The sequence below is a fragment of the Plantactinospora sonchi genome (genome assembly GCF_036422035.1).
Lineage (GTDB): Bacteria > Actinomycetota > Actinomycetes > Mycobacteriales > Micromonosporaceae > Plantactinospora > Plantactinospora sonchi.
The window spans coordinates 288,358-519,043 of record NZ_JAZGQK010000003.1; the positions used below are offsets into that span (position 1 = coordinate 288,358).

Here is a 230,686-nt window from a genome sequence, read left to right on the forward strand (position 1 = left end):
CCTGCGACTCGACCCGCAGACCGTCCGGATCTCGCTGGCCACCAGGCCGGCCGGGCTGCGGATCAACCTGAACGGGCGCAACCTCACCACCCCGAACAGTGCCGAGGTGATCGTCGGGTCGACCAACACGGTCAGCGCACCCGGGCCGCAGACCCTCGGCCCCGCGACGTACACCTTCGGAAGCTGGTCGGACGACGGCGCGGCGACTCACGTGGTCACCGCCCCGGCCACCGCGCGGACGTACACCGCGACCTACGACGGCGTCGCCGGCACCTGCGGCGACAGCTACGGCTACACCTGTACGACCCAGCCGAACCGTCCCTTCGCGCCGGCCGACGCCACCGTACTGCCGCTCACCGGCGACAACACGACGACCCAGGTGAGCCTGCCGTTCCCGGTGCCGTACTACGGCCAGATCTACACCCGGGCCTGGGTGGACGGCAACGGCACCCTGTCGTTCGTCGACCCGGGCGGCTCGTGGCCGACCAACAAGCCGGTGCCGAACGCGGCGAAGCCGAACGCCGCTCTCCTGCCGTTCTGGGACGACCTGGAGGTGCTGGCCGACTCCAGCGTCCGGACCGCCCGGATCGGCACCGCGCCCGACCGGCAGTTCGTGGTCGAGTGGCGCAACGTGGGGCTGAAGGGGGCGGGGGCGGCCAGGATCAGCTTCCAGGTGCTGATCTCGGAGTGGGGCCAGGTCGTCTTCAACTACACCGCGCTGAACGCCGGCCGGGAGCTGGGGAACTCGGCGACCGTCGGGATCGAGAACCCGACCGGCAGCGGCGGGGTGCAGTACTCCTACAACCAGCTCGTGCTGGCGAACAACAGGGCGATCGTCTTCACCCCACCGGCGCTGACCCCGATCACCGGCGGCACGTCGTAGCCGTCCGGACCCGCCGCCGGAATCAACTGGACCCGTCGACGCCGACCCGGCATCGTGGCCCAGGTGAGTGCTGACGAACTGTCGGACGCCGAGCGGCGGGTGTGGGCCCGGTTGCCGGCCGGCACCGACGCGGCGCTGCGCGGGCTCTCCGCCACCGACCTGCAGACGCTGTTGCTGTCGGTCGCCCGAATCCGCGCGTCTCGGGTACGGCCGGCCGAACTGCTCCGCCGCTGGCGGTCCGACCGCTTCGTCCGTCCCGCCACCAGCGATCCCCGGGCTCTGGGTGCGGTGGAGGCGCGGATGTGGCGACTGCTGCCCGCCCGGTTCGAGGGTGTGGAGCTGTCTCCGGTCGTACCGCTGGGAACGTCCTCGGCGGTCGGCCCGGTGAGCCAGAACCGGATCGTCACCACGATGCGGTCGACCGAGGTGCTCAGCGACTCGACCAACGCCCTGGCGATCGAGGCGGCCGACCGGCGCCTGCGGCAGCCGGCGACGGGCGAGGTGCATCTGGCCGCCAGCCACCGACAACTGCGCGCGCAGCGTTTCGGTCCGGGAATGGCCGCGCACTTCCGGCTCCTCACACTGGTCTCCAGCGCGCGTGACACCGGTTCGGGCCGCACCCAGGCCCGACTGCTCGCCCTGCACCTCGGCTACTGGCAGCGTGTTCTGGCGACCCTGCCGCCGTCCGCGACGCCACGGCTGCGGTTCACCGTCTTCGACAACCCCGTGCTGGCGGAACGGATCACCGACACCGTGCTGCCCGCCCTCGACGCGGCGGACCGCACGGCGGCGTCGGCGGTGCCGGTCGTCGAGGAGGGAGACCGGGAACGCGGTCGTGGCTACTACGCCGACGCCGCGCTGCGGATCACCTTCTGGCAGGGTGGGGAGGTCGTCGAACTCGGCGACGGCGGCTTCACCACCTGGACCGCCCAGTTGACGGGCAACGCCAAGGAACGGTGTCTGGTCTCCTGCCTCGCCACCGAACGACTCGCCGCCCACCCCACGGAGCACCACTGATGTACGCCAAGCAGTACGAGATCACCCTGCCCGCCGACTACGACATGCGGATCATCCACCGCCGGGTCGCCGACTACGGCCACCTGCTCGACGACCGGGCCGGGTTGGCGCTGAAGGCGTACCTGGTCCGGGAACGTGGGGTCGACGGCTCGCCGGTCAACCAGTACGCGCCGTTCTACCTGTGGCGGGACACCGGCGAGATGGCCCGGTTCCTGGTCGGCGGAGGCGGCTTCCAGGGCATCGTCCGCGACTTCGGTCGGCCCGCCGTCCGGCACTGGACCGGGCTGGCCACGGTGGCCGGGGCGGCCCGGGACAGCGCGCCGAGGGCCGCCTCACGCCGACTGACAGCGCTGCCCGAGGAGGCCGACCCCGAGCGCACCGGGCTGGGGCTGGCGGCCCGGATCGAGCGGGAGGTCGAGGAGCTGTCGCTGCTCGGCGGCCGGGACGACGTACACACCGCGATCCTGGCGATCGATCCGCAGCACTGGCGGCTGCTGCGCTTCGTGCTCTGGCGGGACACGGTCGACGCGGCCGAGCCGGCCACCGAGCGGTACCGGGTGCCGCACCTCTCCGCGCCCGAGCTGGCCGAACTGCCCGCCGGCCGGCACTGGTAGCCCGGTCGGCGGGTCAGGTCGGCACGGGTCACCAGGGCTCGGGACCGTCCTCGCTGAAGAAGCCGCCGGTCGGGCCGTCGGCCGGCAGGGTGGCCAGCCGGACCGCCGCGATCGCGCCCTGGGCCGGCGTACGCGGCCCGGAGTGCCCGTTCAGGTCGGTGGCGCAGTACCCCGGATCGGCGGCGTTCACCTTGATCGGGGTGCTGCGCAGCTCGCTGGCGTACGACACGGTGACCGCGTTCAGCGCACTCTTCGACGAGTTGTACGCCAGCAGCGGGAACTGTCCGTACCGGTGTTCCGGGTCACTGGTCAGGGTGAGTGAGCCGAGCCCGCTGGAGAGGTTCACGATCCGTCCGGCGGGGGCCCGCCGGATCAGCGGCAGCAGGCCGTTGGTGACCTCGACCACCCCGAAGACGTTGGTGGTGTAGGTCCGCACCAGCAGCTCCACCGGCACCTGGCTGGGCGCCTGTCCCCGTTCGAGCAGGATGCCGGCGTTGTTGACCAGGATGTCGAGTTTGCCGTACTCCCGGTCGATCCGGGCGGCGACCGCCGACACCGAGACCCGGTCGGTGACGTCCAGCTCCACCGGCACCGCGCTGAACCCCTCGGCGACCAGCTTCTCCGCCGCCTCCGCCCCGCGCCGCGGGTCGCGCGCGCCGACCAGCACAGTGGCGCCGGTGGCGGCGAGCCCCCGGGCGACCTCGTGTCCGATTCCCTTGTTGGCCCCCGTGACGAGGGCGATCGTGTTTCCGCTCATGTCGTCGAGCCTGTGGCGTCCGGCCCGGGTTGAGGAGAGCACGGTCGAACCAGGGATCCGCGCTCCCTGGTTGGACCGGCGTCCGGCGCGGAGGATGGAGGGCATGGACCGCCAGCAGCTCGCCGAGTTCCTTCGCAGCCGCCGGGCCCGGATCCGCCCGACCGATGTCGGATTGCCCGCCGGCTCCCGGCGGCGTACCCCGGGGCTGCGCCGGGAGGAGGTGGCCGGGCTCGCCGGGATCTCGGTCGACTACTACACCCGGCTGGAGCAGGCCCGGGGGCCGCGGCCGTCCCGCCAGGTGCTCTCCGCGCTGGCCCGGGCGCTCCGGCTGTACGAGGCCGAGCGCGCCCACCTCTACCACCTGGTCGGCGAGGTGCCCGCCCCGCCGACCGGCCCCAGTCCGGACGTACCGGCCGGGGTGCTGCACCTGCTCGACCGGCTCGACGACACCCCCGCGTACGTCATCGACGCCAAGTACGACATCCTGGCCTGGAATCCGATGGCCGCCGCCCTGCTCGGTGACCCGTCGACCTGGCCGGCGGACCGCCGCAACATCGTCTGGAACCTCTTCACCGGCGAGCATTCGGCGCTGGCCCTGGCCGACCCGCAGTCCTCGGCCTTCGCCGACGAGTGTGTCGCGGAACTGCGGGCCGCCGCCGGCCGCTACCCGGAGGACCCGGGAATCGCCCGGCTGGTCAGCCGGCTGCTGGCCGCCAGCCCCGAGTTCGTCCAGCGCTGGAACCAGCTCCGGGTCTGTGTCCGGCACGGCTCGACCACCAAGCATCTGCGGCATCCGGTGGTGGGGGAGCTGACCCTGGAGTGCGAGGTGCTCGACCTCGCCGGTCACGGGCAACGCCTGGTGATCTACACCGCCGCGCCGGGCAGCCCGTCCGCCGACGCGCTGCGGCTCCTCGGCGTGGTCGGCACCGGCTGGCCGGCCGACCAGCTCAGCTGACGTTCAGGCTGGGGCGCCCGACCGACGGGGGAAGCGGGCCAGGACCAGGCGGCGGAGCCGGACGTCGGTGAACCAGAGCAGCACCCCGGCGACCAGCCCGGCCACCCCGCCGAGCAGCAGCAGCTCGATTGCCGGGCCGGCGTCGACGCCGAGCCGGTGCAGCGGCCACGGCACCAGCGCGGCGGCGAGCGCGGCCAGCACCGCCGGGAGCGTCGGGGCGAGGAAAGCGGCGATCGACGCCTCGGCCGTCCGGCGTACGGTGACCCAGACCGACAGCGCGGTCACGGTGAGCTGCATGCCGATGCCGGCCAGCGCCACCGCGGTCGCCTCCGCCACGTCGCTGCGCCCGGTCAGCAGGGTGCCGACCGCGGCCAGCGTCGCCACCCCGAGCACGCCCCGGGTCCAGAGGATCGCGGCGAGCCGGCCCGGCTGACCCATCGCCTGCAACGCCGGGCCGAGCAGCACCCCGTACACGTTGATCGCACCGAAGAGGCAGAGCAGCCGCAGCGGCAGCTCGGTGCCGGACCACTGTGGACCGAGGAGGGCGACCAGCGGCCCGGCGGCGGCGGAGAGCACACCGAGCACCGGCAGCCCGGCCAGCGCGCCGAGGTGCTGGAGCTGGTTGAGGTGGGCGGCGAGGGCGGCCCGGTCCCGCTGCAGCCGGGACAGCGACGGGAGCGCCACCTGCTGCAACGACCGGACCGTGACGTCGACCAGCATGTCCGGCAGCCGGGCCGCCAGCCGGTAGATGCCGGTCGCGACCGGTCCGAAGAACAGCCCGGTGAAGATCACATCCGCCTTGGAACTGAGCATCAGCCCGAGTCCGGCGTTCGCCGAATGGGCGGAGAAGACCAACAGGTCCCGGATCCCGGAGAGTTTCGGTCGGCGGCTGGGCCGCCACGGGCAGACCACCCAGAGCACCACCAGCCCGACCGCCGCGTTCACCAGCTGCTGCGCGACCAGCGCCCAGATGCCCGCCCCGAGCAGCGCCAGCACCACCCCGACCACGCCGCTGAGCAGCGAGGCGAGCAGGGTACGGATGGCGACCGCCCGGAACCGCAGCTCCCGGCGCAGTACCGCCTCCGGCACGATGGACAGCCCCTGCAGCAGCACCAGCGGCGACAGCGCCACACAGATCGCGGTCAGCTCGGGCGCCCGGTTCGCCCACGCCCACAGCGGACTGGCGGCGGCGGTGAGCAGGCCGATCCCCAGCCCGGCCAGGATCAGGACGACAAACGCCCCGTCCAGATGCTCCGGCGTCAACCTGTCCCGCTGCACGATCGCCGAGACCAGCCCCTGCTGGATCAGCGTCTGCGCCACCGTGATGAAGACGGTGGCCATCGCGACCAGGCCGAACTCGCTCGGCCCGAGCAGCCGGGCGAGCAGGAAGGTGACCAGGATCGACGACCCGATCCGGCCGGCGGTGAGCACGTACGACCAGCCGATCGCCGACCGCAGCGGTGCGCCCGGCCGTTCCGGGCCGCCCTCCGCCGTCCCGGCGTCCGTCGACGTCCCGGCCGTCACCAGGCGCTGCCCTTCGCCGTACTGGCCCGGGTGCGTCGGGCCAGCCGGCGGCGGAGCCGGCCGAGCCGGACCCGGACCCGGCGGGCCCACCAGGTGGCGAGGAACGCCACCGCCGAACTGAGCCGGGTACCCAACGGTTCCGACCCGGTGGCCAGCGTCCGCAGCGTCTCGGCGAGCATCCGCAGCCGGGGCGCGCGGACCTTTCCGCCCGCCTGGCCGAACCAGGCCAGCGCGGTGGCCGGGGTGGCACCTTCCGCCTGCCGGGTGGAGGCGCCGTGCACCCGGCGCAGGAAGAGCGGCTCGGCGACCTCGTGGATCTCGCCGAGCCGGGCGACCTCGGCGATCAGTGTGTAGTCGGAGGAGAGGAACGGGCGGATCATCCCGGTGCGGCGCAGCGCCGACATCCGGAACACCCCGAAGTGGGCGTGACAGAGGTTGATGTTCTTCGCCACGGTGGCGACCCGGCGCCAGGGGCGCGGGTCGCGCAGGTCCAGCCGGTCGGCGTACGGACCCATCACCTCGCCGGCCTCGTCGATCAACACCGTCCGGGGATAGGCCAGCACCGCCTGCGGGCCGGCGGCGTCGAGCGCGGCCACGCAGGTGCTGAGGTACGACGGCAGGCAGACGTCGTCGTACGCCACCCACTTGAACAGCTCGCCCCGGGCCAGTTCGACCACCCGGGCGTAGTTGACGTGGCCGCCGAAGTTGCGCGGGTTGCGGTACAGCCGGATCCGGTCGTCCAGTGCCGCGTACCGCTGACAGATCTCCCAGGTCCGGTCGGTCGAGGCGTTGTCGCTGATGATCACCTCGAAGTCCCGGTAGTCCTGGCCGAGGATCGCGTCGAGGCAGCCCTCGAGATAGCGCTCGGCGTTGTAGAGGGGTACGCCGAGACTCACCCGTGGCGCTGGATCCATCACTCTCCTCCGCCTCAGGCGACCAGCAGGTCGGCGTACACCCCGAGCTGGCGCAACGCGGCGTTGATCTCGGTCCGGTAGGCGGGGTTGGTAATGATCACCGTGCGGGTGCCGAGCCCGGCGACGGTCTCCGGCGCGGTCACCTCGTGCCCGGTCACCGGCAGGAACCGGCCCCACTTGCGCGGGTTGACGTCGACCACCGCGGCGAGCCGCCGGTCCGGGTCGGCCAGGTGCAGGAACTGCACGCCACGGGAGCCGGCGCCCCAGAGCACCGGCCGGTCACCGGCGCGGATGAGCCGGTCGATCGTGCCCCGCCAGCGGTCCCGTTCGGCGGCGTGCCGCCGCGCGAAGCCGGCGATCGAGGCGAGTTGCCGATCCCGGTCCGCCGGACCGGCCGCCTCGACCGCACCCGACACCGGGCCGGTGGGGTCGACCGGGACCGCCTCCCGGCCGGGACCGGCCGCGTTGACCGAGATCTCGACGAACCGGAACATGCCGGAAAAGAGCCGCCCGGTCGCCTCCACCCGCCAGCCGGCCCGTTCGGCGATCCGGCACAGCGAGTACCCGTCGAAGTAGGAGACGTGCGGATAGATCACCTCCCAGCCGGCGGTGGCCAGGTCGTAGCCGGCGTCCGGCACCTCCAGGTAGCCGTGGACCGGTCGGTCGCCGGCCAGTTCGCGCAGTCGCACGAGGAAGCCGTACGGGTCGTCCAGGTGCTCGAACCAGTGCCGGGAGGTGACCAGGTCGAACGCCGGTGTCCGGTCGTCCAGCGGGGCGTGGCCGGCGTGCAGGACCGCACCCGACGGGTCGGGGCCGACCGGACCGGCGTACATCGCGTCGTAGCCGACACCCCGGCAGCCGGCCACCTGGCACAGCTCGCGGAGGAACTCGCCCTGCCCGCAGCCGACGTCCAGCACCGTGCCGCCGCGCAGCGGGAACCGCTCGGCGAGGTGCTTGACCAGTTCCGCCGAGAAGGACTGGAACGCCGGGGAGTGGTGCAGATTCGTGTCCATGGTGGTGTCGTAGACCAGAACGGCCGGATCGAAGGCGAGGTTGCGCACGTATCCGCATCCTGGACAGTGCCCCAGCCGCATCCGGCCCAGCGGACTGGCCAGCGCCTCGTCCCGACCGGCGAAGTGCACCCCGCAGAGGACCGGGATGTCGCCCAGGTCGGCGAAGGGGAGCAGATCGTGCCGGCCGCAGGCGGCGCAACGTACCGGCTCGGTCACCGGGCCTCCGCAGCCGTCCACCGGAGGTCACGGTCCAGCCGGCCCGCCTCGGTCAACGCCCGGATCCGGCGCAGCCGCTGGTGCCGTTCGCCGCGGAACGTCTCGATGGTCAGCCCGTGCCGCTGGTACGCCTCGACCAGCTCCTCGATGCCCTTGCGCACCGTCCACCGGGGCCGGAAGCCGGGCACCTCCGCGACCACCCGGTCGCCGCTGACCCGGTAGTTGCGGGCGTCCGCCGAGGCGCCGCCGGCGAAGGTCACCGTCGACCCCGGCACCACCTCGGCGACCAGCTCCGCGACGTCCCGGATCAGGTAGTTCTCGCTGGTCACCGCGATGTTGTAGGCCCGGCCGTGAATGGTGGACCGATCCGCCTCCAGCAGCGCCAGGAAGGCCGCCGCGATGTCCTCGGCGTGCACCAACGGCCGCCACGCCGAGCCGTCGGAGAGCAGTCGTACCTCGCCGGTGAGCAGGGCGTGCGCGGTGAGGTCGTTGACCACCAGGTCGCCCCGGAGCCGGGGGGAGAAGCCGTACGCCGTCGCGTTGCGCAGGAAGACCGGGGAGAAGGTGTCGTCGGCGAGGGCGGCCAGGTCCTGCTCGGCGAGGATCTTCGACTCGCCGTACGGGGTGATCGGGTTGAAGCCGGCGTCCTCGTCCAGCGGCCGGTCGTCCGGGCCGGCGCCGTAGAGGCTGCACGAGGAGGAGAAGAGGAACCGGGTCACTCCGGCCGCCTTCGCCGCATGGGCCAGCCGGACGGTGGCCCGGTGGTTGACCTCGTACGTCAGCTCCGGGTTCAGGTTGCCGATCGGGTCGTTGCAGAGCGCGGCCAGGTGACAGACCGCGTCGAAGCCCGCACAGTCCCCGGCCGTCACGTCCCGCAGGTCCCGGCGCAGCGTCGGGATCCCGCCCGGCGGCGGCCCGAGCAGACAGTCCAGGTAGTAGTCGGTGTCCAGGCCGGTCACCTCGTGGCCGGCGGCCTGGAGCAGTGGGGTGAGTACGCCGCCGAGGTAACCATGGTGACCGGTCACGAGAACACGCACGGCAAAGCTCCCGTCGTCGCCCGGGTGAGAAGGCGAGTTTATGGGTGGCCCTTCGAGGCGCCCGGCTATTGTCGGACTTTTTACTGAACCACCCCGGCCGTCCCGGACCCCTGGTTAGCGTGACCCAGGCGGGCGGGCGCCACGCCGGTTATTCCGATCAAATCGGGGTGGGTGGGGCATGACCGTTGCCAAATGCCGGCTGTGTGCCGCGGTATTGACCGAGACTTTTGTCGACCTGGGCATGTCCCCGCTCTGCGAGAGTTATCTTCCCGCCGACCGCCTCGATTCGGCGGAGACGTTCTATCCACTGCACGTACGGATCTGTTCGCAGTGTCTGCTCGTCCAACTCCCGGCGTACGTGACCGGTGAGGAAATATTCTCCGACTACGCCTATTTCTCCTCCTATTCGGACTCCTGGGTCGCGCACGCCCGCCGGTACGCCGACACCATGGTCGAGACCCTCGGCCTCGGGCCGGACTCCCTGGTCACCGAGGTGGCCAGCAACGACGGGTACCTGTTGCAGCACTTCGTCAACCGGGGCATTCCGGTGCTCGGCGTCGAACCGGCCGGCAACGTCGCCGAGGTGGCCCGCGACCGGGGGATCCGGACCGAGGTGCGGTTCCTCGGCGCTAGCACCGGTGTCGAGCTGGCCGACCGGTACGGCCGGGCCGACCTGGTGGCCGCCAACAACGTGTACGCGCACGTCCCCGACCTGATCGGCTTCACCGCCGGACTGGCCGCCCTGGTCAAGCCGACCGGGCTGGTCACCTGCGAGTTCCCGCACCTGCTGCGGCTGATCGAGCGCCGGCAGTACGACACCATCTACCACGAGCACTACCAGTACCTGACGCTGCGTACCGCCCAGCGGGCCCTCGGCACCGCCGGCCTGATCGTGATCGACGTGGACGAACTCTCCTCGCACGGCGGCTCGCTGCGGGTGCACGCCCGGCCGGCGGCGGCGGCCGGCGAACCCTCCGGGAACGTCAAGTCGGTGCTGGACGCCGAGGCGGAGGCGGGGCTGCACACCGTCGTCGGGCACCTCGGTTTCGCCGACGCGGTCTTCGACATCAAACGGGACCTGCTCGACTTCCTGCTGACCGCCCGGGCCCAGGGCAGGCGGGTGGTCGGCTACGGCGCCCCGGGCAAGGGCAACACCCTGCTGAACCACTGCGCCATCCGCGCCGACCTGCTCGAATACACCGTCGACCGGAGTCCGCACAAGCAGGGACTCTTCCTGCCCGGCACGCACATCCCGATCCACGCCCCGGAACGGATCGCCGAGGACCGCCCCGACTACGTCCTGGTGCTGCCGTGGAACCTGCGTACCGAGATCTCCGCCCAACTGGCCTACGTCCGGCACTGGGGTGGCCGGCTGGTCTTCCCGATCCCCACCCTGGAGGTGGTCTGATGAGCGGCCCCTGGCGGGGATACCCATGAAGGTCGTGCTCTTCTGCGGCGGCCTCGGCATGCGGATGCGGGAGGACGCCGCCTCCGCGCCCAAGCCGATGGCGATGATCGGCGACCGCCCGCTGCTCTGGCACGTGATGCGCTACTACGCGCACTTCGGCCACACCGACTTCATCCTCTGTCTCGGCTACGGCGCCGCCGCGGTCAAGGACTACTTCCTCCGGTACGACGAGACCCTCTCCAACGACTTCAGCCTGGCCATGGACGGCCGGAACATCCGGCTCTTCTCCGCCGACATCACCGACTGGAACATCACCTTCATCAACACCGGCCTCGGCACCAGCATCGGGGAACGGCTGATGCGGGTCCGCCGGTACGTCGAGGACGACGAGATGTTCCTGGCCAACTACGCCGACACCCTCACCGACGCCCCGCTGCCGGAGATGATCGGCCGGTTCCGGCACACCGACGCGGTGGCCAGCCTGCTCGCCGTACCGGTGCAGTCGACCCACCACGTCATCGACGTCACCGCCGGTGACCAGGTGACCCGGGTACGCCCGATCCGCGAGCTGATGCAGTGGGAGAACGGCGGCTACTTCGTGCTCCGCCCGGAGATCTTCGACGTGCTCCGCGAGGGCGAGGACCTGGTCCCGCACGGGTTCGACCGGCTGCTGCCGCAGCGTCGGCTGATCGCCCAGCGGTACACCGGGTTCTGGCGGGCCGCCGACACCTTCAAGGACCGGGCCGAGCTGGAGGAGCTGTACCACTCGGCCCGCTGCCCGTGGATGCTCTGGGACCCCCACCGCAACCGGCAGCGGGTGTCGGCCGGCCTGGAACCGGTCCTCGGCTGATGACACCTCTGCGACTGGGCGCGGTGCGCTCGGTGGTGCTGCTCGGTGCCCACCCGGACGACATCGAGATCGGTGCCGGCGGGCTGCTGCTCACCCTCGCGGAGGTGCCCGGGCTGCGGGTGCACTACGTGCTCCTGACCGGATCGCCGCACCGTCAGGCCGAGGCGCGGGCGGCGGCGGCCGCGTTCCTGCCCGACGCGCGGCTGAGCTTCGCCCTGCACGACCTGCCGGACGGCCGGGTGCCGGCCCGGTGGGCGGAGGCGAAACAGGTCGTCGAGGAGGCGGCCGCGACACTCGCCCCCGACCTGGTCGTCGCACCCGGCCCGGACGACGCCCACCAGGATCACCACACACTCGGTGCGCTGGTGCCCACATCGTTCCGGGACGCCACGGTGTTGTACTACGAGATTCCCAAGTGGGACGGGGACCTGAGGCGGCCCAACATCTACCTTCCGCTGACCGGCGAGCGGGTGCGGCGCAAGATCGAGCTGCTGCACGCCTGCTATCCGTCGCAGAAGGCCCGGGACTGGTGGGACGACGAGGTGTTCCTCGGGTTGGCCCGGCTGCGGGGAATGGAGTGCCGGTCCCGGTACGCCGAGGCGTTCCGGTGCGAGAAAGCGGTGATCGAACTGTGACCCGAGACGCGGTGACCGATGTGGACGGGACCCGACGGCCGCTGGCGGCCTGCCTGTTCGGCGTACCCGGGGCCAACCTCAACCTCGGCGTCGGCGCGTTGCGCGCGTCGACGCTGGCCGGGCTGCTGGCCCGGGAGCCGGGTGCCGAGGTCACCGTCTTCGACGACGGCTGGGGACAGCGCCGGGGACACACCTTCGTCGCCGGCCGGCCGGTGCCGATCGGGCTGGCCGGAGCCCGGCACTCGCGCCGCTACCACCGGCCGGAGTCCTATCTGAACATGCGGATCAGTGCCGCGCTCGGCGGGCTCGGCAACGCCGGGCTGGCCCGGATCGACGCCGCCGACGTGGTGCTCGACGTCAGCGGCGGCGACAGCTTCAGCGACATCTACGGCGAGCACCGGTTCCGGACGGTGGCCTGGCCGAAACGGCTGTCCCTGCTGCGCCGCCGGCCGCTGGTGCTGCTGCCGCAGACGTACGGGCCGTTCCGGGGGGCCCGGCTGCGGGCCGAGGCGGCGGCGCTGACCCGGGGCGCGACGATGGCCTGGGCCCGGGACCCGGACAGCTTCGCCGCCCTGGCCGACCTGCTCGGCCCGGACCTCGACCCGTCCCGGCACCGGCAGGGGGTGGACGTCGCCTTCGGTCTGGAACCCCGGCAGCCGGACGAGCCGGCGGTCGAGTTCCTGAACGGGTGGTTCGACGCCGCACCCGGGCCGGTCGCCGGGGTCAACGTCAGCGGACTGATCACCCGTCCCGAGGGGCGTACCCAGTTCGGCCTGGCCGGGGACGGCCACCGGGTCGCCGAGCAGCTCTGCGTACGCCTGCTCGACCACTCCGACCACCGGCTGATCATCGTGCCGCACGTGCTCACCCCACACGGCACCGACGACGACCGGGTGGCCAGCGAACGGCTCTACACCACCCTCGCCGCCCGGTACGGCGAGCGGGTGGCGCTCTCCCCGGCCGGGCTCGACCCGCACCAGACGAAGTGGGTGATCGCCCGGACCAGCTGGTTCTGCGGGATGCGGATGCACGCCACCATCGCCGCGCTCTCCTCGGCGGTTCCGGCGGCGATCGTGGCGTACAGCGACAAGGCGCGCGGGGTCTTCGCCAGCGTCGGGCAGCATCGGCACGTCGCGGACGCCCGCCGGCTCGGCGACGACGACCTGCTCGACGCGCTCTGGCGGTCCTGGACCGAACGGGAGCGGTCGGCCGCCGAACTGGCGGTCCGGACCCCGGTCGCGGTCGCCCGGGCGGCCGCCCAGATGGACGAGATCGTCGCGGTGGCCCGGGCGGAGTACCAGCGCCGGGCCACGGTCGGGGCGCGTTGATGCGCCGGCCGCGCACCGTGCACGACGTGGCGTCGGGCAAGCTCTGCACCGGCTGCGGGGTCTGCGCCTACCTGGCCCCGGACGAGGTGCGGATGGTCGACGTGCTCGACCACGGCCGGCGTCCGCTGCCGATCACCCCGGTCCGCAACGGCAACACCGCGCCCGCCGCCGCTGGCTCCTCCGGCGCCGCGGCCGCACTCGGCTGCTGCCCGGGTGCCGGGCTGGGGCACGAGACCCGCCGCCCGGAACCGGGCGAGATCGCCGAGCTACGGTCCGCCTGGGGACCGGTCCGGGCGATCTGGGAGGGCTACGCCGCCGACCCGGCGATCCGGTACGCCGGCAGCAGCGGCGGCGTGGCGACCGCGCTGGCCGGGCACTGCCTCACCGGGGAGGGGATGGCCGGGGTGCTGCACATCGGGGCCCGCGCCGACGTGCCGTACCTGAACGAGACCCGGCTGTCCCGCAGCCCCGCCGAGCTGCTGGCCAACGCCGGCTCGCGGTACGCCCCGGCCAGCCCCTGCGACCGGCTGGACCTGGTGGAGAACGCCGAGGGACCCTGTGTCTTCGTCGGCAAGCCGTGTGACGTGGCGGCGGTCCGGATGGCCCGGCGACTGCGGCCGGAGCTGGACCGGCGACTCGGGCTGACCATCGCGATCTTCTGCGCCGGCACCCCGACCACCCGGGGCACCCTGGAGATGCTGGACCGGCTCGGCGTCGAGGACCCGACCGGGCTGGAATCGGTGCACTACCGGGGCAGTGGGTGGCCCGGGGCGGCCCGGGCCCGGCTGACCGACGACCCGCCGGAGCGGCGTCGCGAACTCAGCTACGCCGAGTCCTGGGGCGACATCCTGCAGAAGCACCGGCAGTGGCGCTGCTATCTCTGCCCTGACCACACGGGCGAGTTCGCCGACGTCGCGGTCGGCGACCCGTGGTACCGGCCGACCGGCGACGACCCGGGACAGTCACTGGTGCTGGCCCGCACCGAGCGCGGGGTACGGCTGGTCGAGGCGGCGATCGCGGCCGGAGCCCTGGTGCTGACCCCGGTGGCCCCGACGATCCTGCCGGCCTCGCAGCCGAACCTGCTCGGCGCCCGGGGAGCGGTCTGGGGCCGGGTCACCACCCTGCGGGCGGTCGGGCTGCCCGCGCCCCGGTTCCGGCACCTGCCGATGGCCGGGATCTGGTGGCGGCACCTGTCGCTGGCCGAGAAGCTCCGATCGACCCTGGGTACGCTGCGCCGGATCGGACGCAAGCGGCTGCGTGAGCCCGCCGTGCTGACCCCGTACCGACCGCCGGCCGCCCGATCCGGCTCGGCGGCGGTACCCGGACCAGCGGGGCCGAACGGCTCCGCGTCGGCTCAGACCACCGGCAGCCCGTTGTCGAAGTAGACGTTCGTGGGCCGGTCCCAGGTCACCCCGGCCCGGTTCCAGCCGGAGACGACGCCGTACCGGTAGTTGCGGCCGTACTTGTTGTTCCGGAACAGGATGTTGGAACCGATCAGCCGGGGACTGATCCCGATCGAGTAGTTCCCGCCGTTGCAGTAGTTGTCCTCGTAGGTCAGGTTGGTCAGCGTCGGTGCGGTCTCCGAGCCGATCGTCAGGCACGAGTTGAACGGGTCGCCGGTGACCGGGTTGTACGACAGCAGCGTGCTGTGCCGGATCAGGATGTTGTTGCCGCCGGTGCTCTGCAGGACGTCGTTGTGCGAGTTGGGCACCCGGGCCAGGCTGTGGATGTAGGAGTTCAGTACCCGGGTGTTGGTGCTGAGCCGGGGGCCGTCGATCATGTTGTAGATGTTGGCCCGGTTCAGCGTGTAGTCACCGCAGCAGATCGAGGCCGAGTTCTTGCCCATGCCGTTGATCTCGACATCCTGGATCAGCAGGTTGGTCGTCCCGGTCAGGGTCCGGATCGAGTACGTGGTGCTGTTGCAGGTGATCCTGGACCGGAGGATCTGGACGTTGGCGGCGGCGACGGTGACACAGCCGACGATGTTCAGCCCGCTGACCACCTGACCGGCGGTACGGAGACTGAGCGAGCCGGAGTTGCGCAGCGCGGTACCGGTCGGCACCCCGGTGTTCGCCGCGCTCGGCCAGTACGTGATCGGAGTGGGCGGGGTCTGCGCCGGGGCGTACACCGGTTCGTTCGCCATCCTGGCCGCGGCGGCCGGGTCCGGGATCGGGCCGATCGGGCTTGCCGGCGCCCCACCCGGGTACGGACGGCCGTCCTGCTGTGACTCGACGACGGTGGCCGGGTTGGCCTCAGTCTGCCGGAACGCCTCGCGGCAGCCCTTGACCCGGACCCGCAGCGCCGAGTAGCCACCGGGTCCGATCCCGTCGGTACCGGCGGAGACGCACTGGATGGTGCTGTCCTCGAGCAGGGTGCCGACCACCCCGGGACGGATCACGACGGCGGCCGCACCGCCGGCGCGTACCGTCACCCGCCGGATGGTGATGCTGTTCGCGGCCACCTCGATCGGGCGGTTGACGGTCTGCCCCCAGAAGACCGTGCCGGCCTCGTCGAGCACCAGGGGTGCGGTCCGGACCGGTTGCCCGGTCATGGACAGCACCAGGTATCCGCTGGTGGCGAGGACCGCCAGGGTGAGGCAGAAGGCCCCGATGAACAGCGGCCGGCGGCGTGGACGGTCGGGTACGCGTACGGGGCCCGGCTTGGTCGGTCTCACGGCGTTGGTGTCGGTCACGGCTACCCCCCACGGGCGCGTTACACACCGGCTTGGGTGGCAACTCGTCCGTGACGAGGTCGCCCACCGCCGATTTCGGCTGTCTGCGCCGACTCGCTCCGGCCGGCATGATCGTCATGACCATCGCGGCGCTCTTCCCTGGTCGGGAGGGGTGTGGCCGCAGGAAGTGCGATCTGTTGACCCCGACATGAATATTACAAGCCGTGTTGAAGCGGTTACAATTCTCGATTCAGACGGATTGTGGACAGATGCGGGTACCGGGCACCGCCAAGCGGCGGCATCCGTCGGCCGGTCAGCGGAGCTGCTGCCGGGGCAGCACCACCTCGCGCAGCACCAACTGGATCGCCGCCACCGCCGGGATGGCGACCAGGGCGCCGATCACCCCGAACAGGGCCACCCCGAGCAGCGCCGCGACGATCGCCGCCACGTCGTTGACCTCGACGGAACGGCGCATCACCCGCGGATAGATCAGGTAGTTCTCCAACTGCTGGTAGATCAGGAAGAAGACGACGCAGGCGATGCCGGTCGGCACGTCGGTGGCGAAGCCCGCCAGACTGATCAGCACCGCGCCGATGGTCGCGCCGATCTGCGGGATGAGGTCGCAGATCGCCACCACCACGGCGAGCGCGAACGGGTACGCCAGCCCGACGATCATCGCGAAGACGAAGGTGCTCAACCCGGCCAGCAGCGCGATGGCCAGCGCCCCCACCATGTACGCACCGACCTTGGCGAGGATGGCGTCCCCGATGAGCTGGACCCGCTCGCGCCGGCTGGCCGGCACCAGGCCGTACCCGAGGTCGCGGAGCCGGTCGAAGGCGGCCATGAAGTAGATGGTCAGGACCAGCACGGTCAGCACGTTGAAGATCGCGCCGAAGACGAACCGGGCGCCGCCGAACACCCCGCCGAGCGCCCGGGTGACGTTCTCCTGGCTGGCCGCCGCCTTCACCCGCTCCACCAGGTCGTACTGGACGACGAGGTCGTTGACGGTCTCGCTGCGGCGCAGCTGCTCGACGTAGTTCGGCAACTCGGTGATGAACTGGCTGGACTGGCCGACCAGCGGCGGCACCAGCGCGTAGACGCCACCGGCGAGCAGCGCCAGCAGGCTCAGCGTCACCACCGTCACCGCCAGCCCGTGCGGCAGGCCCCAGCGGCGCAGCCGGGCCACCGCCGGGGTCAGCCCGATCGCCAGGAAGAGCGCGATGAAGATGAGTACCAGCATCGAGCCGGCGTTGCGCAGCCCCTGGTAGATCAGGTACGCCACCAGCAGCCCCAGACCGCCGGTGAGGCCGATCAGGAACGGGTTGAGGTGCAGTGGCCGCCCGAGTCGCCCGAACCGGTCACCGTGTCCCGGCCGGCCTTCGGCGGGGTCCTCGTGCACCGTGCCGGACGGTCGCTCGTCACCGGTCGGGTCGACCGCCGGCCGGTCGTCCTCGGCCGTGCCGGCGGGTTCCTCGCCGTGCACCGCTGGCCGCTCGTTCTCCACCCGGACCTCCCGACGTCACGCCTGGCCCGTCAGGTTAGCGGGTGATTCCGAATCCCGGTTGTCGGTGTCACTCGGAGTCAGCGGTGACCTTGGTGGTCTTGCTGCCCTGCTCCTCTTTGGTCTTGCTGCCCTGGTCCTCGACGGTCGGCTTCCCGCTCCGCTTTCCGGAGTCACCGGTACTGGTGATCTTGGTGGGCACCGGTTCGCGTCCGCCGGTGCCGGGAACGGCCGCCACCGTCGGCTCGCCCTCGTGCGGCTGGTCCGCCCCGTTGGTCACCGGGTCGGTCACCCGGGCCGGCCGGTCACCGTCGGCGCGCAGGTCGGCGGAGACCTGCTCGACAGCCGCCTCGACGAGCTGCTGCATCACCGGCTCGGCCTGGGCCAGCTGCTGCTCGGCCCGCTCCAACTGCTCCTCGGCCCGCTGAGCCGACTGCTCCGTGCCGGTCAGCCGGTCCTGCTCGTTGCCGAGCTGGTCGCGGGCCGCCGCCAACTGCCGCTGGATCCGGTCCGACTCCTGCCGCGAGGCGACCGTCTCCTGCCGGATGTCGGCGAGCGCCTGCTGCGCCTCGGCCAGCTCCTGCATCACCTCGGCCAACTGCTGCCGTCCGGCCGCCGCCTCCTGCTGCGTGGTGGCCAGGTGCTGCTGGGTGGTCGCCAGGTGCTGCTGCGCGGTGGCGAGGTACTCCTCGAACTGGAGCCGGGACGCGGTGGCCTGCTCCTCCGCCTGCCGCTGCAACTCGGTCAGCCGCTCCTCGGCCTCCCGACGCAGTTCGGTGGCGTGCTCCTCGGCCTCCGCGCGGATCCGGGCGGCGTACTCCTCGGCCTGGCGGCGCAACTCCTCGGCGCCGCCCTCGATCTCCGCGCGCCGCTCCTCGTACGCCTGGTCCAGCTCCGCCATCCGGGTCTGGTACGTCTGCTCCAGCTCCGCCTGCCGCTCCTGGATCGACTGCTCCAGCTCGGCCGTACGTTGGTTGAACTCACGGTCCGCCCCGGCCCGGTACGCGGCCAGTTCCTCGTCGAGGGCCGCCCGGCCGGCGTTGAGCTCCTGCTCGGCCGCCTCGCGTTGGGCGGCGATCTCCTGCTCGGCGGCGGCGGTACGCCGGTTGATCTCCTGCTCGACCCCGGACCGCCAGGCGCCCAGCTCCGACTGGGTCTCGGCGCGGACCTTCTGGGCGTACTCCTCGACCTCGGCCCGGGACCGACGGACGAGTTCCTCGGTCTCCTCGGTGATCCGCTTCGCCTCCGTGGTCGCCTTGGCGTGTGCCGCCTGGCCGGCCTCGCGAAGCTGGGTCGCCTCGTGCTTCGCCTTCGCGTACGTGCCCTGGCCGGCCTCGCGGAGCTGGGTCGCCTCCGCCCGGGCGAGCTCGATGGTCCGGTCCGCCTCCTGCCGCGCGGCGTCGAGCAGTCGCTGGGTCTCCTGCTGGGCCATCGCGTGGGCGGCCTGGCCGGCCTCCCGCAACCGGGTCGCCTCCTGCTGGGCGGCGTCCCGCAGCCGGTTCGCCTCGTGCTGGGCCGCGTGCCGCAGCCGGGCCGACTCCTGCCGGGCCCGTTCGACGACCTGCTCGGCCTCCCGGGCGGTCCGCTCGGTCAGCTGCTGGGTCTCCTGGTTGGTCCGTTCGGTCAGCCGGGTCGCCTCCTGCTCGGCGGTGTCCCGCAGCTGCTTGGCCTCCTGCAGCGCCTTGGCGTGGGCCGCGTGGCTCGCCTCGCGTAGCCGGTTCGCCTCCTCGGCGGCCCGGTTGCGCAGCTCGGAACTCTCCTGCTGGGCCTTGGCGAAGGCGGCCTGCGCGGCCTCCCGCAGTCGGGTGGCCTCCTCGGCGGCGGCCGCCACGGCGGCCTCGGCCTCGGCCCGGCGGGCGTTGTTGACCTTCTCCTCCTCGGCCCGGCGGGCGGAGAGCGCGAGTTCGAAGTCGCGCAGCGCCTCGGCGGCCTGCTGGCGCGCGTCCTCGAGGACCTGTTCCGCCTCGGCCCGGCGGGCCTCGATCTCCTGCGCCGCGTCCTGGTGGATGACCTCGGCCTGCTCCTCGGCGAGGGTCAGGATGTGCTCGACCACCGGCCCCAGGTGCCGGAACGAGGCACGGTCCACCACGCCGACCTGCCGGCGCAGTGCCATCAGGTCGCGTTGCAGCACCTCGACCTGGCCGGCCAGGTTGTGGATCTGCGCGTACGCCTGCTCGCGCTGCGCCGCCAACCGGGCAATATCCTTCTCGGCCTCGGCGACGTACCGGTCCACCTGCCGCTTATCGTAGCCCCGCAGGGCCGACTCGAAGCTCGGCTCCGTAGCCACGTCCCCGTCCAGGGCGAACAAGTCCTCGCCGTACGACATGGTCCCATCCTCACACGGGTCGCCCGGTTCTGCGGCGATACCTGGCGGCGTTGATCGGACCAGACGCTACGGCACGGTGGGGACGATCCGGTGGGCGGACAGCGCTCGGGGCCGTACCGGAAGATCCGGTACGGCCCCGGCCGTGCTGCTGCCCCGCAGTCCGACCGTGCGACGAGTCGGTCGGTTCAGCTGGCGACGTCGGCGGTCAGCCGCTCGTCGTTGTCGCTCTTCTCGGCGGCCTTGGCCTCCGGCTCGGCCTTGGCGGCGGGGGTGGCGGCGGGTGCCGCCGAGCCGACGCCGGGCACGATGCCGGCCAGTCCGGAGAGCATCTGGCCGAGCTGCGCGGTGACCGCGTCCTTCTGCCGGGTGAGGTCCTCGACCTCGCGGCGGGCCGCCTGCGTGGTCAGCTCCGCCTCGGTGCGGGCCTCGGTGAGCAGGCGGTGGGCCTCGGCCCGGGCCTCGTTCACGGTCTTCTCGGCCAGTGCCTTGGCCTTGTCGACGGTGTCGTTGGCGGTGCGCTCCGACTCGACCCGGCGGGCCTCGGCGCGCTGCTCGATCTCCTTCGCCCGGTCCTGGGCGGCGCGGGCCCGCTGCTCGGCCTCGGCGACCAGCTTCTGGGTCTGGGCGACCTGGGCGGCGTGCCGCTCGGACTCCTCGCGCTCGGCCTTCTCCCGGCGTTCCGCCAGCTGCAGTTCCAGGGCCTGCAGGTCCTTGTCCCGCTTGTCCCGGGCGTCGGCGAGCAGCTTGGTCGCCTCGGCGCGCTTCTCCTCGGCCTCCCGGGCCGCCTTCGCGCGCTGCTGGGTGATCTCCCGCTCGGCGGTCGCGCGCAGCGTCGCCACCTCACGCTCGACGGTGGACCGCAGCTCGGCGACCTCGTGTGCGGTCACCGTACGCAGCTGCTTGGTCTCCCGGTCGGCGTCGGCGCGCAGCGTGTCCGCCTCACGACGGGCCTGCACCCGGACCTCGGCGGCCTCCCGCTCGGCGGCGGTACGGACGCTGCCGGCCTCGCGCTCCGCGGAGGCCTTCATCGCGGCCGCCTCGGCGCGCGCCTTGTCGGTGATCTCCCGCGCCTCGAGCCGGGCGGCCGAGAGGATGCCCTCCGACTCGCGCTTGGCCTCGCCACGGTGGTCGTTGGCCTGTTCCTCGGCGAGACGCAGGATCTGCTCGACGCGGGTACCCAGGCCGGAGAGGGTCGGCCGGTTGTTCTCTTCGAGCTGCTTGTTGGTGTCGGTGAGCTTCTGCTCGAGGGCGGCGAGACGCTGCTCGGCCTGGCGGAGCCGACGCTGCGCGTCGTTCATCCGCTGTTCGGCGTCGGCCCGGTCCTGCTGCGCCTGGTGCAGCGCCGCGGTCAGCCGGCCGAGGTGACTGTTGACCTGCTCACGGTCGTAACCGCGCAGGGCGACTGTGAAGTCTGGCTGCGAGTTCGCGTTGTCGAAGAACGCGAGAGGGGAGGATTGCTGCTGGGGCATTGGGACATACTTGCAGACACACCGGGGGCCTTCGCAAGAGCCGGGACGTTGTATCGCGCCCAGTTCACATGGTCAACTCGACCCGCCGCGCGGCCGTACCTTTTTCATGATCTTCATTCCGTGTGCCCGTACCGGCCGGGGGTCGCGGGTGAGGGTCAGCGGCCGGCGAGGCGGGCCACGATCGGGGCGGCGGCGTCCAGGTTGCCGCCGAGATGCAGGTAGTTGACGCCGTACCGCTCGCGGAGCGCGACCAGCCGGTCGACACACTCCTCGACGTCGCCGTGCAGCACCGCCGGCGAACCTTCCAGGGCGGCGGGGTCGGCGAGCCGGGCGTGGCTGGAGGTGGAGTGGTGGGTGACGCCCCGGTGCGACACCCGTACGTCGAACATCCGCACCTGGAACTCCAGGCTCCCCGGATCGCGGCCGGCGGCCGAGGCGGCGGCGCGGGCCCAGGCCACCTTCCGGGCGAAGCGGTCCGGACTCATCTCCGCCACCGCGGCGAGGGGGTCGACGTCCGGGGCGAGCCGCGGGTTGATCCCGACGATGTCGGCGTGCCGACCGGCCAGTTCGAGGATCCGCCGGCTGCCCCCGCCGACCAGCAGCGGCGGGTGGGGGCGCTGCACCGGCTTCGGCAGCCCGTCCAGTTCGGTGACCCGGTAGTGCTCCCCGGCGAAACTCACCGGCTTGTCGCCGAAGAGGCCGACGAGCACCTCGATCGCCTCGGCCAGCCGGGCCACCCGTACGCCGGGCGGGTCGAACGGCAGGCCGGCGGCGTCGTGGTCGGTCCGCAGCCAGCCGGCGCCGAGCCCGATCTCCACCCGCCCGGTGGAGAAGACGTCGAGGTTGGCCAGGGTTTTGTGCAGCAGCACCGGGTGCCGGAAGTCGTTGCAGAACACCATGCCCAGTACCCGTAGCCGGGTGGTGGCCTCGGCGGCGACCGTCATCGCGACCAGCGGATCCATCGCCCAGCCGCCGGTGAAGTGGTCGGAGACCGAGACCGAGCTGAAGCCGAGGTCCTCGATCCGGCGGATCTCGTCCCGCCAGCGGGTGACCGGCCGGTCCAGCCCGGGCATCGAGGCGGTGAACCGGAACGGCCGGAGGCCGGTGACCGCCGGAGAGCCGGTGACGGCCGGAGAGCCGGGACCGACGGCGGAACTGGCGACGGTCGGGGCGGCGGCACCGGCGACGGCCGGGGAGGCGGGAACGGCCGGGGGCGGGGACGGCATCGTCCGACTCTAAACGCGCTGGCCGGGCCGGTTCACCTGGTTCGGTCGGTCGAACCGGTTCACAGGCAGTCGGATTATCGACACGGTTGGTGACCCGACGGCTCCTTCCGGCCCCGCCCGGCGCGGCTTAGCGTGACCGACGCGCAGACCTACCGTGAGCTACCGCAGGAGGCCGCAGTGACGGTGCTGCACTTCGACTCGCCGATGTCCGACGCGGAACGTCGGGCCAGGCTCTTCGCCGGGGACCTGTTCGTCTACTCGCCGACGCCGCACTCGATGGCGCTGGTCGCCTTCGCCCGGGAGATGGCCGAGACGGCGTTCGCCCCCCACTTCCCGCCCGACGCCCAGCACCACCTGGCCGGCCCGGACTACGTACGGGTGCTGGCCGACCTGAAGCCGACCTTCATCAACCACCCGCGCAGCGCCGAACTCGTCCGAGGTGTGCTCTCCGACCTCGGCGCCGACCCGGGGCAGACGTACTTCGACGTGCCCCGGCTGCGCACGATGACCAGCGAGTACCTCAACGCGGGGCTGACCCTGCAGTTCGAGTCGCACCGGGACACCTGGTTCTCCGCACCGATGTCGCAGCTCAACTTCTGGATGCCGGTGTACGACGTGGTGGAGTCCAATGTGATGGCCTTCCACCCGAGGTACTTCGGCACCGGGGTGCGGAACAGTTCCCGGAACTACAACTACGCCGAGTGGGTCGCGTACGGTCGGGCCACGGCGGCCCAGCAGGTGCACACCGAGACCCGGGAACAGCCCCGGCTGGAGCAGGACCTCGAACGCGAGCCGGACCTGCGGGTGATCACACCGCCCGGCGGCGTGCTGATCTTCTCCGGGGCGCAGTTGCACACCACCGTGCCGAACACCTCGGGCCGGACCCGGTTCTCGATCGACTTCCGGGCGGTCAACCTGGCCGACGTCGAGTCCGGGGCCGGCGCCCACAACGTCGACTCGGAGTGCACCGGCACCACGCTCGGCGACTTCCGCCGGGCCACCGACCTGGCGCCGCTGCCGGCCGAGCTGGTCGAGGCGCACGACACCCTGCCGAGCCAGGCCGGCTGACCGTACCGGGTGCGGGGGTGGTGCGGCTGGCCGCGTCGGCCCGGCCGTCCCCGGCCGCCCCTGAGCCGGTCGGGGGTCGGTGCCCGGCTATCCGGCGGCCGGCTCGACCAGTTCCACCAGTACGCCGCCGGCGTCCCGGGGATGCACGAAGTTGATCCGGGAGCCGGCGGTGCCCCGCCTCGGCGTCTCGTAGAGCATCCGCATGCCGCGCTCCCGCAGTGCCGCGCCGGCCGCGTCGATGTCCGCCACCGTGTACGCCACCTGCTGCACGCCGGGCCCGTTCCGGTCCAGGAACCTGGCGATCGGGGAGTCCGGGGTCAGTGGCGCCAGCAGTTGCACGCAACCGCCCGCCGGGTCCGGGCCGACGCTCAGCATCGCCTCCCGTACGCCCTGCTCGGTGTTGGTCTCGGTGTGCACACAACGCATGCCGAAGACCCGCTGGTAGAAGTCGATCGCGGCGTCGAGGTCGGCGACGGCCACCCCGACGTGATCGATGCGGAGCAGCCCGATCCCTGTGACATAGTCGGCAGCGGGCTCGGCCGGGACGTCAGCACCCATGACGCTAGTCTGGCCTAACTATCGTTAAGCCGTACCGTCAGGTCCCCTCGGAGGCGACAGTACCCATGGTTTCAGCTCCCCTGGTCCCGGCTCGCCCGGCTTCCGTGATCGTCGGTGGCGCCCGTACCCCGATGGGGCGGCTGCTCGGCAACCTGAAGGACTTCCCGGCCACCAAGCTCGGCGGTGTCGCGATCCGGGCCGCCCTGGAACGGGCCGGCGTCCCCGCCGACCAGGTGCAGTACGTGATCATGGGCCAGGTGCTGCAGGCCGGCGCGGGCCAGATCCCGGCCCGGCAGGCGGCGGTCGAGGCGGGCATCCCGATGTCCGTACCGGCGCTGACGATCAACAAGGTCTGCCTCTCCGGCCTCGACGCGATCGCCCTGGCCGACCAGCTCATCCGGGCCGGTGAGTTCGACATCGTGGTGGCCGGCGGCATGGAGTCGATGACCAACGCCCCGCACCTGCTGCTCGGCCAGCGCGCCGGCTACAAGTACGGCGACGTGGTGGTCCGGGACCACATGGCGCTGGACGGGCTGACCGACGCGTGGGACTGCTGCGCGATGGGCGAGTCCACCGAACGGCACAACAGCCGGCACGGGATCACCCGGGCCGAGCAGGACGCCTTCGCCGCGGCCAGCCACCAGAAGGCGGCCGCCGCGCAGAAGAACGGCGCCTTCGCCGAGGAGATCACTCCGGTCACCGTGCCGCAGCGCAAGGGCGATCCGCTGGTGATCAGCGAGGACGAGGGGGTACGCCCGGAGACCACCGCCGAATCGCTGGCCCGGCTGCGTCCCGCCTTCACCCCGGACGGCACGATCACCGCCGGCAGTTCGTCGCCGATCTCCGACGGCGCCTGCGCGGTCGTGGTGATGAGCCGGGCCAAGGCCGAGGAACTCGGGCTGAGCTGGCTCGCCGAGATCGGCGCGCACGGCAACGTCGCCGGACCGGACAACTCGCTGCACTCGCAGCCCTCCAACGCGATCAGCCACGCCCTGGGCAAGGCCGGACTCACCGTCGCCGACCTGGACCTGATCGAGATCAATGAGGCGTTCGCGCAGGTCGGCATCCAGGCCACCCGCGACCTCGGGGTACGCCCCGAGATCGTGAACGTCAACGGCGGGGCGATCGCCCTCGGCCACCCGATCGGGATGTCCGGTGCCCGGCTGGTCCTCACCCTCGCCATGGAGCTGCGCCGCCGGGGCGGTGGCACCGGAGCCGCGGCCCTCTGCGGCGGCGGTGGACAGGGCGACGCCCTGATCATCAGGGTTCCCCGCCAGGGCGGCGGCCAGGAGTGACCGCACCAGGCTCCATCGGGCGACCGGCGCAGGTTGAGGCGACTCCGGTTGAGGCGCCCTCGGCTGGGGCGACTCCGGCTGAGGCGCCCTCGGCTGAGGCGACTCCGGTTGAGGCGGCGGGTGCGCCGGCCGACCCGGCCCGCCCGGTGCCGGTGCGGCGGAGCCGGGACGTACCGCTGCTGGTCGAGCGGGCCCGCGCCGGTGACCCCCGGGCGGTGGCCCGGCTGATCACCCTGGTCGAGTCCGGTGACGAGCTGCTGCCGGAGATCGCGGCGGCACTGGCGCCGCACACCGGCCGGGCCCAGGTGATCGGGCTGACCGGATCACCCGGGGTGGGCAAGTCGACCACCACCAACGAACTGGTCCGGGCGCTGCGGGCCCGGGACCACCGGGTCGGGGTGCTCGCCGTCGACCCGTCCAGCCCGTTCACCGGCGGGGCGATCCTCGGCGACCGGGTCCGGATGCAGGACCACGCCACCGACCCCGGTGTCTACATCCGCTCGATGTCCAGCCGGGGCCACCTCGGCGGGCTGGCCGCCGCCACCCCGGCCGCGGTCCGGGTGCTGGAGGGTGCCGGCTGCGACGTCGTACTGGTGGAGACCGTCGGGGTCGGCCAGGCCGAGGTGGAGGTCGCCTCGCTGGCCGACACCACGCTGGTCCTGCTCGCCCCCGGGATGGGCGACGCGATCCAGGCGGTCAAGGCCGGCATCCTGGAGATCGCCGACGTGTTCGTGGTGAACAAGGCCGACCGGGACGGTGCCGACGCCACCGTCCGGGACATCCAGGGCATGATCGCGCTGGGCGAACGCGGCCCCGGTGAGTGGCGCCCGAAGGTGGTCCGCGCGGTGGCCGCCCGGGCGGAGGGGATCGACGACATCGTCGCCGCGATCGAGAAGCACCGCGGCTGGCTCGTCGAACACGGTGAACTGCGCCGCCGTCGCGAGGCGCGGGCCGCCGCCGAGGTCGAGGCGATCGCGCTCGGCACGCTGCGCGCCCGGCTCGGCTCACTGCGCTCCGGTACGTCGCTGGCCGCGCTCGCCGCCCGGGTGGCCGACGGGACGACCGACCCGTACGCCGCCGCCACCGAACTCCTCCACCAACTGGAGCTGTAAGGAAGGGCCCCCTGTTATCGCTTTTTGTATAGGAAGGGCCCCTTCCTAACACCTGTCAGTTCCTGGCTGCGCAGTCGTCAGCGGTGCAGGGTCGCACCCTTGAGGATCCGGTCCACGGCGTTCTTCGGGCCGTGTACGGCCAGTCCCACCAGGTCGAGCCGGTCGCGCGGCACCGCCCGTACGGCCGCGCGGTTGTCCCGGTCGTTGCCGGTGGCGAAAAGGTCGGCGGTGAAGACGCTGATCGGGATTCCCCGGTCCACCGCGCGTCGGTGTGCGGCGACGACGGTGTCCCGGCTGCCGGCGAAGACCAGCACCGGTTGGCGGAACATCGGCAGGTAGCGGGTGCCGTCCGCGTCCTGGTAGTCCTCGCCGATCAGGTCCGGCCCGGTTCCGGCGATGCCGCTGACCAGGAACGCCGTCACGTTGAGCCGTTGCCAGCCGGCCAGGTCGTCCCGGAGCAGTACGGCGATCTTGCTGTCGAACCGGACCGGTGCCGGGGCCGACTCGACAGTGGTCGGTGCTTCGTGGAGATCGTTCACGCCACCGAGCCTGCCGGTACGCCGGGCCCCGGTCTTGTACGTTTCTGACGTGCGTACCCGGGTCGCGGCCTGGCGCCCGGCGGTGGCCGGCATCGCCGAGGTGTTCCACGCCGACTTTGTCGACCATGCCTACCCGGCGCACACCCACGACGCCTGGACCCTGCTCATCGTCGACGACGGTGCCATCCGGTACGACCTGGACCGCACCGAGCACGGCGCGGTCGGGGCGGCGGTCACCCTGTTGCCGCCGCACGTCGCGCACGACGGCCGGTCGGCGACCCGGCACGGGTTCCGCAAGCGGGTTCTCTACCTCGACACGTCCGTGCTGGGCGAGGAGTTGATCGGTGCGGCGGTGGCGACGCCGAGCCTGCCCGACGCGGAACTGCGGGACCGGGTCCACCGGTTGCACCGTTCGCTCGTACATCCGGGGGACGTCTTCGAGGCGGAGAGCCGGCTGGCGTTCGTCCGCGAGCGGTTGTCCGGCCATCTGCGGCCCCCCGGCGGTCCGCCGGTGTCACCGTCGGACGGGCCCGGCGGTCCGCCGGGGTCGCGACCGGACACCGTCGCGGGCCGGCTCCGCGAGTTGTTGGACGAGCGGTTGACCGGCGGAATCACCCTGGTCGAGGCCGCCGCGACGCTGACCGCCCATCCGACGTACCTGGTCCGGGCCTTCACCCGGCGGTACGGCCTGCCGCCGCACCGCTACCTGACCGGTCGCCGGATCGACCTGGCCCGTCGGCTGCTGTTGGCCGGAATGCCGCCCGCCGAGGTCGCGGTGGCCGCCGGCTTCTACGACCAGGCCCACCTGACCCGGCACTTCCGTCGGTATCTCGGTGTCGGCCCGGCCCGGTTCGCCGCCGTGCACCGGAGCGGCGGTGCCGGACCGGCGGCTCCGTCAACAAGCCGGCACGGCCGACCGGGGGTGGCCGGGAATCCGTCAGGTCATGCCGCTGGTTTGCCCGTGCCGAGTAGGCTCCGTCAACGCTGACTGCGCCGTGTCAGGCTGCCGAGACCAGGGGAGAGACAGAGCATGACCGAGGTTCCGAACGAGGCGGGCCAGGCCGCGGAGACCGCCGCACCCGCCGCCGCACCCGCCGCCGCACCCGCCGCCGCGCCTGCTGCCGCACCGCGAGGCGCCACCGAGGTGTCCGAAGAGGTCATCGAGAAGATCGCCGGTACGGCGGCCCGCTCGGTGCCCGGCGTCGCCGAACTCGGCGGGGACGTGGCCCGGTTCTTCAACAACGTGCTGGACCGGGTCGGTCTGGACGAGGTGGGCGACGCCGGACGGGGTGTCTCGGCCGAGGTGAAGGGGACCAGCGCGTCCATCAAGGTCGTGCTGGTGATCGAGGCCGGGCAGGTCGTGGCCGACGTGACCGAGGCGGTCCGGGCAAAGGTGATCGAGGAGGTCGAGAAGTACGGCCTGCAGGTCACCGAGGTGAACGTCAAGGTCGACGACATCGAGCTGAACCCTCCGGCGGCTGCCGGAGCGTGACCGTCCCGTCGCCGTACACCTGTTAAGAAGGGCCCCTTTCACCGCAGAAAGCGATAAGAAGGGGCCCTTCCTTGCGCCCTTAGCGATCGTTCAGGGAAGCGCTCTACACTGCGATGATGAACGCGGACGAGATCGCCGCCGGTCGGGAACGCTGGCAGGCCCGGTACGACGCGGCCCGGAAGCGGGACGCGGACTTCACGACCCTCTCCGGGATGCCGGTCGAGCCGGTGTACGGGCCACCCGAGGGCACCGACGATCCCCGGTTCGCCCGGATCGGCTGGCCGGGCGAGTACCCGTACACCCGGGGGCTGTATCCGACCGGCTACCGGGGGCGGACCTGGACGATCCGGCAGTTCGCCGGCTTCGGCAACGCCCGACAGACCAACGAGCGCTACAAGATGATCCTCGGCGCCGGCGGCGGTGGGCTCTCGGTCGCCTTCGACATGCCGACCCTGATGGGCCGGGACTCCGACGACCCGCAGGCGCTCGGCGAGGTCGGGCACTGCGGGGTGGCGATCGACTCGGCCGCCGACATGGAGACGCTCTTCGACGGCATCGACCTGGCCGGGGTCACCACGAGCATGACCATCTCCGGCCCGGCGGTGCCGGTCTTCTGCATGTACCTGGTCGCCGCCGAGCGGCAGGGCGCCGCCCTCTCCACCCTGGACGGCACCCTGCAGACCGACATCTTCAAGGAGTACATCGCGCAGAAGGAGTGGCTCTTCGACCCGGAGCCGCACCTGCGACTGATCGGCGACCTGATGGAGTACTGCGCGGCGAACATCCCGCGCTACAAGCCACTCTCGGTCTCCGGGTACCACATCCGGGAGGCCGGTTCGACCGCCGCCCAGGAGCTGGCGTACACCCTGGCGGACGGCTTCGGCTACGTCGAGCTGGGGTTGAGCCGTGGCCTGGACGTGAACGTCTTCGCCCCCGGGCTGAGCTTCTTCTTCGACTCGCACGTCGACTTCTTCGAGGAGATCGCCAAGTTCCGGGCCGCCCGGCGGATCTGGGCCCGCTGGCTGCGCGAGGTGTACGGCGCCACCGACGAGCGGGCGCTCTGGCTGCGCTTCCACACCCAGACCGCCGGGGTGTCGCTGACCGCGCAGCAGCCGGTGAACAACGTGGTCCGTACGGCGGTCGAGGCGCTCGCCGCGGTGCTGGGCGGGACCAACTCGCTGCACACCAACGCGCTGGACGAGACCCTCGCCCTGCCCACCGACTCCTCGGCCGAGATCGCGCTGCGTACCCAGCAGGTGCTGATGGAGGAGACCGGGGTCACCAACGTGGCCGACCCACTCGGCGGGTCCTGGTACGTCGAGGCGCTCACCGACAAGATCGAGGCCGAGGCGGAGGAGATCTTCGCCCGGATCCGGCAGCTCGGCGGCGAGGGACCGCACCCGATCGGCCCGATGACCTCGGGCATCCTGCGGGGCATCGAGGACGGCTGGTTCACCGGCCAGATCGCCGAGGCGGCCTTCACGTACCAGCAGGCGCTGGAGAAGGGCGACAAGAAGATCGTCGGAGTGAACTGCCACACCGGCACGGTCGCCAAGGAGCTGGAGATCATGCGGGTCTCGCACGAGGTCGAGCTGGAGCAGCGGCGACTGCTGGCCGCGCGTAAGTCCGGCCGGGACGACGGTGTGGTGAGGGCGGCGCTGGCCCGGATGGTCGAGATGACCCGTACCGGCGAGAACCTGATCCCGCCGATGCTGGACGCGGTACGCGCCGAGGCGACCCTCGGGGAGATCTGCGACGCGTTGCGGGCCGAGTGGGGCGTCTACCGCGAGCCGGCCCGGTTCTGACCGACCCGCCTCCGACCCGAGCCCTGCCCGGTCCGTCGGCGGTCCGGTGCGTCGGCGCACCCGTGCGTGCGGCGGTCCGGTGCGTCGGCGTACCCGGACCGTCGGCGGTCCGGTGCGTCGGCGTGCCTGGTCCGGTTCCGGTCCGGTCGACTGTCGTCCACTGGCGGTTCGTCTGGGACAGCGGCCGCGCGTGCGAGACTAGACAACCATGAGCGACCCACGGATCACCTCGTCGATCTTCACCCGCGGCGCGGTAGACCTCGGCGCGCTGCGCGCCGCCCAAACGCCCGCACAGTCTCCCGCCACTCCGCCCGCCGGCCGTCCGACGCCGGGCGGCGTCTCTCCCGGAGCACCCGGCGGCGGTGCGGGCGGGGTCGCCGTGATCGACGTCACCGAGGCGACCTTCCAGTCCGAGGTACTCGAACGCTCGCTGACCACCCCCGTGGTCATCGACTTCTGGGCCGAATGGTGCCAGCCCTGCAAGCAGCTCTCCCCGGTGCTGGAACGACTCGCCGTCGAGGGCGGCGGCGCCTGGGTGCTGGCCAAGGTCGACGTCGACGCCAACCCCCGGCTGGCGCAGATGTTCCGGATCCAGGGCATCCCGATGGTGGTCGCGATCATCGGCGGTCAGCCGGTGGACGCGTTCACCGGGGTGCAGCCCGAGGCGCAGTTGCGGCAGTGGATCGCCGCGCTGCTCAAGGCCGGTGGCGTGGCCGTCGAGACGCCGGAGGACCCCCGGCTGGTCGAGGCCGACGACGCACTTATCAGCGGCGACCTGGACACCGCCGAGCGGGCGTACCGGAAGATCCTGTCGGACAGTCCGGCGGACGCGGCGGCCGAGGCGGGCCTCGCGCACGTGACGCTGGCCCGGCGGGTGACCGGGGTCGACCCGGCGGCGGCGCTGGCCGCGGCCGAGGCGACGCCGGACGACGTACCGGCGCAGTTGCTGGCCGCCGACATCGAGGTGCTCAGCGGTCAGGCGGAGCAGGCGTACGCCCGGCTGGTCGAACTCGTCCGACGGACCAGCGGCGATGACCGGGACGCGGCCCGCGAGCACCTGGTGTCCCTGTTCACCATCGCCGGTCCGGACGATCCTGCGGTGGCGGCCGCTCGGCGGGCGCTCTCCCGGGCGCTCTTCTAGAACAATGTGAGTCAGCAGCGGGCATGCCGGCTGGCAGCCGCGATACCGGACGGGAGCACACGTATGCGCCGGATCGCCGTCCTGGACGCCCCCTCCAACCTGGGCCTGCGTCCACCGACCGGCACCTCGGTGCCGGGCTGCGCCAAGGCCCCGGGCGCGCTGCGTGACCACGACCTGATCGCCCGGCTCAATGCCCGGGACGCCGGTTGTCTCACCCCACCCCGGTACGACCCGGGGGACTGGCGTCCCGGGGACGGGGTGTGCCACGCGGGGTCGATCGCGTCGTACTCGATGCTGTTGGCCGACCGGGTCGGCACGATCATCGACCGGGGGGAGTTTCCCCTGGTCCTGGGCGGCGACTGCTCGATCCTGCTCGGCTCGGCGCTGGCCATGCACCGGCTCGGCGAGGCGGTCGGCGGCCGGGTCGGGCTGGTCTTCGTCGACGGCCACTCCGACTTCCGGCACCCCGGCAACGCCTCGTACGTCGGCGCGGCCGCCGGCGAGGACCTCGCCCTGGTCACCGGGCGGGGCCAGGCCGACCTGGCCGCGATCGAGGGGCGGCGGCCGTACTTCCGGGACATCGACGTGGTGGTGCTCGGCATCCGGGCCCACGACGAGTACCGGCTCGACCTGCAGGCCGCCGGGATCGTCACCCGGCCGGTGCCGGCGCTGCGTGCCGAGGGCGCGGCCCGGACCGCGCAGTGGGCCCACGACCAGCTGACCGACTGTGTCGGCTACTGGGTGCACGTGGACGTGGACGTGCTCGACCCGGCGGTGATGCCGGCCGTCGACGCGCCGGACCCGGGCGGGATCGCCTTCGCCGAGTTGGAGCTGCTGCTGGCCGGCCTGGTCGACACCCCGCACTGCCTCGGGGTGGAGGTCACCGTCTTCGACCCGGACTACGACCCGGACGGGGCGTACGCGGCCGAGATCGTCGGCACGCTGGTGGCCGGCCTCACCCCGGTCACCACGCCGGACGTCGCGCCGCCCCGGCTGGTGCCGTCCGCCACCCCCGCCGTCCCCGGCCCGGTGGCGGTGCCGGGACCCCGGGTCGGGCCGACCGGGGCGTCGACCGGTGGTTCCCGGGACGTCCCGCCGCTCGGGCTGACCGGGTTCTCCCGACCGTCCCCGGTGGTCACCGAGCCGGTCGGCCCGCCCGCGTCGGCCGGCCCCGGCCGGCTCCGGCGACCCACGATGCCGGCGGTCGAGCTCAGACCCGCCGAGACCGGGTCGCCGCTCCGGCCGCCGGTCGGTCCGCCGTCCGTCGACGGCTCCGGTGCCGTGGAGCCCGGGCCGGAGCACGACAAGCCGAACCGGGGTGCCGGCACCGGGTCGGCGGCCGAGATCGCCTGATCCCGGGCCGGTCCGGTAGCCGTCGCCGGCCGAGGTCGTCGTCTGCTCCCGGGCCGGTCCGGTATCCGCTGCCGGCCGACCGTCGCGCTACGCCGTCCGGACCGGAGCGGCGGACAGCTCGGCCTCGATCAGCTCGACCGCCCGGGCCGTGCCGCTCTCGTCACGTACCTGGCGGCTGAGGTCGGCACACCGCGCCGACACCACCGCGTCGGTGGTGAGGTGCAGCAGTGCCTCCCGCAGCTCGTCGGCGGTGACCGTGGCCACGTCGACGACCCGGGCAACGCCGAGGTCGGCCAGCCGTTCGGCGTTGGCGAACTGGTCGGCGGCCTGGGGTGCGGCGATCATCGGCGTGCCGCAGTACAGCCCCTCGCTGCTGCCGCCCATGCCGGCGTGGGTGAGGAACGCGTCAGCCTGCTCCAGGATCGCGAGCTGCGGCACCCAGGGGTGCACCTCCACACTGTCCGGCACGACGCCGAGTTCCGCCGGGTCGACGTGCCGGCCGATCTGCAGCACGGTGTGCCAGCCGGGCAGCGTGCCGAAGGCGGTGACGCAGCGCCGGTAGAAGTCGGGGTGCCGGGTGAACGCCGAGCCGAGCGACACCAGCAGCACCTTCTCGGCGGTCGCCGGCCGGGTCCAGCCGCCCTGGTCGGACCGGTCGCCGAGGACGGGGCCGACGAAGCTGTAGACGGTCGGGTCCACCCGGTCGGCGTTCGGTTGCAGGGCGTGGGGGATGAGTGCCAGGCAGCGGGTCGGTCGGCCCTGGAAGGCGAGGCTGTCGGTGACCGACGACCCGTTCTCGGTGAGCCACGTCGTGAACCGTCGGTAGTAGTCCGCCCCGCGCGGATCGGCCCGTATCGCCTCGACTGCCTGCGCCATCTCCGCCTCGTAGCCGTCCCAGGCCACGAAGGTGGGGGAGAGCTGGATCGCGGGGATGCCCCACTGTTCGCCGAGGAGCCGGGCCGGTGCGCCGGCGATGTCGTAGAGGAACAGGTCGGGGCGGTCGTCGGCGTACCGGGCACGTAGCTGCGGGAGCATCGCGATCGCATCGTCGAGGAAGAGCGTCAGTTGGGCGATCGGATCGTCGACCCACTCCTCGTCGGGGGCGGGCAGCGTCGAGCGGTACGGCTTGAGTTCGGCCCCGCTGCGCCGGATGACGTCGGCGAACGACGGGTCGTTCGCGTACGTGACCCGGTGTCCTCGCTCGACCAGGGCGCGCAGGATCTGCACGCTCGGGTTGACGTGCCCGGGGGCGGGGATGCTGACCATGGCGATGTGGGACACGCTTCTCCTCGGTGGAGCGACACGTTAACGAGACGAGACGTCTCGTCCGGTCACTGTGCCCCTGTCGGCTCGTCTTGTCAAGACGATCCGTCTCGTCTCGCTGCGGTACGCTGAGCCCGTGCCCGCCGACCCCGCCCGCCGTAACGAACGCTCCCGCCGAGCGATCCTCGCCGCCGCCCTGGAACTGTTGGCCGAGACCGGCTACGCCGACCTGACCGTCGAGCGGATCGCCGCGCGGGCCGGGGTCGGCAAGCAGACGATCTACCGCTGGTGGCGCGGCAAGGGGGCGGTGATCCTGGACGCGCTGGTGGACGCCGCGACGGCCGGCGACGGGTCCGTGCCCGACACCGGAGACGTCGCCGCCGACCTGCGGGCACTGATCCGTGCCACGGTCGCCGAGTTCGCCGACCCGCGGCTGTCCGCCACCACCCGGGCGATCACCATCGAGACGCTCTCCGACGACGCGCTCGCCGAGCAGGCCCGCGACCGGCTGCTGCGGCCCCAACTCGACGCGGTCCGGTCCCGGCTGGAGGCCGGCCGGCGGGTCGGGCAGGTCCGGCCCGACGTCGACCTCGACCAGGTGGTGGAACTCCTCTTCGGGCCGATCTACCATCGCTGGCTGCTGCGTACCGGCCCCCTCACCGAGGCGTACGCCGACGGCGTGGTGGACCTCGCCCTCGCCGCGATCACCCCTGCGGGCCTCCGCCAGGGTTGACGGTCGACTTGACGGTGGGCGCTAGCAGGATTAGCTTTCCGGCTATGGTCAATACCGTACTGACGAACGGGAAAAGAGCAGGTCACGGGTGGGCCGGTGCCTAGGGCCGGACTCTCCACCGCCGCCGTTGTCTCCGCCGCTCTCGACGTCGTCGACGAGCAGGGCGTCGAGGGTCTGACCCTGGCCGCGGTCGCCAGCCGCACCGGCGTGGCCGCCCCCTCGCTCTACAAGCACGTCGCGGGCCTCGCCGAACTCCGCGCGCTGGTGGGCGTACGGGTGATGGTGGAGATGACCGAGCGGTTCACGGCGGTGGTGATCGGGCGCAGTGGCGACGACGCGGTCGCCGCGCTGCTGCGCAGCTACCGGGAGTACGTCCGCGAGTACCCGGCCCGGTACGCCGCGTTCCCCGCCGACCCGCTGCACGACCCCGCCATGGTCGACGCGGGCAACCGGATGATGGAGGTCTTCCTCGGCATGCTCCGGGGTTACGGTCTCACCGACTCCGCCGCGATCCACGCCACCCGGTGCGCCCGGTCGATCGCCCACGGCTTCGCCTCGATCGAGGCGAGTGGCGGATTCGGCCTGGGTGAGGACCCCGACGAGACGTACGAGCGGCTGATCGCGATGTTCCTGGCGAGCCTGCGGAGCTGACCGGCCACCGGTTGCGAGCACTCTTAGCTTTCCTTATAGTTCGACGCTAATTGATGCCTGTCGGTCGCTCCCCGACAGGCCACCACCGTCGACCGTCCCGGAGGCACCTGTGACGCGTACCCGAAGGACTCTCCTGTTGGCCGGTCTGGTCGCCGCGGTCGCGACCGCGCCGGTGGCCGTGCTGTCGGCGCCACTGACGACGGTCGCCCAGGCCGCCGCCACCCCGACCGCCAGCTTCGCGAAGGTCTCCGAGTGGGGCTCGGGTTGGGAGGGTCGCTACACCATCACCAATTCCGGTGCCAGCACCATCACCTCCTGGCGGGTCGAGTTCGACCTGCCCGCCGGCACCACCGTCGGCAGCTACTGGGACGCCACCCTGACCAGCAGCGGGCAGCACCACACCTTCGGCAACCGCGCCTGGAACGGCACCGTCAACCCCGGGGCCTCGGTGACCTTCGGCTTCGTCGGCACCGGGCCGGGTGCGCCCGTCGGCTGCCGGCTCAACGGCCAGCCGTGCGCCGGCGGCAGCACGCCGACCCCGACGGCCAGCCCGACCCCGACGCCCACCCCGACCGTGCCGCCGGGCAGCACCCCGGTCGCCGCCAACGGGCAGCTCCGGGTCTGCGGCCGGCAGCTCTGCAACGCCCGGGGCAAGGCGATCCAGTTGCGCGGCATGAGCACACACGGCCTGCAGTGGTACGCCAACTGCGCCACCGCCGGCTCGCTCGACGTACTGGCCAACGAGTGGCGGGCCGACGTGCTGCGGATCTCGATGTACGTCCAGGAGGGCGGCTACGAGACCGACCCCCGGCGCTTCACCGACCTGGTGCACAACTACATCGAGCTGGCCACCGCCCGGGGCATGTACGCGATCGTCGACTGGCACATGCTCACTCCCGGCGACCCGAACGCCAACCTGGACCGGGCGCGTACCTTCTTCGCCGAGATCGCCGACCGGCACCGGGCCAAGAACAACGTCATCTACGAGATCGCCAACGAGCCCAACGGCGTGGCCTGGAGCGCCATCAAGAGCTACGCCGACCAGATCATCCCGGTGATCCGTACCCGGGACGCCGACGCGGTGGTGCTGGTCGGCACCCCCGACTGGTCGTCGCTCGGCGCCTCCGGCGAGGGCGGCGGGCCGGACGTGATCGCCGCCAACCCGGTGACCGCCGGCAACGTGATGTACGTCTTCCACTTCTACGCCGCCTCGCACGACGACTACTACCTCGACACCGTGACCCGGGCGGCGGACCGGTTGCCGCTGTTCGTCACCGAGTTCGGCACCCAGGAGTACACCGGCGACGGCCCGAACAACTTCACCATGGCCCAGCGTTACCTCGACCTCTTCGCCAGCCGGAAGATCAGTTGGGTGAACTGGAACTTCTCCGACGACTTCCGCTCCGGCGCGGTCTTCACCACCGGCACCTGCGGGGCCGGCCAGTTCTCCGGCACCGGGCGGCTGAAGGAGGCCGGCGTCTGGATCCGCGACCGGATCCGCACCCCGGACGACTTCTGACCGCTCCGCCGGCCCCGGTCCGCTGCTGACAGTTCTCCGGCCCGCCTCCGCTCCGGGTGTGACACCTCGGAAGCGGAGGCGGGCTTTTCCGGGTCCGGCCCGGTGTGACATCTCCGGCGGAGGCGGGCTCCCGCCGGTCCGGCCCGGATCCGGGATAGTGCAGGATCGGGTGATGGCGAGATCTCACGACTACCCGTTGACGCTCACCTGGACCGGTGCGGGTGACGAGGGCACGGTCAACTACCGGGCCTACGGCCGGGACCACACGCTCGTCGCCGAGGGCCCGCCGCCGCTGCTCGGCTCGGCCGATCCGTTGTTCCGGGGCGACCCGGGACGGTGGAACCCCGAACAGCTGCTGGTCGCCGCGCTCGCCCAGTGCCACATGCTGTCGTACCTGAGTCTGTGCGCGCGCGGACGGGTCGTGGTGACCGGGTACACCGACGAGGCGGTCGGCACGATGGTCGAGAGCGGTGACGGCGGGGGAGCGTTCACCGAGGTGGTGCTCCGGCCCCGGGTCACCGTCGCCGCGCCGGAGATGGTCGAGCGGGCGGCCGAGCTGCACGAGCGGGCGCACCAGCTCTGCTTCATCGCCAGCTCGGTCAACTTCCCGGTCCGCCACGAGCCGGTCATCCTGGTCGCGGAGCCGTCCTGACCTCGTCAGGGACCGGGCCGTCGGGCCGGTACGGCTATCGTGGCGGAGGGCGGCCCGGCGGTCCGGGTGGGTCGGCGGGTGGTTTGTCGGTTCTGTAGTGGGTGGTGGTGGCGGTCGTGGCGGTCGGGAAGTTGCTGCGGTTCGACGAGGTACGCGGTTACGGGTTCATCGCGCCGGACGCCGGTGGTGAGGACGTTTTTGTCCACGCCAACGACTTCGGCGAGGACAAGCACCTCATCTATCCGGGGATGCGCCTGGAGTACGAGGTCGAGCAGGGCGAACGGGGACTGAAGGCGACCACGATCCGGATCGTCGACCGGCCCGCGGTCAAACCCCGGCCGAGCCGCCCGGCGGGCGACAACGAGGAGTTGTGCGACGTCCTCTCCGGTGCCGAACTCAGCGCCGAGATCACCGAGCTGCTGATCGAGAAGGTGCCGACGCTGACCGGCGCCCAGATCGGCGTCATCCGGCAGCAGATCGTCGTCCTCGCCCGGTCGCACGGCTGGGTCGAGCCCTGAGCCCCTCCGTCCCCGGCGACGTCGCCCCGGCCCGGGGTGAGTTGCTGGCCGTCAGCGACCTGCACGTCGGTTACGCCGAGAACCGGAAGCTGGTCGAGGGCTTCGCGCCGGGCTCCGACGAGGACTGGCTGCTGCTCGCCGGTGACCTCGGCGAGCGGGTGGAGGACATCTACTGGGCACTGCGGGTGCTGAAGGAGCGTTTCTCCACCGTGGTGTGGGCGCCCGGCAACCACGAGCTGTGGACGCCCCGACAGGACCGGGTGCAGCTGCGTGGGGTGGCCCGCTACGAGCTGCTGGTCGAGATCTGCCGGCGGGTCGGCGTACTGACCCCGGAGGATCCGTACCCGGTCTTCACCGGACTGGGCGGGCCGGTGACCGTGGTCCCGCTCTTCCTCCTGTACGACTACACGTTCTGGCCGCCCGGGGTGGGCAGCAGCGAGGAGGCGCTCGCCCTGGCCCACTCCACCGGGGTGGTCTGCACCGACGAGTACCTGCTGCATCCCGACCCGTACCCGACCCGGCAGGACTGGTGCGCGGCGCGGCTGGAACTCACCGAGCGGCGGCTGGCGGAACTCGACCCGGCGGTGCCGACCGTGCTGGTCAACCACTATCCGCTGGTGCAGGAGGTGACCCGGGTACTGCGGTATCCGGAGTTCGCGCAGTGGTGCGGCACGGTGCGGACCGCCGACTGGCACGTCCGCTACCGGGCCGCCGCCGTGGTCTACGGGCATCTGCACATTCCCCGGGTGAACTGGTTCGACGGGGTCCGGTTCGCCGAGGTGTCGCTCGGCTATCCGCGCGAGTGGCAGGCGCGTGACCGGCCGCCGGGCCGTCCGGTACCGGTGCTGCCCGGCCGGGCCACCGACCCGGCCTGACGATCCCCGGGCGGTCGTGGTCGGTCCGGCGCGTCAGCGGGTGCGGCGCATCCAGAACGCGCCGGTCGGCAGCCCCCGCAGTTCGGCCGGTACGGCGTCCGGCCGCTGGGACCACAGCCACGAGGTGAAGAGCAGCACCTGCCAGGAGGTGTTGTGGGTGAGGAACGCCCGCAGCAGGTAGACCTCGGTCCAGTCCCGGCCCTCGCGGAGCCACTTCTCCGGGTATTCGAACGGCCAGTGGATGTCGTGGATGTGGACGACCACCCCGGGTCGCAGCGTGGGCAGCACGTGCAGCAGCAGCCAGACGACGTCCGAGCCGGCCTTCACCACGTGCGTCGAGTCGATCAGCAGGATGTCGCCGGAGTCCAGCGCGGCGAAGGTCTCCCGGTCGACGTCCTGGACCCGGCGTTGGATCAGCTCGACCCGGTCGCCCGGCCGCAGCCGGGACCGCAGCCGCTCCGGGTGCGGCTCCACACAGGTGATCCGCATTTCGGGCAGGTGCCGTTCGACGGCGTCGAGCGCGACCGCCGTGGAGTAACCCGAGCCGACCTCGACCAGTCGGGCCGGCCGGTGGTGTCGGAGCATCGCGTGCAGTACGGCGGCGTCGGCGCGGCCGTACATGCCGTTGTGGTCGTGCCAGCGGCCGGTCGGCAGCTCCCGCAGGTACGGCGCCAGTTCGGCGGCGAGGGACACCTGCTCCGCCTCGCGCAGGTCGATCCCGACCGGTGACAGGTCGCGCCAGCCGACAGCGGTCGTACGGTCGGCGGGCGAGGTGGCCGGCGAATAGTAGTGACCCGGTTTCACGTACGGCGGAGTGCTGAGTACGGCACTGATCCCCCGGGCACGCCGGACGACCTGCGTCTGGAACTCCCCAACAGCCATGCGGGAATTCTGGCCTTTATCGCAATACTTCGCTAGTACCCCGTAAAAATAGAACTTCCGCGTGTAATGCCTGAGATTTGTTCTGAAACATAAGGGAGTGGGCGATGGACGACATCACCGGTCTGATCCTGGACGACCACGAGACGTTCCGGCGCGGATTCGCCCGCCTCGACGACGCCCGGGGCGAGACGGAGTTGCGGGCGGTGTGGGATCCGCTCGCCCTGCACCTGGACATCCACGCGGAGGCGGAGGAGGCGATCCTCTATCCGTACCTGGTCCGGCACGGTGACCCCGACATCGCCGTCGACGAGACCGACGACGCGATCGCGGACCACAACAAGATCCGGGACGCCATCGCCGAGTCGCGCCGGCACGTACCGGGTACCGACGGCTGGTGGGCGGCGGTCTGGCAGGCCCGGCGGGAGAACAGCGAACACCTGGCCGAGGAGGAGGACGGCGCGCTCGCCGACTTCCGGCGCAACGCCAGCCGGGAACTACGCCTCGAACTCGGCGCCCGGTGGCTCACCTTCTACGGCGAGCACCCGGGCGGCCGGGACCTGCTCTTCCAGGACAAGGACCCGCGCGCGTACGTCGAGGAGCACCGCTGACGGCGGTGGTGCTCAGGACGCGCTGACGAGTTCCCCGATCCGCCTGGCGCGGTTGGTCACGCCGGGATGGTCGAGCGGGAGGTGGCGGGGCGGACCGAGCCAGCGGCAGAGCTGACGCAGCGCCAGCAGGATCGCGCTGCGCCGGATCGACCGCAGGTGGTCGGCGGGCAGCGGTTGGACCCGCTGGTAGCCGGTGAGCAGGGCGGGCAGCAGGGCGGGGGTCGTACGGTCGTGCAGACAGAAGTGGCCCAGGTCGAACGTCAGCTCCGTGCCCCGGATCTCGCCGAAGTCGATCAGACCCGTGTAGCGGCCGTCGGCGCAGAAGATCTGGTCGAGGTCGAAGTCGCCGTGGGCGAGTCGGGCCCGGGTCGGTGGCTGCCGGCGCTCGTCTGCGACCAGGTCTTCGAGGGCGTCGAGGAGCGGGGTCGCGAACAGCGACGCCAGCGGACCGGGCCACGGTGCCGGCAGGTAGGAGGTCACGAACGGTGGATAGCTGGCGTGCTCGGCCTGGAGCGGCCACCGACGCCCGCTCCGGCGCACCCAACCGAACCCGTCCACCGGCACCTGGTTGAGCACCGCGAGGTCGGCACCGGCGGCCTCCACGATGGACGCGGCGCGAGCCGGCGCGGCGACCCCGGCCAGCGGGACACCGGGAACCTCGGTGGTGATCATGGTGGAGCGGCCGATCCCGGTGTGGAAGGGGTCGACATGGACGACCCGGGCGACCCGGACACCGAGATCCCGCAGCCGCTGGTGCAGCTCGGCATCGGTTTCGAGGTTCTCGTCGGCTTCCTCGGCGATGCGCAGGTAGAACGTCTCGGACCCCCGCCGGACCTGGTAGACCTGCGTGGACACCCCGTCCGGGGTGCGTCGGCAGGACACCGGGACCGAGGTACCGAAGACCTTACGCAGCAGGGCGTCGACGGCGGCGGCGTCGGCGTCCGGCTTACGGGGCGTCAAGGGGCCTCCGGGGCGCGTCCGCCGTCGACGCGTTCGTACCCCGCTGCGGCGAGCCCGGCACCGTCACGGGAAACTGCCCGATCCCGACCGCCGCGATCAATTCGATCGGAAACTCGTTGTCGGCCTGACCGACGGCGAGGCCGACCCAGCGTTCCGTTCCCGCCGGCCACCAGACCAGCACCTCGCCGCTGACCTGGCTGAGCCGGTCCAGTGGTTCCGGCAGAGTCCTGCTGTCGCGCCAGGACGGCGTCAGGTCCACCGCCATCGGCGTACCCCAGCGCGCCGTCAACGCGGCCACCAGCGGCTGACGGGCGGCCTCGATCTCCCGCTCGGCCGCCTCGTACCGCTCCTCGGCACGGTCCTCCCAGAAGTCGTCGGTACGGCGCAGGACCTGGAGGTGGTGCGCGGGTGCGCTGTCCCGGTCACCCTGTGACACGTCGGAGTTCGGAAAGGGCGTCTCGAGCAGGCCGGTGATGACGGCCAGCAGATGTTCGTCGGTCACGCGCCCCAGCATGCCCGACGGCCGCAGTGCCGGTGGACCCGCCGTCACCCTTCGACGCCGGTCCGCGACGGGTGCGGATCCGAGGCAGAATCGCGGTCACCCCCGCCGTCGACGGCAGCGGCGGCGCGACCGGCTCCGGGCAGCGGCCGGGCGGGCCGGCACTGCCCCGGACAGCCCCATTTCCCGACCGTCGAAATAGTTCGCCGGACCGGGCAACCGGTCGGGTCGCCGAGGCGCACCTATCCGACGAGAGGAGCGGGATGCGACGCGACGAGAACGAGGACCGGCGCCAGTTCAGCGAGTACTTCGCCGCCCGGCGGGATGTGGTGCGGCGTAGCGCGTACCTGATGTGCGGCGACTGGCACTGGGCCGATGACCTGGCGCAGACGGCGTTCATCCGGCTGGCCGCCGGCTGGCACCGGGTACGCGACCCGAAGGCGCTGGACGCCTTCGTCCGGACCTGCCTGGTCCGGGCCTACCTGGCCGAGACCCGGCGGGTCTGGCGGCGACGCGAGCGGATCGTGGCGGACACCCCGGAACCGGTCGACCCGGACGACTCGACCGAGGCGGCCACCCGGCGGGTGCTCTTCGCGAGGGCGCTGCGACAGGTCCCACCCCGGCAACGGGTGACCCTGGTCTGCCGCTTCTACCACGAACTCGACGTGGCCGAGACCGCCGCCGTACTGGGGTGCTCCGAGGGCACGGTGAAGAGCCAGACGGCACGGGGACTCGCCACACTGCGCCGGGTGCTCGGCGACGCGGTACCGAACGGTGAACTGATCACGGTGGGGGAGCGGAGCAGATGACCGGACTACGGGAGATGTTCGAGGACGCGGCGGAGCAGACGCCGCCGACCCGGATGCTCGCCGACGAGGTGTACGGGGCCGGCCGACGACGGTGGCGACGGCGCCGGGCCGTACTGGCCGGTGGTGCCGCGGCGGTCGCCACCTCGCTGACCCTGGTACTCGCCACCGTTCTCCTGCCCGGCGGGGCCGGTACGCCGGACGTTGTCGCCGACGGCCCGACGCCGCGCACGACGGCCTCCGGCGAGCCGCCGACGTCGGGCACCCTGCCGGGCGACGGCATCGTCCAGTGGGTCGGTGCCGGCGACGCCCGGCGCGGCTACGTCGCGATGTCGACCTGCTCCCCGGAACGTCAGCCGTGCCGCAAGACCGTCTGGCAGCTGGTCGGTTCCGACGACGGCGGCCGGAACTGGTCGGTGCGCGGCGCCCCGGTCGACGTCGCCGGTCTGGCGGTGCTCGGCCCGGACGCGCTGCTCGCCGAGGTACTGGACGCCGCCACGCCGGGTGTCCCGAGGTTGATGACCAGCCGCGACGGTGGGCGGAGCTGGCAGGCACCGCAGGCCGGGCCGGAGGTGCCGGCGGCGCCACCCGGCCACCCGGTGGTCTGCTGGCCGGTGCCGGGGGCGGATCCGCAGGCGTCCGTGGCGCCCGCCCTGCGCCCCTGCGAGCTGCACGCGCTCGATCCGGAGGCGAACCGGCTCTCGCCGCTCGCCAACCGCGTTCCGCTGGTCCTGAGTGACCTGCTGCTGGTCCGGCAGACGTCCGGCCGGCTCTGGGCGCCGGGCCTCGATCCGGCGACGGGGCGGCCGGCGGTCGCGATCAGCCCCGACGCCGGCCGTACCTGGTCCCGCCACGTCTTCGCGGACGGCCCGGCCTGCGGTACCGGCGGCTGCGTCGCGCCGAAGGTCACCGTCGGCCCGGGAACCGACGGGTACGCCGTGATCAGCACCATGTCGGAGCAGGCGGTGCACCGCTACACGGCGGTCACCGGCTGGCAGCGGGTCACCGCCGTGGACGCGCTGCCGCTCGGCGACTCGGACCTCGGGTCGTTCGTGACAGCGGACGGCAGCCACGTGCTCTACCAGGACAGCGGCCGGACGGGTCTGGGGTACCGGTTCTGGGCGGCCCGGGACGGCGCGGCGGAGTACCGGCAGGTCGAACTGGACGGTCTGCCACCGATGGCGGGCCCGCCGCAACGGACCCCCGACGGCTTCTACTACGCCCGGGACACCGGGACCGGGATCTACGGCTCGACCGACGGCTGGCACTGGTATCCGATGAGCGGCCGCTAGCACCCCCCGATCTCCCCGTCACCCGCCGGGTGTTCCGCACCGGGCCGGGCCGACGACGCATGCCCATGAACAGTCGGAAAGACAGGTAGAAAACATGATTCGTCCCAGAGCTCCGTTCCGACGGCTCACCGCGACCGTCGGCGCGGTCGCCGTACTGGCGTTCGGGCTTCCCGGATGTGGTGCCGGTGAGCAGACGCCGAGTGTCGCCACCGCAAACGGGGCCGAGGCGGCGGGCTCGCCCGGCCCGGCCTCCGAAGACCTCGCCGCGTACGTCGAGGACCGCCGCAACCTTGCCCGGTGTTTCCGGGAACAGGGCTTCGACGTCCCGGATCCCGACTCGAAGGGGCAGTTGGACCTGCGTGCCATCGGCGGCCGGAACAAGGCCGAGCCGGAGGTGGCGGCGGCGTGGAAGGCGTGCGAGGAGTTCGGCAGAATGCCCGTGCCGGAGGAGCTTGAGGAGCGACCGGCACCGCTGACCCCGGAGCAGCTCGCCCAGCGTCGGGAGTACGCCAGGTGCATGCGGGACAACGGCATGCCGGACTGGCCGGACCCGGGGCCGGACGGTTCCTGGCCGGCGGGCGGCGCGCTCGGCCGCGAGCTGACCGAGCAGGAGCAGGCGGCGAACATGCGGGCGCTGCAGATCTGCGAGCCGGTGCTGGACGGCCGACCGCCGACCACTCCGGACCCGAACGCCGTCGTCAACGGATGAGCGGGCAGGAGCGGACCACGTCGCAGCGGGCCGAGCGGTCCGGATCCGCCCGGCGGCGCTGGCGGCCGGCCGTGCTGGTCGGCGCCGCCCTGGTCACCGTCGTGGTGGCCGGCGTGGCGACCCTCGGTCTCGGCGGGCCCGGAGAGGGCGGGCCGGCGCCCGCCCGCACCGGGCCGGCCGCGACCGCCACCGTCACCCGCCAGAACCTGGTCAAGGCCGTCACCCTCGCCGGTGAACTCGGGTACGGCCGGGCCGAGCCGCTCGCCTCGACCGCGACCGGCACAGTGACCTGGCTGCCGGAGGCCGGCGCCACGATCGGGCGGGGCGGCGTCCTGCTGCGGGCCGACGAACAGCCGGTGGTGCTGTTCTACGGCTTCCTGCCGATGTACCGGCCGCTGACCGTCGGCACCGAGGGCTCGGACGTACGACAGTTCGAGCGGAACCTGGCGGCGCTCGACTACCAGGGGTTCACCGTGGACGAGGAGTTCACCGCCAGTACCGCCGCCGCGGTCACACGCTGGCAGCGTGACCTCGGGTTGCCGGAGAGCGGCACGGTCGACCGGGACCGGGTGGTCTACGCGCCGGGCCGGCTCCGGGTCGCCGAGCGGCTGGTCCGGGTCGGCGGCTCCGCGACCGGGGACGTGCTGTCGTACACCGGCAACACCCGGCTGGTCACCGTCGGCGTCGAGCCGGGGCGGGCCGGCTGGGCGCGCGGCGGCGCCAAGGTGACGGTGACGCTGCCGACCGGCGGCACGGTGGCCGGCGAGGTCACCGTCGTCGGGGCACCGGCTCCGGCGTCCACCGGTGGCGGTGCGGCCCCGGTCGATCCGGAACGCCCGGGGACCGGCGCCGCGACGGTGGAGGTCACGATCCGGGTCGCCGACCAGAAGGCGCTGGGCGGGCTCTCCGGTGCCCCGGTCGACGTCCGGTACGTCGAGGAGGAACGGAAGAACGTGCTGACCGTGCCGGTGGACGCGCTGCTGGCGCTGGCCGAGGGCGGCTACGGGCTGGAGGTGGTGGAGGCCGCCGGCACCCGGATCGTGCCGGTGACAGCCGGCATGTTCGCCGACGGGCGGGTCGAGGTGACCGGCGAGGGGCTCGACGAGGGGATGACGGTGGGGGTTCCGTCGTGACATCGACCGCGACCGGCCCGGAGCCGGCGACGCAGCGGGGAACGGCCCCGGCAACGCAGCGGGGAACGGCCCCGGCAACGCAGCGGGGAACGGCGCCGGCAACGCGGCGGGGAACGGCGCCGGAGACCGGCCCGGGTGAGGTCGTCGCGCTGACCGGGGTGCGCCGGACCTACCCCGGCGGGGTGGTCGCCCTGCACGGGGTCGACCTGCGGATCGGGTACGGCGAACTGGTCGCCGTCGTCGGACCGTCCGGTTCGGGCAAGTCGACGCTGCTGCACCTGCTCGGGACCCTGGACCGGCCCTCGCACGGCACGGTGCGCATCGACGGGTACGACGTCTCCGCGCTCTCCGACCGGGAACTCTCCGCGCTGCGCGGCCGACGGATCGGTTTCGTCTTCCAGCAGTTCCATCTCGCGGTCGGGGTGCCGGTGCTGGACAACGTCGCCGACGGGCTGCTCTACGCGGGCGTACCCGGACGGGAGCGTCGGCGACGGGCGGCCGAGGCGTTGACCCGGGTGGGCCTGGAGCACCGGCTCGACCACCGGCCGCACGAACTGTCCGGGGGCGAGCGGCAGCGGGTCGCCATCGCCCGGGCGGTGCTCGGTGACCCGGTGCTGCTGCTCGCCGACGAGCCCACCGGCAACCTGGACTCGGTCGCCGGGGCCGGCGTGCTGGCGCTGCTGCACGAGCTGCACGCCCGGGGCACCGCCGTGGTGGTCATCACCCACGACCAGCAGATCGCCACCGAACTGCCACGCCGGATCGAGCTGCGGGACGGCCGGATCGTCGGTGATTCCGGGGCCCCTCCACCGTCAGCGCCCGCACCGCCGCTGTCCGGCCCGGCGGAGGTACGGCGGTGAGCCGGGCGCTGCGACCGGGTCGGCTCGGTCCGGCCGACCTGGCCCGACTGGGCTCGACCGGACTCCGTACCCGTCCGCTGCGGGTTGTCCTCTCCGCGCTGGGTGTCGCGATCGGGATCGCGGCGATGCTGGCGGTGGTCGGCATCTCCACCTCCAGTCGGGCCGAACTGGACCGGACCCTGGACCGGCTCGGTACCAACCTGCTGACCGTCGGGCCGGGCGAGGGGCGTGCCGGTGCGGAGGCGGTGCTGCCGGAGGAGTCGGTGGGGATGGTCGAGCGGATCGGCCCGGTGGACTCGGTCGGGGCGACCGGCCACGTCGACGCGTACGTCTACCGCAGTGACCTGGTGCCGGCCGGGCAGACCGGCAGCATCGAGGTACTGGCGGCGCAGTCGGAGCTGCTCCGTACCGTGGGCGGGACGCTGCGGGAGGGTTCCTGGTTCAGTACCGCGACCGGCAGCTATCCGGCGGTTGTCCTCGGTGATGCGGCGGCGCGACGGCTGGACGTACCCCGGGTGGGGGTGCGGGTGTGGCTCGGCGGTGAGTGGTTCGCCGTGGTCGGCATCCTGGCGCCGGTGCCGCTGGCCGAGGAGTTGGACTCGGCCGCGCTGGTGGGGTGGCGGGCCGCCGGGACGTACCTGCGGTTCGACGGGCACCCGACCCGGATCTACGTCCGGGCGGCCGAGGAGCAGGTCGCGGCGGTGCGTGCGGTGCTCGGCCCGACCGCCAACCCACAGGCACCGGGCGAGGTGGTGGTGTCGCGGCCGTCCGACGCGCTCGCGGCCCGGCAGGCGACCGACTCCGCGATGCAGGGGATGCTGCTCGGGCTGGGGGCGGTGGCGCTGCTGGTCGGCGGGGTCGGCATCGCCAACACGATGGTGATCTCGGTGCTGGAGCGGCGGGCCGAGGTGGGGCTGCGTCGGGCGCTCGGTGCGACCCGGGGCCACGTACGGGCGCAGTTCCTGGCGGAGTCGCTGCTGCTCTCCGCGTTGGGCGGTGCCGGGGGGCTGCTGCTCGGGATCGGGGTCACCGGCGGCTACGCGTACGTCCAGGGGTGGCCGATCGTGGTGCCGGCCTGGGCGACGGGTGGCGGTCTGGCGGCGACCCTGCTGATCGGCGCGGTCGCCGGGCTCTATCCGGCGGTCCGGGCCAGCCGACTGGCACCGACCGAGGCGCTGGCCGCCGGTTGACCCGATCAGACGCCAAAATGTACGGCCGCGCCGGGATCGATCTGCTCCGCGGACGCGTGTTGTTCGCCAGCTGACCACGTCGTGGGACTTGGGAGGCCGGATCGCGGGATCGAACTACGAGCCGGGGTACTCCGCGCGGATGTCGCCGTCGAACAGCCGCCAGCAGAAGTCGTTCATCCGTGCCGCAGCCGGGGCGTGGCGGGCAATGATAGCCGCCACGGTCGCCGGCACACCCCGCGGAATGTCGCCGTTCGCGCACCGGCGCACGTACATGTTGCGGGCGACAGGACCGCCGGTGGCCGGCACCGGCACCCCGCACACTGTGGTGACCAGCCAGTTCACCAGCCTCATCGCCGCGTAGTCGGCATCGTGGCCGACGTTGTGGGCGACAAAGGCGCGCTCGGCGTCCGACAGGTCGAACCGAGACGATGTGGCCAGGCCGAAATCGACGAGGTGGATCCGACCACCGTCGACCCGCATGTTGCCGAAGTGGCCGTCCATATGCAGCAGCTCGCGGCTACGCAGGAACGCTACGGCCTCGAACAACTGCCGCTCGACCGTCTCGGCCCGGTCGACCGGGTCGGTCAGCCCCCGGAACACCGGATCGGGGACGTACTCGAGGAACAGCACGAGGCTGGAGACAGCGCCGGCCAGTTCCTCGAAGCGGATGCGCACCGTCGGGGCGCCGCCGAACTGCGCCACAACGGCCTCAATGTCACGGTGCTCGGACGCGACAGGTGGACGGCCGGGTAGTACGCGCCAGTGGTACAGCAGGGGGAAGCACCGCGCATCACCGGCGAGGACTCCCTCGGTGACGATCATGTTCGCGGCCACTCGCGCCAGGTGCCGAAGCCCGGACCGGCGAGGCGGTACATGCCGTACTGGCAGTAGACCGGCAGGTCGAACAGGTTCGCCGTGCTGTGTGGCTGAGCCAGCTCCCGGTCGGTGATCGGGATCCGTTTGACGAACACCGGCACGCCGTCGACGTCGAGCACCGAGGAGCCGCCTCCCGCGCCCACAGCCCCGGCAGGCGCGGACTGAAGCAACGCCGCCAGTTCGTCGTCATCGCGGGCGGCGAGAGAGGCCGACATGCGGTCGTGGCGCATACGCCGGGTGATGGCCATCGCGCCATCATGCCAGCGGGCTGCTGCCATCCGACCGCGTCAAGGTCGTACCAAGGAGTCCGGCATGCCTCACGAACGGCGGCAGCATCGGGACGCCGGGGCGTGCTGATCAGCCTGCGGAAAGACGGTCCAAGGCTGGCCTGGCCTGGGGATTCAAGGTATCGGTCAGGTCCCTGCCGGACGATTGACCACGAGCGGGCCGGCACACCGGCCCGTGACGGGCAAACGAGCGAGAGCCGGGGGGAGCTGACAGATGGCGACGATGCGTGACGGCACACCGGGCGCGGCTGCCAGGCGTGGCCAGGATCCGTGGTGAGTGTCTGACGGCCGGGTGTCCGCGCGGTCCGAACGGGGGGATCCGACGCGTTCCGTCTCCGCGAGACGGAGCGCGTCGGCGCGCCGATCACCCGGGATTTCCGGCGGGACGCGGTCCGTGTCCCGCCGCGTCGTGCCCTGGCCGTAACCGGCTCAGCTCACGGTCGCGTTTCTGACGTGTAGTTCGGTACGAGGTACGCCGCCGCCGGCCGACGAGCGGTACGCGTTGTCGTGGCCGCCCTCCGCGACGTGGTCGACGATCTCCAGTCCGCTGGTGACCGTGCCGAACGGGGTGTAGGTCGGCGGCAACGGGCTGTCGTCGAAAACAATGAAGTACCGGCTGCCGTTGCTGTTCGGCCTGCCGTCGTTCGCCATCCCCACCACGCCCCGGGTGTACTTCGCCCCGGTCAGGTTCTCGTCCGCGAACCGGTAGTCCGGGCCGCCCCGCCCGGTGCCGGACAGGTCGCCGCACTCCAGGACGAAGCTCTTTTCCGTCGTCAGGCGGTGGCACGCCTGGCCGGAGTAGTAGGCCCGCTCCGCGAGATGCTGGACGCTCGCGACCGTGCACGGGGTCTTGGCCCGGTCCATCGTGATGGTGATGCGGCCGAGGTTGGTTTCCAGGTTCAGCGTCGCGGTGCCGGTCCGGGGGGCGCCGTCGAAGTCGGGCATCCCGATCGGCCGGTTCGCCTCCCCCTCCACCGTGCTGACCGAGCAGGTCTCGGGTGCGGCCCCGGCGTCGGTTGTCGGCTCGACCCTGACCTCCGACCAGTAGTACGCCCCGACGCCGATGCAGCCGGCGCCGACGCAGAGGGCGAGCACACCCGCGACGATCAGCCCGATCACCAGTGGACGCCCGCGCTTCTTCGCCGGCGGCGCGTCCGTCGGGTACGGCGGGGCCGCTGCCTGCCCCGGCTGCCAGTGTGGCCCGGGCCTGGACGGCGGGGTGGGGCTGCCCTGCGGTGGCTCAGCGGTCGGGTGGATCACCGGGCAAGATTACCGATCGCGGGTCGGGTCAGCGGGTCGCGGCGTCAGCCCACGGTCAACGTCTGGATGGTGACCGGGGTGTTCGGCGTACCCCCGCCGACCTCGCCCAGCGAGTTGTCGTGCCCACCGGCCGCGACCTGCTCGACGATGTCGAGCCCGGCGGTGACGGTACCGAACGGGGTGTACTGCGCCGGCAGTTCGGTGTCCTTGAAGATGATGAAGAACTGGCTGCCGTTCGTGGCGGGCTCGCCGATGTTCGCCATCGCCACCACGCCCCGGGTGTACTTCGCCCCGGTCAGGTTCTCGTCCGCGAACCGGTAGTCCGGGCCGCCCCGCCCGGTACCGGTCGGGTCGCCGCACTGGAGGACGAAGATGCCCTCGGTGACCAGGCGGTGGCACCGGCTGCCGTCGAAGAACTTCTTGTCGGCGAGGTGCTGGAAGCTCGCCGCCGTGCACGGGGTCTTGGCCCGGTCCATCGTGATGCTGATCGGCCCCAGGCTGGTGGTGATCCGCATGGTGACGGTGCCGGTCTGCGGGGCGGAGGCGAAGTCCGGCATGCCGACCGCCTTGATCTCCGGCTGTCCCTGCACCGTGGTGGCCTGACAGGACAGTGGCTGGGCGGGCGGGGGCGCGTCGGAGGTCGGCTCGACCCGTACCTCCGACCAGTAGTACGTCCCGAAGCCGATGCAGCCGGCGCCGACGCAGAGCAGTGCCACCACGCCCGCGACGATCAGCCCGATCATCAGACCGCGCCGGTTCTGCTTCGCCGGTGGCGCCCCGGTCGGGTACGCGGCCGCGGCCGCTCCCGGCTGCGCGGAGTGACCCGGCTGGCCGAGCTGCCAGGCTCCGGGTTGACCAGGCCCGGTCGCCCCTGACGGGCCGGGCTGCCAGGACTGGCCGGCGCCGGCTGGCGAGGTGGGACCGTGCTGCGGAGGTTCGACGGGCGGCTGGCTCACCGCGCCAGCCTACCGATCAGGCTGGATGTCCGCGCGACCCGTGGGATGTGCGGTCGCACCGTCATGGTCCGGTCCGCGCGGCATGGAATGCTCCCGGACATCGTCCTGTTACGGTCGGTCGACGTCCGCGCCGGCGGGAGGATGACAGAGCGTGCGGGTGACGATGGCGAGTGTCGCCGCGGGGAAGGTCGGCCGGGGCAACGAGGACTTTGTCGGTGCCGTACCCACGGCGGTGGTGCTCACCGACGGCGCCGGTGGGGTGGCCGGCGCCGAACTGGTCTGCCGGCACGACGTCGGCTGGTACGCCACCCGGCTCGGCACGGAACTGCTCACCCTCCTGCCCGGCAACGCCGATTCGACCCTTCCCGCACTGCTCGCCGAGGCGATCGGGCGGGTGACGGACGCCCACCGGGACACCTGCGACGTCACGGATCCGCGTAGCCCGTGGGCGGCGGTGGTGATGCTGCGCCGTGTCGGAGACCGGGTCGACCACCTGGTCCTCGGGGACGCGACGCTCGTCCTGGACCGGGTCGGCGGGCCGGTGGTGGTCACCGATCAGCGGGAGGCGACGGTCAGCCAGCCGTACGAGGAGACGCTGGCCACGCTTGTCGAGGGCAGTGCCGAGTACGACCAGGTGTATCGCGAGGCCGTCACCGTGGTCCGGGGCAGCCGCAACCGACCGGGCGGCTACTGGGTGGCCAAGGAGGATCCCCGGGCGGCGGCGCAGGCGTACACCGGAAGTTGTCCAATCGCCGAGCTGTCCGGTGCGGTGCTGCTCAGCAACGGGGCCAGCCGGATCGTGGACCGGTTCGGGCTCGCCGACTGGCCGCAGGTGTTGACGATCCTCGGATCGAGTGGGCCTGACGAGGTCATCCGGCGGGTCCGGGAGGCGGAGGCCCGGGACGCGGTCGCGGCGGATGACGCGACCATCGCCTACTGCACCGACCTGAACCCGTGAACCGGCCGGAGACAACCCCGGTGGTACGACGAGCGGCACAGCCGCAACCCGGGTGGTAGTCGATCTCGCAACTCCGGCATGACGACCGGTGACCACCCCGCTCCATACGCTCCCGCTGTACGTGTCGTACCAGCGGAAGGACCTCCAATGAATGTCCGTCACCTGTTCGTACCTGTTTCCGTCCAGCCGATCGCCGCCGAGGTCTACACCATGAGCGCCGGGCGGATCTGGGCCAGCGTGGCAGCTGTGCTCGGACTGGTCGGCGTGGTCGTCGCCGGGCTGGCGCTGGCCCGTCCCGCCAGTCGGATCGGCACCGGATCCGGCGGGCTCGGCGCCACCGTGGCGCTGGTGGCGGGGCTGACCGGGATGGCTCTCGGTGCGCTCGTCGTGGCCACCTCCGACAGTGGCATCGGCACCGGCAACGGGCGGGGCGGGGCGTACGTGGCCCTGGTGGTGGGGCTGATCGCGGTTGCCCTCGGTGGGCTGGCCCTGCTGCGCTCCCGACGCACCGCCTGACCCGAGGCCGTGCTCAGGAGCGGGTGAGCCAGCCGGGCACTGTCAGGCCGGACTCGTACGCGAGGATCACCAGCTGGGCCCGGTCCCGGACCTGCGTCTTGGTCATGATCCGGCTGACGTGTGTCTTCGCGGTGGCCGGGCTCAGCACCAGCCGTGCCGCGATCTGGTTGTTGGACAGCCCGGCGGCGACCAGCGCCATCACCTCACGCTCCCGCTCGGTGAGCGCGCTCAGCCGGGGTCCCGGGTCCGGGTGGGCGGCCCGGGCGCTGAACTCGGCGATCAGCCGGCGGGTGATCGACGGCGCGATCAGGGCGTCGCCCCGGGCGACCACCCGCACCCCGTGGATCAGCTCCGCCGGCTCGGTGTCCTTGACCAGGAAGCCGCTCGCGCCGGCCCGCAGGGCGCCGTAGACGTAGTCGTCCAGGTCGAACGTGGTCAGGATGATCACGTGGACGTCGGGGATCGTGGTGATCTCCCGGGTGGCGGCCAGGCCGTCCAGCCCTGGCATCCGGATGTCCATGAGTACGACGTCCGGGCGTAGTTGCCGGGCGAGCCGTACCGCTTCGGCGCCGTCGGCGGCTTCACCGACCACCTCGATGCCGTCCTCACCGTCGAGAATGGACCGGAAGCCGGCGCGTACCAGGGTCTGGTCGTCGGCGAGCAGCAGCCGGATCATCCGGTCGCCCCCGCCGTCCGCACCGGTTCCGTCGCTCCGGATGCCTCCGCCGCCTTCGCCGGTACCGGGCCGGATGGCAGCGGCAGCCGGGCGCGTACCCGGAAACCACCCTCCGGCCGTGGGCCCGTGGTCAGCGAGCCGCCCAGCGCCCGGGCCCGCTCGCCCATCCCGAGGATCCCGTTGCCGGGCGGCTCCGGTGCGGCGGTGCCGTCGTCCTCGACCTCCACCAGCAGCTCGTCGCGGTCGGCCCGGACCCGGACCACGGCGGCGGTCGCACCGGCGTGCCGGGTCACGTTGGTGAGCGCCTCCTGGACGATCCGGTACGCCGCCAGGTCGACCTCCGGTGGGAGCGCCGAGGCCCCGTCCAGCTCGGTGTGGATCACCAACCCGGACCGCTCGGCCATGCTGACCAGTTCGTCGAGGCGGCTCAGGCTGGGCGGGGGAGTGGTCGGCGCGTCGCCCTCCTGGCGGAGCATGCCCAGGGTGGTACGCAGCTCCCGCAGCGTCTCCCGGCTCGTCTGTTTGATCGCGGTCAGCGCCTGCGCGGACCGCTCGGGATCGGGCCGGTGCAGTGCGGCACTGGCCTGCACGTTGATCAGCGACAGGTGGTGGCCGAGTACGTCGTGCAGCTCGCGGGCGATGCGCAGCCGCTCCTCGGTGGCCCGGCGCCGGGCCTCCTCCTCGGTACGACGTTCGGCGGCGAGCGTCCGGGCTTCCGCCTCGGCGAGATAGGCCCGGCGGTTGCGGGTCACCCCGACGATGACGGCGACCAGCCAGCCGGCGTGCAACAGGGTCGCCCCGTTCGCGGTGTTCCGGTCGTAGCCGTCCGCGACCGCGAAGGCGACCACCGAGGCGAGACCGAGCCCGATCGCGACGGCGAGGTGTCCCTCGTCGACGACGGTGTAGAGCGCCACGACAAACACCAGCATGATCGAGCCTGGCCGGTGCAGCAGCATCCCGTAGGCGCTGACGGCGGCCAGCGCCACCAGACCCACGATCACCGGATGGCGGCGGCGCAGGTACAGCGCGGCGGCGGAGACCAGCACGACCGGGAGCGCCGCCCATTCGGCGGCGGTGTCGAGGCCGTCCGCCTGCACCAGGAGGCCGACCAGGGCGACCAGGCCGACGACGAGCACCAGGGCCGTGTTCGCGGCCCGTCCGTGCCACCGCCAGGTCAGCATGGGTCGAGCGTACCCATGGCGCGCGTCTGCCCGACCCGTCGAGATCCCGACCCGGCATCGGATGAGGGCAGCCGCGCCAACGCGGTGCAGCTACGGCACACCATGTACGAACAGGCGCTAGGTGTGCTTCGGCTGCGCCGGGTCAGGGGCACCGGCGCGCAGCCGCAGCAGGGCGACGCATCGTAGGCCGACGACGGCGACGCTCATGACGACGCCGCTGACAATCCAGACCACCAGTGGTATCCCGCCGACCATGATCTGAGGCCAGGTGATGGCCGGCCCGTTGAACACGGCGTCCACGATGGGTGGCAGCCACCAGAGTACGACCAGCGGGATTCCGTAAGGCAACAGCCGCAGGCAGAGCCGCCAGATGGGCCGATTACTCCTGTGTCGTGCCCACAGCCGGCTGCGGAGTGCCCCCCGAACGCCTGCGGCGATGGTGAGAAGCGTCATCCCGGCCAGAACCAGGTGGACGACCAGTGTGCTCTTCGAGCCGGGCTGTGGAGTTCCGCCCTCGATGAGGGTGATCAGTCCTTCGGTGATGACGCTGGTGTCGCTGACACCCAGGCCGATGCCGACGTTGGCCAGGACGGCGATGCCGTATCCGGTTTCCGGCAACAGTGTCTGGTTGGCTGTGAAGGTGAACCAGGCGCCGTCGTGGGTGAGTTCATTCCGGCCGTCGTCGGTGTTCGCGAACCAGCCCATCGCATATCCGGGTTCGGGTTTGGGCGGGGTGTGCAGCGCGTCGATCGCCTGCGGAGAGACGACCTGGGCGCCGTCCATGCTCTTTCCACGGTTGTTGTGGAGGACGAGCCATTGCGCCATGTCGTGCGCCGTACTCACGACCCCGTGGCTTCCGTTGACGAACTGTGCCGGTTCCGAACGGGCGACCGCCCGACCGTAGACGTAGGCATATCCCTTGGGTACGCCGTGAAGATCGCGGGTGTTGTTCAGGGTGACGCTGGAGGCCATCTTGAGTGGGCCGAACACGTGGCGGTTGAGGTAGTCGGTGAACGGCGTCTGCGCGACGACCTCAACGAGCCGAGCCGCGACGTGGTAGTGGGGGTTGTAGTAGCTCCAGCTTTCTCCCGGTGCTGTGGCCGGTTCGGCGCTCCGCAACCTTGTCACGCTTTCCTGCAGAGAGGCAGGCTGCGGCCCGCGCGCGTCGGGGAACGTCTGGTCGGACAGACCCGAGGTCTGGTTGAGCAACTGCCGGACGGTGATCGAGGCGGAGCGGGAACCCCGGGGGGCGAAGTCAGGTAGATACCGCTGCACCGGTGTGTCCAGTTCGAGCCTGCCCGCGTCCACGAGTTGCATGACGGCCAGGGCGGTGAACGACTTGCTGACCGATCCGACAGGGAACAACGAGTCCGCCGTGACCCGGTCGCCCGCCGAATTGTGCCCGTACCCCCGCAGGTAGACGACCTGGTCGCGGTGGGTGATGGCGATCGCCGCTCCGGGCAGGCCAGTGCTCTCCAGATGATCGGCCATGAAGCGATCGACAGCCGCGCCGTCCAGGACGGGGGCAGCCGAGGCGAGGCCGGGCGGGCAGAGGAAACCGATCAGAGCCGTGACGACCAGCAGGACCCCGTAACGCCACAGCCCGGCGAGAGAGGTTGTTTTTCGCGATGGTGAGGGAGACACGCGCACTCCAGGAGCCGGTGACGAGGATCCGCTGAACCGTAGGTTCGGGGCCCGCTACCGCACACTGGACGATCGAAGGGCGTCGTCCCTGTCTTTCGTCGGGCTGCGCCTGTTCACCGGCCGTCCGACGACTTCACCGGCCGTCCGACGACCCGCCCGGAGCGGCGTACTGGCCGTTGTGCGGACACCATCCACCTCGCCGCCCTAAACAGCTGGCTGTGACCGGCCTCGACACATTCCCCAGGTTTCGCCTCACCGAGCGTGAAGGTCGTTCGTAAGACCCATCCCTGGAACAGACGCTCTGACGAATCGGGGTGGGCTACGGGCCGTGGAAGACGGCTTGCCAGCGGTTCCGTCGATGGGTCACCTACGGCACCTGAGCCCGGCCACGGCCCAGGCCATCACCCTCGCCGGACTGGACGACGGCATCGACCGGGACGCCCAGGTCGACGGCACGATCGTGCACCCACCAACACGCCGCCCCGTTCGGCGTCACATGTCGGCGGGTACCCGAGGAACGTCAGTGTGTCGGCGGACTCACTCGGCGTCGGCGTCGGACGCCTCTCTGACCGGCGTCGCCGGGACCGGGACCCACAGCGCGTCGAGCCGACCGGTTTCCAGGTGCGCGAACTCGCCACCAGGTTCGACCATTGGCGTGCCGGGGTCACCATCGGTGACCAGCGCGTCCGGGAACAGCGCGCCGAGGGGCCGGGTGGGCAGTGCCTCGCTCGCGAGAGTGACGTCGTCGACCGGAAAGGTCACCATCGGCCGAACTGTAGCGCCTACAGCTACCCAGGCGGATCCGAGCGCTTCCGCCCTGCGGGCCCGGGACCCGTGCTGATGATCCATGAAACCGGCCTAGGTTCTGTTCCGCAGATTTTGTGGTCGGGAACGGCGCGTAGCCAGTCGAGGCTCTCGACCAGGTCGAGGGTGGCTTGGAAGTGGGCGCCGGGGTGTGGATTTTCGTGGTGAGCTCACCCCTCGGTCGGTCGGCGGCCTGCGCTGCCCCGCGAATCTTCCTGGCTGAGCCCCCCTTACGGGCACCGGTCGCGTCTTGGTGGGTACGAACGATCGTGGCGTCGACCTCGGCGTTCCAGTCGATACCGTCGACCAACTCGGCCAGGCCGCAGAACCTAGACGCTGTGCCGTCGGGCGACCCCGGTGACAAAGATCCGCCAGGCGTACGGGTCGAAGGTCAGCGCCGGACCGTGCGGGTCCTTGCTGTCGCGTACCGCGACCACGTCCGGCAGGTTGTCGGCGACCTCGACACAGTTGCCGCCACTGCTGTTGCTGCGGCTGCTCTTGCGCCAGGCGGCGCCGGTCAGCTCCATGTTTCGGCCACCTCCGTGATCAGGTCGAGTGACTGCTGGTGGGACAGCGCAACACTCCGGATGGTCTCCCAAATATCGATCATATGGTTCACAAACTCCGGGCGGTCGTCGACGTGACCGTGCCAGTGTCCCTCGAAATAGACCATCGGCTCGCCGTTGGGTGGGGTGGCCAGCACAAACGGACCGTCCAGCCCGGCGTAGGCGCCGACCGAGGCCGGCACCACGTGCAGGTTCACCTGCGGCACGCTGTTGCCGACCTTGACCAGGTGCAGCAGTTGCTCCCGCATCGTCTGCTGCCCGCCGAGCTGGCGACGCAGCACGTACTCGTCGAATACAAAGGTCAGCAGCGGTGGTTTGGTTCGACTCAGGATCTCCTGCCGGCCCAGCCGGGTCACCACCTGCTCCTCGATCTCGTCCGCCGAGAGCAGTCCCGGCCCGGAGAGCACCGCCCGGGCGTACTCCTCGGTCTGCAACAGGCCCGGCACATAGGTCGGCTCGAACGATCGCAGCGCCTTGGCCTCCTCCTCGACGCCGGCCCACTCCCGGAAGTACTGGACGATGGTTTCCCGGCTGATCCGCCGCTGGATCCGTTCGAACCGGCCGTCGGCCTCGAAGAGCACGTCACAGCGGCGGGCGAAGTCCAGGCTCGGGCGGCGCTCGCAGGTCTCTACCTTGGCCACCATCGGGGCCGAATAGTTGATCGCCTCGGCGACCGCCGCCTGCGACATGTTCCGGGCGGCCCGGGCCAGGCGTAACTCCTCGGCGAAGTGTTCGAGCATCGGTGAGTGGATCACTGACAGCCTCCATACCTCGTCGGTACAGGTGCGACAAAGCCGGATACGGGTGATTGGTGCGGCCGGAGAAGCTCCCCACAGTAGTGCCGTCCACAGCAGAGTGTCACTAGCGGGACCGCTCGGAGCCATGGCATCGGAAAGGACGGGCGGAACCGCGCGGGGGCCGTCGGGATTCCTTCCCCCACCCGGGACGGCCCCCGCTTCCACTTCTGAGGGAGGCACCCGGATGCGGCGGATCCACCACCCGGACTGGCGTCGGCTCTGGCGCTACTGCCGGTGCGGGGCACCCTGGGGCTGCCTCGACACCGTGCCACCCGGCTCGGCGGTCCTGGCGGCGTTGGACCGGCTTCTCAACGACGTCGCCCACGGTCACGCCGCTGACCACGGCACCGCCCACGGTCGCGCCGCTGACCGCCGTGCCGTCGACCACCGTGCCCGCCCGCCGAACCCCGGCCACTTCCGGCAGTCCGCTGAGCGTGGCCGGAGAGGCTCCGGGCAACCGCCCGACCAGGCGCGGGGGGTCGAGCGGTGACCGGCCCCGACGTACCCGGTGGTCGGGAGCATCTGCCTCGCCGACCGAACTGGCGGTGCCGGGTCTGCGGCACCGACTGGCCGTGTCTGGCCGCGCGGAGCCTGCTGCCGCTCGAATACCTGCGCGATCGGGTCGGGCTGTCGGTCTACCTGGCGACCATGTTGCAGGAGGCGATGACCGACCTGCACCGGCTCAACCCCGAGCTGGGCCCCGATCCGGCCCGGATGTACGCCCGCTTCCTCGGCTGGGCGGCCCCGCGACGGAACCCCGACCCGGCGGACGACGGTGCGACGCGCGGATACCGTACATCGATGGAGAACCCCGATCCGCACAGTGCCGAACCGACCGACGCCGAGCCCCAGCAGTTCATGCCGCTACCCCGGGACACCGGGGTCGACCACGCCGCCCTCACCCGGAGCATGGCCGAGCTGGTGGAACTGCTCGGAGGCGAACCGCTGCCCGACTCGGCGACCAGCAAGGAGTGGCGAATTCGGGCGTGGCAGACGCTACGGGCGTCGGCTGGCGAGCCGCCCCAGGAGGAGTGGTTCGTTCCGCTGGTCCGCGCCGGGGTCTACGAGCCGGATCCGAGTTTCAACGCGCGCTTCATCGGGCCCGCGGTGGCCTGGTTCGGTTCCCCGCGGGTACAGACCGTGCTGCTCGGATACCTGCGGACCGGCACCAACCAGGAGCGGGCCGGCGCCGCCCGGGCCTGGTACTGGAGCGAGCGGGCGGACCATCGCTACGTCGGCCCGTACACCCCGACCCAGGACGCCGAGGACGAGGACGCGTCGGAGAAGCGCCGCTGGGAGTGGCAGGAGACGGCGTTGCGGGAGTTCGTCGCGAACGACAACCTCGGCGTACGGGTGTGCATCCTCCCCGGGCTGGTCCTCAATCCGGCCAAACACCGCCCCGAGCTGCGTGATCTGGTGGCCGAGGCGGTACACATCGCCCGGACCTCCCCGAACGCGTACCTGCGGCACCGGGTCGGGGCCCAGCTCACCTGACCCGACCGACCCGGTGCCGCTGGTGGCGGAACATGCGGTTGTCGTCCACCCGCCGGCCGTGTCGTCAGCGCCGCCCGTGGTCGAGGGCGGCGACCTCGCGTACGGACTCGGCGACGGCCGCGAAGTCCTTCTTGAGGATCGCACCGTGGTTGCTGGCGACCTTCGCACCGAGCCGGATGTTCGGGTTGCGGGCGCACACCCCGTCGAGGCTGGTGCGGATCCGCTCCTGCTCGTCACCCTTGCTGCCGAGAGACGTCCCCGAGGCGACCACGTACCGCACCGGGACGGTGATGCCGTCCAGCACCGGCCCCAGCTCGCGCTCGCGGGAGAGCCGGCCGAGTTCGATGTTGCTTTCCGCCTGCTGCTCGGCGTTCATCCGAGGGGTCAGGCCGGTCGGGCGCAGCAGCGGCATGAACCAGTTCATCCGCCGGAACAGCTTGCGGATCCGCAGCTCCATGGCGTCGTCGAGCCAGTCGTGCGGGAACGCGCCGTCCACCAGGACCGCGCCCACGGCACGCTCCGGATTCCGTTCGGCCCAGTGCGCCGCGACGACCGCCCCGTAGGACCAGCCCACCACCAGCGCCCGGTCCACGCCCCGGGCGGCGAGGACGGCGTCGACATCCCGGACGGCGGCCTCGAAGGAGTAGTCCGCCGAACGCTTCGACTTCCGGCCACGGGCCCGTTCGTCGTACGTGATGTGCCGCCACCCCGTGCCCAGTTCGGCGATGACCCGTCGCCAGTACCCCTGGGTGGCGAACTGGCCGTTGAGGTAGACGACTGGGGTACCGGGACCGCCGGTGTCGGTGACGGCCAGGGCCGTGTCGTCGACCGGCACCATGCCGGTCCAGTTCGGAGTGGTCGGGGAGGTCTTGTTCGTCGTCATCTTTTCTTCCACCTGTTCGCGTCGAGGGGGTACGTCTTCTCCGGGCCCTGCGCCTGGATCTCGGTCAGAGGCTGCGGGCGGTGATGTCGCCGTGCTGGGTGGTGGCACGGATGTCGAGTTCGGTGGTGCCCTCGTTCCTGAGGGCGTTGCTGACGCGCCCGTAGCCGGTGCCGGCGTCCAGGGCGGCCGAGACGCCGGCGGCGGCGACGACCGAGATGTCGCCGGACTGGGTACGGAGGACGACCGTGCCGCGTACGGCTTCGGTGATCCGGATGTCGCCCCGTGTGGTGCTGATCTCCGCAGGCCCGTTCAGCCGGCCGACCTCGACGTCACCGTCGATCGCGGTCAGGCGGACACTCGCCACCTCGTCGATCTTGATCTGGCGGTACGCGCCCTCGAACGCGACGTCACCGAGACGGCCGACGCCACGGAGTTCGGAGCTGGCGGTCCTGGCCGTGACGCTTGAGCCGGCGGGCAGTCGGACGGTGACCTCCAGGGATCCGGAGGGGCCGAGGAGCGGATTCCCGGACTCGGTGTGGATCCGCAGAACCCCGTCGGTGTAGGTCACGCTGGTCTGCTCGGCGGTCTGGACGTCGCGGCGCTTGCCCGGGTTGGTGGGCAGGACCTCGACGGTGGTGTCGACGCGGTCGGCGGCGATGAACTGGAGGCGCCCGGCGGGGATGTCCAGGACGGCGGAGATCGGGGCGGGGGTGTCGAACGTCTGCATCGTGACTCTCCGGGGCTCGCTCGTTGTTTCTGACTTGCGAAACGCTACGTTGCTTTCTATTTGGCGGCAACAATGACGTTGCACCAAAGGGGCGTCCGTGCAGGTAGAAGAGCCAAAATCGTTGCAACAGCGATGAAAGCAATGCAACGGCGGTGGAGTAATCATTGCAATGGGTGAGAAGTGAACGCTATAGTCGGGGAGCCGGAACACCACGAGGGATCACCAGGGGGATCGCGATGCCGGGAGGCAGACTCAGTCAGCAGGAACGCCAGCAGATCGCGCTGGGGCTGGCCGACAGCCTCCCGTACGCCGAGATCGCCCGGCGCCTTGGCCGTCCGACCTCGACGGTCACCCGTGAGGTGATGCGCAACGGCGGCCCCACCGCCTACCGCGCCGACCTGGCCCACCGCGCCACCGAGCGCCGCGCCCACCGGCGCAGGCCCGCCTCTTCCCGGGGGGCGGAGTCGGCCCCTCACTCAGCCGGGCGCGATGCCGAGGCCGTGGCCGAGTACGAGGAGGCGCTCACCACCGTCCTCATGGCCTCCGGCCTGCCGAAGATGACGGCCCGGGTGCTGACCTGTCTGTTCACCGTCGACGCGGGCAGCCTCACCGCGTCCCAACTCGCCCAGCGACTCCAGGTCAGTCCGGCGTCCATCTCCAAGGCGATCGCCTTCCTGGAGGGTCAGAGCCTCGTCCGCCGGGAGCGCGACGAAGGTCGCCGCGACCGTTACGTCGTCGACGACGAACTCTTCTACCAGGCGACGATCGCCGGCGCCCGATCCAACGACCAGCTTGTCGAAACCGCCCGCCGGGGGGTCGCCATCCTCGGCCCCGGCACCCCCGCTGCCCACCGTCTGGAGAGCATCGCCCGCTTTCTCGACTTCATCAGCGAGAGCATCCTCCGCGCCGCCGAACAGGCCCGCGAGGTACTCCACACCACACCCGGGACGGCCGCAGCGGACGCCACCCGGCCAGGTCCGGGCCACGGGTAGGCGGCCGCCCCGACCGGCATCGCCGCGAGGCGGGGTGGGCGCTCGACCGACTCGGTGACGGCCGGGTGGGGAATGGGCCGCGCGGGCGGCATCCTGCGCTTCTCCGTCTCATAATTTACGAATTAATCTTGACATCGATCCGGGCCGAGCTGCAAGATCCTCGGAACACACCCCTCAGGAGTCACGGGCTGCCAACCCTCACCGGGTAGCAAAGGAACCGATGTGAAACGACATCTCACCGTCCTGACCGCACTCGCCACCGGCCTGCTCGCCGTGACCGTGCCCGCGTCCGCCGCCTCGGCCGACGTCGCCGTCACCGGCCACGGCACCGGTCAACCACCGGCCGCCCCGCAGGTGCTCAGCCCCACGCCGTACCAGGGCTGGAACACCTACTACGGCCTCGGCGGAGAGTTCTCCGAGGAGTCGGTGAAGCAGGTCGCCGACGCCCTCGTCAGCCGAGGACTGGCCAAGGCCGGCTACGACATCGTCTGGCTGGACGGCGGCTGGCAGGACCCGGAACCGCGTACCGCCGCCGGTGACCTGCAGGCCGACCGGACCCGGTTCCCGAACGGGCTGAAGCCGCTGGTCGACTACATCCACGGCAAGGGGCTGCGGGCCGGCATCTACACCGACGCCGGGCCGTACATTCCGGGCAGGTGCGGGCTCGGCAGCTACGGCTACTACCAGCGGGACGCCGACCAGTTCGCCGCCTGGGAGTTCGACGCGGTCAAGGTGGACTACCTGTGCGGCATCGCCGCCGACCTGGACCCGAAGACCGTCTACACCGAGTTCGCCCGCGCGCTGCGCTCCAACGCCAGCGGCCGGGACATCATCTTCAACCTCTGCAACCCGGTGACCTCGCCCGACTGGGGCAACTACCCGGAGGAGCAGCAGTCGACGTACTCCTGGACCTACGCGCCCGCGATCGCGCAGTCCTGGCGGACCTACACCGACGCCGGCTTCGTCGGTGAGGTCAAGTACAAGGACGTGCTGCGCAACTACGACGCGAACGCCCGGCACCCCGAGGTCGCCGGCCCCGGCCACTTCAACGACCCGGACTACCTCGGCCCCGAACTCGGGATGAGCGACGAGGAGTTCCGGACCCAGATGACCCTCTGGTCGGTGGCCGCCGCACCGCTGGTCATCGCCAGCGACGTCCGCAAGATCAGTCAGACCTCGATCGACATCCTCACCGACCCCGAGGTGCTCGCGATCAACCAGGACCCGGCGGGCGTGCAGGCCGTCCGGGTCGGCCCCGCCGGTACGACCGAGACCTGGGTCAAGCGGCTGGCCGACGGCGACCGCGCGGTCATGCTGCTGAACCGGGGCGACAGCCCGGCGACCCTGACCACCAAGGCGACGACCGTCGGACTCTCCGGAAACCGGTTCACCCTGCGTAACGCGTGGACCAACCAGGTCACCGAGAGCGCCGGCACGATCAGCGCCGCCGTACCGGCCCACGGTGCCGCCCTGTTCCGGGTCGAGCCGAACCGCGGCCTGCCCGGCGTACCGCACGTCACCGTCGGTCTGCCGCGGGTCACCCAGGTGGGCGACGCCCAACTGCCGGCCGGCACCGCCGCGGTGCTCGCCGGCGGCGACCAGGCCCGCGTCGAGGTCGCCGTCCGTAACGACGGAGTACTGCCGGTACTGAAGCCGCAGGTCAGCCTGACCGGGCCGACCGGCTGGACGGTCCGGCCGCTCGACCGGGCACCGATCCTGCTGGCCCCGGGCGGGTCGGCCACCTTCTCCTTCGCCGTCACCCTGCCGTCCACCGCCGTGCCCGGCGCCGGGACACTGACCGCCCGCACGTCGTACGAGGTGACCGGCAAGGGAACGCTGCGCCAGAGCACGGCGACCGACGTGGTGGTCGCGCCGGCACCGCCGAGCGGCGCGGCCGTGCTCTCGCACCACACCTGGATCAGCGCCACCAGCGGCTGGATGAGCCCGACCGTCGACCTCAGCGTCGGCGGCGGATCGCCGATCAGCATGCTCGGCCAGGTGTACCCGACCGGTCTCGGGGTGGCCTCGCCGTCGACGGTCCGCTACTACCTCGGCGACCGGTGTGATCGACTGACCGCGACCGTCGGCATCGACGACGCGGTCCGCAACGTCGGAACCGAGGGCGGTACCTCGACCTTCCAGATCGTCGGGGACGGTCGGGTGCTGTTCGACAGTGGTGTCGTCACCCGCGACGCGGTCGCCCAGGTCGACGTCGACCTGACCGGCGTACGCGTGCTCGACCTGCTGGTCGGCGACGCGGGCGACGGCGGTTACAACGACCGCGCCAACTGGGCCGGCCTGAACGCCACCTGCTGACCGGTCACACAGTGCGGGATCGCGCCCGGGTGCTTCCGAGCACCCGGGCGCGACCGTCTGTCGGCTACCGCCGGGGCTCTGGCCCCCGCGGCCGGGCGACGGTGGGATTACTTACCCGTGGGTCCCGTGCAGGGGATCGGATCTTCACAGTGTGTGAAAATGCCTGCCGGACGGGGGTGGCGGTGATCCCGCCGTGCCCGGTTAGCTGGGACGATGTGCGAGGAGCAGGGCCATGCCCACCGATGAAGAGGTCGTCGCCGGACAGGCGATCTACAACCGGTTCGTGCTGGCCACGTACGACATCTACGTGCTCGGCTTCTCCAACCGGCTGATCTGGCGGTGCCCCAAGCGGCACATGCTCGACAACTACCGCCGCAACACCGGCAACCGGCACCTCGACCTCGGCCCCGGTACGGCGTACCTCCTCGACCACTGCCGCTTCCCGACGGCGTCACCCGAGCTGACCCTGGTCGACCTGAACCCGACCGTGCTCCGGATGAGCGCGTCCCGACTGGCCCGCTACCGCCCGGCGACGGTCCGGGCGGACCTGCTCCGGCCGCTGCCGTTCGACGACACCACCCTGCCACCCGGCTCGTACGACTCGGTCGGGCTGAACTTCGTGCTGCACTGCCTGCCCGGCAACTGGGCGGAGAAGGGTGCGGCGCTGGACAACGCGGTGGCGGCGCTGCGCCCCGGCGGACGCTTCTTCGGCAGCACCATCCTCTCCTCCGGGGTGAAGGTCACCGGAGCGGCCCGCCGGCTGATGGCGGTCTACAACAGCAAGGGCATCTTCCACAACACCGACGACGACCTGGCCGGCCTGCGCTGGCAGCTCGACACCCGGTTCACCGACATCCAGGTGACGGTGCGCGGCAACGTCGCCCTCTTCGAGGCCACCAAGCCGGAGTCCGGCGCCACCCTCGCCACGGGTTAGTCCTGGTCGCTCCGCGATCCGAATCGGCTGACGAGGAGGTCGAGAGGGGTACTCGACGCGTTCAGCGAGGCGTCCACGCCGCCGCCGCGGTGATGCTGACGATCAGCGTGCTCCTCCTCGTCGCGTGATCTATATACCCTGAGGATATATACGCGGGGTATACCCTCAGGGTACGGTCTTTGCATGAGCGTACCCATGACCCTTCTCAGCCTGATCGGACGTGAGCCGAGCCACGGCTACGACCTCAAGCGCGACTACGACACCTTCTTCAGCCGGGGCAAGCCGCTGCCGTTCGGCCAGGTCTACTCGACCCTCGGCCGGCTCGCCCGGGACGGCAAGATCGTCATCGGCGAGGTCGAACCGGGCGTCGGTCCCGAGCGCAAGCGGTACGTCATCACCGACCAGGGCGCGACCGAGGTCGACTCGTGGCTGACCGAGCCGGTCGAGGCCGAGTCCAACCTGCAGAGCGTGCTGTTCACCAAGGTTGTGCTCGCGCTCATGCTCGGCCGCCCCGCCGAGGAGTACCTCGACGCCCAACGCGCCGCACATCTGCGACGGATGCAGGAGCTCACCGAGATCCGTCGGGGCGGTGACCTCGTCGACACCCTGCTGGCCGACCACGGACTGTTCCGCCTGGAGGCCGACCTGCACTGGATCGACACCACGGTCGCCCGGTTGGACGCCCTCCGGAAGGTGGTCGGGGCGTGACGGCGATCGAGGCCCGCGACGTCGCACTGTCCTTCGGCGAGACCCCGGCACTGCGGGGCGCCAACCTCTCCGTCGCCCCGGGCGAGATCGTGGCCATCATGGGCCCGAGCGGCTCCGGCAAGTCCACCCTGCTGCACTGCCTCGCCGGGATCCTGGTGCCGAACGCCGGTGAGATCCACTTCGACGGCCGCCGGATCGACACCCTCACCGAGTACGACCGCAGCCTCCTGCGCCGTGACCACTTCGGTTTCGTGTTCCAGTTCGGACAACTGGTGCCCGAACTGACCGCGGAGGAGAACGTCGCCCTGCCGCTGCTGCTCGGCGGGATCCGCCGGGCCGCCGCGCTCAGACAGGCCCGACCGTGGTTCGAACGGCTCGGCCTGGCCGGACTGGAACGACGCCGGTCCGGTGAACTCTCCGGCGGCCAGGCCCAGCGGGTGGCGCTCGCCCGGGGCCTGGTCGCCCGACCGGGCGTGCTCTTCGCCGACGAGCCGACCGGCGCACTGGACTCCCTCACCGGCGAGCAGGTCATGGACCTCCTCGTCGACTCCGCCCGCGAGCAGGAGACCACCGTTGTGCTGGTCACCCACGAGGCCCGCGTCGCCGCGTACGCCGACCGGCAGGTCATGGTCCGCGACGGCAGGGTGAACGCGCTGGTGCGCTCATGATCCGGTTTGCGCTGCGGTTGACCCTGTCCGGTGGCCGGGAGGCCGTCACCCGGCTCGTCATCATCGCCGGCGCGGTGGCGGTCGGCGTCGGCATGCTGCTCTCCGTCGTCGCCGGCATGAACGCGGTCGGCGCGCAGAACCTGCGGTACGCCTGGCTCAACACCGCCGTCGCCCCGCCCTCCTCCGACACCTCGACCGACCCGATGTGGTGGCTGGTCCGCGAGGACTACCACGACGGCCACTCGATCGGCCGGGTCGAGGTCGCCGCGTCGGGCCCGGCGGCGCCCGTCCCGCCGGGCCTGCCGCGCCTGCCGGGACCGGGCGAGTTCTACGTCTCGCCCGTGCTCGGCGAGCTGCTGCGGAGCACCCCGGCGGCGGAACTGGGGGACCGGTTCCCCGGCCGCGAGATCGGTGTCATCGACCGCTCGGGGCTGCCGTCCCCGGACTCCCTGCTGATCGTCATCGGACGGACCCCGGCCGAGTTGGAGCAGTTGGGAGCGGGGCGGGTCACCCAGATCATGACCACCGCGCCGAGTGACTGCGACGGCTGTTACGTCGGGCTCAACGCGGACGCCATGACGCTCGTGCTGTCCGTCGTGGCGGCCGCGCTGCTCTTCCCCGTACTCATCTTCATCGGCACCGCGACCCGACTGGCCGCGACCCGTCGGGAGCAACGGTTCGCGGCGATGCGGCTGGTCGGTGCCACACCACCGCAGATCACCGGCATCTCGGCGGTGGAGTCCACCGTCGCGGCCATCGTGGGCACCGTCGTGGGCTTCGGCCTGTTCCTCCTGCTCCGGCCGGGACTCGCCGCGATCCCGTTCACCGGCGAGCGGTTCTTCACCACCGACCTGTCACTCGACGCCGTCGACGTGCTGTGGGTCGGGCTCGGCATCCCGCTCGGCGCCGTCGTCGCCTCCTGGCTGGCGCTACGCCGGGTGCGGATCTCCCCGCTGGGCGTGAGTCGACGGGTGACCCCGAAACCACCACGCCCCTGGCGGCTGATCCCGCTGGTCGCCGGGCTCGCCGAGCTGGCGTACTTCATCGGCCGGCGCCCCGACAGCACCGACGGCCAGATCGCCGCGTACATCTCCGGGTTCCTGCTGACCCTGACCGGGTTGGTGCTGGCCGGGCCGTGGCTGACCATGCTCGGCGCCCGGGTGCTGGCCGGCCGCGCGAGCCGGCCCGCCCCCCTCATCGCCGCCCGACGGCTCTCCGACGATCCGCGGGCGGGATTCCGTTCGGTCAGCGGGTTGATCGTGGCGCTCTTCGTGACCAGCGTGGCGACCGGGACGATCACCACGTTCGTCGCCAACCGTGGCGAGCCGCGTACCGACTCGGTGGCCGCCACGTCGCTGGTCAAGCACTTCAGGCCCGAGGACGGGCCGGCGCCGACCCCGGACCAGATTCCGGCCGGACTCGGCGCCGTTCCCGGCGTACGCAGCGTGACCCTGGTGCACACCAACCCCGATCCGGACGGTTGGCGGGGCCTGGTCACCTGCGCCGAACTCGATCGGCTGGCGGTGTTCGGCAGCTGCCCGGACGGCGCACAGGTCGCGGTGGTGGCTGACGACCTCATCGGCATGCGCGCGTTCGACCTGACCAGTGACACGTACCGCTGGGAGGCCGCCGCCGTCGCCCCGGCGGACGTCGACCGCCAGCCGATCCTGTCGGTGGTCGTCGACACCACCAGCCGGGCCGGGTTCGAACGGGCCCGGACGATGCTGGCCAACGCGTTTCCGCTGGGCCGGTTCCCGGCCAGCGTCGGCGAGTGGGAGTCGAACTCGGCCCGACAGCTCACGCAGTTCCAACAGTTGGCCAACGTCATCATGCTGGCCAGCCTGCCGATCGCGGGGTGCAGCCTGGCGGTCAGCGTGGTCGGCGGACTGAGCGACCGGCGTCGGCCGTTCAGCCTGCTGCGGCTCACCGGGGTCCAGTTGGGCACCCTGCGCCGCGTGGTCGCGCTGGAGACCGTGGTGCCGCTGCTGACCGTGGCGGCGGTGGCGACCGGAACCGGATTCCTGGCCGCCCACCTCTTCCTACGGGCGCAGCTCGGCTATCCGCTGCGACCACCGGACCCGCCCTTCTACCTCATGGTCGTCGGGGGTCTGGCGGTGTCGCTGGTCATCGTCGCCTCGACGCTGCCACTGCTGAGGCGGATCACCGGCCCGGAGGCGGCTCGGAACGGCTGAGGCATCCGTCGCCGGCCCGTGACGTGGTCCGGCGGCTCCGCCGTCCGCTCCACGTAGGATGGTGGCGACCGTCGATGCGCACCTGGCTCGTGGCTGTGGCGATCCCTGCCGGGCCCGCTGCTGCCGCCGGCCGGCATGGCCACCGCCGGACCGTCCGCAGACGCCAGGGACCGGCCCGACCACCCGAAGGAGCTGACCGAGTGCCTGCCTCCCCGTCCCGGCTCTTCGCGCAGATCGCGACCGCCGAGCCACCGGCCGAGACCAAGGTGATCATGCGACGTGCGGTGGTGCTGGGTGGCAGCATCGCCGGCCTGATGGCGGCCCGGGTGCTCAGCGACCACGCCGAGGAGGTGCTGATCGTCGAGCGGGACCCGTCCGACGTCGACAACGGGCCCCGCCCCGGCGTACCGCAGGGCAGTCAGGTGCACGCGCTGCTGCCGGCCGGCCAGATGCAGCTGGAACGCTGGTTCCCGGGCATCGCCGAGGAGGCGTTCGCGCTGGGTGCCCCACTGCCGGCGTCCGACGACGTCACGGCGAAGATCTACATCAACGGCGTACTCGGGCTGCCGCCGAGGCCCGGTCCCTCCGGCCCGGGTCTGATCACCACCCGGCCGTTCCTGGAGGCGCTGGTCCGGCGGCGGACCCTCGAGATCGACAACATCCGGATGGTGTACGGCCGGGCGGAGGGCCTGGTCTTCACCGATCAGCGGGTGGCCGGTGCCCGGTACGTCCCGGAGGGCGGCACCGAGTCGGTCGTCGAACCGGCGGACCTGGTGGTCGACGCGATGGGCCGGTCCAGTCGGCTCAGCGACTGGCTGGCCGAGAACGGGTGGCCCAAGCCGCCGATGCAGCGGATGCCGATCAGGCTGAACTACGCGACCGCGCTCTACCAGCGGGACGAGAAGGTCAGCGACACCTGGGTGGTGGTCTACCACACCATGGCGGGCCAGGGGCGTACCGCCCGGATCGGCGGGATCAACTCGGTCGAGGGGGACCGCTGGCTCATGCTCGTCGCCGGGTACGACGACGACCGGCCCAGCCGCGACGTCGCCGACTTCACCGCCCGGTGCCGGGAGCAGTATCCGGAGATGTTCGGGGCGATCGCCGAGCGGGCGGAACTGCTCGGCGGGGTGACGACGTACCACCAGGCGGACAGTCGACGCCGCGACTTCCACAAGCTCGACCGGTTGCCGGCCGGGCTGGTCGCCGCCGGCGACGCCGTCGCCTCGTTCAACCCGGTCTACGGCCAGGGCATGACCTCGGCGATGCTGCACGCCTCCTGCCTGTCGGCGTACCTGCGCTCGGATCCGAGACCGCACGAGGCACCGGCGCGGGCGTACTTCGACCAGGTCCGCGTGGTCGTCGACGCCGCCTGGCAGGTCTCCACCTCCGCCGACATCGAACTGCCGCACGTCGACGGGCCGTACCCGCGCGGGTACAAGATCACGAAGTGGTTCGGCGACCTGGTCTTCCGCGCCTCGCAGACCGACCCGGTGCTCAGTGCCCGGCTCAACCGGGTCACCACGATGCTCGACCACCCCACGTCGCTGAGCCAGCCCTCGACCCTGCTCCGGGCACTCCGGCTGCACCTGTTCCGCACCCGCCGCCCGGCCACTGCCCGCGTGGCGGCGTCGAACGGGCACGGCACCGGTCGCGGGTAGAAAATCCGACGGTCCCGCCGTCGGACGCGCCATTCGGCGGCGGGCCGTTGCGGATTGACAGGTTCCGCCGGCGGAAACATATGTGGAACGAATGGTTAACGCGGTGCGTCGTGCCATCCGCGCCAATCGACCTGGCCGGACCGAGATCGCGTGCCACGGTATGCGGTACAAGTTCGATCGTGAGCTGAATTGTGTCGTCCATCATGACCGCGAATACTGTTGTCCGGCTTGTGGTTCACCTCATAGGTCAGGCGATTCGGCTACCGGAAAGTAGCGGCATATATTTCCGCTGTTGCCGGTCGGGTTCGTGCGCTCCGCGCTGCGGCTTCACGCGGCATTCTCAGACGGCGCCGAATTGAGATCCGACCAGATTCAGGTCCATTGTGGGCAGGGAGTAAATCTTGAACAGCGTTCCATCACTTCTTCTCGTGCACGGTGCCTGGCACGGGCCCTGGGCCTGGCAGCCGCTCATCGAGCAGCTCGCGGACATCGACGTCCACACCGTCACGCTGCCCAGCAGTGGCCACGACCCCGCCGCCCTCGGCGACCTCTACGAGGACGCGGCCGTGGTCAAGGCCGCCGTCGCCGCCATCAACGGTCCGGTCACCGTCGTCGCGCACTCCTACGGCGGCGCCCCGGTCACCGAGGCGCTCGATGCGGCCGACAACGTACGCCGGATCGTCTATCTCGCCGCTTTCCAGCTGGACGTCGGCGACTCGCTGTTCTCCAGTGCCGGTGGCGTAGCCCCGCCGTGGTGGGAGGTGCACGAGGACGCGACCCTGAAGGCCGGCGGATACATCAGGGCGTTGCGGCCACTCGAGACCTTCTACGGCGATGTCGATCCGGAGACCGCGGAAGAGGCGGTCTCCCGACTCGGACTCCAGTCGTCCGCCTCGACGGAACAGCCGGTGACCCGGGCGGCGTGGCACACCATTCCCAGCACCTACATCGTCTGCGAGGCCGACAACGCGTTGCCGCCCTTCGCCCAGGAGATCATGGCGAAGCGGGCCGAACGCGTGCGGCGAATGAACTCCGCGCACTCGCCGTTCCTCTCCCAGCCCGCCGAACTGGCCGCGCTGATCCGGGCGGAACTCTCCGCCTGATCCGGACGGTGCGGCGACGAGCCGGCGGGCATTCCGCCCGGCGACGAAAGGCGGATGTTCGCCGGCTCCCGGCTCCCGGCTCCCGGCTCCCGGCAGCCGTCGGCGACGCGCCCGCTCCCGTACCGCTGCCGGCGCGGCAGGGAATCCCCCTCTGCGGCGGGCGCGGCAGGGAACAGGTCCGCCCTCCAGGGCGGGCGCGAGGTGGGAACCCGGGTGTGATCCTCAGGAGCCGGAGTTCCTCGCTCGGCGGGCCACGCCGAGCGCGCTGCCGAGGGCGGCACCGAGCCCGGTACCGACGGCGAGCCCGAGGCTCAGCCCGAGCACGATGTTGCCCATCGCCAGGCCCAGCACGATCCCGGCGCTGAGGCCCAGCGTCGCACCGAGGCCCACCCCGAGGGCGAGCGTGACCGCCTCCTGGTTGCGACCCCCGCCGGGCCGGGTGGCCTCGTTCCCGGGTCGGGCGGACTCGTCCCCGGTTGCGGCGTCTCCGGTCCCGCTCATGATTTCCTCCGCTGCTCGTCGTGGTTGCTGCCGGCCGTCCGGTGCCCCGTCGGGCACTCGCTCGTGTCCGGTCGCCTGGTTCGAGAGCTAGCGTAGGTGGGTGACTGAGACTTCCCTGGTCCCGCCCACCCCACCGGCCGACCTGCCCGGCACCCTCGGCGAGCTGCGTGCCGCCGGGTACCGGTACCGGACCGTCAAGGAGGAACTCCGGGACAACCTGCTGGCCCGGATGCGTTCCGGCGAGCCCCGCTTCCCCGGGATCGTCGGGTACGACGACACCGTGCTCCCCGAGGTCGAACGGGCCCTGCTGGCCGGGCACGACCTGGTGCTGCTCGGCGAACGCGGTCAGGGCAAGACCCGGCTGATCCGGGCACTCGGCCAGTTGCTGGACGAATGGACCCCGGTGATCCGGGGTTCGGAGCTGAACGAGCACCCGCTGCACCCGCTCACCCCGGCCTCCCGTCGGGCGGTCACGGAGGCCGGCGACGACCTGCCGATCGGCTGGTTGCACCGGTCGATGCGGTACGGCGAGAAGCTTGCCACCCCGGACACCAGCGTCGGTGACCTGATCGGCGACGTCGACCCGATCCGGATCGCCCAGGGCCGTACCCTCGGCGACCCGGAGACGATCCACTTCGGGTTGGTACCCCGGACGAACCGGGGCATCTTCGCGGTCAACGAACTGCCCGACCTGGCCGAGCGGATCCAGGTGGCCCTGCTCAACGTGCTGGAGGAACGGGACATCCAGGTACGCGGATACCAGCTCCGGCTGCCGCTGGACCTGCTCCTGGTGGCCAGCGCCAACCCGGAGGACTACACCAACCGGGGCCGGATCATCACCCCGCTCAAGGACCGGTTCGGTGCGGAGATCCGTACCCACTACCCGATCGATCTGGAGCTGGAGCTGGCCCTGATCCGGCAGGAGGCGACGCTGGTCGCGACCGTGCCGGAGCACGTACTGGAGGTGCTGGCCCGGTTCGCCCGGGCGGTCCGGGAGGCGCCGTCGGTCGATCCCCGGTCCGGGGTCTCGGCCCGGTTCGCCATCGCCGCCGCCGAGACGGTCTCCGCCGCCGCGCTGCGGCGGGCCGGCCTGCTCTCCGGCGCGGCGGCCGACGGCCGGCCCGCCAACCCGGTCGACATCGAGCCGGTGGCCCGGGTCGGCGACGCGGTCTCGGTGGTCAGCACCCTGCGCGGCAAGGTCGAGTTCGAGAGCGGCGAGGAGGGTCGGGAGATCGAGATCCTCGCCCACCTGCTGCGCACCGCGACCGCCGACACGTTCCGGGCCCGGATGGCCGGCCTGGACCTCTCCGGCTTCACCGCGCTGGTCGCCGAGGGGGCGGTGGTCGAGACCGGCGAGCTGGTCAGCGCCAGTGACCTGCTGGGCCAGGTCGGCACCGTGCCGGGGCTGGCCAAGGCGCTGGGCCGGCTCGGCCTCGGTGACGCGCCGACCCCGGGTGAGGCCGCCGCCGGCATCGAGTTCGTGCTGGAGGGGCTGCACCTGACCCGCCGGTTGGCCAAGGACGTGACCGACGAGGGCCGGACCGTCTACGGCGGCCGGAGCGCGGAGCCCGGTCGCGGCCGCCGCGACCTTGGCGGCCGTCCCGACCGCGACGACGACTGGGCCTGACCGTGACCGGCGGAAACCGTTTCCGGTACGGCTCCTGGCGCGGCGGGCCCGACCCGCTCGCCCCGCCGTACGACGTCCGGGCCGCGGTCGACTCGGTCGGTGCCGAGGTGCTGGCCGGCGGCAGCCTGCGGGACGCGCTGCGTAACCTGCTGCGCCGTGGCCCCGAGGACCGGGGCGGTCTCGACGATCTGCTCGCCCGGGCCCGGCGACTGCGTCGGGAGGCGCTGCGCCGCGGCGACCTGGACGGCGCGGTGACCCGGTCCCGGGCCCTGCTCGACCAGGCACTCGCCGCCGAACGCGACGAGCTGCGGGGCCGGGACGACGACGAGGCCCGGTTCAACGAGGCGGTGCTGGACAACCTGCCCTCCTCGACGGCCCGGGCGGTCGAGGAACTCTCCGGGTACCAGTGGGCCAGCGACGAGGCACGGGCGACCTACCAGCAGATCCTCGACGGACTGCGTCGGGACGTACTCGAACAGCGGTTCAGCGGGCTGCGGGACGCGATGCGCGACGCGGCCGACCCGGCGGTGCAGCGGCAGATGGCCGAGATGCTGGGCGACCTCAACGACCTGCTGGCCCGGCACGACCGGGGCGAGGACACCACCGACGCGTTCGCCGAGTTCATGCGTCGGCACGGCGACCTGTTCCCGGAGAAGCCGGAGAACGTCGACGAGCTGGTCGACGCCCTCGCCCGGCGGGCCGCCGCCGGGGAGCGGCTGATGCGGTCGCTGTCACCGAACCAGCGTGAGGAGCTGGCCCGGATGATGGAGTCCGCGCTCGGTCCCGAGCTGGCCGACCAGATGGCCCGGCTCAGCGCCAACCTGCGCTCGCTCCGGCCGGACCTGGCCTGGGACCGCCGGGAGCGGGTCCGGGGCGACCAGCCGCTCGGCTACGGCGAGGCGGCCGGGGCGCTCGGTGAGATCGCCGACCTCGACGACCTGCTGGACCAGCTGGGTCAGGAGCATCCGGGGGCGACCCTGGACGACATCGACGTGGAGTCGGTGCAGCGCAACCTGGGCCGGGACGCCGCCGACGACGTACGCCGGTTGCGGGAGCTGGAGCGGGAGCTGCGCCGGCAGGGCTGGGTGAGTCGGGGTTCCGACGGGTTGACGCTGAGCCCGAAGGCGCTGCGCCGGCTCGGCGGCACCGCGCTGCGGCGGATCTTCGCCGAGTTGCAGACCGGCCGGCGGGGGGAGCACGACCTGCGCTCGGCGGGCGCCGCCGGTGAGGTCACCGGGGCGTCCCGGCCCTGGGAGTACGGCGACGAGCAGCCGTTGGACGTGGTGCGGACGGTGGCCCGGGCGGTCCGGCGCGGCGGTGCCGGGGTGCCGGTGACGCTGGCGGTCGAGGACTTCGAGGTGGTGGAGACCGAGCGGCGTGCCTCGGCCGCGGTGGCGCTCTGCGTCGACCTCTCCTTCTCGATGATCTCCGAGGGCCGCTGGGGCCCGATGAAGCAGACCGCGCTGGCGCTGGCCCACCTGATCGCCACCCGGTTCCCGCAGGACTCGTTGCAGATCATCGGCTTCGGCCGGGAGGCGATGCCGCTGAGTCAGCAGGAGCTGGCCGGCGTCGAGCCGGACCTGGTGCAGGGGACCAACCTGCAGCACGCGCTGAAGCTGGCCGGGCAGCACCTGCGCCGGCATCCCGGTTCCGAGCCGGTGGTGCTGGTGGTCACCGACGGCGAGCCGACCGCGCACCTGGATCCGGAGACCGGCGGTGGGGTCTTCAACTGGCCGCCGCTGCGGGAGACGATCGAGGCGACGGTCGCCGAGGTGGACCAGCTCACCCGGTACGGCACCACGATGAACCTGTTCATGCTCGGGGAGGATCCGGGGCTGCGCCGGTTCGTCGACGCGGTGGCCCGGCGCTGTGGTGGCCGGGTCTTCACCCCGGAACTGGAGGATCTCGGCCAGTACGTGGTCTCCGACTACCTGCGGGCCCGACGCGGCCGGCGGTGAGCCCACCAGCTTCGTCGATCATGGGGTCGTCGGCGACTCCGGGAAGTCATCCGGGCGATAACTCCATGGTCGGCGGGGCTGGCTTCCTAGACTCGGACAGATGGAGGCGGCGGCGTTACGCCGGACGTACGAGGACCTGCTCGCCGAGGTGACGGCGGGCGGTTTCGGCCCGCCGCCGCCCGGTGAGCTGACCGCCGAGCAGGTGCTGGCGCACCTCGCGGCCAACGACGAGCTGTTGATCGAGGCGACCGAGGCGGTGCTTGCCGGCTCCCCGTGGACGTACTACGACGCGCAGTCGACACTGCCGCCGCAGGTGGACGCGATGGTGGCGCACCCGGCCGGGTTGCCCGGGCTGGCCGCCTGGCTGCACACCACGAGCGGGCGGCTCTGCGGGCTGGTGGAGCGGCTGGGGCCGGCGGCGGAGACCCCGGTGGACTGCCACCTCCGGGAGAGTGTCGAACTGTTCATCGAGGAGTCCCTGCCGTGGGGGCGGATGCTCGACATCCACGGCCGGATCCATCTGCCACTCCACCTGGATCAGTTGCGCGCTATGCGTACCGCCGCCCGTTAATGTCCCATGGGAGCGTTCCCATACTTCGGGACACGTGGATCTAGACGTCGTCCACAGCATTACCTTCCTGTTAACCGATGGGAGTCAATATGCTGCGACGTCTATCCCTCGGGCGGCTCTGCGCAGCCGGCGCGGTCGCCGTCCTGGGTCCGGTACTGGCACTCGGTACCCCGGCGGCCGGACGGCCCGGAGCGGACCCGGCCGGCCGGACCGCCCCGGACCGGGTCGCGGCGGCAGCCGTACCGCTGGACCAGCTCACCGTCAGCACCACCCAGGTCGCCTTCGGACTGCAACGACCGACCGCGATCTTCGCCCCCGACGACGGCAGCGGCCGACTGCTGATCACCGAGAAGCAGGGCCGGATCCGGGTCTACCACCCGGACACCGGGCTCGCCGCCGCACCACTGCTCGACATCACCGACCGGGTCGACACCTCCGGCAACGAACGCGGCCTGCTCGGCCTCGTCACCACCCCGGACTTCGCCCAGAGCCGCACCCTGTACGTCACCTACACCGCGCTGCCCGACGGGGCGGTCACACTGTCCCGGTTCACCCTGGACAGCGCCGGCCAGACACCGATCCCCGCCGACCTGGAAGAGATCGTGCTGAGCCAGCCGCACGCCGAGTTCAGCAACCACAACGGCGGGCACGTCAGCTTCGGCCCCGACGGTCACCTCTACTGGAGCATCGGCGACGGCGGCGGCTCGGACGACGTACTCAACTCGGGGCAGAACCTCAGCACCCTGCTCGGCAAGATCCTCCGACTGGACGTGAGCCGGACCTGCGACGGGCGTGCCTACTGCGTACCGGCCGACAACCCGTTCGTCGACACGGCCGGAGCCCGACCGGAGATCTGGGCGTACGGGCTGCGTAACCCGTGGAAGTTCTCCCACGACCTCGGCGGTGACGGCTCACTCTGGATCGCCGACGTGGGGCAGGGCACCTACGAGGAGATCGACCACCTCCCCGGTGACCAGGGCGGGGCCAATCTCGGCTGGTCCTGTCGCGAGGGTCCGGTGGTCTTCGACCCCGACCGGTGCCGGGCCGGCGCCACGTACGTCGAGCCGGTCTACACGTACCGCACCTCCACCGACGGCTGCGCCGTCATCGGCGGGTACGTCTACCGGGGCCGGGAGTACGCGGACATCGCCACCGGCACCTACCTCGCCACCGACTACTGCTCCGGTACGGCGTTCGTGGTCCGGCCGCCGGCCAGCCCCGGCGGTGCGTACCAGACCCGCGCGCTGACCGAACTGACCATCCAGCCGACCAGCCTCGGCCAGGACGCCGACGGCGAGCTGTACCTGGTCAACGACCTGCCCGGCCAGCTGCACCGGATCTCGTTCGGCAGCACCGCCCCGTCGGCGGCGTGTACGGTCAGCTACCGGGTCGACCAGCAGTGGGGGACCGGCTTCAACGCCACGGTCAGCGTCACCAACACCGGCAGCACGCCGGTCAACGGCTGGACGGTCGGCTGGACGTTCCCGGCCGCGCAGCGCGCCGGCACCTTCTGGAACGCCAGCGGCAGCCAGCAGGGTGCGGTGGTGACCGCCCGCAACGCCAGCTGGAACCCGGCCATCGCACCCGGTGCCACCGTCCAGTTCAGCTTCCTCGCCTCGAACACCGGCCCGAACCCGGCGCCGACCAGCTTCACCCTGAACGGCAACCCCTGCGCCTGAGGTGTTAGGAAGGGCCCCCTGTACAACCGAAAGCGATAACAGGGGGCCCTTCCTTACACCTGGGCCGGGGGGCGGAAGGTCCGGCGGTAGGTGCTCGGCGCCACCCCGATCCGCTGGTGCAACTGTTGCCGCAGCGCGGCGGCGGTGCCGAACCCGGACCGCCGGGCGACCTGGTCCACCCCGAGGTCGGTGGTCTCCAGCAGCAGCCGGGCGTGCTCGGTGCGCTGCCGGAGCAGCCACTGTGCGGGGCTGAGGCCGGTCTCCTCACGGAACCGCCGGGTGAAGGTCCGGACGCTCATGCTGGCGTGCGCGGCCATCTGCGGCAGGGACAGCGGTTCGTGCAGCCGCTGCTGGATCCAGAGCCGGGTCCGGGCGGTGCCGGCGTCGCCGGTGGCGGGCAGCGGACGCTCGATGTACTGCGCCTGGCCACCGTCCCGCCACGGCGGGACGACACAGCGCCGGGCCGCCCGGTTGGCCACCGCACTGCCGTGGTCGGAGCGGATCACGTGCAGGCACAGGTCGAGTCCGGAGGCGACCCCGGCCGAGGTGAGCACGTCGCCGTCGTCCACGAACAGCACCTCCGGGTCGAGTTTGACCTGCGGATACAGCGTGCGGAACCGGTGCGCGTGGGCCCAGTGCGTGGTGGCCGGGCGGCCGTCGAGCAGGCCGGCGGCGGCGAGCACGAACGAGCCGGTGCAGATCGACATGATCCGCAGCCCCCGCTCGTGCGCCCGGCGCAGCGCCCGGCCGACCTCCGGGTCGACCGTGCCGTCGGTGAGCGGTGGGCCGCGGTGGATGCCGGGCACGATCACCGTGTCGGCCTGGTCGAGCAGTTCCAGCCCGTGGTCGGGCAGCACCTGGAAGCCGGCGGTGCTGCGGACCGGCTGACGGCCGACCGTGCAGGTGGTCACCGAGTAGAACGGCGTCTCGTCGGTGTCCCGGGCGGTGCCGAAGACCTGGGCGGGGGCGCCGAGGTCGAGCCCGACGACCCCGTCGAGGGCGAGCACCGCGATCCGGTGCCGGCCCGCCGGGGGTACGGCCACCGCCCGCTCACCGGCACCGGCCGGTGGTGTCGCCTGTCTGCCTGCGACCCTGGTCACATCCGCCTCCGGCCTCGCTCGTGGTTGGCCCAATTGTTGCGCATCATGGCTTGCCGGCCACTCGCCGGGTGGTCCGGCGGACCGCAGACTGCTCGGGTGACCCGTACCCGCCGCCTCCATCCGGCCTGGCTGGTCGCCGCCGTCGCGTTCGTCGCGCTGGTCGGTGCCGCCGGGTTCCGCGCCACCCCGTCCGTACTGCTGCACCCGCTGCACGCGGAGTTCGGCTGGCCGCTGGCCACCATCTCCGCCGCCGTCTCGGTCAACCTGCTGCTGTTCGGCCTCACCGCGCCGTTCGCCGCCGCCCTGATGGACCGGTTCGGCATCCGGCGGGTGGTGGCGGTCGCCCTGACCCTGGTCGCTGCCGGCAGTGGGCTCACCGTGTTCATGCGGACCAGCGTCGAGTTGATCCTCTGCTGGGGCGTACTGGTCGGGCTGGGCACCGGCTCGATGGCGCTCGCCTTCGTGGCCACGGTCACCGGGCGGTGGTTCGTCCGGCGTCGGGGACTCGTCACCGGCGTGCTCACCGCCGGAGGTGCCGCCGGGCAGCTCGTGTTCCTGCCGCTGCTGGCCAACCTCGTCGAGGCGTACGGCTGGCGGACCGCGGCGCTGGTCGTGGCGGGTTCGGCGCTGGCGGTGGTACCCCTGGTCGTCTGGCTGCTCCGGGACCACCCGGCGGATCTCGGGCTGCCGCCCTACGGCGCGACCGAGGTGGTGCCGGCGCCGGCTCCGGCCGGCGGCGCGGCCAGCCGGGCGCTGCGTACGCTGCGCACCGCCGCCCGGACCCGGGCGTTCTGGCTGCTCGCCGGCGGTTTCGCGATCTGCGGCGCGTCGACCAACGGACTGGTCGGCACGCACTTCATCCCGGCCGCACACGATCACGGGATGGCCGAGACGACCGCCGCCAGCCTGCTCGCCCTGATCGGCCTCTTCGACATCGCCGGCACCATCGCCTCCGGCTGGCTGACCGACCGGGTGGACAGCCGGCTGCTGCTCGGCGCCTACTACGGGCTGCGCGGCGCGTCGCTGCTGGTGCTGCCGAGCCTCTTCGACGACGCGGCCGGGCCGAACATGCTGGTCTTCATCATCTTCTACGGGCTGGACTGGGTGGCCACCGTGCCGCCGACCGTGGCGCTCTGCCGGGAGTACTTCGGGCCGGCCGGTGCGGTGGTCTTCGGTTGGGTCTTCGCCGCCCACCAGATCGGCGCGGCGGTCGCCGCCACCGGTGCCGGGCTGGTCCGGGACCGACTCGGCGAGTACACCATGGCCTGGTACGCCGCCGGCGTGCTCTGCCTCGGTGCGGCGGTGCTGTCGGTGGCGCTCCGTCGGGCCCGTGCCGGTGGGCCGCCGACGCAGGTCGGGTCCGGCCCGGTCACCCGGCCGGCGCCGGCCGGTGCCGTCTGACGGCGGCGCCGCCGGGTGCGGGTTGACCCGGGTGTCAGCAGCCTGACGGAACAGTGACGGAAACCCGACAGGTGATTACTTACTGTCACGACACGATTACTCCATGAATAGTGGCGTGATCACCCTGATGGTTTCCGGGCCGGTGCCGGGCAGCGAACGCGGCGACGCGGAAGCGGCCACCACCCTGATCAGGGAGCTGCACGCCCGGACAATCCTGCACGTCGCCCGCCCCGAAACCGACGACCGCGGCAGCACCCCGCCCGGAGCCGGGACCGGCTCGGACGTCGGAACGGCGGCCGGCACCGGCGGCCGGGGCGGGACCCCGTCCGGCGGCCCGGTCCGCGGCAAGGGGACCGGGCTCGGCACGCTCGCCGAGCTGGTGGTCACCGGCCTCTTCTCCGCCACCACCGTGGCCGCGCTGGCCCAGGTCATCATCGCCTTCGTCCAGCGTGGCGCGGCCCGCCAGATCACCCTCCGGGACGGTCGCCGCACGCTGACCATCAGCGAGCCCACCGAGGAAACCGAGCGGATGGTGGCCGAATGGTTGGGCGTACCGCCGACCCAGACTGGCGCCGGGTCCGGTGCCGACTAGCCCGCCCGTCGGCCGCTACGCGCTGCTCGTCGCCGTCGGCGCGTACGACGACCCGTCGCTGGACCAGCTGCGGGCCCCGGAGCAGGACGTGGAGCGGCTGGCGGCGGTGCTGGAAGACCCGGCGGTCGGCAACTTCACCGTCCGCATCCTGGCCGACGCCCCCGACCACGAGGTACGGCGGGAGATCGAGGACCTGCTCGCCGAACGGGTCAACGACGACCTGGTGCTGCTCTACTTCTCCTGCCACGGCATCGTCGACCCGTTCCACCGGCTCTACTTCGCCGCCGCCAACACCGTCCGGACCCGACCGGCGAGCACCGCCATCTCCCGCTCCTTCGTCAACGAGCAACTGGAGGCGTGCCGAGCCGCCGCCAAGGTACTCGTCCTGGACTGCTGCTTCGCCGGCGCCTTCGCCGAGGGCTTCAAGGGCAACCCGCAGGGCGCCCTGGACGGCCAGATCGGTCGGGGGTACGTGGTGATCAGCGCCTGTGACAGCTACGAGTACGCCTTCGAGTCCGACGGCCTGGTCGAGTCCGCCCCCCGGGGCTCGATCTTCACCGACGTCCTGCTCGAAGGACTGGCCACCGGCGGCGCGGACCTGGACGGCGACGGCCGGGTCGGCGTCGACGAACTGTTCCGCTACGTGCACGACGGGGTGGTACGGCGACGCCCCGACCAGAAGCCGAAGTGGAGCGCCTACAACGCCGAGCCGCACATCTACCTCGCCAACGTGCCGATGACCGTGGCCGCCTCGCTCGGCGTGCCCGGCAGCCGGGGCGGGGTGGCCAAGGCGGGTGCCGGGGCGGTTCCCCGGCCCACCACGTACAACCGGCACCAGGCGATCGTCGCCCGCGGCTTCCGGGCCGGCGCGGATCTGGTCCGCCGGACCTTCGGACCGCTCGGCCGGCGGGTGCTGGTCGAGGACGCCTCCGGGGCCTACCACGAACTCGGCGACGCGGCCGGCGTGGTCCGGCTCTTCACCGCGTACGACACCCGGGACGCGATCGGCACCAGCTACGTACGGGAACTCGTCGAGGGGGTACGGCACCGGGTCGGCGACGGCGCCACCACCACCGTCGTACTGGCCCAGGCGATGATGGACGGCGCCTCGGCGGCCCTGCGGGCCGGGGCGAACCCGGTCGCGCTCTGCCGGGGGATCGAGTCGGCCACCCTCGCCGTCCTCGCCGAACTGGCCGACCTCGCGGTGCCGGTCGAGACGAAGGAACAGCTCAGGATGGTCTCGACGATCGCCTCCAACGACGAGACGGTCGGCGACCTGCTCGCCTCGGCGATGGAACGGGTCGGCAAGGACGGGGTCGTGATCGTCGAGGAGAGCAATCTCTTCGGCCTGGAACTGGAACTCACCGAGGGGATGCGGCTGCCGGCCGGACACGTCTCGCCGTACTTCGTGACCGATCCGGAGGGTGCCGAGGCGGTACTCGCCGACCCGGCGATCCTGGTCGTCGACCAGCGGCTGGCCAACGGCGCGGACCTGCAACCGTTTCTCGAGGCCGCCGGCGGGCAGGGCCGCCCGCTGGCCGTCTTCGCCCACGACGTACGCGACGGCGCGCTGACCGCGCTGATCGTCGGCAAGATGCGGCACGCCCTCGCCTCGGTCGCGGTCCGACTCGGCGGGCCGGACCAGGAGCGGCGGAGCCTGATGGCGGATCTGGCCCTGCTCACCGGGGCGACCGTGGTCGGCGAGGCGGACGGCGGGCTCGGCACGGCCGGACCGACGGTGCTGGGCGGGGCCCGCAAGGTGATCACGACCCGTCGGGACACCACAGTGGTCGACGGCGCCGGTGACCCGCAGCTGATCCGACGCCGGGTACGCCGGCTCCGGGCCGCCCTGGAGGGGTCCGAGCCCGGCCCGGGGCAGGCCGCACAGCGCGAGCAACTGGCCCGGCTGGCCGGCGCGGTCGCGGTGATCAGGGTCGGCGAGTCGGCCGAGGGGCAGCTCAAGAAGCGCAAACGCCAGATCGACGACGCGGTACGCAACGCGAAGGCGGCGGTCGAGTGGGGAATCGTGCCGGGCGGCGGGGCGGCCCTGCTGACCGTGGCCGGCCGGATCAGCACCCGGGTGCCGCGCGGCGACGACGAGGCGCTCGGCTACGCGGTGGTGATCGACGCGCTGGTGGCGCCGTACGAGGAGCTGATGCGCAATGCCGGGCGGGATCCGCTGGCCGGGCCGGCCGACCTGCGCCGCCGTGGTCCGGGCGTCACCTTCGACGTGGTCTCCGGCACGTACGTCACCGCGCTGGACGCCGGCATCGTGGACGCCGCCGCGACGCTGCGGCAGGCGGTCACCGCGGCGGCCGGTGTGGTGACCCGCTACCTGATGATCGGTTGACCCGCCGCCGGCCGGCGGGTGACCGGCACCGGGGGAACGCCCCGGAGCCGGCCACACCAGCCCGTGCTGCTACGCGGTGCCGCCGACGTGCAGCAGGTCAGCGATTCGCTCCGCGACCGGTCCCGCCTCCAGGTGCAGCCAGGACACGTTCAGCCGATCGTCACCGAGCACCGCGAGCAGGACGTCGTCGCTCACGCCGTACACGGTGAAGTAACCCTGGTCACTGTGGACGGTCAGTTCCCGGATCCGTCCCTGACGCAGGGTCAGCCCGCACTGCCGGCCGAGCCCGAAGGTGGTCGCCGCGAGCGCGGCGAGGTCCAGCGGCTCGGGGCCGGTGTTGAGGTCGTGGCCGATCAGCCGGCCGTCCACACCGGCCAGGACGGTGCCCCGTACGCCGGGGACCCGCTCGCGCAGGGCACCGAGTTCGACGTGTACGGCGGACCTGCCGGGCAGCGTACCGCCGCTGTGCACCAACGGCGCCGGCGGCGGTGGGGCGAAGGTCTCCTCCGGAAGGTTCTCCTCGCCTCCGCTGTCCAGCCGGGCACCCGGGCTGCGTCGGGGCAGCGGGTCGGCGAACAGATCCTGCCCGGACTCTCGGAACTGGGTCATGGCCGGCGTCATCCCTCGACCCGAAGCTGCTGGTCCGCGGCGGACGCGGGATCGACGGGGCGGACGGGGGGAGCCCAACCGCGGCAGGGTTTGCCCACGCGGGAGCTCAGCGGCCGGATCAGGTGGTGGTTCGCCACTGACGGCGCCTCCATTCTCGGTGTGAACGTCACTGCCCGTAGCGCCGCCATCGAGCAGATGGCGATGTTGGGCGACGGCCGGTCTGCCCCGCGAGAACTCCTGCGGCGTGGGTGTCACGCCGGTTGCAGAACGCCGCTCGCAAGACAGGTACTTGTCTGTGCAGCTAACTTACTGTTGTCCTGCCCGCGAGGGAACAGGGCGATACGACCGAAGTTGCACCGCATCTGTCGGACTTCTGCCCGGCGCATCACTGCGCACAGTAATCGGAACTCAGCGTAGTCAATGATCGGGTTCGAGCCGGTACGGTGAGGCGGTGAGTGATGCCATCTGGACGACGGTCCGGGACGCCCGGGTCTGGCTTGACCAGGCGAACGGAACCGACCGGTCCGAGTTGACCTGCCGGATCCTCAAGGTCACCGAAGAGGCCGGCGAGGTCGCCGGTGCGTGGATCGGCCTGCTCGGACAGAACCCGCGCAAGGGCGTCACGCACGACCTGGCCGACGTGGCCGACGAGTTGGCCGACGTCGCGATCACCGCCCTGGTCGCGATCGAGAGCCTCGGTCTCGACCCGCGCGAGGTGCTCGCCGGTCGGGCCGAGCGGGTGCACGCCCGGTTCCCGGTGTCCGACCAGTCCGGCTGATCGTGAGATGTCGGACGGATTGTCCGGCATCACCGTCCGACCCGGCGGCAAACTCTGGGAGTCGGTACGCCGCATCGACCCGACACCGGTGGGACCCCGTCCACCGGTGTGGCGGTGGACCGGTCGATGGCCGACCTGTCGCGACACCGCGGCGGTCGGCCGGCGAACAGGCCCCGGGGCGGGTGCCCGCACCCGCAACCGTCACCTTCCCCCGTAGCTGACGGTCGTCCAGCCCGCCCCGGGTGCCTTTCGTCCGCCGGGTGTCCCCGGCCCCGCCGTACCCCCGGTGCTCTGTCCGATATGGAGCGATTGAGGGGAGTCGTGCCGGGTCGCCCCGAGGTCTGGCGGACGGTGCTGTCCCGGAGCCGCCGCAGGGCCGACAAGGGGGTCGGCCGGAGGGCCGGATTTCACGGATGAGGATATCCAGCAGGTCAGTCCGTGCTATACGGTTGCTGGGTGAGAGTCGAGCGGCACTGGTGGAACGGTGATCGTGGTTCGCGTTCCCGGCGCGACGTGTACATCCGTACGGACGGGGAGCGGTGGGAGGTCGAGGCGCAGGTCGGTGGCGCCCAGGGACGCTCCAAGGTGCAACAGTGCCCTGGTGAGGCCTCCGCCCGGATTCTCGCCGACGCCTGGCTCGGTGGGCGTCCCGAGTGGCGCGAGATGGCGATCTGACCGACGGCTCGACGCCGGACAGTCCGCCCCGCCCCCGTTAGCCGAAACCCCCGCCTGAGGCCAAGGCACTTTCCGTAATCTGCCAAAGCCGGTTGCCGACCGTTACCCCTTCCGATGCATCCAGTTACGATCCAGCCACTTATGGTGGTCGATGTCGTGGCGAGTCGGCGGGGTGAGGTTCGTGGCGCAGGACCGGGACGGACGGTTGACCGGCGGACAACGGCGGATCGTGGCCCTCGACCGGAGCCTGCTGCTCCAGTGCCGGACCAGCCAGGTCACCCAGGCGGCCGAGGTGGCCGACCGGCCCGGAAGCGGCCTGGTCGTCACCGTCGAGCGCGGCAACCCACGCGGCTGCCTCGCCCGGGCACGCCACCTGCTTGAGGTGGACCACTACCGCCAACCGGTGCTGCTCGACGCGGCCCGGTACGTCGGCCCCGACCGGCTCACCGCCTCGGCGTCCTTCGACGACCGGTGGATCGGACGGCAACGCGAGCTCGGCCTGCCGGTGCTCACCGACTCCGGCTACCTCGCCCCGGCGGACACCGCCGGCTGTCTCGGCATCCTCGAACGCGCCGCCCGACTCGGCGACGCCATCGCACTGCTGCCGATGCATCCGTCCTGGCTCGCCGACCCGACCGCCCGGCAACACCTCGTCCGGTACGTCGAGGTGGTCGGCGTACCGGTGGCGATCGTGGTCGAACGCGCGGTCACCCCGGTCGACCCGGTCGAGGTGGTACGCGGGCTGCTGGAACTGCTCCGCTGCGCCGTACCGGTGCTGCTGCTCCGGGCTGACCTGGCCGCACTCGGCGCGCTCGGCTCCGGAGCCGTGGCCGCGGCGGTCGGCCTCGACCCCACGCTGCGCGGTCTCGACCCGCGTGACGCCGGGCCACCCCGACAGCCGCACCAGGCCGGTCGACCGTCGGTGCTGATCCGGCAGTGTCTCTCGTACCAGTCGATCGCGGGCGTCGAGGCGGCCATGCGCCGGTACCCGGACAACGGCATGTGGCACTGCGGCTGCCCGACCTGCGCTGGACGGGACCTGAACTGGCTGGTCAGCCGCCCCGAATCGGCGCGTGCCGGGCTGGTCCTGCGACACTGCGTCGACGTACTGCTCGACCTGCGGACCGAGATGACCGGCCCCTCCGTCCAGCTCAACCAGTGGAGTTGGCGGGCCCGCTGCGCCACCGCCAGCTCGCGGCTGCGCGAGGTGGGCTGGGAACGACTGCCGATGCTGACGCACTGGCAGGAGGCGATCACCCTGCCGACGGTGTCCCGGTTGAACATCCCGGCGCCGCGCCGCTCGACCTCCGGCACCCGGTTCTCCCGGGTGGCCCCGCCCCGCGCCGGCCGGTGAGGCGGCCCGGTCGCGGTCAGGCCAGAGCCATCCGGGCCCACCGGCTCGGGGTGAGGGTGAGCACCCGGAACGGACAGTTCCGGTCGGTCAGCAGCGTGTACGCCTCGATGGCCCGCTCGGCGGCGTCCTGGGCCTGCTCGGCGGGAGTCATGCCCCGTCCCCGGTTGCGGAACAGCGCGCCGTAGAAGGCCGAGCAGAACACCCCGCTCTCGTGCCAGCCGATCTGCGCCGAGGTGCCGATGTAGGTCACCTCACCCTGCAGACAGTCCCGGACCGCCTTCTGCCAGGCACCGGTGCCGGTCTTGCAGCCGTCCGCGAGGATCGCGTGCGCCGAGATGCCCCGACCCCGACTCGCCGCCTCCTCGCCGAGCGCCTCCAGCGAGATCTTCGTCCGGCCGTCGCTGCTGGCGAAGGTGGGCGTACTGCTGTGGTCACCGTGCGCCATCACGTGCAGTACGTCACAGGAGGCGGTGAACGCGGTCAGCACGGTGTCCGGGTCCCGCGACCGGACGAAGTCGATGTCGACGATCGGTCGTGCGTGCTCGGCGTTGATGTTCTGCAACGTCGACTGGACGAACGTCATCGCGGCGTCGAACGACGAGTCGAGCCCGATATCCAGCAGACTTACCCGTTTCGCCCTCACCGCCACGCCCTCCCCCCGGATGCTGCGATCACCGCGCACGGTACTCCGGCCGCGCCAACCCCGTCCGCCCGCTGGCGGTCGTCCGGCCGGCGGGGGTGGTCGGTTCAGTCGACCAGCGCCGCGTAGACCAGCTGGCGCATCTCGGCGCGCAGCGAATAGGTGCTGGAGGGCACGAGCTGGGTGAAGAGCAGGCCGGTGACCTCCTCGACCGGGTCGACCCAGAACGCCGTGCTCGCCACGCCGCCCCAGTAGTACTCGCCGACACTGCTCGGGGTCCGGCTCGGCACGGGATCCTGCACCACCGCGAAACCGAGCCCGAAGCCGATCCCGTCGAAGGTGGTCTCGGCGAAGCCACCGGTGGAGAGCCGCCCCAGGTCCTGCCCACCGGGCAGGTGGTTGCGGGTCATGAACCGGACGGTACGCGGCCCGAGCAGGCGTACCCCGTCGAGTTCGCCGCCGCGGAGCAGGAACTGGGTGAACCGGTGGTAGTCGGACGCCGTGGAGAGCAGGCCACCGCCGCCGGAGAGCAGGTCCGGCTTCTGCAGCGCGTGGTGGCCGAGCTGGTCGTACCGGACCGCCTGACCGGTCATCGGATGCGGGGCGTAACAGGCGGCCAGCCGCTCGGCGTCGGCGCCCTCGGCCCACCAGCGGGTGTCGGTCATGCCGAGCGGGCCGAGGATCCGCTCGGCGAGGAAGGTGTCCAGCGACTGGCCGGAGACCACCTCGACCAGCCGGCCGAGCACGTCGGTGGCGACCGAGTAGCCCCAGGCCGTGCCGGGCTGGAAGAGCAGCGGCAGCCGGGCCAGCTCCGCACAGGCGGTGGCCAGGTCACAGCCCGGACGCGGGTACAGGTCGTATCCGGCGGCCCGGTAGAGCCCGTCGACCACCGAGGTCTGCAGGAAGCCGTAGGTCAGCCCGGCGGTGTGGGTGAGCAGGTGCCAGACCCGGATCGGTTCGACCGCCGGCACCGTGTACGGCTTCAGCGCCGAACCCCTGTCGTAGACCCGTACGTCGGCGAACTCCGGGAGCCAGCGGCTGATCTCGTCGGTGAGCTGGAACCGCCCCTCCTCCCAGAGCATCATGGCGGCGACCGAGGTGACCGGCTTGGTCATCGAGTAGATCCGCCACAGCGTGTCCGGGTCGACCGGCCGGCCCGCCTCGACGTCCCGCGCCCCGTACGTCGAGGCGTGCGCGACCTCGCCGCGCCGGGTCACCACGATCTGCCAACCGGCCAACTGGCCCGCGTCGACGTACCGGGCGAAGTGGCTGTCCACGCGGGCCAGTCTCGCCGGGTCGAAACCCACCTGATCCGGGTCCACGGTGCGCTGCAGGCTCATCTGTGGAAACTTACTGCCGGGTCGGAAACGGCGGCAACGAACCGCCGCTGTCGTGATCGGCACACCGAGAACGGCGCCCCGGCCAGGTCGGACGCCGTGCGCGGGCGAGGCGGGCGGCGGCGTCCCGGCCGCGCTGCTCGGCCCGGGCACCGGGCGGCGGCGTTCCGTCGGTCAGCCGGGCCGGGTCGGGCGCCAGTACTGGCGCTTGTCCTTCTCGCGTACCACCACGCCGAGTCGGGTCAACTCGTCCCGCAGTTCGACCAGGTCCCGACGATCATTCTTGTCCACCGCCCGCTGTCGGACCTTGAGCAGCGCGTCCGCCCCCGGCGGCAACCCCGGGGCACCCTCGGTCCAGCGTCGCCACTCGTCCCGGTACGGATCACCCTCGGCATGCCAGCGGTAGCCGTGCGCCTCGAACGCCGTACGCAGCTGGTCGGCTCCGAGGTCGGACGACTCGCGGGCCAGTTCCTCGGCGACCGGTCCGAGCAGGACGAGCTGTTTGCCGTCCCGGAAGGCGCCCGTGATCCGCTCCCGGACGACCTCCCGCCGGCTGTCGCCCCGTACCAGGAGGACCGCCCGGTCGGAGACGGTGACGGTCAGCCGTTCGGCGGCGGCCATGCCGGCCACGACCAACCCGGCGACCGCGCCGAGCACCAGCGCGGTGACCGTCGTCCACGGCTCCTCCACCGAGTCGACCACCTTGAAGGCCCAGCGCCAGGGCACCCAGCGCATCGACTCCAGCCAGTCCGCCGCGGACCGCAGCAGCCAGCCGGCACCGGCGCCGATCAGGGGGAACAGGCTCCAGACCAGCGCCACGACGACGGTCGGCTCGGCCACCACGGTCGATGGCCCGCCCGACGCCGACGGGCTGTCGGCGGCCGGGCTTCCGGGCTCCCCGCCACCGGGCGGATCCCCGGGGGCGCTGGCGCCGGGCTGGGCAGCCGGCGCGCTTGCGCCGCTGGACGCTGCGTCGTCCGGTGCCGCCGCCGTGTCGCTGGGCGGGGCGGCCGGCGCACCACCGTCGCCGGTCGCTGCCTCGTCCGGTGCCGCCGCCGTGGCGCTGGGCGGGGCGGCCGGCGCACCACCGCCGCTGGATGCTGCGTCGTCCGGTGCCGCCGCTGCGTCGCCGGGCCGGGCAGCCGGCGCGCTACCGCCGCTGGGCGCCGTGCTGCCGGCCGGCGGGGTTCCGTTGGTCGTACCCTCGCGGGCCGGCATCTCAGGAGACCTCGCGCCGAATCGTCCGGACCAGCCCGGCGACCAGCGGAATCCCGACCCAGACCGCGACTGATACGCCGAGCCGGGCCCACTCGCCGCCGGCCAGCTCGCCGGCGCCCGGCGGTTCGATCAGCGGGGCGGTGGTCATTCCGGTGTCCAGCCACCCGGCGGCGGTACGCAGCCCGCTGACCATGCCACCGAGCGTGGACCACGCGATCGGCAACACCAGGGAGAGCACGATCGCCAGCGGAGTGTTCTGCAGCAGCAGGCCGAACGCGATCCCCATCAACACGCCGACCACCTGGAACACCGCCGCGCCCAGCATCGCCGAGCCACTGGTGGACCAGGCCTGCGGAGGGTCGCCGCCGAGCGTGGCGAGCAGTGTGCCGGCCGCCGAGGTGGCCACGCTGACCAGCACCGAGACCAGGGCCGCGACCGTGCCGGCGGCCAGCTTCGCGAGGACCACCCGGTGCCGCTGCGGGACGAGGGCGAAGGTGGTCAACACGGTACGTTGGGAGAACTCGCTGGTGACCAGGAGGATGCCGAGGATCGGCAGCAGAATCCCGACCGGGAACTGGGCGAGCGCGAAGAAGTTCTCGAACCGCTGGTCGGCGTCGGGGCTGAAGAAGAGCATCACCGCGACGATGCCGGCCGAGAGCAGAGCGATGATGATCAGCAACCAGTAGCCGGCCCGGGTGTCCGCGAGTTTGCGCAGCTCGACGGCGGCCAGTCGAAGCAGCGACGGGTGCCGGCCGGCCAACTCCTCCCCGCTCCCGGCCGAGGTCTCCGACCCGTCCCGGTGCGTCCCCGGGTGTCGGATCCCGGGACGGGTTCCGGTCGACGGCCCAGTGGTGTCGGCGCTCATTTCACGGCCTCCCGTACGGAATCGCCCGCGGTCAGGGTCAGGAAGATCTGCTCCAGGCCGGCGCTCTCCGCCGGACGTAGTTCCAGCAGTGCCACGCCGGAGTCGGCGGCGGCCTGTCCGACCGCCCCGGGTTCGGCGTCGACGAGCAGCGCGCCGTCTGTGCCGGACCGGGCCGGCAGCCCGGCCCGGTCGAGGGCGGCCCGCAGCGCCTGCGGGTCCCGGGCCCGGACCGCCGTACCCGCGCCGGCCAGCAGTTCGTCCTTGCTGCCCTGGGCCACCACCCGGCCGGCGCCGATCACCACCAGCCGGTCGGCCACCGCCTCGACCTCGCGGAGCAGGTGTGAGGAGAGCAGCACCGTGCCACCCCGGTCGGCGAAGTCGCGCAGCAGGCCACGCATCCAGAAGATGCCCTCGGGATCGAGCCCGTTCGCCGGCTCGTCCAGGATCAGCACCCGGGGACTGCCGAGCAGCGCCTGCGCCAGGCCGAGCCGCTGCCGCATGCCGAGCGAATACGCCCGTACCCGACGTTTCGCCGCGACCGCGTTCAGACCGACCTGGTCGAGGCACTCGTCGACCCGGCGCTGCGGCACCCCCATGACCTGCGCCGACAGCCGCAACGTCTCCCGTCCGGTACGCCCGGGGTGCATCGCCCCGGCGTCGAGCAGCAGCCCGACCTCACGTCCCGGATTCGGCAACCGGCGGTAGTCGACCCCGTGGACCGTCGCGGTACCGGCGGTCGGCGGGGTGAATCCGCAGATCATCCGCATGGTGGTGGACTTGCCGGCCCCGTTCGGCCCGAGGAAGCCGGTGACGGTGCCCGGCGCACAGGTGAACGAGACGTCGTTGACGGCGGTGTGCCCGCCGTACCGTTTGCTCAGGCGTTCGACGCTGATCATGCCGTCCAGCGTGCCGGTCCGGCCCGGTCCGGCGCTGCGGCCGGCAGTCGACGTCCAGTGACCGTCGGCCATCTCCGGGCGCGACTTTCGGCCACCCCCGGACCTCGACTTTGGTAGCTGTCAGATCGGATACGCCGGTCCGTAACATGGCGTGATGAGCGCGGTTCCGGTCCGGCCCGAGCACCCCTGGCTGCTGCCGGCGACCCTGACCGCGGATCCGCTCACCGCCGCCGGCCGCCGTCCCCGCCGGTCGACCCGGGACTGGGTCGTCGACACGCTCTGCTTCCTGATCGCCGCCGGGTTCGCCGTCATCGCGTTCTGGGACGTGCTACGACCACAGCCGGCGCTGGTCGCCGACCGGGTCGACTCGGAGCTGGCGCTCGGGATCGACATGGTGGTGACCACCGCGCTCTGCCTCGCCATCTGGGCACGCCGACGCTGGCCGGTGGCACTGGCCCTGATCACCCTGCCGGTGGCGGTGGTCTCCACCCCGTCGGCGTTCGCCATCATGATCATCGTCTTCACCGTGGTGGTGCACCGCCCGCTGACGATCTCCGGCCCGCTGGTCGCCGCCCAGTTCGGCGCCGGCCTGCTCTACGAGTATCTGCACACCGATCCGGCAGACGGGCGGCTGGTCGGCATGGTGCTCACCGTCGTGCTGACCGGGTCGGTGCTGGCCTGGGGCATGTTCGTCCGGGCCCGGCGGCAGCTCGTGCACTCCTGGCGGGACCGGGCGATCCGGGCCGAGACCGAGCAGCGGCTACGGGTCGAGGCGGCCCGCCGGATGGAGCGGACCCGGATCGCCCGGGAGATGCACGACGTACTCGCGCACCGGATCTCGCTGCTCAGCCTGCACGCCGGCGCGCTGGAGTTCCGCCCGGACGCGTCGAGCGAGGAGATCGCCCGCGCGGCCGGGGTGATCCGGACCAACGCCCACCAGGCGCTGGAGGAGCTCCGCGAGGTGATCAGCGTGCTCCGGGAGGACCCGCCCGACCTCGACGAGGAACCGGACCGGACGCCACCGGTCAGGTACGGCTCGGACGCCTCGGCCAGGGTGCGGTTCAAGTACGGCCCCGATCCGCCCTACCCGCCGGTGACGCCGCCCGCCGACGCCCCGACCCCGGAGACCGCCGAGCCGGCCCGCGGCGTACCGGAACGACCGCAGCCGACCCTCGCCGACCTGCCGGCGCTGGTGGCGGAGTCCCGCGACGCGGGGATGCGGGTCGAGCTGCGTACCGAGCTGACCGGTGCCGAGGGCGCGCCGGTAGGGATGGGGCGGGGGGCGTACCGGATCGTGCAGGAGGGCCTGACCAACGCCCGCAAGCACGCGCCGGACACCGCGGTCACGGTGATCGCCCGGGGCCGGCCCGGACTCGGCCTCACCGTGGAGGTCCGCAACCGGTGGCCGGTGCGCGGGCCGGCGGAACCCCGCCTCCCCGGGACCGGCACCGGCCTGGTCGGGCTCGCCGAGCGGACCGCCCTGCTGGGTGGCTGGCTGGAGCACGGCCGCACCGACTCGGATGACTTCCGGCTGACCGCCTGGCTACCGTGGCCGTCGTGACAACCGACCCGCACGCCGCGGCCACCCCCGGACCGGACCGGCCGGCGCCGGTACGGGTCCTCATCGTCGACGACGACGCGCTGGTCCGGGCCGGCCTGTCGATGATCCTCGGCGGCGTACCCGAACTGCGGGTGGTGGGCGAGGCCACCGACGGGAGCGAGGTGCCCGCCGCGGTCGCCACGCACCGACCCGATGTGGTGCTGATGGACATCCGGATGCCCCGGGTCGACGGGCTGGCCGCCACCGAGGCGGTACGCCGTACGCCGAACCCGCCGCAGGTGCTCGTGCTGACCACCTTCGACGCCGACGAGTACGTGCTGCGCGCACTGCGGGCCGGGGCCAGCGGCTTCCTGCTCAAGGACACCCCACCGGCGGAGATCGTCCAGGCGGTCCGTCGGGTCGCCGCCGGCGAGGCGACCCTCTCCCCGACGGTCACCCGTCGACTCATCGCACACGTGACCGGCCCCGGCACACCCGGCCGCCGGGACGCCGACCTCCGGCGGAACCGGGCGGTACGGCGGGTCGCCGGGCTCAGCGAGCGGGAACGTGAGGTCGCCGTCGCGATCGGCCGGGGCTGGTCCAACGCCGAGATCGCCGCCGAACTGTTCATGAGCGTCGCCACCGTGAAGGCGTACGTCTCGCGGCTGCTGACCAAGCTGGAGCTGAACAACCGGGTCCAGGTGGCACTGCTCGTCCACGACGCCGACCTGGTCTGAGGTCAGCTGCCTGGCGGGTGTCAGGTCCGGGGTTCGAGGACGTTGAGACCGCTGACGTCCACCACCGGACCGTTCTCCCGCATCCGCTCGGCCACCTGATGCCACCGCCCCGCCTGCCGGGTGCAGATCTGCTGTGTCTCGTCGCCGCGCAGCGCCTCGCCCCGGAAGTCCATCCCGGACAGTCGCCGCCGGGCCCGCAGGCTGCCGTCCCCGGCGTGCTCGGCGACGGTCTGGTAGATCGCGTCGAGTCTGCGGTCGACCAGCGCGATGTTGAACCGGGCCAACCGTTCGATGTTCTCCTCGGCGCGGGTGCCGTCGCCGACCAGCCGGTCCGCGCCGGACAGCACCAGGTCGTCGAAGCGCGGGATCTCCGGGGGGAACCGGGCCTCGGCGATCCGGATCGGGTCGACCGCCCGGCGGAGCAGCCGGATGAACTCGGCCCGGTCCCGCCAGTAGCGGGCGTGGTCCAGGGCGATCCGGCAGAGCGTTTCCCAGGTCTCGGCGTCCAGGTCGAGCCAGCGGATCAGCAGGTGCGGGTCGGCGGTCTGCGGCGGCAGGGCGCGGTCGTGCCAGGTCTGTTCGAGCAGCACCGCACCCTGACAGATCAGCTGCTTGGCGTACGCCGACATCCGGATGTTGATCGGCTTGTCCGGGCGGGGGAAGACGACCCGCAGGCTGGGATAGACCTCCTCCTCGAAGTAGCCGAAGTCCTGCAGCCGGCGCAGCGGCGCCAGGTCCGGTTCGCTGCTCAGGATCCACCGCCGCAGCCGGTCGGCGGCGACTCCGCTCTCGGTGCAGGTCAGCGCGGCACGCAGCTGTTCGACCGCCTTCTCGACCAGGGGCGCGACCGGCGGCGGCAGCGGATGTGGACTTCCGTTCCCGACCGGACCACCGGCGGTCGGCACCGTACCGCCGCCGCTGGACGGGGCCGGGCCGTCCGTCGTACCGGTGCGGGTCCACCAGCCGGCGCCCCCGGTGGCCGGGTCGGCCGGTGGCGCGGACGGCCGTCGGGGCCAGCGGGGCGGGTGGGGCAGCGGCAGCGCGTCGGAGATCAGCCGGCGACCCAGCCCGAGCGCCCGACCGGCGGCGGAGACCGGTCGCGGCGGGGTGCCGTCCGGGTCCGGGAAGTACCCCTTGAGCGCGAAGCCGTACGTGCAGGCCGCGTTGTAGAAGTCGAAGGACCGCAGCGGAACCGGCCACCGGCGCCGTTGGGCCTGGTGGATCGCCCGGTCCAGCAGTACGCCGCCACACGGCCACTCCCGCATCAGCGTGCCGGCCCGCCGCCGTGGCCCGCGTCGCCACCAGTCGGCGAGACAGCCTCCGTCGTCGAACGGCCCGGTCGGGTCCCGGCCCACCGGGGGCCAGCCGGCCACGGCCCAGTCGTGCCACGCCTTTGCCAGCCGCAGCGGGGCCCAGACGTCCCGGAGCAGCAGCAGTGCCGAATGGGTCGCCTCGGAGCGGGTGGCCCGGACGAACCAGGCCAGCACCGCGTCCTCCCGCAGCCGGTACAGCTCCTGCGCGGCGGCGATCTGGAACACCACCGTGGTCGCCTCCGGGAACTCCCGCAGCGCCCGGCGCAGCCACTCCTTCGCCGCCGCCTCGCCGGGTGCCTCGGCGAAGGTCACCGCCACCGGCCAGTACCGGTCGACGAAGGCCTTCTCCAGCCGCTGCCGGATCTGTCGGCGTACCTTCTCCCGGTCGCCGACCCCGTCGGACTTGAACCACTGGTGCACCGTCCGCTCCGTGTAGGCGAGGGTGCAGGCGTACTGGTAGCGGAGCTTGATCGAGTCGGGTCGGCGACGCAGGTAGCGCAGCGTGCCGAGGAGGTGCCGGCGGGGGTGGCGGAGCCGGTCGGTGCGGGTGGTCCAGACATGGTCGTCGTACCAACCGCCCTGCTCGCGCAGGACCAGCGCCGACTGGTACGTGTCGAGCGCGTCCAGGAACAGTCCCATCTCCTCCTGCACGCTCGCCACCATCACCCGCAGGTCGGCGTTGAACGGGTCGAGCTTGAGCGCCTCGGCGTAGTACCAGAGCGCCTCGTCGAACTGTCGACGGTCCTGCAACTCCTTGCCCTTGTTGTAGGCGGCGAAGAGGTCGGCCGGCATCTCCCGGCCGCACCAGTTCCGCCACGGCGCCGCCCGACCCAGCCGGGTCACCGGCAGGATCGTGGCCAGCACCCAGTACGCCGTCCGCCGGGTCGCCTCCTCCCAGGTGCCGCCCCACTGGGTGCTCATCGCGCTCCGGCCACCGCCGAGGAACGAGGTGACCGTGACGGAGACGCCGAAACACGGCTCCTGGGTACGTTTCTGCAGTACCCCGGTGACCCGGTAACCGACCTTCGGCCAGAGTCGGGGCAGCATCTGCAGCAGCATGGCGATCGGGTTGGTGGTCTTCGGGTCGACGCCGCTGGCCACGTCGAGGAAACTCTCCGGCGGCGGGTCGGCCGGCCCGGCGTACGGGGGATAGATGTGTGTCTCGGAGAGGCGCTGGCAGAACTGGCTCTTCAGGTCGTCCACCGGTGCGCTCCGGTCGGCCGTCGCGTCGGTGAACTCGTGGACGTCCACCGGCCCGGGGTGGTAGGCGAGCCGGACCCGGCGGTGGTGTCGCCAGGCGGCGAAGCAGATCAGGGTGAGGATCAGCAGCCCGATCCGCTGCCGGGCCGGGTGCGGCCCGTCGCCGCCGACCGCGATGGCCAGCCCGTCCAGTGGGGTGAGCAGCCAGGAGTCGGGCCGGCCCGCGCGCAGGTGTGCCCGTCCGGCCCAGAACAGTGCGGCGAGCAGGGCCGCCGTCGCCAGCGTCTTGAGCAGGACGGCCCGGCCGGTACGCGGCAGCGGCAGCACGGCGGGAGCCGCCCGGGATTCCCTGCCGATGCGCCGGGGCGTCGGCTGCTCCCACTGCTCGGACCGCTGGATTCCGTGGGACGTTCGTTTGGCGCGGTGTGGCATCTCGACCACCGATCGGTCGGCTCGGCTCACCCGGAAAATGGGAAAACCGCAGGTCAAGCCTATGATCGTGGTACGGCGTCGGATGCCGAACGCGAGATTTCGTCCGCTGCCGGGGCGCCGGAGGACCGCCGACCGGAAGCGGACCCTGGTTGTGCCGCCGTCGCGCTGTGCCGACGACAACCGCACAAGGTCCGTGATCTTGTTCTGTGCGCGAACGCGGAACCCGCGGTCGCGGCGAACCGTCCCGCCGCCATCAGACGCGGAAGACGGAACGCGGGGAGGCGGTAGCGGGCGTAGACGCTGCTGTTGATCGTGGTGGCCTCCGGTGGATTCGGCGGGGGCCAGGAATTCCCCCGCCGGAACCTCACTCGTGCCGTGTCACCTCAGTAGGTCGTCGGCAGGAAGCGGTAGCAGTACGCGTCGTCGGTGATGACGGCGAGAAGGTGGTTGCCGGTCTGCGGGCCCACCACTCCGTCGACGCCGATGCCGCGGACCACCTGGAAATAGGTGACCGCATCGGCCGTTCGTGGCCCGTACTGGGAGTCCTCCACCAGCACCTTCTCGCCGAACCACCGGTTCAGGATGCGCTGGACACACCAGACGCCGCTGCCGGTCGATCCCGAGCTGAGGTACGGCGCGTTGATACGGGCCTCGGCTGGGGCGGCGTTGACCAGAGCCGTTCCCGAAATCGTGGTGACCGCCAACACCAGCGATACCGCCAGTCTTTTCATTCCGTGCATTTGTAGCCTCCCCTGTCGGACAACCGGTCGTTTCTGGCGCCAGCTTGCCGGCAGGGCCTGCACTTCTGCTTACGTCTCGCTGACGTCTGATGTCAGCGGGGGCGACGGCGCCACACCGGCATCGTCAGTGCGCTGGTCGGCATCGATGACCTGGGCACTGTGGCCGTTACCGGACGGAAGAAGGCCCCTGACGCTCAGGTCATCCGTCAGCCGGCGCTGGCGCCGACGTGATCCGCGTGCTCCCCTCGGCGGGCGGGAGAATCCCACCGGTCCCAGCGGGCGCCCAAGCGATCCGCTCGGCGAGGTCGTCGACGGTACGCCACACCGCCGGGTCCACCCAGTAGCCGGAGTGCCGGCTCGGCGCCGGGGGGTGCTGGCCGTGGATGTACCAGTTGGTGGCCGGATCGGGCAGCTCCACGTCGATCCTGGCCGGGTGTCCCCGTTCGAAGACCGGTCCGCCGATGTAGTCGGTCCGGTAGTGGAAGTTGCGCCAGGCGTACACCGGGGAGTCGGCGTCGTCGCCGGTCGGGCCGAGCCGACGTAGCACCGACTCGTTGAAGTACGCCGGAAAGGCCCAGCCGTACAGGGTGGTCAGCGGCGAGCCGAAGGTGACCAGGGCCACCGCGTTGTCGGGTGGCCGGTTGTCGGGTTGCAGCAGGGCGGCCGCGGCGAGCACGGTGCCCTGGCTGTGTGCGGCGAGCACCACCCGTCCGCCGCTGTCGTGCAGCCGCCACAGCCGCTGCTGCAGCTCGGGCACGGCCCGCTCGGCGTACGAGGGCGGCGCGAGCGGGTGGTAGGCCCGGGGCCAGAAGGTGAGGACGTCCCAGAGCACTCCGATCCGGCGGCGGCTGTGCAGGTCGCGCCAGCCCTGACGGAGTACGACGATCACCACGGCCGGGATGCTGGCCGCGAGCCAGCTCCCGATGGTGACCGTCCACTGGGTGCTCCACGGCATCCTGCCGTGGAGCCAGTAGCGGACCAGCACCACGGCGAGCAGGACCGCACCGACCGTCGCCATCGCGGTGAGCAGTTTGTCGAGGTCCCGGGGCATCCGGGCGAACCGGCGGGCCCGGGCGATCCCGGCCACCCAGCCCCGGCCGATCCCGCCGTGACGGAACTGGAAGCGGAGCCGGCCGATGATTCTCCGGGCCGACCGGATCGGGCGGAGGCGCGGCCGGCCCGCCCCGGACCGCCCGGATCCCGCCTGGCCCAGTCGGATCCGGTCCAGTCCGATCCGGTCCACCGAGATCCAACCCAGGACGGTGGTCCGGGCCGGGCGCCTCGCACCGGGACGTGGCCGGGCACGCCGTGCGTCGTCGAGCGCGTCGCGTTGCCAGTCCGGCTCGGTCTCCGGCCGGGGACGCTGTCCCCGGTACCAGGCCAGAATCCGGGCCCGTGCCACCGGGTCCAGACCGGCCCGTACGTAGCTGACCGACTCGTAGCACACGAAGATCAGGATCAGTGCCACCGGGACCAGGGTCAGGTAGTGCACCAGCGTGCCGACGACCGGGTAGACGTACAGCTCGACCCGGCCGGGCGGGCCGTTCGGCAGATGCGCCCGGTTCGACACCTCGGCGGTCAGCGCGGCGACCCGGGTCATCATGCCGACCAGTACGACGTTGAGCGAGAAGACGCTGAGGGTGAACGCCACGAACGGCCCGAAGATCAGGAAGGTGCCCCGTACCCAGCCGCCCGGTACGACGGCCGCCAGCACCAGCAGCACGCAGAGGAACACGCCGCCGAGGGTCAGTTCGGCCACGGTACGCATCCCGGGCAGGTAGCCGAACGGCTGGACGTACGCTGGTTGGACCGCCGCGAACCAGCCGGCGGCGCAGACCGCCGTACCGCCGAGCCCGAGCAGCAGACGGGGTGCCGCCGCCGGACGGTGCTCCGTCGCGACGAGGACCAGGGCGCCGAGCAGGACAAGCCCGCCGAGCAGCAGTGCGAGCCAACCCGACACGGCGGCTGCGGTCGACGCTCCGGCGAGCCGCCCGCTCTCCCGTACGGTGTGCGCCAGCGTGACCGCGACGAAGGCCAGTCCGGCGGCGAGGTGCAGGTAACCCAGGTCGAGAGCGCTCCGCTGCCCGTCCCAGAAGCGGGGGTCGGACAGACTCACCCCACACCGACTCGCGGCCTCCGACCGTCGCCCGGACCGACCCGAGCTGTCCCCGGCCGCCCCGTCTCCGGCCGGGCCACCCGCAGCGGAAACGCCGCCGGCCGGTCCGGCCGTCGACTCCGCCGGCCGGTCCGCCGCGTGGCCGGCGACCGTCCCGGCCACCAGTGGCCGGGGACTGACCGCCTCGTACCGGTTGATGGTGCGCAACGCCAGGATCGCCAGCAGCGCGACCACGGCGAGCGGCAGCGCGGCGCCGGCCAGGATCCGCCGGCCCGGGTATCCGGCGAGCGGCGCGGCGTGCAGCAGCCGTACCGGCCAGGTGTCGTCGGCGCAGGCGGGCTGTCCACCGCACTGGTAGCCGAGCAGTTCCATCCCGGTCAGCGCGACGATCAGCAGCAGGTTGAGGGTGAGGCCGAGCGCGGCCCAGCGGACCGCCGCCCGGTGTGCCCAGAACCGGACCGGGCTGGCGTGGGTGCCCGGCGTGCACATCCAGCCGGCCACGTTCGCCAGCGCGAACGGGAAGAGCAGCAGCCACAGCACCCGGGCGCCGCTGCGCGAGGTCAGCCCACCCCACGAGTACGCCTCGACGTGCCGGCCGGCCACGTCCGCCGTCCGGTAGAAGCCGGCGATCCGGTCCCCGGAGACCTGCTGCGGTGCCAGGTCGCCGAGCAGGTTCTCCGGCGTGGTGCCGCCGACCCCGTGCAGCCGGAGTTCGGTGACCCCGCCGAGGTCGGGGACCGGCGGGACGAGCCCGGACGGGCGCGGTACCGGGGACGTGTTGTGACGCTGCAGCGGCATGCGGCTCCACCTGGATCGGACGTGGCTCCGTGCGCGGCAGGCGGTGCCCGTACGCCCGCCGGATGACGCCGGCGGGCGCTTGGACACCCGATCGGGGTCGGGGTCGGTCCGTCCCACGGTGCCCCGTGCCGCCCCGACCCGCTGTCGCAACCCCGACACCCGGACCGATGAGTACCGCGCTGACCAGGGAATTCATCCCAACAGGGGCGGTGGCTCAGGCCAGACCGCCGGTCGCCCGCAGGTTCTGCCCGGTCATCCACCGCCCGTCCGGGCCGACCAGGAACGCCACCACGTCGGCGACGTCGGACGGCTCGCCGAGCCGGCCCAGCGGACTCCACGACCGCATCAGCTCGAGCACCTCGGCGCTGTTTGCGCCGCGCAGCATGTCGGTGTCGGTGGCGCCGGGGGAGACGGTGTTGACGGTGATCCCCCGGGGACCGAGTTCCTTGGCGGCCACTCGGGTGAACTGCTCGACCGCCGCCTTGCTGGCCGCGTAGAGCGAGATGCCGGGGAAGGCCAGCACGGTGTTGGCGGTGGAGATGTTGACGATCCGTCCGCCGTCGCGCATCCGACCGGTGGCGTGCCGCAGGGCCCGGAAGACACCCCGGACGTTGACCGCCATCGTCCGGTCGTACTCCTCGTCGGAGACGTCCGCGATCATCGTGGTACCGACGATCGCGGCGTTGTTGACCAGGATGTCGAGTCCGTCGAGATGCTGGTCGGCGGCGACGAAGAGCGCGTCCACGTCGGCGTCGACACCGACATCGGCCCGTACCGGAATCGCCCGGCCCGCGGACCGCTTCGCGACCTCCTCGGCCGCCGTCCTGTCCTCGCGGTAGCTGAAGACGACGGTGGCGCCGTCGGCGACCAGCCGCGCCACGACGGCGCGGCCGATTCCCCGAGAACCTCCGGTGACGATCGCACCCTTGCCGTCCAGTACGCCCACGATGCCTCCCCGATCGGTGTGAATCTGCTTTGTCCACTGGATACCAGCCGGATCGGATCGGAAACAACCGATCTAGATGGCTGTCGATCATTGCCTCGGAGTTACGTGTGGATGACCATTGATGTCCGGGGGGATCTCCCACAAGGAGGCGTCACATGGCGGAAGCAACCCAGGCTCCGGATGTCCACTCCTACCCACTCGGTACCAGCCGTCCCGCGCTCGCCGTCGCCGACCTGCCCGAACCCGAGGAGGTCTTCAAGGTCCGTCGCCTCGGGCCACGGGAACTGTTCATGTACGCGCTCGGGCCCAGCCTGATCGCGCTCGGCATCTCGATCGGCAGCGGCGAGTGGCTGCTCGGGCCGCAGGCCGTCGGCCAGTTCGGCTTCGTCGGCGTCGGCTGGGTCATCCTGGTCTCGGCGGTGCTGCAGACCTTCTACAACATCGAGTGTTCCCGGTACGTGATGGCCACCGGCGAGGCCCCGGTGGTCGGCTGGGGACGGGTGCCGCCCGGCGTTCTGCTCTGGGTCCCCGCCTCGGTCTTCCTCGTCATCTTCGCGTTCATCGCCGGGGGATGGGCGGCCTCGGCCGGCCAGGGCGTGTACGCGTTGATCCACGGCGAGGTCGCCCCGGCCGGTGCCGAGGAACCCCGGCTCTGGGCGATCGCACTGCTGGTGCTGGTCTTCCTGATCGCCGCCGGGGCGAAGCGGATCAGCCGCGCCCTCGAACTCGCCAACTGGGTGATGGTCGGCACCATCCTGGTGGTCCTGCTGGTCGTCGCCGTGCTGGTGGTCCCGTGGGACATCTGGTGGGAGGGGATCCGGGGCTTCGTCACCCCGGCCGCACCACCGGACGGCATCACCGCCACCCAACTCGGCGGCCTCGCCGGCTTCACCGCCCTCGCCTCCGGCCTCAACTGGTACGTGATGGGCCACTACCGGGACAAGGGCTACGGCATGGGCCACCGGACCGGCTACCTCTCCGGGCTGCGCGGCGAGCGGCGGGAACTGCTCGCCACCGGGGTCACCTTCCCGGACACCCCGGCCAACGCGGCCCGCTGGCGGCGCTGGTACCGGCTGCTGCTCACCGACATGTGGGGCATCTTCTTCGTCGGAGCGATGCTCGGCATGCTGCTCCCGACCATCCTGATGGCCCACGCCGTGCAGGTCTCCGGCACGGTGCCGACCGCCTCCGACGTACCGACGTTCGTCGCCACCGCCCTCGAACCCGACTACGGGCCGCTGATGTTCTACGGCATGCTGCTGATCGGCGTACTGGTGCTGTTCAGTACGCAACTCGGCATCTTCGAGGGCATGGTGCGGGTCAGCACCGACGCCGCGCACGCGACCAGTCCCCGGCTGCGCCGGTTGCTGGAAGGTGACCCACGCAAGTTCTACTACCCGTTCATGCTGGTCCTGCTCGTGATCATCGCGGTGGTGCTGCACCTCGCGGTGCCGGTCAACCTGGTGCAGTGGTCGGCGAACATGTCCAACCTCGGCGCGCTGATCTATCCCTTCCTGCTGATCTACCTCAACAGCCGGCTGCCCCGACCGGCCCGGCCCCGCCCGTGGCACTACGTACTCCTGATCGCCAACGTGCTCTTCTTCGGGTTCTTCTTCGTCAATTTCATCGCCGACTTCGTCGGTGACCCGCTGATCACCTTCTGAGGTGTAAGGAAGGGCCCCTCCTTATCGCTTTTTGTTGCGGAAGGGGCCCTTCCTAACAGTCGGGGTGTCGGTGACGTCGATTTCACCGCCGCCAAACCCCGTGACCGCGCCCCAGGCCGGGGCGTAGGTTGGCCGCAGGCGACCGACGGGGAGGAGCGGTTATGACCGAGCTGGTGGAAACCACGTCCGGGAACGGGCTGGTGGAGATCACGTCCGAGGTCGAGTTGCGGGAGCTGCTCGGCGCGCCGATGCCCCGGGCGGTGACCAAGGAACGCGTACGGCTGCACGAGGTCGACCGGGAATGGCTGGCAAACTCGCCGTTCTGCCTGGTGGCGACCTCCGGCGCGGACGGCAGTTGCGACGTCTCGCCAAAGGGTGACCCGGCCGGTTTCACCCTCGTGCTCGACGACACCACGATCGCCGTACCCGAGCGGCCCGGCAACCGGCGCGCGGACGGCTACCTGAACATCCTCGCCAACCCGCACGTCGGGCTGGTCTACTTCATCCCCGGCCGGGGTGAGACGCTGCGGATCAACGGCCGGGCCCGGCTGGTCTCGGACGCCCCGTTCTTCGACCAGATGGTGGTCAAGGGGCACCGGCCGGTGCTGGCGCTGGTCGTCGAGATCGAGCAGATCTTCTTCCACTGTGCCAAGGCGTTCCTCCGCTCGGCGCTCTGGAAGCCGGAGACCTGGCATCCGGACGTGCTGCCCTCACACGCGCAGCTCGTCAAGCGGGTGCAGGAGATCCCGGAGACGCTGGAGGAACTCGAGCGCTACTACGGCCCCCAGTACGCCACCCGCCTCTACCAGGGCTGAGCCCGACCGACGGCGGCCGACGGCCGGTGGCGAGCGCTGCACAGGGGGCGGTCGCCACCGGGACGGGCCGGGCGCGGACGGCCGGTGGTCACAGCCGGGCCTGCTGGCGGATCCGTACCGCGCCGATCCCGGCCAGTACGACAACGATGCCGACGTGCCCGGCGAGCAGGACGCTCGCTCCGGTCGCCCCGCCGGCGTGCATGACGGCCAGCGACAGTGCCGGCGGCAGCAGCAGGCCGGCGGCGACCACCGGCGCCCGCGCGTCCAGTGCCGACCAGAGCAGCAGCACGACGCCGACCGCCAGCAGCGTGACCGGGCCCAGGTAGTACGACACCGAGAACGCGTTGGGCAGCAGGACGAGGGCGAACGGGATGGCGAGCAGCCAGCCGAGCGGCTGCCGGGTCGGCGCGGGTCGGTGCCGGAGCAGCGGCAGCATCAGCAGCATCAGCACCACCTCCTGCCAGGCCCCGAACTCCGAGGTGTGCGGCCCGAACGGCGGCCAGCCCCGGATCCACAGCTCGACCGTGGACAGTACCGCGACCAGCAGCAGACCCCGACGGTAGCGGCCGGTGGCGGTCGCGACCAGGGCCAGCGTCCCGACCAGCACCGCGACCAGGTGGTCGAGGTGGGCGGTGAGCCACGGCTGCGGGGAGCCCCGCCAGGTGGCGGCGGACACCAGGGCATAACCGAGCGCGTACGCCGTGGCGTACGCGGTCAGCAGCAGGACCGTGACCCGCAGCGCGGACAGCCAGAGCCGTCCCGGGGACGCGCTCACGGTCGCCCCCAGCCGGGTCCGGAGCGCGCCGAGAACCAGCGGCCCGATCTCCCGCCACGCCGGCCGTACGGTGTCCGGCCCGGCGGTCTCCAGCAGCGTCGCGAGCATCTCCGGGCCCCGCTGCTCGTGGTACCAGCGGGGATACAGCCGCAGCAGGTGCCGGTAGCGCCGCTCCAGCTCGTCGTCGCGCCCGCTCATGCCGGCGCCACCTTCGGGCGTACGGCGCGGGACTGGCCGGGGTGGTCGGTGACCAGCCGGGCGGCCTCGGCCATCCGGGCCGCCTCGGCCCGCAGGGCGGCCAGACCCTCGTCCGTCAGCTCGTAGTACCGGCGGGCCCGCCCGTTGACCACCTCTTCGTCGGCGACCTGGACGAGCCGCTCGCCGGCCAGCCGGTCGAGGGCGGCGTAGAGGGTGCCGGTGGCGAGTCGCACCCGCCCTCCGGACAGCTCCCCGGCCCGGCTGATGATCGCGTACCCGTGCAGTGGGCCGGCCTGCAACGCGGCCAGGATGAAGTACGTCGGTTCCCGCATCCGGATAGTCACATCGCCAGAATATGCGGGTGGCCTACCTATGTAAACCTGGTCAGGAGAGCAGCCGTTCGACGGGTAGGCGCCGGATCGACGCGTCCAGTACCTGTGCGGTGTGCGCCAACGCGACACTCCGGCCACCCGGTGAACCCGCGGCACCAGGTGTGTCGGCGACCCGGGGAACGGCGGCGGCGATCTGCATCAGACAGCCCGGGTTCGCGGTCACCAGCAGACTCGCCCCGGTCGCCAGGACGTCCCGGGCCTTCCGGTCGCCGAGCTTGGCCGCCGGTTCCGGATTCAGCACGTTCCACACCCCGGCGGAGCCGCAGCAGAGTTCCGGGTCGGCGATCTCCCGCAGCTCCAGTTCCGGGATGGCCCGCAGCAGTTCCCGGGGCTGGCTGCGGATCCCCTGGGCGTGACCGAGGTGGCAGGCGTCGTGATAGGCGACGCTGACCGGCAGCGGGTGCCGGGTGGCCACCGGACCGAGTTCCACCAGCAGTTCGGAGAGGTCACGGACCCGGGCGGCGAAGGCGGCGGCCCGTTCGGCGTACGCCGGGTCGTCGGCGAGCAGGTCGCCGTACTCCTTCAGGGCCGAGCCGCAGCCGGCCGCGTTGACCACGAAGTAGTCGAGGTGCTCGGCCGCGAAGGCGTCGACCAGGTCACGGGCGAACCGGCGCGCCTCCTCCTCACGTCCACTGTGCAGGCTCAGCGCACCGCAACAGCCCTGCCGCTCCGGGTTGATCACCACCTCGCAACCCTCGGCGGCGAGCACCCGGACGGTCGCCGAGTTCACCCCGGGGAAGAACGCGCTCTGCACACAACCGGTCAGCATCCCGACCACGGCCCGCCGTGGCCCGTACGCCGGAACCCGTCGTGGTGGCCGGGATGCCCGGGTCAGGCGGGGCGTCAACGACTCCAGGGTGGCCAGGGTCGGGGCCAGCCGGCGGAGCAGCCCGGTCCGGTCCACCACCCGACGCAGCCCACTGGCCTGGTACGCCCGCAGCGGCCCGCGCAGCAGCCGCAGCCGCCTCGGGTACGGGAAGAGGGCGAAGATCGCCGACCGCAGGGCCCGTTCCCGGGGCGACCGGTCGTGCCGGCGTTCCACCTGCTGGCGGGTCCGTTCGATCAGGGTGTCGTAGCGCACCCCGGACGGGCAGGCGCTCACACACGCCATGCAGCCCAGGCAGCGGTCGAAGTGCTCGACCATCGCCGGGGAGAGCGGTTCGCCGGCCAGTCCCTGGCCGATCAGGTGGATCCGACCCCGGGGCGAATCCATCTCCTCGCCCCACAACAGGTAGGTGGGGCAGCTGGGCAGGCAGAATCCACAGTGCACACAGTCGGCGACCACCTCGGCCGGCGGCGGCCGGTGCCCGTCGAACGCCGGCTCGCCCGACACCGCCGGCTGGCCGGACACAGCGGGCTGGCCCGACACAACCGGCTCGCCCGACACCGCCGGCCCCGGACTGGTCGGGCCGAGCAGCCCCAGCACATCCCGGGGCACCCGCTGGTCGGGCTGTTCCGGCTGGTCACGCGCATCCGTCGAGGCCATCAGATTCCTCCCACAAAACGTCCGGGCGCCAGCCGTGCCTCCGGGTCGAACCGTGCCTTCACCCGACGCATCAGGTCCAGCCCGTCCACCGGCCCCCACAGGTCGACCCGGTCGCGTACCCGGTCGGGGGCGGTCAGCACCACGGCGTGCCCGCCGGCCGCCCCGGCCGCCCCGCGCAGCTCCTCCACGACCCGGGCCACCCGGTCGGGGTCGGCCCCCGCCGGCAGCCCGGCGTACAGCACCCCGGTGCCGGCCGAGCCGCGTACCCGGATCGGTACGTCGTACCGCTCGGCCACGCTCCGGGCCGCGCCGAGCAGGTCGGGTACGCCGGAGAGCACCCCGGTGAGCTTCAGCCCGGTGCCACCGGCCGACCACGGATAACCTGACCACCACTGCGGCGGCGCGGTGTCGACCACGATCTCCACCCCGTCTCCCCGGTCGCCGCTCCCCGCCGCCGCGGCGAGCAGCCGTCGGGTCGCCTCGGCCCGTCCGGTCACTCCGGCGGTGGTCCCGCCCAGCAGCACCACCAGCTCGACCGGTCCAGCGACCGGGACGTCGACCTCCAGCGCGTCCGGCACCAGTTGCGCCGCCCGCACGGCGGTGACCAGCCGGCCGACCAGGTCCGCCCCACCCGCCCCGGCCAGCGGCACCCGGCAGCGGACGTACGCCTGCGCGGCCGGTACCGGATGCAGCCGGAACGCACACTCGGTGATCAGCCCGAGGGTGCCGTACGCCCCGGTGACCAGCTTGCCCAGGTCGTAGCCGGCGACGTTCTTCACCACCTTGCCGCCGGCGTGCGCGACGACACCGTCGGCGCGGACCAGGGTGACCCCGATCAGCAGGTCCCGGATCGTGCCGTAGCCCATCCGCCTCGGCCCGCTGGTGTTCACCGAGACCGCCCCGCCGACGGTGGACCCGGGCAGCGGATCGTCCAGCGCCAACTGCTGGCCGGCCGGGGCGAGCACCTGACGCAGCTCGGCCAGCGGCGTGCCGGCCCGGACCACCACGATCAGGTCCCCGGCGGCGTGTTCGACCACGCCGGTGAGGCGTCGGGTGTCGACGATCAGGTCCAGACTGGTGGGCGGGGCACCCCAGTCGAGTTTGCTGCCGGAACCCCGGGCGACCACGGTCAGCCCTCGTTCGGCGGCGGCGGTCAGCACCGCCGCGACCTGCGCGGTCGTCTCGGGAGCGGCGACGAACCGGGCCGGTACGCCGCCGACCACGTCGGTCGGCCCGGCCGGACGGACCAGCGCCACGCCGTCGGTGCCGGACCGCCCGTCCCGCTGAGCCGGTGGACCGGACAGGGCGCGCGGCGACGCGTCCTGCGGACCCCGTGGCGACACGTCCCGCTGACTCGCTGGACTGGACAGGGCGCCCTGCGACGCGTCGTGCGGACTCGGTGGATTGGACAGGGCGCCCTGCGACGCGTCGTGCGGACTCGGTGTACCGGGCATGGTCAGAACACCTCCGCGAGACCCGCCTCCTGCAGTGGATGGGGACCCTTGCGCCGGCCGGGCACCTCGCCGCAGAGCCGGGGCGTGGGGAAGATCTTGCCGGGGTTGGCCAGCGACCGGGGATCGAAGGCGCAGCGCAGCAGCTGCATCGTGTCGAGGTCGTCGTCGGTGAACATCCGGGGCAGGTACCTCGCCTTGTCCATCCCGACCCCGTGCTCCCCGGTGATCGACCCCCCGTACGCGACGCAGAGGTCGAGAATCGCCCCGGACAGTTCCTCGGCCCGTTCGGTCTGCCCGTCGACGGTCTCGTCGAAGAGGACCAGCGGGTGCAGGTTGCCGTCACCGGCGTGGAAGACGTTCGCCACCCGGATGCCCCGTTCGGCGGCGAGTTCGGCGATCCGGCGCAGCACCTCCGGCAGCGCGGTCCGGGGGATCACCCCGTCCTGCACGATGTAGTCCGGGCTGAGTCGACCGACGGCCGCGAACGCCGACTTCCGACCCTTCCAGAACAGGGCCCGCTCCGCCTCGTCGGCGGCGATCCGGACCTCGAACGCCCCGTGCGTCCGGCAGAGCGCCACCACCTCGGCGAACTGGGCCGCCACCTCGACCGCCGGCCCGTCCAGCTCGACGATCAGCACCGCGCCCGCGCCGGCCGGATATCCACATCGGACCGCCGCCTCGGCCGCCTCGATGGCGAGCGCGTCCATCATCTCCACCGCCGCCGGCACCACCCCGGCCGCGATGATCGCCGAGGTCGCGGCACCGGCCGCGTCCGTCGTGACGAAGGCGGCGAGCAGGGTACGCACCGACTCGGGCAGCCGGACCAGCCGTACGGTGACCTCGGTGGCGATGCCGAGGGTGCCCTCCGAGCCGACGAACGCGCCGACCAGGTCGTAACCCGGGGTGTCCGGTGCCGCCCCGCCGAGCCGGACGAGTTCGCCGTCCGGCGTCACCACCTGGAGTCCGAGCACGTGGTTGGTGGTGAAGCCGTACTTCAGGCAGTGCGCCCCGCCGGAGTTCTCGGCCACGTTGCCGCCGATGGAGCAGATCTGCTGACTGGACGGGTCGGGGGCGTAGTAGTAGCCGTACGGGGCGGCGGCCCGGCTGACCGCGAGGTTGATCACCCCGGGTTCGACCACCGCCCGCTCGTCGCCCGGGGCGACCTCCCGGATGTCACGCAGTCGGGAGGTGACGACCAGCACCCCGTCCGGGTGCGGCAGCGCGCCGCCGGAGAGTCCGGTGCCGGAGCCCCGGGCCACGAACGGCACGTCGGCGGCGACACAGGCCCGGACCACCAGGGCGCACTCCTCGGCGGTGTGCGGGAGCACCACCAGCGCCGGTACCACGCGGTAGGCGGCCAGGCCGTCACACTCGTACGTCCGCAGCCGGGCCCGGTCGTCGATCACCTGGTCGGGGCCGAGCCGGGTACGCAACTCGGCGGCCAGCCGCGCGATCGTGGCGGCGGCGCGCGGTGGCGGCCCCTGGGCGGTGCCGGCGGACCCTTCGTCCGGCCGGCCGTTCGTCACGTCGTCGCTGCTGGTCATCGCCGACCTCCGCTCCCACGTCACCGGGGCCCGCGATCCGGTGTCGCGGTCCCCGTGCCCGGCGTGTTCAGGACAGCTCGTTCACGGCATCCTCTCGTACGCGGGCAGCGTGAGGAAGTCCACGAATTCGTCCGCGACCGCGACCTCCATGAACAGTGCCCGCGCCTCGGCGTACCCGGCCGGGTCGGTGCCGAGCCGGCCGATCTCCTCGTCGGCGATCCGTTCCACCAGTTCCCGGGTGACCGGGACGCCGGTGTCGAGGGTGACGTGGTGGTGCAGCCACTGCCAGACCTGGGACCGGGAGATCTCGGCGGTGGCGGCGTCCTCCATCAGGTTGAAGATGGCGACCGCGCCGGAGCCGCGCAGCCAGCTCGCCAGGTACTGGATCCCGACGCTGACGTTGTTGCGCAGCCCGGCCTCGGTGATCTGTCCCGGGGTGGCGGCGACGTCGAGCAGTGCCGCCGCGTCCACCCGTACCTCGTCGCGGCTCCGGTCGAGCTGGTGCGGCCGGTCGCCGAGTACGGCGTCGAAGACCTCGCGGCAGAGCGGCACCAGGTCGGGATGGGCGACCCAGGAGCCGTCGAAGCCGTCGTTCGCCTCCCGGGTCTTGTCCTCGCGGACCTTGGCGAACGCGGTCTCGTTCACCGCCGGGTCGCGGCGGCTGGGAATGAACGCCGCCATGCCGCCGATCGCGTGGGCGCCCCGCCTGTGGCAGGTCCGGACCAGCAGTTCGGTGTACGCCCGCAGGAACGGCGCGGTCATCGTCACCGCGGCCCGGTCCGGGAGCAGGAACTCGGCGCCCCGGGTGCGGAACTTCTTGATCACGCTGAACATGTAGTCCCAGCGGCCGGCGTTCAGCCCGGCGGAGTGTTCGCGCAGCTCGTAGAGGATCTCCTCCATCTCGAACGCGGCCGGGAAGGTCTCGATCAGCACGGTGGCCCGGACGGTGCCGCGCGGGATGCCGAGCCGCTCCTGGGCGAGGACGAAGACGTCGTTCCAGAGCCGCGCCTCCAGGTGGCCCTCCAGTTTGGGCAGGTAGAAGTACGGCCCGGAACCGGAGGCGAGCTGTGCCCGGGCGCAGTGGAAGAAGTAGAGCCCGAAGTCGACCAGGGCACCGGCGAGGCGTTCGCCGTCGACCAGGATGTGCTTCTCGGTGAGGTGCCAGCCGCGCGGCCGGACCACGATGGTGGCCAGCTCGCCGTCCGGGCGCGGCCGGTACCGCCGGCCGTCCGGCGAAATGTACTGCAGGTAGCCGGCGATCGCGTCGCGGAGGTTGAGCTGCCCCTCGACGACGTTCGACCAGAGCGGGGTGTTGGCGTCCTCCAGATCGGCGAGCCAGACCTTCGCCCCGGAGTTCAGCGCGTTGATGGTCATCTTGGCGTCCGTCGGACCGGTGATCTCGACCCGCCGGTCGACCAGCCCCGGCGCCGGCTCCGCCACCCGCCACGACGGGTCGGCGCGGATCTCCGCGGTCTCCGGCAGGAAACCCAGGGTGCCACCGGCCGCCAACGCGGCCTCCCGTTCCGCCCGTAGCGCGAGCAGTTCCCGCCGCCTCGGTTCGAACGTCCGGTGCAGCTCCGCGAGGAAGTCCAGCGCCTCCGCGCTGAGCACCTCCTCGTACCGTTCGCCGAGCGGGCCGGTGACCTCGATCATGCGTACACCTCCAAGGAAGGGGCCCTTATTATCGCTTTCGATAGAGGAAGGGCCCCTTCCTGACACCTGGGGGGCGAGCACCTGACCGGTCAGCTGACCGCGCCGCCGTTGGCCCGGCAGGTGTCCCGGACGTGCCAGAAGTCGGCCAGGTAGTCGTCGTGCATGCCGCGTCCCATGATGCGCAGCATGGCCTCGTCGGCCTGACGCAGCGCGGAGACGTTGTAGTTGTGGCTGCCGGTGAAGACCCGGGGCACGATGTCGTCGTCGTACGCCCCGTCGATCAGCATGTACTTGTTGTGGGTGCGGATGTCCCGGCCCGGCCCGACGTTGAAGTTGCAGCGGGTGACCTGTACGTCGCTGCCGAGCGCGTCCAGTACGCCGGCGTTCGCCTCGCTGTAGACCACGTCGACCCAGCAGCCGGCGTTGCGCAGCGCGGTCAGCTTCTTCGCCACCTCGGGCCGGTTGAACGAGAACATGTTGACCCGTACGTCGGTCTGGCGGCGGGTGCCGGCGTCGTCGTAGGAGCAGGACGACACCGAGTCGAGCACGCTGACGATGGTGTCGGTGGCCGGGTCGCTGACCGGCTGGCCGGACCGTTCCCTGCGGGGGAAGAAGTACGCCCGGTACGTCGTCCCGGTCGGCGTACCCCAGTAGTAGTTGTTGTTCCCGGTCGAGCTGTACCGGTGCGAGCGCAGGTCGGCGAAGTACTGCCGGTACGCCTGGTACGTCGTCGCGTCGCTGAACGTCACCGCGTTGTTGTACGCCTCGTTCGCGTCCCACCAGCCGAGGTTGGCCGAGCCCTGGAAGACGACGTCGGCGACGGTGGAACTGTTGTTGAGCACCAGACTCGACGCGGTCAGGAACTTGTTGTGGTTGTACGCGGTGACCGAGGACGTGCTGTAGTCGATCCGTCGGGTGCCGATGCAGCCCCGGTCCTGGCTCGGGAACTGGTCCGCGCAGTGCACGATGTACGACCCGGCGGTGTCGTTCGACCCGAGTACCGGCAGCAGCCGCTGGTACGGGCTCTGGCTGACCTGCTCGTGGTCGAGGATGATTTTGACCCGCACTCCCCGCTGGTGTGCGTTCAGCAGTCGGGCCGGCAGGTCGGGGGTGGTCGCCGAGTCCGTCACGTCGGTGACGCCGAAGCCGAACCACGACATCTGGATCTCGCCGCCGGCCGGTACCCGGTCGATGATCCTGGCCAGTTGGATGAAGATGGCGTTCTGTGCGGCGGCGGCGCCGGTCGGCCGGTTGAAGACGGCCTTGTTCAGCACCGGGTCCGGCTCGGCGGCGGCGGCCGGTCCGGCCGGTCCGGTCAGTCCGCCGACCGCGGCGGCGGTGATGGTGAAGGCGAGTGCCGCTCGGGTCACCGTTCGTGGAAAAAATCTACGCATCCGCATGTCTGGATCCTCCCACCGGTCGGCGTCGCGGACCAGGGTTCGGCTGTGTCGGGAACGTGCCGTCCTCCGGTGTGAGCGACGAGACCTCGGCTCGGGGAACCTTCGGCGGCTCCCGGTGGTTGTCGCCGGATGTGAGCGGTCGGGATGTCGACGTGGTGGTGATCGGCGCGGGGCAGGCGGGTCTCTCCGCCGGCTATTTCCTGCACCGGGCCGGCCTCGCCCCGGAGACCGGGTACGTGCTGCTGGACGGCGGTGCCGGTCCGGGCGGCGCGTGGCGGGAACGCTGGCCGACACTGCGGCTGTCCGGCGTGCACGGCATCCACGACCTGCCGGGACTCGCCCTCGGGGCCGCCGATCCGGACCGCCCGGCCGCCGAGGTGGTCGCGGAGTACTTCGCCGCCTACGAACGGGAGTTCGGCCTGCCGGTGCACCGGCCGGTGAACGTGGACTCCGTGCACGACCGACCCGACGGCCGGCTCGACGTCCGTACCGATGCCGGGACCTGGACCACCCGCGCACTGCTCAACGCCACCGGCACCTGGCGGCACCCGTTCTGGCCGGTCTATCCGGGGCAGGCCACGTTCGCCGGCCGGCAACTGCACACCGCCGACTACCGGGGCCCGGAAGAGTTCGCCGGCCGCCGGGTCGTGGTGGTCGGTGGGGGCACCTCGGCCGTGCAGTTGCTGGCCGAGATCGCCGAGGTCGCCGCCGCGACCCGGTGGGTCACCCGGCGCCCGCCGGTCTTCGCCGAGGAGTTCGGCCAGGAACAGGGCCGGGTCGCGGTGGCACAGGTGGAGGCGAGGGTACGCGTCGGCCTGCCGCCCGGCAGCGTGGTCGGGGTGACCGGACTGCCCTGGACCCCGCAACTGCGCCGGATGCACGAGAGCGGGGTGCTGCGGCGGTTTCCGATGTTCGACCGGATCGTCCCTGACGGGGTGGTCTGGGCCGACGGCGACACCTTCGCGGCCGACGTGATCCTCTGGTGCACCGGCTTCCGGGCTGTCCTGAACCACCTCGCGCCGTTGAGACTCCGCGCACCCGGTGGCGGCATCCTGATGGACGGCACCCGGGTCGCCGTCGACGAGCGGGTGCACCTGCTCGGGTACGGGCCGTCGGCCAGCACGATCGGCGCGAACCGGGCCGGGCGGGCCGCCGTACGCGAGATCCGGCGCCTGCTCGACAGCGCGCCGGCACCCGTCGCGGCCACCTGACACCGTCCCCGTCGGGGCGGCATAGCACACGACGCCGGACGGCTCACCGGAGTTGACGAATCAGGTTGGAAGCGGCAACGTAGGGCAAGTACGGCCTGTTGTCACAGCCGAGAGTTCGAGAGAGACGCCGAACGCCGTACGCCAAAGGCGCCAGCCTGGCCGCACACGCGCGGCCCCCATGACGGGCTGGCCACATGTCCGAGGCCTCCCCATCCTCCGCCGGTCACGTGCGTGGCACGGGTGTGTCGGGGGTGGTACGGGGCACCCGCGTCGGGGGGATGCGGCGTGCCGGCCGACCGCAGAAAATCCACAAGGAGTTTGCATGCTCACCATGACCGAGAACGCCGTACTCGTGATCCGGGACCTCACCGCGCAGCAGGAGGCGCCGACCGGGGCCGGCCTGCGGATCGCCAGCGACCTCGCCGCCGGTTCGCTCACCCTGGAACTCGCCGAGAGCCCGGCCCAGGGTGACCAGGTGGTGGACAGCGACGGGGCCCGGGTCTTCCTCGACCCGCAGGCCGCCGAGATCCTCGACGACAAGGCCCTCGACGCGGCGGTGGACGCCGAGGGAACCGTGCAGTTCGGCTTCTCCGAGCAGCAGCCGCTGCTCTGAGGCCACCGGGTCTCGACGCTCTCGCTCGGTCCTTCCGTCCGTCGGCCCGGTCCACCGGGCCGGCGGACGTACCGGCGCGCATCGCCCCGCGCTGTCGTAGCGCGTACCGTGTCCGGTCCAACCGGGCCGGACGGTAGAGTGACGCCGTGCACCGCTGCTTCCCGATCACCCCGCCGCCGCGCTCCTGAGCGGGGCGACCAGTCCAGCGCGTCGAGCCGATCCGGCCGTCGTGCTGCTCCACTGTGGATGATCTGAGCCCGGGTACGCCCCGCTTCCGCGACCAACCTTCCTTCTCGTCGCAGGAGCGCGAACGTCCATGCACACCTCACCGAATCCACTCGTCTCGCCGGCCGGCCCTCGTCGCCGCCCCGGCACCGGCCTGGCCCTGTTGGTCGTCTCGGCCAGCCTCTGGGGGACCGGCGGGCTGACCGGCAGCCTGTTGAGCCGGGACGCCGACCTGTCCCCGGTCGCGGTGGCCGGCTACCGGCTCTGCGTCGGTGGCGGGCTGATCGTGGCCTTCCTCCTCCTCACCGGCCGCCGACTGCCGCAGGGGCGGCCGGCGTGGAGCCGGATCGTCGTGCTCGGCGCACTGGCCGCCGTCTACCAGGTCTGCTACTTCGCCGCCGTGGCGCTGACCTCGGTCAGCCTGGCCACCCTGGTCACCATCGGCGCCGCGCCGGTACTGGTGCTGGCCGGCGAGGCGGTCGCCGGCCGACGCCCGGCCGACCGGCGGGCCGTGGGGATCACCGCTGTGGCGCTCGCCGGCCTCGCCCTGCTGATCGGCCTGCCGTCCGGCGGGTTCGGCACGCTGGCGGTGCTGAGCGGTGCCGGACTCGCCCTGGTCTCGGCCGCCGGGTTCGCCGCGATCACCCTGGTCGGAGCCCGGCCGGTGGCGACGCTGGACGACCTCGCCGGTACCGGACTCGGCTTCTCCGCCGGTGGTCTGCTGGTGGCGTTGGTGGCCGGGAGCACCGTCGGGCTCGGCTTCAGCCCCGACCCCGGTACGGTCGGGCTGCTGCTCGCCCTCGGCATCGGGCCGACGGCGGTGGCGTACCTGCTGTACTTCCGCGGGCTGCGCACCGTCCGGCCGGGCACCGCCGCGCTGCTGGTGTTGCTGGAGCCGCTGGTCGGTGCGTTGCTCGCCGCGATCGTCCTCGACGACCGGCTCGGGGTGGGCGGACTGGCCGGCGCGGCGCTGCTGCTGGTGGCGGTGGTGCTGGCCGCGACCGCACCGGCTCAGCCGGAGAGCACGGTGGTCGCCGCCGGGTAGTCACCGGGGGACCGGCCCGGGCCGTGGTCACCGGGGGACCGGCCCGGGTCGTGGTCACCGGGGGACCGGCCTGGGCCGACGAGCCGGACCAGTTCGGGCAGCACCTCGCCCAGGGGTGCGTCGATGGTCAGCGAGGCGTGCTCGTCGCCCCGGGTCGGCCCCTGATTGACGATCACCACGGGGATGTCCCGCCGTGCCGCCCGGATCACGAACCGGCGGCCGGACATCACACTCAGGGACGAGCCGAGCACCAGCAGCAGTCGGGCCCGCTCGACGAGGTCGAAGCAGGCCCGGACCCGCTCGGCTGGAACGGTCTCGCCGAAGAAGACCACGTCCGGCTTCAGCAGACCACCCGGACAGGCCAGACAGTCCACCACCTGGAACCGCTCGGCGACCGCGTCGGGGAGCGCCACGTCGCCGTCCGGGTTGACCCCGTCGTACCGGGCCGTGAAGTCGGGGTTGGCGGCGCGCAGCCGGCGGTCCAGCGTCTCCCGGTCGGTCCGGTCGCCGCAGCCCAGACAGGTCACCTGGGCCAGGCTGCCGTGCAGTTCGATGACGGACCGGGCCCCGGCCGCCTGGTGCAGCCCGTCCACGTTCTGGGTCACCACGCCGGCGAGCAGACCCCGCCGTTCGAGCTCGGCGACCGCCCGGTGCCCGGCGTTCGGCGCGGCGCGGGCCATCAGCCGCCAGCCGAGGTGGCTGCGGGCCCAGTAACGGCGTCGGGCCACCGGATCACCGACGAACGTCTGGTACGTCATCGGGGTGTGCCGGCGCAGCGCCCCGCTCGGTCCCCGGTAGTCCGGGATCCCGGACTCGGTCGACAGGCCGGCGCCGCTGAGCACCGTCACGTCGCCGCCGGCCAGGAGTTCCGCCAGCGGGCCGTACCGCGGGGCTGTCCTCGTATCCACCCGTCCATGCTGCCTCGCCGGTACCGGCCCGGCGAGGCGGCCTGTGGCGACGATCACCGACGGCCCGGCGTACCGGGTCCTGCCGGCACGGTCAGTGGACGGCGGTGCACCGGGTGTCGCCGATCCGGAAATCGCTCGGCGGTACGAAGGCCCCGACGTACCGGCCGGAGAACCCGAAGACGTACGGGCCGCCGGGCGGCGGGGGGACCGTCGGTCCGTCCCAGTCGGCCGGGGTCAGGGTGGCGGCGGTGCCGCTGCGTTGGACGGTGGCGTTCCAGACCTGGGTGATGACGACGGTGGTGGCGATCGTGAAGCCCATCCGCCAGCGTGGTGCCGGTTCGGGGCCGGACCAGGTCACGTTGCCGCGTACCTGGTAGCCGCCGTAGCGGTCGACGGTGACGCCGATGGTGCAACCGAAGCCGGACGGTGTTTCGGGTTCCTCCGGCAGCGTGGTGAAGGTGAGCGGTTCGGACAGCGGGCTCGTCGTGTACCCCGAGTCGGCCAGTGCGGCGGCCCGGACCGCGACCGTGTACGCGGTGTCCGGGGTGAGGCCGGCCAGGGTCACCGAGTTGCCAGGCATGGAGAGCCAGCCCTGCCACTCGCCGTCGACCAGGCGCTGCATGGAGTAGCGGAAGACCGGTCCGTCGGGTCGGGCCCAGGTCAGGGTGGCGCCGGTCGCGGTGACCGAGGTGGCCACCGGCTGGCCCGGCGGGGGGAGCGGAATCAGCGGGTCGGCGTGTGCCGGGGCCGGCGAGAGCGGCAGCAGGGCCAGGCCGAGCGCGGCGGCGAGCAGTGTAGAGGGCAGCGTGCGGCGGAGCATGGCGAGAGCCTTTCTGAGAGTACGACTCATCCAGTGCCCGGCTCGCATCGATGTCTATCAAAGAGCTGGCCGACTCCGCCATCGGTCGGCCGGTTGTCCGTGATCGGACAGGCGTACTAACTGTGGTCAAGCGCTAACGGAGAGTAACGTCGATTCCGGAGGTGCCGCCGTCCACACCGGCCGGGGAGCCGCCCGCTCGCCACCAGCCTCCGTCCACTCCCTCCGGGCCGTTCTCCCGGCCCGAACAGGCAAGGAGCCACCATGTCCGAAACCAGCGACGCCGCCAAGGCCGCCCAGTCCGTCGAGGCCGAGTACGCGTCCGCCGAACAGCCCCCCGCCCTCGACACCGACGCCGAGGACGTCGGTCTGATGGCCGTACCGGCCACCGCCGCCGGACTGCCGGCGACCGCCCAGGGCCACTTCGCGGTGGTCAACGCGAACGGGACCCTGGCCCGGGGTTTCGGGGTGGTCTCCAGCAGCCGGCTGGCCCTCGGCCAGTACCAGGTGATTTTCATTCAGCCGGTCACCCGCTCGGCCTACACCGCCACCATCGGGCTGACCGGGAGCGTCGGCGCGTCCCCGCCGGGTGAGATCGCCGTGGTCGGTCGGGCCGGCAACGCCAACGGGGTCTTCGTACAGACCTGGAACAGCGCCGGCGCCCCCGCCGACCGCGCCTTCCACCTGCACGTCTCGTCCTGACCCTGGTCGACCGCCGTCCGGCGGGAGGCTCGCTCCGACGTCGGGCCGGCACACCACCGCCTCCGGCGTCCCACCCCGGCCGGGCGGCGGCACGCCCGGCCCCCGGTCCCCGCGGTACGGCCCGGTACCGCGGGGACCGGCGGGTGTGGCTCTGGTTGCCGGGGCGCGTGAAGCGTGCGTTGCCGGGTGCGCGAAGCGTCGCGTTCACGAGCGCGCGGCGCCGCCCATCGAAAGGCGTCGCCGCGCTCCGGCCGTCTCCCGTCCGCGCAGCCACTGCGGCGGTACGCCAGCGGGGACCTGGCCCGCCGGTCCGGCCTGGGGACCGTTCCGGCTAGGTGTGGGGTTTCCCACCGTCTGGAGAAGCAAACCTCCACCGGGCCGGGACCTGATAGAAGCCGCCGTCGCGGCACCTCGCGCGTACCGCTGGCCCCGTCCGGAACTTCACTCCCAGCGGCCCGCGTTATCCGCTCCAGCACGGGGTAAGAAACCGGAATGGAGCACTTCACGATCGCCACCGTCGCCGAGGAGAGCCCGGACTTCCGGCGGGTGCTGTGGACCGGCAAGCACACCCAGTTGGTCATCATGACGATCCCGCCGGACGGAGAGATCGGCGAGGAGGTCCACGAGGAGATCGACCAGATCCTCACCTTCGTCAGCGGTACCGGAGAGGCGCGGGTCGCCGGTGAACGACGGAAGGTGACCCAGGGCGATCTGGTTGTCGTGCCGGCCGGTACCCGGCACAACTTCGTCAACACCGGCCCGAACCCGCTGGTGCTCTACACCATCTACGGCCCGCCGGAGCACGCCGACCAGGCGGTGCACCACACCAAGGAGCAGGCCGAGGCGCTCGAGGAGGCCGGCGAGGACGAGCCGCCGAGCAGCTGAGGCGCCCCGCGACACGGCGTCCGGCGACACAGCGGCGGTGTCACGGCGTCCGGCGACACAGCGGCGGTGTCACGGCGCCCGGCGTCACGGGGCCCGGCGCCGGCGTGGCAACCCGGCCGGCCCCGGCATCTGACCTGGGCCGGCTGAGTGCCGGCTGAGCGGGTATCCGCACCCGGTGACCGACGACCCGATCGCGGACTACGCCTTCCTCGCCGACTGCCGGTCCGGCGCGCTGGTCAGCCGGGCCGGTTCGGTCGACTGGTGGTGCCCGGACCGGTTCGACGCGTCGTCGGTCTTCGGCCGGCTGCTCGACCCCGACGCCGGCCACTGGCTGATCACCGCGGTGGCGTACGGCACTCCCACCACGGGCGCCGAGGCCGACGCGGAGGTCCAGGTCGACCGGGCGTACCTGCCGGGAACGCTGGTGCTGCGTACCGAGCACCGGACCGGGACCGGACGGGTCGAGGTGACCGAGGCACTCGCCGTCGAACCGGGCGCCCGGGGACACCGGATCGGCCTGAGGTCCCCGGCCGTACTGCTGCGCGTCGTGCGTGGGCTCTCCGGCACCGTACGGATGCGCGTGGAGTTCGCGCCCCGCCCCGAGTACGGGCTCGTCACGCCGTACCTGCACGAGGAGCCGGGCCGGCTCGTCGCCGCCGGCGGCTCGGCGACGGTGACCCTGCGCGGCGACGTGCCGCTGACCCCGCTCGGCGACGGTACGGCGGCGGCCGAGTTCACCGTCTCCGCCGGCCAGGTGGTGGGCTTCGACTGCGCCTACGCGCGCGGCCACGGCCCGACCGGTCCGGCCGAACTGGACCGCGTCGACGCGGTTGACAACGCCGTCGCGGCGTGGCGCTCATTCGAGGAGATCCACCGCTACCAGGGGCGGTATCCGGAGCTGGTCCAGCACAGCGCGCTGGTGCTGCAGGGCCTCACCTACCAGCGGAGCGGCGCGGTGGTCGCCGCCCTCACCACCTCGCTGCCCGAACAGCTCGGCGGGACCCGCAACTACGACTACCGGTTCGCCTGGCTGCGCGACTTCTCCTACACGCTGCACGCCCTCTGGGTCGGCGCCTGCCCGGACGAGACCGACCGGCTCTTCGGCTGGGCGGCCCGCTCCACCGGTCGGGTCGGCGAAGGGCCGGTGCCGATCATGTACGGCGTCGAGGGCGAACGGGTACTGGGCGAGCAACGCCTGGAGCACCTGCGCGGGTACCGGGGCAGCCGGCCGGTCCGGATCGGCAACGACGCCTGGCGGCAGCACCAGCTCGACGTACTCGGCGAGATGCTGCTCGCCGTACACCGGCTTCGGCACGAGCTGGGCGAACTCGACGACGAACTGCGACTGATGCTGTGCGGGATCGCCGACAAGGCCGCCGAGACCTGGCGGGAGCCGGACGCCGGCATGTGGGAGGTACGCGGCGAGGTCCGGCACTACGTCTCGTCGAAGGTGTTGTGCTGGGCCGCCCTGGACCGGGCCGTCCTGCTCGCCCCGATGCTCGGTGAACCGGCCGACGCCGGACGTTGGGCGGCGGCCCGGGACGAGATCCGGGCGACGGTGCTGGACCGGTGCTGGCATCCCGCGGTCGCCGCCTACACCGGGATCCTCGACTCGGCCGAGCTGGACGCCTCGGTACTGCTGATGCCGCTGGTCGGGTTCCTGCCCGCCACCGACCCACGGATGCGCGCCACCATCGAGGCGGTGCACGACCGGCTCGGCGACAACGGGCTGGTACGACGTTGGTCCGGCGACCCGGCCGGTTTCCTGCTCTGCTCGTTCTGGCTGGTCGAGTGCCTGGTCCTGGCCGGTGAGTGGGACCGGGCCACCGAGCTGTTCGAACGGACCGCCGCCCGGGCCAACGACGTGGGACTCTTCGCCGAACAGGTCGACCCGGCCACCGGCGCCCTGCTCGGCAACCTGCCGCAGGCGCTGTCCCACATCGGGCTGATCAACGCGGCCTGGCGGCTGACCGCGCCGGACGACCCGGACCCCGACCCGGACGCGCACCAGGACTGACGGCGGTTTCGTGCCCCCCGTCGGTCACCGAGGCGCGCGGCGTGCGGATGCCGTCACCACGGCACAGTGCTGCCCGTGCCGTGGGGTCAGCCGGGATCGTCCGGCGCGGCGAGCAGGTCGAGGGTGAGGGCGGCGGTCCAACTGAACGCCGGGGAGCCGATCCCCGCGCCGCTGTCCGGGTGGAAGTACTCGTAGTAGCCGGAGTCGCGCACCAGGTCGAGCAGGGCGGTACGCAGCGTGCCGGCCAGGGTCTCCTGCCGATGCGTACGCAGGCCGCGCCAGAGCAGCCAGTTGATGTTGAACCAGACCGGTCCACGCCAGTACCGGTACGGGTCGAAGTCGGTGGCCGTGCGGTCGTAGCTGGGCACCGGCATCCGCGCCGAGACCCCGAACCGGGGCGACGTGATCGCCGCCACCAGGCCTGACACCTGCGGCTCGGGCAGGTCGGGCAGGACCAGCGGCAGCAGACCGTTGACACAGCGGGCCGGACTGCGCCGCCCGGTCCGCAGATCGCGGACGTGGAACATGCCGGTCTCCGGGTCGAAGAGCCGGTCGACCAGTGCCCGGGTGATCCCGGCCGCGCGGGCCAGGTGTGCCGCCGGGTCGGCGCCGACCACCTCGGCGATCCGGGCCAGCGCCAGCTCGGCGGCGCCGCGCAGCGCGTTGAAGCCCGGGCACTCGACCAGGAACGGATGCCGACCGGCCAGGTCCGCGTCCCGGTAGCCCCGGTCCCGGTACGACAGGGCGATCGCCAGGTACCGGGCGTAGTCCTCGTCGGTGGGGCGGTGGTCCGAGGCGACCACCAGGGTGTCGCGCCGGGAGTACCGGTGCAGCACGGCGAGGTCGACCGGCACGTTGGCCAGTGCCTCGTCCCACGCCGGGCTGTTGTCCAGGCCCGACTCCCACGGGTGCACGATCGCGCTGAGCCCGGCGCCGCCGACGTCGCGGGCGGTGGCCAGGTACTCCTGCTGCGCCACCAGGCGGGGATAGAGCCAGCGCAACTCGGCGACGGCGGCCTCACCGGGCGCCCGCTGACAGATCAGCCAGGCGCCCAGGGCGTGCACCGGCGGCTGGACGATCCCGGTGCTCCGCCGGGCCGGCACGCCGTCCGCCCCGGTCGGCGGGGCACCGGGGTACGGCGTCGTGCCGCCCCCGCCCCAGAAGGTCGGCCCCGGGAAGTAGTCCCGCTCGGTCACGTCCGGGTCGAAGACGATGTGCGGCACCCGCCCGTCCGGCCACTGCGCCTCGAAGAGGCTGCGCAGGTCACGCCAGGCCCGGTCGGGCGCGACGTGCGCCAGGCCGACGCTGATGAAACCGGCGTCCCAGCTCCACTGGTGTGGATAGAGCGTCCGGGACGGCACGGTGTAGGTGCCGGTCCAGTTGGCGCCGAGCACCGCGGCCGCGCCGCGCCACAACGCCTCGTCGATGTCGCCGGGCGGCGGAGGCGTACCGGTGGGACCGGTCGGTCCGTCCGCTCGGGCGTGCTTCGCCAGGTGGAACATAACCACTCAACGCCGGTGTCCCGCGCGCCGTCGTTGTCAGATTTCCGCCGCTGCCCGCCGGTCCCCGGTGGGCGCAGGCCAGCTCACGCGTCGACCACCGGCAGGCTGTCCACGTCCACGGTCTCCGGATACTTCAGGCCGGCGCCGGTGTTGAGCACGACCACCCGCTCGTCCGGCCGGATCCAGCCACCGGCCCGCAGCCGGCGGGCCGCGGTCAGGCAGGCCGCCCCCTCCGGGCAGAGCAGCAGCCCCTCCCGGGCGCCGAACTCGTGCAGGTCGGCGAGGATCGCCTCGTCGTCCACGGCGATCGCGGTACCCGCGGTGTCGCGCAGCGCGGTGAGCATCAGTTCGTCGCCGAGCGGCGCCGGTACGTTGATCCCGAAGGCGACGGTCCAGGCGTCGGCCCACGGCTCGGCGCGGGTCGCACCGGCGCCGAACGCGCGCACGATCGGGGCGCAGCCGGTCGACTGCACGGCGACCAGTCGGGGCAGGGTGTCGCCGATCCAGCCCAGTTCCCGCATCTCCTGCAGCGCCTTGTGGATGCCGATCAGGCCGACGCCGCCGCCGGTGGGATAGAGGATGACGTCCGGCACCCGCCAGCCGAGCTGCTCGACGATCTCGTAGCCCATCGTCTTCTTCCCCTCCAGCCGGTACGGCTCCTTGAGGGTGCTCGCGTCGAAGATCTCCCCGCCCGGCGAGCCACCGGACGCGGCGATCAGCTTGCCGACGTACCGGCCGGCGTCGCTGATCAGCCCGTCGATCAGGTGCAGTTCCGCGTTCGCGGCGACGCACTCCCGGCGGGTGATGGTCGGGGCACCGAGCGGCATCGCGACGGTCGCCCGGAGCCCGGCCCGGGCCGCGTACGTCGCCCAGGCCGCCCCGGCGTTGCCGTTGGTCGGCATCGCGACGTGTGTGATGCCCAGCTCGGCGGCCCGGGAGACGCCCACCGCCGCGCCCCGGGCCTTGAACGAACCGGTCGGCACCAGCCCCTCGTCCTTGACCAGCAGGTTCGGCAGTCCGATCGACTCGCCGTAGCGCGGTGCCGGCAGCAGCGGGGTCCAACCCTCGCCGAGGGTCGTCACGTACCGGTCGTCGGCGACCGGCAGCAGTTCGCGGTACCGCCACAGGTCCGCGGAACGCCGGGTGAACTCCTCCGGACGCACCGCCTGCCCGACCTTGGCCAGGTCGTAGCGGGCCAGCAGCGGGGAGCCGCAGGTACAGAGATTCTGCGGACGGTCGGCGTCGTGGGTGTCGCCGCAGCGCGGGCATTCCAGGTGGGTGAGGTACACCGGCTGGCCTCCAGTACGTCGGGTCCTCCCATGATCCCCGGCACGGTCGCCGACCCGGGTGGTACCCCGTGCGGGCTGGATCACTCTTTTGCCGCCCGGTCGTCCGTTGCTTCCCGCCCGGTCATCCGCGTCGGGTACCGTCCCGGCACCCGTCGGCGACGACTATCGTCCCCGCACCTGTCGGCGACGACGGGAAACGCATGGTTCCGGTCGACCCGGGTAGGACGCAGAGATGAGCGCAGCCACCGACCAACCCAGCGCCGAACTCCCCGGTGGCCTCCGGATGCCACTGCTCGGCTTCGGCACCTGGCAGATCACCGGCGGTCAGGCGTACGACGCCGTCCGGGAGGCCCTCGACGTCGGCTACCGGCATCTCGACACCGCCACCATGTACGGCAACGAGGCCGAGGTCGGCCGGGCGATCCGGGACAGCGGGGTGCCGCGGGAGGACATCTTCGTCACCACCAAACTGCCCCCGGCCCAGGCCGGACGGGAACGGCAGACGATCGCGGCCAGCCTCGCCGCGCTCGACCTCGACCAGATCGACCTGTGGCTGGTGCACTGGCCGCCCTCCTCCGACCGGCAGAGCGTGGCCACCTGGCGGGAGTTCCGCGCCATCCGGGACGAGGGGCTGACCCGGACCATCGGGGTGAGCAACTACGACACCGCCGACATCGACGCGCTGATCGAGGCGACCGGAGAGGCGCCGGCGGTCAACCAGATCCGCTGGGGTCCGGCGCTGTACGACGCGCAGGTGGTGGCCGAGCACCGGGACCGTGGTGTGGTGCTGGAGGGCTACAGCCCGTTCAAGACCACCGACCTGCGCGATCCGGTGCTGGCCGGGATCGCCCGGGCGCACGGGGCCACCCCGACCCAGGTGGTGCTGCGCTGGCATCTCGACCACGGCATCGTGGCCATTCCGAAGTCGGCGACCCCGGCCCGGATCCGGGAGAACTTCGACGTCTTCGGCTTCTCGCTGAGCGAGAGCGAGTTGCGCCAACTCGACGCGATGGCCGGCTGACCCGCGCGGATCGGCCGTCGACCGGACGTCGGTTGCCCGGGAGCCGGGCGCCGGCTCTGCCAAGATCAGTGCCGCCGACTACCCTTACCCGATCCGCTGCCCCGGTTGACGTGCGGCATCGTCGCCGCTTCCGCCCGGGGTCCGCGGCATCCGGACGGGGTGGGGCGAGGGGGAAGCACGATGGGGGACCAGTTCTTCGGTGGGTACGCCGGGCAGCCCGGCCGGGGTGACGGCGGGCCGGAACCCGACTTCGTCACCTGGCTGGTCTACCTCGACTCTGGCGACGATCCGGCCAGGCTCGCCGCGCTGGCCCACTGGTGGTACGACGAGGCGTGCCGGACCCTGCTGCCGTACGTCCACCCGGCCGGCGCCCCCGCCCCGGCGACCTCGCTGACCGCGTTCGAGCAGGACGCGACCGGGCGGGGCCGCCGCCGTCGACCGGCGCGCTGGGCGGACGGGCTGACCCCGGACTGCTGCCAACTGTCGGCCCGCTGGTTCGACGCCGCGCCGACCGCGATCGCCTCCGAAATGGACGTCTTCCTCGACCGGTTCGCCGGTTCACGACACGTCCGGCTGCAGATCTCCGTCGGCTTCGAGAACCGGCCGGGGCGACTGCCGCTGGTCGTACCGGCGCTGGTCGAACTCGCCCGGCGGGTCGGCGACGCCACGGACCCGACGTACGGCGAGATCGTGGTCAACGCCGGCATCCTCGCGCCGGCCACCATGCTGGACGCGGCACTGGGCCGGGACCCGGCGTCCTCGGCGGCGACGAGCCGGGCCCAGTTGCGTGGCTACGAGTGGGTCACCGTCTGCCCCCGGGAGCTGGCCGGCCAACTCGGCGGACCGGACCGGCTGCGTGCCTCGGGCGCCTTCGCCGAGGTGTATCCGCTGCGTCACGGTGGCGTACTGCTCCGCGCGACGGACGATCCGACCGACTACCGGGCCGACCGGGTGCGTACCGTCTTCCGGACGCTGGCCCCGGTGCTGCCGCCCGGACGTCCCGGGCAGTTGCCGACCGTGCCGCCGGTCGGTTCGGCCATGTTGTCGGCGGTGCCGGGAGTGCTGGCCGGCGACCCCGGCGCGCACGACCTGAGCCGGGTCGTCTTCGCCGACCCCCGGGACGACGCCCGGCTGCTCCCCGGTCAGCGCCTGGAACTCGGCCCCGGCGGCGCGCCGCGTACGCCGAGCGGTTCGACCCTCAACTAAACCCACCGGTGATCGAGGAGAGCCGGCTCCGGGCGTGTCTCGTGGACCGTTGGGGACTGTCGGATCCGACGGTCGAGGTGCACAACGGCGGAATGAACTCCGCCACCTGGTTCGTCGGTCAGGGCGGGCGCCGCTGGGTCGCCAAGGCCGTGCCGCCGGCGGGGGGTGCGGCGTTCACCGGAGGGCTGCGGGTCAGCGGCCGGGTCGAGGCGGCCGGGATCGCCGCCGGTGCACCGGTACCGGCCCGGGACGGCGACCTGGTCACCTGGGTCGACCAGGTCCCGCTCGCGTTGTTGACCTGGGTGCCGGGCGTGGAACTCGACGGACAGCGTCCGGAGCAGCAGCGGCTGATCGGCACCACCCTGGCCCGGGTGCACCGGGCCCTGCGGGATGCTGTGGTCGACGGTGCCGAGACGTTCCACTGGGTCGTACCGGGGGCGGACCACCTGACGGTCCGCCCGTGGGTCCGGGACGCGGTCACGGCCGGCGTCGCGGCGTACGACAACCTCGGTCCCGGGTCGCTGTCCTGGGGACTGCTGCACACCGACCCGGCACCGGAGGCGTTCCGGTTGGACCGTACGACCGGCGCCTGCGGCCTGATCGACTGGAGCGTCGCGATGCGGGGACCGCTCCTGTACGACCTCGCGTCCGCGGCGATGTACGTCGGCGGCCCGGAGTACGCGGGCGAACTGGTCGGGGCGTACCTGGCGGGCGGGGTGTTGTCCCGGACGGAGGTCGATCGCGGTCTGCTGCCGATGCTGCGGTTCCGGTGGGCCGTCCAGGCGGACTACTTCGCCCGCCGGATCAGCGTCGGTGACCTGACCGGGATCGGCAGCGCGGCCGACAACGAGGCCGGTTTGGCGGACGCCCGACACTGGCTCGGCCGACTGTGCGGCCGGATCTGGTGAGGACAGCGCGGAGTGCCGGTGCGGGAGTTCGGTCCACCGGGTCGTGATCCGGTGAACGGTGGCCGACCCTGACCGGCCGCCGTTCACCGGATCCCCCGGAACTGGTGGCGGACGCCCGGCTCCGGCCGTTGGCGGGCCGGAGCCGGGCGGTGCACCGGTCGTCCACGGGGCGAACCGGCTGACACGCCGACCGTCGCGGTGTCAGACCCGGGTGCCGCCCCGGTGGTCGTAGGTCAGGCCCGGGTGCAGGCGGATCCGTTGAGGGTGAACGCGGTGGGCGAGGAGTAGCTGCCGCTCATGGTGCCCTGGTAACCGAACGAGGCGGTCCCGCCGGGTGCGATCGCGCCGTTGTGACCGACGTTGCGGGCGGTCACCGCCGATCCGCTCTGCGTCACCGTGGCGTTCCAGGCGTTCGACACCTGCTGCCCGGACGGCAGGGTGTAGTTCAGCGTCCAGCCGTTGATCGCGCTCGAGCCGGTGTTGGTGATGGTCACCGAGGCGGTGAAGCCGTTGTTCCAGGAGTTCGCCGTGTACGCGACCCGGCAGCCGGCGCCGCCCGGCGGGTTGGTCGGCGGGTTCGTCGGCGGGTTGGTCGGACCCGGGTTCCCGCCGCCGTTGACCGAGGCGGAGAAGGAGTTCACACCGAGCCCGGCGCCGCCGATCCACGGCTCGAAGCCGGCCTGGATGCTGGTCAGGTACCAGGAGTTGGTGATCGCGCCCCGGTTGCGGGTGTCGTTGATGAAGTCCAGGACGCTGAAGTTCCAGCTGGTGATCGGGGACGGCGCGACGTACGAGATGACGTTGTTGGAGCCGTTGCTGCCCCGCCACACGTCCCAGGTCCGGCCGGCCACGGTGGCGGTACCGACCGAGGAGCCGATCGGCTGGATCGAGCCCTGCCGGTTGAACCAGATCATGATCTCCATCTGGTTGACCCCGTCCCGCTTCGGCGTCGGGTCCAGCCAGATGTCGTACGAGGCGTTGTAGGTGGCGCCGCTGACGTAGTTGTAGCTGATGCTGCTGCTGGCGCTGCTGATCTGGCTCACCTGCATCGGCAGGTTGGTGCCGGGGGAGCAGTTGGTGTAGTGGCAGCCGAGGAAGACCGACGGGTACGACACGGGTGCGCCGCTGGTGCTGCCCTGGCCGTCCTGCCGGGTGATGGAGAACCCGTTGTCGGTGACGTTGATGCACTGCTGTGCGGTGGTGCCCCAGCGGTTGTTCTGGACCACGTAACGGCCCTGGATGGTCGTGGAGCCGTACTGGTCGCAGATCTGCACGTCGGCCTGGGCGGGTCCGGCGGAGCTGAACACGGCGATCGTGCCGGCGGCGAGCAGGCCGGCGAGCGCCGCGAGGAGGGGGACGGGGCGTCTCATGATGCTCCTTGACGTGGTGGGTGTCCGTGGAGGTGCGGGTGCCGCGGGGTGGTGGGCGTGCGGCGGCCATGCGTGGGGAGCGCTCCCATGGCAGTTGGTGACACATTTACATGCTTCAAAATGGAAAGCAACCGGAGGCTTCCGCGCCTGGCCCGCCGGGCCGGTGGCGGAGCCGGGCGAACCGTTCAGCAGGCTGAACGGCGTACCGCTTCTGCGGGCCGGTCTGTGTGGCCGGTGACCTCGGCTCGGACGCCTGCTCCGGCGTGGGCCGGCCCGCGCGGCGGCCGCCCGGGTCAGGCGCCGGCGAGCAGGGTGCGGGCGGCCCGGACCTGGCCCACCGCGGCGCGCAACGCCGCGACGATCCGCTGCTCGCTCTCCGGGCCGAGCCGGCTGCTCGGTACGGAGAGGCTGATCGCGTCCACCGCCGGCGAGTGCAGCGGCACCGCCATCGCGAAACAGACGATGCCCTCGGTGTTCTCCTCGCGGTCCACCGCGTAGCCCCGGTCCCGCACGGCCGCCAGCTCGGCGTGCAGCTGGGCGGGGTCGGTGACGGTGTGCCGGGTCAGCGCGGGCAGTGGCCAGCTCAGCAGCCGGTCGACCGCCTCGTCGGGCCGTTCGGCGAGCAGCACCTTGCCGAGCGCGGTGGCGTGCGCGGGCAGGTGCCGGCCGATCGCGCTGTACAGCCGGAGTGGATGCACCGACTCCCGTTTCGCCAGGTAGACCACGTGTGGCCCGTCGAGCCGTCCGAGGTGCACGGTCTCGCCGAACTGGCTGGCCAGGCCGTCCAGGACGGCGGCCAGCAGGCCGGTCGCGTCGTCCGCCTCCAGGTACGCGGCACCGACCTGGAGGGCCCGTACGCCGAGTCCGAACCGGGTGCCGGTGGCGTCCGCCTCCACCCAGCCGCGCTGGATCATCGTGCGCAGGATGCCGTGCAGGCTGCTCTTCGGGATGTCCAGGGCGCGGGCCAGCTCGACCAGCGAACGTCGTTGCGGGGAACCGGCCAGCGCCTCCAGCACGTCGAGGGTCCGGCCCGCCGACTTCACCGGCTGGAACGCCTCGGCCGGGCCGGCCGGTGTGCCGGCCGCCCCGGCGTCCCTGGTCGTCCCCGTCGTCATGCGGCCACTCTAGTCGGCTTGACAGCCGGGGGGACGACAGTAGGGTCACGTACGTGACCAGTGTTCAAGATGATGAACAGACCAAGAGTGTTCCGGAGACCATCGCCGCGACCCGGATCCTTCCCGTCGTGGTGCTGGAGAACGCTTCCGCCGCACCGGATCTGGCCGCCGCGCTCACCGCGGGCGGCCTGCGGGCCATCGAGGTGACGTTCCGGACGGCCGCCGCCGCCGAGGCGATCCGGCTGATGGCCGAGCGGCCCGACCTCCTCGTCGGCGCCGGCACCGTGCTGACCCCCGCCCAGGTCGACCAGGCCGCCGACGCCGGCGCGAAGTTCGTGGTCAGCCCCGGCTTCTCCCCGGCCGTCGTCCGGCACTGCCAGGAACGGGGACTGCCGGTCTTCCCGGGCGCCGCGACCGCGACCGAGATCCAGATGGCCCTCGACGCCGGCCTGGAGACGGTCAAGTTCTTCCCGGCCGAGCAGCTCGGCGGAGTCGGGATGATCAAGGCCCTCGCCGCGCCCTTCCGGTCGGTCCGGTTCATCCCCACCGGCGGGGTCAACACCGGCAACCTCGCCGATTACCTGGGCGTACCCGCTGTGCTGGCGGTCGGTGGCACCTGGATGGTCGCCCCCGCCCTGCTCGCTGCCGGCCAGTGGGACGAGGTCACCCGGCTCACCGCGGCCGCCGTCGCTGCCGCCCGTCCCGCCTGACCGTCCCGCCTGACCGTTCCGCCGCCCGGCCCGCCGGTCCGGGCCGGTCCGTGACCGCGCCCGCCGGTCCGTCCACCGTCTGACCGTCCCGTCCGCCACCCACCAGTTGAGAGGCATCAGCATGCTGACCCTGCGTCCCGTCGAGGACTGCCGCTACGACCTGGTCTCGCTCGGCGAGGTCATGCTCCGACTCGACCCGGGTGAGGGACGGGTCCGCACCGCCCGGACCTTCCAGGCATGGGAGGGCGGCGGTGAGTACAACGTCGCCCGTGGGCTGCGGCGCTGCTTCGGCATGCGTACCGCGCTGGTCACCGCGTTCGCGGACAACGAGGTGGGACGGCTGCTGGAGGACCTGATCCTCACCGGCGGGGTGGACACCACGTTCGTGAAGTGGCTGCCGTACGACGGAATCGGGCGCAGCGTCCGCAACGGGCTCAACTTCACCGAGCGGGGGTTCGGGGTACGCGGCGCGGTCGGCACCTCCGACCGGGGCCACACCGCCGCCAGCCAGCTCCGCCCCGACGACGTCGACTGGGACCACCTCTTCGGCACCCTCGGTGTGCGGTGGCTGCACACCGGCGGCATCTACGCCGCACTCTCCGAGACCACGCCGGAGACGATCGAGGCCGCGATGTCGGCGGCGCGCCGGCACGGGACCATCATCTCGTACGACCTGAACTACCGACCCAGCCTCTGGAAGGCGGTCGGCGGGCAGGCCCGGGCCCAGGAGGTCAACCGGCGGCTCGCCCGGTACGTCGACGTCATGATCGGCAACGAGGAGGACTTCACCGCGTCGCTCGGCTTCGAGGTGCCGGACACCGACGAGTCCCTCGCCGAACTGGAGGTCGCCAACTTCCAGCGGATGATCGAGGCGGTCACCAAGGAGTACGACAACTTCAGGGTGGTGGCGACGACGTTGCGTACCGTGCGCAGCGCGACCGTCAACGACTGGGGTGCCATCGCCTGGTCCGCGCCGAGCGGCTTCGTGCAGGCGACCCACCGGGCCGGCCTGGAGATCCTCGACCGGGTCGGCGGTGGCGACAGCTTCGCCTCCGGGCTCATCTACCAACTGCTCGCCGGCGGCGACCTGGCCACCGCCGTGGAGTACGGCGCGGCCCACGGGGCACTGGCCATGACCACCCCGGGGGACACCTCGATGGCGAACCTGAAGGAGGTCGAGGCACTCGTCCGAGGGGCGGGCGCCCGCGTCCAGCGGTGAATCGGGCCTGACCGGGCGGTCGGTCCGGGACCCGCTGGCCGGCGGTTGCCGTGATCCGGCGGTGAACTGGTGCGGGACCGTTTGGATCTACCGCAGGGGGGATCGCTCGGAGTAGTGTCTTGCCTTCAACGCGTGCCGTTCCTTCCGGAGGCGTCCCCATATGGCCGGATCCCCCCTGCGAATCCTCGTCGTCGGCGCGGGCATCGCAGGTCTCGCGGTAACCCGCGCCCTCCGGCTCGCGGGGTTCCGGCCCGAGGTCACCGAGCGACTTCCCGGCGCCCGGCCCGTCGAAGGCGGCATCTACCTGCCGGGCAACGTGGAACGGGCGCTGCGGGAGATCGATCTGGACGGTCCGGTACGCCCACTCGGCGAGGTGATCCGCCGGCAGCGGTTCCTCGACGCGCGGGGCGGGCCGCTCTGCGAGGTCGACCTCACGAAACTCTGGGCCGGGATCGGCGAGTGCCGGGCCCTGCCCCGCGCCGACCTGCACCGGGTACTGCTCTCCGGAGCCGGTGGGGAGGTGCGGTACGGCACCGAGGTGCGTGCGGTGGATCTCGGCACCGACGTCGTGACGGTCACCTTCGACGACGGTCGACAGGCCGAGTACGACCTGGTGATCGGGGCCGACGGTCGACAGTCGGCGGTACGCGCGCTGGCCGCGCTCGGCGGTCCGGCCCGCCCGGCCGGGCAGGTCGTCTACCACGGCGTCGTGACCGGGGTGCCGTCGGTCGACGAGTGGACCGGGCTGCTCGGGGAACGGGCCGCGTTCGTCGTGGTGCCGATGGGAGCCGGTCGACTGCGCTGCTATGCCGACGAGGCCGGCACCGAGGTTCCGGCCGACCCGCTGGCCCGGATCCGTGAGGTCTTCGGCGGGTACGGCGGACCGGTGCCGGCCGTCCTGGAGGCGCTGGAGCAGGTGCAGGTCAGCCGTACCGACGAGGTGGAACTGGGCCGCTGGTCACGGGGACGGGTGGTGCTGGTCGGCGACGCCGCGCACGCCACCGCCCCGACCCTGTCCCAGGGTGCCGCGATGGCGATCGAGGACGCCCTGGTGCTGGCCCGGACGCTGGGCCGGTCGACGACGGTGCCCGAGGCGCTCGCCCGGTACGAGAGCCGCCGACGGCCCCGGATCAAATGGGTGCTGGACCGGACCCGGGACCGGGACCGCACCCGGGACGTGTCGCCGGCCCTGCGCGACCCGTTGCTGCGCGACCGCGGTGCACGGATCTTCCGGGACCACTACCGCCTGCTGGTCGACCCGGCCTGACCCGGGGACCCCCGCGACCCGGCCCGGACCGTCGGCCTGACCCGGGGACCCCCGCGACCCGGCCCGGACCGCCCGCTGGGCGGGTGCGGGAAGCGGTGGCGGGCAGGCCGCCGGACGAGGGATTCGGACGACGCGGGCGGGTCAAGTCGTACCCGACGCCGGACCCGCCGCTGCCGGGGACTATTCTGCCTGCGAGGTACGGCCCGCAGATCAACAGTGCGTGCCGAGTGGGACGAACGAGAACCGGAGGCCACTCGTGACCACCGTCGCACCTAAGCCGATCGTGACGCGGCCATGGCCGGTACACAAGCCGGTCAAGGGCTCGGCACTCGCCCGGCTACTGCGTACGACGGACGCGAAGCAGATCGGGATCATGTATATGGTCACCGCCTTCGCGTTCTTCATGATCGGTGGCCTGATGGCGCTGCTGATGCGCGCCGAGCTGGCTCAGCCGGGACTGCAGTTCCTGTCGGCGGAGCAGTACAACCAGCTCTTCACCATGCACGGCACGATCATGCTGCTCTTCTTCGCGACGCCGATCGTCTTCGCGTTCGCGAACTACATCGTGCCGATCCAGATCGGCGCGCCCGACGTGTCGTTCCCCCGGCTGAACAGCTTCGCCTACTGGCTGTACCTGTTCGGCGGGACGATGGCGCTGGGCGGGTTCCTGACCCCGCAGGGCGCGGCCGACTTCGGCTGGTTCGCGTACACGCCGCTGAGTGACATCGAGCACTCGCCCGGTGTCGGCGCGAACATGTGGATCGTGGGCCTGGCCATCTCGGGTCTGGGTACGATCCTCGGCGCGGTCAACATGATCACCACGGTGCTGACCCTGCGCGCGCCGGGCATGACCATGTTCCGAATGCCGATCTTCACCTGGAACATCCTGGTCACCAGCCTGCTGGTGATCATGGTCTTCCCGCTGCTGGCGGCGGCACTCTTCGCGCTGGCGGCGGACCGGATCCTCGGCGCGCACGTCTTCGCCCCGGAGACCGGCGGACCGATGCTGTGGCAGCACCTCTTCTGGTTCTTCGGCCACCCCGAGGTCTACATCGTCGCGCTGCCGTTCTTCGGCATCATCAGCGAGGTCATCCCGGTCTTCTCCCGCAAGCCGATCTTCGGGTACAAGGGACTGGTCGGCGCGACCATCGCCATCGCGGCGCTGTCGATGAGCGTGTGGGCGCACCACATGTTCGCCACCGGCCAGGTGCTGCTGCCGTTCTTCTCGTTCCTGAGCTTCCTGATCGCCGTGCCGACCGGTATGAAGTTCTTCAACTGGATCGGCACCATGTGGCGCGGGCAGATCAGCTTCGAGTCGCCGATGCTCTGGTCGGTCGGCTTCCTGGTCACCTTCCTCTTCGGTGGCCTGACCGGTGTGCTGCTGGCCAGCCCGCCGCTGGACTTCCACGTGTCGGACTCGTACTTCGTGGTGGCGCACTTCCACTACGTGCTCTTCGGCACCATCGTCTTCGCGGTCTACGCCGGCATCTACTTCTGGTTCCCGAAGATGTTCGGCCGGATGCTCGACGAGCGGCTCGGCAAGGTGCACTTCTGGCTGACCTTCGTCGGCTTCCACACCACGTTCCTGGTGCAGCACTGGCTCGGCAACGAGGGCATGCCCCGGCGGTACGCCGACTACCTGGCGAGTGACGGCTTCACCACGCTGAACATGATCTCCACGATCGGCTCGTTCATCACCGGTATCTCGACCCTGCCGTTCATCTACAACGTCTGGAAGTCGTACAAGACCGGCCCGGTTGTTGAGGTCGACGACCCGTGGGGTCACGGCAACTCGCTGGAGTGGGCGACCAGTTCGCCGCCCCCGCTGCGGAACTTCGACCGGATGCCGCGGATCCGCTCCGAGCGCCCGGCCTTCGACCTGAAGTTCCCCGAACTGGCCGCCGGCGGACAGTCCCTCGCCGGGCCGCCGGAGGGTGGCGCCAAGCCGCTGACCAGCGAGTCCGACGGTGGCGCCAGCTACCAGGAGGACACGGACACCAACGTCGACCAGCGGTAGCTGTCAGACCGATCGCGGCCGGTACCCGGACGGGTACCGGCCGCGAGGCTTTCCCGGTATGCCTGCTCCGGCGGTGTGCCCAGCCGAGGGCGTGACCCGGGTGTTCGCGCTGGCGGTCCCGGCGGCCCGTGAGGACGCCGGGACCGGCTCAGCGGACGGCGCACAGGTCGGCGAGGCGTTCCAGAGTGGCCGCCATCTGCGTCTGCCACCAGACGCGCCCGGTGGCCACCTCCGCCCGTTTCTCCTCCGGCATACGCGAACCGTCGAAGGTCTCGGTCACCACCGTCGCCCCGGCCCCGTCCGGGAGCAGGTCGAAGATCCATCGGTGGCCCCACACGGCCCCGGGCGCGGTGGCGTCCGGGTGCCCGCGACCCGGCTTCGGCTCCCAGCCGATACGGCTGCCCGACTCGTACTCGACAACGTGGTTGTTCATCTCGTAGTCGCCGTAACGCTCGTTGTGCATCCGCATCACGAAGACGTCTCCGACGCCCGAGACCACGGCGTCGAAGACGCCACCGCGCAACATTCCCGAGCCGTCGAGATCCGGATGCCGCCCCGGGTCGGCCAGGATTCGGAAGATCTCCTCCGCCGGGGCCTGGATGCGCCGGGACACCGTCACCACGGCCTCGTCCGTCGTACTCGTCAACCGCCCGCCTCCATCAACCGCGAAGCAATGAGCCTGACTCCGGCCCGGACGCTACCCCCCGGGGGTGCGACAGCGCCGGAGCGCACACGTACGTGCCGCGCCCCACCCGCACACCAGCCCTGTCGCCGGCACCGTATGCCGACGGGCCACGACGCCCCCCACCCGCCCGCCGGGCAGACCTCCCCGGTCAGAGCGCTAGGACGTTTCGTCGCTCCAGGAGGCCCGGATCAGCGCCCGTTCGGTGGCGGCGAGATGGGTGGCGGCGGCCACCCAGGCCCAGGCGTACCGCTCCGGCTCCGGGTCGACGAGCCGGCCGAACGCGTCCCGGCCCCGGCGGTCCGACTCGGCCACCAGCGCGGCCGCCAGTTCGGCGGCCATCGGGAAGCCGGACTGCCGCAGCGGTGCGGCCAGTCCCGACCCGGCACTCCGGGCCGGGCCGGCGATCGCCTGCCGGCCACCCGCGACGGCCGACTCCACCAGCCGGCGCACCCGCCACAGCGGGGCGTCGACCACCGGGTCCGGCCCGGCCGCACCGACCGGTACGTCCGGGACACCCGCCTGCGGCGGCGGGAGATGCCCGTTCTGGAGTACGTCGTACCCGAGGTCGGCGTGGCCCTGCCAGGCCTCCGGCAGCCGCAGGGTCACCTCGGCCCCCGGCACCGGGGCGACCGCGAGGGGCCGCAGCGTGCTCGCCCGTTCGGTGTCGAGTCGGGCCACCACCCGGATCCGGAGACCGGGCCGGGACGCCAGCCGGCGCAGGTTGGCCAGGTGCGCCAACATCGGATGCGAACTGACCGGCACCAGCCGGATCAGCGGTCCCGTCGCCGCCCGCCGCACCACCGCCGGGTCCGCGTCGGCCGGTGGCGTGTCCTCCGCTCCTCGACGTGCCGTCGCTGCCGTCGGGTCCGCGTCGGCCGCCGACGTGTCCTCCGCTCCGAGGAGTGCTGTCGCTGTCGACGTGGACTCCGCCCCGGTTTGGGCCGGGGCCGGCGAGAGTTCGCGGGCGAGGACGTGGTCGCCGTACCCGCCGACGATCACCAGATCGGCGCCGACAAGCTGCCCTCCGCCGGCCGGGGTGTCGGACCCGCCGTCCTCGGCGGCGTTGAGCTGGGCGTTCACCACCTCGGCGAGCGGGCGGGCGAAGAGTCGGCCCAGCGCCCCGGTCGACCAGCTCACACCGGTGACCGGGATGGCCCGCACCCCCCGACCGGAGCCGAGCCGGCCCTCCGGCGAGACGGTGGTACCGGTGACCAGCAGCCCGCCACGGGCGAGCCGGTCATGGCTGGGCCCGGACGGGCCGAGGTCGACAACGGCGGTGGCGACGCCCAGCGCCCGTTGCGGCTCACCAGGCTGTACGTCGGCGACCGAGTACCACCGGCCGTCGTCGTCGAGCAGATGGGTCACCACCCCGGCGTAACCGGTGGCGCTGATCACCGGCTCGCGGCAGACCCCGTACACCCGCAGGTTCCCGGCGGGCCGGTAGCTGCGGCGGCTGATCCCGACCAGGCCGGGCTCGGTGGCACCGGCGGCGAGTCGGCCGGCGGTGAGGAGAAGGTCGTGCAGCACCTGAACCAGGTCGGCGAGCCGGTGGTCGTCGCGCCGGTCCCGGGCCGCCCGCAGGCCACGGACCACCTGGAGCGCGGCACTCTCGGCACGGGGCAGCCCGGCCAGCCGGGCGCTGTGCGCGGCCCGGAGCAGTTCGGCCTGGAGCACCGCGCCGGCGCCGGGTACCCCGGCGGCGAGTACCGCCGACGCGGCGTGCCACAGTCCGGCCGCCGCTTGGCGTTGGGCGGCGCTGGGGCCACCACCGGTCCGCGCCCGGCTCCGGGAGGCCGTCGCCGCGCCGTCGGCACGGGTGGTACGGCGTCCGCCGGCGGTCTGGTCGGTGTGGCTGCCGGCATGGTCGGTGCCGTCCGCCGATGGCGCGGTGACCACGGCATCGGCCACCGGACAGGCGGTCAGTACCGCCGCGCGGTGCAGGCAGCGGGGTGTCAGCAGACAGCTGCACCGGACCTGGTCCGCCGCCGTGATCACCCCGCCCGGTCCGGCTACCAGCAGGACCTGGGCCTCCGGGCCGCAGTCGACCCGGATCCCGTCCGGGGTGCCGTCGCGGGGCGCGGCGCCGAGGCGCGCGACAGCCGCGTCCAGCCGCCGGTGCAGCCGAGGGGGCAGCGCCGTCATGGTCGTCGCGACCAGCTCCGGCACCACCGGCGGCAGCGCGGCCGGGGCGCTGCCCGTCGGGTCGGAAGCCGTGGCCGTTTTCAATGGGTCCCTCCGCGTAGCCGGTCGCCCACCCAGCGGGCGAGTTCGAGCGGACTGAGCGCGGCCACCGGCATGCCGGCCGCGACGAGCTGCTGGGCGATCGGCACCGAGTAACGCGGCACCCCGTGGTCGTCGAGCGCGGCGCAGCCGAGCAGGTGCACGCCGGAGGTGGCCAGCGACCGTACCTCGCCGAGCAGCCCACCGAGCGGATAGCCCTCCTCGAAGTCGCTGACCACCACCACGATGGTGCGACTCGGCACGGTGACCAGCGAGCGGGCGTGGGTCAACCCGGCGGCGATGTGCGTACCGCCGCCGACCCGGACCTCCAGCAGCAGCGAGAGCGGGTCGTCGACCCGGTCCGTCAGGTCGATGACCTCGGTCGAGAACGCGAGGAAGTGTGTCGACAGGGTCGGCACCCCACCGAGCACGGCGGCGGTCAGCGCCGACCACACCACCGAGGACTCCATCGAACCGGAGACGTCGACAACAAGCACCAGCCGCCAGTCGGCCTGCCGCCGGGCGAGGGTGTCGAAGACCGGCCGTTCCGGGATCACCAGTGTCCGGCCGTCGTCCAGCCGTCGGGTGTGCGCGAGATTCGCCCGCAGAGTCCGGGCCAGATTGAGCCGGCCCGCCGGACGCCGGGTCGGCCGGGGCGTACCCAGGCCGGTCAGCGCGGGACGCAGTTGGCTGGCGAGCTGCCGGGCGAGCTCCTCGACCAGCCGCCGGACCAGGGGTCGGAGCCGGGCGAGATGTTTCTCGGGAAGGCCGCCGGCCAACGAGAGGACCGTGGTCAGCAGCTCCACGGAGGGACGTACCGAGGCCGGGTCGAGTTCGAGCAGGACGTCACCGCGCCCGGTCTCCGCGGCCCGGGCCAGAACCTCCTCCCGGACACCCGCCCCGAACAGCGCCTCCAGTTCGTCGGCCCATTCCCGAGCGGTCGGGAACGACGCCTCCTGACCGCCGCCGGCCGGCCGGGCGCCGATCCCGTTCGCACCCTCGCCCCGGCCCGCGCCGTACAGCTCGTCCAGGGCGTGGGCGTGCCGGCGGGCGTGCTCCGGGAGTCGTTCGGGCTCGCGGCCGAGCAGCAGCCGCCACCGGTCCGCCGGGCTGAACCGGTGTACGGCAGAGTCGCCGGACCGCACCGCCGGGTCGGCCGGGCCGCCCGACTCGACCACGTCGGCGCGGTCACCGGGATCGGTCCCGTCCGACTGCTGGCGGGCAGGATCCGCCTTGGTCGACTGCGGGCAGCCGGGGTCGGCCTTGGTCGACCGCGGCCGGGCAGGGTCTGCCTCGGTCGACTGCTGGCGCTCAGGCCCGTCCGACTGCTGGCGGGGATCGGACCCGGCCGGTTCCAGGGTGGGAACCGGAATGCCGAGGGCGGTGAGGGCCTCCCAGCCCGCCGTGTCGGCGCTGGCCCACCGGGCGAGCAGACCGGGTGGGGCGGCGAGGGTCAGGCTGACCCGGTCACCGAGACGTTCGGTGACCGTGTCCAGGAGTTGGTCCCGGGCGGCGGGGGAGAGGGCGTCGAAGCCGCCCCGCAGCGCCGGCAACCGGTCGAGGAAGTCCCGGTCGGCCAGCCGCTCGACCCGGTCCAGCAGCGGGTCGAGCGCGGCCGGAGCCGACTGGAGCAACGGGCCGGCGGCGGTGAGCATGCCGCTCAGCAGCCGGTGCAGCCGACGACGGGCGTCCGGGTTCGTGCCGGCGTCGACCCAGCCGGCGGCCCGGACCCCGAGAACGTCGGGGCCGTCCAGGTCGAGCAGGACCCGGGCGGCCAACGCGGCCCCCTGGACGGTGGGAGCGCCGGTACGACCGAGCCGGTCCAGCGCCTCGTCGAGACGCAGGCCGATCCGGTGTTCGCCGGCCCGGAGCGCGAGCGCGACCAGGGCGGCGGCGTCGGACGGGTCGTCGCTGCCGGCGATCCCGGGCAGCCCACGAACCGCGGCGTCCAACAGGACAACCGCCAGGTCGGCCACCTGTCGCAGACTGTCCACAGTGGTGCCCGGCAGGTGCTGCCGGCGCAGCGCCTCCAGCAGGTCGAGCGCGGCGAGCAGTTCGGGCAACGTGGCGGCGTCCGGCAGGACGGTGGCCGCCAGGGCGAGCCGGTCGGTCACCAGGTCCGGCAGGTCGCCCCGAGCGGCGTCCTCCAGCCCGGCGATGACCTGGGCACAGGTCGGTCCTCCCTCGGCGGCCTGCCGACGGAACCGCTCCCGCAGCGTGCCGGTCGCGGCGAGGGCCGCGGTCACGCCGCGTACCCCGGCCAGGTCCAGCAGCGCGGCGATGGCGGGATTCCAGGCGACCTGCCACCGGGTGGTGAGGGCGCTTCCGTCACCGACACCGGCGACCTCGAACGGCTGACCGTAGTTGATGCCGCAGATCCGGAGTCGGCGCAGCAGGGTTTCGCGCCGGCCGTCGAGTGGGGACCGGAGCGGGTCGAGGCGAAGCTCCCGGGGCGCCGGGTCGTCGGGGTGGGGCAACCGGAGCGCGGCGAGTTCCGCCTCGACCGACGGACCGAGCCCGGAGCGGGGGGTACCGGGTGCGAGCCGGCCCCGATCGGTGCCGACCAGGACACTCTCCAGTGCCCGGGCCAGGGCACGACCACGACCGAGCAGTTCGCCCTGCCCCAGTACGGTGGTCACCGCCTCCAGCAGTTCACCCCGGCCGGGAGCCGGCAGGGCGCGCAGCCGGGCCAGGTCCTCGGCCATCCGGAGGGTCTCGACGGCCTCGCCGGTGCCTGCGGTGTGTCCGGCCGACCGGAGCGCCCGGCACAGTTCGGTGACGGCCCACGCCGCGGCCTCCCGGACCCGTTCGGGGTCGCCGCCGGCGGTGAAGACCGCCTGCTGCCAGCGCGGGTCGCGGATTCCCGCCGCGTAGCCGGAACGGGAGTCGAGCAGGTCGAAGGCGTAGGCGACCAGGGACGTGGCGACCCCGCCGCGGTCGGCGGTGTCGACCGTTCCGCCGGTCCGGGTACCGACCGTGGCTGCCGTACGGACCGGTGTGCCGGCCGCCGGGTCCAGTTCGGCGACGCCGGCTCCGGGGCGGTCGACGGCCACCGGGGCGGCCGGATCGGTGGCGCCGGAACCCGGGCCGGGGCCGGTCGCGTCGACCAGGGCCGGGGCGTGGAAGGCACCGACCACCGCGGCCACCCGTCGCCCGCCGGCCGCCGCCTCCGCGACGACCTCGGACATGTGCCGTTCCCGGGCCAGATCCCGGTCCGGTACGCCGGAACCGGTGACAGCGTCCTGACGCATCGCCCAGCCGACCCCCAGGGCGGCCCGGCGCACCGCCTCGGCGGAACAGCCCGGTGCGCGTACCTCCACCGCCCGGTCCCACAGGTCGTCACCGGTACGGCCGGTGCCGCTGGCGGCGAGCGCGGCGGCGAAGGCGGGTGCGGCCGGCCGGTCGTCGGCCGGATCGTCCCCCGGGAGGGCTGGACCGGTCGACCAGCCCGGGTCGGCCAGCGGCAGGTCACAGCAGCGCACCTCGACGCCGTGCTCCCGGGCCCACCGGATCGCGGCCAGTTCCGGGGAGAAGTCGGCGAACGGATAGAAGCCGAGCGGGCCGTCGTCGAGCGCGCCGGCCAACGCGACCGGTGCCCGGGTGGCCGGATCGGCCAGGTACGGCAGCCACCGCTGGAAGTCGGTCGGCAGTTCGACGCAGACCACGTCCGGTGCGGCGGCGTCGAGCAGGGTCGGTACGACCGCCGCCAGGGCGGGACTGTGGTGGCGTACGCCGATCAGGTACGGCGTGGTCGACCCGGCGAGGGCGGCCAGCAGTTCCCTCGGGTCGGCCGGTGCGGTGGTCGTCACCGAAGGGTCTCCCGCAGGTCCCAGAGCCGACGCCACATCGGCGAACCACCCTCGGCGCGGCGGCGTACCGGGCCGTCCCAGTAGCCGACGAGCCGGCCGTGGTCGGCCTCGTCGTCCTTGCGGACCACGCCGAGCAGGTGTCCGGGCAGCAGGTCAAGCGCGTCACCGGAGGAGAGGTACGCGGTGGCCAGCCCGAGCGCGGCGGCGACCTGCACCGCCTCGGCGGTGGACATCACGGTGCCCGGACGCTCCACGTCCCAGCCCTCCGCGGACCGTCCGGCCCGCAGGTCCCGGAAGACGGTGACCAGGGCGTCGAGTACGGCGTTGTCGACCGCGTACCCGGCACCGGCCCGTTCCACGGCCGCGGCCGCCTGCCGGCGGACGAGCGCCATCTCGGTGGCCGCGTCGGCGATCGGCGGCACCGTCTCGAAGTTGAACCGTCGCTTCAGCGCGGCTGACATCTCCGACACGCCCCGGTCCCGCAGGTTGGCGGTGGCGATCACGCTGAACCCGGGCACCGCCGGGATCACCCCGGCCGGGGTGTCGGTGAGTTCGGGCACGTTGATCCGCCGGTCGGAGAGGATCGACACCAGCGCGTCCTGCACCTCCGGCAGACAGCGGGTGACCTCCTCGACCCGGGCCACCCGCCCGGTCCGCATCGCGGTGAGCACCGGGGACTCGACCAGTGCCTGCCGGGTCGGCCCCTGGGCGAGCAGCAGGGCGTAGTTCCAGCCGTACCGGAAGGCGTCCTCGGTGGTGCCGGCGGTGCCCTGCACGGTCAGCGCGCTGGTGCCGCAGATCGCGGCGGACAGCAGTTCGGAGAGCATCGACTTGGCGGTGCCCGGCTCGCCGACCAGCAGCAGGCCACGTTCGCCGGCCAGGGTGACCACACAGCGTTCCACCAGGGCGCGGTCCCCGACGAACTTCGTCGGAACGACCAGCGTGCCGGGGAGTTGGGTGCCGTCCGGGGCGGTCCGCCGGCCGGCCGGCAGGGTGAGCGGTTCGCCGCCGCTGCCCTGGACGAAGGTGACCACGGCACGCGGGGTCAGCGCCCAGCCGGGCGGCCGGGGCCCGTCGTCGTACGCGGCGAGGAAGGCCAACTCGGTGGCGTGCCGCCGTTCGGCGGGCAGGATCTGCCAGGCCGGCTCGGTTGTCGCCTCCCCGTCGGCGGTGGTCGGGGCGCTGAAACTCTGTTCCGTCGTGGTCACCGGAGGTCCCTGGTCTCTCTCTGGTCGGAGGGCTGCGCTGGCTGGTGTCTGAACTGGTGCGGGTGGTCCGTCGACTCCGGCCGTGGGCGGAGGTCGTCGGTCACCCGGTAGGTCGTCGTCGGTCACCGGGTTGGCCGCCGTCGGTCACCGCGCGGGGTCATCGGCGGCCACGCGGCGGCGCCTGGAGTTCCTCCAGCCGGGGTACGTCGCCGTCCCGGAGGCGCTGCCAGGCACGTCGGTAGAGGGTCGTCACCGGCTGTACCGGAAGGTCCGTGGCGAACGGCGCCCCGGGCTGGCCCGGAATCCGGAACAGGACGCTCTTCCACTGCTCGTCGGGCAGCCGGGGGCTACCGTGCTGCAGCCACGCGCAGGGCAGGAAGAGTGAGCGTCCGGCCCGGGCCCGGGTCGCGGACACGACCAGGTCGGTGCCAGCGAGTTCGGCGCGGGCCGCCTTGAGCCGGGCCGGCCGCCAGCCGGTCCACCGGGCCACGTTGCGGTCGGTCGGCTCTGGCATCGCCAGCAGCATCAGGTACGTCGCGGCGGCGTCCGGGCCCAGGTTGTACCCGGCGGCGACCTCGGCGACGAGATCCGGCACCGAGCGGGTCGGATCCTGCGGCCACCAGGTGCCGTCGGGATCCCGGGTACCGGCGACCGGGTCACCGGGATCGGCGAGCAGGCTGGCGAAGCCGGGGTCCCGGACCAGCCACAGCGCCGCCTCGACCGGGAACATCCGCTGGCGTGCGCCACGCAGCGCCGGCAGGAACGGGTCGCTGCCGGTGTCGTCGAGCAGGGCCACCCGGATCGCCGGAACCGGCTGGTCGTCGGCGGTGGCCATGACCAGGGCGCCGTACCGTTCCCAGCCGGTGCCGGTCTCGGTCGGGGTGCCCGCCACCTGCCGGAAGGTGCTGAGCCGGGCGTACTGGCCGAGGCTCAGCAGCAGGTCGGGGTTGGCCAGCCGGTCCCGTACCGCGTCGAGGGCGGCCGGCAGGGCGGCTCGGATCGGGTCGCCGACCGGGGTGTGGTGGGCCGCCCAGGCGGCGGTGGCGACCGCACCGACCAGGGTCTCGGCGCCGAAGCCCCGACCGCCGGACGGCACCGGCGCGACGTGGTCGCCCTGCACCGCCCAGACCAGGTCGGTGCTCAGTTCCGGTGTGCCGGCCGGGTCGAGCAACGCCGGCAGGGCCTGCTCCGGCCTCCAGCCGGCCTGCACCGCGCGGTCCGCGTCGGCGAGGAGCTGCTCGGGTACGGCCGGCCGTCGCCCCACCGTCCGGTTCCACAGCTCCGCCGCGCCCGCCACGTCCGGGCCGTCCGTCCAGAGCCGACCCACGTCGTCCGGGAGCAGGGCCGCGACCAGGGCGCGCCCGACCTCGGCGCGGAGTTCGCGGAGGCGCCGGCGGGCGTACCCGACCTCGGTCGCCTTGATCCCGAGCAGTTTGCGGGTATCGGCGGGAAGCGGACTGTCGCTGTCGGCCAGCGGCAGGCCGGCCAGCACCAGCTTCGCCACCGTCGAGGTGACCCCGGTCAGCTCGACGAAGCGGTCCGCCGCATCCGGCAGCCAGGGCACCGGCCCGTGGGTCGCGTACTCGGTGAGGAACCGGCCGAGCCAGCCCGCCGATCGGTCGTCGCCGAGCGGGGTCTCGCTCCGTACCGTGTACGGCGCGGGTACCTCGAACGCGCCGGACGGATCGCGGTACAGGGCGAGGAAGAGGTGGCCGGGGGTGGCCGGCGACGCCTTCCGGTGGTCGTAGCAGGCGATGAACGTCCCCTCGGCGAGCGGCAGGATCCCCCGCCAGTTGCCGCGCAGCCTCTTGCCGTCGGGGCCGGTCAGGTAGGGCTCCTCGACGTGCAGGACGAACTGTCGCCAGCCGGCCGTTTCGGTGGCGGTGACCAGCCCGAGTCCGTCCAGGTCGGTGAGGAGGCGGAGGAGCGTCTCCCGGTCCGGCTCCGGGGTGATCCCGATCGCCGCCCGGTAGGCGACCGCCGCCGCGTCGGTGACCCTGTCCGGCCAGTCCAGTGCGGGGTTCGGCAGCGCCGGCCCGGCCAGGTGGAGCCGGGGCAGCGGGTCGGGCAGCGGTGCGTCCACGGCCTGCCGCAGCACGTGCAGCTGCTGGACCGTCGCCTTCACCGCCGTGCTCTGCCGCGGTACGCCGAGTCCGTCCAGGGCGACGTACAGCTCCTGGTCGGTCGGCCCGTCGACCGGCACCTCCACCGGCTGCGCGACCGGCAGGTCCCGTACCTGTTCGGCGAGCTTGGCCAGGGCGGTCTGCTGGGCGCCGGCGAACCGCAGCACACCGGCCACCCCGGCGACCAGGGCGTCGTGGCTGAGCTGGGGCAGCACCGAGCGGACCAGGCTGACGACGCCGTCCGGTCGCGCGGCGACCGGTGCCGCCGGCTGGCCGGCGCCGGTCGGCTGGGCCGCCGTCACGCCGACGGTCGGCCGCGTCCCCGCCGTACCGCGGATGAACTGCGCCGCCGCCGTGCCGCCGCTGCCCCGCGTTGCCACCGCCCGCTCGATCCGCTCGGTCGCCAGCTGTTCGGCGGTGCCCTTGAGCAGCGCGGCGGCCGTTTCCCGGTCGATCCGGCGCAGTGCCGTCGACCCTTCCGGGTCGCGGGCGCGGAGCTGGTGCCAGTACCGCTGGGGCGGCAACGGGGCGGCTCCCGCCGGCTGGTCCCCGCCATTGGCCACCGTGGACACGATCCCGTCCGGGTCGACCAGTTTCCCGCCGTCGAGCAAGGCCCGGGGCCGGTCGTCGCCGGGCAGCGTGAGCGCGGCGACCGGCCAGCCCTTGGGCACGGTGACCCGGCGGCCGGCCAGGTCCTCGCCCCGTGCCGTGCCGTCCGGCAACTCCAGCACCCGCCAGCCGAGCCGGCCGTCCACCGGTACGCCGACCGGGGTGACCTGGTCCGACGGAGCCGGCAGCAGCCAGCTCAGGTGATCCTTCAGGCGGCTGCCGTCCGGTGCGTTGACGAGCGCGTCGGCCAGGAACCCGGGCGGCCCCGGTCGGCCGTACGTGCCGGTGACCGGGTCGTACTCGGTCCACTGACGGTTGCGGTCACCGGTCCGCACCCAGTACGACGTGCCGTCGCCGATCAGTTCGACCTGCTTCGGAATCGCGGTGTCCCCGACGTGCAGCACCCCGGCCCCGGTGGTCCGCCCCCCACCGGGTACCGGCAGGGTGACCCGCCCGATCGAGTACCCGTAGCGGTACCGGCCGTGGTGGGTGCCCTCCAGCGGCTGCGGGTCGCCGGCCGCCGAGTGCCAGTATCCGCGTAGCCTGCCGTTGAGCTCGCGGGACTCCCAGTAGACCAGCAGCGTGCCGTCCACGTAGTGGAAGGCGGGTTCGCCCCAGGCATCCTGGTTGGGAATCCGCAGGTCGTGCCGGAGCACGATGTCGTCGCCGATCACGCGTACCCGGGACGGGCCCGCGACGATCAGGTACGGCCAGGCGTCGGCGGCGACGACCTCCCGTCGGTTGGAGCCCAGGTCGATGAGGTCGGCCAGTGCCTCCTCCCAGGCGGGCCAGCCCAGCTCGGCGAAGAGGCCACCGCGCAGGGTCCGGACGAGCGCCGCGGCAACGTCGGTACGGGCCGCCGCGCTCACCTCCTCCCGGGCCAGCGCCAACGCCTCGCGGGGTACCGCCCGGAGCAGTTCCACCGCCTCGTGCAGCCCGGGCAGCCCGGACCCGATGCACTCCCGGCTCCGCGCCCGGATCCAGTCGGTGAGCACCAGCCGGCCACCGGGCAACCCGGCCAGCAGCCGGATGACCTGCCGGCTCGACTCGTCCCGTGGCTGCGGGATCGCCTTGAACAGGGCGGCCCGGAACCGGGCGTCACCGGCCACGCCCAGCAGGTCGTGCTGCCCCTCGCCACGATCCCAGCCGGTCAGGTCCAGCCCGCCGTCGCCGGGGTCGGCCACCGGTATCTCCAGGGTCAGCAGCAGGTCGATGAGGTCGACGTTGTCGATCCGACCGATCGTCTCGCCTGACGCGGCGAGTTCGGCACGGAGCTGGGCGGCCATCCGGGTGACCAGTTCGGCCAGTGCGGGCAGCCAGCGCGGCCGGCGGTAGCGCTGCACCTGGCGGGCCGCGAGGAATCGCCGCAGCCAGCCGACTGAACCGTCCGCCGGCCGTTCCGCGTCGGGTCGCCGACCGTCGACGAGACCGTCGGTGGCGCCGGTGCGCCGCAGGATGTCGAGCCACTGCGGCAGGATCTCGCCGTCCCAGTCGTCCGAGGGCATCAGGTTGAGCAGGGTGCCCCGGACCGACCCGTCCTGCCCGGCCAGCGTCACCAGCTCCGGTAGCTGGGCCTTCCACCAGGCGGTCGCCTTCAGCGTCGCCGGCAGGCCGATCAGCCCGGTCAGGTAGTCCCGCTCCCGTGCCACCGCCGGGTCACCGGTCTTCGTGGCGGCCCGGACCAGGCGTCGTACCGTGGTCGCGAGGGTCGCCGCCGGCACCAGCCCGGCCGCGACACCGCGTACGCACAGTCCGCAGAACCGGTCGAGTGCCTCGTCGGCGGGCAGCCGGGCGGCGAGGTCCTTGGCGTAGCCGGCCAGGGCGGTCGCGGAGAGCGCCCCGGCCAGGGCGAACTCGAGGTACACCTCGTCGAGGCGGTCCGGGTCGACCGGCAGCCCGTGTTCCGCCTCGGCCTTGCGGGCCCGATTGAACAGCTGCCCCGCGAACGACTCCTCCTGTCCGGCGAGCAGCACCCGCCCGGCCTGCTCGTAGAAGGTGGGCAGGAAGTGCGGCTTGGACCGGGCCAGCCGGTCGGCGACCGCGTGGTACGCCTCGACGGCCAGTTTCGGCTTGGACCGCGCCTGTTCGACGATCCGCTTCAGTTCCGGTACGACCGCCAGCGCGTCCCGGGCGTCCTCGGGGTGGTGTACCAGCACCCACTCCGGAAAGCCGAGCGACTGCCGCTGGCCGAGCCCGACCGTCACGGGTTCGTCGACCCGTAGCAGGCCGAGGAACTCGGCGGTCGCGTCCTCCCCGGTACCCAGGTCGGCGGCGACCAGCCGGACCACCGGCCGGTCGTCCAGCACCGGATGCCGATAGGTGCGGGCGGTCAGCGGCACCGCCGCGCCGCCCGCCGCCGTGCCCGGCCTGTCGGTGGGTCCGGTCGCGGTGCCCGGCCCGTCGGTGGGTCCGGTCGCCGTCACACCGGGCTTCGGTGGCGCGGTGACGTCCCCGGTCGGCAGCGGCAGTACCGCGCCGGCTGCCAGCAGCTCCTCCAGCTCAGCCGTCATCGTGGTCACGCACCCTTCTCCGCGCCGGCCGTCTGGCCGCCGCTTAACGCGGAGGCCATCCGCATTCCTTCCGACCAGGCCACCGGACCGACCTCCGCCAGCGGCAACTGTCGACCGTCACGCAGTCGCCAGGAGAGGTTGCCCATGGTCCAGTCGGACCAGTAGTCGCCGTCGAGCCAGGCGGTCGCCTCCACCGTGCGCCCGGCCTCGTGGACGCGGCAGGTGACGACCGAGCCGGAGACCTGGCAGCCGAGCGAGGTGGCCCTGGCGAGCAGCGCGGTGCGGGTGCCCACCTGCGCCTGGCGGAAGTCCGACACCTCGATCTTTCGTGGCCCGACCTCCGCCGGCTTCGCCCAGACGGCGCGATGGAGTTGCTCGACCCGCTGGGTCACGTCCAGCTCCAGGGCGAACTCACGCAGGTCCGCCAGGTGCGGCAGCAGCACCGGATGCGGCAGGGTCACCGTCCCGGCCGACAGTCGGCGAGTCTCGCCCTCGAGGTCGACGATCCGGATGTCGCCGGTCGGGGTGGCGTCACGCAGGAAGCCCGGCAGGTCCGGATCGTCACCGAGCACCACCAGATCGCGCAGCACCTCCTGCCAGGCGGGATCCGGCCACACCCGGGCGAGCAGCGCGGTCGGGACCGGCAGCGACGACACCACCCACGCGCCGACCTGGGCGCGGCAGGTGGCGGCGTGCCGGTCCAACCACTCGTTGAGCTGGCGCAGCCGGTCCACCTCGGGGTGGTCCCGCAACGCCTTCGGCAGGCTCTTGAGTGGACGGCCCGAACCGCGCCGGGCGGTCGATCGGGCGACGACCTTGCCCGCGATCAGCGAGACCTCGTACGCCTCGCCCGCCGACAGCCAACCCACGGGTGCACCCTTCCGCCGCTGGTGATCGCCTCCCTGCCGTCGGTCGACCGCCCCCGGGGCAGGGATCGACGGTGTGGAGGCGCGCGTTCCGGCCCAGCCGGAGACGCGGGGAACGTTAGTGAGTCGCACCGACAAAACCGCGACCCGTCGCGCCCGGGGGAGAGTACCGGGGCGGCGCGGTTCCGGTGATCCCGACGTGCCCAGGTGCGGCGGAGCGGGCCGTACCGTCCTCAGTAGAGCTTGACGGTCCCCGCTCGGTCGGCGGCGGTATCCGCCGGCGCGACCGCCGCCGGCCCGCCCGGCCCACCTGGCGCGACTGCCGCGACTGCCGCCGGCCCCACGACGACCTCCGGCCGGGAGTTGTCGGGCCGCCGGGTGTCGTCGTTCGTCGGGGCCGGGCCGCCGGCGACCGGCCCGGCCGTCCGGCGGCGCCACAGCCCGGCGAGGAGCAGGGTCAGCGCGATCAGCGCACCGGTCAGGCCGGTCGCGACAAAACCCCAGCGTGGCCCGCCCACGTCGATCACCGCGCCGGCCAGCGGGGAACCGATCGCGATGCCGGTGGTCAACGCCGAATTGTGCAGGCCCATCGCCTCACCCCGGACCGGGGCCGGAGCGAGCCGGCTCACCGCGTCGGCGGACGCCGCGAGGGACGGTGCGCAGAGCAGCCCGGCCGGCGCCAGGGCGAGGACGATTCCCCACCACTGGTCGCCGCCCAGCCCGACCGGCACGGTGCAGAGACCGAGCAGCAGTGTCAGTCGTACCGCCGACGGCGGGCGGCGGACCGCGCCGTAGGCGAAACCGCCGACCAGCGAGAAGACGCCCCACAGGGCCAGCACCAGTCCGGTCCAGGCGACCTGGCCGGAGTGTTGCAGCACCGCCACCACCGCGACGTCCGTACCGGCCAGGACCAGTGTGGTGGCGGCGGTGGTGGCCAGCAGGCCGAGCAGCCGGGGGGTCAGCCACTCCCGTCGGGTGGGCGGACGCTGCGGGGTGGCCGGCTCGTCCCGGGCCCGGACGGGTGGGTCGAGGACAAAGAGGGCCGTCCCGGACAGCACCAGGCCGGCGCCGACGGCGAGCATGCCGACCCGGGGTGACGCCGAGGTGACCAGCAGAACCGCCAACGCCGGCCCGGCCATGTACGACAGCTCGACCGCCATCGAGTCCATCGCGTACGCCGGACGGCGGTGCCGCTCGGGTACGAGCGCGGCGAGCGACTGCCGGACCACCCCGAACACCGGCAGGCTGACCAGCCCGCCCAACAGTGCGGTGCCGAGCAGCACCGGATAGGACATCGTCTGCGCGGTGCCCCAGAAGACGCCGGTGCCGACGGTGGCCAGGACGAGCATCGTCCGCAGTCCGCGTCGGTCGACCAGCCGGCCCAGCAGCGGTGCGCCGAAGGCGCTGCCGACGGTCAGCGCCGCGCCGACCAGTCCGGCGGCCCCGTAACCCCGCCCGAGGTGGAGTACGACGTACAGGGTCAGGGTCACCGCCGTCATGGTCCCCGGGATCCGGGCCACCAGGGCGACCAGCACCAGGGAGCGGACACCGGGCAGCGCGAGGGCCGCCCGGTAAGGGGCTAGGTTCATCAGACTCCGTACCTCCGGCCGTCATCCTGCCGCTCGGGTACGGCTGACCCGCAACCGGATTACGCCCCCGGGGTGCCGAGTACCGGTGTCCCGTCCAGGGTGATCCCGGCCCCGCGCATCGAGTCGAGCGCGGTCCGGGTGGTGTCGGGGCTGACCCCGGCGGTCAGGTCGAGCAGCACACGGGTGTCGAAGCCGGCCCGGACCGCGTCCAGGGCGGTGGCCCGGACGCAGTGGTCGGTGGCGATGCCGACGACGTCGACCGACTCCACCGAGTGCCGGCGCAGCCAGTCGGCGAGCTTCTCCGCCCCCTCGGCCTCGCCCTCGAAGCCGGAGTACGCGGCCTGCCACTCACCCTTGTGGAACACCGCCTCGATCCGGTCGGTCGCCAGCCGGGGGTGGAACTGCGCCCCGTCGCTGCCGACCACGCAGTGCCGGGGCCAGGAGTCGACGAAGTCCGGCTGCTCGCTGAAATGCGCCCCGGGGTCGATGTGGTGGTCCTTGGTCGCCACCACGTGCTGCCAGCGGCCAGGCTCGGTGTCGAGCAGCCGGGAGATCGCGGCGGCCACCGAGGCGCCACCGGCGACGGCGAGCGATCCGCCCTCGCAGAAGTCGTTCTGTACGTCGACGATGATCAGTGCTCGGCTCATCGGTCCCGCCTCTCCTCGGCTCCTCGGGTGTTAGCAGGGAGCCCTTCCTATACAAAATGCGATAGGAGGGGGCCCTTCCTTACGACTGCACGATGACCGGGATGGTCGGATCCCCGGCCGACAGCTTGAGGCCCTCCCAGGGGATGGAGATCAGGCACTGGCGTAGGTGCTCCCGGGATTCGGTGAGGGTGGGCAGATCGTCCACCGGCTCACCGCCGACCACGTACCGGCGCTGGAGCGGACGGTCGTGCGGGCGGGGCTCCGGTGTGCCCTGCGGTACGACGATCTCCTCGGTGGCGGTACCGGTGGGCTTGTGCCGGCGTACCGCGGTCTTTCGTCCGCCGACGGTGGCCTTGTGCTCGGAGCGCTTCACCACCGGTCGACCCTCCACCTCGACCAGTTTGTAGACCAGCCCGGCGGTCGGCGCGCCGGAGCCGGTCACCACGGCGGTACCGGCCCCGTACATGTCGACCGGTTCGGCGGCGAGTGCGGCGATCGCGTACTCGTCGAGGTCACCGGAGACGATGATCTTCGTTTCGGTGGCGCCGAGCGAGTCGAGCAGTTCCCGGGAGTGCTGGGCGAGCACCGACAGGTCGCCGGAGTCGATCCGGACCGCCCGCAGTTCGGGACCGGCGATCGCGATCGCGTTCCGGATGCCCTGGGCGATGTCGTAGGTGTCCACCAACAGGGTGGTGTTGCGGCCCAGCGCGGCGACCTGGGAGGCGAACGCGGCCGGCTCGTCGTCGTGCAGCAGGGTGAAGGCGTGCGCCGCGGTGCCGGCGGTCGGAATGCCGTAGCGCCGACCGGCGGCCAGGTTGGAGGTGAAACCGAAGCCGGCCAGGTAGGCGGCGCGGGCGGCGGCCACCGCCGCCTCCTCCTGGGCGCGGCGGGCGCCCATCTCGATCAACGTACGGCCCCGGGCCGCGGTGACCATCCGGGCCGCCGCCGCCGCGATCGCCGAGTCGTGGTTGAGCACCGAGAGGGTCAGCGTCTCCAGCAGTACGCACTCGGCGAAGGTGCCGGAGACGGTCAGGACCGGCGAGTTGGGGAAGTAGAGCTCACCCTCGGCGTACCCGCTGATGTCGCCGGTGAAGCGGTAGTCGGACAGCCATCGCGCGGTCCGCTCGTCGACCACCCCGGTGTCCCGGAGAAAGGCCACCTCCGCCTCGTCGAACCGGAACTCGCGCAGCAGTTCGACCAGGCGTGTCGTGCCGGCGACCACTCCGTAGCGCCGCCCGGTCGGCAGCCGGCGGGTGAAGACCTCGAAGACGCAGCGCCGGTCGGCGGTGCCGTCCTGGAGGGCCGCGCTGACCATGGTCAGCTCGTAGTGGTCGGTCAGCAGGGCGGGGCGTGAGCTGTACACCAGGCCAGCCTAGGCGTGCCCGGTCGAGCGGTGTCGGTCACCGGTCGGGGTCGGCCTCCGGCTCGGGCATCGAACGCAGCACCGGCCACAACTCGCCACGTCCGGTCACGCCGAGCTTGTTGTAGACCCGCTGCAGGTGGTTCTCCACCGTCCGGGTCGAGATGTAGAGCTGCTCGGCGATGTTGCGGCTGGCCAGACCCCGGGCGGCCAGTCGGGCGATCTGCCGCTCCCGGTCGGTCAGCGCCGGTTGCCGCACGACCAGCGCGGGGGTCCGGACCACGTCACAGCGGCGCAGCAGTTCGGCGAGCCGGAGGTTCGCCTCGTGGGACCGGACCGACCGGGCCGCGCGCAGCCGGGAGACCGCCCGGCTGGTCGCCTCGGCGGCGAAGACGTTCAGTTCGAGTTCGGCGAACGCGTCGGCGACGGCGAGCAACTGGTCACCGGAGTGGGCGTACTCGGCCCGGGCGTGTCGGGCCATCAGGGACGGCAGCGGCCCGTCGACGCTCTCGCTCAACTCGGAGAGCCGCTGTGCCACGCTCTGCCGCCGGCCGGTGACCGTCGGCTCGCCGATCTCCAGGTCGGCCCGGCCGAGCCGGACCAGGTCGTGCAGGGCCAGCACCTCGTGCCCGGCGAACCCGTCGCCCTGCAGCCGGTGCACCAGATCACGGAGCAGGGCGACCGCCCCGGCGAGATCCCCGGTGGCCGCCTGGACGGTGGCCCGGGCCTGTTCGAGCCAGGGGTAGAGGATCGCCATCCCGGAGGTGTGCGCCCGGTCCGATTCGGCGACCGCCTCGACGGCGGAGTCCACGTCGCCGCGCATCGCCGCCGCCTGGGCCCGCTCGGCGTGGGCCAGGCCGGCGAAGACCTGGCTGGTGGCGAGGACGGCACAGGCGCCGAGGCTGGTCCGCAGCGCCTCGCCGGTCTGGCCCCGCAGCCGTGCCGCCTGCGCCCGCAGAATGGAGAGATAGCCGGAGCCGAGCCGGAAGTCACCCGCGTCGGCCAGGTCGGCGAACTCGGCGGCGACGATGGCGTCGATGCCGGCCAGGTCGCCGGCGAGCGCGAGCCGGGTGCCCCGGGCCAGTTCCAGGGCGAGCTGCAGGTACGGCATGTCGGCCCGCCACTGCGCGGCCTCGGCCGCGACCCCTTCCACCGCCCGGCCGCTCAGCGTCAGCTCACCCCGGGCGGCCTGCAGGTGGGCGATGGTGCACCGGGCCAGCCCCCGGGCGGCGACGGTGGCGGCCGGCCGGTCCAGCACGGAACGGCTCAGCCGCAGCGCCTCGGCACACTCCAGCCGGTGCAACCTCATGATCGCCTCGAAGGCGACCACCCGGGCGCGGTTCGCCGGATCGGTGAGCCGCTGCGCGTCCGCGGCGATCTCGGCCACCGTGGACTCCCGGTTGAGCCCCCAGTAGGAGACCATGCCGCGTACGGTCAGCCAGCGGGCCCGGCGGGTCTCCGAGGTGAGCTGGTCGGTGACCGCGTCGAGCACACCGACCGCCTCGGCGGCCCGGTCGCCGAACATCAGGATGGTGGCGAGCAGTTCGGCGGCCTGGTAGCCGCCGCCGGTGTCCAGTGCGGCCCCGGCCAGCCGCGCGGCCAGCGGTACGTCGAACTGGCTGAACGCCTGCGCGCCGGCCTTCAGCAGCAGGGCCGGATCCTGGGCGGTGCCCGAGTCGAGTCGCCACACCGCGACCCGGAGCAGGTCGTCGCGGCGCCGGGTGCCGACCGCCTCCACCAGGTCGGCGAGCTGGGCGCTGAGCCGGCGGGCCCGGGTCACCGGGCAGCGACGCCGGACCACCTCGCCGTAGAGCGGGTGGGCGAGGCGTACGTCGGAGCGGCGGTCGTGGGTGACGACCCGGATCAGTCCCCGCTCCTCGGCGACCTCCACGTCGGAGCTGTCGGTCGCCCGGTGGAGCAGGGCCAGCCCGATCGGCTCGCCCATCGCCACCAGCTCGACCACCGCGCGTACGCCCTGCTCCAGCTGGCCGATCCGGGCGTCGACCAGGTCGTCGAGGCTGGGCGGCAGGTGGCTGCGACCGGTCCACCGCCACACCCCGTACGTCCGGCTCAGCTCGTCGCTGGCGTGCGCCGCGATGACCAGCTCACGGAGCAGCAGCGCGTTGCCGGCGGAGAGCCGGTGGAGCCGGTCGACCGACGGGGCGTCGACCGGCTCGCCGAGCATCGCGGTCAACAGTTCGTCGGTCTCGGCCAGGCTGAGCGGGTCGAGTTCGGCGTGGTCCACCAGGTCGTCGGTCCACAGCGCCCGGATCGGCAGCGGCACCGGCTCGCCGCTGCGCAGCGTGCCCAGCACGGTGGCGTTGTCGGAGCGGGCGATGAGATAGACCAGCGCGGCCGAGGAGGGGTCGAGCAGGTGGGCGTCGTCGATGCCGATCACGATCCGCCGGCCCGCCGCCTGCTGGTGCAGCGCTTCGACGGCCCACCGCATCGTCCCGGCCGGGGTGAGGCCGGCCGGCTGGTCGGCCGGCAGCACCTGGGCCAGGCCGCCGAACGGGATGCCGGCGGTGGCGATGTTGGCCGACGCGGACCAGACCGCGCAGCCCAAGGCGGGCAGCTGTTCCAGGCTCTGGGCGAGCAGCCGGCTCTTGCCGACGCCGGCCGTGCCGCTGACGAAGAGGCCACGGCCTCCCGGGCTGGTGGCGGCGTTCACCAGCCGGCTGAGTTCATCCGTCCGGCCAACGAACCTCCACCGCCCCATCGGGGCAGCATATAGACCGGATGCCATCTGCGCGCGTTCCGTGACTGATTGAATTTGAGTAGTTCATCGGCGAGGCAATGAGTACCGTGGATGCTCGCAGCGTGCGGGCATCGACACATAGCGTTCCGACATCCGGATGGATGTCGCATCGGCCGGACCGCCGAGAGCGGATCGGGCGATCGGAAGGTGGGAGCGCCGATGAAGCCGCCACACCCCGTCGGAGTGCCGGAACGCTCCGGCGGAGCGCCGGAACCGGTCGGCGACTTCGCCGTACGCCGGACGGTGCTGCGCGCGCACCCGGCGATGCCGCCCGCCCCCGACGAGCCGCTCGCGGTGGTCGCCGTCGGCCCGGCCGGTGCCGACCGCCGGGCGGTCCTCGCCGGCCTGCTGGGGATCAGGCCGTCGGCGTTGCGGATGCCACCGGAGAGCTTCCTGGTGTTCCGGTACGGCCCGGACCTCGATGTCGCCGTCCAGGTGCCCGGCCTTGTCGGCGGGGCGCCGGGCCGCCCGCCACGCCGGATCGACCTGGCCGGGCCCGAGCCGCTGCTACGGCACTTCCACCTGGTCAACACGCCGGACCCGGACACGCTGGGGGTGGCCGGGCGGCGGATCGTCCGGGACGCCGTCCGGCGCGGCGGGGCCCTGCTGTTCGTGCTTCCGGCGGGCCACCGGGTCACCGCGGCCGATGTCGAACTGCTCGGCGAGGTGGCCGGGGAGGCGGCCATCTTCCTGGTCGGCACCCCGGGCGGGGACGGCGGCTGGTCGTCCGCCGACCCGGACGCGGACGGGATCCCGGACGCGGACGAGGACGAGACTCCGGAGGAGGACGAGGCCCCGGACGGGGTCGGTGCGGGCACGGTCGACCTGGACGGGCCCCGCGACCTCCCCGGCGGTGGTCCGGCTGACGGCGCTGCCGGTGCGGCGGCGTACTGGGACGGGGTCGACCGGCGGCGGGCCGAACTGGTCGACCAGGTACCGGCGCTCGCCGGGCTGCCCTGGCTCGACCTGGACCCGACCGACCCCGCCTACCTGCGACGGGCGCTGATCGACTGGGCCAGCGCGGAAGGGTTGCGCCGGGCGAGCCGGGTTCCGCCGGTCGTGCCCGGCTTCGGTCGTACCGTCCCGGTGGCTCCGGAGGCGTCCGGCACCGGTTGGGCGGACCTGCTGGACCGCCGGATTCGTACCTGCGTGCACCGGCTCCGCCGGGAGATCGCGCTGGAGGCGGCGAACATCCACCTGCGTGGCGTACAGGGGATCGTCGACGGGACCGGCGTCGCCGGGCTTCCCGGCTTCCTGGACCGTGAGGTCGAGGCGCTGGCGTTGGACGTGATGGCGGCCTGTGACGCGGAGGTGGACCGGATCCTCGGTGAGTCGCTCAGGCTGGTCTTCGGCGAGGAGCCGGACGACGGCGTACGGCTGCGTGCCGCCGCCGCGGTCGGCCAGGCGCTGGCCGACCGGGCCGGTGCCGGCGAGTCTCCTGGTGCGCTGCTGCTCCGGGAGACCGGGGAGGTCGAGCCGGCCGACGGCGCGGGCACGGCCCACGCGCCCGCGAGCTATCCCGGCTGCACGGCCGCCGCGATCCTGCCGCCGCTCGGCATCGGCCTGGGCGCGGAGTGCTACGGGTACTGGCGGGAGCCGCGACACGCCGAACCGGGCCGCGCCCGCTCCTGGCTGCAGCGGGCGCTCCGGGAGATCGAACTGGAACTGTCCCGGGAGGTGTCCCGTCGGTTCGAGGCGGTCCGCGGGGCGCTCGCGGCGGTACTGACCGACGCGATCCGGCACGGTCGGCTGCGCGGCTGACCGGCCGGTTCGGTGGTTGACGGCGAGGCGTGGCGGGACCGCCGGCTGGTCGTTCGGGCGGCCGGCGGCGGGGTACGACCGGATGGCCGGCTGGTCGTTCGGGCGGCCGGCGGCGGGGTGTCGCGGCGTGGCCCCGCGTCGATTCTCCGGTTCGGCGGCGACGGTGGCACGATGGGGGGCATGGCGGCTCCACAGGTTGCACCGGTCGAAACGCCGGACACCGACGAGGTGCCGGTCACCGACCGGGCATGGGTGACGATCGTCTGGGACGACCCGGTCAACCTGATGTCGTACGTGACCTGGGTGTTCCAGAAACTCTTCGGCTACAGCCACGAGAAGGCCGAGAAGCTGATGCTCGACGTGCACCACAAGGGCAAGGCCGTGGTCTCCAGCGGGGCCCGGGAGCGGATGGAGCACGACGCGTCCCGGCTGCACGCGTACGGGCTGTGGGCGACCGTGGAGCGCGCGTGAGCACCTTCCGCCGGCAGGGCGAGCACTGCGTGGCGACCTTCGCCGCCGACGAGGTACGGGTGCTCCGTAAGGTCGCCTCCGAGGTGGTGGGGCTGCTCACCGACGGCTTCGACCACTCCGACCCGGTCGTCGGGCGGCTCTTCCCGGACACCTACCCGGAGGATCCGGAGGAGTCGGCGGAGTTCCGGCGGTACACCGAGGGCGATCTGAAGACCGGCAAGGTCGATCAGGCGGGTGCCGTACTGGCGGCACTGCCCCCGGTCACCGGCGGGGAGGTACGCCTGGACGGCGAGGCGGCCGAGGCGTGGCTACGGGCCCTCAACGACGCCCGGCTGGCGATGGGGGTACGCCTCGACATCTCCGCGGACACCGACCTCGGCGACGAACTCGACGACGCGGTGCTGCACGACCCGACGTCGCCCCGGGTCTTCCAGCTCTCCGTCTACGCCTATCTCGGCTACCTGCAGGAGTCCCTGCTCCGAGCGTTGATCACCGACCGCTGAGCGGTCAGGGGTCTGAGCCACCGAGCGGTCGGTTGTCCCGGAGCCGCTGAGCGGTGAGGAAGGGCCCCCTCTACAACCAAATGCGATAACAGGGGGCCCTTCCTTGCACCTCAGGCGGTGTGGTCCAGAGCCGCCAGTTCGGCGTCGTCCAGGGTGAGGTCGGCGGCAGCCACCGAGTCGCGGATGGTCTCCGGCCGGCTGGCGCCCGGGATCGGGACGACCACCGGCGACTTGGCCAGCATCCAGGCCAGGCAGACCTGCTGCGGGCTCACCCCACGGGCGGCGGCCACCTCCGCGAACGGGGCGAACCGGCTGCCCAGCTCACCGGCCTGGGCGATGCCGCCCAGCGGCGACCAGGGCAGGAACGCCAGCCCCAGCTCGTCGCAGAGTTCCAGCTCCGGCTCCGAGGAACGGAACGCCGGGGAGTACTGGTTCTGCACCGAGACCAGCCGGTCACCGAGGATCTCCCGGGCCTGGCGGATCTGGTCCGGGTCGGCGTTGGAGATGCCGGCCATCCGGACCTTGCCGGCGTCGACCAGGTCCCGGACCGCGCCGATCGAGTCGGCGTACGGGACCTTCGGGTCGGGCCGGTGCTGCTGGTAGAGCCCGATCGCCTCCACCCCGAGCCGCTTCAGCGACGCGTCGCAGGCGGCCCTGATGTGCTCCGGGGAGCCGTCGACGGTCCAGCTGCCGTCGCCGGGACGCAGGTGTCCGCCCTTCGTGGCGACCAGCACCGCGGAGGTGTCCCCGCCGTAGCCGGCCAGCGCCCGCGCGATCAGCGACTCGTTGTGTCCCACCTCGTTCGCGTACAGGTGGTAGGCGTCCGCGGTGTCGATCAGGGTGACTCCCGCGTCGAGCGCCGCGTGGATGGTACGGATGGAGCGCTCCTCGTCCGGGCGCCCCTCGATGGACATCGGCATACCGCCGAGTCCGATCGCGCTCACCTCGGTGGTACCGATGCGGCGGTGTTTCATCGCGCTGCCTCCTTAGCCTCGGGCGTCCCGACCCACTCTGCGCCGGGCCCGGAACCCCGAATGTCAACTTTCCCTTTTTCCCACACGGTGACCCCGACGGCCGGGGCCGCGGGGTGAGGTCGGCCACTCCCGGGGGCCGAGACGGCCCGGGCGCGGGCGGCCCGACAGGCGGTAGGCTGGGCGTCGTGCTGAGCATCGACCGGTCGATAGTCGAGGCGATCGTCGCGCACGCCCGCCGGGACCATCCGGACGAGGCGTGCGGCGTGGTCGCCGGACCGGTGGGTTCCGACACCCCGACCCGGCACATCCCGATGGTGAACGCCGCCCGCTCGATGACGTTCTACGAGTTCGACTCGATGGAGCAGTTGCGGTTGTGGCGGGAGATGGACGACCGCGACGAGGAGCCGGTGGTCATCTACCACTCGCACACCGCGACCGAGGCGTACCCGTCCCGCACCGACATCTCCTTCGCCGGCGAGCCGGGCGCGCACTACCTGCTCGTCTCGACGCGTGATCCGGAGACCGAGGAGATCCGTTCGTTCCGGATCGTGGACGGTGTGGTGACCGAGGAGCCGGTCCGGGTCGTCGACGCCACCGTGGACCCGGACGCGGTCCAGTCGTACATGTTCGGGCAGAGCCCGACGACGGTCGACTACGAGTGTTCCGGCAGCTGATCCTCCGGGATCCGGCAGCCGTTCCGTAGTCCGTTCCCCTGACTCCGTCGTTCCCAGACTCCGTTCGTCACAAGGAGCATGTCATCATGGCCATCGAAGTTCGCATCCCCACCATCCTGCGCAGCTACACCGGCGGCGCCAAGGTCGTCGAGGGGTCGGGCGACTCGCTCAGCGACCTCCTGTCCGACCTGGACGCCAAGTACTCCGGCCTGCGCGGCCGGCTGATCACCGACCAGGGTGCGCTGCACCGTTTTGTCAACGTCTACGTCAACGACGAGGACGTCCGGTTCCTCGGCTCGCTCGACGCGAAGCTCTCCGACGGGGACACGGTGACCATCCTGCCGGCCGTCGCGGGTGGCGCGTTCGGCCTCGCCGCCGCCGCGGCGATCATCGGGCACGGTGCCGCCGCAGCGGCGGCGGTCGCCGGGCACGGTGCCGCCGCAGCGGCGGCGGTCGCCGGGCACGGTTCCGCGGCCCCGGCCCGCTGAGCAGGCCGCCATGACGCGGTACGAGAGCCTGCTCGACGCGTGCGGCGGTACTCCGCTGGTGGGGCTGCCCCGCCTGTCGCCGACGGTGCCCGAAGGGGCACCGCCGGTGCGGCTCTGGGCGAAGCTGGAGGACCGGAACCCGACCGGCAGCATCAAGGACCGGGCCGCGCTGTTCATGGTGCGGGCGGCGGAGCGGGCCGGCAAGCTCCGCCCGGGTGACACCATCCTCGAGCCGACCAGCGGCAACACCGGGATCTCGCTGGCCATGGTGGCGAAGCTGCGCGGCTACCGGCTGGTCTGCGTGATGCCGGAGAACGTCTCGACCGAGCGGGTGCAGCTGCTCCGGATGTACGGCGCGGAGATCATCTTCTCGCCGGCCGCCGGCGGCTCCAACCAGGCGGTGGCGACCGCGAAGCAGATCGCCGCCGAGCACCCGGACTGGGTGATGCTCTTCCAGTACGGCAACCAGGCCAACGCCCGGGCGCACTACGAGACGACCGGGCCGGAGCTGCTGCACGACCTGCCGTCGATCACGCACTTCGTGGCCGGGCTGGGCACCACCGGCACCCTGATGGGGACCGGGCGGTTCCTGCGGGAGAAGGTCGAGGAGATCGAGATCATCGCCGCCGAGCCCCGGTACGGCGAACTGGTCTACGGCCTGCGCAACATCGACGAGGGCTACGTTCCCGAGCTGTACGACGCCAGCGTGCTGACCCGGCGCTTCTCGGTCGGTACCCGGGACGCGGTGCTGCGTACCCGACAGTTGGTCGAGGTGGAGGGGATCTTCGCCGGCTTCTCCACCGGGGCGATCCTGCACGCCGCACTGGCCGTGGCGCACGAGGCGGTCAAGGCCGGCCGGCGGGCCGACGTGGCGTTCGTGGTCGCCGACGGCGGCTGGAAATACCTCTCCACCGGCGCGTACGGCGGCACCCTCGCCGACGCGGAGGAGGCTCTGGAAGGCCAACTCTGGGCCTGACCCGGCCCGGGGTGGGTCTGGGTTGGGGGCCGCATCATCCGCTCCGGGCGGTCAGGCTCGATCCCGTCGCGGGCGATCCGGCCCCCAACCAATACACCGCCGCCGCTCGTCGACGAACTGGTCGGGCTCACTCGGGACGCCCGGGCGAAGGGTGAACAGCCCCTACTGCTGGTGCTGTCTGTGGCCGCGGGCCGCGGTCGGCCGACATCTCTACGAAGGTGACGGAACGTAACGGTACGGCTGATTGCGGCGACCTGGTTCGTACCGGACGAGGTCGTCACGACCCGGTGTCACGTTGGCGACAAAGGTCACGAGATCTTTCTTGTGCCCAGGTGTCGCGGCGTAGGCTGCGCACCGTGACAGACGTTTCGGCGATGATCGCCCGCGCCTCGGCTGACCGTCTGTCCGTGACCATCAGTGATGACGGGGCGACCGGATGCGATTGACCATTCTCGGCTGCGCTGGCAGTTTTCCCGGTCCGGAGGCGGCCTGCTCGGCCTACCTCGTCGAGGCGGAGGGCTTCCGGCTGCTGCTCGATTTCGGCTCCGGCTCGCTCTCCGCCCTGCAGCGTTACGTCGGGCTGAACGTGGTGGACGCGATCCTCCTCACCCACCTGCACGGCGACCACATCCTCGACGCGGTGCCGTACATCGTGGTCCGTCGGTACGCCCCCGACGGTCCCTATCCACCGCTGCCGGTCTACGCGCCGGGCGGTGCCCCGGACCGGCTCGCCAACGCGTACAGCCTGGACGAGGGGGTGCTCGACGACGTCTACACCTTCTACGGCCTGCAGCCGGGCACGTTCCCGATCGGGCCGTTCGAGGTCACCGTCGACCGGGTCAACCATCCGGTCGAGACCTACGGCGTACGGCTGGAGCACGGCGGTCGCAGCCTCTGCTACTCGTCGGACACCGCCCCCTGCGAGTCGCTGCTCCGACTGGCCCACCGCGCCGACCTGTTCCTCTGCGAGGCCAGTTACCTGGACGGCGTGGACAATCCGCCGGACCTGCACCTGACCGGCCGGGAGGCGGGGGAGATCGCGACCAAGGCGGAGGTGGGCCGACTGCTGCTCACCCATCTGGTCGCGGCCTGGGGGAGCGAGGCGATGACGCACGAGGCGGCGCTCTCCGCGTTCGCCGGCCCGGTCGAGGTGGTCCGGCCCGGCTGCCGGTACGAGATCTGACCGTTCCGCCGGGTGATCTTCCGCCCCCCACGGCGAGGAACCGCCGCCTACCATTCGCCGGGTGAGTCACCCCTCCTCCGGACCGCCGAACCCGTTTCCGCACGGCCAGTTCCCGTCCGGCTCGTACCCGCCGGCGCAGCCGTCACCCGGCCGGTACCCGTCCGGGTACGGCGCCCCGGGCGGCCATCCGCCGGCGGGCCCGCATCCGTCCGGTCCGCCCGGTGGGTTCGGCCCGCCCGGCCCGCATTCGGCACCGCCGAAGAAGGGCAAGGGCCGGGCCTGGGTCGTCGTCCTCTCGGTGTTCGGCCTGCTGGCCCTGCTCTGCTGCGGCGGAGGCGGCGGCTACTACGGCTGGTTCTACTGGAACCAGCAGCAGGAGCGGGACCACCGCATGCAGATCTTCGACGACCTCGGCGTGCCGGAGGGGTTCACGGTCGACGAGCCCGTGATCCGTGGCGCTGCCGGCTCGTTGTCCGTGACCTACTACCTGCTCTGCGAGAAGGGGGTCTGCCCGGTCAAACCCGGCGAGAAGATCCACAAGTGGCTCACCGACAACGGGATGACGAACATGACGCTCCAGGACGTTCAGGAGTGCCTGGCCGACGCGGCGGACCTGGATCGGAACAAACTGTGCGTCTTCGAGTGGCAGGTGGAGGGCGAGGTGGTCTCGGCGCACGCCCTGTGGGGCAACGCCCCCGACAACTATGATGACCGGCGGTGGGAGCTGCAGACCGAGATCCGTGAGTCCGCCGACTGAGCCGTCCGACCGTACCGGCACGGATGCCGGCGTACGGGCACCGGGACACCCTCGGTCGGCGCGATCCCGTCAACGCATAGGCTGCGGGCATGGCGCGACCTGACGGGCGGCGGCCCGACCAACTCCGACCGGTGACCCTGACCCGTGGCTGGAGCATGCATCCGGAGGGTTCGGTGCTCGTCGACTTCGGCGACACCCGGGTGCTCTGCACGGCCAGCGTCACCGAGGGGGTGCCGCGCTGGCGCAAGGGCTCAGGCCTGGGCTGGGTCACCGCCGAGTACTCGATGCTGCCCCGCTCGACCACCACCCGGTCGGACCGGGAGAGCGTCCGGGGCAAGGTCGGCGGCCGTACCCACGAGATCTCCCGGCTGATCGGGCGGAGCCTGCGGGCCTGCATCGACCTGAAGGCGCTCGGCGAGAACTCGATCGTGCTGGACTGTGACGTGCTCCAGGCCGACGGCGGCACCCGGACCGCCGCGATCACCGGCGCGTACGTCGCGTTGCACGACGCGGTCAGCTGGCTGGCCGACCGGAAGGCGCTGGCCGGCAAGCCGGACAAGGTGATGCACCGGTCGATCGCGGCGGTGAGCGTCGGGATCATCGAGGGCGAGCCCCGGCTGGACCTGAACTACCTGGAGGACGTGGCGGCCGAGGTGGACATGAACGTGGTCTGCACCGGCACCGGGGACTTCGTCGAGGTGCAGGGTACGGGTGAGGCCGGTGTCTTCGCCCGGGAGCAGCTCGACGCGTTGCTCGACCTCGGCGTACTGGGCTGCGCCGAGCTGACCGAGGCCCAGCGGAAGGCGCTGGCCGGATGACGGTGGAGGGCACTGGCCGGATGACCAAGGTGCTGTTGGCGACCCGTAACGCCAAGAAACTGATCGAGCTGCAGCGGATTCTCGACGGCGCGCTCGGCGCGCAACGGATCCAGCTGGTCGGGCTGGGCGACGTGGCGGAGTACCAGGAGGTCCCGGAGAGCGGGCTGACCTTCGGGGAGAACGCGCTGCTGAAGGCCCGTGAGGGCGTGAAGTGGACGGGTCTGCCGACGATCGCCGACGACTCCGGCCTCGCGGTCGACGCGCTGAGCGGCATGCCGGGCGTGTTCAGCGCCCGCTGGTCGGGCCGGCACGGCGACGACCGGGCCAACCTGGAACTGGTGCTGGCGCAGATCGGGGACGTACCGGACCAGCACCGGGGAGCGGCCTTCGTCTGCGCGGCGGCCCTGGTGCTGCCCGGCGGCAAGGAGCACCTGGTCGAGGGCCGGCAGGCCGGTCGGCTGCTGCGCGCCCCGCGCGGCGAGGGCGGGTTCGGGTACGACCCGATCTTCCTCGCCGAGGGGCAGGACCGGACCAACGCGGAGCTGACGCCGGAGGAGAAGGACGCGATCAGTCACCGGGGCAAGGCGCTCCGCGCGCTCGCCAAGGTGATCGCCAAGACCCTGTCGGTCGGGGACGGCGGAGGCTGGGCGAACCGGTAGCCGACCGGTGCCCTCACGCCGTCGACGGGTTCCCGTACCGGTTCGCGCCGCCGTCGGTGACGTCCGTGCTGGAGATCACCGGTAGCACCGTGTGCCGGTGTGCCGATACCGTCCGACACGCCGGGGCGTCGGGCCGGTCGGCTCAACCGTCCACCGGGTCGAAGCGCAGCCCGTCCGTCGGCTCCACCTCGGACGCTCCGCCGGCGCGTACCCGGAACGTGACGTTGTGCCTGGTACGGGCCGCGTACTCCGCCCACTGGGCGTCGCCCCACTCCTCGAGGGGCGCCGGGTCGAGGTCGTCGTACTCCGGTTCGGCCTGGTGGCGGGTCACGTAGACGGTGTCGTCCCGTACCTCAAGCCGCCAGCGGTCATCCTCCTGCTCGCCCTGCGCGCCTCAACCCCGGGTCTGGAGGGTTTCGAGGGCGAGGGTCAGGGCGGCGTCCCGGCGGGCGGGCTCGTCCCGGGCCGGCTCGGCCGGGAGCAGATCGTCGAGGTGCAGACAGAGCAGGGCGAGGATCCGGCGGAGACGGGCGGTCGGCGACGGGTCCGGTCCGCCGAGCAGGGCGAACATCCGGTCGATCCGGTCGCGGAGCTGTCGGCCGGCGGGAAGCAGGTCGAGGACCAGCGGATTCCGGCCGAGGAACCGGGCGATCCGGGCATCCCGCCCGGGACCGTGCAGACCGGCCGTGTACCGCCGGAGGAACTCCGGCCGCATCCGATCGGGATCGGGTTGCTGCTCCGCCCATCCGATCAGCGCGTCGAGGGCGGCGATCCGCTCGTCGAGCAGGCTCTCCGCGAGGTCCTCCTTGGCCGGGAAGTGGTAGTAGAGCGCGGCTTTGGTCACGCCGACCCGTTCGGCGATCTCGCGCAGTGAGGTGCGGTCGTATCCCTCCTCGATGAAGAGGTCGAGGGCGACCTGCTGGATGCGGGCGCGGACGTCGCCGGGGTGGCGCGGGCCGGTCCGGCCGGGGGTGCGGGTGTGCGTCATCGCGGATCGAGGGTCCATGGCGGTGTGGGGGCTCCGGGCGAAACGACCGGCTGGTGTGGGCGGGCGGGTGCCGGTCAGTGGGTGGTCGCGTAGTCGAGGGCGGTGCGTACCAGGTCGGTGAGCGGCCGTTCCGGGTGGTCGACCCAGTGCTGGATGGCGGCGCGTACGGCGCTGAGCAGGGTCGCGGCGAGCACCTGGGCGTGTAGCGGAGTGTCCGGGTGCTGCGGCAGCCGGCCGGAGATCTCGGTGGTCAGTTCCCGTTCGATGGTGCCGTAGACGGCGATCTGGTGTGCCGCCAGGCTGGGATGGCTGCGGACCAGCCGGCGTTGGGCGACCCAGAGCGGGTCGACGTCGCCGGTCTCCCGGACGAGTTGTTCGGTGGCCCGGGTCAGGGCGACCCAGGGCGGTACGTCGGCCGGTTGGTCGTGTACCAGCTCCACCAGCCTGCGGATCCGTAGCAGGTCGACGTAGAAGAGTGCTTCCTCCTTGTTCGCGAAGTAGTTCGAGAAGGTACGGCGGGAGACGTCGGCGGCGTCCGCGATCGCCTCGACGGTGACCTGGTCGGGCCCGTGCTCGACGGCGAGCCGGAGTGCGGCCTCGTGCAGCGCCTGCCGCGTTGCCGCCTTCTTCCGTTCGCGACGCCCCACCGTGGTCTCCATCGCACCCAGAGTACGCCCCGATGATCCTATTCTCAACGAGCAAAGTTGCACATTGCGCAAGATCGAGAGATGCTTGTGTGCGACAACCAATCTGTGTGGGAGGCGACGTGAAGACCCCCGCCCACCACGGCGAACTCGTGCACCGGATGCGGAACCTGAGCCGGGTCGTGCGACTGATCCGGCAGCGGCGCGTGACGGAACGGCCGGGCGTACCCCTGGGCATGGTCGGCACGCTCATGCGGCTCGACGAGATGGCCGACCGGGCGGTCGGCTGCCATGCCAAGGAACTGGCCGAGCAGGCCGGGCTCGACCCGTCGACCGTCAGCCGGGCGGTCGCCGCGCTGGTCGCCCAGGGTCTGGTGGTACGCCGTGCCGATCCGGCCGACCGGCGCGCCAGCTTCCTCGCCCTGACCGCGGCAGGTCGGGCCGCGCTGCACGAAGCCCAGGCGTGGTACGGCGATCTGCTCGCGGACGCCCTCGCCGAGTGGAGTCCGGCGCAGGTCGAGGCGTTCGGCGCGGCGCTCGACCGGTTCGCCGCCGACATCCAGGGCGCCCTCGACCGAGCCACCGACGCCACCGAAGCGACCCGGACCGGCGATCCGCCCGTCCGTACCGACGTTCCCGAACCGAACAACTCTCAGAACAAGCTGGAGGCCGCGCGATGAGCGCACCCACCATGACGACCACCGCGTCCGACGCGGAACCGATGAGCCATCGGCGGACCCTGGAGGCGCTCAGCGGTCTGCTCCTGGTGCTCTTCGTCGCGATGCTCAGCAGCACCGTCGTCTCGACCGCGCTGCCGCAGATCATCGGCGCGCTGAACGGCTCGCAGACCCAGTACACCTGGGTGGTCACCGCCACCCTGCTCACCGCGACCGCGACCACCCCGATCTGGGGCAAGCTGGCCGACCTGTTCAACAAGAAGACCTTGGTACAGACCGCCATCGTGATCTTCGTACTCGGTTCGGTGGTGGCCGGGCTGAGCCAGAACGCCGGCCAGCTGATCGCCGCCCGGGCCTTCCAGGGCATCGGCGTCGGCGGGTTGCAGGCCCTGGTCCAGGTGGTGATCGCCGCGATGATCCCGCCGCGTGAGCGCGGCCGGTACAACGGCTACCTCGGCGGCGTGATGGCGCTCGCCACCGTCGGCGGCCCGCTGCTCGGCGGGGTCATCGTCGACACCTCGTGGCTCGGCTGGCGCTGGTGCTTCTTCGTCGGGGTGCCGGTCGCGATCATCGCGCTGCTCGTGCTCCAGGCCACCCTGCACCTGGTCACCATCCGACGGGAGAACGTCAGGATCGACTACCTCGGCGCCGGCCTGATCGCGGCCGGGGTCAGCGTGCTGCTGGTCTGGATCTCGTTCGTCGACAGATCGTTCGCCTGGATCTCCTGGCAGACCGGGGCGATGGTCGGCGTCTCGGTGGTGCTGCTCGGCCTCGCCGTCCTGGTCGAGGCCCGGACCGCGGAGCCGGTCGTCCCACTGAAGATCGTCCGGGAGCGGACCACGGCGCTGGCCATCATCGCCAGCCTCGCCGTCGGAATGGCCATGTTCGGCGGCGCCGTCTTCCTCGGCCAGTACTTCCAGATCGGCCGTGGCTACAGCCCGACCGAGGCCGGCCTGCTCACCATCCCGATGATGGTCGGCGTGCTCGGCGCCTCGATCGTGGTGGGTCGCCTGATCACCCGGACCGGCCGGATCAAGCCGTACATCGTGGTCGGCTCGGTGATCCTCGTCGGCGGCTTCCTGATGCTCGGGGTCATCGACCACCGGACCTCCCTGGTCTTCGTCAGCGCGGCGATGTTCCTGGTCGGCGTCGGGGTCGGCATGACCATGCAGAACCTGGTGCTCGCGGTGCAGAACACGGTGGCCCTGCGCGACATCGGGGCGGCCAGTTCCAGCGTCGCGTTCTTCCGGTCCCTCGGTGGCACGATCGGCGTCTCGGTGCTCGGCGCGGTGCTCGCCCGCCGGGTCAGCGACCAGATCACCTCCGACCTGACCGCCGCCGGCATCCCCGCCTCGGGCTCCGGCGACGCCGGGGGCAGCCTCAACCTCAGCGGGCTGCCGGACGTGGTGCAGCACATCGTGCGCGACGCCTACGGTGACGCGACCGGGCACATCTTCGTGATCTCGGCCGCGATCGCGGTGGTCGGGGTGATCGCCGCCCTGCTGCTCAGGCCGGTGACGCTGCGGACCAGCCTCGACCTGCCCGACGCGGCCACCACGGCCGCCACCGGCGCCGCTGCGGTCGACGGTGCCCCGGCGGTGGTGGACCGGGAGGTCGGACCGGAGCGGACGGCCTCCGGACACCGCTGACCCGGAACATCGTTCGCGGCGCCGCCGATCGGTCTCGAGCCGAATCGGCGGCGCCGTCGCCGTCCTCGGCCGCCCCGGCTCGGGCAAGAGAGCGTCGGCGTACCGGTGCCGCCCGACCCGCCACCGGGGCGGACCGCCGGACGGCCTGCACCGGGCCAGCGCGGCGGGCCGGCTAGCGGGTGGCGAAGCCGGCCGCGAGCCGGCGCATCCCCTCGTCGATGTCGGCGAGTGCGATGCCGCCGTACCCGAGGACCAGCCCCGCCTGGCCCGGACGCCTGGCGCAGTAGTCGGTGAGGTTCTCCACCCCGACCCCGGCCGCCCGCGCCCGGGCGACCACCGTCGCGAGGTCCGGATCCGTACCGGGGAGGGGCCGGGCGCAGAGATGGAGCCCGGCGACGGACGGTACCGGCCGCAGCCGGTCGGCGAGATGCTGGTCGAGCGCGGCCAGGAGCCGCTCACGGCGTGCCGCGTACTCCCGGCTGGTCCGGCGGACGTGCCGGGACAACTGCCCCTCGTTGATGAAGTCGGCCAACGCGCCCTGGGTGGTCAGGTCGCCGTGCCAGTCGGTCAGCTGTCTCGCGGCGGACAGCGCCGGGCGCAGCGAGGTCGGGGCCACCAGGAAACCGATCCGCAGCATCGGAAGCAGGGTCTTGGAGAACGACCCGACGTAGACCACCCGCCCGTGCCGGTCCAGGCTCTGCAGAGGTTCCAGCGGCCGGCCCGCGAACCGGTACTCGCTGTCGTAGTCGTCCTCGAGGACCACGGCGTCATGTCGCTCGGCCCAGTCCAGCAGCGCGGACCGACGCGCCAGCGACATCGGTACGCCCAGCGGGGACTGGTGCGACGGGGTGACGTAGACCAGCCGGGTGTCGGGCGGCAGCGCGCTGACCACCAGGCCCTCGCCGTCGACCGGGACTCCGGTCACCCGGGCGCCGAGGGTCTGGTAGAGCCGGCGGACCGGCGGATAGCCCGGCTCCTCGACCGCGACCCGGTCACCCGGCTCCAGCAACACCCGGCCGACCAGGTCGAACGCCTGCTGCGCGCCCTGCGTGACCAGGATGTCGTCCGCGCCGGCCCGGACCGAGCGGGCGACGCCGACGTGTCGGGCGAGCGCCGCCCGCAGCTCGGGATGCCCGACCGGGTCGGTGTAGCCGGTGTTCCGTACGGTCGCCTCGCGCAGTTGGCGGCTGACCAGCCGACGCCAGGTCTCCAGCGGAAACAGTCGGGCATCCGGCATGCCGACCCGGAAGTCGTACCTCGGCGCGGGGGGCCGGGGCACGACCGGAACCGACCGCCAGACGGCGCGGGGACGTACGCCCCGACCCGCCGGAGCGGCCCGGGGGCCCGACGCGGTGGCGGGCTGCCGGTCGCCGACGTACGTGCCCGAACCCACCCGGGCGACGAGGAAACCCTCGGCGGTGAGCCGGTCGTACGCCACCCCGACGGTGTTCCGGGAGACGTCGAGTCGCCGCGCGAGGTCCCGGCCGGGTGGCAGGCGTTGCCCGGGTCGCAGACGCCCGTCGAGAACCGCCTCGCGTAACTGTCGGTAAATCTGGGCGGCCAGATCACCTCGGCCGACGAGCCGGATGTGGACCTCCACTCAACCTCCAATTGGCCCAACCAGATTGCCGGTAATTGGCACTTATGCCTGGCCAATCTCTCACCTAGCGTAGCCGTTGACGGACGTACCTGAGGAGAAGGGAAACCGGATGGCACCGACCACCGTCGACATGTGGTTCGACCCGATCTGCCCGTGGGCCTGGATCACCTCGCGCTGGCTGCTGGAGGTGCGGCGGGTCCGCGACGTCGAGGTGCGGTTCCACGTGATGAGCCTCTCGGTCCTCAACGAGGGCCGGACCGACCTGCCGCAGATCTACCGGGACCTCTTCGACGTGGGCTGGGGGCCGGTCCGGGTCGCCGTCGCCGCCGAGCGGAAGTACGGCCCGGAGGTGCTCGACCCGCTCTACACCGCCCTCGGCACCCGACGCCACCACGACCGGGTCCCGATCGGCCGGGACCTGTACGTCGCCGCGCTGTCCGAGACCGGCCTCGCGGTCGACCTCGCCGACGCCGCCGACTCCACCGAGTACGACGAGCACCTCCGACGCAGCCATCTGGCCGGGATGGAGCCGGTCGGGGAGGAGGTCGGCACCCCGGTCATCCACGTACCCGGCCCGGACGGATCGAGGACCGCCTTCTTCGGTCCGGTGGTCAGCCCGGTGCCCCGGGGCGAGGCCGCCGGCCGGCTCTGGGACGGCGTACTGCTGGTCGCCGGCACCGACGGCTTCTTCGAACTGAAGCGGACCCGCGACCGCGACCCGGACTTCCGCTGACGCCGATTTCCATCAAGGGCGCCGACCTCCATCGAGGGCCCGGACTTCCACCGAGGGCGCCGACCTCCATCGAGGGCCCGGACTTCCACCGAGGAGATGATGATGACCCGACGGGGTTGGCTGCTGTTCGCCCTGATGAGCGTGATCTGGGGGGTGCCGTACCTGCTGATCAAGGTGGCGGTCGAGGGCGTCTCCGTGCCGGTGCTGGTCTTCGTCCGCACCGCCGTCGGGGCCGCCGTACTGCTGCCACTGGCCGTGCGTGGCCTCCGGTCCGCCCGGTTGCGTCAGCACTGGCGACCGCTCGTCGCCTTCGCCGCCCTGGAGATCGTCGTGCCGTGGTGGCTGCTCACCGACGCCGAACGGCAGATCAGCAGCTCGATGACGGGTCTGCTGATCGCCGCCTCGCCGATCATCGCGGTGCTGGTCGGGCGGCTGACCGGCGACGGCGAACGGCTCGGCGGGGCCCGCTGGACCGGGTTGGCCGTCGGACTCGCCGGAGTGGCCGTGCTGGCCGCTCCGGGACTGCGTGGCGGAGACGTCCGGTCGATCGCCGAGGTGCTGCTCGCCGCGACCTGTTACGCGATCGCGCCGGTGATCCTGGCTCGGCGGCTGGCGGACGTACCGGCGCTGCCGACGACCGCCGTCTGCCTCGGCCTGGCCGCCCTGCTGTACGCGACCCCGGCCGCGCTGACCTGGCCGACGGTCCTGCCCGACGGTCGGGTACTGGCCGCCCTCGCCGGCTTGGCGGTGCTCTGTACGGCCGTGGCGTTCCTCGTCTTCTTCGCGCTGATCCGCGAGGTCGGCCCCGCCCGCGCGCTGGTGTTCACGTACGTCAATCCGGCGGTGGCGGTCACCGCCGGGGTGCTGGTGCTCGACGAGCCGGTGACCGTTCCGGTGGTGCTCGCGTTCGTACTGATCCTCGCCGGCTCGGTGCTGGCCACCGGCCGACGGAGCGACACCCCGACCGGGACCCCCGCCGACCCCTCGGTCAAGGTGCCGGCGGGGAACCGCCCCGAAACCGTGCGCGCCGTCAGCGGCCCCAGCCCGGGTCGCGGCCGGTGAGTCCGAGCACCCGGTCCAGCATCGGTGCCGAGTCCGGTACCGGCACCTCCGGTCCGAAGACACCCATCGCCCGGCCCTGCTCGGCGAACCTCCCGACCTCCTCGTGGAGGTAGCCGAGCAACTCGTCGTCCCAGCTCCGGTCCTGGCCGGTCGCCCGGGCCAGGTCCCAGCCGTGCACCACCAGTTCGCCGATGACCATTCCGCCGACCAGCGACGCCGGCAGCTCGGTCGGGCCACCCATGTGGGTGCCGCCCTGCCACGCCTCGGGCCGCGCCCAGGCCGTCGCGACAGCTTCCACCAGTGCCCGCAGCGCCGCCGACCAGTCGCCGCCGGTCAGATCCAGCTCGGACTCGGCGTCGGCCGGCGGCGGTACGGTCTCCTTCCGGGCCGCACCCTCCAGCGACGGGCCCCAGAACAGCAGGTGGTTGACCAGCTTGCGGACGTCGTACTCGCCGCAGGGGGTCGGGTTGTCGAGCTGGTCGGGCTTGATCTCGTCAACGATCCCGGTCAGCGCGCTGGCCGCTCGGGTCACCAGTCGTACGTCAGGCATGCCGACCACAGAACCACGGCACCTCGGCGGAGGTCTTGAACAAACGCGACATAGCCTGGTCCGCGTGGTGGCCAGGGACGAGCGTGAGCTGGCCGGCGCCTGGACGAGGTTCCAACGGCACTCCGTCGCGGCCCCGTCCCCGGACCTGGCCCCGTACGTCGAGCGCTACTGGCTGGTCTCCTGGGCGTACGAGGAGCCGTACCGCCAGCTGGTCGTGCCGTACCCGAACGTGCACCTGACCTTCGTCGGCGACACCGCGACGGTGCGCGGGGTGAGCAGCGGGCACCAGTACCGGGTACTTGCCGGCACCGGCACTGTCTTCGGGGTGGCGTTCCGGCCGGGCGGCTTCCGGCCACTGCTCGGCGCCCCGGTCTCGACCCTCACCGACCGGTCGGTACCGGCGCGGGCGGTGTTTCCGGGCGAGCCGCCGGGTCGGCCCGACGTGGCGACGGTCGAGTGTTACCTGCGGAACCGGCTGCCCGACCGGCCGGACCCGAGGGCGGCGGAGGCGGCGGAGATCGTGGCCGCGATCGCCGCCCGGCCGACCGTGCTCCGGGTCGACACGCTCGCGGACGAGGCCGGCCGTACCGTCCGTGGCCTGCAGCGGCTCTTCGCCGACTACGTCGGCGTCGGGCCGAAGTGGGTGATCCGCCGCTACCGGCTGCACGAGGTGACCGAGCGGCTGGCCGCCGGTGGTTCGGTCGACTGGGCCGGGCTGGCGGCCGACCTCGGCTACGCCGACCAGGCACACCTGGTCCGGGACTTCACCAGCATGTTCGGCGAGTCACCGACCCGGTACGCCGCCCGCTACTGACCCGTCCGCTCGTCCCACGGGGTCCCTGGACGCGGACCGGTGGCGCGCCCCCGGGGTTGGGCACCCCGGCGACGCGCCACCGTTGTCGGGCGGGTCGGTCAGACGGTGGGCTGCGACGACATCGCGGCGACGAGGACGAGGATGAACCAGAGCACGCCCAGCACGGTGAAGACGATGCCCAGCCAGAACCCCGCCTTGGCGAGGCCCTCACCCTGCTCGCCGGTCTGCCGGATCTGCTTCTTGGCGACCGCGCCGAAGACGATGCCCAGCGGTGCGAAGACGAAGGCGAAGACCAGGGAGAGGATCGCCATCACGTTGGTGCCACGTACCGGTCCGGAAACCTGCCCGCCCGCTCCGCCGGTTGTCTCGGTTGCCATCTCTCCTCCTCGGGGTGACTGTGTGACGGGAGTTACCCAGACTGATGCGCCGACTAACGGACCGTCCTCTGTGTTGCGAATTCGAGACCGACCACCGGGAGACGAAGGACCTGCCCTAACCGAGCGGGCCCACCTCGGCCTCGATCGCGGCCCGCAGCTCCTGGCCGGCGACCACCGCCCGGGCCGCCTCCATCGCCGGGGCGAGGAAGATGTCCGGGCCCGGCTCGCCGACGAAACCCCGGACCGCCGCCAGCGCCGCCCGCCCGGCCGGCGACGGGGTGAGCGGGGCCCGCAACTGCAGTCCGCGTACGCCCGCGATCAGTTCGACCGCCAGCAGGCTGGTCAGGTTGTCCAGCACGGTCCGCAGCTTCCTGGTCGCCGCCCAGCCCATCGAGACGTGGTCCTCCTGCATGCCGCTGGTCGGCAGCGAGTCGACCGAGGCCGGGGCGGAGAGCCGGCGGTTCTCCGCGACGATGCCGGCGGCGGTGTACTGGGCGATCATCAGCCCGGAGTTGACCCCGGCGTCGGGGGAGAGGAACGCCGGCAGGTCCCGGGACCGGGTCACGTCGAGCAGCCGGTCCACCCGACGTTCGGCGATCGCCCCGACCTCGGCGGCGGCGATCGCCAGGAAGTCGGCGGCGAAACCGAGCGGGGCGCCGTGGAAGTTGCCGGTCGACTCGACCCGGCCGTCCGGCAACACCACCGGGTTGTCCACCACCGACACCAGTTCCCGGGCCGCCACGTCGGTGACGAACCCGAGGGTGTCCCGGGCCGCACCGGCGACCTGGGGCGCGCAGCGCATCGAGTACGCGTCCTGCACCGCGTGCGCCAGGTCGTCCCGGTGCGAGTCCATGATCCCCGAGCCCTGCAGCAGCCGGTGGATGTTCGCCGCCGAGACCGCCTGCCCGGGGTGCGGGCGGATCGAGTGCAGTTCCGGCAGGAACGGCCGGTCCGAGCCGAGCATCGCCTCGATGGCCAGCGCCGCCGTCACGTCCGCCATGGCGAACAGGTGGCCGGCGTCCGCGATCGCCAGCAGCAGCATGCCGAGCATGCCGTCGGTACCGTTGACCAGCGCCAGCCCTTCCTTGGCGGCGAGCGTGACCGGGCGCAGCCCGGCCGTGCGCAGCGCGTCGGCGGCGTCGGCCCGACCGCCGTCCGGTTCGAGTACCCAGCCCTCGCCGAGCAGCACCAGCGCGCAGTGCGCCAGGGGCGCCAGGTCGCCGGAGGCGCCGAGCGAGCCGTGCTCCGGCACCCACGGGGTCACGTCGGCGTTGAGCAGGTCGACCAGGGCCTGGACCAGCTCGGGACGTACCCCGGAGTGGCCGAGCGCCAGCGACCGGATCCGCAGCAGCATCATCGCCCGGACCACCTCCCGGGGCATCGGGGCGCCGACCCCGGCGGCGTGCGACCGGATCAGCGCGTGCTGCAGTTCGGCCCGGCGCTCCGGCGCGACGAAGGTGGTGGCGAGCGCGCCGAACCCGGTCGAGACCCCGTACACCGGGCGGCCGGTCTCCTCGATCCGGTCCACGATCGACCGGCTCGTCGCCATCGCGGCCAGGGTGGCGGGATCGAGGGTGACCGTGGCGTTGCCACGGGCCACCGCGATCAGGTCGGCCGGGGTTATCCCGGTGGGGGTGACGGTGACGACGGGTCGGGTCACGGTTGACATGCTGGTACTCCGTTGTGCAGGACCTGGCTGATCAGTGGAACCCCCGGCCGGTAGGCCAGGTGCAGATACGAGGGCGCGTCGAGGATGCTCAGGTCGGCCCGCGCCCCGGGCCGCAGTACGCCGATGTCGTCGCGGCGCAGCGCCCGCGCCCCGCCGGCGGTCGCCGCCCAGACCGCCTCCGCCGGGGTCATCCGCATCTCCCGGACCGCGAGCGCGACGCAGAACGGCATCGACGAGGTGTACGACGAACCGGGGTTGCAGTCGGTGGCCAGTGCGACCGTCACGCCCGCGTCCAGCAGGCGCCGGGCGTCCGGGTACGGCGACCGGGTGGAGAACTCCGCCCCGGGCAGCAGCGTCGCCACCGTGGTACTGCTCTCCGGCTCCGAGACCCAGGTGGTGACCGTCGAGGCGAGTGCCTCGATGTCGGCGTCGTCGAGATGGGTGCAGTGGTCCACGCTCGCCGCGCCGAGCTCCACCCCGAGCCGTACCCCCGGTCCCGGGCCGAGCTGGTTCGCGTGCACCCGTACGCCGAGTCCGGCGGCCTGCCCGACGGTGAGGATCGCCCGGGCGTGGTCGGCGTCGAAGGCGCCCCGCTCGCAGAAGACGTCGATCCACTTCGCGTACGGCAGCGCGGCCCGGAGCATCGGCCCGCAGACCAGGCCGACGTAGTCGTCGGGGCGGTCGGCGTACTCGGCCGGGACGACGTGCGCGCCGAGGAACGTCGTCTCGGTGGTGAACTCGGCGGCGATCCGCAGCGACCGGGCCTCGTCGACGACGCTGAGGCCGTACCCGCTCTTGATCTCGATCGTGGTGGTGCCCTGCCGCAGCGCCTCGGCACGCAGCCGCCCGACGGTGCCGCGCAGGGTGTTGTCGTCGGCCGCCCGGGTGGCGGCGACCGTGGTCCGGATCCCGCCCCCGGTGTACCGCTCACCGGCCATCCGGGCGTTGAACTCGGCGGCCCGGTCCCCGGCGAAGACCAGGTGGGCGTGGCTGTCGACGAAGCCGGGCAGGACGGCGGCGCCACCGGCGTCGATCCGCCGGTCGGCGGCCGGCGCGTAGCGGGCCGGGCCGAGCCAGGCCACCTGGCCGTCCTCGACCAGCAGCGCCGCCTTGCGCCGGATGCCGAGCGGGCCGCCCTCACCGGTGCCGGCCACGTTGGTGACCAGCTCGCCGATGTTGTCGATCAACAGGTTCACCGGGTCACCGCCTCGATGGCCGCCGTCAGCGCGGCCGGTACGTCGATCGTCGCGTGCCGGCCGTCCCGGACCACCGTCCGACCGTCCACCAGTACGTCGGTCACCTCGGCGGCGGTCGCCGCGAAGAACACCCCGACCGGCGGCACCCCGGCGGTACGCGGGCTGTCCAGCCGGACGGTGACCAGGTCGGCCCGGGCGCCGAGGGTGATCGTGCCGGCGTCCGACCAGCCCAACGCGGTATGCCCGGCGGCGGTCGCGGCGTGCCGCAACTCGCCCGTGGTGAAACGGCCGCGCTCCCGGGTGGCCAGCCGCTCGTCCAGCTCCACCGCCCGGGCCTCCTCGAAGAGGTCGATCACCGCGTGGCTGTCGCTGCCCAGGCTGATCGGGCAGCCCGCGTCGGCCAGGTCCCGGGCCGGGCCGATCCCGTCGGCCAGGTCCCGCTCGGTGGTCGGGCAGAGGCAGACCCCGGTCCCGCTGTCGCCGAGCAGCTTCCGGTCCGCGTCGGTCAGGTGGGTGGCGTGCACCGCCGTCGTGGCCGGGCCGAGCGCGCCCGCGTCGGCCAGCAGCCCGGTCGGGGTCCTGCCGTGGTACGCCAGACACGCCTCGTTCTCCGCCGGCTGCTCCGACAGGTGGACGTGCAGTGGGGCGTCGCGCTCCCGCGCCCAGTCGGCGACCATCGGCATCTGCTCGGCGGGTACCGCCCGGACGGAGTGGATCGCCGCACCGACCCGGACGTGCCGGCCCTCGGGGGCGAACGCGGCGGCCCGCTCCGCCCAGCGGACCGCGTCCCCGTCGCCGAACCGCCGCTGCGGGCCGGCCAGCGGCTGCCCGTCCACCGTCGCGGTCAGGTAGCAGGTGTCCAGCAAAGTGATCCGGATCCCGGCCTCGGCGGCGGCCTCGACCAGCGCCGCCCCCATCGCGTTCGGGTCGGCGTACCGGCCCCCGTCCGGGCGGTGGTGCAGGTAGTGGAACTCGCCGACGCAGCTGACCCCGGCCAGCGCCATCTCCGCGTACGTGGCCCGGGCCAGCGCCAGGTAGCTCTCCGGGGCGAGCCGCTCGGCGACCGCGTACATCCGCTCGCGCCAGCTCCAGAAGTCGCCGCGTCCGCCCTGGGTCCGCCCCCGCAGCGCCCGGTGGAAGGCGTGCGAGTGGGCGTTGGCCAGCCCGGGCAGGGTCAGCCCGGGCAGTCGGCGGGCGTCCGACGGGGCCGGTGTGTCCGGGGCGACCCGGGTGAACCGCCCGTCGGCGACCTCGATCAACACGTCGGCGTCCGGCTCGTCGCGGTCCGGCAACCAGGCGTACTCGGCGTGGAACCGTGCAACGCTCATTCGGCGGCCGGGTCGGGTGCGGTGGTCCGGTCGGGCCTGACGGTCGTGTCGGTTTCCGCGGCACGCCGCAGTCCGGCCGGCTCGGGTGCGGTCGCCAGGTCGGCGAGCAGGTCGGTGAGGTGCCGGATCCCGGCGGCGCAGTCGTCGTCGGTGGCCGCCTCGGCCGGCGAGTGCGACACCCCGGTCGGGTTCCGCACGAAGAGCATCGCGGTCGGCAGGTGGCCGGCGAGAATGCCGGCGTCGTGTCCGGCGGCGGTCGGCAGCACCGGCACCCGGTCGGCGTACACCCGCCGGATCGAGGCGCTCAGCGTGGCGTCGAACTCGACCAGCGGGCTGAGCGACTCCCGGGTCACGGCCAGCGTCGTACCGTCCCGGGTGGCCCGGTCGGCGGCCTTGGCGCGTACCGCCTCGACCAGCGCGTCCAGGGTCTCCGCGTCGGCGGCCCGGGCGTCCAGCCAACCCCGGACCCGGGCCGGTACGGCATTCGTCGCGTTCGGCTCCACCTCGACCCGGCCGACGGTGGCGTGCGCGCCGCGCAGCCGGGCCTCCTTGTTCGCCGCCAGCACCGTGAAGGCGTACGTCAGCATCGGGTCGCGCCGGTCCGCCATCCGGGTGGTGCCGGCGTGGTTCGCCTCACCGGTGAAGTCCAGCCGCCAGCGTCCGTGTGGCCAGATGCCGCTGGCCACCCCGACCGGGGCGTCGAGGTCGACCAGCGCCCGGCCCTGCTCGATGTGCAGCTCGACGAACGCGTCGACCCGGGCGAGGAGGTCAGGGCGTTTCCCCGCCGGCCGGTCGCCGAGCGCCTCGGCGAGGCTGACCCCGTCCCGGTCGGTCAGCGCCGCCGCCCGGTCCGGGTCCAGCGCACCGGTCAGCAGCCGCGAGCCGAGGCAGGGTACGCCGAACCGGGAACCCTCCTCCTCGGCGAAGACCACCACCCCGACCGGTCGGCGGAACCCGGATCCCCGCCGGCCCAGTGCCCGTACGGCGAGCAGGGCGCTGACGATGCCGAGCGGCCCGTCGTAGCCGCCCCCGTACGGGACGGAGTCGAAGTGGCTACCGAGCAGGACGGCACCGCCCTGTTCCGGCGGTGGCCCGTACCAGGCGATCAGGTTGCCGTTGCCGTCCTCGGTGACGGTGTGCGCCCCGGCGGCGACGGCGGTGGCCCGGAACCACTCCTCCAGCCGACGTACCGGCTCGGTGAAGCCGTACCGGAGGTAGCCGCCGGTGCCCGGGTCCCGGCCGATCGGCGCGATCTCGTCCCAGAGCTGGCGGAACTCGGCCACGCCCGTGCTGTTGGGAAGGGGCCCTTCTACAACCGAATCCGATAACAAGGGGCCCTTCCTTACACTTCGGCCATGGGGAGGCGGAGGTTGCCCCGGCGGGCGGCCTCGGCCGCCTCCGGGTAGCCGGCGTCGACGTGTCGGAGCACGCCGGTGGCGGGGTCGTTGGCGAGCACCCGCGCGATCTTCTCGCCGGCGAGGGAGGTGCCGTCGGCGACGGTGACCTGGCCGGCGTGGATGGACCGGCCGATGCCGACCCCGCCGCCGTGGTGGATGCTCACCCATGACGCCCCGCTGGCGGTGTTGACCAGGGCGTTGAGCAGCGGCCAGTCGGCGATCGCGTCGGAGCCGTCGGCCATCGCCTCGGTCTCGCGGTACGGCGAGGCGACCGAGCCGGCGTCCAGGTGGTCGCGGCCGATCACGATCGGAGCGGAGATCTCCCCGGCGGCGACCATGTCGTTGAAGCGGGTGCCGGCAAGGTCGCGCTCACCGTGGCCGAGCCAGCAGATCCGGGCCGGCAGGCCCTGGAAGGCCACCCGTTCGCCGGCCAGCCGGATCCACCGGGCCAGCGACTCGTTCTCCGGGAACAGGTCGAGTACGGCCCGGTCGGTGGCGGCGATGTCGGCCGGGTCGCCGCTCAGCGCCGCCCACCGGAACGGACCCCTGCCCTCGCTGAACAGCGGCCGGATGTACGCCGGCACGAAACCCGGGAAGGCGAACGCCCGGTCGTAGCCGCCGAGCTGCGCCTCGCCCCGGATCGAGTTGCCGTAGTCGAAGACCTCGGCACCGTTGTCCTGGAAGCCGACCATCGCGGCGACGTGGGTGACCATCGAGGCCCGGGCCCGCTCGGTGTACTCGGCCGGCTTGCTGCGGGCCAGTTCGGCGGCGTCCGCCAGCGTCACCCCGTCCGGGACGTACGACAGCGGGTCGTGCGCGCTGGTCTGGTCGGTGACGATGTCGATCTCGACGCCCCGCCGGAGCAGTTCGGGGAAGACCGCGGCGGCGTTGCCGACCACTCCGACCGAGAGCGCCCGGCGGTCCCGCCTGGCGGCGAGTGCCTGCTCCACCGCCTCGTCGAGGCTGTCGGCCACGGTGTCCAGGTAGCGGGTCGCGACCCGGCGGGCCAGCCGTTCCGGGTCGACGTCGACGATCAGGCAGACCCCGCCGTTCATGGTCACCGCGAGTGGTTGCGCCCCGCCCATCCCGCCACAGCCGGCGGTCAGCGTCAGGGTGCCGGCCAGCGACCCGCCGAACCGTTTGGCGGCGACGGCGGCGAACGTCTCGTAGGTGCCCTGCAGGATGCCCTGGGTGCCGATGTAGATCCAGGATCCGGCGGTCATCTGGCCGTACATGGTGAGGCCGAGGTGTTCGAGGCGGCGGAACTCCGGCCAGTTGGCCCAGTCGCCGACCAGGTTGGAGTTGGCGATCAGCACCCGGGGCGCCCACTCGTGGGTACGCAGCACGCCGACCGGCCGGCCGGACTGGACCAGCATGGTCTCGTCGTCGGCGAGCGTGGTCAGGGTCCGGACCAGCGCGTGGTACGACGGCCAGTCCCGGGCCGCCCGGCCGGTCCCGCCGTACACGACCAGGTCGTCGGGGCGCTCGGCGACCTCAGGGTCGAGGTTGTTCATGAGCATCCGCAGCGCGGCCTCCTGGGGCCAGCCGGCGGCGGTCCGGGTGCTGCCACGGGCGGCGCGGATCGGCTCGGGCATGGGAACTCCGTTCTGTGGTGGTGGTCCGGTGCGGCCCCGGTGAAAGGAAGGGCCCCTTCTTATCGTTTTCCGTATAGGAAGGGGCCCTTCCTAACGTCGGTCTGCCTGCGGTTGCGCTGCCTCGGCGGTCGGACGACCAGCCCTGCTATTGGCGACCAGCCCTGCTACCGGATGAACAGCGTCAACCGACGAAGAGTTGTCGGCGGGCGGCGGACTGTTCGAATTCCTCCAGTCGGCGTTGGGCGTCGGCCGGCGCGGCGTCGCAGACCGCCTGCAGCAACACCATCGACATCGCCATCGGCGCGGTGTGCAGGTCGAAGACGAGTTGGGCGCCGACCGCGGCCGGCAGCACGATGTGGGCGTGTTCGGCGGCCGGACTGACCGCCGAGTCGGTGATCACCACGACCGACATCCCGATCGCCCGCGCCTCGGCGAGGGCGTCCAGCACCTCGCGGGGATAGCGGGGGAGCACGATCGCGAGTACGGCGGAGGCGCCGGCCGTACGGGCCTGTTCCAGTCGGTCGGTCAGCAGGCTGCCGCCGGAGTCGAGGACCCGGACGTCCGGGTGCACCTTCGCGGCGAAGTAGGCGAAGTACGCGGCCAGCGGTGCGGCGGCGCGAAGGCCGAGGACGACCAGCGGTCGGCTGTCGGCGAGCAGGGTACCGGCGGTGGTCACCGCGTCCCGGTCGGTGAGCTGTTCGGCAAGTGTGTTCAGGTTCTGTGCCTCGGCCCGGACCGCCCGCTGCATCTCGTTGCCGACCGGCTGCTCCGGGTCGGTTCGGCCGTGACCGGCGGCGGCGATCTCCCGGAGCCGTCGACGCAGCGCGGGGTAGCCGTCGTAGCCGAGGGCCATCGCGAACCGGGTCACCGAGGGCTGGCTGACCTTGGCCAGTTCGGCGACCTCGGCGGCGGAGAGGTAGGCGGCCGAGGCGGCGTTCTGGACCAGGCTGTGTGCGATCCGCCGTTGGGTCGGCGTCAACCGGATGCCCTGGAAGAGATCAAGTACGCGGTCCGTCGGCGGCGCCGCGATGACAGCGCTGTCATTCACGGCAAGACTGTATGCATAAAATCTTTCAGGAGGCAACAGGGCGCCGGAGACGTGATAAAACCATCGGGATGGATGGTACGAAGTTCCGGCGCGCGATCGCCCGCTCCCGGCTCGCCCCCGTCGCGGCCTTTCCCAAGCGGTTCCTGCGGGTCGCCCGGCACGACGCCCGGGTCCTCAACGTCTCGGCCAGGTGGCTGTTCACCTCCCGGGAGCACCACAACTACACCTACGACCTGACCAGACTGAGCCGCGAACACCTGGCCTGGTTCGTCAGCGTCACCTGTGAGGTGCCGGTCAAACAGGTGCGGGCGTACCTCGACGAGATCGAGCACGATGACACCCTGCGGCAGCACATCGAGCGGGCCACCGCCGCCGCCGACCGCCGTGGCCTGGCCGACCGGCGCGTCCGGTACGCCCGCCGGATCGGCTGGTACGCGATCGTCCGGGCCACCCGACCGGGGCACGTCGTGGAAACCGGTGTCGACAAGGGGCTCGGCACCTGCGTGATCGCCTCGGCCCTGCTCCGGAACGCGGCCGAGGGTGCTCCCGGCCGGGTCACCTCGTTGGACATCAACCCGGAGGCCGGTTACCTGGCGAAGGCCGAGCCCTGGGCGACCGTGGTCGACCTGGTGATCGGCGACTCGATCGCCTCGATCAAGGCGCTGGACCGTCCGGTCGACCTCTTCCTGCACGACAGCAACCACAGCACCGGCCACGAGCGGCGCGAGTTCCAGACGGTGGAGCCGAAGCTCGCCCCGGGCGCCCGGCTGCTGACCGACAACGTCACGGTCACCAACGTGCTCGCCGAGCATGCCGAGAAGACCGGCCGCCGGTTCCTCGCCTACCGGGAGACTCCGGCCCGGCACTGGTATCCCGGCGACGGCATCGGCCTGGCCTGGTAACCCGGCGACAGCGTCGGCTGGCGCGGTAGCGCGGGGGACGGTGGGCGGGTAGGCGGACGGCGGTGCGGACTCCCGGAAACCCGGTGCTGTCGGCGGGACCCGCTGTGGCACCGTGGACGGATGCGATTGACCTCGGTGCAGACGTACCCGATCAAGGGCTGTTACCGGCGCGAACACGACGCGGCGCGGGTGGAGCCGTGGGGCCTGGCGGGCGACCGGCGCTGGATGATCGTCGATGACGAGGGCATCGGAGTCACCCAGCGCCAGCTGCCCACGCTGACCGCCGTACACCCGGAACCGACGCCGGGCGGGCTGCGGTTGCGCGCCGCGGGCTGGGCCGCGACCGAGGTCGCCGAACCGACCGAGGGTGAACCGGTCGAGGTGCGGGTCTTCGGGCACCAGCCGGCCGCGCCGGCCCGGGTCGCCGATCCGGCGACGAACGACTGGCTGTCCCGCGTCCTGGACCAGAAGGTACGTCTGATCTGGCAGGCCGACCCGGCCGGGCGGCCGATCCCGGACAGCGCCGGCGTCGAGCCTGCCGACCGGGTCACCTTCGCCGACGGCTACCCCCTGTTGCTGGCGAACCGGGCCTCGCTGGACGCGGTGAACGAGTGGCTGCTCGAGGCGGGCAGCCCGGAGGGGCCGCTGCCGATGACCCGGTTCCGCCCCAACCTGGTGGTCGGCGGGGCGGCGCCGTGGGCCGAGGACACCTGGACCGGCCGGCGGCTGCGGATCGGCCCGGTGGTCTTCCGGGTGGCCAAGCCGTGCGGTCGCTGCCTGGTCACCACCACCGACCAGGAGACCGGGGTACGTGGCCACGAGCCGCTGCGGACGCTCGGCCGGCACCGCAACGTCAACCGGCAGCTGCTCTTCGGGCAGAACCTGGTGCCGCTGCTCGACCTTCCCGGCAGCGGCGACACAGTCACCGTCGGCGACCCGGTCGACCTGCTCCCCGACTGACGTCGGAGGTGGCCCGGCCGGTCGACGCGGTTCCGGTACCGGCGGCACGGCCCGACTGAGCTCGGAGGTGGTCCGGCCGGTACCGGCCTGGCGCTGGTACCGGCGACACGGTCTCTTCCGGACTGCTGGCCGTGGCGGCGTGTTGCGCGGGTCGAGGACGGTCCGGCAACATGCCCGGGATGATCGACCCGGAGATCCCCGAGCAGCCCGAGCCCACGCCCGCCAGCGCGTCCGATCCGGGAGCGCGAGCCCGACGTCGGCGGTCGGGACGGTGGCTCGCCGGCGGCGGGGCGGCCGTGCTCGCCGCGATCCTCGGCGTCGTGGTGTTCTGGGTCTCCGGCGAGTCGGCCGCCTGCGCCGCCGTCGCGGCGGCCCCGGGCCGGCTCGCCCCGGCCCCGGGCGCGCTGGCCGCTCCGAATCCCGTGCTGGCGGCACCGCTGGCCGCTCGGGCCGGCGTACTGGCCGCCCCGCCGAGCAGCGGCAAGGTCTACCGGGGGAAGGCGTCGCACTACGACGGTGGCAATTCGGGCGGCAACTGTTCCTTCCCCGGTCCGCCGGCCAACCGGCTCTACGCGGCGCTCGGGTCCGCGCTGTACTCCGGCTCGGCCGCCTGCGGCAGTTTCCTCGACGTCACCGGCCCGAAGGGCACCGTACGGGTGATGGTGCTGGACCGCTGTGCCGGCTGCACCAACAACAAGATCGACCTGTCCAGGCAGGCGTTCGCGAAGATCGCCGACCTCTCCCAGGGGATCGTGTCGGTGCGCTACCGGATCGTGGTCAATCCGCCGGTCTCCGGCCCGCTCACCTTCCGGGTCAAGGGCGGCGCCTCGCAGTACTGGTTCGCCGTGCAGGTGGGCAACCATGGCAACCCCCTGAAGTCGGTGGCCGTACGCCGGGACGGTGCCGGTTGGCGGAACGCGAAACGGCAGCCCGACAACTACTGGGTCGTCGACGGCGGACTCGGCAAGGGCCCGTACGAGATCCGGGTCACCGACGTGTCCGGCAACCAGGCGGTGGCCACCGGCATCCGGCTCGAACCCCGCAAGCAGCAGCGCAGCCGCGTCCGGCTCTACGACGACGGCACCGCGCCCACCCCGTCGGCCAGCGCCGGCACGCCTCCGCCGTCGACCCCGACCGGCGTCCCGCCGACGCCGAACGCCGCCTCGGCACCGGACACCCCGTCACCCGCCGCCCCGGTCGTCGGTGCGGCGGCCGGTGGCAGTACGCCCTGCGGATGACAGCGGTACGGGGCGTCGTCGGTGCGGCGGCCGGTGGCGGTACGCCCTGCGGATGACAGCGGAAGCCAGCCGGGTGCGGCGTCGACCGGATCGCCCGGAGGTCAGGACCTCCGACGGCGGACGGTTCCCCGACCGACGGTCCGGGCTAGCGACCGAGCGGCAGCCACATCATGATCTCGTCGCGGTCGTCGTCGGGACCGAGCCGGAGCGCCCCGGGGAGTCGGCCGACCTCCTGGTAGCCGAGCCGCCGGTAGAACTCCTCGACGCCGAGGCCGCCTCGGACGGTCAGGTGCAGCGCCGCCCAGCCGATGTTCCGGGCGACCCGTTCGGCGTGTCGCATCAGCGCCATGCCGTAGCCGTACCCCTGCCGGTCGGGGTGCACCATCACCCGCTTGAGCACACCCCAGTGCGCCTTGAGCCGGAAGCGGTTGTCGGTGAGGAAGAGCAGCGCGACCGGTCGCCCGTCCTCGTACCCGACCAGCATCCGGTCCGGACCGTCGTTCGCCGCCGCGAGCGTGGCCAACGCGAGCGGGCGTACGTCGTCCTCGGTGACCGGTCCGACGAACCCGACGGCGCCGCCGGCGTTGGTCACCGCGGTCCAGAGCGTGACGATCTGGTCGCGTAGCTCGGCGGTGAGGGGAGGATCGACTTCGAAGCGGAGGCCCACGCCGATGATCCTCGTCCGTCGGTGGGGCGGCGCCGATCCGGCCGGCGACCTTCGTGACCGCGCTAACAGGCGACGGACGGTCGCCGCTGGCCGACGGCCAGGTGCTTGGTGCGGGAGAGGGGAGTCGAACCCCTACGCCCGAAGGCACAGGAACCTAAATCCTGCGTGGCTGCCATTACACCACTCCCGCTCGGACGTGAGTCTAGACCGACGACGCGCGCCCGTTCGCAACCCGCCCGACCCTGACGGAAGCTCACTGTCCGGTGTTGCCGGACCGGGCCAGCTGCCAGCTCGACGCCGCCGAGTAGCCGATCATGATGGCGACGATCAGGGCCAGCGTGAGCGGGGGGTCGATCGACACGGCGGCCACCACGGCCACCGGTACGACCCCGAGCACCGCGACCATCGCCCGCGTCCGGGCGATCCCGCCGAAGAGGAACCACTGCAGCGCGACCCCGCTGAGTATCCAGACCACGATCGCCCCGCCGAGCAGCACCCGGAGGGTGCCGGGCAGTCGGCCGGCCTCGTCCGTTGTCTGCTGTACGAGCTGTCCCAGCGTCCAACCGAGAAAGAGGACCGCGATCCCGGCCGGTACGTGGAGGAGGGCGTAGATCTGGCCGCTGCCGAGCCGGCTTCGGATCGGCAGACCGGAGGAGAGGAAGTTGGCGTAGATCCACCAGAAACAGACCGACACGACAAACGCGGCCGCCGCCGCGAGCAGTGCCCGGATCGGAGGGTCGGGCAGCGGCACCCGGCCGAGCACCGTGGTCAACATGGCGCCGAGCAGGATGATCAGGAGTTGGCCGATCCGCTCCGGCAGATGCCCGACGTGCACCGGACTGCGGGTCAGCCAGCGCCAGCCGAGCCACAGGGCGGCGAACTCGCCGAACACCCCGATGGTCCACAGCACCGGGCGGACCGACGGGTCGAGGCCGAACGAGCCGAGCCAGCACAGCCAGCCGAAACCGAATCCGGCCAGGTACACGGCGGCCACCGGGCGGGCCTGCGGCCGGCTGGCGAGAACCCGCAGGTACATCAGGAGCAGCATGCCGCGTACGGTCAGATAGCCGAGCGGAAAGAGCAGCCCGTCGGGTACGCCGTGGGCGCCGAGACCGAGTACGCCGAGTCCGGCCGCCGCCGTCAGGACGAGGAGCCGGTGCGGCGTGTCGTCCGGGTCGAAGCGGTTGTCGTAGAACGCCTGGGTGTACCAGATCCACTCGGCCAGGCAGAAGATCGCCAAGGTGCTGGCGAGCCGGGTCAGGGGCGGGTCGGGGGTGTCGCCGAGCCGGGCGGCGACCGAGGTCAGCAGCAGGGCGAAGACCAGGTCGAAGAAGAGTTCGAGCAGGGTCGCGTGCCGTTCCTCACCCTGCCCGGCCGGGCCCTGGGTCGGCATCCGGAGCAGCCGGCCGACGGCGGACAGCCCGGGGTGGCGCCGCTTCCGGGCGGCGCCGGCTCCCGCGTCGTCTTCGGCCACCACCGACCATCATCTGATCGGCGGGTGGCGGCCGGGGCCTGATCGGGCGAAGCGCCGCCGCAGCCGAGGCTACGGTCGGCGGTTCAGTCCAGGCCCAGGTCGCGGCGCAGTTTGGCGACGTGCCCGGTGGCCTTGACGTTGTAGAGCGCCCGCTCGATCCGCCCCTCCTCGTCGATGACGAAGGTCGACCGGATCACGCCGGTGATGGTGCGGCCGTACGACTGCTTCTCGCCGTACGCGCCGTAGGCGCTGAGTACCGCCTTGTCGCCGTCGGAGACCAGCGGGAAGGTGATCGCGTCCCGTTCACGGAACTTCGCCAACTTTTCCGGCTTGTCCGGGGAGATGCCGACCACCTCGTACCCGGCGGCCTGGAGCGAGGCGAGCGAGTCGCGGAAGTCACACGCCTGCTTGGTGCAGCCCGGCGTCATCGCGGCCGGGTAGGCGTAGAGGATCACCTTGCGGCCGCGCAGCTCCTTGAGGGTGAGCGTTTCGCCGGTGTCGGTGGGGAGCGCGAAGTCGGGCGCGGTCTCCCCGGCGCCGAGGCGGGTTGGCGAGGTCATGGCCCCGACCCTATCGCCAGATGTATCCGAGGTTGCGCCTGGTGTACACCTCTTGCAAAGTCTTGGCAATAGCGTTCGTACGCCCATAGGCTGAGCCGGCCGAGGCGGCGGACCCTGTCCGGCATACAGGAGGTGGCGTGGAAATCCTGGCGATGCACATCTCGAACGGGATCATCAACGGTCCCGTCGCCGCGGCCTTCGCGGCGTTCGCCCTGGTGGCACTGGCGTTCTGCGTGCTCCGCGGCCGCCAGGACCTGGACGACCGACTGGCGCCGATGGCCGGCCTGGTCGCCGCGTTCATCTTCGCCGTGCAGATGCTCAACTTCCCGATCTTCACCGGCGCGGTCAGCGGCCACCTGCTCGGCGGCGCACTCGCCGCGGTGCTGGTCGGCCCCTGGGTCGGTGCGCTCTGCGTGGCCGTGGTGCTGATCGTCCAGGCGCTGGTCTTCGGTGACGGCGGCGTGGCGATGCTCGGCCTCAACATCACCAACATGGCGATCATCGGTACGGCGGTCGGATATCTGCTGATCGCGCTCCTGCTGCGGGTCCTGCCCCGGAACACGAACGGGCTCGCGGTCACCGCCTTCGTCGCCTCGGTGGTCAGCGTGCTGATCGCCTCGCAGGGTTTCGTCCTGCAGTACTGGCTGGGCGGCACCACCGACGTGGGCAGCAGCCTCGGCGGCCTGGCCGGCACGATGGCCGTCGCCCACCTGCTGATCGGCATCGGCGAGGGTCTGATCACCGCGACCACGGTGGTGACCGTGGCCAAGGTCCGGCCCGACCTGGTGTACGCCCTGCGCGGCCTGCGCGCCGCGGCCCCCGCCGCGGGCCCGTTGCCGGCCGGCGGAGGTCTCCGATGAACGGCGCGGTGGCCCCGACGAACGGAGGTGGCACGGTGACGTCGACGAACGGGAACGGTGCGGGAGGACGGATGACCCGGCGGCGGACCGGAGCCTTCATCCTCGGCGGGCTCCTGGTGGCCCTGCTGCTCGCCGGAGTGGTCAGCAACTTCGCCTCCAGCCATCCCGACGGGCTCGACTCGTCGCTGCGCCAGGGCTGCACCTTCGACGCCGACGACAACATCATCGGCGGCAGCTGCCCGGCCCAGGAGGCCAAGGACCACGAGCTGGCCGACTCGCCGCTGGCCGACTACGGCGTACGCGGGATCGACAACCCGTTCCTCTCCACCGGGCTGTCCGGGGTGCTCGGCGTACTGCTCACCTTCGCGTTCGGCGCGGGGCTGTTCTGGCTGGCCCGCCGTCGTACCGGTGGCGAGGGCCCGGGTGGCGCGGACCCGGCCGCCGACGTGCCGGCCGGAGACTCCGCCGGGAGCGTTCCGGCGCAGCCCGACGGCGCACGGTAGCCGGGAGTCGGTCAGATGGGTGCCGGGCACGCGCACGTGCTCTACCAGGACCGGACGTCGCCGGTGCACCGGCTCCCGCCCGAGGTCAAGATCACGGCGATGGTGGTCTTCACCCTCGCCGTGGTCGCCACCCCCCGGGAGGCGTTCTGGGCGTTCGGCGGCTACGCCGTCCTGGTCCTGCTGGTCGCCACGCTGGCCCGGATCGGCCTGCGCTGGCTGGCCACCCGCGCGGTGATCGAGCTGCCGTTCGTGCTCTTCGCGTTCGCGCTGCCGTTCCTCGGGCACGGCGAGCGGGTCGTCTGGCTCGGTCTGGAACTCTCCGTCGACGGGCTCTACGGCGGCTGGAACATCCTGGCCAAGGGCACCCTCGGAGTGCTCGCCTCGCTGCTGCTGGCCGGAACCACCACGATGCGGGACCTGATCCTCGGGCTGGACCGGCTGCGGTGTCCACAGATCATCACCCAGATCGCCACCTTCATGCTGCGCTACCTCGACGTACTGGTCGGGGAGGCCCGGCGGATGCGGGTCGCCCGGATCTCCCGGGGCGACGACCCGCGTTTCCTGTGGCAGTTGCGCGGCTTCGCCGCCGGGGTAGGCGCCCTGTTCCTCCGTGCCTTCGAACGGGGCGAGCGGGTCTACCTGGCCATGGTCGCCCGTGGTTACCAGGGCCGGATGCCGGGCGCCTGGCGGACGGCGGGCGCGGCCACCACCCGGCACTGGCTGGTCGCGGCGACGGTGCCGCTCGCCGCGACCGGCATCGCCGCCACCGCGCTGGTGCTGGGATGATCGGGTACGTGGACACCCTCCCCGCCGCCGACCTGCTCTCCCTCGACGTACGCGGGCTGCACTACAGCTACCCCGACGGGCACGTCGCGCTGCGCGGGGTCGACCTGACGGTGCCCCGGGGCGGGCGGCTCGCCCTGCTCGGCCCGAACGGGGCCGGCAAGACCACCCTGGTGCTGCACCTGAACGGGATCCTCGCCGGCGGCGCCGGCACGGTCACCGTCGGCGGGCTCACCGTGGACCGGGACCGGGCCACCCTGGCCGAGATCCGCCGCCGGGTCGGCATCGTCTTCCAGGACCCGGACGACCAGCTGTTCCTGCCGACCGTCGCCGAGGACGTGGCGTTCGGTCCGGCGAACCTCGGGCTGCGGGGCGCCGAGTTGGAGGCCCGGGTCGTCGAGGCGCTGGACGCGGTCGGGATGACCGAACACCGGGACCGGGCGCCGCAGCACCTGTCGTTCGGGCAGCGCCGCCGGGTGGCGGTGGCGACCGTACTCGCCATGCGCCCGGAGATCCTGGTGCTCGACGAACCCTCCTCCAACCTCGATCCGGCCGCCCGGCGGGAACTGGCCGCGATCCTGCGCCGGCTGCCGGTGACGCTGCTGATGGTCACCCACGACCTGCCGTACGCCCTCGAACTCTGCGACCGGTCGGTGATCCTGGACGCCGGCCGGATCGTCGCCGACGGTACGACCGTCGAGCTGCTCGCCGATCCGGAACTGCTCGCCCGGCACCGGCTGGAGCTGCCGTACGGCTTCGACCCGACCCTGGCCGCCCGGCAGCTCGCCACCCACGACTGAGGTGTAAGGAAGGGCCCCTTCTTATCGCTTTCGGTATAGGAAGGGCCCCCTCCTAACGCACTCTTCCTGACGCGCCCCTCCGCACGCACAGGCGCCCACCACTCGCGGCCGGGCGAGCGGGTCAGCCCAGCCGGTGGGTGATCCGTCGGCGGATGACCAGGACGACCGCGCCGGAGATCACCAGCAGCAGCGCCGTCTCGATGAGCTGGAACCACGGGTAACGGCTCAGCGGCTGGTACGTGATGACCTGTCGCAGGTCGGTGCGGTCCAGGCACTGCGGTGTCGGGTACGTGCTCTGCGGATCCGCGCAGTATTCGCCGGCCGCGCCGGACGTCAGCTCCCGGCCGTCGGATGTCCGGTAGTTGAGGTCGAGCAGCACACCCCGGCGGTCGTTCTTCTCGAAGACGCCACCCGCGTCGGGCGCCATCCCGGCGCCGTCGACGACGACGGTCAGGCCGCCGTCGGCGACCTGCTCCATCAGGGTCGCCATGATCTCGTGCCGGGCCACCGGGTCCAGGTTCGCCAGGGGTTCGTCGAGCAGCAGCAGCCGGGGCCGCTTGGCCAGGGCCAGGACGAGGGCGAGCTGGGCGCGTTGTCCGCCGGAGAGTCGTGCTGCGGCCACGTCCGGGGGTACGCCGAGCCGGCGGAGCCGGTCGCCGGCCCAGCCGTCGTCCCACCCCGGGTTGAGTCGACGGCCGAGGGTACGCAGATCCGTCGCGGTGAAGGTCGGGTAGAGGCCGGTGTCCTGGGCCATGAAGGCGACCTGGGCGAGCATGGCGGGCTCGTCGGCCATCGGGGCGCCGAAGACCCGTACGGTGCCTTCGGTGGGACGCAGCAGGCCGGCGGTCAGGTTGAGCAGGGTGCTCTTGCCGGCGCCGTTCGGGCCGACGAGTGCGACCACGGCGCCCTCGGGAAGGGCCAGGTAGCAGTCCCGCAGTGCCCAGAGACTGCGGTAGCGCCGGCCCAGTGCGCTCAGTTCGACGGCGGTGGTCATGCCGCCCCCCGGCCGGCCGAGCGTCGCAGCGCCTCCGCGACGATCGCCTCGACGTCCTCGTGGTCCAGACCGGCCGCGTACGCGGAGTCGACCCACTCGGCCAGGCGGCGGCGCAGACGGGCCCGGTCGACGGACGAGGTCGTGCCGAGCGGGCGCGCGACGAAGGTACCGAGTCCGGGACGGGCGGTCACCAGTCCCTCCCGCTCCAGTTCCCGGTACGCCTTGAGCACCGTGTTCGGATTGATGGCCAGGCTGGCCACCACCTCCTTGGCGGTGGGCAGCCGGTCGCCGGGCTCCAGGAGCCCGAGTCGCAGCGCGTGTTTGACCTGCTGGACGAGCTGCAGGTAGGTCGACACCCCAGAGCGGGGATCAAGCTGAAACGTGATCACCCGAAACCTCATTCCACTACTCAAGTAGTGGAATGATTGAACAGGGGCGTCGGCCTGTCAAGCACGTACCGAGAGTCGGAGCGTCCGCCCACCCGGGCCGGTGCGGTCCTCGCCAGGTGGGCGTCGGGCCGCCTGGGCGGCGGTGTGCAGCCGGAGCGCACCGGCCGCCGCCAGCCCGAGACCGGCCGCCAGCACGACCGCGACCAGTACCCGGGCCCACTGCGCCGGCCACGGCACCGGGACCACCGAGCGGAGGAAGACGGTGGCGTTCGTCACCCCGGCGAAGAGCGCCAGACAGGTGCCGGCCAGCGCCAGCACGAAGTCGCCGGCCGGTCGCCGGGTCAGCGCGTAGACCGCCGCGGCGAGCGCCGCCGCCCCGGTGACGGCCGGCCAGAGCTGGTTCGTGACCAACCCGAGCAGCATCGCGCCGAACCCGGCGTCGGCGCCCCGGGCCAGTGCGTAGCCCAACGCCGCGACCCCACCGGCGCCGGCGACCCCGGCCAGTACGACGGTGGCCCGCCGACCGGGCCGGGACGCCCGGGGGAGCAGCCCGAGCCCGCCGACCGCGAGTGCGCCGAACACGACTCCGGTCCACCAGGGCAGCGGGTCCGGTGGCGGTACCCAGTCGAGGGTGCCGCGCAGTTCGATCGTCGTACTGCCGTCGCGCAGTGGCACCTGCCAGTCGCGTACCCGCTGTGGCCGGTCCGGAGCGGCGGCGACCCTCGGCGGCGGTCCGTCCTCCAACCAGCGGGTGCGCTGGTCGTGCCAGCGGACCACCGGCTCGGTGTCGACCCGGCGCCAGTCCGGCGGCCGGGTCGGATCGGTGCCGGGCGGCGGGGTGCCGCCGTCCAGTGTCCGGTTGAGGTACGTCGCCGGGGAGTTCGCGTTCTCGTAGACGCCGTCCGGCCGTACCTCCAGGTACGGCTCACCGGCGTAGCCGAGCACCTCGATCGTCCGGCCGGTCCGGTTCTCCAGCTCCAGCCGGGCGCCGCCCTCGACCACCCGTACCCGCAGGCCCGGCACGGCCGGGGTGAGGCCGCCGACGGCGCTGGCGTAGTTGCTGCCGTCCGGCGTGTCCGCGGCGTGCGCGGCGGCCGGGGCGGCGGTGGCCAACGCCCCGAGCAGCCCGGCGGCGCCGGCCAGCAGGATCCGCCGGTACGTCACCCGCCGGCCGCTGTCACGGCGGCGGTGACCGCGTCGGCGCTCGCCTGCACCTGCTTGCCGTTGACCAGGATCGTCGGGGTGCCGTTGATGCCCGCCCGGCTCGCCTCCTCGGTCACGTGGTCGGTCCATTTCTTGAACGTATTCTCCCGGACGCAGTTGGCAAAACTGTCCCTGGCCAGCCCCACCTCGACCGCGACGTCGACGAGCTGGGTGTCGGTCAGCCCAGCGCTGCCCTCCGGCGGCTGCCGGTCGAAGAGCGCCCTGGAGTACTCCCGGAACTTGCCGCTCTGGGCGGCGCAGCCGGAGGCGGCGGAGGACCGGGTCGAGTAGTCGGTGCTGGAGAAGCGGTTGAGGAACGCGACCGGGTGGTACGTGACCCGTGCCCTGCCCTGCGCCACGAGCTGGTCCAGGGTCGGGCCGGCCTGCTGCTCGAACTGCTTGCAGAAGGGGCAGATGAAGTCCTCGTAGACGTCGATGTTGACCGGGCCGGAGCCGAGCACGATGCCGGTGCCCTCCGGGTTGGCGCCACCCGGCGGGGTGAAGTCGCCGGCGTCCTTGCTCGCCGAGACGGCCCAACCGATCAGGCCGGCGGCGACCAGCACCGCCACCGCGCCGATCGAGACCCAGAGGGTGCGCCGGCGGCGTCGTTCCCGGGCCCGTTGCTCGCGTACCACCCGGGCCGGTCGGCTGTCGGGCCGGCCGGGACGCGCCTCGCCGGTCCGGCCGGCCCGGGCCTCTCCGGCCCGGCCGGCCCGCGCTTCCTCGGCCCGTCCCGGGCCCGGCTCTCCCGGCCTGGTCGGCCGACGGCGGCCCTTCCTGTTGGTCATCTCTCCTGCCCCTCCGTCTCCGCCAGCGGGTCCTCGTCCGCCCTCTCCGGCGGGCCCCCGATCACGCCGTCCACCGAGAAGGGCGTCCGGGGCCAGACGAGGAGGAACCCGGCGAGCACCAGGAAGCCGAGGTCACGGAGGACCTCGGCGCCGTACGTCGGATCCTGGCCGGCGGCGAGGTTGCCGCCGCTGCCGAAGCAGCCGCAGTCGATGGAGAGCCCGCGTGCCCACGCCGAGGCGATGCCGGCGACGAAGACCACCAGCAGCACCGCGGAGATCCCGGCGGCCAGCCGGGTGGCGAGGCCGAGCAGCAGGATCACCCCGAGGGCGATCTCGACGAAGGGCAGCGCCGCGCCGATCACCACCGCCAGGTCGTACGGGAAGATCTGGTACGCGTTGACCGCCCGACCCGAGGCGCCCAGATCGCTGATCTTGGAGCCGCCGGCCACCAGCCACACCGCCGCGAGGCCCACCCGGGCCGCCGTGCCGAGCCAGGGTCGGACGGCCAGCCAGCGGCTGCGCCCCGGCGCCCGGATGTCTCCTACGGTCCGTTCAGTCACGGTCATTTCGTCGTCTTGATCAGCGTTACGGTTCCGGCGGGACGGGGTGCCGTCCACGACGTCGCGTTCGGTGGGGTCACGCTCACTTACGGTACGCGGACAATCCCGGCGACACGGGAGCATTTCCCCGGCAGTGCGGGTGATCACGTCGGGCCTGGTCGGACTTATCACGTCGGGAACTTTTCCGCCGGTGATGCCGACTATCGCTACGTGGCAGGGGACAGGATCAGTCGCGGTGGGAGCGGGGCCACGTGACCGGAGGTCGCGCGGGGCGGGTCCGGTCGGCGACCATGTCCGACATGACTGCTGCGAATCGCCCTCATAATGTCGCGAGTCGCCGCCGGACCGCCGCCGGTGGCGGTGCCGGCCGCCCGTTGGCCCGGATCGGTGCCGGCCTCGGCCTGCTGCTGGCCTCCCTCGCCCTGCTGCTCGGCCCGGCCATCCCGGCCAGCGCGCACGCCGCACTGGTGAGCAGCAGCCCGGCCGCCGAGTCGGTGCTGGGCAGCGCCCCCACCGAGGTGGTGCTCACGTTCAGCGAGGGCGTCCGCGAGGTGACGGACAAGATCCGGGTCCTCGGCCCGGACGGCAGCCGGGTCAACCGGGGCGAGCCGACCTTCAACGGCGCCGTCGTCACCATCCCGGTCGACCCGGGCGGTCCTCGCGGGACGTACCTGGTGAGCTACCGGGTGATCTCGGCGGACAGCCACCCGGTCGCCGGGGCGTACACCTACTCCGTCGGCGCGCCGTCGACACCGCCGACCGACAGCGGCGCCGACGAGGTGCACCCGGCGGTGGGCGTCGCGGTCCGGGTCGCCAAATTCCTCGGGTACGCCGGCCTGCTCCTGCTGATCGGCCCGGTGCTGGTGCTCAGCCTGCTCTGGCCCCGACGCCTGGACCGGGCCGGGCCGGGCCGGCTGGTCTGGGCCGGCATCGGGCTGATCGGGCTCTCGACGGTCGCCGCGATCTGGCTCCAGGTGCCGTACACCGCCGGCGGTGGACTGTTCGCGGTCAGCGGCGCCGCACTGGGCGACGTGCTCGGCAGCACGTTCGGGGCGGCCCTCCTGGTCCGGTTGGGGATCCTGGCGGCGACGGCGATCCTGGTCCGACCCCTGGTCACCGGCCGGGCCGGCCGGGGCGACCAGGTCCTGCTGGTCATTCTCGGGGTGGCCGGCCTGTTCACCTGGCCGATCGCCGGACACGCGAGCGCCTCGCCGGTGCCGGCGGTGTCGGTGGTCGTCGACGCCGTGCACCTGGCCGGCATGGCGGTCTGGCTCGGCGGTCTGGTCATGCTCGGCGGCTTCCTGCTCCGCCGGGCGACCGAGCGGGAACTCGACGCGATCCTCCCGGTCTGGTCCCGCTGGGCCACCCTCGCCGTCTCCGCGCTGCTGCTGGCGGGGGTGGTGCAGGCGCTGATCGAGGTCGGTACGCCCGCCGCGCTGGTCTCGACCACGTACGGCCGGCTGCTGATCGCCAAGATCGTCCTCTTCGCCCTGGTCGTCGCGGCGGCCGCGTACTCCCGCCAACTCGTACGGCGACGACTGTTCGCCGACGAGACCGAGGAGGTGGAGGACGCCGGGGAGGTGGAGGACGCCGAGGAGCTGGAGGACGCCGACTACGCCGAGGATGTCGACCGCGCCGACGGGCGGGACGGGTCGGAGAGGTCCGCCGTGTCCGCGGAGTCCGGCGCCTCGTCCGGGTCCGGTGGGCGGTCCGGGTCGGACGGCGTTCCGGTGGGGACGAGGCGGCTGCGGCGGGCGGTCTGGGTGGAGTTGGCCATCACGGCGGTCGTACTGGCGCTCTCCGCCGTACTGGTGCAGACCCCGCCGGCGAGGAGCGCCGAGGACTACGGCACGGACGGCGCCGCCAGTTACTACAGCACGACGCTGACCAGTTCGCTGTACTCGCTCCAGGTCGAGGTGGACCCGGCCAAGCGGGGGAGCAACTCGATGCACCTGTACGCGTACACCCTGGACAACAAGCCGCTGCCGGTGGTCGAGTGGCGGGCCACCGCCGCCCTGCCGGAGAAGGGCATCGAACCGATCGACATCCCGCTGCTGCCGCTCACCGACTCCCACGCCACCGGCGAGTTCAGCCTGCCGTCGGCGGGCAACTGGCAGCTCAGTTTCACCGTCCGGCTCTCGGACATCGACCAGGCCACGGTGACCAGCACCGTGCCGATCACCTAGAAAGGTACCTCCATGATCCGTCACCGTCGGGCCGCGTCCACCGCCGCCGCCCTCGTTCTCGGTGCCACCGCGGTCGGTGTGTTCGGGCTGGCCGCTCCGGCGTCCGCGCACGTCACCGTGAACCCCCGGGAGGCGACCCAGGGCGGCTACGGCCGGCTCGCCTTCCGGGTGCCGACCGAGAGTGACACCGCGTCGACCGTCAAGCTGGAGGTGACGATGCCGGACGACGCACCGGTGGCGTCGGTCTCCACGATGCCGGTGCCGGGGTGGACGGTGGCGATCGAGAAGCGCACGGTCAATCCGCCGCTGGAGGTGCACGGCAGCCAGGTCTCCGAGGTGGTGTCCAAGATCACCTGGACCGCGGCGGCCAACGCCGGCATCAAGCCGGGGGAGTTCCAGGAGTTCCCGGTCTCGATGGGACCACTGCCGGAGAAGGACCGGATGGTGTTCCGGGTGCTCCAGCACTACTCGGACGGTAACGTCGCGCGCTGGATCGAGCCGCCGGCGGCGAACGGCGCCGAGCCGGAGAACGACCCCGCGCCGGTGCTGGCGCTGGCCCCGGCCGCCCCGGAGGGCGGCGCGGCCCCGGCCAGCCCGTCCGCCCAGGCGGCCGCGCCGGTCAGCAGCTCGTCGTCCGGTGACGACGGTGACTCCGGCGCCCTGGCGGTGGCCATCGCCGGCCTGGTCGCCGGTCTCGCCGGCCTGGTGCTGGGCGGACTGGCCCTGGTACGCGGTCGCCGCACGACCAGCCCGCCGGCCGCCTGATCGAGGGTCTGTCGCTGGCCCGTCGGCAGTTGCCGGCGGGCCTTCGGCGTTTTCAGGCAATAATCCTTGTTGGGGCGATTTCACTCGGTATGGTCGGCGGGTACTCCGGCCTCTCGGGTCGGTAGTGCTGCGACCCATGAGGGAGATGCCCGGATGCGTTTCGTACGGCTCGCCGCCGGTTTACTTCTGGTCACGATCGGGCTGCCGGTGCTGTTCGCCGGTGTTGCACTGTGGACGGTGTCGCAGCAACGCGGTCCGAACGGCGGGTTCGGTGGCCCGTTGGAGCGGGTCGGAACCGAGGGACACGCGGTTGTCGTACCGGACCTGGCCGTCCTGCTGAACCGGGACGCGCCCTTCGTGACCACCGGCCGGACCGGGTTGCGGGTCATCGCGCGTACCGGGTCCGACCCGGCGTTCATCGGACTCGCGCCGGCCGCCGAGGTCACGGCCTACTTCTCCGAGGTCTCGTACGCCCGGGTCGAGCGGGTCAGTGTGACCCGGGGAGTTCTGCCGGTGGAGGTCAGCCTGGCCGAGGCGACTCCCGGCTCCGCCCAGGGGGCGTCCGCCTCCGCCGAGGCGTCGACCGGCGGGCGGTCCGCCGAGTCGCGGCAGCCGTCGGACGCCGGACCGTCCTCTGCGGAGCGACCCTCGGTGGATGCCGAGGTGGGCCGGCCGGGAGAGCAGAGCCTCTGGATCCGGCACGGGGTGGGTGTGCTGGATCTCAGCCCCGACGACGTACGCGGTCACCGGCTCAGCCTCGTCGTGATGCGCCCCGACGCCCGCCCCGGTGTCGCGGCCGACCTGCGTACCGAGATTCGCCCCGGCTGGCTCGACCAGGCCACCTGGGCGCTGCTTGTCGTCGGTGGCCTGCTGATCCTGCTGGGGGTCGGGCTGCTGGCCCGGCCGGTGCGTCCTCGTGAGGTGGTTTTTGTGGTCGAGCCCGACCAGGTGCCGGCCCTCGCCGCCCGGCTCGGCGTCACCGCCCTGAACGCCTTCGGTCGGAAGTCGAACCGACCGGGCCGGGTCGTCCCGGACCCGACCGCCGCGTCGACCGCCCGACCGGAAACGGTGCCCCGGGATACGACGCGCCCCGCGATTGCCTGGCCGGAGACCACCAGACCCAATCTGAACTGGCCGAACCCGTCAGGCGGGCTGTCGCCCACCATGGCGTCGTCCTGGCCACCCGGACCGGCGGCCAGCGTCGCGCCCTCTCAGCCGGGCGGACCGGCGGCCAGCGTCGTCTCGTCCTCGTCGGCCGGTCCGGTGGCGAGCGTCGCGCCCTCTCAGTCGGGCGGACCGGCGGCCAGCGTCGTGTCGTCCTCGTCGGCCGGTCCGGTGGCGAGCGTCGCGCCCTCTCAGTCGGGCGGACCGGCGGTCGGCGGGCCGGCGTCCACGGCCGCGTCGTCGGCGCGACCGGCGACGTTGGCGGACCTGGTGCGGCCGCTGCCCACCACGGGTTCGGTGCCGACGGCGACCGGGTCCGGAGTGCTGAGGGGTGACTCCGGGCGTGCCCCGGCGCCGGCCCCTGCCCCGGCGCCGATGCCGGCTCCGCCGCCCGCACCGATGCCGGCTCCCTCTCCGACTCCGCCACTGCCCACGCCAGCCCCGCCGATGCCGACCCCACCGAGGCCAGCGCCGGTGCCGGCGGCGGCCCGCCTCCGGGCGGCGGTGCCGACGGCGACCCGCCTCGGGGCGGCCGTGCCGACACCCTCCACAGCCGATCCCGGCGTGCCCGAGGTCGGGCCGGCGACGCGCACCGGGCCGGCAGCCGGCTTCAGCGTGACCGGATCCGGGCCGGCGACGGAATCCGGGCCGGCGACGGAATCCGGGTCGGCCGGGTCCGGCGTCGAGTCGGTCCGTCCGTCGGCGCTCCGGCCGGCGAGCCCGGGAGCGGCCCGCTACGACCTGAAGCAGTCCCGGTCGGCCATGCTGAACCAGGGGAAGGGGTATCCCGACCCCGCGCTGCGCTGCGCCGCCGACGGAAGCGCGGCGTCGAGGTCGCTGCCGGCCGAGCCGGAACTTGATCAGGATGAGCGTCTGCACGAGGTGACCGGCCGACCGACGCCGATCCGGTGAGCGACCGCCCGGCGTTCGGGGCGGGTACGTCCGGGCAGCCGTCGGCTCGTACGCCTGTCAGCCGCCGACGGCCCGACGAGCGATCCGGGTCTGGTCTAGCCGTAGGAACGGGCGCCCCAGCGGGCGACCCGGCCGGCTGCCGGACGTGAGCGGTCCCCGCGCTGCCGACACGGGGTCATTCGCTACGGACCGCCGGCCGGACGCGAGTGGCCCCCCGCGCTGCCGACACGGGGGGCCACTCTCACCGGGGGATCGGTGTACCGAAGGGACGTTTCAGGTGTTGTCCCTAGATTAGCTGCCTGAAGCCAGACTAGATACATCTGTCCATTTGGCGCAAGTTCTGCTGCTACCTAATACTTCATTCGCGTTTCGGACTGAGGCTCGCCGCGTGCGTCTCCGCCGAGCCCCTCCGGATCGGCAGCACGACCAGCAGCACCAACGCGAAGAGCACGTACGTGTTCCGGAGCAGGAACTCGTTCGGCGCGTCGGTACGGGCGAAGGACGTCCCCCAGTTGTGGAACGAGACCACGCCGTACACCATCGCGGCGGCGAGCAGCACCGCGAGGACCAGCAGGGCGATCCGGCGTCGCCGTCCGAGGCCCCCGACCGCCGGGTCACCGGGTCGGCGCAGGACGACGTCGACCAGCACCACCAGGGCCGGGATGAACCAGTACGCGTGGTGGGTCCAGGTGATCGGGCTCACCAGTACCCCGACCAGCCCGGTCAGCGCCAGGCCGGTCAGGTTGTCGCCGGCGCGTAGGGCTCGGGCGGCCCGCCAGAGCCCGTACCCGGCGATGACCAGGACCAGGAGCAGCCAGAGCAACTGGTTGGGCTCCCCGGGCGTGGTGAACCGGCTGAGCAGCCCGAACAGCGACTGGTTGGCGGTGTAGTCGGCGCGCCCGACCCGGTCGGTCAGCCACAGCTCGTGTGTCCAGAACCGCCACGAGTCGCCGGGCGCGACCGCGGCCGCCAACAGGGTCGCCACGGCCGCCGCGACGCTGGCGCCGATCGCCGCCCGCCAGCGCCGGGCCGCCAGCAGGTAGACGATGAAGATCCCCGGGTACAGCTTGAGTGCCGTCGCCAGCCCGATCCCGACGCCGGCCCAGCGTGAATTCCGGGGTACGGCGAACAGCAGGTCGCCCAGGATCAGGATGACGAGCAGCATGTTGATCTGCCCGAAGGCGAGCGTCTCCCGGGTGCTCTCCATGGCGAGGACCAGCGGCACGGCGAAGCCCAGTGCGAACCAGCGGGCCAGCCGGTGCCGCTCGACGAGCGGTGCCACCAGCCACCAGGTGGTCACCACCAGGGCGACCAGACTGAGCACGGTGAAGATCGTGACCGTGGCGCCGAGCCGCAGCCCGGCGAACGGCCGGAGCAGCAGTGCCGCGAACGGCGGGTAGGTGAAATACAACTCACTCTGCAACCCGTCGGCCTGCACGTAGTCGTACAGCGGGTGGCCGTCCGCCCACCACCGCATCGCGCTCATGTAGATCTTGAGGTCGAAGAAGTTGTGCGGTGTGTCCAGCAGGTAGAGGACCGGAAGCAGGGCGATGATCAGTGCCACACCGACGATCTGGCGTGCGGTCCGGCCGCCGGGGTCGTCCTCGACGACGGCGGGTGGGGTGGGGGGCTCGGCAGGCACGGGAAAACCCTAGCGGGCCGTTCTGTCCACAGCGTTGAGGCGCGGGTCCCCCGGTGACGCGTACTCTGATCGGCGTGGCTGATCTTCTCGTCTGGGTCGACTGTGAGATGACCGGGCTCGACCTCGGCAAGGATGCGCTGATCGAGGTCGCCGCACTGGTAACCGACCGTGATCTCAATGTGTTGGGCGACGGCGTCGACGTGGTCATCCACGCCGACGAAGCGGCGTTGGAGGGCATGCCGGAGATCGTCCGGGCGATGCACCAGAAGTCCGGGCTGACCGAGGAGGTACGCCGCTCGACCGTCAGCCTTCACGAGGCCGAGGACCTCGTGCTGGACTACGTCAGCGCGTACGTCAAGGATCCCCGTACCGCCCCGCTCTGCGGGAACTCGATCGCCACCGACCGGGGCTTCCTGGCCAGGGACATGCCGCGGCTCGACGCCCACCTGCACTACCGCATGATCGACGTCTCCTCGATCAAGGAGCTGTGCCGCCGCTGGTACCCCCGGGTCTATTTCGGGCAGCCGGCGAAGGGACTGGCCCACCGGGCCCTGGCCGACGTCCGGGAGAGCATCCGGGAGCTGGAGTACTACCGGCGGACCGTCTTCGTACCGCTGCCCGGGCCGGACGTGGAGACCGCGAAAGCGATCGCCGCCGAGCTGTAGCCCGACGCCCACCGCTCCGCACGACCGGCGCCGACCGTACGACGGCACCCGCACCGCCCTCGCCGGTCCTGTACGGCGCTGGTCCTGTACGGCGCCGGACTGACGGCGTCGGGGCGGCCCGTCGCCGGTCGTGCGACCCGAGGGCTAACCCGGTCGACGGCGGGGGTGGGGGTGTGGCTATCATTGGTCGGCACCGCAGCCGGGTCTGATGATCCGGAGGGTGTGATCGTGTAACAGGCATGGTGGCTGTAGCTCAGTTGGCAGAGCACCGGGTTGTGGTCCCGGGTGTCGTGGGTTCAAATCCCATCAGTCACCCCACCGCCCGATCTTCGGATCGGCACAGGTCAAGGCCTCTCCTTTCGGAGGGGCCTTGTTCCGTTCACGGCCCGGGCCGGCGCATCCCGTTCACGGCCCCGGCGGGCGCTTCCGTTCAGAGCCCTCGGGCCGGCGCTTCCGTTCGCTGCCCCTGGGCCGGGCGCATCCCGTTCGTGGCCGCCGGGCTGGCGCGCGCCCTGTGCCCCACTGGACTGTCCGCCAGCGGCCGGACGCGAGACGCCCTGGTGTCTCTCCCCACAACGAGAGTGAGGGGCCGGCCCCGGGAGTGTTCCCCGGGCCGGCCCCTCGCTCGGATCCTGTCGCTGGCTCAGCGCCTCCGGCCGTCAGCCCGCCGGCTTGTACGGGATCGCGCTGCCCTTGACGTACTCGTCCCAGCTCATGTTCCAGTCGGTCCAGCCGTTGCCGTTCTGCAGCTTGGTCTCGGTGCCCTTGACCACGATCGGGTCGCCGATCCTGGTCTGGTTGAACAGCCACTTGGCGTTGGCGGTGGACATGTTGACGCAGCCGTGCGACACGTTGCGTCGTCCCTGGTCGGCGACGGACCACGGGGCGGCGTGGATGAACTCGCCACCCCAGGTGAGCCGCTGGGCGTACTCGATGTCCGTGATGTAGCGGTTCTCCGGGTTCGGGTCGTCCATCGTGTCGAAGACGGTTTCCTTCTTCTTCTCGATGATCACCATGGTGCCGCTGGAGGACGGCGTGCTCTTCTTGCCGAGGCTGATCGGGATGGTCTTGATGGTCTTGCCGTCCCGGGTGACCGTCATCTTCTTGGACTTGTTGTCCACGGTCATCAGCAGTGCCGTACCGGTCTTGATGTCGACGGTCAGGTCGGCCCGGCCGTAGTAGCCGTCGCCCATCGGCAGACCGCCGGCCTGGATCTTGTAGAAGATCTTGGTGTTGGCCTTCCAGTACGTCTTCGGCCGGTACCGCACCTCGGTCGGGCTGACCCAGTGCCAGATCCCCTCCTGGGTCGGCGTCGCCTTCACCGTCATCCGCCGCTGCACGTCGTCCCGGTAGTCCTCCGGGATCGCCCGGCTGAACTTGACGATCAGCGGCATACCGACCCCGACCGTCTGGCCGTCGCCCAGGAAACTGGTCACCCGGACCTGCTTGCCAGGCTTGGCCATGGTGGTGAAGGTGCTGGTCGCCGTCGCAGGCTTACCGTCGTCGCCGGTCGCCGTCACGGTCGCCGTGTACGTCGTGCCGTAGTCGAGCTGCTTCTCCGGCAGCCACGTCCCGTCGCCGTTGAGGTTGCCCTCGACGGTCTCGCCGGCCGCGTTCTTGACCTCGACCTTCGTCTCGGTGGCGTCCTTGCTGGTGAAGGTGATCTCCGCCGAGGCGGGCACGTCCTTGGCATCCGCCGCCGGAGCGGTGATGGCGGCCGACGCCTTCGGCTTCTGCTCCGCTTCGTTGCCGCCCTGCCAGGCCGGCCCACCGCCGCCCTTGTCGCCGCCGCTGGTGCAGGCGGTGGCGGTGACCGCGAGAGCGCCGGCGAGCAGGACCGAGGCCACTGCCCGGACCGGCGAGAGCCGACGCCGCCCCGCCAGCCGCTGGCCGGACGTACGACGTGTCAACTGAGTACGGCGCACTCGCATGATCCCCTCACAGTGCTGTCCCCACGACCATCCCAGGTCTGATTACCCCGGGCCATCCTCCCCTAATGACGCCAGTCGACAAGCTTTCGTTTCCCGGCGTGCCAAAGAACACCACGGGCCGGGGCTATTGCGGTGGATGGCACGAATTGTCAACATGGCGGGGAGCAAGGCTCCCCGCCACCGTCACTACGCTCCGAGATCGTCCGGTACCGGTAGGGCGCTGCCCTTGATGAATTCCTTCCAGGAGAGGTTCCAGGCAGTCCAGCCGTTGCCGTTGGCCAGCTTCACCTCGGTGCCGGTGATCGTCACCGGGTCGCCGGTCTTGGTCCGCTCGAACAGCCAACGGGCGTTCGGGGTGGACATGTTGATGCAGCCGTGCGACACGTTGCGTCGCCCCTGGTCACCGACGGACCACGGGGCGGCGTGGATGTACTCGCCACCCCAGGTGAGTCGCTGGGCGAAGTCGATGTCGGTGACGTAGCGGTTCGCCGGGTTCGGGTCGTCCCGGGTGTCGAAGACGGTCTGCTCCTTCTTCTCCATCACGACCATCGTGCCGCTCGATGACGGTGTGCTCTTCTTGCCGAGGCTGACCGGGATGGTCCGGACGAGTTTGCCGTCGTCGTAGACGCTCATCTTCTTGTTCGAGTTGTCGACCTTCATCTCGAACCGGCTGCCGATCTTGGCGGTCGCCTTTCGGTCGACGTTGCCGTACCGGCCGTTGCTGAGCGGAATGCCCTCCAGGCCGATCCGCACCTTGAGGGTCGTACCGGTCTTCCAGTACTCGGGGGCCCGGTAGTAGGCCTGGGTGCCGTTCTCCACCCAGTGCCAGGCGCCCGGCTGTGGCGGGTCGGACTCGACGAACATCCGCCGCTGCACCTTGGCCCGGTCCTTCTTGGCGATCCCCGGCGAGAACTCGACCACCACCGGCATCGCCACGCCGTACGTCTTGTCGTCGAAGAGGTACAGGCCCGAGCCGATCACCGAACCCGGCTTCGCCATGGTGGTGAACGTGGTCTTCCGGGTCTCGGTCTGGCCGGCCGGGGTCGTCGCGGTGACCTCGGCGGTGTAGGACTTCGAGTACTTCAACGGGCTGGCCGGCACCCAGGAGGAACCGTCCTCCCGGAGGGCTCCCTTGACCGTGCCGCCACCGTCGGCGGTGAGCGTCACGCCGGTGATCTTCCCGCCCTTGATGCTGGTGCCGATCTCTGTGCTGACCGGCTGCTTCTTGGCGCCGTCGGCCGGTGTCACCTTCAGTTCCAGAGGCTCCGCCGGCGGGGTGGGCGACGAGTTGGGTCCGCCCGCCGTACCGCTCACGAACTGTGGCTTCTTGCTCTCGCCGCCGCACGCCGCCGTCCCGAGCGGCGCGACAACCGCCAGGGCGACAATGATCGCCCAGGCCCGTGCCTTCCTGCCCATCCCCACCTCAGTCCACTCGATCCCGGAGACATCGTGCCGTATGAGTGCCATCCTTACGTGCCCGGTCCGGGAAAGTTTTGGGGCGATTGGGGTGGTTTGTCGGCCTGATCCGGCCGAACGGGGGGGCCGGGGTATCTGATTGGAGACCCCTGCCGGGGGCGTGTTAAGGTTTTCCCCGTTGTCAGCGAGCGCCGCTAGCTCAACTGGCAGAGCAGCGGACTCTTAATCCGCGGGTTCGGGGTTCGAGTCCCTGGCGGCGCACCAGCGAGAACACCTCAGGGGCGGTCATCATCGACCGCCCCTGACCCCTTTCTCTGACCCCAACGTCAGGCGTCGAACAGATAACCCAGCTTGTCTGTGGTCGACCGTTGAGCCTGCCGGGTCACCTCCACGTAGATGAGCTTCGTGATGGTGGGGGAGCTGTGCCCGAGGACGTCCTGAATCTTCTCGATCGGTACGCCCTGCTCGTAGAGCAACGTCGCGCACGAGTGGCGGAGGTCGTGAAACCGGATCCGGCGTAATCCGGCCCGCTCCAGCAGCCGGACGAAGTGCCGGTTCAGGTTGCGCGGCTCGATCGGCGTACCGATGCCGGTAGTGAAGACCAGACCGTGATCCCGCCAGTCCTTCCCGGCCGTCTTCTGCTCGGCGCCCTGGGCGGCCCGATGCTGTCGGAGCGCGGCCAGGCACGGCGCCGGCAGTGCGATCACCCGCTCGGACTCGTCGGACTTCACCGGACCGAAGACGAGCTTGCCGCCCAGGCGTTGCAGTGATTGCCGAACGAAAACGAAGCCGTCGACCAGGTCGACATCCTCCCAGCGCAGGCCGAGCGCCTCGCCGCGCCGAAGGCCGAGAGCCAGGGCAACGGCATAGAGCGCGTAGAGCCGGTCACCGCGCGCCGTCTTGAGCAGAAGCTTGGCCTCCTCACCGGTCAGCGGCGTGAACCGTGGCCGGTACCGGTGCGCCAGCCGCAGGTTCCGGGCCGGATTCTCGGCCAGCAGCCCATCCACGACCGCATCCTGTAGCGCCGCCCGGATCATCCGGTGCAGGTGTCGGACCGTGCCGTCCGACGGGTACGACTCGCAGCACTTGCGAGGCTTCTTCGCGCAGCACTGAGCAGCCTTGCCCGAGGCGACCCGGGCAGTGTCCTTGCCCTGGGCGCAGCACTGGCACGTGCTCTTCGCCCGGTTGAGGAACGTCCGGATCGTCGGCGGTTGGACCTTGCCGAGGCGCTGGTTGCCGAGCATCGGCACGACGTAGCAGCGGGACAGCCACTCGTACGTCCGCATCGTGCTCGGCCGGACCCGCTCGCCGACTACCTCCTTGAGCCAGTACGCCATGAAGTCGCTGACGGACTGGATGGAGCCGGCCACCCGGACGCCCGCCTGAGTCTTGGCCTTGAGATCGGTCAGTTTCTCGTGGACTTCGTCCCAGGAGGCTCCGTAGACGCTCCGGCGGATCTCCCGGCCGTCACTCGTGTAGACCCAGGCCCGGCCCTCCCAGCGACCGTCCTTGCGCTGCCGGATGTTCCCTTCCCCGTTGACGTTGCGTCGGGCGCCTCGCCGGGACGGTCCCTCGTCGGACGCGCCGAGCATCGTTCGCCGGGCCATCAGGCAGCCTCCTCGATCAGCTTCGCCTTGTAGGCGTCCACCGATTCGGGCAGCACCCGCCGCGCCCGGCCGATCCGGACCCCGGTGATCTCTCGCGCCTTGACCAGCCGGTACACGGTCCAGTACGAGACGTTCAGCATCTCGGCCACCTCGTCGATGGTGAGCCAGTTCGCGGAGCCGTTGCGGTTGTTCACTGCGGTGGTTCCTCCCCGTCGGTGGTGCTGTTCTGCTCGGTTGCCGAAAGGTCGGGCGTGGCTCCCTGGGCCGCCCGGTCCTTTGCGGCGAGGAGTTCGGTGCGCCATCGGGCGCGTTCGGAGATGGCCCGCATGAGCCGGTGTGACATGGGGCCGACGTCGGGGTCGTCGGGTCGGGCGAGTTCCCAGGCGTGGTGGACGCGTTCGGGGTTGTCGCCCTGGCCGTCGGGTGCGCCGGCTGAGTCGGTGGTGACGCCGAGGAGCGCTTTTACCCAGGCGCGTGCGTCGTGTTTGTGGTCGGCGAGGGTTTTGCCGGACCAGTCGCGGGAGATGAGGATGCGTCGGCCGCCGATGCCGAGGGTTTCCCGTTGGTGGACCTTGCCCTTGCACCGGCCTGGCTTGAGTTTGGCGTGCGCGTTCTTCGGCTGGACGCCGTAGAGCAGCCAGTTGGCGCACCGGTCGGTGCACGGGGTGAGTTGGAGTTGCTGCCAGAGCCGGTCGAGGTGGCGTTGCTGCCGATCGGTGGCGATTTTGTGGCAGTCGCCGGTGGCCTTGGTGATGTACTTCGTGATGTACCGGATGGTCCGGGCCGCGTCGTCGGTGCCGGGCATGACGCCGCGCGCGTCGACCTGCTTGCCGAAGCGGACGACGTGGACGGGTTCGGCGTCGGGGTCGGAGTCGATGGCGTCGAGCGCTTCGCCCCAGGTGGCCAACGGCTGCCGAGTGTCGGGGTCGACCCACGCTTCCGCCGGCTCGTCCCAGACCGGTGGCCGGTCGCGGGTGTAGCGCTGGACGTCGACAGCCGGCCACCAGACTTGGTGGTAGGTGGCCGCCGCCACGGTGCGCAGGACGTCGCGGGGGATGGTGCCCCGGATGGCGAAGTGCGCGTGCGGGGCGAGACGCCGTTGTGGCTCGACGCAGCCCGCGTACTGGACGTTCCAGCCCTCGCAGCGTCGGAGGTTCTGCCAGAACCGGTCGAGGAGTCGGGGGAAGTGGACCGCGTCCCAGGCGGCGCGGCGGTAGTCGTACCGGTCGGGGTTGACCGGGGTGCCGTCCGGGCGGACGGGGCCGTACGAGTCGAGGGTGAGGGTCAGCCACATCGACGGCTGGTAGGTCGAGCCGTCCGGGGCGGTGTACGTCTTGCCGACCGTGCGTGCTTCGACCTTCCGCCGGGGGAGGTCCGGTGCGTCCTGCCGCCGTCGGGTGGACCGCTTGCGCCGCTTCCCGCTGTCCTCGTCGTCGCCCTGGTCGTCGCCGCCGTGGGGTGGGCCGACCCGACCGCGTAGCCCTTGGGCCGTGATGGCTTCTTCGACTTCGCGGATGGCGTCGTCGATGTCGGTGACCTGGTCCCATTGGGAGGCGCGGCCGGCTTCGTCGCGGCTGTATTCGAGGTGCGCTCGTAGCACGATCAGCGCTTGCTGTTCCTCGGTCGCGGGTGCGGGTCCGGGTGTGGGTTCGTCGGTGCGGTGCCAGCCTTCCCGGATCTGTGCCTGCCGCAGCCGCCGGTTCTTCTTCGCGCAGGCCGGGCACTTGTCTTCCCGGGTGGCGCCGCAGGGCAGGTCGATGACTTCGGTGAGGCCGGTGTCGAGGTCGGTGCGGCGCATGGCGAGCGGGCGGATGCAGACGCCGTATTCGGTGGCTACGTCCTTGAGTACGTCGACCGCCCGGGGTAGGCCCATCCGTGCCGCCCGTGACCCCGGCCGAGGCGCCTCCGGGGCCGGGTCGGTGGTGAGGCCGGGGAGGGTGGGGGCTGTCATCGGGCGCCCCCGGTGGTGCGTGCGGGGTGGACGACGCCGAGCGGCGGCAGCACCGTCGACGACCCGGGCCGAGCTGAGGCGGGTACGGGTGCGTAGACGACGGGTTCACGCTGCCGGGCCGGTTCCGGGTCGACCGTCACCGGATGCGGTATCGGGTCGGGTTCGTGGACGACTTCCGGCGCCTGCTCGATGGTGGCCGGCGGTGCGACGGCGGGTGCGCTGGACAGGACGACTTTGACCAGGGCGAGGAAGGCGAGGGAGGGAACCGCAGCCACGATCCAGCCCCAGACGGACGGTTCGGCTTCGGCGACCTGGGCGGCGAGGGACAGGATGGCGAAGCCGACCAGGAGCACGGCGACGAACCCGACCGGCCGGCCCGCCCGGCGCCGGGAGCGGATCTCAAGGCCGAGGTAAATCGCCATCAGCTCGACGGCTACGGCGTTGGCCCAGCCGATCCAGTCGGGTTGCCCGTGCGCGACGGTCAGGTCATGTACGTGGGTGAACGCGGCCGCGCCGGCCATCCCGCCGATGGCGAGGAGGATCAGCACCTTGACCGCGCTTTCGGCGCGTTGCCGGAACATCGGCGTGGCCTGGGTCGGCGGGGTGGCGGCCGGGTGGTTGTGGGGTGGCATGGCTGGTTACCTCCGGGCCGGTCGGATGGTGGTGCGGATGTCGTCGGGTGGGTCGCCGAGGGTCGCGACGGCTTCGGACAGGCAGCGCCACAGCGCCCACGCCTCGCCCGGGGTCAGGTACATCCGTCGCCGGCCAGCGCCCACGGCGAGGTAGACGGGGTACGGGTCGGGCCGATCGGAGTCGACGCGTACCGACACCGCCGTCGTCGACCCGGAGTCGTCGGGGGTGCGGAGGCGGTAAAACCGACGTCCGTTGGTGTCACTCACTTCTGCTCACCCCCGTCGCCGTCCCGCTCCCGTTGCCGGTCGGGGTTGAGGAGGTTCAGGAGCGCGTCGGGCAGTAGCGGCCCCGAGGCCCGTTGCCGAGGCAGGGCCGGCCGGTTGGGTTCGGGGGCGGTCTCCCGGCCGACCTGGGCAAGGATGTCCGCCGCATCCGACGGCGCCGGGTACTCCCGGGCCATGGTCCGGATGTCGTCGTCGGAGATGTACGAGAAGCGGACCCGGACCGGGTCGGGGGTGCCGTCGAGGATGACGTACCCGACACCCTTCGCCCAGCGCGGCATCTGATCCGCGAGCGCGCCCCGGTTGCGGGCACCGTCGCCGAGGACCATGTCCACCTGTGTCGCTTCGGTCAGCCCGAGCGCGATCCGGGTGGGGAATAGGTCCCGGAACGGCAGTACTTCCTTGCGCGGGTCCTGCAACGCCGCGACGACCAGGACCCCGACCCCGGCGCCCTGCGAGAGCAGCAGCCCCAAGGAGCCGGCGATCCGCTTCCGCAGCTCCGCGTCCTGGAGGTAGGCGGTGAGTGCGGCCATCTCGTCGACCACGACCACGACCAGCGGGTCGGTGGTGGTGGGGGTGTGGACGCGGACGTTGCCGGCCAGGCGGGTTTGCCGTTCGCGCATCACGGTCACGGCTTCGTCGAGGAGGTCGGCCATGGCTTCGAAGGACTTGCAGGCGAACCGGGCGAACATCGGCCGGCCGAGGGCGAACTCCATCCCGCCTTTCGGGTCGATCACCCACAACCGGACCAGCCCGACCGAGACCCCCGCCGCCAGCGACCGGACCAGCGACCACAGCACGGAGCCTTTGCCGCGCCGGGTGGCGCCGCCGACCAGGACGTGAGTGGCCAGCAGATGCAGCCGCCACATCGACAGGTCCTCCCGCCGCGCCAACGGCAGGCCGGTGAAGTCCGGGACCGTCGGGACGGGGAACGGGGGAACGACGGTCCGCAGGGCGTCGGTGCGGACCAGGACCAGGTAGACCACGCTGGGCCGGTCCCGGAACCGCACCCGATCCACCAGGCGGAGCAGCCACGCCCACCGCCCGGTCCGGGTTGGCGGGTCGTCGGGATGCTCGGAGTAGACCCGGGCGTGCCGGCGACCGAACGCGTACGCCAGATTCGCCGTGACCTGTTGGAAGTCCTCCGGGGTCTGGCCCCGCACCATCCGCACCGTCAACACGTCCAGCGCCGGATCCGACTTCACGGCCAGGAGCCGGGGCAGGATCGTCTGGTGGTCGTACTTGGCCGCCAGGCCGCACAGGGTCATCGCCTCACGCCACACCCGCCGGTAGACGAACACCCGACGACACCAGCCCAACATCGGCCCCGCGCACCAGGTCCACCAGGAGGGTTCGTGCCGCCACCGCCACACCGCCGACACCGCCGCGACGGAGACCAGCAGCGTGACGATGCCGGCCCAGCCGTGGTCGACGTACACGGCGAGGAGCAGCGCGGTCGTGCCGGTGGCGACCGGGTGACGAAGGCACCACCAGGTTGCCCGCCAGGACCAGCGGGCGAGTAGGCCGAGGACCACCGCCCAGAGCGGGAGTTCGAACCGCTTCGGCCGGATCACCATCAGATCCCCGGCCGACGTCATCACGACCTCACCCCGAGGCCGCCGCCGGATCATCGGGCACCCCGCAGCGACACGAACCGACCCGCAGCATCCCGGACCGCCGGCAGCGGCAGCGGCAGCTGGTTGACACACAGCGGGCACTGACCGTCTTCCCGGTCGGTCGGGTCGAACCGGGACTGACACACACCACACCGCACCCGCGCACGGGCAGGCAGGCGCCTACGCTTGGACACGTCAAAGACCTCTCTCCACGAGCAGGGGGATTTGGCAAAGAGAGGGGCGGGGCTGACGTCCGCCAAGACCAGACAGCCCCGCCCATCCAGTACGGGTCAGGCCGCCGCCGTCGCGTCGCGGTTCACGCCTGCCGGGGCGCGCAGGCTGGTCGCCCGCAGCGAGTACGCCATCCGACCGTTGTTGGCCACGTACGGGGTGACGGTCATCCCGTCGAACTCGACCGCCTCGAACGGCGTACCGGTCGGCGGTACCGGCTGGTGATCGGCCGAGATCTTCACCGTCGTCTCCCGCGACCGCTTCCCCAGCTCGGGATCCAGGTCCATCACCCGCACCTGCCACACCCGCTGGCCCGTCACCTTGTCCTTCGCCGGGCTACGCCGGCCCGTCTTCTCGTCGTAGTCCTCCACCTCGCCCAGCGACTCGGGCACCAACGCGCACCCCGCCGGGAACACGTCCTCACACCGGACCGCGAACCGGGTCCCACCACGTAGAGCCATCGCTCAAGACCTCCAGGAGGTTGTTTGCCAGGCTGCCAACTTGGCTGCCAAGTTGAGACTTGAAGGTACGGGGACTTGGCAGACAAGTCAACAACCTTGCAAAGACTGTCCGCTTCGAGGCAAATTTCACTTTCGGTACGGCCGGCGTGTCAGGTATGTCTATACCTCTGGGAGGTCGAGCGCGTCAGAGAGGATCTAGCGGTTAGGGTTTGGCTTCACTGATGCCGCGAAGATCTCACAAAGCTGCACGAGAGGTGACTCCCGTTGACGCACTGGACTGACGAGGCTCTTTCCGATGAGGCTGATGACCAACTTGATCGCCGACGATTTGCTAACCGAGTTGCAGACTTGATCAAGCAAGCCGCAAGTAACGATGAAAGCTCAGTGTTCGGCCTGGTTGGGCCATGGGGAAGCGGCAAGAGCACATTGATCAACTTTGTTGAGCATCGCCTTCGCGACCCCTGGAAAGTAGTCCACTTCACCCCATGGGCTGCGTCGAGCATCGAAGGCCTCCTAGCCGAGTTTTTTGCTGTCATCGCCTCGGCGCTTCCGGCGCAAGGGGAGGCTCGGGCGAAGGTGTTGTCCTACGCAAAACTTGTCGTGCCAGCGCTTGGGGCGATCCCTCTCTTCGGGCAGGCAGCCAAGGACACTGGCGATGCGGTTATCAATCGCATGGATCAACAAAAGCCCTGGAGCGAACAGTTTCAAGAGGCATCGGAGCAGTTGAAAGAGCTGCGGACGCCTGTGCTTGTCGTAACCGATGACATCGATCGACTGGAGGCCGGCGAACTCGCGACCCTCCTGAAGGCGATCCGTTTGCTTGGTCGATTCCCGGGAGTGCATTACTTACTTGCTTACGACCAAGAGACACTGGTAGACGTCTTGAAGGGCACTGGCGTAGCCGGCAGTAGCGATCAGCGAGCTTTGGCGTACCTCGAGAAAATTGTTCAGTATCCCCTCGCCCTACCTCCAGCCCGCCGCATACACCTTGATCGAATGCTGAATCTTGGCTTGAGCGAGGTATTGAGAGACACGGGGCACCGCATGGAGCGCGAAGCGGAGTATCGGTTCGCACAAGCGCATGAAGACCTACTGGCCCGGACCATGATCACCGTACGATCGATCCAACGATTCCTCGCCCAGGCGCGTTCGTATCTCCCATTGCTGGAACCGGGCGAAGTTGATGTCGTCGACCTGCTGATTCTCACGTATTTCCGAATGCACTTCCCTACACTGTACGCGTCTTTGCCTTCGTGGCGACACGAACTGACGAGCCGCCATCATTCATATCAATCATCAAGTTCGGATAGTCAAGCGATAAACTGGACAGAGCGAATTCAGTCGACGGGCGTATCTCCACAACTAGTAATGCCCGTTCAAACGGTTCTTGAGGAACTATTTCCCGCAGTAAGATTGGGTTCAGGGTCTGGCGGTACGCGTCGAGTTCACCACTCCGACTATTTCGGCCGTTACTTCGCCCTTGGTATTTCGGACGATGACATAGCCGACGCTACCGTGATGCGCGCGCTAGAACAGGCCGCAGCAGGCGTCGCAGATTCCGACCTAGCGCTATTTGAATCCACGGTCAGTGGCGTCGATCCGGAGCTCGGACGCCTGGCCCTCCGCAAGGCAATCGGTTTCCTTGATAACATTGATGACTCAAGCATCTGGCCGCTCGTCAGATATTTTACTAGGCTCGGGGCGACCTTGCCGGAGCGCCATGCCGCCCTCATCAGTGTGAGCGACATTGCGATAACGCTTCTCGCTAGCCTATTGATGCGCCTTTCGCGCGTCCCCGATCCCGGTGAGATCAATACTCTAATTGTCGAACAGGGCGGCGAAGTCCTTACTCAGGCAGTCCGACGTGCTTTGAAGAGTTCCTCTGGTCGCGATAAAAGCGATCCAGTTCAGGCATTTGCCTTGCACTTCGCGAAGCATGCCCGTGTTCGGATAATTGGTAATCTTGCCGCCAAGGACCAGGCAGGCAATGACCCCATCATGACACTAGTGCAGATCATTGCGCTTGCAGGAACAACTCATTCATTAACCGAAGAAATAGTCGCCGGTCTCGGTGATGGCCGTTGGAAGATCGACGACGTGGCAGCTCGCTTCGTTTCAGTGGGATGGATCATAGGCTTGCCGGAGAAACCAGAACTGATGGGATTTGACGCTCCCAGTCTCCTGGCAGTTCTACCCACAACGCGGTCTTACCTGTCTGAGCTGCCAACGCAAGACGGTAGTGAGGCCATCGATAAACATGATATCTCATGGTCCAATCGGCGCCGATTCGCTCGCCGACAGCTGGACGAAATCACCTTCGGTGCCGCCGAGGAACTTCCGCATGGGGAAAGTAGCGACTCAGGCCAGGGAATTCATGAGTAGCGTTGATCAGTCCTGACCTAGCAACCGGACATAGATCAGGAATTTGGCAGGACCGACGCTGAGAGCAGCGAACGGAGGGCGTACGCGCGGGCTTCGACGATCCGCATGCGGGCGGTGTGTTCGGCGGGTTCGCGGTGGGCGAGTTGGCCGGTCATCTGGCCGGGCCATTTGCGGTAGAGCAGGCCGGGTTCGGCGATGAAGTAGCCGTCGGTGATGACGTCGGCGGCGATCAGCAGGCCGGTGTCTTCGGAGGCGGGGAGGGCCATCCAGCCGCCCAGGGCGAGGAGCAGGTCCCGGCGCATGCACAGGGTTGCCGGGTGGACGGGTGCGCGGTAGTCGTTGGCCTTCCAGAAGGCGAGGACCGAACCGCGGCCGATCGGCCCGTCGGGCGGGTCCTTGTCCCAGCCCTGGGTGGTGCCGTCGGGGAGCAGGTCCAACACCTTCGACGTGGTCCAGCCGATGTGCGGATTCTCGGTGAGTGCGGCGATGTCCCGGGCGAGCGCGCCGGGGGTGAGTTGGTCGTCGGCGTCGAGGACCTTGACGAACTCACCTTCGGCCCGTGCGAGGGCGAGGGTACGGGCGACACCCGGGCCGCCTGGTCGACCGGTACCGGCCATGATCCGGGGATCGTCCGGGAGTTGGTCGACCAGGAGGCCGTCTTGCCCGTCCTCCTGGACGAGCCATTGCCAGTCCCACCCGTCCGGCATCTGCTGCCCGGCCAGGGAGGCGTAGGCGTCGGCGAGGTAGCCGACGCTGGGCCAGTGGACCGGGGTGATGACGGAGACGAGACGGGTCAAGCGTTCCACCGCTTCAGCTTGGTCGTGAAGCAGAGTTCTGTCCGGTCGCCCGGGAAAACGATGTCCGCGACCTCGACCACCCGGCCGATGATGTCGTACGAGGTCTTCCGCACGTCCAACACGGCAACGCCGGCTTCGATGTCGAGGAGTTCCGCCTCGTCTGGCAGCGGCGGCCGGGCGCGGACGACCTCTTCGATCCGGTCCAGCTCGACCCCCACGGTGTGAAGCTGGTGCTGTGTGCCGCCGGGCCAGGGTTCGTAGTCGGCCGACAGGAGCTGTTTGTTGGCCTTCACCAGGTCATACGGCAGGTAGGAGTACGACGCCGACAACGGCGCGGTTTCGTGTCGGGAACTGGTCCAGTACACCCGCCGCAGCAGCGGTGTACCGACCGGCAGTCCGAACGCCGCCGCCATCTCCTTATCCGCCTCGACCTGCGAGTACTCGGCGTGGAACTTGAGATCATCAACGGTCAGGCCGGTGTCGTGCTCGGTACCGCCGGTCCGGCGCCGCTCGGCGTCGTCGAGTAGGACCCGGTCCTTCTCCCACTGGTACCGCTGCGTGTTGCGTCGGCGGATCCGCTGCCTAGGCGCCCGTACGTAGGTGCCCCGGCCCTGCTCGGCCCGGACCAGGCCCCATTCGCGTAGCTGACGGATGGCGTTGCGGACGCTGGTGCGGGACATCTGCGAGGTCTCGGCCAGCTCTGTTTCGCTGGGCATCGCCGAGCCCTGGGGCAGTTCCCCGCTCACGATGCGTTCGCGTAGTTCTTCCGCTAGTCGGAGGTAGCGCGGACGCCAGTCCCGGGAAGTCACGCCGCTTACGCTACCGCCCAGACGTTTAGACGTCTGCCGGGCGGTCGACCTAACAACCCGGTCAGCCACCCGTCCGCCCACCACTTACCTGCTCGTCGCCGTACTGGTCACGGACCGGGTCCGGCAGGCGGATCAACTCCCGGATCAGCCGTATCGTCTGCTCCGACGTGAGCATCACTCGTTCCGAGGAGCCGAACCGAGTCACCTGGATCCGCAGCACCGGTTCATCCGCCGCGCCGCGATCCGCGATCAGGTAGACACTGATCCACCCGGTTCCCTCCCGGCCGATCGTTGTGACCCGGCTCCGGTGCGTTGAGTCGTTCGGCCGGCACCCCACACACCACGGCGGACACTCATCCGGCTGACTGACCCGCCGCGCATTGCGCTCCGCGTCCTGGCCGTGCCCTGGGTCAGGCGTCGTCACCGTCGACCCCCTCCGGTGGTGGGGCGAACCCGGCCCGGTTCAGCAGCTCGTCGAGGTGTCGGGCCAGCCGCCACACGTCGACCAGGCGCAGCTTGGCCCCGCCCGAGCCCTGCCAACGGCCAGCCGCATGCAGGCCGACCATCGGCAGCCCGGCGTGCGGGGCGAACAGAAATACCGCGACACTGCCACCGACGCGCCGGTCCCCGAGGAGCTGCACCGGCCCTTTGTGATGACGCAACGCGTGTGCCATCTGCGGAGGGACCACGAACTCACACCGCTGCGGCACGCACCACAACGGATGCGCCACCTCCGACGGCCGCCGTCGACGTTCGCCCGTCACTTCGGCCCCCGCCCACCACGGCCCCGGAACGCCTGAGCCCGGGTCAGCAACGGGCCGTCACGCCATACCGGAACCTCACGCGTCGCCGCCGTCGCCCAGGACGGCAGCACCGCCGGACCTACATGGGCACGCGCTCGAACCGCCGGCGCAGGCGTTCGGGTACGCCGCCGACGGCCGGGCCACCGGAAGACGAGTCTGACGAGTATGCGGGCACGGACCATCACAACCTCCTCGCAGAGCGATGGAGGGCCGGTGACCGGCCGCGCCGGAGGAAAAGGCCGGCCACCGGCCCGAGGAAGGGCACGACGCACCGCCCGATCAAGCGGTGTCGGGTATCGCCGTACCCCGGCTCAGGCACACGGGGGACACGTCCAAGCCACTGCCCGACGCGTCAGAACTCTCGGTACGTGCGGCTGGGCAGGCGGGATGCCAACCCCTTGTCACGACCCGTTTACCCAGCCGCACAAGCAGAACGTACCTACGACTAGGCAACTTGTCTAGACGTCTATGACGAGCATGGATGGCAGACGAGAACACGGCAGACAGGTACCGTGAGCCCGTGCCAGCCCCGCACAGACAACCCCGATACCGCGCCATCGCCGACGAACTCCGACGCCGCATCACCGCAGGCGCGATCCCACCCGGCGCCCTGATCCCCTCAGAGAGCTCCCTAACCACAGAGTTCCGCGTCGCCCGAGGAACCATCCGCGAAGCCATCAACGTGCTCCGCGCCGAAGGCCTGGTCATGACCGAACACGGCCGAGGCACCTACGCCCGCCCCAACCTCCCCGTACGCCGACTCGGCCCCGAGCGCTATCTGAGCCGACGCGAGCAGGACGGAGACGAGGCCACCGGAGCGCGAAGCGTTGGGAAACCAGCGGTTGAGCAGGTCAACGCCGAGTATCACGAGGTAGCAGCCACGCCCGAACTCGCCGCAATGTTCGAGGTCGAGCCCGGCACCATCCTGCTCGAACGCCGTCTACTGGCCAGCGCCTACGGCGTGCCACAACAACTGACTACCGCGTACTACCTGCTCGACATGGTCGCCGGGACACCCGCAGCCGATCCCAACCGCGAACCATGGCCAGGCGGACACGTCGCGCAACTCCAGTCGCTCGGCATCCTTGTAACCAAGGTCCGAGAAGTTGTACGGGCGCGCATGCCCACGCCCGAAGAGGTCAAGACGCTCCGGCTGCCACTAGGCGTGCCTGTTCTCGACGTGAATCGCCGAACATTCACCCGAACGCAAATAGTCGAAGTCGCCAGCCGCATAGTGCTACCCGCAGACCGCGCCGAGTTGCAGTACGATATCCCGGCCTCGCACGTCGACCCGACGTGAGTGTCTTCTGTAACGGTTGCAGCCCCGCCGACGGCGCGACATACGAAGAAGCCCCGGGCTGCCATGAGTGATGGTAGACGCCGGGCTTCGATGCTGATGGCGACGAACGGGGTGTGCCTCCGGCGGGGTGCTCAGGCACTCCAGGATGGTTGTCGCCATCCCGACAACCTCCGTCCGCGCAGAGCCGACCAAGTGGGAGCCAACCCAGTCAAGGCCGTTCAGGCAGTGGGGGGTCCACCTTGCCCGGGTAGGCCACCACCCATTCCACGGTGTGCGGACGAAGGCCGACAGGATGGCTAGGGGGCGAGCGGCCGACGGTCTTGCGGGTAGGTGGGCTGCTTAGCGGCGAATCGCCCTATGTGGTTAGCGAACCTGGTCCACTGGTCCCGGCAGCTTGAGTACGTACGATGTGGAGCATGAGCGAGCAGCCGAGACCGATCGCGACCAATGCCGTAGCGAAGATGTCGTCAGCTCGTTTGAGCTTGGCGGACCTCGAACTCGTTGCGAAGTCCATCAGGGAGTTGCGACGAGTAGAAATATCCTGGTCCAGTCGTGAAATGTACACGGTGACGGCTTCGAATTTTTCCGCGCAAAGCCCTTCGATTAAGGTCGTCCGCACCTTCGAGGTGAACTCGGTTGCGGGTTTTGCGGCACAGGCGCCACGAGGAAAGATCTACATCATGGAGGCTCGCTTCGAATCGCCGGACGGCACGGCGTTCCTGACATTGGGTAAGGATCGCGACCTTAGTCGCGACCTGCTGCTAAGGTTCGAGGGTGTCGAAGGAGCCGTGCCCTCTTGGTTCGACGTAATTGTCAGAGAGATTGTCTCCGCGAAGATGCTAAACGCCGCCCAGCGCGAGTTCTACCTGCTGTGCCTGACCTGGGCGCCTGTACTCTTGCCTCCTATCGCGGTGCCATGGGCGGTCGCAACCGGGCGTCTTCCAGGCCCGGAGGCATCGACGCTTCTCGCACTGTTAATGGGCGCTGTCTGGATCGCGTACGTGGCTTTCGCTTCGACGATTACGGGGTTCATCCGCGCCAGCAGTTTGCGAGTTAGGCCACTTTTCGCTGCTGTCTCACGGCGACGGCCGGTTACCGTCCCCTCGCCTTCCCAACTTGTCCCGTCTCGCCTGAAAGATTTTAGAGCGGAAGTGATGGTTGCGTTCAAAAGCGGTTGGCTGGCATTCAGGCAGAGTGATCATCAATTCAATGCCGTCTTGATTGCTTTGATGGCATTGGTCGTTTCGTTGGCGACCTTGATCGTTGAAATTTCTAAGTAGGCCGACTGGAAACGGGTAAGTTCCGCCGGTACGGGTGCGAGGAACTTTGCCGAACAACTCTGTATTGGATCAAGGCGCCACGCGCAGCGTTGCGCGGGGGCGGTGAACCGTCCGGCGGCAAGCCGCCCCGACCGCTTCGCGGCCGGGGCGGAAGGCCACCGACTGCCGCCGGACAACCGCCCCCGTGCCGCGTTTGATCAGCCTACGGTTTAACTAAACTCATGCACACCTCGACCAACAGCCAGAGTCAATCGCGGCGTTACGGAAGCCGTTCGGGGCTGACCGCCGTCGCGCTCGGGGGCTTCCGGCTGCCGCGCCAGTCCACACCCCGGACTGGCTTGCCACCGGCCGCCGGGGTTATCCTCGCCCCAGCTCGTCCAGGCGTACCCGAGGGCCGCGTCGCATATCTGCTTGCCCATCCTGAGGGCCGGGAGTCTTTCAGGCATCGTTAGGGGCATGGCCAAGGCTCGCTCGTTGACCCGGGTTACCTTAAGGAGTCAATTTCCTCGATGCCGCGACACTGATTGAGGCAGCGGTCACAATTGACTGCGTCACCTATTTGGAACGACGCGCCCAGCACTTCTTTCAGGTTGCTTGTGTCCACGGGAATCGATGTAATTCGAGCATCGGGATTTGCGGGTTTCCTTACGACGGAAACCTCATGTAGATCAGCCTTTATGATGATTCTAATCGGCGCGACTTTGTATGTCTTTTGCGGACTATGCTCGTCACATTCTGAGCCGCCACAGACGGGACAGTAGCCCGAGCTTCCAACCCCGCCTTGCACCTCGTATAGCAGGTTGGATCGATGATCACATTCGCTAATGTCGTCGCCGCAGATCGAGCAGACAGTCTGCCGTGCCGTAAACCCGATCGACATTCCGACCCGTTTGTGGGCGATGGCCACCGGGCAGCGCTGATAGTAAACGCCATCTTCGAAGGCTAGCCGACAACCGAAGGTTTCCCTAACCCATCGGCCGTATTGGTCGAGTTCCTCATGGGCCAGTTCCTCGAAAGTAGTATCCTCCGAGTTCCAAAAAGCGCTAGCAGCGGTGCTCAGGAGTTGGCGAGCGATCTGCTCGGCCTCTCTGTCGCCAATGTTATTGAGGAGAAAGCTCTTGCCGAAGAGTTGCTTCGCTCGACGCCGGATGGTAGTTATGCGCTCTGCTCGATCTTGCTCGTGCCACTCTTCCAGAGCACGGGAGTCGTTATTCTCCAAGGTCATGGTTGTCGTCCGAGTTAGTGGTCTGCTGTCGCCACGGGTTGAGCTGTTCCAAGGCGGAGGAAATCTCTGAGCCGGGGCCTTCGATCTCGAACTGGGAATCCTGGCTGCCGTCTGGATGTACTCGAGCCAGGATCTTGATCTTGAAGGTCGTCTTCTCCTTCTTGCTGAAGACTGCCTTGAGAACGCCCCAGGCGGCTGAACTCGCTACACCTACGATCAATGGAATCACGATCAGTTCGACGACTGCTGAACGCTCGCCATACCAACCGCGTGCCTCTCTGTTAAGCGACCAGGAGGCATCTACCCCTTGAGCCCTCAGCTCTTTAAGTAATTCAATCGACTGCTCCGCGTAGATCCCAACAGTGCCGTCCATGCGGATCGGAAAAAAGACAAGTTCAGAACGAAAGGCGTCATGATTGGGGTAAGGCAACTTCTCGTCCATCGTCAGCGGGTGCTCCATGGCCCCAATCTTATCGGCGTACGCTAGTCGGACATTTACGAGCGTACGTCCGCGAAACGGGCGTCTTCTGTTCGTAAATGGTGATCTTCTAGGAGGACCCTCTCGCTGCCGTGAACGAGCGCAGGGGTACTGACCCCCGCGCGACCCCAACGACGCGCAAGAAGCGCAAGATCAGCACGCCAACTCGACCGGCGTACGCCAGGCCAGGGCGTACGACCGCGACCGAGAGGGAGCCCTCTTAATCCGCGGGTTCGGGGTTCGAGTCCCTGGCGGCGCACCACTGAGATAGGCCCTGACCTGGGGTTCACCCTGGGTCAGGGCCTTTTCATATTCACGTTTCGGTTCTGGGTGCTCGACGGGTGCTCGGGAGCCGTTGGACCGCAAGGCGCCGGGCACGGACAGGTGCGGTGCCGGTGGACGCCGTCGCCTCCGGATGCGCCGGCTCCCGTCCTGGGCGGAGCCTGTCTGATCTTGATGTCGCTGTACCGGCTCAAGGTCGTGCTGGCTGGGACATCGGCTTGCCCGGGCGGGCGTTGCGGTTGGCGCCGTGCTGCTGTCGCTGGCGAGGCCGAGTATGAGGGGCGTTCGATTGCCGTTCTCGCGCGGGGACGTTTGTTGCCCGGCAATCCTCCGTGCAGGATGTTTGGCCATGAGCATGATCACCAACTACCTGCGGTTGCGTCCACACGAGCTTGCCGAGCTTCGCCGCCTCCTCGATGGGGACCCGGATGACGCAGCCGAGTACGCGGCTGACCTGCGCATGGGTGATCTTGATGAGGAGGTGTCGTCGCGAGGGATGGACACCGACAAGGCATGGGCCGGCTTGCAGTATCTGTTGGCGAAGTTGAGCCCGCCGGTGGACGTCATCAGTGGAGGCGAGCCGATGACCGATGACAGGTGGGGCTACGACTCACCTCGTCTGCTTTCCACGGACGCTGTGGCTGATGCGGCCCTGTTCCTTGAAGCCACTTCTTTTGCGTCGCTCGCCGAGCACTACGATCCGACCGAGATGATTTCCGCCAAGGTCTATCCGGTCATCTGGGATCAGGACTGGGCGCTGTCGTATCTGGAGGACTACTACAGCGGGCTCGTGGCACTGTTCCGCGTAGCCGCAGCCGATCGGGAGCCGATCCTGGTCTGGATGGGCTGATGCCGCGGTCACCATCGCAGGTCGCACGAGTTGGGAAACTGCCCGCGTGGCTGGCCGTGAACCACCGCAGGCGGCGCACCACTGAGATAGGCCCTGACCTGGGGTTCCCCCTGAGTCCGGGCCTTCTTCGTTGTTCCCGGGGTGCTCGGCGCGTGCTCGGAAGTCGTTGGACGGATACCGCGTCCGTGGGATTGTCCGCTGAGGTTGTGGACAGGCTCGGCGAGTGGCTGTCTGCATCCCTGGCGGTCAATCCTGATCGCTGGCAACTGCTCGCGACTGGTGGACGAGCCGGGCTGCGGTCTCGAACGCCGCCGTCCAGGGGAAGACTTTCTGTCGGTCGTTGCCGCTGCCGGGTGGGTGGGGCTCCCACCCGTCGTCTTCGCCGAGCAGGATGCGTACGTGTTCGTGGCGGAGGTCTGCCACGGCGCGTTGGAAGGGTGCGCGGGTGGCCAGGGCGGCGTTGACGAACGGGACGATGACTGCTGGTACCTGGCGTCCGATCAGTTCGGCGACTGAGGTCATGGCGTAGTTGTCGGCGATGCCGAGGGCGATCTTGTTGATGGAGTTGTAGGTCGCGGGGGCGATGACGAGGGCGTCGGGGGCGGGAAGCGTGCGGCGGCCTCCTGGAGACGTCTGGTAGGTAAATCTGATCGGGTGTCCGGTCATCGTCTCGATCGTTTCGGTGTTGATGAAGTCGATGGCGCTGGGGGTGGCGGTGACCGCCGCCGTCCAGGATCTCTGCTTGGCTGTAGCGATCAGTTGCGTCACGTCGGTGGCGGGGCCGGCTCCGCAGACGACAATTTGAAGGTGGCCGGCGGTCATACCGGGATCCCGATGCGGTGGGCGAACTCGATGACCTCGGTGCGGACGTGGCCCCGGCTGAGGGCCGCGAGGTCGCCGGCGATCCGCTGAACCGCTGGCCGGCATCGGAGTTCTTCGGGCGCCACGTCGTACGCGATGCGCAAGACGTTGAGGCCGTGTTCGTAGCGTCCCCATTGCGTGTAGGCGCGTGCCACGTCGACGAACAGCGAGGCTTTGCGTTCGGCGAGGTGGATCTTGTCCAGTGGCACCTGACGGGCGAGGGCGATCGCGGTTCCGGCGTCGCCGAGGGCCAGGGCGATGTTGACCTGGTGGAGCTGAACGTTCGTGGCGCCGAAGCCGGTCCACCTGTCGTTGCCGTCGTAGCCGAGCCGCGCGGCGGCACGGGTGGCCTCGTCGATCATGGCTTGCGCGCTGTCCCGGTCGTCGCTGCGTGCGGCGGCGATCGCACCGCGGAGCAGGAGGGCGCCGTAGACGGCCACCTGGTCGGTGGACCTGAGGTGGGTGTCCCGTTCGAGGGTGCCGGCCGCGTTCTCGGCCAGGTTCCTTGCCTGCCTGGTGTGGCCGTTGCTCATGAGGGCGTGGGTCATGATCCGCGCGCTGGTGGCGATTGCCACCGGGTCCTGGCTGGCCGCGCCGGCGTGGGCGCTTCTCTCGGCCGCGACCAGGGCCATGCCCCGGTCACCGACCTTGAGTAGCACGCTGCCGACGACGTGGTACAGGTCGCTGGTCAGGGCGTCGATCCGGGTCCGCTGGTCGCCCTCGGCTTCCGCCCGGGTCGGTGCCAGAGCGGGTAGCAGGGTCGCGAGACGACCGAGAACCTGCTCGTACCGGCACGCCTGATAGGCGGCCTTCGCGGTGGCCACGTCGCGAGCGAAGTCTCGAAGTGGCAGGGCAACCGGCTCGGCGGGCCCAACTGTCGGCGCTGAGACCAGCGCGTCGAGTAGCGGCGTGACGCCGGGCAGGGCAGCCATGCCGCCGACCGTCGCACCTTGTAGGAACTGTCTACGCTGCACGTCACCGTCCGACTCGACACCGTCGTTGTCCCTGCCAGTATCGGCGTCCAAAGCGGCCGGCGGTCTGGTGGTAGCGGCAAGTGCACCACTGGTGCCCTGTCCCCGTAGGGCCTCGAAGCGTTCCAGAACGTCGGGGGCGGCCCGGGCGAGCACCGTGTCGAGCGCGGCCTGCATGTCGGCACGTAGTTGGATGTTCTCGCCCTGGCTGCTCCACTTGGCCACCGTGCGTCGGGCCGCGCCCAGGTGTTCGGCGAAGCCGGTGACGCTCATTCGTAACGCTCTCCGCAGGGCGTTTGCGTCCTGGCCGGTCCAGTTGGTCACTGTGGCCATCGGATGTCCTCTCGATGGGACAGGTCAGCGTGCCGATCGTAGCGTCACATGGCGTGCCGGCGGGTGCACCGCGAGTGCACCGCGGGGACATTCCCCATCGTCACGCTCCCCGGCCATTCTGAACCGGCCAGTCGCCTTCTCGTGACGAATAGGCGCTGCCGCCACCCCTCACGGATTCCATCAGGGAGCGCAGGAATGAAGCACGTAGCCATTCGAGGCCAGAAGCTTTTGACGCGTCGGCCGATGGGGTCCCCAGAGACTCGCACGCGTGTGCCCGTGACTCCCCGTCTGCGTACTGCCACCAGGGCTGCGCGGGCGGGTGACTGGCGGTCTGCTCCCAGCCGCCGCCCGGCGGCGGTGGGCTCGCCTTTCCCCAGGCGAGCCCACCGCTTGCCGGCGCCTACCTGTTTCGGGAGGCGGCCATGACGGTGTACGTCTCGCGCAACGCGACGACGGGCGAACCGTGGCGTCCGGAGCCGCCGAAACCCGCTGGTCCGCTCGAGTTGGAGCGGATAACCGAGCCGCCGCTGCTCACCCACGTGTGGCGTCAGCATTTCGAACGGCAGGCCCGGCAGGAGATGCGCCGATGACCGAAGCCCACCCAGACGCCGTACCCGCGCGCCGCCACACCTCGAAGCAGGGAGAACAACCGCAGAGAGAGCACCTCCCGCTGCGTCCGCTCTGGCTGTGCCGGACCTGCGGTCAGCCCTGGCCCTGCGGGCGGGCGAAGCTGGATCTCCTGGCCGAATACGAGGGCAGCCGGGTCGGCCTGTGCCTCTACCTGGCCACCCTGCTCTGCGGCGCCATCGATGATCTGCACAGACTCAACCCGAGCGCTACGGGAAGCACCGCCGGTCTGTTCGACAGGTTCCTTGGCTGGCCACGCGCACCCCACCCACCAGTACCCGACGACCACAACGACCAGGTACAGGCCGGGGAGGCAGGATCATGAGCGGCATCGGTGTCATCACCGCCGACGGGCGGGCAGCCATAGCCCGCACCTTCCACACCCTGGTACTGCAGCCCACCAGCTTCTGCAACCTGGACTGCACCTATTGCTACCTGCCCGACCGACAATCCCGAAGGCTCATGACGGTCCCGGTCGCCGCAGAGTCCGCCCGATCCGTCAAGGAACAGGCAAGCCCCTATCCGGTAAGCGTGGTGTGGCACGGAGGCGAGCCCACCACAACACCTCTCGACACCTTCCGGGAACTGCTCGCCCCGTTCGAGAAACTGAGGCAGGCCGGACAGGTACGCCACGAAATCCAGACCAACGCCACCCTCATCAACCAGCGGTGGTGTGACCTGTTCACTGCCTACGAGTTCGAGATCGGGGTCAGCATCGACGGCCCCGGCGCCCTGAACCGCAACAGACTCGACCGGGCCGGAAAATCGACAACGGCCCGGACCATCCGAGGGATACAGGCGCTCGCCGAAGCAGGATTGCCGTATTCGGTGATCTGCGTCGTCACCCCGGAAACCATCGACCAAGCCGACGACCTCATCGACTTTTTCACCAACCTACCCGGGTGCCGCTCCGTGGGCTTCAACATCGAGGAACAGGAAGGCGCCGGGCGGACACCGGTGTCGGAGGAGGCCGCGTACCGGTTCTGGCACCAACTCGTCCAGCGCCGGATCGACGGCAGCCCGCTACCCATCCGCGATCTGGACCGCCTGGCCGACTACCTCACCGCCACCCGCGCCGGGCTCGTCGACGACGCCCCGTACGAACCGATCCCCACCATCTCCTGGGACGGGCACGTGGTCCTCCTGTCACCAGAACTCCTCGGAATCAAGGACCCGCAGTACGGAGACTTCGTCGCAGGCAACGTTCTCCATGAACCGATCGGCGACATCCTGGCCCGGGCCGGCAACCTGCGGTACGTCACCGAGTTCATCGCGGGACTCAACGAATGCGCGGACCATTGCACGTTCTACGACTTCTGCCGGGGTGCCCAGGCCGGCAACCGCTACTTCGAGCACCACACCTTCACCGCCCGGGAGACCAACTACTGCCGCACCACCCGGCAGGCCCTTGTCCGCGCCACCGCAAACCACCTCGCCAGCTAGGAGGACCACCGTGACCAACGCCCTCGCGAGCCTCGTGGACGCCACGCCGGAGCACCTCGCACGTTTCGGCGTCGAGCCGCTCCGGACGATAGCGTCGATCGACGCGGCCAAGTTCGACAACCGACCCACCTGGAGCAACAAGGGCGGGTTCGACAGCCGCCCCGGCTGGGACAACTGGAACAAGAAGAAATGACCTGCTGACCCAGGGAGTATGCAAACGATCGCGGGGTGGCGCCGCCACCCCGCGCCCCTAACCAGACTGAGGATTCATGCGGACAACCACCATCGGTGATGTAAAGGTCCTGCTCCCGGACCTCGACCCGGAAGATCTTGACAACGTCACCGACCCAGCGAGCGACCTCACCGAGGCCAGCATCGAGGGCGTCTCCTGGCGAAGCGTCCAACTGGAAGACATCAGCATCCGTAGCAGCCGGATCGCCGGCGCGGACCTCAGCGAAAGTACCTGGGAAGCCGGAGCCATCTGGGGCAGCGAAATCACCCGCACCGACCTCTCCGGCTCGACCCTGTCCGGAATCACCATCGAACGCTGCGCGTTCACCGGCTCGCGGTTCACCGGTACCCGGCTGACCGACGTACGCCTCAAAGACGTCCTCTTCGACGGCTGCCGCTTCGACTACGCCACCTTCCAACGCGTCGTCGCCGCTGGAGCCACGGCCTTCACCGACTGCACGCTCGCCAACGGCACGTGGTCCTCCTGCCGACTACCCAAAATCGTCATCAGGTCCTGCCAGTTGACCGACCTTGAACTCGATTCCTGCCAGCTTCAGGGCGCTGACCTCCGGGGCAACCGCCTGCACGATCTGAAGACGGCACTCGTCAACCTGCACGGGGTCACCCTCGGCCAAGAACAACTCCCCGAGCTCACCCAGCTGGTCATCGCGGAGCTACGCGTTGACGTGCGGGCCGACTGAACGCGGGGGCCGAGGTGCCCGATACTCGGCGACAACTGGCACCGCGCCCGGCCTGACGAACGCGTCGCCGCTCTCACCGCCGGCCGGGGCCGCCCTTCCGGGGAGTTAGCCGGCCGACTCGTTGTGCTTGCGGACGAGTTCGGGCAGTTCGGCCAGTGAGTCGAGTTGGAGCAGGCAGCGGTCGGTGACCGCGTGGTCGTCGAGGATGTACCCCCACGGGCCGCGACGGACCAGGGCGGTTGCGATCCCCGCCTCCTGCGCTGGCCGGATGTCGTTGTCCAGCCGGTCGCCGACGTAGAGCACCTGGCCTGCCGGGCAGCCGGCCTCGGCGATGACTCGTTCGAAGAACGCCGTGGACGGCTTCTCCACACCCCAGTCGTCCGATGTGCCGATTACCTCGACCGGCAGGTCCAGGGCGCGCAGGATTGTCTCCGCCCGCGCGGTCTGGTTGCCGGCCAGGCCGACGCGTAGCCCTGCCTCGCGCAGTGCGGTCAAGCACGGCCGGGCATCCGGGTACAGGTCCTCCTCGGTGAACGACTCCGGCTGTCCCGCGGCGGCCCGGCGCTCCCGTTCCACGGTCAGGTCGAACCCCGGCTGGAACACCTGGAACGTCTCCCGGTAGTCGAGGCCGCGAGCGATCACCGACCCGAAGACGGCCGAGAAGGTGTGGCGCGGTACGCCGAGCCAGTCCGCCCAGGTCCCGTACTCCCGGGACTCGTCGACGATCGTCTCGCCCACATTGAAGAACACGCTCGCGATCACCCCTTGATTGTGCCCCGGGCACGCAGAATGATCTACGGGGGTCTGTGTGTCCAGAGCCGCCTGGGCGCAAACGGGCGGGCTTGGCTCGCCAGCGACGACCGCGAGCACAGGCGGGCGGAGCTTCGCGGAAAGGCAGGCGCACTTGCGCTCTCCGGACAGTGGGCACCGCCGTCGAACCACGATGTACCCGCCCGGACGGACCAGTCCGTGTCTGCGCGATCGACTCTGCAGGTCGGGCCTGTGAGCTGAATCGCAGCAGCTGAATGGCCTTGACAAGGGCGGCAAGCCGAGAGGTACTGGATGAACGTTCCCCGTGCGGCGGTTCTGCGCCGGGCCATATAGGTCGATGCGTGGGTGCTCCGACGGAGCGCTTGCTTTCGTTCTGGGCCCGCGTGATCGGGTCGGTCGACCGGGTGCCGAGCGAGCTACAGGAGGGGCAAGATGAAGGATCTCTTCCCGGCGGGTTAGCCGAGGCTCTACCCGGCCGCCGCAGTGCCGAGCGGCCGTAGGAGCGCCCTGTCACGGGTTGTGGACGTGCGTACCGGTGCCAACGCCATCCGCCCTGTCTATCGCTGTCCACCTTCGTCTGCGCGACCGCGCTGCTCGCGGTCGTGCCGACTGCAGCTGCCCTGATTCGCCTCATGCCGGCCGGTGCGCCGGTCTACGCGTTCGTTGACATCTCCACAGTGATAGCTCCTTTGGCCGCGTCCGCGCGGCCCGCCCCGCCGGGCGTAACCCGGCAGGGCGCCGGCTACCCGCCGCGCGGCTCCACTCGGCCGCGCGGCGGGTACGGCCGGCGACCACACGAGGCGCCGTGACTGTCGGCGCCGTCCAGACTTCGACCAAGGAGTTGTGTTGTTCTCCCGTTGCTTCACCTCGCCGCCTCGTCCACGGACCGATGGCGGTGACAGATCCCGGCTTGACCTCGGTTCGGGCGTCCGTGTTGACGTCCGGGTTGGGGTCAGTCTTCAACCGGACCCCCGAACTGACCCCCGACTATCGCTCACACCGCAGGTCACGGCGTCTGTCAGCACCTGCTGCTTGTCCTGCGAGAGACCCTGCATGGCCTCGGGTCTCTCCCCCGGCACCCCGCCTCATGAGGATCGACGAGGAGGTGAAATTTGGTGGATGACCCCGTCCTTCGCGTGCAGTCCCAGCTCACCGACCGCGACCGGATACTGCTGAACTGGTTGTACGACCACGGGGTGCTGACCTCGTTCCAGATCGCCCACGCACTGTTCCCGTCATTGGACTTCTGCCAACGCCGGCTGCGCACGCTGCATCGGCTACGGCTCGTGGGCCGGTTCCGGCCCCAGCGCGCCGACGGCGGCTCGTACCCGTACCACTACGTCATCGACCAGCTCGGCGCCGAAGTCGTCGCCGCAGCCCGCGACGAGCGGCCCCCACGCCGCGATCACGCCCGTGCCGAACGGCGACGTTGGACCTCCAGCCGCGCCCTGGCGCACCGGCTCGGGATCAACAGCTTCTTCACCGACCTGGCCGGCCACGCCCGTACCCACCCTGAGGCGGAACTGCGCCGGTGGTTGCCGGAGTCGGCATCCGGCCGAGCCGGAGCCTTCACAAGACCGGACGATCCGGGGCTGGTGCGCGCCTACCAACCCCGGGTACGGCCGGATGGTACGGCCTGTGGGTCGAGGACGGCACCGAGGTGCCGATTTTCGTCGAGTACGACTCGGGCGGCGAGCAGCTGTCGGTCCTGCTCGGCAAACTGGCCGGGTACCAGGAACTGTTCGCCACCATCGGACGGGCGTGGCCGGTGCTGTTCTGGCTGCACTCCGCGGCCCGGGAACGCAACCTGCGGCGCATGCTCGCCGAGGCACCATCCCTGCTGCCGATCGCCACCGGCGCCCGCGATCACGCCGCCTCAGCGAGGCTCTCTCCGGCTGACGCCGTCTGGGCCATCGCGCACGGCGACAGCGAGAGGTACCGGCTGGTTGACCTCGCCGCGTACGTCGT

The 230,686-nt window shown here is 71.7% G+C and carries 204 protein-coding genes, 3 tRNA genes and 3 pseudogenes (2 of these 210 running past the window's edge); 107 read left to right on the top strand and 103 right to left on the bottom strand.

All coding sequences use genetic code 11. The features are described 5' to 3' along the window. The 3 genes from V1633_RS04695 to V1633_RS04705 all read left to right on the top strand — a co-directional run. Window positions 1-883: the end of a PQQ-dependent sugar dehydrogenase gene (locus V1633_RS04695; protein WP_331212904.1), read on the top strand. 1,979 nt of this gene lie to the left of the window's left edge; the window shows 883 of its 2,862 coding nt (coding positions 1,980-2,862); its start codon lies off the left edge, out of view; its stop codon occupies window positions 881-883. Window positions 884-946: 63 nt separating this feature from the next. Beyond that, entirely contained in the window at window positions 947-1,900 is a 954-nt protein-coding gene (locus tag V1633_RS04700; protein WP_331212905.1) for a hypothetical protein, read from the top strand. Next, the gene (locus V1633_RS04705; RefSeq protein WP_331212906.1) at window positions 1,900-2,514 is read left to right on the top strand and encodes a DUF4865 family protein; all 615 of its coding nucleotides are present in this window, start codon (window positions 1,900-1,902) and stop codon (window positions 2,512-2,514) included. The genes V1633_RS04700 and V1633_RS04705 overlap by 1 nt, the downstream gene beginning before the upstream one ends. A 28-nt stretch (window positions 2,515-2,542) precedes the next feature. On the opposite strand, the gene V1633_RS04710 is transcribed toward V1633_RS04705, so the two are convergent. Continuing rightward, a complete protein-coding gene (locus tag V1633_RS04710) occupies window positions 2,543-3,271 on the bottom strand; it encodes an SDR family oxidoreductase (protein ID WP_331212907.1) in 729 nt (242 codons plus the stop codon). A 103-nt stretch (window positions 3,272-3,374) separates the two neighbouring features. On the opposite strand from V1633_RS04710, the gene V1633_RS04715 reads away from it, so the two are divergent. Further along, on the top strand, window positions 3,375-4,226 hold the full coding sequence (locus tag V1633_RS04715; protein ID WP_331212908.1) for a helix-turn-helix transcriptional regulator: 852 nt from the start codon (window positions 3,375-3,377) through the stop codon (window positions 4,224-4,226). Between the two features lie 3 nt (window positions 4,227-4,229). On the opposite strand, the gene V1633_RS04720 is transcribed toward V1633_RS04715, so the two are convergent. From V1633_RS04720 to V1633_RS04735, 4 genes are read right to left on the bottom strand one after another with little or no spacing between them, the layout of a single operon-like run. Beyond that, entirely contained in the window at window positions 4,230-5,750 is a 1,521-nt protein-coding gene (locus V1633_RS04720) for a lipopolysaccharide biosynthesis protein (RefSeq protein WP_331212909.1), read from the bottom strand. Next, complete coding sequence (locus tag V1633_RS04725; protein WP_331212910.1) at window positions 5,747-6,664, bottom strand: glycosyltransferase family 2 protein; 918 nt, start codon at window positions 6,662-6,664, stop codon at window positions 5,747-5,749. Before V1633_RS04725 ends, V1633_RS04720 begins: the two co-directional genes overlap by 4 nt. A gap of 14 nt (window positions 6,665-6,678) precedes the next feature. After that, window positions 6,679-7,893 (bottom strand): class I SAM-dependent methyltransferase, encoded by a 1,215-nt coding sequence (locus tag V1633_RS04730; protein ID WP_331212911.1) that lies wholly within the window; start codon window positions 7,891-7,893, stop codon window positions 6,679-6,681. Further along, entirely contained in the window at window positions 7,890-8,930 is a 1,041-nt protein-coding gene (locus V1633_RS04735) for an NAD-dependent epimerase/dehydratase family protein (RefSeq protein WP_331212912.1), read from the bottom strand. The genes V1633_RS04730 and V1633_RS04735 overlap by 4 nt, the downstream gene beginning before the upstream one ends. A gap of 178 nt (window positions 8,931-9,108) precedes the next feature. Here V1633_RS04735 and V1633_RS04740 point away from each other — a divergent pair, with 178 nt between their 5' ends. The 5 genes from V1633_RS04740 to V1633_RS04760 are packed head-to-tail and all read left to right on the top strand — an operon-like array spanning window position 9,109 to window position 14,536. Beyond that, window positions 9,109-10,338, top strand: coding sequence for a class I SAM-dependent methyltransferase (locus V1633_RS04740; RefSeq protein WP_331212913.1), 1,230 nt, complete (start codon window positions 9,109-9,111; stop codon window positions 10,336-10,338). A gap of 25 nt (window positions 10,339-10,363) precedes the next feature. Further along, on the top strand, window positions 10,364-11,188 hold the full coding sequence (locus V1633_RS04745; protein ID WP_331212914.1) for a glycosyltransferase family protein: 825 nt from the start codon (window positions 10,364-10,366) through the stop codon (window positions 11,186-11,188). Then, window positions 11,188-11,823 (top strand): PIG-L deacetylase family protein, encoded by a 636-nt coding sequence (locus V1633_RS04750; RefSeq protein ID WP_331212915.1) that lies wholly within the window; start codon window positions 11,188-11,190, stop codon window positions 11,821-11,823. Before V1633_RS04745 ends, V1633_RS04750 begins: the two co-directional genes overlap by 1 nt. After that, window positions 11,820-13,151: a polysaccharide pyruvyl transferase family protein gene (locus V1633_RS04755; RefSeq protein ID WP_331212916.1), complete on the top strand. Its 1,332-nt coding sequence runs from the start codon at window positions 11,820-11,822 to the stop codon at window positions 13,149-13,151. Before V1633_RS04750 ends, V1633_RS04755 begins: the two co-directional genes overlap by 4 nt. After that, complete coding sequence (locus V1633_RS04760) at window positions 13,151-14,536, top strand: Coenzyme F420 hydrogenase/dehydrogenase, beta subunit C-terminal domain (protein WP_331212917.1); 1,386 nt, start codon at window positions 13,151-13,153, stop codon at window positions 14,534-14,536. The genes V1633_RS04755 and V1633_RS04760 overlap by 1 nt, the downstream gene beginning before the upstream one ends. Here the strand turns inward: V1633_RS04760 and V1633_RS04765 are convergent. The 5 genes from V1633_RS04765 to V1633_RS04785 all read right to left on the bottom strand — a co-directional run bounded on the left by V1633_RS04765 (window position 14,506) and on the right by V1633_RS04785 (window position 22,344). Then, window positions 14,506-15,825 carry a hypothetical protein gene (locus tag V1633_RS04765; RefSeq protein WP_331212918.1) on the bottom strand — a complete coding sequence of 440 codons (1,320 nt, stop codon included), beginning with the start codon at window positions 15,823-15,825 and terminating at the stop codon, window positions 14,506-14,508. The genes V1633_RS04760 and V1633_RS04765 overlap by 31 nt on opposite strands. A gap of 310 nt (window positions 15,826-16,135) precedes the next feature. Next, entirely contained in the window at window positions 16,136-17,221 is a 1,086-nt protein-coding gene (locus V1633_RS04770) for an AI-2E family transporter (protein ID WP_331213140.1), read from the bottom strand. 172 nt (window positions 17,222-17,393) lie between these two features. Further along, window positions 17,394-19,649: a coiled-coil domain-containing protein gene (locus tag V1633_RS04775; protein WP_331212919.1), complete on the bottom strand. Its 2,256-nt coding sequence runs from the start codon at window positions 19,647-19,649 to the stop codon at window positions 17,394-17,396. Between the two features lie 185 nt (window positions 19,650-19,834). After that, window positions 19,835-21,118 (bottom strand): coiled-coil domain-containing protein, encoded by a 1,284-nt coding sequence (locus V1633_RS04780; RefSeq protein ID WP_331212920.1) that lies wholly within the window; start codon window positions 21,116-21,118, stop codon window positions 19,835-19,837. A 155-nt stretch (window positions 21,119-21,273) separates the two neighbouring features. Continuing rightward, window positions 21,274-22,344 carry a TIGR03621 family F420-dependent LLM class oxidoreductase gene (locus tag V1633_RS04785; protein WP_331212921.1) on the bottom strand — a complete coding sequence of 357 codons (1,071 nt, stop codon included), beginning with the start codon at window positions 22,342-22,344 and terminating at the stop codon, window positions 21,274-21,276. Between the two features lie 177 nt (window positions 22,345-22,521). Between V1633_RS04785 and V1633_RS04790 the strand changes: the two genes are divergently transcribed. Then, window positions 22,522-23,412: a phytanoyl-CoA dioxygenase family protein gene (locus V1633_RS04790; RefSeq protein WP_331212922.1), complete on the top strand. Its 891-nt coding sequence runs from the start codon at window positions 22,522-22,524 to the stop codon at window positions 23,410-23,412. Between the two features lie 87 nt (window positions 23,413-23,499). Here the strand turns inward: V1633_RS04790 and mce are convergent, their stop codons facing one another. Next, window positions 23,500-23,970, bottom strand: coding sequence for a methylmalonyl-CoA epimerase (mce, locus tag V1633_RS04795; RefSeq protein ID WP_331212923.1), 471 nt, complete (start codon window positions 23,968-23,970; stop codon window positions 23,500-23,502). 65 nt (window positions 23,971-24,035) lie between these two features. On the opposite strand from mce, the gene V1633_RS04800 reads away from it, so the two are divergent. Beyond that, entirely contained in the window at window positions 24,036-25,265 is a 1,230-nt protein-coding gene (locus V1633_RS04800; RefSeq protein ID WP_331212924.1) for an acetyl-CoA C-acetyltransferase, read from the top strand. A 146-nt stretch (window positions 25,266-25,411) separates the two neighbouring features. Further along, window positions 25,412-26,377, top strand: a complete 966-nt coding sequence (meaB, locus tag V1633_RS04805; protein ID WP_331212925.1) for a methylmalonyl Co-A mutase-associated GTPase MeaB — start codon at window positions 25,412-25,414, stop codon at window positions 26,375-26,377. Between the two features lie 77 nt (window positions 26,378-26,454). Here the strand turns inward: meaB and V1633_RS04810 are convergent, their stop codons facing one another. Continuing rightward, window positions 26,455-26,916, bottom strand: coding sequence for a DUF2000 domain-containing protein (locus V1633_RS04810; protein ID WP_331212926.1), 462 nt, complete (start codon window positions 26,914-26,916; stop codon window positions 26,455-26,457). A 49-nt stretch (window positions 26,917-26,965) separates the two neighbouring features. Here V1633_RS04810 and V1633_RS04815 point away from each other — a divergent pair, with 49 nt between their 5' ends. The 5 genes and pseudogenes from V1633_RS04815 to V1633_RS04835 all read left to right on the top strand — a co-directional run. Continuing rightward, on the top strand, window positions 26,966-27,904 hold the full coding sequence (locus tag V1633_RS04815; RefSeq protein ID WP_331212927.1) for a helix-turn-helix transcriptional regulator: 939 nt from the start codon (window positions 26,966-26,968) through the stop codon (window positions 27,902-27,904). 42 nt (window positions 27,905-27,946) lie between these two features. After that, complete coding sequence (locus V1633_RS04820) at window positions 27,947-28,408, top strand: Asp23/Gls24 family envelope stress response protein (RefSeq protein ID WP_331212928.1); 462 nt, start codon at window positions 27,947-27,949, stop codon at window positions 28,406-28,408. Between the two features lie 116 nt (window positions 28,409-28,524). Further along, a complete protein-coding gene (locus V1633_RS04825; protein WP_331212929.1) occupies window positions 28,525-30,213 on the top strand; it encodes an acyl-CoA mutase large subunit family protein in 1,689 nt (562 codons plus the stop codon). A gap of 208 nt (window positions 30,214-30,421) precedes the next feature. Continuing rightward, window positions 30,422-31,354, top strand: a complete 933-nt coding sequence (locus V1633_RS04830) for a tetratricopeptide repeat protein (protein ID WP_331212930.1) — start codon at window positions 30,422-30,424, stop codon at window positions 31,352-31,354. A gap of 63 nt (window positions 31,355-31,417) precedes the next feature. Continuing rightward, a pseudogene (locus tag V1633_RS04835) lies at window positions 31,418-32,384 on the top strand (arginase family protein); the annotation flags it as partial. A 410-nt stretch (window positions 32,385-32,794) separates the two neighbouring features. On the opposite strand, the gene V1633_RS04840 reads toward V1633_RS04835, so the two are convergent. Beyond that, window positions 32,795-33,973, bottom strand: a complete 1,179-nt coding sequence (locus V1633_RS04840) for a macrolide family glycosyltransferase (RefSeq protein ID WP_407951971.1) — start codon at window positions 33,971-33,973, stop codon at window positions 32,795-32,797. 133 nt (window positions 33,974-34,106) lie between these two features. On the opposite strand from V1633_RS04840, the gene V1633_RS04845 reads away from it, so the two are divergent. The 6 genes from V1633_RS04845 (at window position 34,107) to V1633_RS04870 (ending at window position 38,918) form a co-directional block, all read left to right on the top strand. Next, the gene (locus V1633_RS04845) at window positions 34,107-34,703 is read left to right on the top strand and encodes a TetR/AcrR family transcriptional regulator (RefSeq protein ID WP_331212933.1); all 597 of its coding nucleotides are present in this window, start codon (window positions 34,107-34,109) and stop codon (window positions 34,701-34,703) included. A gap of 96 nt (window positions 34,704-34,799) precedes the next feature. Then, entirely contained in the window at window positions 34,800-35,354 is a 555-nt protein-coding gene (locus tag V1633_RS04850; RefSeq protein WP_331212934.1) for a TetR/AcrR family transcriptional regulator, read from the top strand. 109 nt (window positions 35,355-35,463) lie between these two features. Continuing rightward, window positions 35,464-36,873, top strand: a complete 1,410-nt coding sequence (locus V1633_RS04855; RefSeq protein ID WP_407951961.1) for a cellulase family glycosylhydrolase — start codon at window positions 35,464-35,466, stop codon at window positions 36,871-36,873. Between the two features lie 172 nt (window positions 36,874-37,045). Next, window positions 37,046-37,525, top strand: coding sequence for an OsmC family protein (locus V1633_RS04860; protein WP_331212935.1), 480 nt, complete (start codon window positions 37,046-37,048; stop codon window positions 37,523-37,525). Between the two features lie 116 nt (window positions 37,526-37,641). Further along, window positions 37,642-38,043, top strand: a complete 402-nt coding sequence (locus V1633_RS04865; protein WP_331212936.1) for a cold-shock protein — start codon at window positions 37,642-37,644, stop codon at window positions 38,041-38,043. Then, window positions 38,040-38,918 (top strand): metallophosphoesterase family protein, encoded by an 879-nt coding sequence (locus V1633_RS04870; protein WP_331213142.1) that lies wholly within the window; start codon window positions 38,040-38,042, stop codon window positions 38,916-38,918. Before V1633_RS04865 ends, V1633_RS04870 begins: the two co-directional genes overlap by 4 nt. 33 nt (window positions 38,919-38,951) lie before the next feature. Here the strand turns inward: V1633_RS04870 and V1633_RS04875 are convergent, their stop codons facing one another. Then, window positions 38,952-39,800: a class I SAM-dependent methyltransferase gene (locus V1633_RS04875; protein ID WP_331212937.1), complete on the bottom strand. Its 849-nt coding sequence runs from the start codon at window positions 39,798-39,800 to the stop codon at window positions 38,952-38,954. A gap of 104 nt (window positions 39,801-39,904) precedes the next feature. On the opposite strand from V1633_RS04875, the gene V1633_RS04880 reads away from it, so the two are divergent. Beyond that, window positions 39,905-40,408, top strand: a complete 504-nt coding sequence (locus V1633_RS04880; RefSeq protein WP_331212938.1) for a hemerythrin domain-containing protein — start codon at window positions 39,905-39,907, stop codon at window positions 40,406-40,408. Between the two features lie 12 nt (window positions 40,409-40,420). On the opposite strand, the gene V1633_RS04885 is transcribed toward V1633_RS04880, so the two are convergent. Beyond that, window positions 40,421-41,368 (bottom strand): phosphotransferase family protein, encoded by a 948-nt coding sequence (locus V1633_RS04885; protein WP_331212939.1) that lies wholly within the window; start codon window positions 41,366-41,368, stop codon window positions 40,421-40,423. Then, window positions 41,355-41,870, bottom strand: coding sequence for a hypothetical protein (locus V1633_RS04890; RefSeq protein WP_331212940.1), 516 nt, complete (start codon window positions 41,868-41,870; stop codon window positions 41,355-41,357). Before V1633_RS04890 ends, V1633_RS04885 begins: the two co-directional genes overlap by 14 nt. A 260-nt stretch (window positions 41,871-42,130) precedes the next feature. Here V1633_RS04890 and V1633_RS04895 point away from each other — a divergent pair, with 260 nt between their 5' ends. The 6 genes from V1633_RS04895 to V1633_RS04920 all read left to right on the top strand — a co-directional run bounded on the left by V1633_RS04895 (window position 42,131) and on the right by V1633_RS04920 (window position 47,857). After that, entirely contained in the window at window positions 42,131-42,676 is a 546-nt protein-coding gene (locus V1633_RS04895; protein WP_331212941.1) for an RNA polymerase sigma factor, read from the top strand. Beyond that, a complete protein-coding gene (locus V1633_RS04900; protein ID WP_331212942.1) occupies window positions 42,673-43,965 on the top strand; it encodes a beta propeller repeat protein in 1,293 nt (430 codons plus the stop codon). Before V1633_RS04895 ends, V1633_RS04900 begins: the two co-directional genes overlap by 4 nt. A gap of 94 nt (window positions 43,966-44,059) precedes the next feature. Beyond that, window positions 44,060-44,674, top strand: coding sequence for a hypothetical protein (locus V1633_RS04905; protein WP_331212943.1), 615 nt, complete (start codon window positions 44,060-44,062; stop codon window positions 44,672-44,674). Then, entirely contained in the window at window positions 44,671-45,807 is a 1,137-nt protein-coding gene (locus tag V1633_RS04910) for a peptidoglycan-binding protein (protein ID WP_331212944.1), read from the top strand. Before V1633_RS04905 ends, V1633_RS04910 begins: the two co-directional genes overlap by 4 nt. 149 nt (window positions 45,808-45,956) lie before the next feature. Then, a complete protein-coding gene (locus tag V1633_RS04915; RefSeq protein ID WP_331213143.1) occupies window positions 45,957-46,667 on the top strand; it encodes an ABC transporter ATP-binding protein in 711 nt (236 codons plus the stop codon). Beyond that, complete coding sequence (locus tag V1633_RS04920) at window positions 46,664-47,857, top strand: ABC transporter permease (RefSeq protein ID WP_331212945.1); 1,194 nt, start codon at window positions 46,664-46,666, stop codon at window positions 47,855-47,857. Before V1633_RS04915 ends, V1633_RS04920 begins: the two co-directional genes overlap by 4 nt. 114 nt (window positions 47,858-47,971) lie before the next feature. Here V1633_RS04920 and V1633_RS04925 read toward each other — a convergent pair whose 3' ends face one another. From V1633_RS04925 to V1633_RS04940, 4 genes are all read right to left on the bottom strand, one after another. Then, the gene (locus V1633_RS04925; RefSeq protein WP_331212946.1) at window positions 47,972-48,679 is read right to left on the bottom strand and encodes a protein kinase family protein; all 708 of its coding nucleotides are present in this window, start codon (window positions 48,677-48,679) and stop codon (window positions 47,972-47,974) included. Then, a complete protein-coding gene (locus V1633_RS04930; RefSeq protein WP_331212947.1) occupies window positions 48,676-48,981 on the bottom strand; it encodes a hypothetical protein in 306 nt (101 codons plus the stop codon). The genes V1633_RS04925 and V1633_RS04930 overlap by 4 nt, the downstream gene beginning before the upstream one ends. A 468-nt stretch (window positions 48,982-49,449) precedes the next feature. After that, complete coding sequence (locus tag V1633_RS04935; protein ID WP_331212948.1) at window positions 49,450-50,280, bottom strand: peptidylprolyl isomerase; 831 nt, start codon at window positions 50,278-50,280, stop codon at window positions 49,450-49,452. Between the two features lie 44 nt (window positions 50,281-50,324). Beyond that, window positions 50,325-51,236 (bottom strand): peptidylprolyl isomerase, encoded by a 912-nt coding sequence (locus V1633_RS04940; RefSeq protein ID WP_331212949.1) that lies wholly within the window; start codon window positions 51,234-51,236, stop codon window positions 50,325-50,327. A gap of 151 nt (window positions 51,237-51,387) precedes the next feature. Here V1633_RS04940 and V1633_RS04945 point away from each other — a divergent pair, with 151 nt between their 5' ends. Next, entirely contained in the window at window positions 51,388-52,194 is an 807-nt protein-coding gene (locus tag V1633_RS04945) for a hypothetical protein (RefSeq protein ID WP_331212950.1), read from the top strand. A gap of 147 nt (window positions 52,195-52,341) precedes the next feature. Further along, complete coding sequence (locus V1633_RS04950; protein ID WP_331212951.1) at window positions 52,342-52,710, top strand: DUF6223 family protein; 369 nt, start codon at window positions 52,342-52,344, stop codon at window positions 52,708-52,710. A gap of 13 nt (window positions 52,711-52,723) precedes the next feature. Here V1633_RS04950 and V1633_RS04955 read toward each other — a convergent pair whose 3' ends face one another. The 6 genes from V1633_RS04955 to V1633_RS04985 all read right to left on the bottom strand — a co-directional run bounded on the left by V1633_RS04955 (window position 52,724) and on the right by V1633_RS04985 (window position 58,336). Beyond that, the gene (locus V1633_RS04955; RefSeq protein WP_331212952.1) at window positions 52,724-53,386 is read right to left on the bottom strand and encodes a response regulator transcription factor; all 663 of its coding nucleotides are present in this window, start codon (window positions 53,384-53,386) and stop codon (window positions 52,724-52,726) included. Further along, window positions 53,383-54,567 carry a sensor histidine kinase gene (locus V1633_RS04960; protein ID WP_331212953.1) on the bottom strand — a complete coding sequence of 395 codons (1,185 nt, stop codon included), beginning with the start codon at window positions 54,565-54,567 and terminating at the stop codon, window positions 53,383-53,385. The genes V1633_RS04955 and V1633_RS04960 overlap by 4 nt, the downstream gene beginning before the upstream one ends. Window positions 54,568-54,684: 117 nt before the next feature. After that, window positions 54,685-56,211, bottom strand: a complete 1,527-nt coding sequence (locus V1633_RS04965) for a serine hydrolase (RefSeq protein ID WP_331212954.1) — start codon at window positions 56,209-56,211, stop codon at window positions 54,685-54,687. 537 nt (window positions 56,212-56,748) lie between these two features. Continuing rightward, window positions 56,749-56,976 carry a hypothetical protein gene (locus tag V1633_RS04970; protein ID WP_331213150.1) on the bottom strand — a complete coding sequence of 76 codons (228 nt, stop codon included), beginning with the start codon at window positions 56,974-56,976 and terminating at the stop codon, window positions 56,749-56,751. 368 nt (window positions 56,977-57,344) lie between these two features. After that, a complete protein-coding gene (locus tag V1633_RS04980; protein WP_331212955.1) occupies window positions 57,345-57,542 on the bottom strand; it encodes a DUF397 domain-containing protein in 198 nt (65 codons plus the stop codon). Then, a complete protein-coding gene (locus V1633_RS04985; protein WP_331212956.1) occupies window positions 57,533-58,336 on the bottom strand; it encodes a helix-turn-helix domain-containing protein in 804 nt (267 codons plus the stop codon). The genes V1633_RS04980 and V1633_RS04985 overlap by 10 nt, the downstream gene beginning before the upstream one ends. Window positions 58,337-58,562: 226 nt before the next feature. Between V1633_RS04985 and V1633_RS04990 the strand changes: the two genes are divergently transcribed. Continuing rightward, the gene (locus tag V1633_RS04990; RefSeq protein ID WP_331212957.1) at window positions 58,563-58,868 is read left to right on the top strand and encodes a hypothetical protein; all 306 of its coding nucleotides are present in this window, start codon (window positions 58,563-58,565) and stop codon (window positions 58,866-58,868) included. After that, window positions 58,865-59,872 (top strand): hypothetical protein, encoded by a 1,008-nt coding sequence (locus tag V1633_RS04995; RefSeq protein WP_331212958.1) that lies wholly within the window; start codon window positions 58,865-58,867, stop codon window positions 59,870-59,872. Before V1633_RS04990 ends, V1633_RS04995 begins: the two co-directional genes overlap by 4 nt. Before the next feature lie 64 nt (window positions 59,873-59,936). Here V1633_RS04995 and V1633_RS05000 read toward each other — a convergent pair whose 3' ends face one another. Beyond that, entirely contained in the window at window positions 59,937-60,755 is an 819-nt protein-coding gene (locus tag V1633_RS05000) for an alpha/beta hydrolase (protein ID WP_331212959.1), read from the bottom strand. A gap of 64 nt (window positions 60,756-60,819) precedes the next feature. After that, window positions 60,820-61,482 carry a DUF4097 family beta strand repeat-containing protein gene (locus V1633_RS05005; RefSeq protein WP_331212960.1) on the bottom strand — a complete coding sequence of 221 codons (663 nt, stop codon included), beginning with the start codon at window positions 61,480-61,482 and terminating at the stop codon, window positions 60,820-60,822. Between the two features lie 236 nt (window positions 61,483-61,718). Here V1633_RS05005 and V1633_RS05010 point away from each other — a divergent pair, with 236 nt between their 5' ends. The 8 genes from V1633_RS05010 to V1633_RS05045 all read left to right on the top strand — a co-directional run bounded on the left by V1633_RS05010 (window position 61,719) and on the right by V1633_RS05045 (window position 72,056). Further along, the gene (locus V1633_RS05010) at window positions 61,719-62,474 is read left to right on the top strand and encodes a helix-turn-helix domain-containing protein (protein ID WP_331212961.1); all 756 of its coding nucleotides are present in this window, start codon (window positions 61,719-61,721) and stop codon (window positions 62,472-62,474) included. A gap of 222 nt (window positions 62,475-62,696) precedes the next feature. Next, complete coding sequence (locus V1633_RS05015) at window positions 62,697-64,790, top strand: NPCBM/NEW2 domain-containing protein (RefSeq protein ID WP_331212962.1); 2,094 nt, start codon at window positions 62,697-62,699, stop codon at window positions 64,788-64,790. Between the two features lie 232 nt (window positions 64,791-65,022). Continuing rightward, the gene (locus V1633_RS05020; protein ID WP_331212963.1) at window positions 65,023-65,724 is read left to right on the top strand and encodes a class I SAM-dependent methyltransferase; all 702 of its coding nucleotides are present in this window, start codon (window positions 65,023-65,025) and stop codon (window positions 65,722-65,724) included. 183 nt (window positions 65,725-65,907) lie between these two features. Next, complete coding sequence (locus V1633_RS05025) at window positions 65,908-66,432, top strand: PadR family transcriptional regulator (protein ID WP_331212964.1); 525 nt, start codon at window positions 65,908-65,910, stop codon at window positions 66,430-66,432. Then, complete coding sequence (locus V1633_RS05030; protein ID WP_331212965.1) at window positions 66,429-67,100, top strand: ABC transporter ATP-binding protein; 672 nt, start codon at window positions 66,429-66,431, stop codon at window positions 67,098-67,100. Before V1633_RS05025 ends, V1633_RS05030 begins: the two co-directional genes overlap by 4 nt. Then, window positions 67,097-69,292 carry an ABC transporter permease gene (locus tag V1633_RS05035; RefSeq protein WP_331212966.1) on the top strand — a complete coding sequence of 732 codons (2,196 nt, stop codon included), beginning with the start codon at window positions 67,097-67,099 and terminating at the stop codon, window positions 69,290-69,292. Before V1633_RS05030 ends, V1633_RS05035 begins: the two co-directional genes overlap by 4 nt. A gap of 200 nt (window positions 69,293-69,492) precedes the next feature. Continuing rightward, window positions 69,493-70,953, top strand: a complete 1,461-nt coding sequence (locus tag V1633_RS05040) for an FAD-dependent oxidoreductase (protein ID WP_331212967.1) — start codon at window positions 69,493-69,495, stop codon at window positions 70,951-70,953. A gap of 401 nt (window positions 70,954-71,354) precedes the next feature. Continuing rightward, window positions 71,355-72,056, top strand: a complete 702-nt coding sequence (locus V1633_RS05045) for an alpha/beta hydrolase (RefSeq protein ID WP_331212968.1) — start codon at window positions 71,355-71,357, stop codon at window positions 72,054-72,056. Between the two features lie 222 nt (window positions 72,057-72,278). Here V1633_RS05045 and V1633_RS05050 read toward each other — a convergent pair whose 3' ends face one another. After that, a complete protein-coding gene (locus V1633_RS05050; RefSeq protein WP_331212969.1) occupies window positions 72,279-72,557 on the bottom strand; it encodes a hypothetical protein in 279 nt (92 codons plus the stop codon). 100 nt (window positions 72,558-72,657) lie between these two features. Here V1633_RS05050 and V1633_RS05055 point away from each other — a divergent pair, with 100 nt between their 5' ends. The 4 genes from V1633_RS05055 (at window position 72,658) to V1633_RS05070 (ending at window position 78,392) form a co-directional block, all read left to right on the top strand. Beyond that, window positions 72,658-74,184, top strand: a complete 1,527-nt coding sequence (locus V1633_RS05055) for a sigma 54-interacting transcriptional regulator (protein WP_331212970.1) — start codon at window positions 72,658-72,660, stop codon at window positions 74,182-74,184. Between the two features lie 2 nt (window positions 74,185-74,186). Beyond that, window positions 74,187-76,142 (top strand): vWA domain-containing protein, encoded by a 1,956-nt coding sequence (locus V1633_RS05060; RefSeq protein WP_331212971.1) that lies wholly within the window; start codon window positions 74,187-74,189, stop codon window positions 76,140-76,142. A gap of 100 nt (window positions 76,143-76,242) precedes the next feature. Beyond that, window positions 76,243-76,713, top strand: coding sequence for a hypothetical protein (locus V1633_RS05065; RefSeq protein ID WP_331212972.1), 471 nt, complete (start codon window positions 76,243-76,245; stop codon window positions 76,711-76,713). An 89-nt stretch (window positions 76,714-76,802) separates the two neighbouring features. Then, window positions 76,803-78,392: a PQQ-dependent sugar dehydrogenase gene (locus V1633_RS05070; protein WP_331212973.1), complete on the top strand. Its 1,590-nt coding sequence runs from the start codon at window positions 76,803-76,805 to the stop codon at window positions 78,390-78,392. 53 nt (window positions 78,393-78,445) lie between these two features. Here V1633_RS05070 and V1633_RS05075 read toward each other — a convergent pair whose 3' ends face one another. Further along, window positions 78,446-79,435 carry a GlxA family transcriptional regulator gene (locus V1633_RS05075; protein WP_331213144.1) on the bottom strand — a complete coding sequence of 330 codons (990 nt, stop codon included), beginning with the start codon at window positions 79,433-79,435 and terminating at the stop codon, window positions 78,446-78,448. Between the two features lie 153 nt (window positions 79,436-79,588). On the opposite strand from V1633_RS05075, the gene V1633_RS05080 reads away from it, so the two are divergent. The 3 genes from V1633_RS05080 (at window position 79,589) to groEL (ending at window position 83,835) form a co-directional block, all read left to right on the top strand. Next, window positions 79,589-80,893, top strand: coding sequence for an MFS transporter (locus tag V1633_RS05080; RefSeq protein WP_331212974.1), 1,305 nt, complete (start codon window positions 79,589-79,591; stop codon window positions 80,891-80,893). Between the two features lie 103 nt (window positions 80,894-80,996). Continuing rightward, window positions 80,997-81,485: a hypothetical protein gene (locus V1633_RS05085; RefSeq protein WP_331212975.1), complete on the top strand. Its 489-nt coding sequence runs from the start codon at window positions 80,997-80,999 to the stop codon at window positions 81,483-81,485. Next, window positions 81,475-83,835 carry a chaperonin GroEL gene (groEL, locus tag V1633_RS05090; protein ID WP_331212976.1) on the top strand — a complete coding sequence of 787 codons (2,361 nt, stop codon included), beginning with the start codon at window positions 81,475-81,477 and terminating at the stop codon, window positions 83,833-83,835. The genes V1633_RS05085 and groEL overlap by 11 nt, the downstream gene beginning before the upstream one ends. 69 nt (window positions 83,836-83,904) lie before the next feature. On the opposite strand, the gene V1633_RS05095 is transcribed toward groEL, so the two are convergent. Next, on the bottom strand, window positions 83,905-84,444 hold the full coding sequence (locus V1633_RS05095) for a roadblock/LC7 domain-containing protein (protein WP_331212977.1): 540 nt from the start codon (window positions 84,442-84,444) through the stop codon (window positions 83,905-83,907). Window positions 84,445-84,895: 451 nt separating this feature from the next. Here V1633_RS05095 and V1633_RS05100 point away from each other — a divergent pair, with 451 nt between their 5' ends. From V1633_RS05100 to V1633_RS05110, 3 genes are all read left to right on the top strand, one after another. After that, a complete protein-coding gene (locus V1633_RS05100; protein ID WP_331212978.1) occupies window positions 84,896-85,222 on the top strand; it encodes a MazG-like family protein in 327 nt (108 codons plus the stop codon). Between the two features lie 456 nt (window positions 85,223-85,678). Beyond that, on the top strand, window positions 85,679-85,897 hold the full coding sequence (locus tag V1633_RS05105; RefSeq protein WP_331212979.1) for a hypothetical protein: 219 nt from the start codon (window positions 85,679-85,681) through the stop codon (window positions 85,895-85,897). Between the two features lie 151 nt (window positions 85,898-86,048). Further along, window positions 86,049-87,251 (top strand): hypothetical protein, encoded by a 1,203-nt coding sequence (locus V1633_RS05110; RefSeq protein WP_331212980.1) that lies wholly within the window; start codon window positions 86,049-86,051, stop codon window positions 87,249-87,251. Between the two features lie 16 nt (window positions 87,252-87,267). On the opposite strand, the gene V1633_RS05115 is transcribed toward V1633_RS05110, so the two are convergent. From V1633_RS05115 to V1633_RS05135, 5 genes are all read right to left on the bottom strand, one after another. Next, complete coding sequence (locus V1633_RS05115; protein ID WP_331212981.1) at window positions 87,268-87,894, bottom strand: hypothetical protein; 627 nt, start codon at window positions 87,892-87,894, stop codon at window positions 87,268-87,270. A gap of 104 nt (window positions 87,895-87,998) precedes the next feature. Then, window positions 87,999-89,231 carry a serine hydrolase domain-containing protein gene (locus V1633_RS05120; RefSeq protein WP_331212982.1) on the bottom strand — a complete coding sequence of 411 codons (1,233 nt, stop codon included), beginning with the start codon at window positions 89,229-89,231 and terminating at the stop codon, window positions 87,999-88,001. A 171-nt stretch (window positions 89,232-89,402) separates the two neighbouring features. Then, on the bottom strand, window positions 89,403-90,446 hold the full coding sequence (locus V1633_RS05125; protein ID WP_331212983.1) for a nucleoside recognition domain-containing protein: 1,044 nt from the start codon (window positions 90,444-90,446) through the stop codon (window positions 89,403-89,405). 1 nt (window position 90,447) lies between these two features. Then, complete coding sequence (locus V1633_RS05130) at window positions 90,448-91,311, bottom strand: ABC transporter permease (RefSeq protein WP_331212984.1); 864 nt, start codon at window positions 91,309-91,311, stop codon at window positions 90,448-90,450. Beyond that, window positions 91,308-92,207, bottom strand: a complete 900-nt coding sequence (locus tag V1633_RS05135) for an ABC transporter ATP-binding protein (RefSeq protein WP_331212985.1) — start codon at window positions 92,205-92,207, stop codon at window positions 91,308-91,310. The genes V1633_RS05130 and V1633_RS05135 overlap by 4 nt, the downstream gene beginning before the upstream one ends. Window positions 92,208-92,361: 154 nt before the next feature. Here V1633_RS05135 and V1633_RS05140 point away from each other — a divergent pair, with 154 nt between their 5' ends. After that, entirely contained in the window at window positions 92,362-93,768 is a 1,407-nt protein-coding gene (locus V1633_RS05140; protein ID WP_331212986.1) for a sensor histidine kinase, read from the top strand. Then, on the top strand, window positions 93,765-94,484 hold the full coding sequence (locus V1633_RS05145) for a response regulator transcription factor (RefSeq protein WP_331212987.1): 720 nt from the start codon (window positions 93,765-93,767) through the stop codon (window positions 94,482-94,484). Before V1633_RS05140 ends, V1633_RS05145 begins: the two co-directional genes overlap by 4 nt. A gap of 20 nt (window positions 94,485-94,504) precedes the next feature. Here V1633_RS05145 and V1633_RS05150 read toward each other — a convergent pair whose 3' ends face one another. From V1633_RS05150 to V1633_RS05165, 4 genes are all read right to left on the bottom strand, one after another. Then, the gene (locus tag V1633_RS05150) at window positions 94,505-97,459 is read right to left on the bottom strand and encodes a tetratricopeptide repeat protein (protein WP_331212988.1); all 2,955 of its coding nucleotides are present in this window, start codon (window positions 97,457-97,459) and stop codon (window positions 94,505-94,507) included. A gap of 353 nt (window positions 97,460-97,812) precedes the next feature. Beyond that, complete coding sequence (locus V1633_RS05155) at window positions 97,813-98,160, bottom strand: peptidoglycan-binding domain-containing protein (RefSeq protein ID WP_331212989.1); 348 nt, start codon at window positions 98,158-98,160, stop codon at window positions 97,813-97,815. Window positions 98,161-98,368: 208 nt separating this feature from the next. Next, window positions 98,369-101,083: a hypothetical protein gene (locus V1633_RS05160; protein ID WP_331212990.1), complete on the bottom strand. Its 2,715-nt coding sequence runs from the start codon at window positions 101,081-101,083 to the stop codon at window positions 98,369-98,371. 214 nt (window positions 101,084-101,297) lie between these two features. Further along, window positions 101,298-102,029, bottom strand: a complete 732-nt coding sequence (locus tag V1633_RS05165) for an SDR family oxidoreductase (protein WP_331212991.1) — start codon at window positions 102,027-102,029, stop codon at window positions 101,298-101,300. A 155-nt stretch (window positions 102,030-102,184) separates the two neighbouring features. Here V1633_RS05165 and V1633_RS05170 point away from each other — a divergent pair, with 155 nt between their 5' ends. Then, a complete protein-coding gene (locus V1633_RS05170; protein ID WP_331212992.1) occupies window positions 102,185-103,693 on the top strand; it encodes an Nramp family divalent metal transporter in 1,509 nt (502 codons plus the stop codon). Window positions 103,694-103,854: 161 nt separating this feature from the next. Beyond that, entirely contained in the window at window positions 103,855-104,508 is a 654-nt protein-coding gene (locus V1633_RS05175) for a pyridoxamine 5'-phosphate oxidase family protein (protein ID WP_331212993.1), read from the top strand. Between the two features lie 88 nt (window positions 104,509-104,596). Here the strand turns inward: V1633_RS05175 and V1633_RS05180 are convergent, their stop codons facing one another. The 7 genes from V1633_RS05180 to V1633_RS05210 form a co-directional block, all read right to left on the bottom strand. Beyond that, window positions 104,597-105,481 (bottom strand): hypothetical protein, encoded by an 885-nt coding sequence (locus V1633_RS05180; protein ID WP_331212994.1) that lies wholly within the window; start codon window positions 105,479-105,481, stop codon window positions 104,597-104,599. After that, complete coding sequence (locus tag V1633_RS05185) at window positions 105,478-105,813, bottom strand: PadR family transcriptional regulator (protein WP_407951972.1); 336 nt, start codon at window positions 105,811-105,813, stop codon at window positions 105,478-105,480. Before V1633_RS05185 ends, V1633_RS05180 begins: the two co-directional genes overlap by 4 nt. A gap of 52 nt (window positions 105,814-105,865) precedes the next feature. Next, window positions 105,866-107,359, bottom strand: a complete 1,494-nt coding sequence (locus tag V1633_RS05190; RefSeq protein WP_331212996.1) for a (Fe-S)-binding protein — start codon at window positions 107,357-107,359, stop codon at window positions 105,866-105,868. Then, window positions 107,359-108,813: an FAD-binding oxidoreductase gene (locus V1633_RS05195; RefSeq protein ID WP_331212997.1), complete on the bottom strand. Its 1,455-nt coding sequence runs from the start codon at window positions 108,811-108,813 to the stop codon at window positions 107,359-107,361. The genes V1633_RS05190 and V1633_RS05195 overlap by 1 nt, the downstream gene beginning before the upstream one ends. A gap of 2 nt (window positions 108,814-108,815) precedes the next feature. Further along, window positions 108,816-110,357 (bottom strand): FAD-linked oxidase C-terminal domain-containing protein, encoded by a 1,542-nt coding sequence (locus tag V1633_RS05200; protein WP_331212998.1) that lies wholly within the window; start codon window positions 110,355-110,357, stop codon window positions 108,816-108,818. A gap of 81 nt (window positions 110,358-110,438) precedes the next feature. Then, window positions 110,439-112,010 carry a malate synthase A gene (gene aceB, locus V1633_RS05205; RefSeq protein ID WP_331212999.1) on the bottom strand — a complete coding sequence of 524 codons (1,572 nt, stop codon included), beginning with the start codon at window positions 112,008-112,010 and terminating at the stop codon, window positions 110,439-110,441. A gap of 89 nt (window positions 112,011-112,099) precedes the next feature. Next, entirely contained in the window at window positions 112,100-113,410 is a 1,311-nt protein-coding gene (locus tag V1633_RS05210; RefSeq protein WP_331213000.1) for a phospholipase D-like domain-containing protein, read from the bottom strand. A gap of 131 nt (window positions 113,411-113,541) precedes the next feature. Here V1633_RS05210 and V1633_RS05215 point away from each other — a divergent pair, with 131 nt between their 5' ends. From V1633_RS05215 to V1633_RS05225, 3 genes are all read left to right on the top strand, one after another. After that, window positions 113,542-114,621 carry an NAD(P)-binding domain-containing protein gene (locus V1633_RS05215; RefSeq protein ID WP_331213001.1) on the top strand — a complete coding sequence of 360 codons (1,080 nt, stop codon included), beginning with the start codon at window positions 113,542-113,544 and terminating at the stop codon, window positions 114,619-114,621. A 322-nt stretch (window positions 114,622-114,943) separates the two neighbouring features. Further along, the gene (locus tag V1633_RS05220; protein ID WP_331213002.1) at window positions 114,944-115,234 is read left to right on the top strand and encodes a HesB/IscA family protein; all 291 of its coding nucleotides are present in this window, start codon (window positions 114,944-114,946) and stop codon (window positions 115,232-115,234) included. A gap of 316 nt (window positions 115,235-115,550) precedes the next feature. Further along, on the top strand, window positions 115,551-116,504 hold the full coding sequence (locus V1633_RS05225) for a DMT family transporter (RefSeq protein ID WP_331213003.1): 954 nt from the start codon (window positions 115,551-115,553) through the stop codon (window positions 116,502-116,504). On the opposite strand, the gene V1633_RS05230 is transcribed toward V1633_RS05225, so the two are convergent. Continuing rightward, a complete protein-coding gene (locus V1633_RS05230; RefSeq protein WP_331213004.1) occupies window positions 116,471-117,412 on the bottom strand; it encodes an NAD-dependent protein deacetylase in 942 nt (313 codons plus the stop codon). The genes V1633_RS05225 and V1633_RS05230 overlap by 34 nt on opposite strands. Before the next feature lie 91 nt (window positions 117,413-117,503). Beyond that, window positions 117,504-118,232: a cellulose binding domain-containing protein gene (locus V1633_RS05235; protein ID WP_331213005.1), complete on the bottom strand. Its 729-nt coding sequence runs from the start codon at window positions 118,230-118,232 to the stop codon at window positions 117,504-117,506. A 261-nt stretch (window positions 118,233-118,493) separates the two neighbouring features. On the opposite strand from V1633_RS05235, the gene V1633_RS05240 reads away from it, so the two are divergent. The 3 genes from V1633_RS05240 (at window position 118,494) to V1633_RS05250 (ending at window position 121,833) form a co-directional block, all read left to right on the top strand. Then, window positions 118,494-118,931, top strand: a complete 438-nt coding sequence (locus V1633_RS05240; protein WP_331213006.1) for a hypothetical protein — start codon at window positions 118,494-118,496, stop codon at window positions 118,929-118,931. A gap of 492 nt (window positions 118,932-119,423) precedes the next feature. Continuing rightward, window positions 119,424-119,816: a cupin domain-containing protein gene (locus V1633_RS05245; RefSeq protein WP_331213007.1), complete on the top strand. Its 393-nt coding sequence runs from the start codon at window positions 119,424-119,426 to the stop codon at window positions 119,814-119,816. 175 nt (window positions 119,817-119,991) lie between these two features. Continuing rightward, the gene (locus tag V1633_RS05250; RefSeq protein WP_331213008.1) at window positions 119,992-121,833 is read left to right on the top strand and encodes a glycoside hydrolase family 15 protein; all 1,842 of its coding nucleotides are present in this window, start codon (window positions 119,992-119,994) and stop codon (window positions 121,831-121,833) included. 86 nt (window positions 121,834-121,919) lie between these two features. On the opposite strand, the gene V1633_RS05255 is transcribed toward V1633_RS05250, so the two are convergent. Together V1633_RS05255 and V1633_RS05260 are read right to left on the bottom strand one after the other, a co-directional pair. Beyond that, a complete protein-coding gene (locus tag V1633_RS05255) occupies window positions 121,920-123,335 on the bottom strand; it encodes an MGH1-like glycoside hydrolase domain-containing protein (RefSeq protein ID WP_331213009.1) in 1,416 nt (471 codons plus the stop codon). Between the two features lie 83 nt (window positions 123,336-123,418). After that, window positions 123,419-124,624, bottom strand: a complete 1,206-nt coding sequence (locus V1633_RS05260; RefSeq protein ID WP_331213010.1) for a threonine synthase — start codon at window positions 124,622-124,624, stop codon at window positions 123,419-123,421. 232 nt (window positions 124,625-124,856) lie between these two features. Between V1633_RS05260 and V1633_RS05265 the strand changes: the two genes are divergently transcribed. The 3 genes from V1633_RS05265 to V1633_RS05275 all read left to right on the top strand — a co-directional run bounded on the left by V1633_RS05265 (window position 124,857) and on the right by V1633_RS05275 (window position 127,759). Continuing rightward, complete coding sequence (locus tag V1633_RS05265) at window positions 124,857-125,645, top strand: aldo/keto reductase (protein ID WP_331213011.1); 789 nt, start codon at window positions 124,857-124,859, stop codon at window positions 125,643-125,645. A gap of 180 nt (window positions 125,646-125,825) precedes the next feature. Beyond that, the gene (locus V1633_RS05270; protein ID WP_331213012.1) at window positions 125,826-126,851 is read left to right on the top strand and encodes a hypothetical protein; all 1,026 of its coding nucleotides are present in this window, start codon (window positions 125,826-125,828) and stop codon (window positions 126,849-126,851) included. Window positions 126,852-126,859: 8 nt separating this feature from the next. Continuing rightward, a complete protein-coding gene (locus V1633_RS05275) occupies window positions 126,860-127,759 on the top strand; it encodes a phosphotransferase enzyme family protein (protein WP_331213013.1) in 900 nt (299 codons plus the stop codon). A 233-nt stretch (window positions 127,760-127,992) separates the two neighbouring features. On the opposite strand, the gene V1633_RS05280 is transcribed toward V1633_RS05275, so the two are convergent. Together V1633_RS05280 and V1633_RS05285 are read right to left on the bottom strand one after the other, a co-directional pair. Next, window positions 127,993-129,129, bottom strand: coding sequence for a GH12 family glycosyl hydrolase domain-containing protein (locus tag V1633_RS05280; protein WP_331213014.1), 1,137 nt, complete (start codon window positions 129,127-129,129; stop codon window positions 127,993-127,995). Between the two features lie 293 nt (window positions 129,130-129,422). Next, window positions 129,423-130,244, bottom strand: coding sequence for an IclR family transcriptional regulator (locus V1633_RS05285; protein ID WP_331213015.1), 822 nt, complete (start codon window positions 130,242-130,244; stop codon window positions 129,423-129,425). 53 nt (window positions 130,245-130,297) lie between these two features. On the opposite strand from V1633_RS05285, the gene eda reads away from it, so the two are divergent. The 4 genes from eda to ctaD all read left to right on the top strand — a co-directional run bounded on the left by eda (window position 130,298) and on the right by ctaD (window position 135,457). Beyond that, window positions 130,298-130,954: a bifunctional 4-hydroxy-2-oxoglutarate aldolase/2-dehydro-3-deoxy-phosphogluconate aldolase gene (gene eda / locus V1633_RS05290; RefSeq protein WP_331213016.1), complete on the top strand. Its 657-nt coding sequence runs from the start codon at window positions 130,298-130,300 to the stop codon at window positions 130,952-130,954. A 121-nt stretch (window positions 130,955-131,075) separates the two neighbouring features. After that, a complete protein-coding gene (locus V1633_RS05295) occupies window positions 131,076-132,173 on the top strand; it encodes a sugar kinase (protein WP_331213017.1) in 1,098 nt (365 codons plus the stop codon). A 160-nt stretch (window positions 132,174-132,333) separates the two neighbouring features. Continuing rightward, window positions 132,334-133,440, top strand: a complete 1,107-nt coding sequence (locus V1633_RS05300) for an FAD-dependent monooxygenase (RefSeq protein ID WP_331213018.1) — start codon at window positions 132,334-132,336, stop codon at window positions 133,438-133,440. 256 nt (window positions 133,441-133,696) lie between these two features. Next, the gene (ctaD, locus tag V1633_RS05305; protein ID WP_331213019.1) at window positions 133,697-135,457 is read left to right on the top strand and encodes an aa3-type cytochrome oxidase subunit I; all 1,761 of its coding nucleotides are present in this window, start codon (window positions 133,697-133,699) and stop codon (window positions 135,455-135,457) included. Window positions 135,458-135,605: 148 nt separating this feature from the next. On the opposite strand, the gene V1633_RS05310 is transcribed toward ctaD, so the two are convergent. From V1633_RS05310 to V1633_RS05355, 10 genes are all read right to left on the bottom strand, one after another. Beyond that, window positions 135,606-136,103 carry an SRPBCC family protein gene (locus V1633_RS05310; RefSeq protein ID WP_331213020.1) on the bottom strand — a complete coding sequence of 166 codons (498 nt, stop codon included), beginning with the start codon at window positions 136,101-136,103 and terminating at the stop codon, window positions 135,606-135,608. Window positions 136,104-136,298: 195 nt separating this feature from the next. Continuing rightward, entirely contained in the window at window positions 136,299-138,368 is a 2,070-nt protein-coding gene (locus tag V1633_RS05315) for a hypothetical protein (protein WP_331213021.1), read from the bottom strand. Then, entirely contained in the window at window positions 138,365-142,171 is a 3,807-nt protein-coding gene (locus V1633_RS05320; RefSeq protein WP_331213022.1) for a vWA domain-containing protein, read from the bottom strand. The genes V1633_RS05315 and V1633_RS05320 overlap by 4 nt, the downstream gene beginning before the upstream one ends. Then, entirely contained in the window at window positions 142,168-143,379 is a 1,212-nt protein-coding gene (locus V1633_RS05325; RefSeq protein WP_331213023.1) for an ATP-binding protein, read from the bottom strand. The genes V1633_RS05320 and V1633_RS05325 overlap by 4 nt, the downstream gene beginning before the upstream one ends. Before the next feature lie 157 nt (window positions 143,380-143,536). Beyond that, window positions 143,537-148,630, bottom strand: coding sequence for a hypothetical protein (locus V1633_RS05330; RefSeq protein WP_331213024.1), 5,094 nt, complete (start codon window positions 148,628-148,630; stop codon window positions 143,537-143,539). After that, window positions 148,627-149,490 (bottom strand): DUF4132 domain-containing protein, encoded by an 864-nt coding sequence (locus tag V1633_RS05335; protein ID WP_331213025.1) that lies wholly within the window; start codon window positions 149,488-149,490, stop codon window positions 148,627-148,629. The genes V1633_RS05330 and V1633_RS05335 overlap by 4 nt, the downstream gene beginning before the upstream one ends. A 230-nt stretch (window positions 149,491-149,720) precedes the next feature. Continuing rightward, window positions 149,721-151,076, bottom strand: coding sequence for an MFS transporter (locus V1633_RS05340; protein ID WP_331213026.1), 1,356 nt, complete (start codon window positions 151,074-151,076; stop codon window positions 149,721-149,723). Window positions 151,077-151,135: 59 nt separating this feature from the next. After that, complete coding sequence (locus V1633_RS05345) at window positions 151,136-151,723, bottom strand: isochorismatase family protein (RefSeq protein ID WP_331213027.1); 588 nt, start codon at window positions 151,721-151,723, stop codon at window positions 151,136-151,138. Between the two features lie 79 nt (window positions 151,724-151,802). After that, complete coding sequence (locus V1633_RS05350) at window positions 151,803-153,086, bottom strand: nicotinate phosphoribosyltransferase (protein WP_331213028.1); 1,284 nt, start codon at window positions 153,084-153,086, stop codon at window positions 151,803-151,805. 37 nt (window positions 153,087-153,123) lie between these two features. After that, window positions 153,124-155,802, bottom strand: a complete 2,679-nt coding sequence (locus V1633_RS05355) for a LuxR C-terminal-related transcriptional regulator (protein ID WP_331213029.1) — start codon at window positions 155,800-155,802, stop codon at window positions 153,124-153,126. A gap of 198 nt (window positions 155,803-156,000) precedes the next feature. Here V1633_RS05355 and V1633_RS05360 point away from each other — a divergent pair, with 198 nt between their 5' ends. The 3 genes from V1633_RS05360 (at window position 156,001) to V1633_RS05370 (ending at window position 158,576) form a co-directional block, all read left to right on the top strand. Further along, entirely contained in the window at window positions 156,001-157,602 is a 1,602-nt protein-coding gene (locus V1633_RS05360) for a hypothetical protein (RefSeq protein ID WP_331213030.1), read from the top strand. A 180-nt stretch (window positions 157,603-157,782) separates the two neighbouring features. Next, window positions 157,783-158,073 (top strand): ATP-dependent Clp protease adapter ClpS, encoded by a 291-nt coding sequence (gene clpS / locus V1633_RS05365; RefSeq protein ID WP_331213031.1) that lies wholly within the window; start codon window positions 157,783-157,785, stop codon window positions 158,071-158,073. Beyond that, on the top strand, window positions 158,049-158,576 hold the full coding sequence (locus V1633_RS05370; protein ID WP_331213032.1) for a DUF2017 domain-containing protein: 528 nt from the start codon (window positions 158,049-158,051) through the stop codon (window positions 158,574-158,576). Before clpS ends, V1633_RS05370 begins: the two co-directional genes overlap by 25 nt. Before the next feature lie 110 nt (window positions 158,577-158,686). Here the strand turns inward: V1633_RS05370 and V1633_RS05375 are convergent, their stop codons facing one another. Continuing rightward, window positions 158,687-159,550 carry an aldo/keto reductase gene (locus V1633_RS05375; RefSeq protein ID WP_331213033.1) on the bottom strand — a complete coding sequence of 288 codons (864 nt, stop codon included), beginning with the start codon at window positions 159,548-159,550 and terminating at the stop codon, window positions 158,687-158,689. Between the two features lie 185 nt (window positions 159,551-159,735). Between V1633_RS05375 and V1633_RS05380 the strand changes: the two genes are divergently transcribed. The 7 genes from V1633_RS05380 to rdgB all read left to right on the top strand — a co-directional run bounded on the left by V1633_RS05380 (window position 159,736) and on the right by rdgB (window position 165,105). Beyond that, window positions 159,736-160,224, top strand: coding sequence for a M67 family metallopeptidase (locus V1633_RS05380; RefSeq protein WP_331213034.1), 489 nt, complete (start codon window positions 159,736-159,738; stop codon window positions 160,222-160,224). An 86-nt stretch (window positions 160,225-160,310) separates the two neighbouring features. Beyond that, window positions 160,311-160,712, top strand: a complete 402-nt coding sequence (locus tag V1633_RS05385) for a MoaD/ThiS family protein (RefSeq protein WP_331213035.1) — start codon at window positions 160,311-160,313, stop codon at window positions 160,710-160,712. Between the two features lie 10 nt (window positions 160,713-160,722). Beyond that, window positions 160,723-161,688, top strand: a complete 966-nt coding sequence (locus tag V1633_RS05390; protein ID WP_331213036.1) for a PLP-dependent cysteine synthase family protein — start codon at window positions 160,723-160,725, stop codon at window positions 161,686-161,688. 436 nt (window positions 161,689-162,124) lie between these two features. Then, window positions 162,125-162,871, top strand: coding sequence for an MBL fold metallo-hydrolase (locus tag V1633_RS05395; RefSeq protein ID WP_331213037.1), 747 nt, complete (start codon window positions 162,125-162,127; stop codon window positions 162,869-162,871). A gap of 61 nt (window positions 162,872-162,932) precedes the next feature. Continuing rightward, the gene (locus V1633_RS05400; protein ID WP_331213038.1) at window positions 162,933-163,628 is read left to right on the top strand and encodes a hypothetical protein; all 696 of its coding nucleotides are present in this window, start codon (window positions 162,933-162,935) and stop codon (window positions 163,626-163,628) included. Window positions 163,629-163,717: 89 nt separating this feature from the next. Next, on the top strand, window positions 163,718-164,446 hold the full coding sequence (gene rph / locus V1633_RS05405) for a ribonuclease PH (RefSeq protein ID WP_331213039.1): 729 nt from the start codon (window positions 163,718-163,720) through the stop codon (window positions 164,444-164,446). 20 nt (window positions 164,447-164,466) lie between these two features. Further along, window positions 164,467-165,105 carry an RdgB/HAM1 family non-canonical purine NTP pyrophosphatase gene (rdgB, locus tag V1633_RS05410; protein WP_331213040.1) on the top strand — a complete coding sequence of 213 codons (639 nt, stop codon included), beginning with the start codon at window positions 164,467-164,469 and terminating at the stop codon, window positions 165,103-165,105. A 142-nt stretch (window positions 165,106-165,247) separates the two neighbouring features. On the opposite strand, the gene V1633_RS05415 is transcribed toward rdgB, so the two are convergent. From V1633_RS05415 to V1633_RS05425, 3 genes are all read right to left on the bottom strand, one after another. Then, window positions 165,248-165,436: a hypothetical protein gene (locus V1633_RS05415; protein WP_331213041.1), complete on the bottom strand. Its 189-nt coding sequence runs from the start codon at window positions 165,434-165,436 to the stop codon at window positions 165,248-165,250. Between the two features lie 63 nt (window positions 165,437-165,499). Beyond that, complete coding sequence (locus V1633_RS05420; RefSeq protein ID WP_331213042.1) at window positions 165,500-166,093, bottom strand: TetR/AcrR family transcriptional regulator; 594 nt, start codon at window positions 166,091-166,093, stop codon at window positions 165,500-165,502. Window positions 166,094-166,167: 74 nt separating this feature from the next. Beyond that, a complete protein-coding gene (locus tag V1633_RS05425) occupies window positions 166,168-166,752 on the bottom strand; it encodes a TetR/AcrR family transcriptional regulator (RefSeq protein WP_331213043.1) in 585 nt (194 codons plus the stop codon). Window positions 166,753-166,859: 107 nt separating this feature from the next. Between V1633_RS05425 and V1633_RS05430 the strand changes: the two genes are divergently transcribed. Both V1633_RS05430 and V1633_RS05435 read left to right on the top strand, forming a co-directional pair. Then, on the top strand, window positions 166,860-167,417 hold the full coding sequence (locus V1633_RS05430) for a MarR family winged helix-turn-helix transcriptional regulator (RefSeq protein ID WP_331213044.1): 558 nt from the start codon (window positions 166,860-166,862) through the stop codon (window positions 167,415-167,417). Beyond that, window positions 167,414-169,063: an MDR family MFS transporter gene (locus tag V1633_RS05435; RefSeq protein ID WP_331213045.1), complete on the top strand. Its 1,650-nt coding sequence runs from the start codon at window positions 167,414-167,416 to the stop codon at window positions 169,061-169,063. Before V1633_RS05430 ends, V1633_RS05435 begins: the two co-directional genes overlap by 4 nt. Window positions 169,064-169,235: 172 nt before the next feature. Here the strand turns inward: V1633_RS05435 and pdxR are convergent, their stop codons facing one another. Next, entirely contained in the window at window positions 169,236-170,663 is a 1,428-nt protein-coding gene (gene pdxR / locus V1633_RS05440) for a MocR-like pyridoxine biosynthesis transcription factor PdxR (protein WP_331213046.1), read from the bottom strand. A gap of 109 nt (window positions 170,664-170,772) precedes the next feature. Here pdxR and V1633_RS05445 point away from each other — a divergent pair, with 109 nt between their 5' ends. Beyond that, complete coding sequence (locus V1633_RS05445) at window positions 170,773-171,396, top strand: mycothiol-dependent nitroreductase Rv2466c family protein (protein WP_331213047.1); 624 nt, start codon at window positions 170,773-170,775, stop codon at window positions 171,394-171,396. Window positions 171,397-171,498: 102 nt separating this feature from the next. Then, the gene (locus V1633_RS05450; protein WP_331213048.1) at window positions 171,499-172,458 is read left to right on the top strand and encodes a DMT family transporter; all 960 of its coding nucleotides are present in this window, start codon (window positions 171,499-171,501) and stop codon (window positions 172,456-172,458) included. Here V1633_RS05450 and V1633_RS05455 read toward each other — a convergent pair. Beyond that, the gene (locus V1633_RS05455; protein WP_331213049.1) at window positions 172,427-173,008 is read right to left on the bottom strand and encodes a TIGR03086 family metal-binding protein; all 582 of its coding nucleotides are present in this window, start codon (window positions 173,006-173,008) and stop codon (window positions 172,427-172,429) included. The two genes, V1633_RS05450 and V1633_RS05455, sit on opposite strands and share 32 nt — an antisense overlap. A gap of 64 nt (window positions 173,009-173,072) precedes the next feature. Between V1633_RS05455 and V1633_RS05460 the strand changes: the two genes are divergently transcribed. Next, window positions 173,073-173,822, top strand: coding sequence for an AraC family transcriptional regulator (locus tag V1633_RS05460; protein WP_331213050.1), 750 nt, complete (start codon window positions 173,073-173,075; stop codon window positions 173,820-173,822). Between the two features lie 98 nt (window positions 173,823-173,920). On the opposite strand, the gene V1633_RS05465 is transcribed toward V1633_RS05460, so the two are convergent. From V1633_RS05465 to V1633_RS05495, 7 genes and pseudogenes are all read right to left on the bottom strand, one after another. Then, a complete protein-coding gene (locus V1633_RS05465; RefSeq protein ID WP_331213051.1) occupies window positions 173,921-174,199 on the bottom strand; it encodes a DUF4190 domain-containing protein in 279 nt (92 codons plus the stop codon). Between the two features lie 115 nt (window positions 174,200-174,314). Then, window positions 174,315-175,859, bottom strand: a complete 1,545-nt coding sequence (hutH, locus tag V1633_RS05470) for a histidine ammonia-lyase (RefSeq protein ID WP_407951962.1) — start codon at window positions 175,857-175,859, stop codon at window positions 174,315-174,317. Then, window positions 175,856-177,064 carry an imidazolonepropionase gene (hutI, locus tag V1633_RS05475; protein WP_331213053.1) on the bottom strand — a complete coding sequence of 403 codons (1,209 nt, stop codon included), beginning with the start codon at window positions 177,062-177,064 and terminating at the stop codon, window positions 175,856-175,858. The genes hutH and hutI overlap by 4 nt, the downstream gene beginning before the upstream one ends. Then, window positions 177,061-178,392, bottom strand: coding sequence for a formimidoylglutamate deiminase (locus V1633_RS05480; protein ID WP_331213054.1), 1,332 nt, complete (start codon window positions 178,390-178,392; stop codon window positions 177,061-177,063). Before V1633_RS05480 ends, hutI begins: the two co-directional genes overlap by 4 nt. 95 nt (window positions 178,393-178,487) lie before the next feature. Continuing rightward, window positions 178,488-179,723 (bottom strand): annotated as a pseudogene (locus V1633_RS05485) (allantoate amidohydrolase); the annotation flags it as partial. Window positions 179,724-179,734: 11 nt separating this feature from the next. Then, the gene (hutU, locus tag V1633_RS05490) at window positions 179,735-181,384 is read right to left on the bottom strand and encodes a urocanate hydratase (protein WP_331213055.1); all 1,650 of its coding nucleotides are present in this window, start codon (window positions 181,382-181,384) and stop codon (window positions 179,735-179,737) included. A 181-nt stretch (window positions 181,385-181,565) separates the two neighbouring features. Further along, window positions 181,566-182,432 carry a MurR/RpiR family transcriptional regulator gene (locus V1633_RS05495; protein ID WP_331213056.1) on the bottom strand — a complete coding sequence of 289 codons (867 nt, stop codon included), beginning with the start codon at window positions 182,430-182,432 and terminating at the stop codon, window positions 181,566-181,568. Window positions 182,433-182,500: 68 nt separating this feature from the next. Here V1633_RS05495 and V1633_RS05500 point away from each other — a divergent pair, with 68 nt between their 5' ends. From V1633_RS05500 to V1633_RS05510, 3 genes are all read left to right on the top strand, one after another. Continuing rightward, window positions 182,501-183,334 (top strand): class I SAM-dependent methyltransferase, encoded by an 834-nt coding sequence (locus V1633_RS05500; protein WP_331213057.1) that lies wholly within the window; start codon window positions 182,501-182,503, stop codon window positions 183,332-183,334. A 120-nt stretch (window positions 183,335-183,454) separates the two neighbouring features. Next, window positions 183,455-184,294 (top strand): MOSC domain-containing protein, encoded by an 840-nt coding sequence (locus V1633_RS05505; protein WP_331213058.1) that lies wholly within the window; start codon window positions 183,455-183,457, stop codon window positions 184,292-184,294. 179 nt (window positions 184,295-184,473) lie between these two features. Beyond that, entirely contained in the window at window positions 184,474-185,532 is a 1,059-nt protein-coding gene (locus V1633_RS05510; RefSeq protein WP_331213059.1) for an expansin EXLX1 family cellulose-binding protein, read from the top strand. Window positions 185,533-185,677: 145 nt separating this feature from the next. Here V1633_RS05510 and V1633_RS05515 read toward each other — a convergent pair whose 3' ends face one another. From V1633_RS05515 to bcp, 4 genes are all read right to left on the bottom strand, one after another. After that, window positions 185,678-186,199 carry a GNAT family N-acetyltransferase gene (locus tag V1633_RS05515; protein WP_331213060.1) on the bottom strand — a complete coding sequence of 174 codons (522 nt, stop codon included), beginning with the start codon at window positions 186,197-186,199 and terminating at the stop codon, window positions 185,678-185,680. Between the two features lie 106 nt (window positions 186,200-186,305). Next, window positions 186,306-186,389 (bottom strand) — tRNA-Leu (locus tag V1633_RS05520). Window positions 186,390-186,452: 63 nt separating this feature from the next. Further along, window positions 186,453-187,673, bottom strand: a complete 1,221-nt coding sequence (locus V1633_RS05525) for a low temperature requirement protein A (protein WP_331213061.1) — start codon at window positions 187,671-187,673, stop codon at window positions 186,453-186,455. An 83-nt stretch (window positions 187,674-187,756) separates the two neighbouring features. Continuing rightward, window positions 187,757-188,233 (bottom strand): thioredoxin-dependent thiol peroxidase, encoded by a 477-nt coding sequence (gene bcp, locus V1633_RS05530; RefSeq protein WP_331213062.1) that lies wholly within the window; start codon window positions 188,231-188,233, stop codon window positions 187,757-187,759. Between the two features lie 137 nt (window positions 188,234-188,370). Between bcp and V1633_RS05535 the strand changes: the two genes are divergently transcribed. The 4 genes from V1633_RS05535 to V1633_RS05550 all read left to right on the top strand — a co-directional run bounded on the left by V1633_RS05535 (window position 188,371) and on the right by V1633_RS05550 (window position 191,179). Next, on the top strand, window positions 188,371-189,093 hold the full coding sequence (locus V1633_RS05535) for an energy-coupling factor ABC transporter permease (RefSeq protein ID WP_331213063.1): 723 nt from the start codon (window positions 188,371-188,373) through the stop codon (window positions 189,091-189,093). Window positions 189,094-189,164: 71 nt separating this feature from the next. Continuing rightward, on the top strand, window positions 189,165-189,596 hold the full coding sequence (locus V1633_RS05540) for a PDGLE domain-containing protein (RefSeq protein ID WP_331213064.1): 432 nt from the start codon (window positions 189,165-189,167) through the stop codon (window positions 189,594-189,596). Window positions 189,597-189,611: 15 nt separating this feature from the next. After that, complete coding sequence (gene cbiQ, locus V1633_RS05545) at window positions 189,612-190,382, top strand: cobalt ECF transporter T component CbiQ (RefSeq protein ID WP_331213065.1); 771 nt, start codon at window positions 189,612-189,614, stop codon at window positions 190,380-190,382. Next, window positions 190,379-191,179, top strand: a complete 801-nt coding sequence (locus V1633_RS05550) for an energy-coupling factor ABC transporter ATP-binding protein (RefSeq protein WP_331213066.1) — start codon at window positions 190,379-190,381, stop codon at window positions 191,177-191,179. The genes cbiQ and V1633_RS05550 overlap by 4 nt, the downstream gene beginning before the upstream one ends. Before the next feature lie 121 nt (window positions 191,180-191,300). Here the strand turns inward: V1633_RS05550 and V1633_RS05555 are convergent, their stop codons facing one another. Genes V1633_RS05555 through V1633_RS05575 form a run of 5 tightly spaced genes read right to left on the bottom strand, consistent with a single transcriptional unit; the run spans window position 191,301 to window position 195,089 of the window. Beyond that, entirely contained in the window at window positions 191,301-192,173 is an 873-nt protein-coding gene (locus V1633_RS05555) for an ABC transporter ATP-binding protein (RefSeq protein WP_331213067.1), read from the bottom strand. Further along, the gene (locus V1633_RS05560) at window positions 192,170-192,562 is read right to left on the bottom strand and encodes a GntR family transcriptional regulator (protein ID WP_331213068.1); all 393 of its coding nucleotides are present in this window, start codon (window positions 192,560-192,562) and stop codon (window positions 192,170-192,172) included. The genes V1633_RS05555 and V1633_RS05560 overlap by 4 nt, the downstream gene beginning before the upstream one ends. 57 nt (window positions 192,563-192,619) lie before the next feature. Then, entirely contained in the window at window positions 192,620-193,726 is a 1,107-nt protein-coding gene (locus tag V1633_RS05565; protein WP_331213069.1) for a hypothetical protein, read from the bottom strand. After that, window positions 193,723-194,553: a DsbA family protein gene (locus V1633_RS05570; RefSeq protein ID WP_331213070.1), complete on the bottom strand. Its 831-nt coding sequence runs from the start codon at window positions 194,551-194,553 to the stop codon at window positions 193,723-193,725. The genes V1633_RS05565 and V1633_RS05570 overlap by 4 nt, the downstream gene beginning before the upstream one ends. Continuing rightward, on the bottom strand, window positions 194,550-195,089 hold the full coding sequence (locus V1633_RS05575; RefSeq protein WP_331213145.1) for a MauE/DoxX family redox-associated membrane protein: 540 nt from the start codon (window positions 195,087-195,089) through the stop codon (window positions 194,550-194,552). The genes V1633_RS05570 and V1633_RS05575 overlap by 4 nt, the downstream gene beginning before the upstream one ends. 323 nt (window positions 195,090-195,412) lie before the next feature. Between V1633_RS05575 and V1633_RS05580 the strand changes: the two genes are divergently transcribed. The 3 genes from V1633_RS05580 (at window position 195,413) to V1633_RS05590 (ending at window position 200,140) form a co-directional block, all read left to right on the top strand. Next, a complete protein-coding gene (locus tag V1633_RS05580) occupies window positions 195,413-197,299 on the top strand; it encodes a copper resistance protein CopC (RefSeq protein WP_407951963.1) in 1,887 nt (628 codons plus the stop codon). Window positions 197,300-197,311: 12 nt separating this feature from the next. Further along, on the top strand, window positions 197,312-198,064 hold the full coding sequence (locus V1633_RS05585) for a YcnI family copper-binding membrane protein (protein WP_331213072.1): 753 nt from the start codon (window positions 197,312-197,314) through the stop codon (window positions 198,062-198,064). A 153-nt stretch (window positions 198,065-198,217) separates the two neighbouring features. Further along, complete coding sequence (locus V1633_RS05590; RefSeq protein WP_331213073.1) at window positions 198,218-200,140, top strand: hypothetical protein; 1,923 nt, start codon at window positions 198,218-198,220, stop codon at window positions 200,138-200,140. 358 nt (window positions 200,141-200,498) lie between these two features. On the opposite strand, the gene V1633_RS05595 is transcribed toward V1633_RS05590, so the two are convergent. Further along, complete coding sequence (locus V1633_RS05595; protein ID WP_331213074.1) at window positions 200,499-201,782, bottom strand: glycosyltransferase family 87 protein; 1,284 nt, start codon at window positions 201,780-201,782, stop codon at window positions 200,499-200,501. Window positions 201,783-201,850: 68 nt separating this feature from the next. Here V1633_RS05595 and orn point away from each other — a divergent pair, with 68 nt between their 5' ends. Both orn and V1633_RS05605 read left to right on the top strand, forming a co-directional pair. Beyond that, the gene (orn, locus tag V1633_RS05600) at window positions 201,851-202,447 is read left to right on the top strand and encodes an oligoribonuclease (RefSeq protein WP_331213146.1); all 597 of its coding nucleotides are present in this window, start codon (window positions 201,851-201,853) and stop codon (window positions 202,445-202,447) included. Window positions 202,448-202,689: 242 nt separating this feature from the next. Further along, a tRNA-His gene (locus V1633_RS05605) sits at window positions 202,690-202,765 on the top strand. Between the two features lie 341 nt (window positions 202,766-203,106). On the opposite strand, the gene V1633_RS05610 is transcribed toward V1633_RS05605, so the two are convergent. After that, window positions 203,107-204,378, bottom strand: coding sequence for a L,D-transpeptidase (locus tag V1633_RS05610; protein WP_331213075.1), 1,272 nt, complete (start codon window positions 204,376-204,378; stop codon window positions 203,107-203,109). 186 nt (window positions 204,379-204,564) lie between these two features. Then, on the bottom strand, window positions 204,565-205,794 hold the full coding sequence (locus V1633_RS05615; protein ID WP_331213076.1) for a L,D-transpeptidase: 1,230 nt from the start codon (window positions 205,792-205,794) through the stop codon (window positions 204,565-204,567). Window positions 205,795-205,982: 188 nt separating this feature from the next. Here V1633_RS05615 and V1633_RS05620 point away from each other — a divergent pair. Beyond that, a tRNA-Lys gene (locus V1633_RS05620) sits at window positions 205,983-206,058 on the top strand. A 62-nt stretch (window positions 206,059-206,120) separates the two neighbouring features. Here V1633_RS05620 and V1633_RS05625 read toward each other — a convergent pair. The 7 genes from V1633_RS05625 to V1633_RS05655 all read right to left on the bottom strand — a co-directional run bounded on the left by V1633_RS05625 (window position 206,121) and on the right by V1633_RS05655 (window position 212,574). Continuing rightward, window positions 206,121-207,401: a tyrosine-type recombinase/integrase gene (locus tag V1633_RS05625; protein WP_331213077.1), complete on the bottom strand. Its 1,281-nt coding sequence runs from the start codon at window positions 207,399-207,401 to the stop codon at window positions 206,121-206,123. After that, on the bottom strand, window positions 207,401-207,595 hold the full coding sequence (locus V1633_RS05630; protein ID WP_331213078.1) for a helix-turn-helix domain-containing protein: 195 nt from the start codon (window positions 207,593-207,595) through the stop codon (window positions 207,401-207,403). Before V1633_RS05630 ends, V1633_RS05625 begins: the two co-directional genes overlap by 1 nt. Further along, window positions 207,592-209,352, bottom strand: coding sequence for a replication initiator (locus V1633_RS05635; protein ID WP_331213079.1), 1,761 nt, complete (start codon window positions 209,350-209,352; stop codon window positions 207,592-207,594). Before V1633_RS05635 ends, V1633_RS05630 begins: the two co-directional genes overlap by 4 nt. After that, the gene (locus V1633_RS05640) at window positions 209,349-209,933 is read right to left on the bottom strand and encodes a DUF2637 domain-containing protein (protein ID WP_331213147.1); all 585 of its coding nucleotides are present in this window, start codon (window positions 209,931-209,933) and stop codon (window positions 209,349-209,351) included. Before V1633_RS05640 ends, V1633_RS05635 begins: the two co-directional genes overlap by 4 nt. Before the next feature lie 57 nt (window positions 209,934-209,990). Then, window positions 209,991-210,251, bottom strand: a complete 261-nt coding sequence (locus V1633_RS05645) for a hypothetical protein (protein WP_331213080.1) — start codon at window positions 210,249-210,251, stop codon at window positions 209,991-209,993. Further along, complete coding sequence (locus V1633_RS05650; protein ID WP_331213148.1) at window positions 210,248-211,864, bottom strand: FtsK/SpoIIIE domain-containing protein; 1,617 nt, start codon at window positions 211,862-211,864, stop codon at window positions 210,248-210,250. Before V1633_RS05650 ends, V1633_RS05645 begins: the two co-directional genes overlap by 4 nt. Before the next feature lie 308 nt (window positions 211,865-212,172). Continuing rightward, the gene (locus V1633_RS05655) at window positions 212,173-212,574 is read right to left on the bottom strand and encodes a transcriptional regulator (protein ID WP_331213081.1); all 402 of its coding nucleotides are present in this window, start codon (window positions 212,572-212,574) and stop codon (window positions 212,173-212,175) included. Between the two features lie 264 nt (window positions 212,575-212,838). Between V1633_RS05655 and V1633_RS05660 the strand changes: the two genes are divergently transcribed. Beyond that, window positions 212,839-214,956 (top strand): KAP family P-loop NTPase fold protein, encoded by a 2,118-nt coding sequence (locus tag V1633_RS05660; RefSeq protein ID WP_331213082.1) that lies wholly within the window; start codon window positions 212,839-212,841, stop codon window positions 214,954-214,956. 35 nt (window positions 214,957-214,991) lie between these two features. Here V1633_RS05660 and V1633_RS05665 read toward each other — a convergent pair whose 3' ends face one another. The 3 genes from V1633_RS05665 to V1633_RS05675 form a co-directional block, all read right to left on the bottom strand. After that, window positions 214,992-215,762 (bottom strand): glycosyltransferase family 2 protein, encoded by a 771-nt coding sequence (locus V1633_RS05665; RefSeq protein ID WP_331213083.1) that lies wholly within the window; start codon window positions 215,760-215,762, stop codon window positions 214,992-214,994. Then, on the bottom strand, window positions 215,750-216,562 hold the full coding sequence (locus V1633_RS05670) for a GntR family transcriptional regulator (RefSeq protein WP_331213084.1): 813 nt from the start codon (window positions 216,560-216,562) through the stop codon (window positions 215,750-215,752). The genes V1633_RS05665 and V1633_RS05670 overlap by 13 nt, the downstream gene beginning before the upstream one ends. Before the next feature lie 410 nt (window positions 216,563-216,972). Further along, window positions 216,973-217,203 carry a hypothetical protein gene (locus V1633_RS05675; protein ID WP_331213085.1) on the bottom strand — a complete coding sequence of 77 codons (231 nt, stop codon included), beginning with the start codon at window positions 217,201-217,203 and terminating at the stop codon, window positions 216,973-216,975. Between the two features lie 643 nt (window positions 217,204-217,846). Between V1633_RS05675 and V1633_RS05680 the strand changes: the two genes are divergently transcribed. Beyond that, on the top strand, window positions 217,847-218,665 hold the full coding sequence (locus tag V1633_RS05680; protein ID WP_331213086.1) for a GntR family transcriptional regulator: 819 nt from the start codon (window positions 217,847-217,849) through the stop codon (window positions 218,663-218,665). A gap of 416 nt (window positions 218,666-219,081) precedes the next feature. Continuing rightward, on the top strand, window positions 219,082-219,945 hold the full coding sequence (locus V1633_RS05685; RefSeq protein WP_331213087.1) for a hypothetical protein: 864 nt from the start codon (window positions 219,082-219,084) through the stop codon (window positions 219,943-219,945). A 484-nt stretch (window positions 219,946-220,429) separates the two neighbouring features. Here the strand turns inward: V1633_RS05685 and V1633_RS05690 are convergent, their stop codons facing one another. Both V1633_RS05690 and V1633_RS05695 read right to left on the bottom strand, forming a co-directional pair. Next, window positions 220,430-221,170, bottom strand: a complete 741-nt coding sequence (locus V1633_RS05690; protein ID WP_331213088.1) for an HK97 family phage prohead protease — start codon at window positions 221,168-221,170, stop codon at window positions 220,430-220,432. Beyond that, complete coding sequence (locus V1633_RS05695; protein WP_331213089.1) at window positions 221,154-221,630, bottom strand: hypothetical protein; 477 nt, start codon at window positions 221,628-221,630, stop codon at window positions 221,154-221,156. Before V1633_RS05695 ends, V1633_RS05690 begins: the two co-directional genes overlap by 17 nt. Window positions 221,631-222,279: 649 nt before the next feature. Here V1633_RS05695 and V1633_RS05700 point away from each other — a divergent pair. Continuing rightward, entirely contained in the window at window positions 222,280-222,780 is a 501-nt protein-coding gene (locus tag V1633_RS05700; RefSeq protein WP_331213090.1) for a YfbM family protein, read from the top strand. A gap of 246 nt (window positions 222,781-223,026) precedes the next feature. Here V1633_RS05700 and V1633_RS05705 read toward each other — a convergent pair whose 3' ends face one another. Then, window positions 223,027-223,602 (bottom strand): flavoprotein, encoded by a 576-nt coding sequence (locus V1633_RS05705; RefSeq protein WP_331213091.1) that lies wholly within the window; start codon window positions 223,600-223,602, stop codon window positions 223,027-223,029. Continuing rightward, window positions 223,599-224,945 (bottom strand): hypothetical protein, encoded by a 1,347-nt coding sequence (locus tag V1633_RS05710; protein ID WP_331213092.1) that lies wholly within the window; start codon window positions 224,943-224,945, stop codon window positions 223,599-223,601. The genes V1633_RS05705 and V1633_RS05710 overlap by 4 nt, the downstream gene beginning before the upstream one ends. A gap of 422 nt (window positions 224,946-225,367) precedes the next feature. Between V1633_RS05710 and amcA (V1633_RS05715) the strand changes: the two genes are divergently transcribed. The 5 genes from amcA (V1633_RS05715) to V1633_RS05735 all read left to right on the top strand — a co-directional run bounded on the left by amcA (V1633_RS05715) (window position 225,368) and on the right by V1633_RS05735 (window position 227,947). After that, entirely contained in the window at window positions 225,368-225,535 is a 168-nt protein-coding gene (amcA, locus tag V1633_RS05715; RefSeq protein WP_331213093.1) for a multiple cyclophane-containing RiPP AmcA, read from the top strand. Continuing rightward, on the top strand, window positions 225,532-225,897 hold the full coding sequence (locus V1633_RS05720; protein ID WP_407951964.1) for a hypothetical protein: 366 nt from the start codon (window positions 225,532-225,534) through the stop codon (window positions 225,895-225,897). Before amcA (V1633_RS05715) ends, V1633_RS05720 begins: the two co-directional genes overlap by 4 nt. Next, the gene (gene amcB, locus V1633_RS05725) at window positions 225,894-227,015 is read left to right on the top strand and encodes a cyclophane-forming radical SAM peptide maturase AmcB (RefSeq protein ID WP_331213094.1); all 1,122 of its coding nucleotides are present in this window, start codon (window positions 225,894-225,896) and stop codon (window positions 227,013-227,015) included. Before V1633_RS05720 ends, amcB begins: the two co-directional genes overlap by 4 nt. 10 nt (window positions 227,016-227,025) lie before the next feature. Then, entirely contained in the window at window positions 227,026-227,208 is a 183-nt protein-coding gene (gene amcA / locus V1633_RS05730; RefSeq protein ID WP_331213095.1) for a multiple cyclophane-containing RiPP AmcA, read from the top strand. Window positions 227,209-227,284: 76 nt separating this feature from the next. Next, window positions 227,285-227,947 (top strand): pentapeptide repeat-containing protein, encoded by a 663-nt coding sequence (locus V1633_RS05735; RefSeq protein ID WP_331213096.1) that lies wholly within the window; start codon window positions 227,285-227,287, stop codon window positions 227,945-227,947. Between the two features lie 105 nt (window positions 227,948-228,052). On the opposite strand, the gene V1633_RS05740 is transcribed toward V1633_RS05735, so the two are convergent. Next, window positions 228,053-228,709 carry an HAD family hydrolase gene (locus V1633_RS05740; protein ID WP_331213097.1) on the bottom strand — a complete coding sequence of 219 codons (657 nt, stop codon included), beginning with the start codon at window positions 228,707-228,709 and terminating at the stop codon, window positions 228,053-228,055. Between the two features lie 1,124 nt (window positions 228,710-229,833). Between V1633_RS05740 and V1633_RS05745 the strand changes: the two are divergent. Further along, window positions 229,834-230,686 (top strand): annotated as a pseudogene (locus V1633_RS05745) (replication-relaxation family protein); it runs 34 nt beyond the window's last position.

Excerpts from the sequence above, each read along its gene's own strand:
- V1633_RS04705 (WP_331212906.1), top strand. The coding sequence starts at position 1,900 with ATGTACGCCAAGCAGTACGAGATCACCCTGCCCGCCGACTACGACATG.
- V1633_RS04710 (WP_331212907.1), bottom strand. The coding sequence starts at position 3,271 with ATGAGCGGAAACACGATCGCCCTCGTCACGGGGGCCAACAAGGGAATC.
- V1633_RS04715 (WP_331212908.1), top strand. The coding sequence starts at position 3,375 with ATGGACCGCCAGCAGCTCGCCGAGTTCCTTCGCAGCCGCCGGGCCCGG.
- V1633_RS04725 (WP_331212910.1), bottom strand. The coding sequence starts at position 6,664 with ATGGATCCAGCGCCACGGGTGAGTCTCGGCGTACCCCTCTACAACGCC.
- V1633_RS04740 (WP_331212913.1), top strand. The coding sequence starts at position 9,109 with ATGACCGTTGCCAAATGCCGGCTGTGTGCCGCGGTATTGACCGAGACT.
- V1633_RS04745 (WP_331212914.1), top strand. The coding sequence starts at position 10,364 with ATGAAGGTCGTGCTCTTCTGCGGCGGCCTCGGCATGCGGATGCGGGAG.
- V1633_RS04750 (WP_331212915.1), top strand. The coding sequence starts at position 11,188 with ATGACACCTCTGCGACTGGGCGCGGTGCGCTCGGTGGTGCTGCTCGGT.
- V1633_RS04760 (WP_331212917.1), top strand. The coding sequence starts at position 13,151 with ATGCGCCGGCCGCGCACCGTGCACGACGTGGCGTCGGGCAAGCTCTGC.
- V1633_RS04775 (WP_331212919.1), bottom strand. The coding sequence starts at position 19,649 with ATGTCGTACGGCGAGGACTTGTTCGCCCTGGACGGGGACGTGGCTACG.
- V1633_RS04780 (WP_331212920.1), bottom strand. The coding sequence starts at position 21,118 with ATGCCCCAGCAGCAATCCTCCCCTCTCGCGTTCTTCGACAACGCGAAC.
- V1633_RS04785 (WP_331212921.1), bottom strand. The coding sequence starts at position 22,344 with ATGCCGTCCCCGCCCCCGGCCGTTCCCGCCTCCCCGGCCGTCGCCGGT.
- mce (WP_331212923.1), bottom strand. The coding sequence starts at position 23,970 with ATGGGTGCTGACGTCCCGGCCGAGCCCGCTGCCGACTATGTCACAGGG.
- V1633_RS04800 (WP_331212924.1), top strand. The coding sequence starts at position 24,036 with ATGGTTTCAGCTCCCCTGGTCCCGGCTCGCCCGGCTTCCGTGATCGTC.
- V1633_RS04820 (WP_331212928.1), top strand. The coding sequence starts at position 27,947 with ATGACCGAGGTTCCGAACGAGGCGGGCCAGGCCGCGGAGACCGCCGCA.
- V1633_RS04825 (WP_331212929.1), top strand. The coding sequence starts at position 28,525 with ATGAACGCGGACGAGATCGCCGCCGGTCGGGAACGCTGGCAGGCCCGG.
- V1633_RS04830 (WP_331212930.1), top strand. The coding sequence starts at position 30,422 with ATGAGCGACCCACGGATCACCTCGTCGATCTTCACCCGCGGCGCGGTA.
- V1633_RS04840 (WP_407951971.1), bottom strand. The coding sequence starts at position 33,973 with ATGGTCAGCATCCCCGCCCCCGGGCACGTCAACCCGAGCGTGCAGATC.
- V1633_RS04860 (WP_331212935.1), top strand. The coding sequence starts at position 37,046 with ATGGCGAGATCTCACGACTACCCGTTGACGCTCACCTGGACCGGTGCG.
- V1633_RS04875 (WP_331212937.1), bottom strand. The coding sequence starts at position 39,800 with ATGGCTGTTGGGGAGTTCCAGACGCAGGTCGTCCGGCGTGCCCGGGGG.
- V1633_RS04880 (WP_331212938.1), top strand. The coding sequence starts at position 39,905 with ATGGACGACATCACCGGTCTGATCCTGGACGACCACGAGACGTTCCGG.
- V1633_RS04895 (WP_331212941.1), top strand. The coding sequence starts at position 42,131 with ATGCGACGCGACGAGAACGAGGACCGGCGCCAGTTCAGCGAGTACTTC.
- V1633_RS04900 (WP_331212942.1), top strand. The coding sequence starts at position 42,673 with ATGACCGGACTACGGGAGATGTTCGAGGACGCGGCGGAGCAGACGCCG.
- V1633_RS04905 (WP_331212943.1), top strand. The coding sequence starts at position 44,060 with ATGATTCGTCCCAGAGCTCCGTTCCGACGGCTCACCGCGACCGTCGGC.
- V1633_RS04910 (WP_331212944.1), top strand. The coding sequence starts at position 44,671 with ATGAGCGGGCAGGAGCGGACCACGTCGCAGCGGGCCGAGCGGTCCGGA.
- V1633_RS04925 (WP_331212946.1), bottom strand. The coding sequence starts at position 48,679 with ATGATCGTCACCGAGGGAGTCCTCGCCGGTGATGCGCGGTGCTTCCCC.
- V1633_RS04930 (WP_331212947.1), bottom strand. The coding sequence starts at position 48,981 with ATGGCCATCACCCGGCGTATGCGCCACGACCGCATGTCGGCCTCTCTC.
- V1633_RS04950 (WP_331212951.1), top strand. The coding sequence starts at position 52,342 with ATGAATGTCCGTCACCTGTTCGTACCTGTTTCCGTCCAGCCGATCGCC.
- V1633_RS04955 (WP_331212952.1), bottom strand. The coding sequence starts at position 53,386 with ATGATCCGGCTGCTGCTCGCCGACGACCAGACCCTGGTACGCGCCGGC.
- V1633_RS04960 (WP_331212953.1), bottom strand. The coding sequence starts at position 54,567 with ATGCTGACCTGGCGGTGGCACGGACGGGCCGCGAACACGGCCCTGGTG.
- V1633_RS04970 (WP_331213150.1), bottom strand. The coding sequence starts at position 56,976 with ATGGTGACCTTTCCGGTCGACGACGTCACTCTCGCGAGCGAGGCACTG.
- V1633_RS04980 (WP_331212955.1), bottom strand. The coding sequence starts at position 57,542 with ATGGAGCTGACCGGCGCCGCCTGGCGCAAGAGCAGCCGCAGCAACAGC.
- V1633_RS04990 (WP_331212957.1), top strand. The coding sequence starts at position 58,563 with ATGCGGCGGATCCACCACCCGGACTGGCGTCGGCTCTGGCGCTACTGC.
- V1633_RS05000 (WP_331212959.1), bottom strand. The coding sequence starts at position 60,755 with ATGACGACGAACAAGACCTCCCCGACCACTCCGAACTGGACCGGCATG.
- V1633_RS05005 (WP_331212960.1), bottom strand. The coding sequence starts at position 61,482 with ATGCAGACGTTCGACACCCCCGCCCCGATCTCCGCCGTCCTGGACATC.
- V1633_RS05010 (WP_331212961.1), top strand. The coding sequence starts at position 61,719 with ATGCCGGGAGGCAGACTCAGTCAGCAGGAACGCCAGCAGATCGCGCTG.
- V1633_RS05020 (WP_331212963.1), top strand. The coding sequence starts at position 65,023 with ATGCCCACCGATGAAGAGGTCGTCGCCGGACAGGCGATCTACAACCGG.
- V1633_RS05025 (WP_331212964.1), top strand. The coding sequence starts at position 65,908 with ATGAGCGTACCCATGACCCTTCTCAGCCTGATCGGACGTGAGCCGAGC.
- V1633_RS05035 (WP_331212966.1), top strand. The coding sequence starts at position 67,097 with ATGATCCGGTTTGCGCTGCGGTTGACCCTGTCCGGTGGCCGGGAGGCC.
- V1633_RS05050 (WP_331212969.1), bottom strand. The coding sequence starts at position 72,557 with ATGAGCGGGACCGGAGACGCCGCAACCGGGGACGAGTCCGCCCGACCC.
- V1633_RS05065 (WP_331212972.1), top strand. The coding sequence starts at position 76,243 with ATGGAGGCGGCGGCGTTACGCCGGACGTACGAGGACCTGCTCGCCGAG.
- V1633_RS05070 (WP_331212973.1), top strand. The coding sequence starts at position 76,803 with ATGCTGCGACGTCTATCCCTCGGGCGGCTCTGCGCAGCCGGCGCGGTC.
- V1633_RS05085 (WP_331212975.1), top strand. The coding sequence starts at position 80,997 with ATGAATAGTGGCGTGATCACCCTGATGGTTTCCGGGCCGGTGCCGGGC.
- V1633_RS05095 (WP_331212977.1), bottom strand. The coding sequence starts at position 84,444 with ATGACCCAGTTCCGAGAGTCCGGGCAGGATCTGTTCGCCGACCCGCTG.
- V1633_RS05110 (WP_331212980.1), top strand. The coding sequence starts at position 86,049 with ATGTCGTGGCGAGTCGGCGGGGTGAGGTTCGTGGCGCAGGACCGGGAC.
- V1633_RS05120 (WP_331212982.1), bottom strand. The coding sequence starts at position 89,231 with ATGAGCCTGCAGCGCACCGTGGACCCGGATCAGGTGGGTTTCGACCCG.
- V1633_RS05125 (WP_331212983.1), bottom strand. The coding sequence starts at position 90,446 with ATGCCGGCCCGCGAGGGTACGACCAACGGAACCCCGCCGGCCGGCAGC.
- V1633_RS05130 (WP_331212984.1), bottom strand. The coding sequence starts at position 91,311 with ATGAGCGCCGACACCACTGGGCCGTCGACCGGAACCCGTCCCGGGATC.
- V1633_RS05135 (WP_331212985.1), bottom strand. The coding sequence starts at position 92,207 with ATGATCAGCGTCGAACGCCTGAGCAAACGGTACGGCGGGCACACCGCC.
- V1633_RS05140 (WP_331212986.1), top strand. The coding sequence starts at position 92,362 with ATGAGCGCGGTTCCGGTCCGGCCCGAGCACCCCTGGCTGCTGCCGGCG.
- V1633_RS05155 (WP_331212989.1), bottom strand. The coding sequence starts at position 98,160 with ATGAAAAGACTGGCGGTATCGCTGGTGTTGGCGGTCACCACGATTTCG.
- V1633_RS05160 (WP_331212990.1), bottom strand. The coding sequence starts at position 101,083 with ATGCCGCTGCAGCGTCACAACACGTCCCCGGTACCGCGCCCGTCCGGG.
- V1633_RS05170 (WP_331212992.1), top strand. The coding sequence starts at position 102,185 with ATGGCGGAAGCAACCCAGGCTCCGGATGTCCACTCCTACCCACTCGGT.
- V1633_RS05175 (WP_331212993.1), top strand. The coding sequence starts at position 103,855 with ATGACCGAGCTGGTGGAAACCACGTCCGGGAACGGGCTGGTGGAGATC.
- V1633_RS05180 (WP_331212994.1), bottom strand. The coding sequence starts at position 105,481 with ATGAGCGGGCGCGACGACGAGCTGGAGCGGCGCTACCGGCACCTGCTG.
- V1633_RS05185 (WP_407951972.1), bottom strand. The coding sequence starts at position 105,813 with ATGCGGGAACCGACGTACTTCATCCTGGCCGCGTTGCAGGCCGGCCCA.
- V1633_RS05190 (WP_331212996.1), bottom strand. The coding sequence starts at position 107,359 with ATGGCCTCGACGGATGCGCGTGACCAGCCGGAACAGCCCGACCAGCGG.
- V1633_RS05195 (WP_331212997.1), bottom strand. The coding sequence starts at position 108,813 with ATGCCCGGTACACCGAGTCCGCACGACGCGTCGCAGGGCGCCCTGTCC.
- V1633_RS05200 (WP_331212998.1), bottom strand. The coding sequence starts at position 110,357 with ATGACCAGCAGCGACGACGTGACGAACGGCCGGCCGGACGAAGGGTCC.
- aceB (WP_331212999.1), bottom strand. The coding sequence starts at position 112,010 with ATGATCGAGGTCACCGGCCCGCTCGGCGAACGGTACGAGGAGGTGCTC.
- V1633_RS05210 (WP_331213000.1), bottom strand. The coding sequence starts at position 113,410 with ATGCGGATGCGTAGATTTTTTCCACGAACGGTGACCCGAGCGGCACTC.
- V1633_RS05220 (WP_331213002.1), top strand. The coding sequence starts at position 114,944 with ATGCTCACCATGACCGAGAACGCCGTACTCGTGATCCGGGACCTCACC.
- V1633_RS05225 (WP_331213003.1), top strand. The coding sequence starts at position 115,551 with ATGCACACCTCACCGAATCCACTCGTCTCGCCGGCCGGCCCTCGTCGC.
- V1633_RS05235 (WP_331213005.1), bottom strand. The coding sequence starts at position 118,232 with ATGCTCCGCCGCACGCTGCCCTCTACACTGCTCGCCGCCGCGCTCGGC.
- V1633_RS05240 (WP_331213006.1), top strand. The coding sequence starts at position 118,494 with ATGTCCGAAACCAGCGACGCCGCCAAGGCCGCCCAGTCCGTCGAGGCC.
- V1633_RS05245 (WP_331213007.1), top strand. The coding sequence starts at position 119,424 with ATGGAGCACTTCACGATCGCCACCGTCGCCGAGGAGAGCCCGGACTTC.
- V1633_RS05255 (WP_331213009.1), bottom strand. The coding sequence starts at position 123,335 with ATGTTCCACCTGGCGAAGCACGCCCGAGCGGACGGACCGACCGGTCCC.
- V1633_RS05265 (WP_331213011.1), top strand. The coding sequence starts at position 124,857 with ATGAGCGCAGCCACCGACCAACCCAGCGCCGAACTCCCCGGTGGCCTC.
- V1633_RS05270 (WP_331213012.1), top strand. The coding sequence starts at position 125,826 with ATGGGGGACCAGTTCTTCGGTGGGTACGCCGGGCAGCCCGGCCGGGGT.
- V1633_RS05280 (WP_331213014.1), bottom strand. The coding sequence starts at position 129,129 with ATGAGACGCCCCGTCCCCCTCCTCGCGGCGCTCGCCGGCCTGCTCGCC.
- V1633_RS05285 (WP_331213015.1), bottom strand. The coding sequence starts at position 130,244 with ATGACGACGGGGACGACCAGGGACGCCGGGGCGGCCGGCACACCGGCC.
- V1633_RS05295 (WP_331213017.1), top strand. The coding sequence starts at position 131,076 with ATGCTGACCCTGCGTCCCGTCGAGGACTGCCGCTACGACCTGGTCTCG.
- V1633_RS05300 (WP_331213018.1), top strand. The coding sequence starts at position 132,334 with ATGGCCGGATCCCCCCTGCGAATCCTCGTCGTCGGCGCGGGCATCGCA.
- V1633_RS05340 (WP_331213026.1), bottom strand. The coding sequence starts at position 151,076 with ATGAACCTAGCCCCTTACCGGGCGGCCCTCGCGCTGCCCGGTGTCCGC.
- V1633_RS05345 (WP_331213027.1), bottom strand. The coding sequence starts at position 151,723 with ATGAGCCGAGCACTGATCATCGTCGACGTACAGAACGACTTCTGCGAG.
- V1633_RS05355 (WP_331213029.1), bottom strand. The coding sequence starts at position 155,802 with ATGGGGCGGTGGAGGTTCGTTGGCCGGACGGATGAACTCAGCCGGCTG.
- V1633_RS05360 (WP_331213030.1), top strand. The coding sequence starts at position 156,001 with ATGAAGCCGCCACACCCCGTCGGAGTGCCGGAACGCTCCGGCGGAGCG.
- clpS (WP_331213031.1), top strand. The coding sequence starts at position 157,783 with ATGGCGGCTCCACAGGTTGCACCGGTCGAAACGCCGGACACCGACGAG.
- V1633_RS05375 (WP_331213033.1), bottom strand. The coding sequence starts at position 159,550 with ATGAAACACCGCCGCATCGGTACCACCGAGGTGAGCGCGATCGGACTC.
- V1633_RS05385 (WP_331213035.1), top strand. The coding sequence starts at position 160,311 with ATGGCCATCGAAGTTCGCATCCCCACCATCCTGCGCAGCTACACCGGC.
- V1633_RS05390 (WP_331213036.1), top strand. The coding sequence starts at position 160,723 with ATGACGCGGTACGAGAGCCTGCTCGACGCGTGCGGCGGTACTCCGCTG.
- V1633_RS05395 (WP_331213037.1), top strand. The coding sequence starts at position 162,125 with ATGCGATTGACCATTCTCGGCTGCGCTGGCAGTTTTCCCGGTCCGGAG.
- rph (WP_331213039.1), top strand. The coding sequence starts at position 163,718 with ATGGCGCGACCTGACGGGCGGCGGCCCGACCAACTCCGACCGGTGACC.
- rdgB (WP_331213040.1), top strand. The coding sequence starts at position 164,467 with ATGACCAAGGTGCTGTTGGCGACCCGTAACGCCAAGAAACTGATCGAG.
- V1633_RS05420 (WP_331213042.1), bottom strand. The coding sequence starts at position 166,093 with ATGACGCACACCCGCACCCCCGGCCGGACCGGCCCGCGCCACCCCGGC.
- V1633_RS05425 (WP_331213043.1), bottom strand. The coding sequence starts at position 166,752 with ATGGAGACCACGGTGGGGCGTCGCGAACGGAAGAAGGCGGCAACGCGG.
- V1633_RS05435 (WP_331213045.1), top strand. The coding sequence starts at position 167,414 with ATGAGCGCACCCACCATGACGACCACCGCGTCCGACGCGGAACCGATG.
- V1633_RS05445 (WP_331213047.1), top strand. The coding sequence starts at position 170,773 with ATGGCACCGACCACCGTCGACATGTGGTTCGACCCGATCTGCCCGTGG.
- V1633_RS05450 (WP_331213048.1), top strand. The coding sequence starts at position 171,499 with ATGACCCGACGGGGTTGGCTGCTGTTCGCCCTGATGAGCGTGATCTGG.
- V1633_RS05455 (WP_331213049.1), bottom strand. The coding sequence starts at position 173,008 with ATGCCTGACGTACGACTGGTGACCCGAGCGGCCAGCGCGCTGACCGGG.
- V1633_RS05465 (WP_331213051.1), bottom strand. The coding sequence starts at position 174,199 with ATGGCAACCGAGACAACCGGCGGAGCGGGCGGGCAGGTTTCCGGACCG.
- V1633_RS05480 (WP_331213054.1), bottom strand. The coding sequence starts at position 178,392 with ATGAGCGTTGCACGGTTCCACGCCGAGTACGCCTGGTTGCCGGACCGC.
- hutU (WP_331213055.1), bottom strand. The coding sequence starts at position 181,384 with ATGCCCGAGCCGATCCGCGCCGCCCGTGGCAGCACCCGGACCGCCGCC.
- V1633_RS05500 (WP_331213057.1), top strand. The coding sequence starts at position 182,501 with ATGGATGGTACGAAGTTCCGGCGCGCGATCGCCCGCTCCCGGCTCGCC.
- V1633_RS05505 (WP_331213058.1), top strand. The coding sequence starts at position 183,455 with ATGCGATTGACCTCGGTGCAGACGTACCCGATCAAGGGCTGTTACCGG.
- V1633_RS05510 (WP_331213059.1), top strand. The coding sequence starts at position 184,474 with ATGATCGACCCGGAGATCCCCGAGCAGCCCGAGCCCACGCCCGCCAGC.
- bcp (WP_331213062.1), bottom strand. The coding sequence starts at position 188,233 with ATGACCTCGCCAACCCGCCTCGGCGCCGGGGAGACCGCGCCCGACTTC.
- V1633_RS05540 (WP_331213064.1), top strand. The coding sequence starts at position 189,165 with ATGACCCGGCGGCGGACCGGAGCCTTCATCCTCGGCGGGCTCCTGGTG.
- cbiQ (WP_331213065.1), top strand. The coding sequence starts at position 189,612 with ATGGGTGCCGGGCACGCGCACGTGCTCTACCAGGACCGGACGTCGCCG.
- V1633_RS05550 (WP_331213066.1), top strand. The coding sequence starts at position 190,379 with ATGATCGGGTACGTGGACACCCTCCCCGCCGCCGACCTGCTCTCCCTC.
- V1633_RS05555 (WP_331213067.1), bottom strand. The coding sequence starts at position 192,173 with ATGACCACCGCCGTCGAACTGAGCGCACTGGGCCGGCGCTACCGCAGT.
- V1633_RS05570 (WP_331213070.1), bottom strand. The coding sequence starts at position 194,553 with ATGACCAACAGGAAGGGCCGCCGTCGGCCGACCAGGCCGGGAGAGCCG.
- V1633_RS05580 (WP_407951963.1), top strand. The coding sequence starts at position 195,413 with ATGACTGCTGCGAATCGCCCTCATAATGTCGCGAGTCGCCGCCGGACC.
- V1633_RS05585 (WP_331213072.1), top strand. The coding sequence starts at position 197,312 with ATGATCCGTCACCGTCGGGCCGCGTCCACCGCCGCCGCCCTCGTTCTC.
- V1633_RS05590 (WP_331213073.1), top strand. The coding sequence starts at position 198,218 with ATGCGTTTCGTACGGCTCGCCGCCGGTTTACTTCTGGTCACGATCGGG.
- V1633_RS05610 (WP_331213075.1), bottom strand. The coding sequence starts at position 204,378 with ATGCGAGTGCGCCGTACTCAGTTGACACGTCGTACGTCCGGCCAGCGG.
- V1633_RS05615 (WP_331213076.1), bottom strand. The coding sequence starts at position 205,794 with ATGGGCAGGAAGGCACGGGCCTGGGCGATCATTGTCGCCCTGGCGGTT.
- V1633_RS05625 (WP_331213077.1), bottom strand. The coding sequence starts at position 207,401 with ATGGCCCGGCGAACGATGCTCGGCGCGTCCGACGAGGGACCGTCCCGG.
- V1633_RS05635 (WP_331213079.1), bottom strand. The coding sequence starts at position 209,352 with ATGACAGCCCCCACCCTCCCCGGCCTCACCACCGACCCGGCCCCGGAG.
- V1633_RS05640 (WP_331213147.1), bottom strand. The coding sequence starts at position 209,933 with ATGTTCCGGCAACGCGCCGAAAGCGCGGTCAAGGTGCTGATCCTCCTC.
- V1633_RS05650 (WP_331213148.1), bottom strand. The coding sequence starts at position 211,864 with ATGACGTCGGCCGGGGATCTGATGGTGATCCGGCCGAAGCGGTTCGAA.
- V1633_RS05655 (WP_331213081.1), bottom strand. The coding sequence starts at position 212,574 with ATGGCTCTACGTGGTGGGACCCGGTTCGCGGTCCGGTGTGAGGACGTG.
- V1633_RS05680 (WP_331213086.1), top strand. The coding sequence starts at position 217,847 with ATGGCAGACGAGAACACGGCAGACAGGTACCGTGAGCCCGTGCCAGCC.
- V1633_RS05685 (WP_331213087.1), top strand. The coding sequence starts at position 219,082 with ATGAGCGAGCAGCCGAGACCGATCGCGACCAATGCCGTAGCGAAGATG.
- V1633_RS05690 (WP_331213088.1), bottom strand. The coding sequence starts at position 221,170 with ATGACCTTGGAGAATAACGACTCCCGTGCTCTGGAAGAGTGGCACGAG.
- V1633_RS05695 (WP_331213089.1), bottom strand. The coding sequence starts at position 221,630 with ATGGAGCACCCGCTGACGATGGACGAGAAGTTGCCTTACCCCAATCAT.
- V1633_RS05700 (WP_331213090.1), top strand. The coding sequence starts at position 222,280 with ATGAGCATGATCACCAACTACCTGCGGTTGCGTCCACACGAGCTTGCC.
- V1633_RS05705 (WP_331213091.1), bottom strand. The coding sequence starts at position 223,602 with ATGACCGCCGGCCACCTTCAAATTGTCGTCTGCGGAGCCGGCCCCGCC.
- V1633_RS05710 (WP_331213092.1), bottom strand. The coding sequence starts at position 224,945 with ATGGCCACAGTGACCAACTGGACCGGCCAGGACGCAAACGCCCTGCGG.
- amcA (WP_331213093.1), top strand. The coding sequence starts at position 225,368 with ATGACGGTGTACGTCTCGCGCAACGCGACGACGGGCGAACCGTGGCGT.
- V1633_RS05720 (WP_407951964.1), top strand. The coding sequence starts at position 225,532 with ATGACCGAAGCCCACCCAGACGCCGTACCCGCGCGCCGCCACACCTCG.
- amcB (WP_331213094.1), top strand. The coding sequence starts at position 225,894 with ATGAGCGGCATCGGTGTCATCACCGCCGACGGGCGGGCAGCCATAGCC.
- V1633_RS05735 (WP_331213096.1), top strand. The coding sequence starts at position 227,285 with ATGCGGACAACCACCATCGGTGATGTAAAGGTCCTGCTCCCGGACCTC.